A 230,686-nucleotide genomic window follows, 5' to 3' on the forward strand; every position below is an offset into this window, starting at 1 on the left:
CGGACCGGCTGAATGATAGCTACAACAACATTAAGGAAGCCCTGGAGGAAAAAGGAAAGGGTGACCGCCTGAAAGTAAAGGACGAGAATAAATTCACCGGTTTTGACGCCTACAAAAAAGCCATTCCACTGGCAGATGTAGTGATACTGGCTACACCGCCGGGTTTCCGGCCTATCCATTTTGAAGAAGCCGTAAAACTGGGCAAACATATCTTCATGGAAAAACCGGTAGCCACAGATCCCGCGGGTATTAAACGCGTGCTGGAAGCGGCGGAGATAGCCAAATCAAAAAAACTGAACGTAGTGGTAGGCCTGCAACGCCGTTACCAGAACTCTTACCGGGAGCTGTACAAACGCACACAGGATGGCATGATAGGCGATATCCTCTCCATGCAGGTATGGTGGAACCAGGGCGCACTGTGGATAAGGCCCCGCAAGCCGGAATATACAGAGATGGAATACCAGATGCGTAACTGGTACTACTTTAACTGGCTTTGCGGCGATCATATCGTAGAACAGCATATCCATAATATAGACGTGGGCAACTGGTTCAAAGGCGCTACCCCCGCCAGCTCAGTAGGGATGGGCGGCCGGGCCATCCGCACCGGTAAGGATACGGGCGAGATCTTTGACCACCATTATGTAGAATACCGCTATGCAGATGGCGTGGTGATGAACAGCCAGTGTCGTCACTGGAAAGACAGCGCCAGCCGGGTAGATGAAGAGATAGTAGGCACCAAGGGCCGTATTATCTGTGATAAAGGATTGATACAGGACCATAAAGGAAAAGTGCTATACCAGTTTGATAAGAAACAGGAAAACAATCCCTACCAAACGGAGCATGATGAATTGTTTGCCGCCGTGGCCAAGGGAGAGTATAAATTCTGGGATGCGGAGCGCGGGGCGCAAACGACGCTTTCTGCTATTATAGGCCGTATGGCTACTTATTCCGGACAGATCATCCCCTGGGATAAGGCGCTGAACTCCGGTATTAACCTGCAGCCGCAAACCTATGCGTTTGATGCGCAGCCGCCGGTAATGCCCGGGGCAGATGGTTTTTACGCGTATGCGAAACCGGGGATCACAAAGTATTTTACCTGAGATGATCAGGAGCGGATGCCTTCCGGTAGGAAATACAGCTATGTTTCCCGCAGGATCAGCAAGCCGGTGTGCACATGATATTATAACGACGGGCTTCTTCCGGGCGGCGCCTGGAAGAAGCCCGTCGTTTAATTGGTGGTTTGTGGATCGTGGGGCCCGCTCAACAACCTTATTTACATTTTTGATCCTGCTATTCTACATTTGTTGCCAACCATCTCTTACTCAATGAATAATTGCTTAAAACGGACCGCGCTGGTATGCCTTACCCTGTTTTGCATGCAGCCGCTATGGGCGCAAAAGACAACCAGCCCAAAAACTAATATCCGCAAATGGGCCAGTGAGTTACTAAACGGAGCTGCGCTGGAACATGCACATGTAGGTATCTGTATCTATGACCCCGGCAAACAGGAGTACTGGTATCAATACCAGGACGATAAATATTTTACGCCGGCATCCAATACCAAGATCTTTACTTTATTCAGCGGCTTTCAGCTGCTGGGCGATAGCCTGCCAGCCTTAAAATACCTGGAAACAGACAGTGTGCTGTATGTAAAGGGCATGGGCGATCCTTCTTTCCTGCACCCGGAATATACTTCTCAGCCGGCGATGGATATGCTTAGCCGCACGGATAAACGGATTGTGCTGGTACCCGCCGTGGTTACCAACAAACGTTTTGGGCCGGGCTGGGGCTGGAGCGATTACGCGGATTATTATCAGCCGGAGCTGAACGAGTGGCCGGTATATGGCAATGTAGCCCGCATCCGGCGTCACCGCGATACTATCAGCATAACGCCCCCGGTATTTGCAGACACTGCACATTTTACGGTACAGGAGATAGACACGCTCAAAGAAGCGGTTACCGACCGGGATGAACGCAGCAATCATTTTTCCCTGCAATATGCCCGGCGTGATAACGAACTGCTGGAGGCGGAAGTGCCGTTCATTACCGGCAATATACAGGACCTGGCCCAGCGCCTGCAGGATACCCTGCATAAACCGGTAACGGTGGCCAGCCCCACGACTGTATTGAGCCCGGCGGCATTTAAAGTATTGTACAGCCGTCCGGTGGATTCTCTTTATACGCCCATGATGCACCGCAGCGATAATTTCTATGCGGAGCAGACCCTTATGATGTGCGGCGCCCGGTTATGGGACAGCATCAGCACCAGCAGCACCATCCGCTATATGCAGGAGCATTATCTTTCGTTTTTGCCGCATCCGCCGCAATGGGTGGATGGTTCCGGCCTCTCACGGTATGATCTGTTTACGCCCCGTGATTTTGTAAGCGTGCTTACTGCCATGCGGCAGCAGATCCCGCAGGAAAGGTTATGGGAGATATTCCCCACGGGTGGCAAAGGCACACTGCGTAATTATTATCAGCAGCAGTTTGTACACGCCAAAACAGGTACGCTGAATGGTTGCGTAGCCCTGAGCGGGTATTTGGTGACTAAGAAAGGGAAGACACTGGTGTTCAGCGTATTGGTGAATAACCATAACACTACCAGTACGAATGTAAGAAGGGCGGTAGAACGGTTCCTGACGGAGATCTGGGACAAGAATTAGGGGAGGATACAGGCGCTGCGGCCTGGATGTTTATGAGGGCGCGCCGTAAAATAATTAAACCGGCAAAGTCATAAGGGTTATGTACCCAATGGCCTTGCCGGTTTTATCGTTTATAAGTTTATTTTATGGCTCGATGTTATAATCGCGCAGGCGGGTGGTATCTGTAGGCTGATCTATCTGAATAAGGCCCACGCCTTTTGCATAATAGTTGGTAGCCAGGGTACCTAAAGAAACGGGAATGCCCAGCACTTTTACGGTGGCGCTTAAACGTACGCCTATCACATCCGTATAATCCAGGTCATAGACCTTTTTAACAACGCCTTTTTGTGTGATGGTATAGGTGAGGTATACGGTCTGCTGATCAGCGCCGTTTTTAACGGTAACGGTATCTGACCAGGTGGCGCCGGCGGGTACGTTATCCTTGAGGTAAATGGACATTACGCTGTCTGCCGTATAGCCTTCATAAGAAATGCCTCTTACCATCTGGTGGTAGCTGCCATTGTCGCAATGGTCGTAAGTGGTGGCAGTATCGGAAGCTAACTTTTTATATACCAGTCCATTAATGATCGTATCGCCTGTGATGTTTACGGAAAAGCGGGTAGTATCCTTGGTGCTATTGTTAACATTCTCAAAATTATACGCAGAGCCGGTGGTATAGGGGGCGTAACTGCAGGTGGTAGCAGGGGCGGTGGGTGGTTCTCCTTCCCGGCTTACTTCCTTTTTACAGGCGGCCCATAATATTAAGCCGCTTATCATTGCAAGCGGCCAGAAGTATTTTTGCGGCATATATGGTCGGACATGGTTTTTTAACTGTGTAAAAATAGGATACGTACTGTACTTAACGAAAACAATCACACTATTATTATGGGTATGGGAATGCCCTTAAAAACTAATGTGCTGATAATGAGCGCAATATTGCTCATTCATCAGCACATTTAGCATATAAATATTCTAGTATATCAACTATACGCCCAGGCTCCAGCCGTCGCTGTAGGTACGTTTTACGAACTGATTGGCCTCGTCGAAGTTGGTGATCTTCATGTTATTACCATCCCACAGCAGCTTAATATAGCGGCCGGGGTAAGTGGTTTTTCCTTCCACTTCCTTCTTAATATCGAAGCTACGGATAGCCAGGTTGCTCATCAATATGGTCTCTGTTAAAGGACCGGCGATAGAGAACGGAGAGCTCAGCATTTTTGCCTTATCGCTCTTAGGACCGGCAATGGCAGCATTTACCCATTGTTGATAGTGACCTTCCGGTACACGGGCAATGGTTTGCGGCACATTTGCCGTTTGTGTGCGGGCAGTAGGCAGCAGGGTAGGGAACATACCGTAAGTGCCGCACATCATTTTGCCTTTGGAGCCAATGAAGAGGGCGCCGTTGCCGCCGTCACCCATTCTTTCGTTGGGGCCCAGCTCTTCCGGACGCTCAGGCTGTATACCACCATCCATCCAGTGCAAGGTAACCACTTTACCGCCTTTGCCTTTGAACCGCAGGATCACGTGAGAGGAGGGAGGGCAGCTTTCCGGGAAATATCCGCGTTTGAACTCATCCACATACACGCTACCTACGCTGCACTCTACTTCGTAGGGGTAGCCCAGGCCCAGTACACGGAAAGGAGGTTCAATGATATGACAACCCATATCGCCGATAGCGCCGGTACCATAATCCCACCAGCCGCGCCAGTTAAAGGGCACCAGTTTATCTACATAATCTTTATGGGGAGCAGTACCTAACCACAGGTTCCAGTCCAGTTCCTTGGGCACTTCTGCCTTTTGGGTAGGCCAGGGAATACCCTGGGGCCATACGGGACGGTCTGTCCAGCAGTAAACGGTATGCACATCACCTACCAGGCCGGCGTTATGCCACTCCATCAGCTGACGAACGCCATCGCCGGAGGAACCCTGGTTACCCATCTGTGTTACTACGTTATAACGTTTAGCCGCCTGCGTAAGCATACGGGCTTCATAAATATCGTGGGTGAGCGGTTTTTGCACATATACGTGCTTGCCCAGCTGCATGGCGGCCATAGCGGCTACGGCATGCGTGTGATCCGGGGTGGATACGGATACGGCGTCAAAGTTCTTATGCTCTTTTTCCAGCATTTCCCGGAAGTCTTTGTAGAACTTAGCCTTGGGGAAATTCTTAACGGAAGTGGCTGCACGGCGCTCATCCACATCACAAAGGAACGCGATGTCTGCGGGTCCTTTGGCAAATTCTGCGATATCGCCCTGGCCTTTACCGCCCACGCCAATACCGGCTATACGAAGACGGTCGCTGGGCGCAATAAAGCCTTTACCACCCAGAACGTGACGTGGAACGATCATAAAGGCGGCTGCGCTCAATGCGCCGTTCTTTAGGAATGATCTACGGGAAACATTGTCTCCCTGGTTATTTTTTTCCTGAACCATGAGTAGAAAAAGTTTTAATCAAGATAATAGAATATCGTCAAAAGTGAAAGGGTCTGTCATAAGGGTGAAAAGTGAAAGTATGCTTTCACTTTTCACACAATGATATAAGCAACGCTGTTAATCGTCCCAGGTCATCAGCTTGGCCCGGTCTTCGATCTTCAGGTACTGCGGTAACAGCTTTTCATCGTAGGCCAGGTTGTACTGTTTAAGCACATCTGCGGGCACGCCATCCCATTCGTTGGGGCGGTTGCCTACATAACCCAGGTCTTTGATGCCTATCTCGCTGGTATAGAAGCCAGTAGCGGTAAGGTTGCGCATAAGGGTAAAGAAGTTCACCCCCTGGCTGGTTTCCGGCGTAGCTTTTTCCGGATAGGCGATCTTATCCACCATTTCCAGTTGCTGTTGCTGGCTGCAGTCTGTGAAGGCCTTATCATAGTGTTTGAGGCACTGTACATCCAGCCAGCGCAGACCGCCACGGAGGGGCAGCTGGTATCTGGGCTGATCTTTTACAGTGAATTCTATGAAGGCAGGTACGCCGGCGTCTACTGCGCTGCCGGACTTGTCATCCTTAGGGATGATGATAGCGGCGAGCACCGTGATGGTTTTCATCTCCGCATCGGTAAAGTATTTATCTGCTTTTAGTTTGGCATCCCTTTCTTTTTCTTCGGGGGTGCGGCCGTAGACTTCTTCTTTATCGCCACCGGGTTTTTTGGTATCCTCAGTGGTCTTTTTATCGTCGCAGCCGGTAAGGATGGCCCCTACAGAAACGGAGCCAATGGCTAATGCTTTCAGGGACTCTCTTCTATCCATACGTTTAATGTTAAAAGGTCAATACTTAGATTGATGTGCCTTAGAGATTCTGTTTCTTCAGTTCACCTACAATGTACTCAGATGCGCGCATAGACAGGGCCAGGATGGTCCAGGTAGGATTCTTATCCGCCTGGGACACAAAGGGTCCGCCATCTACCACAAACAGGTTCTTTACTTCGTGCGCCTGGTTGTACTTGTTGACCACAGAGCGTTTAGGATCATCGCCCATACGGGTGGTGCCTACTTCGTGGATGATACGGCCCGGTGTTTCCAGCCCATAGAGGCTATCCGCGCCCGGTTTAGTACCCATGGCCACGCCGCCCATTTCATGGATCAGCTGCTCGAAGGTATCCTGCATGTGTTTAGCCTGTTTGATCTCATGCTCGCTCCAGGTATAATTGAAGCGCAGTACGGGAATACCAAACTTGTCCACCACGTTCGGGTCTATTTCGCAATAGTTGTCTTCGCGTGCAATACATTCACCACGGCCGGCAAAACCGATGGTAGCGCCAAAGAAACGGCGATAGTCATTCTTAAGGCCTGCGCCGTAACCGCCTGCTTCTTTTGTTTTTCCATCAGGGCCGGGGTATTTGCCGTTGAGGCGTTCCATACCAAAGCCATAACCAAAGGAAGGCATGTGCATACCGCCGCCTAATTCCACGTGATAACCGCGGGCAAAGTCGAGCTTTTTATTATCGCCCCACCAGGGAATGTATACGTGCATACCGCCTACGCCGTCTTCGTTATAACGTTTACGGTCCATGAGTGCGGGTATAAAGCCGCCGCGGGATGAGCCGGTAGAGTCATGCAGGTATTTACCTACCACACCGCTGCCATTGGCCAGGCCATTAGGGAAGCGGCTGGATTTGGAATTGAGCAGTAAACGCGCGGATTCGCAGGCGCTGGCCGCCAGTACCACTACTTTAGCCTTGATCTCGTACTCCTGCATATCTGCCTTATCCACATAGGAGATACCGGTAGCTTTGCCGGTATTATCGGTCAACACTTCGCGGGCCATAGCGCCGGTGTAGAGGTCTACCTGGCCGGTCTTCATAGCTGGTTTTACCAGTACGGAAGAGGAGGAGAAATCGCCGTACACGGTACAGCCGCGGTTACACTGGCTACAGAAGAAACATGGGGCGCGGTCCTTGTTAACGGAGCGCGTCATGATGGACAGGCGGGAGGGGATCACGGGGATACCCAGTTTATCGCCGGCCTGTTTGATCATCAGCTCGTGCAAACGTGGTTTGGGAGGAGGCAGAAAATAGCCATCCGGCTCATTCAATATGCCTTCTTTGGTGCCGAAAACGCCAATGAGTTTATCCACCCTATCATAATAAGGCTTCACATCATCATAGGAGATTGGCCAGTCATCGCCATGGCCATCGTAGCTTTTGTGTTTAAAATCGCGTGGGCCAAAACGTAGTGAGATACGGCCCCAGTGGTTGGTACGTCCGCCCAGCATGCGGGAACGGAACCAGTCGAATTGCGTGCCTTCTTTAGTAGTATAAGGCTCGCCATCAATTTCCCATCCGCCATAAGCTGCGTCAAAATCGCCGAAGGGGCGGGTAGTAGAGGCGCCGCGACGAGGCGACTGCCAGGGCCATTTTAACTGAGTGGCCTGCTCCGGGTCTGCGGGATCGTATTTAGGTCCGGCCTCCAGCAGGGCTACTTTCATGCCTGCTTCGGACAATATCTTGGCGGCCATACCGCCACCTGCTCCGGAACCTACGATACAGATATCATAGACCTTTCCTTTTTGCTTGATCTCCAATGCCATATACGTGGGATGGTTTAGACTTTTTAAAGGCTTTAAATCTATAAATTAAAGCTGGAAACTGAAAGGTGTTTTTTATTTTGAGAACCTTTTACAGTATGAGCACTCCATTCAACTACATGACCGGTGTTGACATAGGCACCGGTAGTACCAAAGTTATAGCATTGTTGCCGGATGGCAACGTTAAAGCTGTGTACCAGCAAGGGTATGCCACGCATCAGCCGCAACCCGGACATAGTGAACAGGACCCGGAGGATATTTTACAAGCGGTAAGGCAGGGGATCCGCCAGGTGGTGCAGGAAATGGGGCATCCGCCGGCGGGCATCTGCTTCAGCAGCGCAATGCATAGCATAATGGCCCTGGATGCGGCTGACAAGCCCCTTACGCCGCTGATCATCTGGGCCGATAACCGCAGTCAGGGTATTGCAGATGCGCTGCAGCCCACGGAGGAAGGGCGGGCGCTGTACCACCAGACCGGGGTACCCATACATCCTATGACGCCCCTTTGTAAAATAAGCTGGCTGCGGGAGCAGCGGCCGGACCTGTTTAAACAGGCCGCCAAATTTGTGGGTATTAAGGAATATATACTGCACCGGCTTTTTGGACGCTATGTCATAGATCATTCGATTGCATGCGCCACCGGGCTGTTTGATATACATACCCGCCAATGGAGCGCCCCGGCGCTGGCTTTTGCCGGTATTACGGCGGCACAATTGCCGGAGCCGGCGCCTACCCATTATATATTACCCGACTTATCTGCCGCGGCAGCCGCGGATCTGGGCATACCGGCCGGCACGCCTTTTATCATTGGCGCCAGTGATGGCTGCCTGGCCCAGTTGGGCAGCGGCGCCCTGGACCAGGGGCATGCCACCCTTACCATTGCCACCAGCGGCGCGCTGCGGATGACGGCCCGCGCGCCGGTAACAGATCATCAACAACGCTTATTTAATTATATACTGGATACGGAACATTTTGTGACCGGCGGGCCGGTGAACAACGGCGGGGTGGTGCTGCAATGGTTTGTGCGTGATTTTATGGCAAATCATCAGCCGGCGGATCTTGACATAGCCATTCAACAGGCGCTGGAAGTACGCCCGGGCGCAGAAGGGGTGATATGCCTGCCCTATCTGCTGGGCGAGCGCGCGCCCGTTTGGGACGCCCATGCCCGCGGCGCTTTTATAGGGATACAGCCGCAGCATACCAGCCGGCATTTTATGCGCGCCATTATGGAGGGGATCGGGTTTGGGTTGTTGAGCATTGCCGGGGCGTTGCAGGAGACGGCCGGGCCTATACATAAGATCTCTGTAAGCGGCGGGTTTACCGCCTCGCGGGGGTGGATCCAGCTGATGGCGGATATTTTTGAGAAACCTATGCATTTGGGACAGCATAATGACGCTTCTGCACTTGGGGCGGCCATGATGGGATTTGCTGCGCTGGGTGTGCCTTTTACGGCGCAAGCGGCTGCGGAAGAGGTTTTTACGCCATCGACAGCCGGGAGGGCTATATACCGCAAGCATTTTAAAATGTACGGGGAGCTATATGAGCGCCTGAGGGACTTTTACAGAGGTTAGGGGGCCTGAAATGCCCGGTTTATGGGGAAATATATGGGTTGCATATGGGTGTCATATGGGTTGCATGTGAATGGCATATGGGAAAAGGGGTGGTGCGGGGGTTATTTAAGGCCTAAATTATGATGTCTTTCTCCCAGGATTGTTGATGCTTATCCGGTTAACCAGATGTTGTACAATACCCGGACTAATCATACATCATCCAGTTTAGCAGGATCCTTTAATGTTAATTCCAACTGAAGGCCCAATGAATCCATTAGGTTAAGCAATGTTTCCAATGAAGGATTGCCCTTTCCCTGCTCCACCAGCTGAATAGTACGGGTGCTGACACCTGTGAGGTCCGCCAGGGAGGATTGCCGCAGGCCAAGTACGTTTCGCCGTTGGCGAATAGTGGATCCCAATTTAATCATCCTAGTGTGCATTATACTTCGCTTTTACTCTAAAATAGGGCTATTAATGAATTTTGGCAAGTAAAAGCGAAGTTTACTTTGCTTTTGCATGTTTGTCGTGGAGGATTTTAGCTAGAGGCTCAAGTTTTTTAGAGATCATGAGCATGTGTTTTTGTCGCGTTTTTGATGTATTTTTGTTTCAAATTTGTCGCGTTTCCAGCACGTTTTTGTTTCATTTCTTCCACCCTAAAAGGCAGAAAGACGGGGCTGGGTGCATAAATGGTCATGCATAAAAGCATTCATAATGAAATTGTTAACCGGATTAAAAAATTCCGGAAGGGAACTATTATATTTCCCAGTACTTTTTATGGCATGGCCAACACTGCTACAATCCGAACGTCTTTATACAGATTAGCAAAAGACAAACTAATAGTTCGCCTGGGTCAGGGAATATTTCTATATCCGAAAACAGATCCGGAGCTTGGTACATTGTATCCTTCCCTGGAAGAGATAGCTAATGCAATAGCCGATAGAGATCAAATAGTAATTAAACCTACGGGAGCGGCAGCCATGCAAAGTCTAGGGCTTTCCACACAGGTGCCGATGAATATCGTTTTTTTAACAGACGGCCCGTCCAGGAAGATAAAAGTTCTCAACCATACCATCACATTTAAAAAGATGTCTCCAAAGAAACTGGCAGCCACAGGGGAGATAAGCGCAAGAATTTTTCTGGCGTTACATGAAATGGCAAGAAACGGTCAGCTTGTTGTTACTGATGATGTAATGAACAATCTCCGGGAATTAGTACTTAAAGAGGATTCTGCTGTACTGCAAAAGGATCTGAAAAGAGCTCCTGCATGGATAGCAGACCTCATCTTGAAGATTTTATTACACCAAAACAGTACTGAAGATGACCGAATGGCTACAACAAACAGACGAAAGACGGATTGAAATTATTAACCAGGTCAACATTAAAACCGGCATTTCTGTAAAAGCGATTGAAAAAGACTGGTGGGTCACACTGGCGATAAAAGCAATATTTTCTTTCTCATGGGCCGAAAATCTTGTATTCAAGGGAGGAACATCACTAAGCAAAGCATGGGGATTAACAGAGCGATTCTCTGAGGACATTGACCTTGTAATGGACCGTGGCCTGTTAGGAATGCCAGGCGAGATCCGGACCAGAAGCCAGGTGCAGAAGTTGCGTTTAAGATCGGCCGAATTTGCAGTCGAAGTATTCGCTCCAACATTGAAGGAAGAATTGGTCAATATGGGAGTAGACCCGGCACTATTTGAAATTATAATTGAGCCAACCGCCCAGCCGGATATTGATCCACAGAAAATACAATTGACATATAAACCCCTATTTGCCAGCAACAAATACTTGCCAGATGTAGTAACTATAGAACCTGGCGCCCGCTCTCTGCGGGAGCCATGCAGTCCCAGGCAAATAACCTCGATCATCGGTCAGACTTATCCTGGGGCCAGTTTTTCCGGAGCGCCATTTACTGTTGAAACTGTTGAACCGAAACGAACCTTACTGGAAAAAATCTTTCTTTTACATGAGAACTTTCAGAAACCACGTGAAAAATGGAAACATGAAAGGTTATCCCGCCACCACTATGATCTGCACCGGTTAATGAATACTGAACATGCAAAAGCGGCGCTAGCCGACGAAGCGTTGTACAGGCATATTGTTGCGCACAGGGACTTGTTCAATCATGAAGCAGGGGTAGACTACAAACGGCACGCACCTGCAACAATCAGATTTATTCCTCCTGATGAAGTATTCAGTCTTTGGACCGGAGATTTTAGAATAATGAGGGAAAATATGATCTACGGCCAAACAACTGACTTCAAACAAATGGCAGATGAGCTTGGGACTTTACAGAATGAGATAAATGCTATTGTCCATACTGTTCTCCCTGAAGCTGAAGGAGCCGCCAAGGAACAAACATCTGAGCAAGCAGCTCCGGCTGCTGATGTTGTGCCAACTGGAGAAAAGGCATTAAACAGCAGGTAGGATCTTTTAGTACAGGCAGCTAAACAGGGTAGCTTGTGCTAAAAGATCTTACGATCTTGATTGTGAGGTACTTCTGGTAGACTATAGTAGCCCAGGCTCCCCTTGTAATTGCGTGTTGGTTAATTCCCCCTATCAAACATCTTAGCCAGATCTGCCAATTTAAAAGAAACATAGGTGAACTTACCGCCTGGCGATACATTGGGCATACTGCAAGCAAACAGCTCATCGATAATATTCTGCATTTCCCTGGGGGCCAGCACTTTACCGGCGGGTATGGCATTGTTGCGGGCCATGGAGCGTACCAGCTGCTCGCGTTTGTTGATCTTGAGCTCTGCGCTGAAGTGTTTGAACTGCTCTAACAGGCCTTCTATACTGGCCTGTTCGTTACCGCTCTGGATATCTGCGGGGGTGCCGCGCACCACAAAGGTGTGGTTACCAAAGGGTTCCATATCGTAGCCCAGGGTTTGAAGGTCTGGCAGCATTTCCGCTATCAGCGCCGCATCCTGCGGCAGCAGCTGGAGGGTTTGCGGGAAGAGGCTTTGCTGGGTGGGCATGGGTTTATCCTGCAGGGCGCGAAGGTACCTCTCGTAAAGGATCCGTTCGTGGGCGGCCTGCTGGTCTATTAGGATGAAGCCTGATTTTATCTGGGAAAGGATGTATTGCTGGTGTACCTGTACCGGCACTTTCTGATCGGTGGCGGTGGTATCCTGCCAGCTGTCATCTATTACGGAGGCGGTGGAAGGGCGGTTTACAAAGGCCGGCGTTTCCGGCATGGCGGGCATATCGCTGCCCCTGCTGCCGGTACCCAGGTCTGTTTTGCCTATCTCGTACAGGTCTTTCCAGTGTTTAAGATTACTGGTATTGTTGCTTTTATCTATAATATGGGCCTGGTTGGCCTGTGTAAAGGTCTTGTACAGGGAGCTGTTGGCAGAGCGTTGCTGCTGCTGTTCCGTAAAGGGTTTGCTAACCGCGTCCAGCTGCTGGATGCCCGGATCGAGGTTAAAGTCCAGCGCGGGCGTTACATTAAACTGGGCCAGCGCATGTTTTACGGCTGATTGTACAAAGGCGTACAGGATCTTATCGTCCTCGAACTTTATTTCCTGCTTGGTGGGGTGTACGTTGATATCCACATGGGCAGGGTCCAGATCGATGAACAGGGAGTAATGCGGGAAACTGTCTGCCGGTATCAATTCTGCAAATGCGCTCATGATGGCATGGTGCAGATAGGGACTTTTGATAAAGCGGTTGTTCACAAAAAAGAACTGATCGCCCCTGGTTTTTTTGGCGGTTTCCGGTTTGCCTACAAAACCATGTACGTTCAGGTAGTCTGTACTTTCTTTTACGGTTACCAGCCTGGAATTATAGTGCTGCCCCAGGATGGCGATGATCCGTTGTTTGAGGGAGCCTTTCTCCAGGTAAAACACCTGCTGGTTATTGCTGGTAAAGGTGAATTGCAGCTGGGGGAAGGCCATGGCCACGCGGATGAACTCATCCACAATATGGCGCAGCTCTGCCGCATTGCTTTTGAGGAAGTTACGGCGGGCAGGCACGTTAAAGAACAGGTTCTTCATGGCAATGCTGGTGCCTTCTGCGGTTTGACAGGGCTCCTGTTTGCGCACCACGCTGTTATCTATTTCTATATAAGTGCCTACGGGGGAACCTGTTTTGCGGGTCTTGAGCTCTACCTGGGCTACGGCCGCGATGGAGGCCAGGGCCTCGCCACGGAAGCCCATGGTACGGATCTCAAAGAGGTCGTTGATGGTCTTTATTTTGGAGGTGGCATGGCGTTCAAAGCACATACGCGCATCTGTTTCGCTCATGCCGCCGCCGTTGTCTATTACCTGCACCAGCTCTTTGCCCGCATCGCGGATAATGAGCTGTATTTCTGTTGCGCCCGCATCTACTGCATTCTCCAGCAGCTCCTTTACGGCAGAAGCGGGGCGTTGGATCACCTCGCCGGCAGCAATCTGGTTGGCTATATTGTCTGGAAGTAAATTTATGATATCCGCCACGCTGAAAAGCCTTTTGCTGTAAAGTTAGGAATTATAAAAGTAAGAGGGGAGCAATGGGGGGATTGGAGGCCTTTGTTTTTATAACAGATTTATAACATAAATGTGTGTAAATTGAATATGAAATGGCGCATCTTTTTTTAGACGCCGTATAATATAAGTGAACAATCTGTTGTTAAAATTAGAAAGATATGTGCGCGAGAAGTTTGCTCGTCTGCGGGCTCGTTTTTTTATTAAGTAATTGTTCTTACTCACAGACTATGGAACCAGCAAAAAAGAATGAGGTATACTCCCGTACCGATTCTTCCAAAGTAACCATTAGCAATGAAGAATGGAAGAAGATGCTGCCGGCAGACGTATATAATATTGCCCGGGAAAAGGGAACTGAATGGGCGTTTACAGGCAAATACTGGAACAGCAAGGAAAAAGGCACGTACTATTGCGCGGCCTGTGGTAACCCGCTGTTTGTATCTGACGCCAAGTTTGAAAGCAGCTGTGGCTGGCCCAGTTTTTTTGAACCGCTTACCAAGACCAGCGTGATCTATGCCCCGGATAATACGCATGGCATGCAGCGAACGGAAGTGATGTGCGGCCGTTGTAAGGCGCACCTGGGCCATGTGTTTGACGATGGTCCCCCGCCTACGGGCCTCCGTTACTGTATTAATTCTGTGATCCTGGACTTTGATAAGGCGCAGGTGGCGGAAAAGCATTTTAAAGGAAAGAAAGAATAGCTTTTTACAATACTGATATGCTAATTTGCTGATGGAAAGGAGCGGTAGCCTTACCGGTTCCGGACCTGATGCAGGTTAGCATATTTATGTATGATCACTGAGTTTTTACAACGCCCGTACCCGCTTATATCTCCCCGCAGCAGATTACTGACGCCGCTGGCCTTTGCGGTGTTTATCAGTTTGTTCCTATTTGTGTTTCAACCATTTGGATTATCCAGGCTGGATAACAGGCCCATGGTATGGATAGCGGCTGGTTTTGGCGTGGTGACATTCCTGGTGGTATTTATGGAGATGTGGGCGCTGCCCCTGCTTTTTCCAGCGTATTTTAAAGAAAGCAACTGGACGGTGGGCCGGGAGATAGCTATGGTAGTGCTGGATGTATTCCTGATAGGTTTATGTAACCAGTTGTATGCTGTCTGGGCACTGGGCTCGTCATTGTCGTTGGGGACGGCCATGTGGTTCCAGGCGGTTACGGTGGTGATAGCGGTATTGCCCGTGACGATCTGGATATTGTACAAACAGCTGCGGTTGCAGAAACGGTATATGGCGGAAGCGAAAGCGATGGATGCACATGTGCGGGAGCGGACAGCAGTAGCGGATAGGTCAGCGCCGGATGAGACAATACAGGATAGCCCACTACCAATGGTAACCATTCCGGCAGAACAGGCTGGCGAGCCATTGCAGTTAATACCACAACAGTTATTATATATAGCGGCGGCAGATAATTATATAAAAGTGTATCATCTGGAGGAGGGGCAGGTGCGGCAGACGCTGTTGCGCAGTTCCCTGAAAAAAGCGGCGGCGGGGCTGGCGGATCATCCCCGGTTTTTCCGGTGCCACCGGACCTTTTTGGTGAACCTGGATCATGTAACGGAGGTAAGCGGTAATGCCCAGGGGTATAAACTACAGTTGGCCTATACGGGTGATTGGGTACCAGTATCGCGTAGTTTGCATGATGAGATCCGGCAAAAGCTATGAAACGCTTCCCATCTGCCCCAATCACTTTCCCATCTACCCCTTGCATTTTTTAGCCGGCGGGCCTTGTTCCAATTTTGCAGAAAACGATCTGCTATGGAAAAGTTACTGACTATTACGCTTGTCTTACATATTGCCGGCGGCACGCTATCCCTGCTGGCCGGGTTGGTATCCCTTATCACGTCAAAGGGGCGGCGGGCACACCGGGTAAGCGGCAACCTGTTTACCGCCGGCATGACCCTGGTGTTTATCACCGCGCTGGTGCTGGCCGTTGCCAAAGGCCTTACCTTTCTACTGATGGTGGCATTCTTTAGTTATCATATGGTATTGCGCGGGTACCGGGCACTGTATCTTAAAAAACAGCATTTGGGCATGCGCATGGCGCTGGCGGATATCCTGCTTAACGGGATTGGCGGTCTTTTTAACACCGGCCTGCTTATCTGGGGCGTCAGCAGGCTACTGACCGGCTATCATTACATCCCCATTGTGGCCATTGTGTTTGGGCTGCTGGGCATCTGGATGGTGGGAATGGATGTGCGGCATTTCCTGGTACCGCCCAAGGATAAGAAGCAGTGGTTGTATACTCATATCGGCAGCATGGTAGGCGCATATACTGCCGCGGTAACCGCTTTTGGGGTGGTGAACATCCATTTTTTGCCAGGCCTGATCGTGTGGACGGTCCCCGGGGTTAGCGGTTTGCTGATCACGGGCATCATCATCAGGAGGTATAAACAGCGGAGCAGTCCGCCGCCAGCGAGCGGGAAAAAGGCGTATATTACGGGTATACCAAACCCCACCGGTTATGAAAATACTTAGAGCCCTGTTGTGGATCATTGGAATATTGATCGTGGTAGCCGTGATACTGCTGTTTGCCGCCCCTACAAAAATGCATATCGAAAGGTCCGTGGAGATCAATGCCCCTGCCCCTACCGTATGGGAACATATTGTTAAGTTTGAGCAGTTTAACAAATGGAATACCTGGAATAAGGTAGACCCCGGCGCGCAATACAGTATTAACGGGCAGGATGGCACGGTGGGTGCTTCCAGCAACTGGAAAGGGGAAAAGATAGGGGAAGGTAAGCTGGAGCATATTGCCCTGGAGCCTTATAAGACCATCAAACAGAAGCTTTCCTTTATAAAACCCTGGGAGTCCAGCGCGGATGTGTTTTTTAACCTGGGTGGCAGTGATGGCAAAACAACGGTTACCTGGGGATTTGACAGTGAGTTTCCGCGGCCTATGAATGTAATGGGCCTGTTTATGGAAGGGTCTCTTAAAAAAGATTATGATGATGGCCTGCGGGAACTGAAGCGGCAGGCGGAAGCGGATACGGTGCATTATGAGAGCTCACTGTGAGGGCGGCTTTAGGGATAAACAGATCCGCCGGCTGGCGTACGTTGTAGCGGACACTGACCGGCGGATACTGATCGTAATACAAAGTCATCAATTGAGATGATCATTTTATCATTTACTGCAACTCGTGCGCATACCATTTTAACTTCAACTCCGCTGCTTTGGCGGAAAAGCTCACATTCACCAGCAGAAAACCTGCATTCTCAAAACTTTCCTGTGCATTCTTTACTTCTACAATTGTAGCCTGCTTTAGTTCAAAACGTTGTAACACCAGGGCCAGCAGCCTGCCGGACAAATCATAGTTGGACTTGGCGGTTTCCAGCTGCTGCAGGTTATTGTTATAGGCCTGCCAGTTCTTGATGGCGTTGGACATATAGTTAAGCGACAGGGTATCTTTCTGCAGCTGCGCGTTTTTGATATTAATCCCCGCTACTTCCTGCTGCCGTTTATAGACGGTACCGTTAAAGATGGGAATACTGATGCCTACTCCTGCATAAGGACCGTAACTCTGGTTAAGCAGGGAGAAACCTGCGGCGTTTTTGGTATGGCTGAAGTTATAACCAGCATTGGCGCTAAGGGAGGGATAACGCTGTGCGGCGGTTTCCCTTTCCAGGTGCTCGTTGATGGCTATCTGTTCATTGGCCACCATGATATCCGGGTTATCGTTCAGCGCGTTTACGATGGGCTCCAGTTGCAGGGCTTTATCTACCAGGATGGTATCGCGAATGGTGACCGCGGAATCCGGCTTCAGGGTGAGCAGGGTAAGCAGGTCTGTTTTGGCCTGGTCAATTACCAGCTGCTGCGCCTGCAGGTTCTGGATCTGGGTGTTCAGGTCTACCTGCGCCTGGAACAGGTCCGCATTATTGGCTACACCGGCGCTTTGCTGGGCCTTTACGATATCCAGCTTCTGGCGGGATACCGTGATGGAGGTCTCCAGAGTGCCTGCATAACTCTGCTGGCGGATGATATCGAAATAGCGCAGCGCCACATTGTAGATCAGCGTTTGTGCGCGGGAGGTAAGCACCTGTTTGTTCTGATCCTCTACAAGGCCCAGCCGTTGTTTGGCGTTCTGTACCCGGCCGCCGTTGTAGAGCAGCATAGAGGCATTAAGGCCGGCAGATAGGTTATTGGATGTGTTGCCGCTGGTGCTTTTGTTGTTATTGGGATCAGAATACTCCTGTTTAATGTTGGTAGACTGTTCTTGGTCTGACGCGTTGGCGCTTACCTGCGGCAGGCCGCCGGCATAGCCGAAATTATTAAAGATGCCTGCGGCGGAAACATTATTCCGGGCGATCTGGATACCCAGGTTATTCCTGAGCGCTATATCTACCGCATCGCGGAGGTTGAGGCTTTGCGCCTTCAGTAAAAAAGGACAGCACATCATCCATCCGTATAAAAAAAGTCGTTTCATTCTTCAATCATTGCTTTTAAAGAGGGGCTGGCTACATGGTGGCCGGCCCTTTGTTATTTGTGTGCCTGCAGGAGCTGTTTTAGTGTACAGCCGGTTCGTGCTCCACTGGCGCGGGCGCAGCAGCGTGCACCTTGTGCTTGCTGGATACAAAGGTGTATACCGCCGGGATCACGAACAGCGTTAACACCAGCGAGAACATGATACCACCCACTACCACGATCCCCAGCGGGATACGGCTGGTAGAGGCGGCGCCCAGGCTTAGCGCGATGGGCAGCGCGCCCAGGGAGGTGGCGAGGCTGGTCATAAGGATGGGCCGCAAACGCTGGGAAGCGGCTTCCACCACGGCATCCCGTTTATTCATGCCCTGCTCCCGTTTCTGGTTGGTGAATTCCACGATCAGGATCCCGTTTTTGGTTACGAGGCCTATGAGCATGATCATACCTATCTCAGAGAAGATATTTAGGGTTTGATTAAACAGCCACAGGCTTAATAGAGCACCTGCCAGCGCCAGGGGTACGGTGAGCATGATGGTCAGCGGATCTATAAAACTCTCGAACTGGGCGGCCAGTACCAGGTAAATAAGCACTAGCGCCAGTCCAAAGGCAAATAAGATATTAGAGGAGCTTTCCGCATAGTCACGGGAGGAGCCGGCCAGGGCGGTATGGAAACTGGGATCCAGCAGCTTGTTGGCAATGCCTTCCATCACCTTGATACCATCGCCAATAGTGCGGCCGGGGGCCAGTGAGGCGGAGATGGTTGCATCCTTATAGCGGTTAAAGTGGAACAGTGTAGAGGGGCTGGTATTGGGTACAATATGTACCACAGACTCCAGCGGGATATTATCACCGTACTTATTACGTACGTAGATGTTGCTGATATCTTCCGGCGTGTTACGCTCGCCTCTTTCCAACTGGGCGATCACGTAATACTGGTAACCGTTCATGATGAAATATGCCAGACGGCCACCGCTGAAGGCAGACTGGAGAGCCGTTACCACATCGTTGGTGGAGAGGCCCAGGTCCTTGATCTTCATCCTGTCAAAGCTGATGTCTATGCCTGGTTTGTTGAATTTAAGATCCACATCTACGTTGGCAAAGGTTTTATCCTTGCGGGCCTCTTCCAGGAATTCCGGGATGATCTTTTTCAGCTTGTTGAGGTCCTGGTTCTGCAGCACAAACTGGATGGGCAGGCTGGTTTTGGAACCGGTACCCACGGCGATGGTCTGTTCCTGGATGGCGAAAATGCGCGCATCATTAAAGCGGCGCAGCTTCTGCTGCAGGTCCTGGGTGATCTCGTTCTGACTCCTTTTACGTTCACCCGGGTCTACCAGGCCAATACGGGGCTGCGAGTTGTTCATTACAGTGCCATTACCGCCCGGCGTTCTGGCAAATACAAATTGCCGTTCCGGTACGGAGTCCAGCAGGTAGTTGGATATCTGGTCTGTAATGTTGGAGGTATAGTTGTAACTGGAGCCTTCCGGCAGGGTAACGTTTAAACGTACGCTGCTGCGGTCTTCCAGGGGCGCTATCTCACTTTGTATGCTACGCATGATGAGCCAGATGATGCCGCCACAGACAACAATGATCAGCCAGGCTATCCAGCGCAGTCTCATAAACCCTTCCAATAACCGTTTGTAGCCGCTTTCCATACCGGTGAAGAATGGTTCTGTTTTGTCATACAGCCATCCATGGCCAGATTTTTTGCTAGTCAGGTATACGTTCAGTACCGGGGTAATGGTGAGTGATACAAAGGCGGAGATCAATACCGCTGCGGCCAGCACTACGCCAAACTCGCGGAACAGGCGGCCTACGAAGCCCTGCAGGAATAATACCGGCATAAATACCACCGCCAGTGTAATGGAAGTGGAGATCACGGCAAAAAAGATCTCCTTACTGCCTTCCAGCGCTGCCTGGCGGATGTTCATGCCCTCTTCCAGTTTACGGAAGATGTTTTCCGTGACCACGATCCCGTCATCCACCACCAGGCCCGTAGCCAACACGATGCCCAGCAGGGTGAGGATATTAATGGTAAAACCGGCCACGTACACCACAAAAAAGGTAGCAATGAGGGAAATGGGAATATCTATGAGCGGCCGCAAGGCTATCAACCAATTGCGGAAGAAGAAAAAGATCACCAGCACCACCAGCGCAAAGGCGATGATGAGGGTTTCCTTTACTTCTGACAGGGACTGGCGGATGATACGGGTATTATCTACGAGTACGTTAAACTCAATATCTGCCTTATTGGCTTTTTTAATGTCTTCCAGGCGTTTGTTGAATTCATCTGCAATAGCGATGTTATTAGCGCCGGGTTGCGGGATGATGGCCAGGCCTATGGCGTTTACGCCATTGTATTTCCAGCTTTGCTCTTCGACCTGCGGGCCCAGTTCTACCTTGGCCACATCGCTAAGGCGTACAATGCCGCTGCTGTCTTCTCTAAGGATGAGGTCCCGGAAATCTTTCTCCGTGGTGAGGCGGCCCAGGGTATTGATGGTGAGCTCTGTATTATTACCGTATACCTTACCGGCGGGCAGCTGTACGTTCTCTGTATTGAGGGCGGCGCTGATATCGTTAAAGGCGATGCTGTAGGCATTCATCCGGTCACGATCCAGCCAGATACGCATGGAGTAGCTTTTGGAACCAAATACGTTCACCGCGCTTACCTGGTCAATGGTTTGCAGCTGTTGCTGCAGCACATTCTCCGTATAATCGCTTAGCTCCATCAGGTTCTTGGTACGGCTTTGCACGGCCAGGATCAGGATGGGGTCACTATTGGCGTCTGCCTTGGTTACCACGGGGGGCGCATCAATATCCAGGGGCAGGCTGCGGGTGGCCTGGCTCACTTTATCCCGCACATCGCTGGCAGCAGCTTCCAGGTCCACTCCCAGGTTAAACTCCACCGTAATGGAGCTGGAGCCCAGGGAGCTGTTAGAGGTAATAGTGCGTATACCGGGGATACCGTTGATCTGTTTTTCCAGCGGTTCGGAGATCTGGCTTTCGATCACATCCGGGTTAGCGCCTGTGTAAGCGGTAGTTACCGTTATCACCGGCGGATCTATGGCCGGGTAATCCCGCACCGCGAGGAAGCTGTACCCAATCACTCCAAACAGAATGAGTAATACGTTCATCACTGTTGCCAGCACGGGCCGCTTGAGTGATAGTTCAGAAATATTCATGCTTATACTGTTAGCTTTTAGCCGTTGGCTATTAGCTGTTAGCTTTAGACGGTATGTTAAAAGTTAACTGCCGATAGCGGGTAGCTATTGTTATGTTTCCGTTTTGGTTCCCAGCTATTAATTAAAAGCTGGTAGCTGCTTGTTGTGCTGCCGTTAGTTGTTGGGCTTTTAACTTTAAGCCACACGCTAAAAGCTAATACCTAACAGCTAACCGCTAGTTCTGGGCTGCCAGTTGCTCCAGCGTTTTTACGCCGCGTATTTTCAGGGGAGCGTCCGGGCGGGCAAAGAGCACGCCGGTCACCACCACGGTATCGCCGGGGTTGAGGCCTTTGCTGATCTCTACGTTATTGGATTCCCGTACGCCGGTCTGCACGTCTACAAAGGATGCTTTCCCATCTTTTACCAGGATGACCTGGTTGTTCTTGTCATTAGGAATAATGGCATTGGTGGGCACCAGGATGGCCTGTTTATCTGTAGCAGTATTGAGATACACTTTTGCGAAAGCGCCGGGATGGCCTTTGCCTTCTTCCAGTACAGCACGTACGCGCAGGTTACGGCTGGTGGGCGTGATCTGCGGCTCGTAGGCAACGATCACGGCTTTACGGTGGGTATTGGCGGAGGCATCGATCTGCACATCCACTACGCCGCCTTTTTTAATGGCCGCGCCGTATTGTTCCGGAATGGTGAAGTCTACCTTTATTTTATCCAGCTGCTGGATGGTAGCGATCACGTTGGCGGAGGTGACATACGCGCCGATACTTACCTGGCGAAGGCCTATGATGCCGGTGAAGGGCGCGCGGATCACCGTTTTATCAATCTGTGCCTGGGTGAAGGCCATATCCGCTTTGGTGCTGTTCACATTGTTCAGGGCCAGGTCATAATCTGCCTGGTTAATGCCGTTAATATCCAGCAGTTTGTGGTCCCTTTCTTCTGTTTTCTGGTACAGGTCCAGCACCACTTTTGATTTCTGTAATTGTGCCTGGAGGTCTGCGTCATTAATACGGGCAATCACGGTGCCTTGCTGTATAAGCGTGCCCTCCGGCACGTTCAGGTAGGTAATGCGCCCGCTGATCTCGGGATGCAGTTCTGCATACTCATTGGCCACTATGCTGCCATTTGCTTCAATTGTACTGCTGATGGCGCCTGAATTGGCTACCACCACATCTACAACTACGGGTTGATTGGACTGGAACCGGGATGTATTGTGCATTTCTGCTTTTCCTTTACAGCCGGCGATTAGTACGAACGTACCCAGTATTCCGGTAATAAACTTTGCCATTCAACAAAACTAGATATATAAGATGGGCGGGTAGGGGGGTGTCGGCCAATGGGCATTTCCTATCGTCTATTGCGGGAATTATGGGGTTGAACGGGGTTAACACTAATTAACAGAGGTATGTGATAAGTGGTTAATAATTAGTGCCGGAAACAGGTATTTTACCCATTTCCGGCACTGGTATATTTTCAGGGTTTAATATCCCTGGTTTTGTGTTAAAGTAGGTTGCCCATTCTTAGCGCTATTTACGATCTCCTGCAGCGGTATGGGATAGTAAATATTTTCCGGTTTAAACACGGCTACGCTTTTGTAGGTACGTTTCAGTTTTTCCTTATCTACATAGGTGTTCAGCACCTGCTGCGCAATGCCCCAGCGTACCAGGTCAAAGAAGCGGTGCCCTTCCATGCCGAACTCCAGGCGTTCTTCGAAACGCACGGCTTTGCGGGCGAGGGCTTTATCTGCCCAGGGAGTGGTATACAGGCCAATGACGTAGTTGGCGGCGTTGGTACCATCCGGCATCTTTACAAAACCGGCGGGGTTGGAAGCCCGTTGGCGGATCATGTTCACCAGTTCGCGCGCCCTTTCGAGGGAGCCTACCTCAATTTCGCATTCTGCCAGCCACAGTAATACATGGGAGTAGCGGATCATGCGGTAGTTGTTGGCGTTCTGGCGGGCATTATTCGTAAAGGTGGCGCTGCCGATATCTGCCTTATAGAACATATGTTTTTTGGGAGAGTAAGGACCGGCATAGGGTTGGTCGCGGATCCAGGCTTTGCCGGGGTGCAGGCCATGATCCAGGTAGGGAATGCCGCGGCGGCCTACGGTCCAGTCCAGCCGGGGATCCAACTGGCCGGCGTAGGGGGTGAACGGGTCTTTAGACTCAATGCCCTGGTCGTTGGTCACGTCTGCATCGTTAAAGGTATCCAGCATGGGCAGGCCGTTCAGATCTGTTTTAAAGGCATTTACCAGGTTCTGGGAGGGCTGGAAAAAGCCGCAACAGGTGGTAGGGCCGCCATAAGGGTAGTTGAGGGTAGCGCCGTTATTACCGTTTTCGCCGTTAGGGGCGCCATCGTTTACGGAGTGCTCCACTTCCAGGATAGATTCTATGTTGTTGTTGGTAGCGGCCCGGAAATTATCCGCATAACGTTCTACCAGGCTATAACCGCCCTGGGTCACGATCTGGTCCAGCAGGGCCTTTGCCTCCGTATATTTTTGCTGGAACAGGTAGGCTTTGGCCAGCAGGGCTGCGGCTGCCCATTTGGTGGCGCGGCCCGGTTGCAGCTGACGGGGAGGCAGGTTGTCGAAAGCAAACTTGAGGTCCTCCTGGATCTTGGGCCATATATCTTCTGTATTGGGCACTTTGGTGCTTTCCGGGTCTTCCGGGTTATAGGTCTTATCGTCAATATAGGGCACATGGTTCCACATCTTTTTGGCCTCAAAATGATAGTGGCCGCGGAGGAAACGGGCTTCCGCGGTAATGCGGGTACGCTCTGCGTCCGCCACCTCGTCTGCCGGGGTTTTTTCCAGCACATGGATCACATCATTACAACGGGCAACGCCATCGTATACGGCGCGCCATTTGCCCCGGAAATAGTCGTTGTCTGAGAGGATCTGGTAGGTTTCAATCAGGCTGATGGCTGGCTGGTCGCCCGAGGTGGTGCCTTTATAGGCATCGTCTGCGGCCACGCTGCCATACACCCAATTATCTGCGGAGCTGTGGTAGGAGGTGTTGCCGGCGCCCTGACCGTCCATGAGCGAGTACGCGCTGATGAGCAGGGAATTGACCCCGCTGTTGGTGTATAACTGTTCTTCCAGTAACACGCCTTTGGGCTTAAGGTCCAGGAAGCTATTGCTGCAGGCGGTAAAGAACAGCAGCAGGATAGCGGAATATATTGGTTTACGGATCTGCATAAAGATGGTTTTTTAGGTTAGAAACTCACATTAGCGCCTATGAGATACACTTTTGCCATAGGATATGCGCCTTCGTCCACGCCCATGTGGCGGTCGTTATTAGGATCGTAATTGCGCAGGTTGATCTCCGGATCCAGCCCGGTGTAGCCGGAAAAAGTGAACAGGTTCTGGCCCTGCACATACACCCGTACGGTACCGATGCCAAAGCGTTTTAACAGGCTTTCCGGCAGGTTGTAAGAGAGCTGTATGTTCTTAATGCGCATGTAGGAGCCATTCTCCAGGTAGTACGTGGAGGGGCTGCTGCTGATCACATCATTAGAGCGGGGCTGGGGCAGTTTGGCGTCTGTTTTACCCGGGCGCCAGGAGTCCTCCAGCATACGGCGGCTGCGGTTGCCGGCAAATGTGGGGAAGTCTGTCCAGTAGCGTACATAGTTAAAGATCTGGTTACCCTGTACGCCTTGCGCAAACACGGTAAGGCCAAACTGTTTGTAGTTTACCTGGGCATTGAAACCGTAGGTAAAGTCCGGGTGCGGGCTGCCGATGATAGTACGGTCGTTGGCGTCTATCTTCTTATCACCGTTCACATCGCGGAAATGGAACTGTCCGGCTTTATTGTTAGCGCCGCCGCCAAACTGGGGGGCTGCTTTGGAGGCTTCGTCATCTGTCTGGAAGATGCCATCGATCACATATCCAAAGAAGGAGGAGATGGGATAGCCGGCCTGTGTAACCGTCATTGGCGGCAGGCGGGTGCTGAAACCAAAGTAGCGGGTGTTGGCATTACCATCTGTTTTTATAACCTCGTTCTTATAGGTGCTGAAGTTTACGCCAAAATCGTAGCTAAGATCGCCTTTCATGGCATTGTTGCCATAGTTAAGGCCCAACTCAATACCGCGGTTGCGCATAGAGGCAATATTGCGGAAAGGATTGGTGGCTACGCCCTGGGTGAACTGTATTTCCACGGGGAACAGCATGTCGCTGGTGGTACGCTGGTACACATCCACGGTAAAGCCCAGTTTGCCTTTTAGCATGGTAGCATCCAAGCCTATATTGGTACTGGTGGTGGTTTCCCATTTAGCTTTAGGGTTACCGAACTGGTTGAGCTCATAGCCTTGCAGCGCGGAGCTGCGGGCGCCGTTCAGATCGTAGAAGGAGGTGGCGGGGTTGGTACCGTAGGTGGTATAGGGGGTGTAGTTCCCTATTTCCTGGTTACCGGTCTTACCCCAGCCGGCGCGCAGCTTCAGATCATCGAACAGGTTTGTGGATTTCATGAAGGGCTCCTCTGAGATACGCCAGCCGGCGCTTACTGCCGGGAAGAGGGCCACGTTATTTTGTTTGGAGAAGCGGGAAGAGCGGTCGCGGCGCAGGGTAAAGTCTGCCAGGTATTTTTCGCCCAGGCTGTAATTGAGTTTACCGAACTCGGAGGCCAGCCGCCAGTCGCCATATACGCCGCTGTTAGTGGCGGTGCTGCCGTTACCGGCATCGAGGAAGCGGTTATCCAGATCGTCCAGGAAAAAGCGGGAGCGGCCGGTGGTGAGCGGGTCGTTCATGCTGCCGATGGCCTCTGTACCCGCCAGGATGTTGAAGTGGTGCAGCCCGTTGCCCAGGTCAAAGCGATAGGTGAGCGTGTTGTACCAGGTCCAGGTATTACTGTAGGCTGTGGAGATGGACAGGCTGTTTACGCTGGCAGACTCGCTGGATTCTATATCGCGGATCACATAGTTCTTGTAGTTATTCCAGTTAAAGTCAACGCCGATGCTGGTGCGGGCGGTGAGATTCTTAAGCACATCCACCTCTGCCCAGGCATTACCAAACAGGCGCAACTCTTTGGTAATGTTGTCCTTGTTACGATAGAGCGCCGCTACGGGGTTTTTGGCGTTATCCAGATCGCCGCCTTTGGTGCCCGCAAAATTGCCCATGATATCATACACGGGGATGATGGGCTGCATGCGGTAGGCAAAGGAAACAGGGTTGCCCTCGTTCTGGTTACCGGCCGGCTGACCGATACGCTCGCCATAGGCCACCTGGTAGTTCTCGCCCACGCGGATGGCCTTGCTCACATTGAACTCAGTGTTGGCGCGCACAGAATAGCGTTTGTAGCCGGTATAGATCATGATACCCTGCTGGTTAAAGTAGTTCATGGACATGGCATACCGCCCGGCATCCCCACCGCCGGAGATCTTTAGCTGATGGTTCTGTATGGGAGCGGGATCAAAGATCTCATCCATCCAGTTGGTGCCGGCTTTATTGGCTTTGGTGATCAGCCATTTGGTTTTCCGGAAGTCAGGGCTTTCTATGTTTTTAGTGTAATTGGCCGGATCTACCCTGGGATCGCCTTCCATGGCGCCCTCCGGGAAAATGTAGTCCGGTATTACCGGAGTAGCGCCGTTGCCAAACTGGGCATGGGTAGGGTTGCCATTAGCGCCTACGTTACCCGCGTTGATGCGGGATTCCCACAGCAGGCTGGCATATTCCTCCGTATTCAGCAGGTCAAGGAATTTACCCGGGCGCTGGGTGCCATAGTAGAAATCATAGCTTAGTTTGGGCTTGCCGGCCTTGCCTTTTACGGTAGTGATGATCACCACGCCGTTGCCCGCGCGGGAACCGTAGATGGAGGAGGCGGAAGCGTCTTTAAGCACCTGGGTGGATTCTATATCGCCCAGGTTCAGCGTGTTAAGATTGCCTTTGGTAGGCACACCATCAATCACGTACAGCGGGGAGTTGTCGTTGATGGTACCAAAACCGCGGATCCTCACGCTCACATTACCGCCGGGGCTATTATCCGTACCTACGGTAACGCCGGCCACGCGGCCCTGGAGGGCCTGGCCTACGTTAGCCGCCGGGGTGGAGAGGAGTTTTTTCACATCCACGGTGGCTACTGCCCCGGTGATGTCTTTTTTGGATTGGCTGCCATAACCGGTCACTACCACCTCATTGAGGTTGCCGATATTCTCCGCCAGCGTAACGGAGAGCTGTGCGCTGTTGCCCACCGGTACCTCCTTAGATGAGTAGCCCACAAAAGAGAAGATGAGGGCGTCTCCGGCGGCCGCGTCTATGCTGAATGCGCCGGCAGGGCTGGTGGCAGTACCCCGGTTGCTGCCTTTTACCACCACGGTAACACCGGGCAGCGGGGTTTTAGTTTTTTCGTCCGTAACAGTACCCGTAATCTTTTTCTGCTGGGCCATAGCAGGGGTGGCGCCCAGCAACAGGAACAGCCATAGCAGGGCCGCGTGTTGCACAAGTCGTGGTTTGACATGAACATTCATAAAGTGCTGGTTTTAAAGGGTGGAAAGGATGTTCGCATATATATATTGGGGCCTCCGCGTACAGGCATACGCATGGATTATGGTGCCGGGCAGGCATACCTTCTCCAGCCTTACGCAACGTGGAAGCGCAGCAATATTTTCTGGTTTTGATTACAGCTACAGTTTACTGACGGAGTTACCGGTACAACTATCTACATTGCCACTGTCAGGAAACGGAACTTACTTGTTTTAATAACGTGAATCGCTTGTTTAAATAACGTGAATCTGAAACCGGGTTTTCCGGATTTGGAGTTAAGATACAAACTTTTACAAACGATTGCAAGTAGCAAAAAAAAAGAAATAGCAATGCCTGTTCCTGGTAAAGGGAAAATAGTTGGGATTAAAATGGTATCAGGAAAATAGTGAATTGGTAAAGATTACAATATGCTCATGCGTTGCGCTATCAGGAAAGGTAGGTCTGCAGCTCTTCTACATAGGACATAGGCTCAAATTCGATGATCTCGTACAGTGCTAACTGATATTTATCAAAGGGATCTTCCATGATGATCTGCTCTACTTCCTTACGGCTGGAGGCTTTACACAGGATCAGACCGCCGGAACGTGGCTTTCGGCGGCCGGAAAGTATAAACTGTCCGCTTTGGTAGTATTTTTCCAGGAATGCCTTATGGGCATCCAGGTAGTGCTCTATCGCCGTTAGCGGGCGTATGTATTGTAGTAGGATTAGGAACATGTTGGCCTGTTCAAGTTAATAGGAATAGTGTGAAAACTGTTCTGCAAAGGTATAAAACAAATACAGGATTTGCTTTATTGTACAAGGTAGGAGGAAATTTGCGTAATTTCACCGACATTATTGTTTTTTTAAATCTTTGAATCCCTTCTTATGCATTCTAAACGAAGCAACATTAGCCGGGTTTTCTCCATCGCTGTAGTAGCAGCGATTTTGTTAACCGCCTGCGCCAAAACACCTGAAGAAAGCAAACATATCCCCAAAAATGCGGGTGTTGTCATTGGTATTAATAGCAAACAGATCGTACAGAAGCTGGTAACCAATGGGATCACCATGGACAAATTCTTCTCTTCCCTGCAGGAGCAGGATACATCCAGCGAGGCTGCCAAGGCCATGAAGGATATAGAGAACTCCGGGGTGGACATTAACAGTAATTTCTTTGCCTCTGTGGTATTTGGTGAAAACGGGGCTGCTTCTTATGTATCCCTGACCGGCAGCCTGAAGGACGCCGGCAAGTTTGAGAATTTCCTGAAGCAGAAAGTGCAGGGCGTTACGCCTACGGCCAAGGGAGATTTTACCTATGCCTGGCTGCCTGCAGATGAAGCGCTGGTAGGCTGGAACAAACAAACGGTGATCTACCTGCGGGCTTTTGATATGGACGAGCTGAAGCACAGAGGACAACGGAAGATGATGGGCATTCCTGACGGTGATGACCAGGATAGCTCTGAAGACGCCGCTATCGTTGATTCTGCCGCCGCTATTCCCACGGTACTGACCGTAGCCGAAGATGGCCCTACTACCTGGGTGCCGGTAATGGACCACCTGTTTCACCTGAAGGATAATGAAACCGCCGGTTCTATTGAGGCGTTCAAATCCCTGTTAAAGGAGAATGCAGACGCCACTTTCTTTGTGAACCCGCAAGTGATCGTTAACGGCCAGCAGCTGACCATGATGCCCGCCAATTTCAAGGAACTGCTAGATGGCAGCTTCTACACTGCAGCCGTGAATTTTGAAGAAGGTAAAGTAGTGATGAATGGCCGCTCTTACGCTGGTAAAAAGATGGCGGAGATCTATAAAAAATACGGCAACATTACCCTGGACATGGATATGCTGGAAAAATATCCTTCCGATAATATAGACGCATTTGTAGCCTATGGTTATGACATGCGTATGCTGGGCGATATTATCAAAACCACCGGTATGGATGGTATTGTAAATATGGGGCTGGGCCAGGCGCAGCTGACCATGGACGATATACTGAATGCCTTCAAAGGCCAGATGGTATTTGTATCTTCTGATTTTTCCATGGGGAAAAAGCCCAATCCTTATTTTCCGCAGGATAGCATAGAGAAAGCGGACAGCAAATGGGTATTTGCCATGAAAGTGGGCGACAAGGCCGCATTTGAGAAGGTAATGAACTCTCCCATGGTTAAACAATGGCTGCATAAAGAAGGCGACCAGTATGTAATGGAGCAGGCGATGCCGGGTATGCCGGCCCTGTCTATCAACGACAAACTGGTAGTAGCCGCTTCTGACAGCGCATTGCTGCAAAGTTATCTTTCCGGAAAGGGTAAAGCCACACTGGATAATGAGATAGCCGGTAAAATAAAAGGCAACCCGCTGGGCGCTTATGTAAACTTTGAGAAGTTTGCAGCAGGCATGCCCGCAGACCAGCTGCAAGGCCCTGACAGCTCGCTGAAGCTGCAGGCCAAGAACCTGCTGAAAGACCTGCGTGCAGTGAGCCAGCCGTTTAACGGTTCCACACAGGAATCACAGGTGGTGCTGAACTTTAAGAACAGCAGCGAGAACAGCCTGGCACAGCTGGTGAACCTGGGTATGGCCTTTGCGAAATATCATAAGGAGCATAAGGATGATGATAATACGGCTGCGGGTGATAGCATGATGGTACCGCAGGGCCTGGATAGCGCAGCAGTAGCGCCATAAAGGCCTGGCCAAAAAGCTTATTATAAGGGGCTGACCAACGACGGTCGGCCCTTTTTCTTTTGCAAACAACCGCAGCTGCCGCCGATCAACATAAATAAGGCAGTTGTGGGGGTTACAGCCTGTACGAATACAAGTATTAAACTAATGATCTATATTAGTAGCATGCAGATCCAATTGAGCCACCTGGTACCATTGCCCCTGCGGGATAAGCTGCTGCAGCGGGACTCTGATATCTGGAATAAGGAAGTGAGCTTTACGCCCGGCAGTTTAGTGAAGATAAAAGCGCCGTCTGGCACGGGTAAAACTACGCTGATACATTACCTGTACCATATCCGGTATGACTATTCCGGCAAGGTGCTGGTGAACGGGCAGCCCTGGCAGGCTTATGATAAAGAAACGCTGGCCGGCATGCGGCAGCAGCAGTTCAGCATCATATTCCAGGACCTGCGCTTGTTTGATCAGCTGACTGCCCTGGAGAATATAGAACTGAAACGTACCATGACGCCCAAGCCCTATTGCACAAAGGAGAAAGTGCAGGAAATGGCGGCCCGTTTGCAGGTAAGCCATGTGTTGCCACAAAGCGCACGCACGTTGTCTTATGGGGAGCGGCAGCGTATTGCTATTATCCGGGCGCTGGTGCAACCTTTTACCTGGTTGTTGATGGATGAGCCTTTCAGTCATCTGGATGAAGATAACACCCAGCGGGCCGCTGGTCTGATAGCGGAGGAGTGCCGGGCACGCCAGGCCGGGTTTATCTTAACAGACCTGGATAACGATCAGCATTTTGATTATACGGTATATCACCGGTTATAACAGCTAAAAGCTATTTTTTTCATGCTTCCATTCTTTCAGCTACTAAAGAAGATCATACAAACCGGTATTGGCAAGGGCCGCCTGGCAATGGCTACGGTGGGCTTAGGCATTGCTATGGTACTGCTGCTGATAGCTTTTCAGGCACATACTAATTTTAACCAGCTGTTGCACGGGCAGCAGAATCAGAATGAAAGCGCGGATTTCCTGGTGGTGAATAAAAAGATCACCAATGACATGATGGGACAGTCTGCCAGGAGTATGTTCACCCCGGAGGAGCTGGCGCAGATAAAACAGCAATCTTTTGTGGAAGCCGCGGGTTATATTACTTCCAGCCAGTTTAAGGTAACGGCTGCCGCCCCGGGCGATCTGCAGTTTTATACGGATATGTTCTTTGAGTCTGTACCGGATTCGTTTATAGATGTGCGTAATGAAGCGTGGCAATGGCAGGAGGGGTCTACCACCATCCCGATCATACTACCCAATGATTTCCTGAACCTGTATAATTTTGGTTTTGCGCTTAGCCAGAGCCTGCCGCAGATATCCCAGGAAACGGTAAAGAACCTGCCGGTGAAGATCACCATTTCCAAAGGGCTGTTGTCGGCCCAGTTCACGGGGCGTATAGTAGGCTTCTCTGACCGCATCTCTTCTTTCCTGGTGCCGGCATCCTTTATGAGCTGGGCCAATAATCTGTATGGGAATGGAACGGCTACTGCGCCCTCGAGGGTGGTGATCAAGACCAGCGATCCCGCTAACCCGGCCTTGGTGCAATTCCTCGATGACCATGGTTATACTACCAACCAGGATAAAATTAAATACAGCAAAACAAAGCTGATCGTGCAGACCATTGTTTCCGTGATAGGTTTTTTTGGCGTAGTGCTGTTGCTATTTGCATTGCTGGTATTCAGCATGTTCATACAACTGGTGATAGCCTCCTGTAAAAAGGAGATACAGCTGCTGGTAATGCTGGGGGCCGCGCCCCGGCAATTGCGGCGTCATTTGATGCGGCAGCTGGCGCCCCTGTACCTGGTAACCGGTTTGCTGGCGCTGGTGCTGGTAACTGCCTTGCAATGGTGGGCCGCCCGCACGCTGGCCGCCCATGAGATGTTTGTGAGCCCCTGGCCCGGCGCGGGTACCCTGATAGCTGCCGCGGTGGTGTTATTGCTGGTATATTGGGTAAACAGCAGCAGCATCCGGAAATATATTGCGCAAAATAGCTAAGCAGGATTTGAGGTTTACGATTTTAGGCGTTAGATTTATAGGAGGCGCATAAGCGCCTGTAAGGCCCCTGTCAACATTATTTACAACCAAATCTAAAATCGTAACACTGTAGTATGAAGACCAATGTACTCACAGCCCTGCTGGCGTTCTGTATAAGCGGCGCCTATGCCCAATCCACCATTCTGCATTGCGGCTCCCTGATAGATGGTATTGGCAACATTCCACGTAAAAACGTATCCGTTATTATTACCGGTAACCAGATCAGCGATGTAAAGGACGGATTTGTGACCGGCAGCGCGCAGGATAAGATCATAGACCTTAGTAAACAAACCGTTACCCCCGGCTGGATGGATATGCATGTGCATATGGAGAGCGAAACGAACAAAAACGCGTATTCAGAGAAGTTTACTTTGAACCCCGCGGATTATGCTTTCCAGAGCGTGGTATTTGCGGAGCGCACCCTGATGGCCGGTTTTACCACGGTGCGGGACCTTGGCGGCAGCGGCGTGAACATATCCCTGCGTAATGCCATCAACAAAGGCCTTATAAAAGGCCCGCGGGTATTTACCGCAGGTAAGGCCATTGCCACTACCGGCGGCCATGCAGACCCTACCAACGGCTATCGCCGGGACCTGATGGGAGACCCTGGTCCGGATGAGGGGGTGGTGAATGGCCCGGACGATTGCCGTAAAGCGGTGCGCCAGGCCTATAAAAACGGGTCTGACCTGATAAAGATCACGGCCACCGGCGGGGTGCTGAGTGTAGCCAAAGATGGCAGCGGCCCCCAGTTTACGGAAGAGGAGCTAAAAGCCATTGTGGAAACAGCTAAAGATTATGGGTTCCGGGTAGCGGCCCATGCCCATGGCGCAGAAGGTATTAAACGCGCCATCAGGGCCGGCGTTAGCTCCATAGAGCACGGCACCTTAATGGATGATGAGTGTATGGCCCTGGCCAAACAATACGGCACCTGGTATGTGCCTACTATTATCGCTGGCCGTTCCACCGCGGACTCCGCCAAAATACCGGGATATTACCCGGCCCTGGTACAGCCTAAAGCCCTGACCATTGGGCCTAAACTGCAGGCTACTTTTGCCAAGGCTTACAAAGCCGGCGTGAAAATAGCTTTTGGCACAGACGCCGGCGTATATATGCATGGCAAGAACTGGCTGGAGTTCACCTATATGGTAGAAGGCGGTATGCCCCCCATGGAGGCCATTAAGGCCGCCACCATACAGGCGGCAGACCTGCTGGGTATGAAAGATAAGCTGGGCAGCATTACCCCCGGCAAGCTGGCAGACATTGTAGCGGTGGATGGCGACCCCCTGCAGGATATACAAACTATGAGCAAAGTGAGCTTTGTTATGAAAGATGGGTTGATTTTTAAGCATACAACGGCTAACTTGCCTTCCGTTAAAAACGAATAATATGCTTAAACCAACAGATAAGAAGTTTGTACACGTAGTGAACTTTTACCTGAAACCAGGCCTTTCCGCAGCGGACATTAAAAAGTTTGAGGATGGGGTTAGCTCACTGGGACAGATCGAAGCCATCCAGGTATTTAACCTGGGCAAACCTGCGGATACAGACCGTCCGGTGATAGACAAGAGTTACAGCTATTGCGAGCTGACAGTATTTGCGAGCAAAGCTGATCATGATATTTACCAGGAGCATCCTATTCACCTCGCGTTTGTAGAGAACTGCAAGCACCTGTGGGATAAGGTGGTGGTCTTTGATTCTGAGACGATAGCGTATTAAAAGTTTAAAGCAGGCGCTCATGCCGGCAGGTTCAAAAAGGGCTGCGCCTGGCTGTTTGTAAGTCTATGGGCGTTTGGGGGCGTAGCAGCGTCAGGTTCCTGATGGAGCTTCAACAAGCGAATCACGCCAGCCAAACGCCCTTTTGGAATCCTGCACGGCAATGAAGTATGTCGAAGAGGGCTGACCATCATTGGTCAGCCCTCTCTTCGTTTCCGGTAATCCGGGTTATCTTAAGCGCCAGGGATCCTCCTCTGCGGAAGAATGTGGCACTACAAAGGTCTTTCTTACCCGTTCTGATCTAAGCAGGTAGGGGGTCCAGATGGCGGAAGCTACCAGGGAGCGTACAACATTTGCCTGCTCGTCCGGTGACCAGGCGTAGGATGCATTCAAGGCGCCTACGGCCACATGGGCGAGCACCTGTAAACTCAGGGAGGCCACCAGGTATACGATACAGGCAGCGGGGAAAGTATCCCGCCGTTTAAAGAACAGTAACACCAGTAATCCGGAGTATACCAGCAGGAAAGTATAGGCCGCCAGATCCCCAATAAATACCAGCATCCTGGCCTGCCCATCCTGTGATTGTGTGATGGTGAGCCAGCTTTTGTTGCTGAAGAACTCACTGTTCAACAGTGTTATCATGTTGATGAAAGGCGAGAGCATAACACTAATACCCAACAGTACCAGCCAGCTGCCTATGGGCCAATATTCCGGATCGCGCTGCACGGGTAATACTGATTTCTTATAGAAGTTCATGGCGATGTAGGCAAAGATGCCCGCAAACAGCAAACATAACACCACCATTACCCAGCTGATGCCATTAGTGGGTTTTATGGCAGTGCTGGTAGTAGCGGTGGCCGGGTTCCAGTAGAGATAAAAGCCGGCTATCTCAGACAACCGCTGACGGTCTGCCTTATAGGCCGCCATGGCCTCTACCGGTACATGATCCTGGTAGGTCTCATATTCATAATGCAGCTTAACGGTCCTGCCAAATACGCTGGGCGTAAAATCAATACGGTAGTATTTGTTCCGGATATGCAGGCTGGGATCATCCAGCGACCACTCTGCCGGCATCTGCAACAGCAGGGTATAATCCAGCTTATAAGGAAATTTAAGGGACATGGGCTGTTTAACGCTGTCGCTTTCTATACGGGGCAGCTGCTCTGTGAGCAGGCGGGCCTGCACGTAAAATTGCTGCCGGCCAGGCATGGTGGTATCCGGTTTCCAGGCGTTGCGCAGGGTATATTTTTCTGCTACTTCAAACTGGTTTGCGTCTTCCAGGTCTGTGATCTGCAGGCTGGTATCCGCGGTTACTTCGCCATAGATGTTCTTATAATATTCCAGGTAGGAGCGGTCCTGGTCTTTCATGCTGGTTTCTGCAAACTGGCTCCGCTGCTCGTCTGCAAACTGGCGGCTGTAGTCTGAGATCACCCGCAGCGTGGCCGGCTTTTTATTATTCTCCGGCAGCTGAAAGGTTTCTGTGATCGTTACCCGGCCGTTGCCGTTGTTGCCGATATCTGTTAATACGCCGTTGCCATTTTTGATGACCAGGCCTTTCTGGTAGTCCGGCACGGTAATGGAGCTGAGGCTGCCCCGCTGGTAGTTGATGGTGGGGTCTATCCAGTAAGGTTTGCCATCCAGCACGGCAAATACGATGGCGTGGTTAAAAAGTACGGGAGAGGGCAGCCATTCCGCCACTTTAGCCTTGGCAAAAGTATTTACCAGGGTCAGGTTGGCTTCTATACCATTGGCCTGCAGCAGGGCGCATAAGAGCAGCGATTTATCCTTACAATCGCCAAAGCGCTGGGTAAGCACTTTTTCCGGCTGACTGGGGCGATGGGAGTATTCGCCCATTTCTATGCCCATATAGCGGATATCGTCCTGTACAAAGCGGATGGCCTTTTGCATGTACAATTCCTTGTTGGTACCGGCCTCTTTTTGCAGGGCGGTGATCTTTTGCCGCAGCGCCGGCGTAATAGCATCTACACGGGTAATGGGCAGGGCCCAGTTGACCACCTGCTGCCATTCCGTATACTCACTGGCCTGCACATAGGCGTAGGTGGTATACCAGGAGGGCGTGCTATAGTCATCATTGCCGCCATCGTCATCATCCGGCACATCTGTCATTTCCGGGTTCCATTCATACAGATCAAGGCCCTGCCAGGACTTTTTCTGCGGCATGGGCGCCTCATTGTATGCCCTGAACTGTATGTTGCGCTGCGGGGCCGCAATAAGGCATTTATAATAGTTCATTACCGGCTCGTAGGCAACGAAATAGAAGTTGCGGAAAAGCTTATCCTCAAAGATAGGATTGCGGCCTACAAGGGTATAGGCATATTCTATCTGATCGCCTTTGCGTACATCGTCCAGGATATAGTAGGCGGTATACATGCCGCTATAGATAAAGCGGGACAGCTCTTTTTCCTGTTGCAGGATCTTAAACCTGCCGGCGCTGAGCTTATTAATCACCGCGCCGTTGCGGCGGATGGTAAGCTGGTGGAATTGGAGCTGTTCATAGGCCGGGTCATAATCTACGGAGATCTCCGCGCCGTTCTGTACGCCGGCTTCCGATACGATCTTGCGGATAATGTGGCGGTAGGTGCTTTTGAGCTCTGCGTGATATTGCTCTTCATAAACCTGCAGGTAATAGCCGCTGCTTATATCGCGGAGGTCCGGCGTTTTGTGCAGATCCGGCTTAAAGGGCGCCAGCCATCCGGGGGCCGGCGCAAGCCTGCAGTTATTGCCCTGAGCGGCCAGCAGCAGTGGTAAGCATACCAGCATAACCAGCCAGGCTAGTGCATAACGATGATAGGGACGGTACATGGTGTTTCTGGTATATAGGACAAAAAAGCTCAGCGGTTGTTATGCTCTATCGTTAAGGTATAAACGGCGAAGGAGCCCAGCCAGTGCTCACCTGCATAGTCGCCGGTGGCCACGTGCGGCAGGGCCGCCTCCAGGTGTTGTTGCGCCAGCGCCTGGATAGCTGCCTGGTTTTGGCCCGCATGGCGGGCAATGCCATACAGGCACCAGGCGCGGCTCAGGTTCAGGCCATCCAGGTGTACCAATTTACCATCTGTACGGTCCTTTACCTGTGCGGTAGCCAGGATAGTGATAGGAGAGGAGAAGAGGTCCGGCAGGAATTCCTTTACCCAGGTCTTGTACTGATCTGCCGGCATAACGCGCCACATGAGGTCTGCCTCTTCCAGGCAGGGCGACAGGAAATCGTAGCCACCCGGTTCCCAGGTAATGGGGCATCCCTTATCCTTTTCATAAAAGCGCAGGGCCGCCTGGCGGATGGACGTCTGTAAGGCGGTATCCTTTGCGGTAAGCGCATAATCCCAGGCCAGGCTGAGGCCAAAGGCCAGGTTGGTATGCTCGCCTACCCGTATGGGATATACGAGCTTATCCAGGAAAGCGATGTAGGCCCTGGAGAATTGCCGGGCCAGCGGTTGTACGTTATGGCTAAGGGCAGTACCCAGCGGATCCTGCCAGGTGAGCAGCTCGCGTTGCAGCTGCAGCAGCCAGCTCCAGCCATAAATGCGCTCAAAGCCTTTATTCTCCTTATCGTTATAGATGCGTTGTTCTATTTTGATGTTATCTGCCGTGAGGTTCTGCGCCAGTTTGGTGCGGATAAGGGCTGCCTCCGGCAGGTCCGGGAATGATTTAAGCAGGCGTACCAGCATCCAATGCCCGTGCACGCTGCTATGCCAATCGTAGCAGCCGTAAAAAGCCGGGTGGTAATCCTTTGGATGGGTAACCAGCGAAGCGTCTGAAAACGCGATACCGGTCTTGTAGGGAAATTCCTTTTGCATGCAGCGGAGCGGGAGCCCGGCCAGGTGGGAAGCGCCGGCAGTGGTAAGCTGCAGCTGGCCTGCTTCATCATGGGTATACAAAGCCTGTTGCGCGTAGCTGTTTGTAATGGCCAGCAGGGAAAGATTGGCCAGCAACAGGGGAATGATCTTTTTCATCCGTTTCACAGGTAAGCTATTTGTTTAGTAACAGTCTGATATAAAAAGAGGGGCGGGCCAGCTTTTTGCGCAGGTCTACCTCATAGAACATACAGGAGATCAGTTCCTTCAACTGTTTATTGCGGGTGCCTATCTTCATAAGGAAGTTAAACAGCCGCGGGTATTTTACCAGTTTTTGCAGGCGGTGGCTCAGCTGCAGTTCCGGCCCCAGTACACGGTACACCCCTTCATCATAAGCCGCCAGTTTTGCCGCAGAAAAATCATTGGCCGCCAGCGCCGCAGCCGCTTGTTGTGCTGCTATGCGGCCTGCATACAGGGCGTTGCCAATGCCTTCGCCGGTAAAGGGATCTACGAGGTAGGCCGCATCGCCCACCAGCATATAGCGGTTGCCGGAGAGGGTTCTTTTCTTGCTGCCCAGGGGCAGGCCGTAGCCTTCTATATTGCTTACGATCTCCGCATTGCTGAAACGCTCTTTAAATACCGGATCATTTTCCAGGGTATCCGTGAGCAGTTTTTTCAGGTTCACCTTGCGGCTGCGCACCGCCTCGCTGATCATATCCATACCTACATTGGCCTCGCCATTGGGAAGGGGGAAGATCCACAGGTAACCGGGCAGCAAAGGTTTGAGGAAATGCAGCTCAATAAAACTATCTGCATGGGTGCCTTTTACGTTCTTGTAATACGCCCGTACGCCGGCGGCGTAATATGCGGGCTCCATGCGGATATTGGCCACGTCTTTGGTAAAGGAGGAATGAGCCCCATTGGCCACTATCAGCAGGAGCGCTTTTACCTGGAAAGAGCCATCTGCACTGCTGACGAGATAACCGTCTTCCTGCAGCTCATATTTATCGATGGCGGTACCTTCGAACAGGCGGATTTCCGGACGGCGTTTGAGCTCGTCTACCAGAAAGTTATCGAAGTGGATGCGTTTGCATACAAAACCAGCCGGTTCATCTGTTTGCCGGTTATAGTTGGGTTTGTAGGCAACCTCCATATTGACGCGGCCGGGAGAAACGAAAGTCACCCCCCAGCTATCCTGTTTAGGGGCATAGTTGCGCAGGCGCTGGGCCATTTCCTTATCGATAGCTTCCAGGGCGGTCATTACCTTGCCGCTAAGGCCATCGCCGCACACTTTATCGCGGGGGAAAACAGCCTTATCCACTACTACGCTTTCAATGCCCAATTGCGCCAGTTGCAGCGCGGCGGTAGCACCGCCGGGGCCGGCCCCAATTATACAAACCTTGGTCTCGATCATTTTCCGGAAGCTAATTAGGCTGGAAAGATAAGGAATTGAGGCAATAACCTTATAAGGGGCTAAGCCCTATCTTTGTGCCATAAATAACCGCAATATGTTTGGAGACATCTTTGGTAAGCTGCAGGAAGCGCAGCAGAAAATGCAGGAAGGCAAGGAAAGGCTGAGCCATATTACTGTAGACGGCGAGGCCGGCGACGGCGCTGTAAAGGTGGTGGTAAGCGGGAACCGCGAGGTACAGCAGATCTCTGTAGCAGATCGTTTATTAAGCCCTGAAAATAAAGAAGAACTGGAGGATCTGCTGATCACTGCCCTGAACCGGGCACTGAAAAATGCGGAGAATGCCTGGGAGGCGGAAATGAAGGGCGTAGCCGGCGGCATGCTGGGTGGTTTGGGGATGTAACAGGTAATCCGGGATATTATCAGTAACCCGCTTCCGTGATCATTGTTTTGAGTTTACGGGAATCTTCCAGCGCATGGCCAGCTACATCGTTGTTAAAGAAGATCCAGAGTTTATGCTTTTCCTTTAACCACTGCGCGCATTTACGGGCATAGGCCCGGAGCGAAACCGTGGCATACCCGGAGGCGTAGAGCTCCCGCGGGCCGTGGAAACGCAGGTAGACATGGTTGGCCGTTACTGCCTCTTTATAGGGGAAACGCTTGCCGGAGTGGGCAATCACGAGGCCGATGCCGTATTTTTCCATCAGGGCAAGGCTCTCCTTGCTGTACCAGCTTTTATCCCGTACTTCCATAGAGAAATCATACTGTTTATAGGTAGTTGCCAACAGGCGGTAGAACTCCGCTGTAACGGAGGGGTTAAAGGTTGCATTGGCGGGCAACTGTACCAGTATAGGGCCTAAGCTTTCCTCTATCGTATCAAAAACGCCGAAGAACCGCTGCATACTTTCCGCCGGATCATGCAGTTTTTTAAAATGGGTGATGTAGCGGTTGAGCTTGGGGCAGAAAAGAAAGGAACGGGGCACCTGTTCTACCCAATGCTGCACGGTTTCTACCTTGGGTAAGTGGTAGAAGCTGGTATTGATCTCCGCACAGTCATATTCCTGGCTGTAGAAAGCCAGATAATCCACCGGTTTCATCTTTTCCGGATAATACAAACCTTTCCAATGTTTATAACTCCAGCCGGACGTACCTATATGCCAGGCTGTATTCGCTTTTTTCATAGCAGCTTTTCCTTATTGCTTACAAGATTGATACCTGAGTTTTCCAAAACGGAAGGGCTCCCTGCAGGAATTGAAGGGTAAAGCAGGCCGGTGGGATAACCGGTTTTGGAGGCTTTTGCCCGGAATGGCCTATGATACTGGATCTAGGCAAAAACCGGCGGTTGGGCTTACCAGCTGGAACAGGTTTTGGCATATACCCGTAAACCGATATGTTATGAAACCGGTCAACAAAAAACCAGATCCCAACTTAAACAGAAAAACCATGTATTACATACTGGCGGCTACAGTAGCCGTCAGTTTACTGGCCCAGTGCCTGGTAAAGTTCCTTGAACATTAAAAGCGGATGTTTTATGATCAATCAATATGAAGTACCTGCATTAATAGAAGACGCCGTACCGGCGTTGCGGAAACCGTTGCACCAGTTCCCGGCTGTCTTTCACATATACGAAACCGTTGCCTGTCTTAGTCATTATACCTGCCAGCAGTTGCAGGAGCATCATTACAGCATGGCCGCCCCCTGTTTACGGGTGGCAGGCCGGCTGTATGAGCGTGGCAACCAGATCGTTAAGAATGCGATCGCCAATCATTTTTTACCCGCATTATGCCATATACCGGTCAATGATGCGATCACCCGTATAAAAATATATTCCCTGATACCCTCCTCCCTGTATGGCTTATTTATACAGCAGCAGTTAGGAGATCATCCTTACCCTTTTAACGAACAATAGCATAACATGGAAAGCTCAGATATCGTGGTCCGGTTGGCCCATGCGGCAGATACGGATTTTGCGCTGCCTATAGCAGCAGAAATGGAAGCCAGCGCCAGGGCCCGTGGTACGGGTATTGCAAAGCGCAGTCCTGAAATGATCAAAGAAAAGATACTGCAGGGCAAGGCCATCATCGCCTTTACCAAAGACGGGGTTTGGGCCGGCTTTTCCTACCTGCAAACTTGGGAACAGGAAAAATTTGTATCCAACAGCGGCCTTATTGTGGCCCCGGCTTTCCGTGGACTGGGCGTAGCGGCGGTCATTAAACAACGGCTGTTTGAGCTGTGCCGTATGCGCTACCCGGAGGCACGGATCTTTGGCATTACCACCGGTGGCGCCGTGATGAAGATAAATGCCCGCCTGGGCTTTGTACCGGTCACTTATGCAGATATTACGCAGGACCCTGCGTTTTGGGAAGGTTGTAAAAGCTGTGTAAACTATCCTATTCTTTCGGCCAAAGGGCTGAAACACTGTTTGTGCACAGCCATGCTTTTTGAGCCCAGCGCCCAGTAACATATTTTTTACGACTGCTGCGTTTAATAACGTGGGTATTATTACATTTGTACCAGCCAGGCCAACCTAGCTCAGCTGGTAGAGCAACAGTTTCGTAAATTGTAGGTCGTGGGTTCGAATCCCATGGTTGGCTCTAAATAAAAAAAGCACTTATAACGCGTATGCGGATAAGTGCTTTTTTTATTTAAGGCTATGGGCCTATTGCTGTGCCAGATGCATGAAACGTTTTACCAGCAAGAGTGAATCGCTGCTCAGGGTATCGTTCTGTGGTTTGGAGAAGCCAATGAGATGGTAGCTATCGCTTTGCTCTACGGTAGTATCGTTCTCGTTGTCTACGCTGTTATCATGGCTGAAGTGGATGCGTTGAAAGGTTTGCAGCTGCAGCTGCCGGTTGCGGAAAAGCCAGGCGGTCTTTGTCATAGCGTCTCCGGCATCGCCAAAATCCTCTGCCAGCTCCACATGGTCCGTGATCTTTTGCTGGCGTGGATCCAGTATAAACAGCTGGATAGAGGAGGAGAGGTATTCTGAAGGCACGCGGGTAATGAGGCCTATTCGCCCGCTATCCATGCTGAACTTATAACAGGCAAAAAAGCCATCGTGCCGGGTGTGGGTTTCCCCGCCCACATCTTTCACCAGTAATTGTACGGCAGTACTATCCAGCAGGTGGCCATGGAACTGATAGGTAGTATCATCCGGCGTATCTGCCGGAAATACCGGGAGGGTGTCGAAGGAAACATCCCTGTACCGGGATAATAAGGGCTGGTAGGCATCTGTTACTGCCGCGCTATCGGCGGCGGCTATGTTACCGGTGTTGGCGGCATCCCCTGTTGGATGGCAGCTGAAGCCTAACAGGATGGCAGGGATAAGGAGGCAGGTGATTTTTCGCATAAGGTATGGATATCATTTTAGCGTCGCAAAATACGGATATCGTTGTGTTTTTCATTGCCCTGTTGTTTGGCCCGTGGCGCAGGGTACATATTATCAATTTTGTCTCTATCTTTAAGCATAAATCAGCATTCGTTTATGCGTTACCTATCCCTATTGTTGATAACCGCCGGGTTATCCGCATGTTATACCACGGCTGTTAAAAAGAGAACCAAGGAAGATATACAACTGCAGGCCGGTTTTATGTATGACCGTGATTCTGTGCTGTTGGTTGTAAAAGAAGGTCCAGGAAAGGAGGAGGAAGCGGATAGACTTTTCCTGCAGGCGATTGACGCTTACCGTAATAAGAAAAAGGCAGGCAGCAGTATTGGCCTGTTCCGGCAATCCATTCTGCTGCAGCCGCAGGCAAAAGCCTATTACGAAATGGGGAATGCCCTGATGGATGAGGGTAATGTAGCGGAAGCCGTTAAGGCCTACGCTATAGCAGAGACACTGGGTTATAGCCCTTTGTATAAGGTGTTGTACAACCAGGCATGTGCGTGGTCCCGTTTGAAAAACCGGGAGAAAGCCGGTTATTATTTGGTGTCTGCTATTGAATTCGGCTATAGTAACCTGAAGAATATTCAAAATGACCCGGACCTGCAATACCTGAGAGCAGAAACGGATGCATTTGGCAAGATCGTTAGCAATGCGTTCAGCGGCGCCACGGATCCGGAGAAGCTGGAGTGGAACCTGTTCACGCATGAATTTGCGTTGCTGGATCTGCCGGTAACGCTGGATGCCAACTATGGGAAAAAGCTAAAGGGTCAGTTTATTTCCTATGATTATGAGCGGTATGTGCCTGAAATGCGGGATGGGAAATTTTCCCGGGACGTAGGCAGCGATTTTTATTATGTAGGGCTGGTGAAAGGCACGGATAGCATTAAAACACTGGTATATGCGGTGAGGGATTTGTCGCTGGATGAGGAAGCATGCCCCGCTTATTATATAGCCAGCTTTAACGCCTATGGTAAACTGATAGACAAACTTTTGATAGGCGGCCATCTGACACTGGAAGACCCTTTGAAGGTGGCTACTATTCAAGAAAATGGCGTTATCGAGGTAAGCGAGTTTGTGCAACGGTATGAGAAAGATCCGAAAGAGGAAGGCTATAGAGATAACAAGATCATTGAAAATAAAGCGCTTGATCAGCTGCATTACGGTATTGCAGACGATGGACGTTTTATAAAGCTGCCGGAGTTATTGGGTATGAGATAAGGCATTTTTGCGCCGGGCGCTGATCCACCATTCCATGATCAGCAGGTTCAGTGTCCAGCTAAGCCAGGCAATGGTAATATAACTTGTTACCGGGCGTATGGGAATGTTGAAAACATCTATCAGGTAAGCATAAAAACGCAGCGTAAGCGCAGATAGGGTGAGGGCATAACTGCGTAACATCATGTTACCATGCTGTTGCCAGCGCCGTTGCAGGGCGTACCGCCATCCCATACCGGTGCTGCCTATCCAGAGCAGGGATAATAGCACAAAACTGATGCGGGCCGGCCAGCCGCCATTTGCGTAAAAAGACATGATCAATCCACTGGGGCCGCTAAAGAAGAGCACAATGACCGCGTAAGTTTTCCCGGAACTACGGTGCAGGCGCGGGTATTTTTGCAACAGGTAGCGGCTGCATTGCAGCAGCCCGGTAATCAATACGGTGATGCTGATAAATACGTGCACATAAAAGCTTACCCGCCAGTAACGGATGTGATAGACCAGCTGTTTGGTCATGAGGAAATCCGTATACCGGTTAAAGGCGGTATAAGGCAGGGTAAGGCGCAGCATCAGCCAGGCGCCGTATAGGATCAGCACGGTGATGAGAAAAAATAACAAGCGTTTTATGCTTCGTTGTATCATAAAACGGCGGAAAAATCAAATCCTTCCCCAACAATTCCGGTACAAAAGCCCTTGTCATCTGCATCAAAAGTAGCGTCAAAGGTGCTGTTACGTTTGCCAAACCGTTCATTTGGCTGCCAGTCTACCGTAATCTTATTATTGCCGTTATTTTTCCAGGAGCCCCGCAAAGTATTTAGCTGTGGGGCGAAAGTGGAATCGTTTATTCTTTCGTAGTAGTTGAGGGTACAGTTACCATCGGTCTCAAAGAAAATATCGCAGTGATCGCCTGAGAAGATGTTTCCGGCAACAGGATCGCTGTCCGTATCAGGTTTGTGGAGCGTAAAGGTTTTTTCCTGCAGGGTTCCACGGGTTTGCGGCGCCCATTTTCCAGTGGCGTGGTGGAAACCGGTATCAAAAGCCAGCTGGAAACGCCCATCAAAAGGATGATCGCCGGGTTCGCTGAGAGCCATGGTCCAGCCATTGGCAGTTTGTTGGAGCGTGCCATGGAGGTTACGGCGCAACCCTTTATGTATATCATAACCGGCCACATGCTGGCCATTGGCATAGTTGATGGTGATATAGATGGGAGCGCCCGCGAAATCGCCGGTATAGGTGCCTTTAGCCTGTTCCTCCACAGGAACGGGGGTTACAATTGTACTGTCTGCCGCCACATTTGGCTTAGCTGCCGGAAGAAAACAACCCGCGCCTATGAGGGCGGACAGGAGAACCAGGATAGCGTATTTCACAGGTAATATTTATTTAATGTAAAATAAGCTATTCTATAGTAAATATTTATGAGCTATAGACAGATTAATTCTCCGTTTTCTCTCGCAGATGTACTAATTTCGATTTTCATCTTGTCCATTTGGATCCGGCGTCTTATGATCTAAGTCATTGGATACAATTAACTATCAATCTATTTTTGGATAATGAACACAGCAAAACAACATCGGGAGCGGCCCAAGTGGCTGCATGAGATGGACTTCATGGGAATGCACCTGATACCTTTCCTGGCATTTTTTACCCATGTACGTGCATTTGACTGGATCGTGTGTGCTGCATTGTATGTAGCGCGTATGTTCTTTGTGACTGGCGGTTATCACCGGTATTTTTCACATCGCTCATATAAAACATCCAGGTTCTTTCAATTTTTACTGGCATTTGGCGCGCAAAGCAGCTTTCAGAAGGGAGCGCTCTGGTGGGCGGCCAATCACCGTATTCACCACAAACACAGTGATACGCCGGAAGATCCGCACTCTGCCAATATTTATGGTTTCTGGTATGCCCATATCGGCTGGATCATGGGGCCAGAATATAAACCTACCCGTTTTGAGCTGATCAAGGATAAAGACCTGAACCGCCCGGAACTTTTCTGGCTGAACAAATACCATTTTGTACCGCCGGTAATAGTGGCGATAGCTGTATACTTTATTGGTAATGCGGTGAACGGCACCGGTTTCTTTGACTGGGGCGCGGGTGTATCCACCCTGCTGATAGGCTTTTTCCTGAGCACCATCCTGCTGTTCCATGGTACCTTCACCATCAACTCCCTGATGCACAAGATAGGCAAGCAGCGCTACCGTACGGGCGATCATTCCCGTAACAGCCTGGTACTGGCCCTTGTGACCCTGGGCGAAGGCTGGCATAATAACCACCACTACTATATGAGCGCTGCGCGGCAGGGCTTTTACTGGTGGGAGATCGATATCACCTACTATATCATCCGCCTGTTGGGCGTGTTTGGCCTGGTGTGGGATATACGTGGTGTGCCGGAGAAGGTAAAGGAAAGCAATAAGCTGAACCAGCCTGCAAAAGCAGCCACGCCGGTAGAGGTGCCGGAAGAGCTCCACTAAACATAATTACCTGGGAAAGTATCCACTATAAGTACAATTAATACCGGGATTTCGTACATACAGGACGTTTGCATGCTGTGTACCTTTGTGTACGAACAATGATCCTGGTATTATGACAAAAAGCAGATACTTTCTTCTCATCATCATATTAGGCGCCCTTACAGCATTGGCGCCTTTTTCTATTGATATGTACCTGCCGGGTTTCCCGGCCATTGCAAAAGACCTGCGCTCTAATATAGCGGAGGTATCCCTTTCATTATCCAGCTTCTTTATTGGCGTTTCTGCCGGACAGCTGCTGTATGGGCCATTGCTGGACCGGTTTGGCCGCAAGCGCCCGCTGCATATAGGTTTAGTGGTATACCTGCTGGCCTCCCTGGGCTGTGTATTTGCGACTACGGTAGAGGCATTGATATTGCTGCGTTTTTTACAGGCCCTGGGCTGTTGCGCCTGTACGGTAGCCGCTACCGCTATGGTGCGCGACCTGTTTCCCATTGAGGACAACGCAAAAGTATTCTCCGCGCTGCTGCTGGTAGTGGGCGCATCTCCCATGCTGGCGCCGGCTATTGGCGGCTATGTGAGCGAGTTCCTGGGCTGGCATTACATCTTTATCATATTAACGGTACTGGCAGCAGCCATACTGGCCGCCTCCTACTGGGCATTGCCGGAAAGCAGCGAGCCGGACCCGCATTATTCCCTGATGCCGGCCCCCATTATCCGGGGATTTCTAGCGGTGGTAAAAGAAGCACGGTTCACTACGTATGCGGTGGCCGGCGCTATTGTGTTTGGCGGATTGCTGTCTTATGTGTCGGGCTCGCCTTTTGTGTTCCTGGAGATCTTTAAAGTGTCCGGCACGCAGTACAGTTTGATATTTGCTTTACTGGCAGCGGGTTTGATTGGCGCGGGGCAGGTGAACAGCCAGTTACTGAAGAAGTATAAAAGCGAGCAGCTGATCGTAGTGGCGCTGATCGTACAGGCGATAGCCGGCGGGATATTGGTAGCCGGCACTACGAAAGGCTGGATAGGGTTTAGTGGTACGCTGGCGTTGATATTTGTTTTCCTGTCCTGTGCAGGGTTTATATTCCCGAATGCTTCCGCGCTTTCTATGGCGCCATTCTCCAAAAATGCGGGCAGCGCCTCTGCGCTGATGGGAGCATTACAGATGGGGATAGGCGCGCTGGCCTCTGTGGCGGTAAGTATGCTGAGTAAGGTTTATTCCAATACGTTCCCCATGACAGGCGTAATGGCCGCCTGTTCTGTGCTGGCGCTGCTGGTATTGCTGACAGGTTCCCGGGTGATCCGCGCTAAAGCAGCCCGGGATGAATCGCCGGAGGCGCTGGCAACGGAAATGCGGGCTTAGTTCAGCGTAGCGGGATCGTCTTTCAGACGGTCTTTGCTGAAGGTGATAGCAGTTTTACCGTGCGGCGCGGGTTTGCCATCTTCATCCACATTCACAAATACCATTTTCTCGATAGCCAGTACCGGCTCATGGGTTATTTTGTTCCTTACTTCACATTTAAGGGTGATGGAGGTGCGGCCGAACTCAGTGGCCACGATGCCCAGCTCTATGATATCGCCCAGGCGGGGCGCGCTGATAAAGTTGATCTCTGAAATGAATTTGGTCACTACTTTAGGATTGTTCAATTGCAGGATGGCATAGATCACTGCTTCTTCATCGATCCATTTTAAAAGACTACCGCCAAATAAGGTATGGTTGGGATTCAGGTCTTCGGGCTTCACCCATCTGCGGGTGCGGAACTTTAACTCCGGCTCTTGTGCTTGCATATATTTTCCTTTTGAAAGTTATCGGATGGGGGCGGGGTTAGTTTGCGTTGAATGACAACGCAAAGGTCCGAAAGAAAGGAAAAAGCCCCAAATGATATTATTTATGCCGGTATAAAGGATGCCTATGGTTGCTTATTGCCGGCGTATTAACGCAGTAATAGCCATTACTCCGGAAAAGGATAGCTACGCAGCTTCCCGAAACTGGCAGCAGCATTTAATGGCGCCACGGGGCTCCTGAGCTTAATTATTCAGCGCACGCCAGAGCATATCCTTCAACTCATTAAGCCCCTGCTGGGTAACGGAGGAGATGAAGACATGCGGTATATCTGCCGGCAGCTCTGCCGCAATGGCGCTTTTGAGCTCATCATCCAGCATATCGCTTTTACTGATAGCTATCAGGAACTGTTTATCCAGCAATTCAGGGTTGTATTGCTGTAGTTCGTTGAGCAGGATATCGAATTCCTGGCGGTGATCTTTACTGTCTGCCGGGATGAGGAACAGCAGCACGGCATTACGCTCGATATGGCGCAGGAACCGGTGGCCCAGGCCACGGCCTTCGTGGGCGCCCTCTATAATTCCGGGGAGATCTGCGATGCAGAAGGATTGATTATCACGGTAGGATACCATACCCAGGTTAGGCGTGAGGGTGGTAAAGGCATAATCCGCGATCTTGGGTTTGGCGGCGGTGACAGTAGACAGCAGGGTGGATTTGCCGGCATTGGGAAAACCTACCAGCCCCACATCTGCCAATACTTTCAGTTCCAGTACTTTCCAGCCTTCGAGGGCCGGGCCGCCGGGTTGGGAATGTTCCGGTACCTGGTTGGTAGGGCTTTTAAAGAAGGCATTGCCCCGGCCGCCTTGTCCGCCGGGCATGAGGATCACTTCCTGACCGTCGTGCAGTATTTCCGCTTCCAGCTCGCCGGTTTCTTCATCGCGCACCTGCGTGCCGGGCGGTACTTCTATGATAATATCCTTACCATCGGCCCCGGTGCAGTTATTCCGGCTGCCGTTGCTGCCATCTTCCGCCACCACGTTCTTATACCAACGCAGGTGCAGCAAGGTCCATAATTGGGTATTGCCCCGGAGGATGATGTGGCCGCCACGTCCGCCGTCGCCCCCGTCAGGCCCGGCCTCAGGGTTGTATTTGGTACGCATGAAGTGGGTGCTTCCTGCGCCGCCTTTGCCGGACTTCAGGAATACACGGATATAATCTACAAAGTTGCCTCTTTCCAAAATTTACTGCTTTAATAGGGCCCTTCCCGGTTGGGGGAAGGGCAAAAGAAAAACGCAAAGATCGTGAAGTTTACGTGAATTGTAATAAGTCACGTTACTTTCGGTCTTTGCGTTCAATAATATGTGGTACGCGCCCGTGTTTGTTACTTATATTTTGCCGTTACGGTTGTTACGGCTTATACTTTCTCTGCCTTCTCTGCCACCAGTTTGTCGATCTCTTTGCCTAAGAGGCCAAAGATCTCATCAACGGTACCGCTGCCTTTGATCTTTTTAAACTTGCCGTATTTGGCGTAGTGATCGGCTACGGGAGCGGTTTTATTGTGATATTCCACAATGCGGGCTTTCACGATATCTTCGTTGGCATCGTCTGTGCGGCCGGAGGTAAGACCCCGGTTCAGCAGGCGTTTGATGAGCTCATCTTCGGGTACTTCCAGCGCCAATACTGCGGCAATGGAGGTTTTCTTGAGGGTGAGCAGTTTGTCCAGCGCTTCTGCCTGGGCGGTGGTACGGGGGAACCCGTCGAATATAAAGCCCCGGGCTTCCGGGTTGGCTTCTAGCTTGGAGCTGATCATTCCAATCACCACTTCGTCCGGCACCAGTTGGCCCTGGTCCATAAACTTCTTTGCTTCCAGGCCCAGCGGGGTCTGGTCACCAATCTCACTCCGCAGCAGATCGCCGGTGCTCAGATGCATGAGTCCGTACTTATTGATCAGGTTAGCACTTTGTGTGCCCTTGCCGCTGCCGGGAGGGCCAAATAGAATAATATTGACCATGTTGTTCTAAAAATACTTTATTAGCAAGATTGCAAATATAACAAACTATTGAATGAAGAGGAAACAAAATTACAGTTGCTTAAATAATATAAAATATTTCTCCTTAATAGTAAACGTCCTTCAAAATTTTGCCAAAAAGGATAAATATTATTGAAATGTGATTGGCGCGCAAAGCGTTTATTTATAGGCGGGTTATATAGCAATATAAATAATATTAACGTATTGTGACATAGACAATTAGTTGACTATTAGTGTGGATTGTGTTGATGGAAAATGCGGTGTGGTAAAAGGGCGGATCCAGGGAAGGGGATGTTTGCGCGTTATTAGTGAAAACCGGTTGTTTTTGCCGTAAATGGCGATGAAACTATGGTGGATGCTGTGTTTAGCTGATTGAAATTACAGCTACAAGCTTTGTAACGTTAACGGAGATAGGAGATAAAATAACAGATGCTAAAGACCTTTTCGTGAAACCCGCCCCAGCATTAAGGATACGTGTTGCCGTAAATAACGGCGGCCTATAAACGGAAATACGATCAAGATACTATCCTGCTCTTGCACCTTTGCTAAATATTTGTATGTTTATGAAATGATGAGGTATTTCATGGTACTGGGGCTAACGGGTATCTTCCTGACAGGACATGCAGTGCAGCAGATCGAGCCCGGACAACCGAAAAGGACAGTAATTCCACCAGCCGCAGCAGCCACCTACACTGTTGCATCACAGGACACGACCGCTCCCGCGGGAGATATAGCCGCTCAATGGGCGGACAGCGTTTTTAACGCTCTAACGCCTGATGAGCGTATAGCGCAGCTTATAATGATACGCGCGCACTCTAATCTTGGACAAGACCATATAAATAAGGTAGTAGCAGATATCCGCGACAATAAAGTGGGTGGGGTGATCTTTTTCCAGGGCGGGCCTGTGCGGCAGGCGCAGCTAACGAATTATTACCAGTCCATCTCCAAGGTGCCGCTGATGGTGGGTATTGATGGAGAGTGGGGCCTGGGTATGCGGCTGGACAGTGTGATCAGTTTGCCGCGTAACCTGATGATAGGGGCAATCCGGGACAGCTCACTGGCTTATGACGCCGGCCGCCTGATAGGCAACCAGTGCCGCCGCCTGGGGATCCATATCGATTTTGCCCCTGATATGGATGTAAACAATAATCCCAACAACCCGGTGATCAACGACCGCTCCTTTGGAGAGAATAAATACCAGGTAGCCCGTATGGGCGTGGCCCTTATAAAAGGTATGCAGGAAACGGGTGTGATGGCTTGCGCCAAACATTTTCCCGGTCATGGGGATACGGATGTAGACTCCCATCTGGACCTGCCTGTAATTGGCAAAAGCCGTCAGCAGCTGGACTCCCTGGAGCTGTACCCCTTTCGAGAGGCCATTGCCGCGGGCGTGGGCTCCATTATGGTGGCCCATCTGTATGTACCCGCCATTGATAAACGGCCTAATACACCTACCTCTATCTCCTATAATGCGACCACCAAGCTGTTGAAGAATGAGCTGGGCTTTCAAGGGCTGGTAGTAACAGACGCGCTGGAGATGAAGGGCATTGCGAAGTTCTACAAGAACGGAGAAGAGGCCTTACAATCCTTATTAGCCGGTAATGACCTGCTGGTGCTGCCATCCACCGCAGAGGGCAGCGTGAATGCCATTAAACGCGCTATTAAAAGAGGACAGATCAGCTGGGGTGAGGTGAATGGCCGCGTGAAGAAAGTACTGATCGCCAAATACAACCTGGGCCTTAGCAAGCCGCAGGTAATAGACACCGCGCATATAACAGACGATCTTAATGCACAGACAGACACATTGCGCCGCCGTATAGCCGAGCAGGCCATTACGCTGGTAAAGAATGATAACCGGCTGGTGCCTTTCCAGATCTTTCCGCCGCGCAAGCAAAAGCTGGCGGTAGTGGCTGTAGGGGCAGACGCCAGCAATACATTCCTGGAAACGATCAAGAGCTACCGTACAGATGTGGATACTTATGTATTCACCAGCCGTCAGAGCCTGGCGGAGGTAGCGCCGTTGATGAACCGTTTGCAGCGGGACTATAAAGCGGTGATCATCAGCCTGCATAATTATAATCGCCGTCCGGCCAACAGTTTTGGTATTACGGTAGCTGAAAAAGTGCTGATCCGTCAGCTGCAACAGGAATTACCTTCTGTGATCGTAGCCTTTGGTAACCCGTATGCTATACAATATTTCTGTGAAGCGCCTACCATTGTAGCCGCTTATGAAGATGATGATATTACCCAGAAGGCAGCTGCGAATGTGCTGTTTGGTAAGCTGGCGCCTAAAGGCACTTTACCGGTAAGCGTGTGCAGTTACGCATCCGGTACGGGTATTACCTATGAGCTGCCTAAGTTTACCAGCCTGCCCAAAGCCATACCGGAAGAGGTAGGTATGCGCAGCGCTGTACTAGCGCAGATAGACGGTATTGCCAAAGACATGATGGATAAGGGCGCAGCGCCTGGTTGCGAAATACTGGCCATGAAAGACGGGCGGGTTGTTTACAACAAATGCTTTGGGTACTATGAATATAACCGCTGGCAGGAAGTTACACCGGAAACCATTTATGATCTGGCATCTGTAACCAAGATATGCGCCACCACTATTTCCGTGATGCGCCTGTATGATGAGGGCAAGATAAAGCTGGATGCTACGCTGGGCGATTACCTGCCTTTTGTAAGAGGCACTGATAAGGCAAAGCTGCATATACGCGATGTGCTGCTGCACCAGGCGGGCCTAAAAGCATATATTCCTTTTTATAAAGAAACATTGTATCACAACGGTGTTCCTGATTCTGTGATCTACCATCCCGATGCTGACTCCGTGCATACTGTGCGCGTGGCGGACAAAATGTACATGGATAGCAACTATATAAACACCATGTACCAGCGCATGCTTGACAGCGATCTTAATCCGCGCCAGGGCTATGTATACAGTGATATGGATTTCATTTTCCTGGGAAAGATCGTAGAAGCGCTTACTGGTAAAAAGCTGAACCAGTATGTACAGGAAACATTTTACGATCCATTAGGGCTGGCCACTACCGGCTTCCGTCCGCGGGAACGTTTTGGCCTGCAGCGGATAGCGCCTACCGAGAATGAGCGTATTTTCCGTATGCAGTTAATCAGAGGGGATGTACATGATCCGGGAGCAGCGATGTTTGGTGGGGTAGCAGGTCATGCGGGATTGTTTTCCAATGCACAAGACCTCGCGGTGATCCTGCAGATGTTGCTTAATGGAGGAAAGTATAACGATATACAGTTTATAAAACCGGAAACCATCAATCTGTTCACTGCCTATGGCACTATGCACAGCCGCCGGGGATTAGGATTTGATAAACCGGAGCGGGATAATAAGAAGCGTAAGGATCCTTATCCTGCTGCCAGTGCTTCTCCCCTGACTTTCGGGCATACCGGGTTTACTGGTACCTGCATATGGGTGGACCCGCAGGCTAAACTGGTGTTTATTTTTCTCAGCAACCGGGTATGCCCTGATGGCGGCGCAAATCTCAAACTAAGCACATTGCATGTTCGAGAGAATGTAATGGAGACCTTGTACAGGTCCATGATGAAATAGTTAGTCGTTGAAAGGAGGGGTAATAACCTGCCCCTTCATTGTTCACTGTTTCATTGTTCACTAAAATACTACTACTCAACAGATACGCTGCGGTTTACAGAAAGCTCAGTTTTGATCTCTACTGTTTTCTGCACGATCTTGTTCCTACCGTTCCTTACTTCAAAGGTATAATCACCATCTTCTAAGCCCTGCAGGTTGTAACGGCCTGTGAATAAAGGGGTAGCGGGGATCACTTCACGGTGCAGGATGTTGCTGTTACGATCTTTGATCAGCAGTAACACTTTGTCTGCGGAGGGATTCTCAACGCTAAGACGGAAAACCAGAGAATCTTTCTGAGGCTGGCTAAGCTTTACACGGAAAGAAGCAGGTGCATCTGCATTTTCAAAAGAAGCAGCAGAATGGCCACTGAAGGCTAAAGCGTTGTTGTCTTGAGCAGCGGCAGCAGAAGCTGTGAATAAAACGGTGGCTAAAGCCAAACCAAGGGTTTTGGACATGTTTTGCATGACATTAAGGGTTTAAAATGTTTAATTTTTTGGGCGGGTATTAGCTAATACTTAATGCCTGTTCGTTTCGTCGCCGCAAAGTTCAGACAAAAAAGTTAACGGAGTATTACGCGCTTGTTAAAAATTTGTTAAAGCCTCGTTAAAAAAACGCGTTTTTCAATCAAAAATATTGTGCATCAATGGGTTGTGGCTGCTTAAACGTTTTACCTATTTTCAAGGGTCATTTTAGCTGCTTTTATAACCCTTTTCCGAGCTCAGAAACTTCGCCTGCGGGCAGGTTAAAATTGTTCCTCACCCAATGGATCAGTGAGTCCAGTCTTGGATAATGATAGAGGCGCGTATCCATCTTATGCAGTGTGCGCGCGGATATAGCCCAGTTCATAGCATAGGTGTTAGTATCCAGTTTTTCGTATAGGGATATAGGAAAGTAGGTGGTATCCTTATTCAGCTCGCCCAGGTAACGTATAAGGCGCAGGTTGTTCACCACGGTTTGCGTGCCGTAGGAGCCAATGAGCGTTTGTATGGGCGCCAGCAGATCATTTACCACCGGGTGCACTTTAGCTACCGCTGCTGCTTCCGGGCTGGAGTTGGTGATATGTATCACATACCATTTCAATTTTTTAGCGAGCTGCAAATGTTGCAGGCGTGGATAACGGCTGTACCAGCTGCTATCCTGCGCCCAGCGGTTTAGTTGCAGGATCATTTCCTGTACGGCGCCTGCGCCGGAGTTATCGAAATAACCGCCATCTACAAAGTAACTGTTGTGGATACGCCCGGCAGGGCTTACATATGGAAAACGCGCACCCAGTATCACGGCGGTACTTAAGCGCATATCATCGCCCTGGCGCAGCATGTTCAGCACATCTATACGTTTGCCAAAGATGGCGGAGTCAATAGCAATATTGCTTACCAGGCCGGGCGTGCCGTCCTGCATGCGGGTGGTGTTTATGCAGAGGATGGGCAGCTGATAGGCGCTATCACTTTTGCGGGCAATGATAGCGGATACATTTTGGCGAAAGGCGCTATGCAGTATTACAGAATCCGGCGCCGCATGTTCCATCGCATATTCCAGGGCTGCGGCACGGTCATCGATAAACGGAAATGGAAAGATGGGCCGGAACAGGTCTGGGCCCATCATGCGGGCAAGCGTATACGTGAGGAAGTCTGATTTAAGGTAGTTCTGCGCTTCCTTTAGCAGCGTATGGCGCGCACGGTAGATACTATCCCGTTGTTGTAAAAGGCAGAAGAAAGCGGCGTTGCCTACGCTTCCGCCGGAGGCGCCTGAAAGGCAAAGCAGGTGGCTGGAGAACATGCGGTTGGACTCTTCTTCCAGCCGGCTTAATACGGCTGCTGTCCAGTAACCTGAACGGGAAGCGCCACCATCTGCCAGCACAAAGAACACTGGATAGATGCTATCCCGCCGGATAACGGCCTGTCGTTGCTGCAGCCAGTTGACAAAGAATTCTTCGAGGTGCTGGCGTTCATCAAATACTTTGGCAGTGCTTTTACGATCGTGGAAGATCCGTACGTTGTGCGGCTCAAACAGGTAACCTACTATCACTACCAACAGGAGATATACCATTGCCAGGTTAATACGGGTGATGATGGAGATAAGCGTGGAGATATTGGCAAATCCCAGTAAAATGCCCATGGCCAGCAATGCAAAAGGAAAGCTGCCTATCCTGTTGGCAAACGGAAGCCAAAAGATGGCGGAGATGTAACAGATAAAAGCTATGAGACTAATGCCGTTAAAGAGGAGGAACAGCACAGCCTCTTCGCCCATGGGGGGGCGGGCGCCTTTGCGCTTATCATTCCACACCTGCCGCAGGACCCGGGCAAATACAGGGCTTTTTATCCAGCGGTTGGTATGCAGGTTTAGCTTAAGCCGGTTGCAGGCCAGGAACAGCGCGGCATACTGCATCCACAGGATGCCTGTCACCAGCGAGGCCGCGGTATTGATCCAGCCGGCAAAGACAACTGCGGCAAACAGGGAGGCCAGCAGCCAGATACAGGCAGCCATTAATTGCCGCCGTTTTAACAGCCAGATACCCCAGCGCTTCAGCAGGCGGCTGGCCAGGAAATAGAGCGGAATATGCCCCGCCAATAGTAGCAGCAGCCATCCCTTAGGAATGGCGCCCAGACCGGCCGGGCATAACAGGATAGCCAATGCTGTAATGGCAAAACTCATATAGGCCAGGAGCCGTGGCAGGTGGGTGACGAGGGTAGGGGACAGCTCCCGGGGAAAATTAGCGCGCTGCTGGTCTTTGCGGTAGGCCAGGATACGGCCGGAGTACCAGTTCACATAAGCCCAGAAAAACAGCATCATCAGCAGCACAATACCACTCCAGCGGGTTTCTGTAGCTTTTACAATACTGTCTACCCCCTGCGGCAGCCAGAGGAAACACCAGCCGGCCAGGAACAACAATACGATGGCGGCGGTAAATACATACAACACCCGCAGGTAAGCGGAGATATGGCGTAGTAAACGTATAACTGATTGGTAACGCGTTGGCAGCATACACGGTGTCCGTTATAGTCAGGCATTCAAGGATTACTGCCTGAAATTAATCAACAATTTTTGAAATAGAGATATGCATCAGGAAATCAGGTAAGGCAAATGTTCGCTACTTTTGCAGCGTTTATGGAAAAAAACGCACTGCAACAGCACCGACCTGTAGCCATTTGGTTGTTTACAGGCGTGGGTATGATCGTCATACAGGTATTATTGGGAGGCATTACCCGGCTTACCGGATCCGGTCTTTCTATTACAGAGTGGAAGCCTATCCTGGGGGCTTTGCCGCCAATGAATGAGCAGGCCTGGCAGGCCGCTTTTGACCACTACAAGGAAATTGCGCAATTCAAGTACATTAACAGCCATTTTTCCCTGTCTGATTTTAAGGCAATTTACTTCTGGGAATGGCTGCACCGCGACTGGGCCCGTTTGATGGGCGTGGTGTTTGCATTGCCGTTCATTTACTTCCTGGCCACCAAAAAGATAGACCGCAGCATGGTAAAACCCATGGTGATCCTGTTTGTGCTGGGCGCATTGCAGGGCGCTATTGGATGGATCATGGTACAGAGCGGGTTAAATGAAGAGAACCTGTATGTAAGCCATATTCGCCTGGCGGTGCATTTTATAGCGGCTTTGTTATTGTTGTGTTATGTGTTGTGGTTTGCGCTGCGTATCAGCATTCCCTCTTCCGGTATTGTACATGCGCCCTCCCTGCGCAGGCTGAATATCTGGTTGCTGGTATTGCTGACCCTGCAGCTGATATACGGCGCATTTATGGCCGGGCTGCATGCGGCGCTGGCTGCCAGCACCTGGCCGGATATTAACGGTATGTGGTGGCCTGTAAACATGTTTACCCAGGGTGGTTTCCTGACGGATATTACGCACAACCCGATCACCATACAATTCATTCACCGCGGCCTGGCCTACCTTATTACCATCCTGGTAGCGGTATGGTGGTGGAAAGCGGCGCAAACGCCTGTTTACAGCCGCCTGCACCGCATGCGTTACCTGCCTTCGCTGCTGGTGCTGACACAGGTATTACTGGGCGTGCTAACGGTGATGCTTAGCCAGGTAAGGATACCGTTGCTGCTGGCTATTTTGCATCAGTTTACCGGTATGCTGCTGTTGCTGGCGCTGGTTTGGGCATTGTTCCTGAGCAATGCACAGGCGCCGGTTACCACAAAGACAGTGAACTGATGACGTAACGACTATTTTTCGTAAGTTTATCAGCAAGCGAATCAAATTACCTTCAAGTGAAATTGAAATTACTGCTGGTTAAAACTTACTATTCCTTCCCTATACAGCTACTGCTGTTACATTTTCGTAAGTACCAGGTATTGCTCATCTTCTGGGCCATCCTTTTCAGCACCATAAACGGGGGCTTTGCAAAGGTATTTGGCGGGGATGCCTTGTTCCTGGCTCCGGAGTACCTGGGGAATGTAAGCTTTTACAGCACTACGATCCTGGGCCTCGCGACCGGGTTCTTTACCATGAGCTGGAACATTACCACGTTTATACTGCATACCGGCCGGTTTAAATTCCTGGCCACCACTTCCCAGCCGTTTTTTAAGTATTGCCTGAACAACTCACTGATACCGCTCACGTTTCTGTTGTGCCTGCTGATACGTGGCTGGGAGTACCAACGTTATGAACAACTGAGCACTGTACCGGAGATCTTACTGCTGGCGGAAGGGTTTATCTGCGGTTTCCTGTTTGTGATCTTCTTTTCGTTCTTCTACTTCTTTAATGCGGATAAAAACATTAGCCGGCGGCTGGAAAGGCGCTTTGGCAATCCGCGTAATTTCCTGCGTACGATCATGAAACCGGGCCAGGAACATGATGAGAATGCGCTGCCGGTGCACAACTATTTTTCCAGTCCATTCAGGGTACGCCGAGCCCGGAATGTGGATCACTATAACAAACATTACCTGGATAATATCCTTAAACAGCACCATTTTGCCGCTATGATCACCGTAGGGCTGGCCCTGGTGTTCCTGGTGATATTGTCTTTCCTGATCGATTATGATGTTTGCCGTATACCGGCTGGCGCCAGCGTAATGGTGTTCTTTGCTTTCCTGATAGGAGTGGCGGGCGCTTATGCGTACCTGTTACAGACCTGGGCCATTCCCTGCCTGCTGGTGATGCTATTCCTGCTGAACTGGATGACGGTGAACGACTGGATCGATAACCGGAACAAGGCTTATGGACTGGAGTACCGGGAGAAGAAGCAACGACCTGACTATAATGTAGCCAACCTGCAAAAGTTCTTTTCCGCAGAGCGGGTAGCACAGGATAAAGCACAAACGCTGAAGATACTGGAACAGTGGAAAGCTAAATTCCCGGCGGGACAAAAGCCCAAGCTGGTGGTGATGAACTTTAGCGGCGGCGGCAGCCGGGCCGCCACCTGGTCTATGAATGTGCTGCAACGCCTGGATACCCTTACACATGGCGCGGTAATGCGGCATACTATGTTAATGACCGGCGCCTCCGGGGGCATGTTGGGCGCCTCCTATTACCGGGAACTGTGTTACCGGAAATTGCAGGGCATGCCTGTCAATATCCAGGACAGCGTTTATACGGACAGGGTGGCCCGCGATCTGCTGAATTCTGTATTCACTGCCCTGGCCGTAAATGATTTTATTACGCCTTTCCGCTCTTTCCAGATAGGTAATAACCACTATGCGAAGGATAGGGGATATGCTTTTGAAAGACAGCTGAACCTGAATACAGATCATGTGCTGGAGAAAACACTGAAAGACTACCAGTTGCCGGAGCAGCAGGCCCGGATACCTATGCTGGTATGGAATGCCACCATCAATGCCGATGGCCGCCGGCTGATCATTTCGCCGCAGCCGGTAAGTTACCTGTGCAGCCCGCAATATCAGTATCCTACGCGGAGCCTGCCGGATGTGGATGGGGTGGATTTTGGGCAGTATTTTTCCGCACAGCGTGCCATGGACCTGCGTATTACCAGCGCTATCCGTATGTGCGCCACTTTCCCTTATGTATTACCGAATGTATTTCTGCCAAGCGATCCTATTGTGGATGTGATGGACGCCGGGATCCGTGATAATTTTGGCCAGGAGACGACGCTGCGTTTCCTGCACAATTTCCGGGACTGGATCAATGAGAATACCAGCGGTGTGGTTTACATACAGGTACGCGATACCCGTAAGAATGATATAAAACCCATTGCGAAGAACAAAGACCTGAGCGATCTGATATTTGAGCCGTTATTCACCATGCAGCAGCATTGGAGCGCTATGCAGGATTTTGAGCAGGATAACCAGGTGAATTATATGGAAGGTTATTTTCCCCATAAATTCCATCGCATTATTTTCCAGTATGTACCGCTGAAAGAAGATAAGGCAGCCGCTCTTAGCTGGCATCTTACCTCCAGGGAGAAGATAGATATTGCCGGCGCGCTGGATAATACTGCCAACCAGGCTTCATTTGAGTATTTGTTGAAGCTGATGCAGTGACGCATTGCGCGGTTGCCTTCGTTCAGCCTATTACTACCCGCTGAGCTTTCCAACAAAACAACTTGAGCTTTTTAGCAAAACAGCAAGGAGGCCCTGTGACCGTACTTTGTATGAAAAACAAACATCATGGCAAAAGTTTGGTTTATCACAGGCAGCTCCCGTGGATTGGGACGCAGCCTTACCGCAGTAGTACTGGCCAACGGTAACCTGGTGGCCGCTACGGCCAGGAATCTACAGCAATTAGCTGATCTGGCGGCAAAGTATCCTGACCAGGTTTACCCGATATATACCGTAACGAAATGGGGAACAGGCAGTATTACATCAGAAGGCCCGGAGTGGCTGGTTAAAAGAGCAGCCCTCTCCCGGTATTATTTACAGTAAATTTGATAGTGATGTCAGCGCAACATGTAAACGGGCAGATCCCGCATATACTATATTCCTGCTACTCAAGGAAGAGCAGCGAGGGTGAGCAATTTATATCCGAACATATTTTTGGGTATACTATTTCCGGCAGTTCAGAAACTTATCTGGGCAATAAGGCCTATACTTTTAATGAAGGGGATTTCCGGTTTATCCGCAAGAACCAGCTTACCCGGTATACTAAATTCCCGCCTCCCGGCGGCGAATACCGCGCGATCTCGATCAAGATGGACCAGGATACATTGCGCAGCCTGAGCGAGGAATTCAATCTGCATATGGATGGGCCATTCCAGGGGGAAAACGCGCTGCATCTGGCCCCGCATAAGCTGCTCCGGCATTATATTGATTCCCTTACGCCTTACCTGAACACCACGGGTGAGCTGAGCATAGCGCTCACGAACCAGAAGGTCCGGGAGGCGGTGATGCTGCTGCTGGAGACCAATCCCTCCCTAAAGAATGTGCTATTTGATTTTAGCGAGCCGGGAAAGATTGACCTGGAGGCGTATATGAATGAGCATTATAAGTTTAATGTGCACCTGGACCGGTTTGCATACCTGACGGGCCGCAGTCTGGCTACTTTTAAACGGGATTTTGAGAAGATCTTCCATACTACCCCCAGCCGTTGGCTGCAGCAGCGCCGGTTAAAGGAGGCCTATTATTTGCTGAAGGAAAAGGGGAGAAGGACCTCCGATGTGTACCTGGAAGTAGGGTTTGAGGACCTTTCGCACTTCTCTTATGCTTTTAAGAAGACTTTTGGGGTAACGCCGTCTGCGGTGTCTGCTATAGGGTAGGGGACAAGGTCATTCCGGCAGCGTATTCTGCCGTAATTCAGATAGGAAAACGGATGAATCCGGCGCCAGGGCTATATTCGTACCGCGCTGATAAACAATCGGTTAGCTTCCGCAGATTTTGATCACATTTATTTAAACTCAATTCCTTCGGTTTTCCCCATTATTTCGTACCTTTGCGCCTTCTTTTGTGCGGTTGGCTAAGTGCTGACAGCTAAAAAGCGCACACAGAATCTGATTTATGAATATCCGTAACATAGCTATTATTGCGCACGTAGACCACGGCAAAACTACCCTGGTTGATAAGATATTGCACCAGACCAATGTTTTCCGTTCTAACCAGGAAACCGGCGATCTGATCATGGACAGCAACGACCTGGAAAGGGAGCGTGGTATCACCATTTTCAGTAAGAACGCATCTGTTGAGTACAAAGGCGTAAAGATCAACGTGATCGATACTCCGGGCCACGCCGACTTTGGCGGTGAGGTAGAGCGCGTACTGAAGATGGCGGACGGTGTGATCCTGCTGGTGGACGCCTTTGAAGGCCCTATGCCGCAGACCCGTTTCGTGCTGCAGAAAGCACTGCAACTGAACCTCAAACCAATTGTAGTAATCAATAAGGTAGATAAGCCTAACTGCCGTCCTGACGAAGTGCATGACTCCGTATTTGAGCTTTTCTTTAACCTGGATGCTACCGAAGAGCAGCTGAACTTCCCCACCTTCTACGGTTCCGGTAAGAATGGCTGGTTCAACGAATCCCTGACACAATGTGAAGATATCACTCCCCTGCTGGATGGTATCCTGAAATATGTACCGGAGCCTAAGATTTCTGAAGGTACTTTGCAACTGCAGATCACTTCTCTGGACTACTCTTCCTTCCTGGGCCGTATAGCAGTAGGTAAGGTAACACGTGGTTCCATTAAGGAGAACCAACCCATCTCCCTGGTACAGGCAGACGGCGTTAAGAAAACCCGCGTTCGCGAACTGTACATCTTTGAAGCCCTGGGCAAGAAGCGTGTAACAGAAGTAGTGGCAGGCGATATTTGTGCTGTAGTAGGTATAGAAGATTTCAACATTGGCGATACCATTGCTGATTTTGAAAATCCGGAAGCATTACCGGTGATAAGCGTGGATGAGCCTACGATGAACATGCAGTTTGGTATCAACAACTCACCCTTCTTTGGTAAAGACGGTAAGTTTGTGACCAGCCGCCACCTGCGTGACCGCTTAATGAAAGAAACTGAAAAGAACCTGGCCCTGCGCGTGCAGGATACAGATAGCGCTGATAGCTTTATGGTGTATGGCCGTGGTATCCTTCACCTGGGCGTACTGATAGAGACCATGCGCCGCGAAGGTTATGAGCTGACCGTTGGTCAACCTAAGGTGATCGTAAAAACCATTGATGGCAAAAAGAACGAGCCGTACGAAACCCTGGTGGTGGATGTACCGCAGGAATTTGCCAGCAAGGTGATTGACCTGGTAACCCGCCGTAAAGGAGAGATGCTGATCATGGAGACGAAAGGCGAAATGCAGCACCTGGAATTTGAAATACCTTCCCGTGGTTTGATAGGCCTGCGTACACAGATGCTGACGGCTACCGCCGGCGAAGCTGTAATGGCGCACCGCTTTAATGATTACAAACCCTGGAAAGGCCCCATCCCCGGCCGTAACAATGGTGTGCTGATCGCTAAGGAAGCTGGTACCACTACTGGCTACTCCCTGGATAAATTGCAGGACCGTGGCTTCTTCTTCGTAGATCCGGGAGAGGAAGTATATAAGGGTATGATCATTGGTGAGAACAACAAACCGGGCGACCTGGTGGTGAACCCCAATGAAGGTAAAAAACTGACGAACATGCGCGCCAGCGGTACCGATGGCGCTACCAATATCGCTCCCAAGACGCTGATGACACTGGAAGAGTGTATGGAGTACATTCAGCATGATGAATGTATAGAAGTAACGCCCAACCACATCCGTATGCGTAAGACCATACTGGACGAAGAAGAGCGTAAGCGCTTCCAGAAGACAATGAAGACCGAGGAAGTAGGCGGTTAATAAAATATTTTTGGTTTGACAGGGTCCATGGTTTGCTGCTTGACCGCAGCAGATCATGGACCCTGGCGTTTTTAGTACTTTTGTTATATGAGCCAGCAGCTATCCGTATTTTCCGGCGATGCTTCCCGTCATGAGGTGATCCTGCAGGATGGCGCGCTGGCATATTATCCGCAGTTTTTCACAGGCGCTGTAGCAGACGGGTATTTCCGGGATTTGCAGGCAAACATTCCCTGGAAGCAAGAATCCATGAACATGTATGGGAAGGAGGTATTGTTTCCGCGGCTGATGGCCTGGCATGGAGACGCCGGCAGCGCCTATGCATTTTCCGGCAAAACCTATGTACCTAACCCCTGGACGGCGGCATTGCTGGCGATCAAACAACAGATTGAACCTGTTGCCGGCGCAGCGTTTAACAGTGTGTTGCTGAACCTGTACCGTAATGGCCGGGATGCGATGGGCTGGCATGCCGATGACGAGCCTGAGCTGGGCCGCAACCCGGTGATTGCCTCTGTGAACTTTGGGGCCAGCCGGCGTTTTATGCTGCGGTACAAGCAAAACCATCAGCTTAAATATGAACTGGAGCTGGCCCATGGCTCCCTGCTTATTATGAAGGGCACGCTGCAGCATTACTGGCAGCACCAGGTGCCCAGGACGGCAAAACCCCTGGCCTCGAGAATTAATCTTACCTTTCGGATGATAAAACATTGAACGCAAATACCCTGCACATGACCGCAGTAATTTCAGGTTAGAAAAACCTTTTTCCTATGCAACACCCCGTATTACTGGTTGGTAATGATATCAACAATATTTCCAGGGGTCAGAGCTGGAAAGACCTGCTGCAGGATATTCTGACCTATTGTGGTACAGACTGCGTGCAGCTGGATGATAAAAAGCCCTTTCCCCTGTTGTATGAGGAGATCTTCCTTACCGCCATCCGGCAGTCACATATCAGGGAGCGCGACCTGAAGACCTTCATTGCCCAAAAGATAGGCGATATTATGCCGAATGAAGTGCATGCCCGGATCCGGGAGCTGCAGCCGGCCCATATCTTAACCACCAATTATGAGTACACGCTGGAGGGCGTTACCCCGGAGCAATCATCCAGCCTGATCAAAGAGCGCACATTCAGCATTTTCCGTAAGTACACGCTTAACGGCACAGAATTCTGGCATATACATGGGGATTGTTTAAACCCTATGAGCATTAACCTGGGCTTTGAGCATTATGGCGGGCAGCTGCAGCAGATGCGTAATTATGTAGTATCTGGTACCACCTATTCCAGTCCGCAGGCGCCTAAGCTGCCCCTGTTGCGTCGGATTAAATATGGCCCGCTGAAAGAGTACTCCTGGCTGGACCTGTTCTTTACACAGGATATCCATATCCTGGCGCTTTCCCTGGATTTTGTGGAGACAGACCTTTGGTGGCTGCTTACGTACCGCGCCCGGCAAAAGTTTCAGCGTAACACGGTGCCGGTGCACAATACGCTCTATTACTATATCCCGGAGGAGTTTCTAAAAGCCTCGGCCTTTAAGCTGGATATGCTGCGGGCTAATGATGTGCAGATAGTGGCTATTAGTGCGCCCAGTAAAACGGCTTATTACCTGGAGGTGCTGAAACGGATAGCGGAGGTATAAGCGGCTTGACAGCTTTATGGACAAACGGCGGGCGCTGGCCGCCTGGACCAATTTTTGTAACTTACCGGTACAGTATCCATAAAACCTGCCTATATGTTCACAAAACTGATCATTACTGCCACTGTAGTTTTGCTGGCCAATACCTGTAACCGGCCGGCCACCACCACAGAAAATGAGAAAACGGAGGCCACCGCCGCCGCCCCGCAAACGCCGGCACAGGATAAGCCGGATCCCTGGGCATTCATCAGCAAAAAAAGATGGAACCTTATACAGCTGAATGGCGCAACGCTTACTGACGCCAACATCTGGCTGGAATTTGATACGGCGCAGCATCGTTTTGCGGGTAACGGCGGCTGTAACCGTTTGGGAGGTAATTATGTGGCGGATAGCGCCCAGATAGAGTTTCAACAGGTGATCAGCACCCGGATGGCCTGTATAGACCAGGCCGCCAATGAGCGGGAGAGCGCTTTTCTGCGATTGCTGGACAGTCATACTTATACTTTTGACATTGCAGATCAGACCCTGAACCTTTATGACAGCGGTAAGGTGGTGCTGATGTTTGGCATGCAGGACAGGCCGGCTGCGACAAAGTGAAGGGGTAAACCACTGGCCTGACATAACGGACACAATCATTAACAATATGCTGAAACAACAGGCGGAACAATATAAACAGCTGCTGGAAAAAGGCGAGACCATCGCGGTGATAGAGCAGTTCTATGATGATAACATCCATCAGCTGGAGAATGATGAAAAGGCCATCAATGGAAAACAGCGGCTGCTGGAGCTCGAGCGGCAAAGCCTGCAGCAGATAACGGACCTTATTTTCCGCATACCGGTAATGGTGGTGGATGAGGAGCAGCAGATCGTGATGGGCGAGATGATGGTCACTTTTAATCATAAAACAGAGGGGCTCCGTTATCTGAAAGAAGCTTTCCTGCAACAATGGGAGAACGGAAAGATCATCCGGCAGCAGTTCTATTACAGGGGGATCCGCGGGGCTACGGGCCCGGGTGGAAAACCATCATGATAAAGAAAAAAGGGGCTGACCATCCACTGGTCAGCCCACTGTGCTTTTTACAATCCCACACGCTGGCTCAGGGGCGTAAAGCCTCTGCCAGGGCGCCAACAACAGCATATTCCAGGTATGCTACATTGGAGGTCTGTTCTTTAACTTTTACGGTTACCGGAACCTTACCCTGCAGGAAGCCGGGTATTTTTACGATAAGCCGGTGGGGGGTGGCGCTAACGATAGCGGCATCCTTATCGCCAACAATCACGGTGTTCTCGCCGGCTTTGCGGCTGAAACCTTTACCACTGATGGCTAAGAAAGTGTTAGTTGTCCCGTGGGGGATAACAGTTACGGATACGCCCTGTTCAGGCTTTACAGCGGGATTTACATGACAACCGCACAACCAACACACAATAGCGGCCATATAGGCCATCAACACTACTTTACCTTTCATGACACATATTTTTTTGGGGGTGTACTAAAACGGATGTAAAACTATAACAACCAACGTTATGGAAGATGAGTAAAAGTACTGAAGTTTGAAAATTACGTACTAGTACTTACATGCAAAAGCCCCTCTCCGAAGGCCAGGAGAGGGGCTTTTGTGTATAAAAACAGCTATTTATTTCATGAGCTTCAACTCACTGATGATATTGGTGGCGCCGCCCAGTTTATCGAGGCACCAGAGCACATAACGTATATCCACACAGATGGTACGGTTATATACCTGGTCAAACTGGATCTTATGGCTCAGGGCTTCATAGTTGCCGTCAAAGGCAAGGCCTATCAACTCTCCGGTGCCGTTTAGCACGGGGGAGCCGGAGTTGCCGCCGGTAATGTCATTGGTGGTGATGAAACATACCACCATATCATTACGTTTCAGGTCTTTGTATTGGCCAAAATCCTTTTTCTTGTAGAGGTCCATATACTTTTCCGGCAGGTCAAACTCATAGTCGCCGGGTTTGTATTTTTCCATTACGCCTTTCATGGTACACACATAGTCGTAGCTGATAGCATCCCGCGGGCTATAGGATTTTACCTGGCCATAGGTGAGGCGCATAGAGAAGTTAGCGTCCGGGTACCATTTTTTAGCAGGTTCCTTTTCCATTACGCCTTTGAGGTAGGTACGGCCCAGGTCATTATTCTTTAGCATGAACTGGTTATACAGCGGCAGGTATTTGCCGGCATAGTTCTTAATGAAAGCGCTGGCGTAGGCAAAGGCCGGATCTGTTTGCAGGGTAACCGCATCCGGATGGGCTATGAAGTCTTTCCATTTGCTATCATTGAGGATGATGGTACCGTTCATGATGGCGGTAGACCAGAGACGGTAGGTATTATCATCGTCCAGGCTACCGAATTTGGCTTTTACGCCATCGTAGAAACCAATAGGATGCTGGGCCTGGGGAATATCCGTATAGAATTTATGGCAGGTAGCGGCCATGATCAGCTGGTCGCTGCGTTTATCCTCTTCCTGTAAGAAAGCGCTGCGGGCCTTATCAGCGGCCTGGAGGCTTTTCTGGATCACATCTGCCGGCGTGCCAGGCTGTGTGAGGGCCTTTTCAAGCGCCTGCAGGCTGGCCGCAAAGGCGGTTAGCGGAGAGCCCAGGATACCCTCATTAATGTATATACGGTGTTTGGTATAGGGGCTCCAGTCCTTATAGGCCTGTGCGTAGTCTTTGAATATGTTCTGGTATTCCGCTTTGCCCTGTGCCCATTTTTCAAAGTCTGCTTCCTGCTGCTGTTTATCTTCCAGCACGTGGTATTTGAGCAGCTGTTTGGTTTCGCCATCGAAGAATTTCCAATAGTTGGCGATGCCGGCGTAGGAAGAGGCGAGTTTTAACTTGGTGGCGGGGTCTTTTTTCATCTGTTCGAACATCAGCTTCAGCCTTACATCACGCAGGCCTACGATAGCCGGGTTCTCCACATCTGTTTTAAGCTTTACGCCATAGGAGCTCTCGTAGCGGTTGGTGCCGCCGGGATAGCCAAAGATCATGGCATAGTCGTTTTCCTTTACGCCTTTGATGGAAACGGGCAGGAAGTATTTAGGTTTCAGGGGCACATTATCTGCCGCATATTCTGCCGGTTTGTTATCCTTATCCGCATATACCCGGAAAACGGAGAAGTCGCCGGTATGGCGGGGCCATTCCCAGTTATCGGTATCGCCGCCAAATTTACCCACGCTTTCCGGTGGCGCCGCCACCAGGCGGATGTCTTTATAGCGCTCATAGATGAAAAGCAGGTACTGGTTGCCGCGGAACATGGGCAGTATGCGGCCTTCGTAGTTGGTGCCTGCAACGGCCTGGCTTACAATGTTATTGAATACGGCCTGTTGTTGTGACAGCCGCTCCTGTCCGTTGAGGTCCTTCAGGGTATCTGTGACCTGTTTGGTCACATCCTCTACCCTGACCAGGAATTGTACGGACAATTTGCCGGCGGAGATCTCTTCCTGTTTGCTGCGGGCATAGAACCCGTCTTTGAGGTAGTTATTCGCTACGGAGCTGGCGCTGGCGATGGCATCGTATCCGCAGTGATGGTTGGTGAATATTAATCCCTGGCTACTTACGATCTCCCCGGTGCAGCCGCCGCCAAAGATGATGATCGCGTCCTTGAGGGAAGCCTTGTTAATACTGTACAACTGTTCTTTGGTAAGCTTGAGGCCTTTCTTAACCATATCATTGTATACCTGCTGTCCCAGTAGATAAGGCAGCCACATTCCTTCATCTGCTTTGGCCAATTGTACGCAAAGCAGGAGGGAAAAGATCAATAAAGCTTTCTTCATATAAGCGTTTGGATTTTGTAAACAGGCTCCAAACCTAACTTTTTTTTTGATAAAACAAATGCCCGCGGGGCGCTGTTATATAGTTATTTTATCCATATGAATGTTGGACGGTGCAGGAGGGGAAATAAAAAATGGAACGCCTTTTGATAGGGTGGCATTTGTCCCAAGGGGAAAAACCGTTAGTGTATGAACAAGTTATTGGTAGCATTAGTGGCAGTGGCCTTACTGGCCTGCAGGGAAAATACGACCCAGCAGGAGAAGAAAGAGGAGATAAAATCTGACATGGAAAAGATCCGGCAGGATGTGAAGGAGAGCGCCCATGCGGCAGCGGACTATCTGGCGGAGCAGAAGAAAAAAGTGGAGGAGGACCTGGAGGAACGCAGAAAAGAGATCGATCAGAAGATCGAGACGCTGAAAACGGACAGCACCGGCAGGGGCGTACAGGCGCGTAAAAAACTGACCGGTTTGCGGAATGATATCAACAGGAAGCTACAAGAGATGAAAGGCGCCAGCGCTGCCACCTGGGATAGTACGCAACTGAAAATTGATACTTTACTGAAAAAGTCGGATAAAGAGTGGACGGAGTTTAAGCAGGACTTTAAAGAGCTGTTCCAGTAAAATTACCCGCGTCATAAAATTGTTTTATAACTTTACCGGGATCAATCTTTTTGGGGCTTGCTACTATGTAACCATCAACATATACAGCCGGAAGCCGGCTGTGATGAAGCAGGACGCGGATGCCTGGCCGGGGCGGTGTTTGCCGCGGCGGTGATCCTGCCACTTGGATTCCGGCACCCGTTGCTGAACGATTCCAAGCAGTTAAAACCGGCAGAAAGGGATACGTTGCGGGTGGTGATAGAAAAAGAGGCGGCTTTTTATGCGGTGGCGAGCGTAGACAACTTAGAAATAGACAGGATCAATATATTGCAGGCCTCTTTCCGGGCTATGCACCTGGCGCTGGAGCAGTTAAGACAGCAGCCGGGTTTTATACTGGTAGATGGTAACCGCTTTGTACCCTATGGAACTATACCGCATGCCTGTATTATCCAGGGCGATGGAATTTATGCTTCCATTGCGGCGGCTTCCATACTGGCCAAAACGTACCGGGATGAGTATATGCAGCAATTGCATAGCAAGTTCCCACATTTTGGCTGGAATGACAACAAAGGATATCCAACCGTGCAACACCGTAACGCCATCAGGGAGCATGGCGAAACCCCCTACCACCGTAAGTCGTTCCGGCTATTGCCGGATGAGCTGGAGATGGATGTGGACCTGTGAGGGACTGGGAAAATTTTACCGCCTGTTTCCTGTATTAGGCAATTGTTAAAAAAGCAGCTTAGGCGCTTAGTGGCATAACTTATATCGTATTGTTATTACTATTTTTGCCCTGTATTGGGAAGCGTAGATTATGTTAAAGCAGACACAACAGCAAAAGCTATTACAAAAATTATCACCGCAGCAGATTCAGCTCATGAAATTGCTGCAGGTGCCTACTGCTAACCTGGACGAGCGGATCAAGGAAGAGCTGGAAGAAAATCCTGCCCTGGAATACGGTGAGGAGGAAACCCATGAGGACGATCCTGCCAAGGAAATCCAGGATGAAGTGGTGCCTGCTACCACCGAAGAGGGTGGGGAAGAGGAAGATTTTGATCCGGACGGCAGCGAAAATGAATACGATAATATCGACATATCTGAATATGTGAACGAAGGGGACGATGATATTGCGGACTACCGTCTCCGTGATGATAACTACCCTGATCCTGACGAGAACAAGACGATCCCGGTACGGGTAGAAACCTCTTTTCACGAACATCTACTGAGCCAGCTGGGTATGCTGGAGCTGGACGAGCACCAGCACCGGATAGCGGAGCAGATCATTGGCAGCATTGACGATGATGGTTACCTGCGCCGGGAAGTGAGCGCCATTGTAGACGACCTTTCCTTTTCACAGAATATTGCCACGGACGAGGAGGAGATCAAACTGCTGATCAAAAAGATACAGGAATTTGATCCCCCGGGCGTGTGCTGCGCCGATCTGAAGGAGTGCCTGCTGCTGCAGCTGAGGCGCAAGCCACAGGACGATCCGGGCGTGCAGACGGCCTACCAGATACTGGACAGTTATTTTGACGAGTTTACCAAGAAACACTACGAAAAGATACAGAAGGGCCTGAACCTGAGTGATGAGGGCCTGAAGGAAGCGATCAACCAGATCATCCGGCTTACGCCCAAACCCGGCGGCAATTATGCCACCCTTAATAAGGCAGAAAGCTATGTGGTGCCGGATTTCTTCATCTTTAACAATAACGGCAAGCTGGAGCTGACGCTGAACTCCAAGAATGCGCCGGACCTGCGTATTTCAGAAGGTTACCGCGAGATGCTGAAGGAATACGACCGGGGCGATAAAAAGGACCGCCGGCAGAAGGAAGCGGTGCTGTTCATCAAGCAGAAGATCGACGCGGCCAAATGGTTTATAGATGCTATTAAGCAGCGGCAGCATACGTTGTTATCCACCATGGAGTCTATCATGGACTATCAGCGGGAGTTTTTCCTTACCGGGGATGAAACTACGATGAAGCCGATGATCCTCAAGGATATTGCAGATATCACCCAGCTGGATATATCTACCGTGAGCCGTGTGGCCAACAGTAAGTATGTGCAGACGGAGTTTGGCACTTTTAAGCTGAAGTTCTTCTTCAGCGAGTCTTTATCAACCGATAGCGGGGAGGAAGTATCTACCCGCGAGGTGAAGAAGATACTGTCTGACCTTATTGAGGGGGAAAACAAACGCAAGCCGCTGAGTGATGAAAACCTCACCAAGATGCTACAGGATAAGGGGTATAATATTGCCCGCCGTACCGTGGCCAAATACCGCGAACAACTGAATATCCCGGTAGCCCGGTTACGTAAAGAGCTTTAAAGCGTGAAAAGCACCTGAAAGGCTTTTCCGCGATATATAAAAAACTAAATGGAAAGAGAAACAGCATTGCATGTGAGTGACACCAAACCGGAATGGCCAGTATTTCCCACCGCATTACGCGGGGTGGCGCAGGTGGTTTCCTATCTCATGCATCCTTTATTTATCCCTACGATCGTTACCTTCCTTATCGTACAGGCATTACCGGAATACTTTGTGACCTTTAAGCAGTACAGCATGCGGTTTCCGTATGACAGGCTGTATTTCCGGGTTATCAGTATCAGTTTGTTCTTTCCTTTGCTGACAGTGCTGCTTTCCCGTGCGCTGAATTTTGTGGACTCTTTTTACCTGCGCACCCAGCGCGACCGTATCATACCATATATAGCCACCATCATTTACTACTTCTGGGCGTTCTACACATTTATACGGGAAGGGGTGGCGCCGCCGTTCTTTAATGCCTTTTTCCTGGGCATTTTTATAGCCGTTATTGCTTCTTTTATCTGCAACATCTTTGTGAAGATAAGCATGCATACGATGGGCTGGGGCGGTGTGATAGGTTTACTGCTGGCCCTGATGTGGGGTATGCATATGAATGTGACCATTCCCCTGGTGATCACGCTTTTTATAGCCGGCCTGGTGGGCACTGCCCGTATGGTGCTGGCAGCGCACAGCCCGGCGGAGATCTATGCCGGTTTTATTGTGGGCATTCTATCACAGCTGGCGGCGTATGCCTTTGTAGGGTAAGCTTTTCCAAAAAATTTTCTGATCTGTTTGTTGCTGCGCATATTCAATGCGTAAAGGCATGCCATCTTTGTGATGTAATAGCGAATAAGCGACGACGACAAGCGGATGAGGTTGAAGGGATTGTTTGCTACTGTATTTAGTATTTTAATTGAAATGCTAAATTTTTTGGGATAAATGAAAATTAGATCATAACTTAGCACACCATTAAATTTGTAAAAAAACAACTTACTAATATGTCTACAGCCAATACAGAAAAACTGAAGGCGCTCCGCCTTACCATGGACAAAATCGAGAAAGATTTTGGTAAAGGATCAGTAATGATGATGGGTGAGAAAGGTTCTGACCCCATGGAGGTTATCTCTACAGGTTCCCTGGGCCTGGACATTGCGCTGGGTATAGGGGGCTTTCCTAAAGGAAGGATCATAGAGATATACGGTCCTGAGTCTTCCGGTAAGACCACCGTTGCTATTCATACAATTGCAGAGGCCCAGAAAAAGGGTGGTATCTGCGCCATTATAGATGCGGAACACGCATTTGACAGTTCTTATGCCCAGCGGTTGGGCGTTGATGTGGATTCCCTGCTGATATCACAGCCGGACCATGGTGAGCAGGCGCTGGAAATAGCAGACCGCCTGATCTTATCCGGCGCGGTAGATGTGGTGGTGATCGACTCCGTAGCGGCCCTGGTGCCCAAAGGGGAGCTGGAAGGTGAAATGGGAGACAGCAAGATGGGCTTACAGGCACGTTTGATGTCACAGGCGCTGCGTAAGCTGACGGCTACCATTTCCAAGACCAACTGTTGCTGCATCTTCATTAACCAGCTGCGTGAAAAGATCGGGGTAATGTTTGGTAACCCGGAAACCACTACCGGTGGTAACGCCCTGAAATTCTATGCGTCTATCCGTCTGGATATCCGCCGTATGACACAGATCAAGGACGGGGATACTGCAGTAGGTAACCGCGTAAAGGTTAAGGTGGTGAAGAATAAAGTAGCGCCGCCGTTCCGCCAGGCAGAGTTTGATATCGTGTTTGGTGAGGGTATCTCCAAAATGGGTGAGATCATCGACATGGGTGTTGAATATGGCGTGGTGCAGAAGAGCGGTAGCTGGTTCAGCTATGAGACCAATAAGCTGGGTCAGGGCCGTGATGCGGTGAAGCAGTTGCTGGCGGATAATCCGGAATTAGCGAATGAAATAGAGGTGAAGATCAAGGCTAAGATTGCGGAGGCGCAGGCATAATAAGAGGTGAATGGATAGTGAGGGTTTGAGGGTTAGGTGATAACTTATCTGGCCGGAATGGGCTGTTGAACGGGCCTCCCTGTTCACGGTTCGTACAAAAAAGTATAAGACTTATTCAAGCATATTTGACCTTGTTTTAGTTTTAGTTATAAGCATTGGGTTAGTTAGTAATTAACAATCCCTGCCCACTTCTGGGCGGGGACTTTTTTTTATGGGAAGTCTGAAGGAATAGCAATTGGTTGAGAACAAAGGTGATTGGAGGATGGGTGGTTACAGGAGGAGGGCGGTAATTTAGAGGAAGGAGAGGTAATATTGCAAATAGGAGGTTTGGGGACCATTCTGGTGTTCCTGGTTTGTCAATGCGGTATAATTACCGGTTATAGTTTTGCCTGGCTTTCTGCTTCACTGCGATGGTATTGCAATGGGGTAAATATTTTAAAAACTGGTCTTAAATACTACCCCACCCCACTAGAAATTATGGGTTTAATTTTTTATATTAGAAATAGTGTATTACCCTGTTAGCCGATGAACTTTTGCTTCTGGAACCTCAATAACCAGGATCTTACAGATTTGTTATATGATCTGATAGATGAACAAAAAATTGATCTCCTGTTTCTGGCGGAATGCCATTTGAAGCCGGCGGATGTGCTAAGGAAGTTGAACAAGACCACCAATGCCTTCTACTTTTGTGCGGGTATTAACTGCGATAAGATACAGATATATACAAAGTTTAAAGATTCATTATTGGGGTTGCTGTCTGAGACCAGGCGGATGACTGCCAGATATTTATATTCTCCGGTTCTGAGCAATGGCATAACTTTGTTGTGTTTACATCTGCCAAGTAAAGTGAACTGGACAGGGGACGACCAGGCAGCCTACATGATGGGTGTAAAATCGTTTATTGATAGTGTAGAAAGTTTGGTTGGACATAAACGCACGATCGTGTTTGGCGATTTTAATATGCACCCCTTTGAGCATGGGTTAGTGCAGAGCACGGGTTTTCATACCACTATGGACAGAGCTATTGCCAGGCGGTTAGTACGAAAAGTGGATGGAATCGATTATGATTTCTTTTATAACCCGATGTGGAGCTTTTTGGGGGATCTCGGAAAAGGTAAGGTTTCGGGAACGCATTACTATAGTCCGGCAAAACCCATCAGCTATCATTGGCATTTATTTGACCAGGTGATCATGCGGCCTGAGCTGATCGATTATTTTGACGATGACTACCTGGACATTATTACCGACATAAAGGGAACCCATCTTTTAACAAAGGCGGGTTTAATTGATTCGAGGCATTATTCGGATCATTTGCCGATCAAATTCTCTTATAACTTGTAAATATTTTAAAACTATGAGTGAAGCTCCCAATCTATGGCCGGAGGACATTTTAGAGAAGAAAATCACATTGCCTAAAACCATTTTACTGGATCAGGCAAATTACCTGTCTAAAATGAGCAATAACATCCTGACAGTAGAGATCAAAACCGCGCCGGCCCTGATAAGCAACGAACATAAGGACATGCTTACTGCAAATGGATTGAGGCACGAGTTCATTATCAAAGTTCCCGCCCTGGGTAATTACCAGTTCCCTTTATTATGGATCACACACGGCAGTATACAGGTATACCCGTTCCAGCTCTATTCTATACTGGAGGAAAGCTTTTACGAGATTGCCGATGAAGACAATTTTAAGGGTGTGTTGGCGAAGATCTTTTCTTTTGAGAAAACCCGCAATGCGATCAGTTATATCATGTCGCAGGTGTAATGCGAATCATTTGGCGGTGTCGCCGGCTACGGGTTTAGTATCTTTCCAGGCCCACAGGTACCTGCAGGCATAGGTACGGTAGGGCGACCATTTAGCGGATATTTCCATGAGCCGCTGCCGCAACGCTTTCTTATCAGTAGCATCCAAACGGTATAATTTTATCATGGTTTGCTGCAAGCCCAGGTCATCCAGGGCAAATACATCTTCCCTTCCCAGATAGAACATCAGCAGCATCTCCACTGTCCACCGGCCCACGCCTTTTATTTGCGTAAGATAGGCCAGTATTTCATCGTTATTCATCTTTTGCAGCTTCTTATCCGTCAGCTTTTCTTCTACCGTAAAACGGGCTACGTTGTGCACATAACTTACTTTGGCATTGCTAAGGCCAATGGCGCGCAGGGTTGGGGCCGGGGTATCCAGTACCTGTTGCGGCGTGGGCTCTTTACCGCCGTAGATGGCCAGGAAACGCGCATAGATCACATCCGCTACTTTTACGGAGAGCTGCTGGCTCATGATGGAGGCAATGAGGCGCAACGTGATGTTCTTGCTGACGGGCATTGCACCCAGGGGAGCGGTGATGATCGCTGACAGTTTTTTATCCTTAATGAGGTGCTGATGGTGCAAAGCTATTCCATCCTGCGAAGCAGCAGGAGCGCTTAGTTTTTTGGCGGAAGTTTTGGCCATGGCGACAAAATTTTGAGGTAATATAACTGATGCTATAAAAGGCAATAAGGGTCGGGTGTAACGCCGGCCCTTATTGCATATGCTATGGTTGCTGTTTTAGAACGGCTGCGCGTAGATCACCTGCATCAGCGTTTGGCCTACGGCCTGGAGCGTGCGGCGGTCTATTACGCTCATATTATCGTTCTGGGTATGCCAGTGCGGCGCAAAATTACCGTTGGGCTGCAGCGCGATAATATCAAAGGTAGGTATATTGGCGATAGTGTTTACATACACATGATCGTCTGTAATGGCGGCGCCATTGTTCTCGTAGCGGAAGAAATCAGAGTAGCCGATCTTATTGGCCACATCCCAGAAAGCTTTCATGGGGCCCAGGGCATATTGCTGGGAAGCGGCTTCCATAAAGAACTGTGTACCGCGGCCGCCTACCATATCCAGGAGGATGCCGTAGTTAGCCTTGTAACCGGGTACGTGCGGATGGTGCGCCCAATATTGGGTACCCAGGCAGTAGCTGTTCTCTTCTTCGCTTACGCCATAGTCTTCCACATCTGTTAACAGCAGGTCTACGCCGATGGCGGGCTTTTGCTGGTGGAACTGGCGGGCCAGCTCTATCAGTACGCCTACGCCGCTGGCGCCATCATCCGCGCCATCCAGCTTCTTTGTTTTATCAAACGCGTCCTGGTCTGCCTGGGGACGGGTATCCCAGTGGGCCAGCACGAGTATGCGCTGGGTAGCCGCCGGATTAAAGGTGGCTACAATATTGATGCAGGGCAGGGTGACATGTTTAGGGCCTGTTACGGTGGTACGCTGTACGTACACTGTATCTGAAAGCGGCTTGAGTGTCTGGATCAGGTAGTCCGCACATTTTTCCTGTGCGGGCGTGTTAGGAATACGTGGTCCAAAGGCCACCTGTTTTTCTGTATAGGCATAGGCGCTATCCGCACTAAAAACAGGCACCTTTACGGTGGTGGTCACAACATTGTCCGCATTGCTGTTATCCTCGTTCTGCTTTGTTGATGGCTGGCAGGCGCAGATGAATAAAGCCATGCCGGCAATGATCGTCCAGAGTTTGTACATAAAATTACCTACTGTGTATTCCGTATCTTATATAATGCTATAGCTTACGCTACCGTCTTTCTCATCTTTTAGCTGGATACCTATTTCCAGCAGCTGGGTCCTGATCTTGTCAGACGCAGCGTAGTCCTTACGGAGTTTGGCCTCTTTGCGCATTTCGATGAGGAGCTGCAGGGCGCCATCCAGTTTACTGTTATCAGTTACCTGGTTTTCCGGCTGGAGGGCCAGGATCTCAATGAGATAGGTTTGCCAGGTCTTTTGCAGCAGCTGGAAGGTAGCTTCGCTGAGCTCGTGCATTTTTACCTGGCCGCCTTTCAGGGAGTTGATCACCGGCACCAGTTCAAACAGGTTGGCGAGCACTTTAGCGGTGTTGAGGTCATCGTTCATAAACTCTGCACACTCCGCGCACCATTGCTGCACCTGTTTATCCAGCTCTTCGTTTATGGGGCTGCCATTGGATTCGTAGCTCAGCTTCTGCAGCAGGTCATAGGCTGCCCACAAGCGTTGCAGGCCTTTTTCTGCCGCCTGCAGGGCTTCGTTGGAGAAGTCCAGGGTGCTGCGGTAGTGGGTCTGCAATACGAAGAAGCGGATGGTCATGGGGCTGTAGCCTCTTTCCAGCAAGGGATGGGTACCTGCAAAGATCTCCGTAAGCTTGATGGTATTGTTGTAGGCCTTACCCATTTTACGGCCGTTAATGGTGATCATGTTATTGTGCACCCAGTAACGCGCCATCATTTCGCCATTGGCTATTTCACTCTGGGCTATTTCGCACTCATGGTGGGGGAACTGGAGGTCCATACCGCCGCCATGGATATCGAACTGTTGGCCCAGGTATTTGCAGCTCATCGCGGAGCATTCAATATGCCAGCCGGGAAAGCCTTCGCCCCAGGGGCTGTTCCAACGCATGAGATGCTCCGGCGGGGCTTTTTTCCAGAGGGCAAAATCTACTTTGTTGCGCTTCTCATCCTGCGATTCCAGCTCGCGGGTGGTTTCCAGCATATCTTCCAGGATACGGCCGCTGAGGATACCGTAGTGATGCCCTTCTGCATATTTCTTTACATCGAAATACACGGAGCCATTCACTTCGTAGGCGAAACCTTTATCGATGATCTTCTGGATCATCTCTATCTGTTCTATGATATGGCCGGTGGCGGTGGGCTCTATGCTGGGCTGCAGGGTGTTGAACTGCAGCATGGCCCAATGAAAGCGGTTGGTATATTTCTGTACCAGCTCCATTGGCTCCAGCTTTTCAAGGGAGGCGCCTTTGGCGATCTTATCTTCCGCGGCGCGGCCTTCTTCTTCGAAGTGGCCGGCGTCTGTGATGTTACGTACATAACGCACTTTGTAGCCCAGGTGCATGAGGTAGCGATATACCACATCAAAAGTGATATAAGGCCGTGCGTGGCCCAGGTGCGACTCTCCGGATACGGTGGGCCCGCATACATACATGCCCACATGCCCGGGATATAAAGGGGTGAATACTTCCTTTTCGCGCTTTAATGAGTTATAAAATTTCAGGTCTGACATATTCCATTATTTCCGGGATTGCAAAGATAATAATTAACCGGTAGCGGATAGTTGTTAGTTGACGGGCGCCAGAGATAGCTATTTGAGACTAATGTTGGCGATGACCGGGTAGTGGTCGCTGAGATCTGAGTTGATCTTGCGGAAGCTATTGACGGTAAATGTATTATCCGGCAGGATGTAGTCGATGCGCAGGGTGGGGGCCAGGCCTGTGAAGGTGCGGCCAATGCCGGTGCCCTTTTTCAGGAAGGCATCCTGCAGGTTGCCCTTAATGGTGAAATAGGTGTAGGAGGCCGGCGTATCGTTAAAATCGCCGCATACCACTACCGGGTAGGGGCTCTGACGGATAAAACCCGCCACTATATCCGCCTGGCGCCCGCGGCGCTGGAAGGCTTCCCGCATCTTTTGCATGATGCCTTTGGTGGCTATGAGCCCGGTATCTTCCTGCTTTTTTATCTTTTCGATGGAGCGGTAGTCTTTTTCATTAAAGCGGTACGACTCCAGGTGCATGTTTATGATACGGATGGTATCCTCTTCCCGGACGATATCCGCATAGATGAGGCTTTCGCTCTGGGGGCCATCTGACAGCTTTACTTTCTCTGAGCGGATGATGGGATAGCGGGAGAAGATGATGGAGCCCCAGTGCTGCATACCATCGCGGTTAAAGTCGCTGGAAAAGTAGCGGTAGGGCAGGCGCATTTCTGTGGAGATATCCTCCCGGTTATTAAAATCGTGTTGTTTTTCCGAGGTGTAGAAGTCCTGGAAACAGGCAATATCCGGCGCTTGTTTCTTGATAAGCGCAAACATGGCCTGGCGGTTGTATTTACTGTCCTTTTCCCGGTACAGGCCAAACAGGCTTACGTTATAGCTCATAACGGTGATGCTGCCCTGTGGGGCGGTGAACTGGTTCTCCGCGCCGGGCCAGTGGAAGCCGATGTAGGCGCTGATGGATTTCCAGCCAAGACTCAGGGCCAGGAGGCATAGCAGGCAATATTTAATATTAAACAGCAGCCAGCAGCAAAAGCAGAGAATGAGCAATAACAGCAGGTAAGGAAAGGCCAGGGTCAGGAAACTAAGCGGCCAGCAGCTGGCCGGGGACACCCAGGGCGCTAAACAGGCCAGCAGGAATAGGAGGACAACGCCTATAGTAATGATCAGCAAAAAGCCTTTTGTGAATAATCTGATGAATCTCACCTTGGAACCCGACTCTTTTTTGCTAAAGATAGGGATAATCACCCGTTACCTTTCACTAATCAGGTTTTTTCAATGAGAAGCTTGCCATGACGGGGAAATGCTCAAACATCGCATTCTCGAAAGTGCGGTAGCCATGGATATTGAAGTTGCTATGCGCCAGGAAATAATCGATACGCAGGGTGGGCGACAGGAAAGAAAGGGTACGGCCTATACCGCTGCCTTTTTCCAGGAACGCATCCCGCAGGTGCTGGCTCAAGGTGTAATAGGTGTAGGAGACCGGGGTATCATTCAGATCACCGCAAACGATCACCGGGTAGGGGCTTTGATCTGCGAGGTCATGGAGTTGTTCTGTTTGTGCCGCGCGGGCGGTAAAGGTATGGCGCATCTTATCTACCAGGGAGCCGGTGGCTGAGAGCCCGGCCTGGCCGCCATTCATGGTCTTGATAGCATTGAGCTGCGACAGCTCCGCACCATTGAACATGTAGGAGCGCAGCTGGGCGGTGTAGACCCGCACGGTATCGCCATAGATGACCATATCCGCTTCCAGTATGCTGCTACCGCTGCCGGCAATACTATAACCGCAGGGGATCTTACGCGTATGGATGACCGGGTAGCGGGAGAAGAGCACGATACCGTAATGCCAGGTATTCCACTGGGTCTTATCTGAGGTAAAGAAATAGTAAGGGTAGCCCAGCCGATCCTGTATAGCGGCAATGTTATCCGTGAGCTTAGGATCATCGTTAGTATAGAACTCCTGCATGCAAAGGACATCCGGACTGGCTTCGCGCAAGGTATGGAGAATGGAGGCATGCAGCTCCTTATCCAGCTGGTAACCTTTAACGCCCATGCTGCTGGTGTTGAAGGTCATGATGGTAAAACGGGGCGCCTCCGGGCGGCCAACGGCCAGCTGTTGGGGCCAGCGTATGGAAAAGCTAACGAGGATGGCTTTCCAGCAGAGGATGATGGCGGCAACGGAGATCCAGTAATACCATTTGCGGTATACCGCCCATATGGGAATGAATAATACGGTTAAAGCCAGTAATATAGGGAATAACAATCCCGCAAAACCGCTGGGCCACCATTGGTGTGGGCTCATGAAAGGGAGCCAGGCTGACAATAACAAAGCGGTTATCAGCAGGCCATTGCAAAGGAGCAATATGCGGGGCAGAACGACTTGCAATAGTTTCACAGTAAACGGGGGTTTATGGTATTTTTTTGGGATTAGTGGCGTGAAAGTAAGCATTGGAATTTCAATTACCAAACGGGATCCGCTTTGTAAATCAATCGATAAGGAGGATAATTTTAATGTGTACGGGATGCTAATATGTAAATGTATGAATACATTATTTCTTGTATACAGGAGGAGTGGAGGGGTATGGATGAATAAAGTTATTTATAATATGAGATGGAGACGCGGATACGGTGTCCGGCGTAATAATGATATGTTATGCGGAAATGATGGATATGTGGGACGATCTCCTTCAGGAAATATCCTGCTTACTGGCCCTGAGGAGTGTTTCCTGCTCTTCCGGGGTGAGGGCGTCCATGCCTTGTTCGTTGATCTTATCGAGGATCTCGTTGAGGCGCTGTTCCGGTACGCTGCCTACGCGGCGGAAGGCGCTGTTGCCGGAAGAGGGAAGGTTGAGCCTTTTTTTAATGAGCGCCACTTCCGGATGGTCCTGTGGGGCGGGATGGAAGAGGTGAGTGGCTTTGTATGCCACCCGGTTGAGGCCTGCGCCCCAGTCCTTTCCTTTTTTCCACTGCGTCATATACAGGAGGCCTGTAAGCCCGCCGCCTACGAGGGCAGGGATGTAGGTCTGCGTTTCATCTGCAGGCGTTAAGATATGTGAGGCAATGTGTAGTGCAACAAATATGAGGGTGATCACCCATAAGGGGATGCCTTTGCCGAGCAAGGGGAAAATGCGGTAATTGGGGGCAACGGCGGTAACGCCTATAGCCAGGGCCATTACGCTGGCGGAGGCGCCCATCATGGCGGCTGTTGGCAGCATCGATTCAAAAGCGGGGATGGCGTGCATGCCCATTACATAGAAGATGGCGCCGCAGAAGCCTCCGTAGAGGTACAGTGGTAAGATACGCTGGTGACCGGCCAGGTTTTGCAGCAGGGTGCCAAAGGCCCAGAGCCAGACCATATTACTGAACACCTGCCATACGCTGACGTGTGAGAACATGGCGGTGATGAGCGTCCAGGGGCGGGTAAGCAGGCGCGCGGGATTAGCGGGCAAAGCGGTCCATGCCAGCACGTCCGACTCAAACTGCGCCGTACTGTATCCTTCCATATTATAAATCACCCTGGTAAACAGGAGCAGGATGAATATGGTGAGGTTCACCACCAGGATCTGCGTAACGATGTTCCTTTCTTCGCCTAAGGTGAGGCTGGGAATCCGTTCTTTTTCCACTGTTCTCATGCTACGATCGCTTTAATACAAATTTAAGAAATTAGTAAAAGGTGAAGCGTGAAACATTCCTTTCAGCGCTAATAAAAATGCCGCCTGTTGTTCTTGTTCCAGAACTTGAGCAGGATGAAGCTAAACAGCACCCCGCCCAGGTGGGCATAGTGGGCAACGTTATCGCCGGCGGAGTTCCGTATGCCGGCAAACAGCTCTAATGCAATCCATATGCCAACCACATATTTGGCTTTTATGGGAAAAAGGAAATATAGGTAAATAAGACTATTCGGGAACAGGTATCCGAAGGCGAACAATATACCAAAAACCGCACCAGAGGCGCCCAGGGTGGCGGTGTTACGGAAAACGGCGGCAAACTGCTGTACAAACACCCGGGCATCCTGTATTACGCCAGGATCGTTGGGCGCCTGCGCCAGCGCGTATTTAAGGCTTTCCGGGTTAAAGGGCCCGGAATTCAGATCATATTTGTGATCCAGCATCACGAAGTTGGAGTAAGACGGATCATTGAGGAAAGTCTGCACGTCCTGTGTGAGGTGCACATTATCCCAGGTGAGCACTCCCATATGGCACATGGCTGCGCCAACGCCGCAGACCATATAAAATATAAGGAACCGTTTGGGGCCCCATACGTTTTCGAGGGTAGCGCCAAACATCCAGAGGGAGAACATGTTGGAAAACAGGTGCCCCGGCGAACCATGCATAAACAGGTGGGTGATGATCTGGTGGGGACGGAAGAGGTCTGAGCCCCAATAGTGCAGGGCAAAGAGGTTGTCTATTGTATCATCTCCAGTCATGGACTTGAAAGTGATCTGTGCCAGGTATACCAACCCATTAATGATCAGGAGGTTTTTGATCACCATGGGGAGAATTTCAAATCTGCCGGGCCTGAATTCGTTCATAGTTATCTTGATCTTTATTTTTCGCTTGCTAATAGCTTCTTTTCTAACAGTACAACGTTTTCGATATGGTGGGTATGTGGGAACATATCTACGGGCTGTACCTTTTTCACCGTATACATTTTGCTGAGGAGGGCCAGGTCCCTGGCCTGCGTAGCAGGGTTACAGCTTACATATACTATTTTAGGCGCTGCGATCTGCAGCAACTTTTCCACTAATTTTTCGTGCATACCGGCCCGTGGCGGATCAGTGATCACCACACCGGGTTGGCCATGTTGTGCAAAGAAAGCATCGTCACAGATATCCACCACATCACCGGCGAAGAATTCCGCATTCTGTACCTGGTTGGCGGTGGCGTTTTCTCGGGCATCATCGATGGCTTCTTTAATAAGCTCGATGCCTATCACTTTAGCCGCCTTACGGGATACAAAAATACCGATGCTGCCGGTGCCGCAGTACAGGTCATACACAATTTCCGTTCCTGTTAAGCCGGCAAAATCCCGGGTTACCTGGTATAGGGTAACGCCCTGGTAGGTATTGGTCTGGAAGAATGACTTAGGGCCTATTTTGAACACAAAGTCTTCCAGTTTCTCCTCTACATAACCTTTTCCGAAGTAGATCCGGGGCTCCAGGTCAAAGATACTATCATTCTTTTTAGGATTGATGGTATAAACGATGGTGGTAATGCCCGGTACGGTGGCCAGGAGGTGGTCGAGCAGGGCTTTACGGGCCGGTTCGTCCTCATAATGGATAACCAGGTTCACCATTACCTCGCCGGTGGTGCAGATGCGGACCACCAGGTTGCGGAGCCAGCCTTGCTGGGCCCGGATATCATAAAAGGGAAGATCGTGCTCAAGGGCGTAGGCCTTTACCGTATTCCGGATCTGGTTTACGGGTTCCTGCTGGAGGTGGCAGGTATGGATATCCAGCACCTTATCAAACAGTTTGGGCACATGGAAGCCGAGGGCATTCCGCTGGGGGATGACGCCGTCTTCCGCTATTTCCGCATCTGTAAGATAGGCACGGTTGCTGAAGGTGAACTCCAGCTTATTACGGTATTGTGTGCTGTATTTGGAGCCCAGGATGGGGCTCATGGCGGGCAGCTCCAGGTGGCCAATGCGCTGCAGGTTGTCTACCACCTGCTGCTGTTTATACTCCAGCTGCAGGGAATAGGGCAGCATTTGCCATTTACAGCCGCCGCAAACGCCAAAATGCTCACAAAAAGGAGTGACCCGCTGGGGGGAATAGGTATGGATATGGGTGGCTTTTCCTTCTGCCCAGTCCTTTTTATTCTTACTGAGCCGGATATCCACTACATCGCCGGGCACCACGCCACCTTCGATGAATATAACTTTACCATCCTGACGGGCCAGGGCTTTGCCTTCAGCAGCATAAGCGGTTACCGGCACTTTTTCCAGTACAACGTTTTTTTTCCTCACGGTTGCAAAGGTAGGTTTTTCTGGTCATGGCCCACAGTCTGCGGAGGGTGGACTTTTATATATTTTGGCTTACATTTACACGATCCTAATCCTATGCGTAAACTTTTATTAATCATTGCCGTTTTGTTTTGCTGCCAGCTACAATTGCAGGCGCAGGGCTACCAGTTGACCGTTAAGTTCAAGCAAATAACCGGTGGCCAGATGTTCCTGGCGCACTATATGGGTAAAAAGACCTACCTGGCCGATTCTGCTATTGTTGACGCCACCGGCACCGCTGTGCTGAAAAATAAGGAGGCATTGCCCGGGGGCATTTACCTGATCGTTTTCCCTGATAAGCAACGTTATTTTGAGATGCTGCTGGATAAAAACCAGGTTTTTACCATTAGTGTAGATACGAGTGACCTGATTGGCAAGACCGTATATAAAACATCGCCGGAGAATGACCTGTTCCTGGGGTATAACCGCTTTCTCTCGTCCCTGGCGCCTAAAACGGCCCGTATACAGCAGGAGCTGGCGGCGGCTCATACCGCGGCGGATACCGCCAAAGTACGGCCTTTGCAGACTGAGCTGAACAAAGAGATCCAGGATTACCGGGCGGATTTTGTGAGCAAACACCCGGAATCTTTGCTGACGAGCATATTCAGGGCCATGAAAGAGCCTGAAGTACCTGCGAAGCCGGCCAATGAAGACTCCACCTTTGCTTACCGCTATTTCCGGAGTCATTACTGGGATGATGTGAACCTGAATGATGGGCGGCTGGTACGCACCCCGATACTGGAAGGCAAGCTGCAGAAATATTTTACCCAGCTGGTACCGATGGAGCCGGACTCCATTATTGCAGAATGCGATAACCTGATAGCTAAGACGCGGAAAGATAAAGAGATGTTCAAGTTTGTGCTGTGGTGGCTGACCGCGAACTTTGAAGCATCGCCCTACATGGGTATGGACGCGGTGTTTGTGCACCTGGTAGAGAAATATTATGTGCCCGGAGACGCCTATTGGGTGAGCGGCGAGCAGTTGAACAAGATCATCTCAAGGGCATACTCCATTGCGCCTAACCTGATAGGACAGCCGGCGCCCCCGCTGGATATGCAGGATTCTACGGCCAAGCCGTTATCCTTATATGCCACCAAGGCAAAGTACACGGTACTGGTGTTCTGGGACCCCACCTGCGGGCATTGTAAAACGGAGATACCCCGGCTGGACTCTGCCTACAAGGCAAGCTGGCGAAAAAAAGGCGTAGTGATGGTAGGCGTTAAGACGGATGGCACACGCGAGGAATGGCTGCAGTTTATTAAAGCGCATGATCTGAAGGGTTGGGTACATGCGTGGGATCCACAGGCGCAAAGTAATTACCGCCGCCTGTACGATGTATATGCGACACCGGTAGTATACCTGCTGGATGAGAAGAAGAAGATACTGGCCAAACGTTTAGGCGTGGAGCAGCTGGACGGTTTCCTGGAGCGATTGGAGCAGGGAACGGCTGCGAACAAGTGATAATAAAGATACTGATCAATATACAGCCACACTGGAATGAGCCAGTGTGGCTGTTTTATTTATGGGGTGCTTTGTAACGGTATGAATATAAGGAGATTAAGTAGGTGAGGGTGGCTGAAAGCCGCTGTTTCCGGGGATTTATATGGGTTGCATATGAGTGGGATATGGGTGTAATATGGGAAACATATAGGGGAACGGTAAAAGCGGACAGCCTATGAGACCAGTTGTTTGTGAGCAAGGATGGCGGCTATTTTGGGCGATCCGGCCCGGTATGAACTGAGGATAAAAAGCCGCGTAAAGGCCTTACAGTGAGGGTATAGAAATGGCTGTGATTGCTGTGGAAAATGTGTTGCAACTAATTTAAAATCAATCCAATAGATCATGTGGAATTGTGGTTGGCATAGTCTTTGGAAAAACGCTTTTGTAACTAAAAGCGTAGATTATGGCAAAGAAGTTAATCCTCTCCATTGCAGCACTGGCCCTATCAATGGCGGCCATGTCACAGGTTCGTGTAGGTATTAAGGGTGGCCTGAACCTGTCTAACATTTCAGTAAGTAATGATGGTTCTGTGGATAACAACAGAACATTAACCGGGTATCATATCGGGGTAATTACTGACCTTCCGTTGATCAAGAATATCCTTTCTTTTCAGCCCGGTGTATTCTATACTACTAAAGGCTCCAAACTGGAATCCGGTAGTAAGAGCAATCCATCGTTAACGGACCCTTATTCCAGGTTTAGCACCCGTCCGTCGTACATCGAAGTACCGTTGAATTTTGTTGGTAAAATCCCCCTGGGCACGGATGCGCGGCTTTTTGCGGGAATTGGCCCGTATTTTGCCTTTGGTGTGGCCGGTAAGAACAAATACGAGTTTGACAACGGCACCCTGAATAATTCAGGTAGTTCCAAAATTGAGTGGGATGATGATACGCCGTTCAATAATGATGATCCTAACCAGGGCTGGAACAAGTACAAACGTTTTGACTGGGGTGGTAATCTGATGGTAGGCGCAGAAGTTTCACATTTCCTGATCGCTGCACAGTATGGTCTTGGGTTTAACAAGATAAATTCCGGCGCGGAAGACAGCAGTGATAACAAGAGTAAGAACCGGGTGTTCAGCGTATCAGTGGGTTTCTTGTTTTAAACAATTATTCATCCACTATTGTATATAAGTATTAGTTTTTTGATCACCTGGTGCGTACAGGCCGTACCATCCTTAACCGAAATACACAAGGTATAGGCCCTGCCTGTAGGGGTTTGTGCCGGCAAAAAACGCGCAAATGAAAAAAGTACTATTATCTGTCGCTGCCATGCTGATTGCAGGACTATCCTTTGGACAGGTAAAATGGGGTGTAGTAGCAGGCCCTAATTTTTCCAGCTATACACAAAAATCCGCGGGTGATAAAGAAACCAGCAGCATTCTTACGCATGTGCGTGCAGGTGTTACAGCAGATCTTCCGCTGGCTGACGAATTCTTTATCGGTACCGGGTTACTGTTTGCAGGAAAGGGCGGAAAGGCGAAGGACATTGATCTGAAGACCACCTTATCCTATCTGCAGCTACCCATCCTTTTCACTTACAAACCGCAGGTAGGTACCGGTAACCTGGTACTGGGAGTAGGCCCCTATGTGGCTTATGGCCTGGGTGGTAAGCACAAGGGAACCATCGCCAATGTAAGCTCTGAAGTAAAGGCTTTTGATGACGAAGCAGGTAATGCTAAGTTGAGCCGTTTTGATGCAGGTGGTGGCATACAGGTAGGTTATGAAATGCCGCAGGGCCTTTATTTTGGTTTAAATGCGGACTTAGGACTGGTGAATGTTGCCAGCGAAAAGACCATTGCCGGGCAGGATTATTCCTGGAGGAACACTTCTTTTGGTGTATCCGTTGGATATAAATTTGGCGGCAAATAAGATCTATGTTTTTAAGGAGCAGAGGCTCCCGATCAGATAGTTGGACGGCCTGGGGCCCGGGTTACCGGGGCTCAGGCCGTTTAGTCTTTTACGGAGTTTTATTGGGCTGGGTTTGGGATGCGAGGGCATTTATTACTAAGCCTGGCTATCCGCTGTTATCATTTCAGGTATTACCGGTAAGACAATTATATGATCCTCAGGCCTAAGGGATCATCCTTGCTATCATCCCCGGCAATTTTTCTTTTGTTAACCTACAATATATATCATAATTCGTACTTTAGCCCCCCAAGAGTATGTGATGTTTGTAATTCCCTAATTAGTTTTCACAGGTTTTTTCATATTAAACAGGACAGATGGATGAAAAATTTTACTTGCCTATTATTATTGGCCGTAGTGGCCAGTTTACCCCTGCGTGCGCAGATCAGCGTTGGCTTTCGCGGCGGGTATAGTTTTGCCACTATGCGCTATGACGACCCTACCATTGGTTATAAGAATAACGGGATAGGTTCCCCCAGCGCGATCAGCAGCTGGCATGCGGACTTTATACTGGACATGCCGGTTGGCCATCAAGGCTTTTACCTGCAGCCTGTTTTCCGTTATATAACCAAAGGCGCAAATTTTGAGCAGCCGTCGACCCGGCCTACGGGGGTATACCTGCCTTCTGCCAATAAAATCACCCTTCATTACCTGGAGCTCCCGGTAAACCTGCTGTACAAGCTGCCGGTATCTTTTGGCAAGATCACTGCCGGCGCCGGGCCATATATAGGCTACGGGCTTAGCGGGAAGTATAATGTAGCGATCAGCTATGATGATGGGAAGGTGCTGCAGAATAATGAGCAGAGCATTGATTTTCAAAAGGGCTCAGGGATCCTTTCTACCAATACCCAGTTAAGACGTTGGGACGCCGGGGCCAATTTTATGGTAGGCGTGGAGTTTAACAGCCTTATCGTCATTGGGGCTAATTATAGCCTGGGTTTGACAGATCTGGACAAATCGTCCGTTACTTCACTGAAGAACAGTTACCTGGGTGTGAGCCTGGGCGTGATCCTGAACCGGGAAGATTACTAGGGGCGAAGGGCCATCCGGTTAATGGTGGTTCCTGCAGCTATTTAAAGCGGGTATATCAGACGCTGATATGCCCGCTTTTTATTTTGTAATGGCCGCCGGAAGATGACCAGGGACTATTTTTTGCCTTGAACTGTGATCATTATATCAACAAGATCAGTATACGGAGCTTACTGTAACCCGCTTAGACCCATTGAATTAGTAGAATTCTACATAACATCGCCTATCTGATGAGGATATGATTTAATAAGAAATCGAATATTTATTTTGATTAAATTATATTATTTAAAAATATGTTGCTTATCTTTGCACCGCAAATTTTTAACCAAACAAGTTTTCACAATGAAAAAGTATGCATTATTAGTACTGTTGGCCCTTGGAACCCTATCAACCTATGCCCAAGTTTCTTTTGGTCTTAAAGCAGGTTACAGCAACAGCAACATCAAATTTGAAGACAATGAAGGTATCTCCAGGCTGTCTGCATGGCACGCTGGCGTTATCGCTGATCTGTCCCTGTCAGAAGACTTCTCTTTACAGCCCCAGCTGTTAGTAAGCGCTAAAGGCGCCCAACAAGGCGGCGTTTCTGTAGGCGGCCTGAATGTAGGCGGTACCAAAATGAGCCTGACTTACCTGGAACTGCCTGTTAACTTCATGTACAAAATCAAAGCTGGTTCCGGCAAATTCTTCATCGGTGTTGGTCCTTACATCGCTTATGGTATCGGTGGTAAAATCGGTGACCAGAAGATCAAGTTTGACGGTAAAAGCTTCGAAGAAGTTGGTGAAGGCGACGAAAACGCTCACCTGAAAGCACTGGATTTTGGTGGTAACATCCTGGCTGGTTATGAGCTGAAGAACGGTCTGCTGTTCAGCATCAACTACAGCATGGGTCTGACTGATATCAGCGCTGACGACGAAAAATCAAAGAATAACTACTTTGGTGTTAGCGTTGGTTACCTGTTACATACAAAGAAGAAATAACCATAATAGGAATATAGTACACTTGTACCGTCCCGCCACAGCGGGACGGTTTTTTTTTGTGCCTGCTAGGGGGAGAAGGGGGCTATGCCGTCTTTATAGCGTATCGACATAGACAAAAAACAAAAAGTGTGACAGTTATTCGTATATGCCAGTGCGTTTCCACGTAATGGCATTTTTTATGGGCAAAAAGAAAGCTGCTCCGGGAAGGGAGCAGCTGTAATGAGATGGAGGGAGGCGGTCCCTTATATTATAGCTTCTACTACTGTCTTTATCACATTGGGTTTACCCAGGGTATAATAGTGCAGCACGGGTACGCCAAATTGTTTGAGCTCCCTGGACTGCTGTATTAACCAGCGGGTGCCTACTTCTTCCACTTCCTTGTCTGTTTTGCACTTCATTACTTCAGAGGCCAGCTCATCCGGGATGTCAACGAAGAAGGTGCGGGGCAGTACGGTCAGCTGTTTCTTGGAGGTAAGCGGTTTGAGGCCTGGTATGATAGGCACGGTGATGCCCATCTCGCGGCATTTTGCCACAAAATCGAAGAATTTCTGGTTATTGAAGAACATCTGGGTAACGATATAGTCAGCGCCCTGCTCCACCTTTCTTTTGAGGTGGGAGATGTCTGTCTGCATATTGGGCGACTCGAAGTGTTTTTCCGGGTAGCCGGCCACGCCGATGCAGAATTTTGTTTTGAGGCCGCCCTGGAGGTCTTCTTCCTGGTAGATACCGTTGTTCATGTTCACTACCTGCTGGAGCAGCTCAATGGCGTAGCGGTGGCCGTGCGGGTCTGGCTCAAAGAAGGTCTCGTTCTTAGGCGCATCCCCGCGGAGGACCAGTACGTTATCCACGCCCAGGAAGTTAAGGTCTATGAGGGCGTTCTCTGTTTCCTCCCGGCTAAAACCGCCGCAGATAAGGTGGGGTACAGCATCCACATTATAATGGTTCATAATGGCAGCACAAATGCCTACGGTACCGGGGCGCTTACGGATCTCCACCTTTTCGAAGGAGCCATCCGCGCGCTTCTTGAACATATGCTCGCTACGGTGATAGGTAACATTAATGAAGGCGGGCTTAAATTCCATTAATGGGTCCAGGTGGTCATAAATAGACTCTATGCTCTTACCTTTCAGGGGGGGCAAGATCTCGAAGGAGATGAGGGTGTCTTTAGCCTGGGCAATATGTTCCGTGACTTTCATCCTTAATATTTTGTAGTTTGCTTGTTATAAGCCCTTCCGGCAAAACGGCTGTGCGGCTGAATTTGCAGTAGTGCTAAAGCAATGGCTGCAGTTATTTCGCATTCCCGGGATCATGGGTGTATCCCTTGCCGGTGGCAGGCTTTATTTTTATGACGCGCAAAAATAATATAATCTTGGTTAAATGGTTATTTTTGCTAAGTTTGAACATATGGTATTAAAAATACATACGGATCAGTTAGTTAAGCGGTACCGCAACAGGACCGTGGTGAACCATGTGTCCGTAGAGGTGACACAGGGTGAGATAGTGGGGCTTCTGGGCCCCAATGGCGCGGGTAAGACGACCACTTTTTACATGGTGGTGGGCTTAATTAAACCGGACGAGGGAGAGGTATTCCTCAATGATCTTAATATCACCAAGCTTCCCATGTATAAAAGGGCGCAGATGGGTATAGGCTATCTGCCGCAGGAGGCTTCTGTATTCCGTAAGCTGAGCGTGGAGGATAATATAGCGGCGGTACTGGAGATGACGACCCTGAAAAAGGCGGAGCAGAAGGAAAAGCTGGAAAGCCTGCTGGGCGAGTTCCGGCTGACACATGTGCGTAAGAGCCCGGGGGATGTGCTGAGCGGCGGCGAGCGCCGGCGTACGGAAATAGCCAGGGCCCTGGCGGTGGACCCCAAATTCATTTTGCTGGATGAGCCTTTTGCAGGTATTGACCCCATTGCGGTGGAGGACATCCAGTCTATTGTAGCGCGGTTGAAGTATAAGAACATTGGTATCCTTATTACGGACCATAACGTACAGGAAACACTGTCTATCACGGACAGGGCTTATTTATTGTTTGAGGGGAAGATACTGAAGGCGGGAAGCGCGGAAGAACTGGCAGCGGACGAACAGGTGAGAAAAGTGTATCTTGGGCAAAATTTCATTCTACGCCGCAAGAACTACCTGGACGAAGCTGCAAAACAACAATAAATTAACTGTATTATCCTATTATGAGAATTTTAAGTCCTGCAATATCTCAATTAGCGCGTTTGCGTATGGGCCGCATAGAGTACTTTATGCAATACCCGTTACAGGTGCAGCAGCAGGTATTCCAAAGTTTGATCAGCGCCGCGCAGTATACGGAGTTTGGCAAACAGTACGGATTTTCCAGCATTTACAAGATAGACGAATTTAAGCAACGGGTACCGGTGCACAACTATGATTCCATTAAGCCGTATATACAGCGCGTAATGGAAGGGCAGCAGAATGTACTGTGGAATACGCCTATTAAATGGTTTGCAAAATCTAGCGGTACTACGGCGGATAAGAGCAAGTTCATACCGGTATCTGTAGAGAGCCTGGATGAATGCCATTACCGCTCCGGCCGCGATGTACTGTCTTTGTTCTATAATAATTTCCCGGACTCTGACCTGCTTACCGGCAAATCACTGGTGATAGGCGGCAGCCACCAGGTGAACAAACTATCACCGGACAGCGATTCCTATTACGGGGACCTGAGCGCTGTGATGCTGCAGAACATGCCTTTTTACGGCAACATGATCCGTACGCCTGAACTTTCCATAGCCCTGATGGACGAATGGGAAGAGAAGATAGAGCGTATGGCCAACGCCGTTATACATGAGAATGTAACTTCCATTGCCGGCGTACCTACCTGGACGCTGGTATTAATAAAACGCATCTTTGAGCTGACGGGCACTGATAACCTGGCGGATGTATGGCCCAACCTGGAGCTGTATATGCATGGCGGCGTAAGCTTTATGCCTTACCGCGAGCAGTTCAGAAAACTGATCCGCAAGCCGGATATGTATTACCAGGAAACCTACAATGCATCTGAGGGCTTTTTTGCGGCACAGGATATCATTGGCCAGGAAGGCCTGCTGCTGTTCCTGAACCATGGCATCTTCTATGAGTTTATGCCCATGGAGGAATATGGCAAGGAGAACCCCCGCACGCTGCAGCTGCAGGATGTGGAAATGGGCAAGAACTATGCGCTTATCATCAGCACCAATGGGGGCCTGTGGCGTTACCTGGTAGGGGATACCATCCAGTTTGTATCACTGGCGCCTTACCGCATAAAAGTAAGCGGCCGTACCAAGTCTTTCATTAATGCCTTTGGTGAGGAGCTGATAGTAGAAAATTCTGATAAGGCCATTGCGCATGCCTGCGAGGTGACCGGCGCTATTGTGAATGATTATACCGCAGCGCCTATTTATTTTAGCGATCAAGGCAACGGCGGACATGAATGGCTCGTAGAATTTGACGTGATGCCAAATGATATGACCCGGTTTACCACCGTGCTGGATGATACGTTAAAGTCCATTAACTCTGATTACGAGGCCAAACGCCATAAAGATATAGCCCTGCATATGCCGGTGGTGCATGTGATGCCTACCGGAACCTTTTGCGAGTGGTTAAAAAGCAAAGGTAAGCTGGGCGGGCAACACAAGGTACCGCGCCTGAATAACGAAAGGCATTACATAGAGGAGATACTGCAGTTCTCCAGGACCATGTAAGTGGCGACAACTGATATAAAGTACTGAGCCAGGCACTGCGTATTGTAGCAGCAGCAGGCCTGATCAACGGGATAATTCATTCTTAATTATTAATTGACAGACAGACAACATGAAATTACTGGAGAACAAAGTTGCTATTGTAACAGGCGCCAGCCGGGGAATTGGAGAAGCGATCGCAGAGAAATTTGCTGAGCAGGGCGCCCATGTAGCCTTTACATATGTAAGCTCCGATGAGAAGGCGAAAGCGCTGGAAGAAAAATTACAGGCTAAGGGTGTAAAAGCAAAGGCCTATAAATCCAACGCGGGTTCCTATAAAGATTGTGAAACACTGGTGAATGAGGTCTTGAAGGATTTTGGCGCGGTGGATATCTGCGTGAACAATGCAGGTATTTCAAAAGACAACCTGCTGCTGCGTATGAGCGAAGAGCAGTGGGATGATGTGATGGACATTAACCTGAAGAGCGTGTACAACATGACCAAACATGTAATACGCCCTATGATGAAGGCCAAGAACGGGGCTATCATCAACATGAGCTCCATCATTGGTATTAAAGGCAATGCGGGCCAGAGCAGCTATGCAGCTTCCAAGGCGGGTATCATTGGCTTTACCAAATCCATAGCGCAGGAGCTGGGCAGCCGCAATATCCGTTGCAATGCGGTAGCGCCAGGTTTTGTGGAAACAGATATGACGCATTACCTGAAAGATGGGGAAGGCGCCAAGAATTATATTGAACAGATACCGCTGGGCCGTTTTGGCACCCCGGAAGATATTGCCAATGTGTGCCTGTTCCTGGCATCTGATATGGGCAATTATCTGACCGGCCAGGTGATCAGCGCCTGCGGCGGATTGAATATATAAGTGTAGGCTGTTAGCTGGCGGTGCGGGGAGCCATCCACAGACCGCCAGCTACAGCTGACTAACTATACTACAGCAGGGGAGGCGGATAGCCCCGTACTTACCAGGAAGATTCCACGACAGGCAGCAGACGAAAACTGTACTTAACAGAAAGTTAATAGACCGGCAGGGGACAAAGCAAGGATCAGATAATAATTTTGCCCTCACTACTACGTGTGATAATGGCAGGTAACATCCCTATAGACGAGGTTTTTTTCACGGAGCTATTCCGGCAGTATGCTGCCCGGATATTCCATTACTTTAAGAAGTACGTGAAGCAGGACCATATAGCGGAAGATCTTATGCAGGAACTTTTCGCCAATATGTGGGCCAGGCGGGCCTTTATAAAAGAAGATAAGAACCCGGAAGCCTATCTGTTTGTAAGCGCCCGTAACCATTTATACAACCATCTGCAAAAGACCCTGAAAACCGGGCGGGTGATCACCCTGCAGGAAGTTAACCCGGAAACAACCTATAGCCAGGCCGAAGAGCCTATCTACTACAACGCCGCCTACCAGGAATACCGTACCGTACTGAATTTTATGAGCCCCCAGCGTAAAAAGGCCTTTGAGCTGAGCCGGGAATATGGCCTTTCTTACCGGGAGATAGCGGATACCATGGGAATTTCCATTAAAACGGTAGAGTCGCATATTGCCGCTGTGCTGCAGGTGCTGCGGCGGAAAATAGGGCATTTGCTGTTGCTGGCTTTTCTGTTGCTGATCCGATAGCCGGGTACTACGGTTAGCCCACAAGATAACTCCCCTTGTTGTTCATAATTCCTTAACATATAGGTATTCAGGGTAAAATGTCCGGGCTTTGTACTTGTTAGTATAAAGTTATCATTGTGGATATCCAATACTACCAGCACATTGCCCGTAAGGTACTTGACGGTACCGCCAGCCAGGAGGAAAAGGCGGAACTGGAGGCCTTTATAGCTGCGCACCCTCATGATCCCGCCCTTATACAGGCGCTTTTTCCGGTACAGGAACTGGAGCAGACGCCCGCACAGGCCTTACCGGAAGGTATGGAGGAGCGGGTATTATCCCAGATCCTGCGCCCGCGGCAACGGAGCGGCAGACTGCGTTTTATTACCCGGGCAGCCAGTGTGGCCGCTGCCGCCCTGGTATTGATCGTGGCGGGGTATTTACTGTTGCAGCGCCCGGGGCCTGTTATGAAGCCGGTCACGCCGGCCCCCACAGAATATGTAACGGTGACCACCCATGCGGGTGAACATAAACGGATCTTCCTGCCGGATAGTTCTGAAATTACCCTGAATGGCAATACGCGCCTGCGTTTTGCCCAGAATTTTGAGCCTGGTTCCAGGAACGTGTACCTGGAGGGCGAAGCTTTTTTTGATGTGGCCCCCGATAAACGCCCCTTTGTAGTACATGCCGCCGCTATTTCCACGACGGTGCTGGGCACCTCTTTTAACGTGCGGAGTTTTAAAGGCGAATCATTCTCGCAGGTAGCTGTAGCTACCGGTAAAGTAAAAGTGGCCGTTACGAATGCCACCGCACCGGCGATGGAGCTAACGCCGGGTGAGCTGGTCACTTACCGCCAGCAGGATAAAGGCTTGCGGAAAGCGCCGCTGGATATTGCCGCCATTGGCGGCTGGAAAGAGCACACCTTCTATTATGAGCAGACCCCATTACGGCAGATACTGGCCGACCTCGAGAGCGCATATGGACTGCAGTTTAACGTACAGGACACCAGCCTGCTGCATTGTACCTATACGGCCCGGTTCCAGCAACTGCCGGTCAATACTATCCTGCAAACACTTGGTAAGCTGGGGCAGGTACGCTTTACCGGCGAAACCCTTATTACCGTATCCGGAAAACCCTGTCAATAAAAAAAAAGATCGCCCTGTGACAGCAGAGCGATCCGTTCAAAAAAAACTCAATTCTTCTGAACAATTAAACCATTTTCAAAAGTATGCTTTTTGACAGAAAAGTATTCACGGACAGGCATAAACGAACCAGGCGCAGCCTGTTCCTATGCGCCCTGTTTTTCCTGGCGTGTTTACATACCTATGGCCAAAGCGCGAGTACCATCAAAGTATCCGTTAATGCCAGCAATGCGCCTTTAAAAGAGGTGCTTAAAAAACTGGAACAGCAAAGCGGGCTTACCATCAATTACCAGGATAATGTTGTAGATGCCGCCAAACCGGTAAGTATTGCGGTTAAAAACCAGCCACTGACAGCGGTGCTGAGCCAGTTACTGGACCCGCTGGGTATTACCTATAGCCAGCAGGGTAAGATGATACTGGTGGTGAAGCGGCAGGCGCCGCCCAAACCAGCCGTGGTGCTGACCATTAACGGGCAGGTAACGGACGCGGTATCCGGAGAGCCATTGATAGGCGTAGCCGTACGTGTAAAGGGCATGGACATTGGGGTTAATACCGATGAGAATGGCCAGTTCACTATTAAGCTGCCCCAGATGCCGGGCGCGCTGTTACAGTTCAGCTATATTGGTTATAAGCGGCAGGAGCTGCGGTTGAACAACCGCACGGGCCTGCAGATAAAGCTGGAGAAAGACACCAAGGGCCTGGATGAGGTAGTGGTGATAGGTTACGGTACCGTGAAGAAAAAAGACCTGACCGGCGCCGTAGGCTCTGTAAGTATGGAAAGCATGAACAAAGCGCCGGTAGCCTCTTTTGACCAGGCGCTGGCCGGCCGTGTAGCGGGCGTGATGGTATCTTCCCAGGAAGGGCAACCAGGATCGCCTATCAATATCATTATACGCGGTAACAACTCTATTACACAGGATAACTCGCCTTTGTATGTGATAGACGGTTTTCCGATAGAAGGGCCGGATAATAATATCCTGAACCCGGATGATATTGAGTCCATAGACATATTAAAAGACGCCTCTGCCTCTGCCATCTATGGCGCCCGGGGCGCCAACGGCGTGATCATCATCACCACCAAACGCGGTAAAGCAGGACAGCAGCCCCTGATCCGCTACACCGGCTCTTATGGCCTGCAACAAAACCTGAAGCAGATACCGGTACTGAGCCCTTATGATTTTGTAAAACTGGAGCAGGAGATAAAGGTGAGCGATCTGGATCAGACCTACCTGGCCAACGGCACTACACCCGAGGATTATAAGAACGCCGCCGCTTTTAACTGGCAGGATAAACTGTTTCATACCGCGCCCATGCAAAGCCATTCCCTTTCTATGAACGGGGGCAACGGCCAAACGCGTTATGCGGTTTCCGGACAGATCTTTGACCAGCAGGGCGTGATAATTAACTCCGGCTTTAAACGTTACCAGGGCAAAGCCAGCCTGGACCAGAAAGTAAATGACAAACTGAATGTGGGTATTAATGTGCTGTATACCAATACGCAAACGTATGGCACGCAACCTTCTGACCTGTCGCAATCCTCTATGAACAACCTGCTGTACAGCGCCTGGGGCTACCGGCCGGTAAGCCCGCTGAACCCCACGAAAGAAGTGGGCGGCGATTTTGAAGACGATCTGTATGACGATATGGTAAGCACCGGCACTGATTACCGGTTAAACCCCATATTACTGGCAGAGAATGAGTACCGCAAACGCACCAAGAATAACCTGATTGCCAACGGGTATGCAGAATACGCCATTCTAAAAGACCTGAAACTGCGCGTAAGCGGCGGTTTGAATAAAACCGTGCAGCGTAATGACGCGTTTAATAATTCCAAGACCCGCTCCGGTAACCCTAATACGGTGAATAAGGTGAATGGGTCCATTATCTATTACGAGACCAATAACTGGCTGAACGAAAATACCCTGACTTATGACAAGCAGCTCAGCAAGCAACACCACCTGACGGTGGTGGCAGGTATGACCTTGCAGGGGAATAAGTACAGCAACTATGGGATGTCTGCCAACCAGCTGCCCAATGAATCACTGGGATTAAATGGCCTGAGCCAGGGCGTAGCACAGCCGGTGATCTCTACCAACACGGAATGGTCTATGGCCTCTTTCCTGGGCCGCGCCAATTACAGCTTTAAGGACCGCTACCTGTTTACGGTATCTTACCGTGCAGATGGCTCTTCCAAATTCCGCTCCAGCAACCAGTGGAGCTATTTCCCCTCTGGCGCTATAGCCTGGCGCATTAGCAATGAGGCGTTCATGAAACGTTACTCCTTTATTTCTGATGCCAAAGCAAGGGTAAGTTGGGGTATTACCGGTAATAACCGTGTAAGCGAGTATGCCACTTTTGCGGCGCTGAGCTTCCCGGTTAGCGGTTATTACTCTTTTGGCAATACCCTGCAGCAAAGCGCTGTGCTGAGCACCCTGGCCAGCGAGGACCTGAAATGGGAAAATACCGCACAAACGGATGTAGGCCTGGACCTGGGCTTTTTTAAACAGCGGCTCACGTTTACCATGGACTATTATAAGAAGGTAACCTCTAACCTGCTGCTCTCTGCAGACCTGCCGCCTTCTACCGGTTATGGCAAGGCATTCAAGAATGTGGGTAAGACCAGCAATGAAGGCTTTGAGTTCTCTATGAGCGCCACGCCGGTAAGCACCAAGGTATTTAGCTGGACCAGCAGCTTTAACATCTCGTTTAACCGGAGCAAGGTGCTGGCGCTGACGCAGAACCAGGAGACCTTACTTTCTGTGTTTAACTGGGACTCTTTCTACAAAGACCCGCTATACATGGCTAAGATCGGGCAGCCCCTGGGGCAGTTTTATGGCTATATAGCAGATGGGGTTTACCAGTACAATGATTTTGTAAAACAGGGGAATGGAACCTGGCTGCTGAAAGACAATGTGCCCGCCAACGGCACTGCCCGTAACACCATACAACCCGGCGATATCAAATACCGCGACCTGAACGGAGATGGGGATGTAAATGCGGATGACCGCACGGTGATTGGTCATGGCCTGCCCAAACATATAGGCGGTTTTAACAACAATATCAGCTACCGCAATTTTGACCTGAATATCTTTTTCCAATGGTCTTATGGTAATGACATCTTTAACGCCAACCGGCTGAATTTTGAAAGCGGCAACAAAGTATACCTGAACCAGTATGCCAGTTTTGCCAACCGCTGGACGCCTGATCATACCAATACGGATATACCCCGTGCCGGCGGCCAGCAGGGCTACCGTTACTCTACCAGGGTATTGGAAGACGGCTCTTACCTGCGTTTGAAAACGGTGCAGCTGGGTTATAACCTGCCATCTGAGCTGTTAAGAAGGGTAAAGATCAAGAGCTGCCGTTTTTATATTTCCGCACAGAACCTGATCACCTGGACAAAATATACCGGCGCTGATCCGGAGGTAGCTATTGGCTACTCCGCCTTAACGCCCGGATTTGACTATTCCGCTTACCCGCGCGCCAGGACTACCACCCTGGGTGTAAACCTGGCTTTCTAAATGTTTAAAACTATCAGACGGATGAAAAAGATCATTCTTATCAGTTGTATGACGGGTGTGCTGGCAATGGCCGGTTGCAAAAAGTTCCTGGAGAAGGAGCCGCTTAGCACCCTGTCGCCGGTGAATTATTACAATAACGAATCTGAAGTGAACGCCGCTTTATCCGGCGTATATAATATACTGGCGCTGGAAACCATGTGGGGCGGCCAGCTACCCATACGCCACAATGCGACCACAGATGAATCGTGGTTTTCCTATACCAGTTTTCCTACCGGGCCTTTCTGGTATAACTACGACCCCTCTGACCCGTATGTGACCAACCTGTGGACGAACCTGTATGTTGGTATTGAAAGAGCCAATACTTTACTGGCCAACCTGGACGGCGTAGATATGGATGCCGCCAAAAAGGCCAGCGTAAGGGGTGAAACGCTTTTCCTGCGTGCTTTCTATTATTTTACCCTGGTGCAATACTATGGAGATGTACCGTTGAAGCTGACGCCATCTACCTCTGTAAACAAGGTGGATATTCCCCGTACCGCCTCCAAGGATATATATGCGCAGATACTGCAAGATATGACAGCGGCTGAGGGCCTGGTGCAAAAGCCGCAGGACATAGGTTATTCTGAACGGATCTCTACCGCTACCGTACAGGGTATACTGGCCAGGGTATGCCTGACCATGGCCGGCGAGCCGCTGCGCGACGTATCCAAATACCAGGATGCGCGCAACTGGGCCATGAAGCTATACCAATCCGGCTTTAATGAATTGAACAAGGATTATGCGCAGGTATTCATTAATGAATGCCAGAACTTGTATGATCTGAAGGAATGTATCTGGGAAACCGGTAACTGGGGCAATAACAATGATGCCAACCGTATTGGCAGCCGTTTAGGAAATGAGAACGGCGTAAAATGTACGCCGGCCGTTGCGGACCAGGGTACTATCGGTTATGCCTATGGTTTTATCAGCGCCACGTATAAACTGTTCAAATTATACGAGCATGCAGATGCGGACAGCAGTCATATAGACCGGCGGCGGGATTGGGCGGTGAGCCCTTATACGCTGAGCGCCAAAGGGGTGAAAACGGCCATTAAACCCACTACCTACTATATCCGTAATTGCGCCAAGTGGCGGCGGGAGTATGAGCTGGACCGGCCTATGAATAAAAACTATACGCCTATACGTTTTCCGATGCTGCGTTATGCAGATGTGCTGCTGATGCTGGCAGAGGCGGATAATGAAGTAAATAACGGCCCCACTGCGGTTGCCTATGACGCCATTAACCAGGTGCGCAGAAGGGGATATGGCACAGACCCGCATAGCGCCAACCCGGTCGCTGATCTGACAGGGCTGAGCAAAGCCAGCTTTCTGCAGGCCATACAGGATGAGCGGGCACGTGAGCTGTGTTTTGAGGGGCTGCGCAAGCCGGACCTGATACGCTGGGGTATTTTCCTGACCACCATGCAGGACGCCGCCGCTGAGATAAGGACCCAGGCCACGGCCACTTACCAGTATGCCGCAGATGCTGCCAGCCGGGTAAGTGCGCGCCACCTGCTGTATCCCATACCCACGGGAGAAATGTCGCTGAATAAGGCCATCACCCAAAACAACCCGGGATGGTAAGCATTCATTTTAAACAAGCAATTCTTATGCAAAGGATATCAGTTTTTAGCTTTCTGCTTATGCTGCTGGCGGCTTGTACCCGTACATCCGTTACGCCGCCGGATTTTACCGTTACGTTACAGCATACCAGCCTACGGGCTGGGGATACCGCGGTATTTGTGTTAAACGGCAACCCGGATATCATTAGTTTTTATGCCGGCGATAGCACGCATGAATATCAGTACCGCAACCGGTTTACGGCAGACGGCACGCCGCAGCTGCAGTTTACCAGCACTATGCAAACCGGATCGCAGGACAGTACGCTGCACGTGCTGATCTCTACAGATTTTGCCGCGCAGTATGACTCCGCAGGGATCTACCAGGCGCACTGGACGGATATTACCGGTCAGACCATCCTATCCGCCGGCGGCAGTAAAACACCTTCCGGTATTATCAACCTGGGTGATTTTGTGAATGGCGGGGAGCCGGTGTACCTGGCCTTTAAGTATGAAGGTTTCCAGGATGCTTCCGCACAGCGTACGTGGACCATCCCCACCCTTGGCATCATTAACCAGCTGAAGGAAGGCACGCAGATGCCGGTAGCCGCTACCCTGGCAGACGCCGGATTTACCGCCGTGGATATGAAAGGCACGGGCGTTAAATGGAGCATTAGCAGCACGCAGCTGCAGATAAAAGGGGGCGCGGCTAACAGTGACGCTACGGAGAACTGGGTAGTATCCAAGCCATTAACGCTGAACAGGGCGGTGCCGGATAAGGGATTGCCGGTGAAGAATATATCCGCCAACAGGGTGCGCACTTATTCCTATATCTATAAAACAGCGGGCACATTCACCGCTACATTTGACGTATCGAACACCACTGTGTATGACAGCAAGGGCGGTACTAAAGAAGTGAAGGTTACTGTGAATCCGTGATGCAAAAAAAGCCGGCAGCTGATGATGGCTGCCGGCTTTAATTATTTTATCGGCTATTTATTTTCCTGCTACCGGCACCCGGAACATTTCTACACATTTCCTATCCTGCAGGGTTACGTATACTGTTTTCTTGTCCTTACCGCCAAATACCAGGTTACTGCATTGTTTGCCTTTTAAAGGCACCTCGCGCTGCAGCTTACCATCCGGAGAAAGGATAGCGATAACGCCTTTACCCCAGCGGGCTGCATAGAGGTTACCGGCTTTATCGCATTTCATGCCATCAAAACCAAAATCCGGGAACTGGGCAAACAGCCGTTTGTTGTGCACATTACCGGCATCGTCCACATCGTATTTCCAGATCTTGCGCTGTACGCTTTCGTTTATATAGAGGGTTTTTTCATCCGGGCTAAGCGCGATACCGTTGATGGTGCCCATATCCTTTTCCAGCAATACGGGTTTGCCGCCTTTATCAATACGCCAGAGCTGGCCGGTTTGCGCTTTCCAGTTGGGGTCTGATGCAAACAGCTGGTCTTTGCGGTTAATGCAAAGATCATTGGGTTGACTGAACTGTGCGGAGTGCATGTATACGCTTACTTTTTTAGTGCGCATATTTACTTCCAGCACATTATGGCCTATGAAATCCGGCAGGTACATATTGCCCTGGCTGTTAAACACTACGCTGTTGGCTACGCTGCTATCCGGCAGGGTAATGAATACCTGGCCGCTGCCATCTTTGGTATTGATCTTACCAATGGTGCCATCTTTCTGAAAGTTGACCACATACAGGTTACCCTCCTTATCAAAATTGGGCCCTTCGATGTTCTGGGAGAACATGTTCTCTGCTGTAAGGTCCTGCGCCTGGTATAATGCCGCTTCTTTTTGCTGCGCGCTAACTGTGCCGCCCAGGAGGACAGCCGCCATCAAGCCTGTGAGTTTCTGCATATCTGTATTGGATTATGGCGAATCTATAGCATTTTAGCTGCGGATACAATAATATTTATACGGGTGGCTTTTTTACTATTTTCGCATCTATGATCCATGTTTCAGCATTCCAGGATTTAACGCACCTGGCTATCCATAAAGTAGGCAATTCTTCGCAGGATGAACCGTTGATCCTTTCGCAGGCGCCCCTGCCCCTGGAGGATGAGACCATTGGCCAATTATTGCTGAATTATTTTATACAGCCGTTCACCAACAGCGCGGAGTATTTCCGGTTTTTCCACGAAGCGGACCTGCAGCTGAATGAGATATTCCAGTACTGCAAACGGATATTTGCGGACCAGGACAGTTTTTATGAGCAAACCGTGAACATTGCCAAACACTTATATAAACATTCCACCCACCCCAAGATAAAGGGCGGGGAGCTATATATCACCTATTTTGCCAAGTGTTTAACGGATGGGGAAGAAGCGCCGGCTATTGGCATCTTCAAATCTGAGAACCGGGATACTTATCTGAAGGTATTCCTATCCAACGATAACTACCAGCTGAACTACGAAGATGGTATCAACATAAACAAACTGGATAAAGGCTGCCTGATATTTAATATTGAAGAAGGAGAGGGGTATAAGGTAAGCGTGGTGGACAGCATCAGCAAACAGAATGAGGCGGTGTACTGGAAAGACGCTTTCCTGCAGGTGCAGCGCCGGGAAGACAGCTATCACCAGACGGAGACGGTGGTGAATATGTGCAAACTGTTCATACAGGAAAAGCTGCCTTCTGAATATGAAATGACCCGGGTAGACCAGGTGGATCTGCTGAATAAATCTGCTGCTTATTTTAAGGAGAAGGAGCAGTTCCAGGTAGAGGAGTTTGCCAATGAGGTGCTGGGGCATCCGGATGCTATAGAATCCTTTAAGGAGTACAAGCAACATTTTGAACAGGAATACCGGCAGCAGGTACCGGATGAATTTGATATCTCTGCGCCGGCATTTAAGAAACAGCAGAAAGTATTTAAGAGCGTGCTAAAGCTGGACCGGAACTTCCATGTATATATACATGGCGATCGCGAGATGATAGAGCGGGGGTATGATGAGGCTACGAATATGCATTATTATAAGCTGCTGTTTGAGAATGAGAGTTAGGAGCGTTCTGATATGCCGCGAAAAGAAAAGGGCTGACCAAAATATGATGGTCAGCCCTTTTTATGTGAATAGTATTATTTCTTTGTTTTATGCCTGGGCGGGCGGGGTTTCTGATCTCCCCTTGGTTCGCGTGGTTCCCTGGGCTCTCTTGGTTCCCGGTTGCCTTCTTTTGGTTCGCGGGGCGGTCTTTGCTCCTGGCGATCTGGGCGCGGGCCTTGTTTTTGTTCCGGCCGGTTGTGTTGTTGCTTTGGCTGCTGCTCCCGTTGCTGTTTCTGCTCCGGTTTCTGGTGCTGCTTCTGCTGTTCCTGCCGGTCGCCGCCGCCTTTTTTAGCCTGCTGCTGTTGTTGCTGTTGCTGCGGCTGTTTCTGGCCTTGTGCCTGCTGGCCCTGTTGGCCTTGCTGGCCTTGTTTCTGGTGGTGCTGCTGTTTCTGTTTTTCCTTATCCTTTTGCTTACGCTTATGGGAGGTTTTTTCCAGGGAGCGCAGGCTGATCTGGCCTACCACATCTGCAAAGCCAAGGTCTGTTTCTTTGGGTTTGGCCACCACTACTTCCACTGCCTTCAGCTCTTCCGGTTTAATACCCTGCTTGTTAAGCTGGCGTATTTCCTTTACACGGCTGATGGTGAGCGGATATTGTTTGTTACTGGTATCGTAACTATACCACATGAGGTTTTTGAAGATATCCCTTTTCTGAAGGGAAGCAACGCCTCCGGCGGTTTCAATAATATCTGCGTCTTCGGGGAAATCCTTGAGCGCATCCAGGTAAGTATCCAGCTCGTAGTTGAGGCAGCATTTGAGGCGGCCGCATTGTCCGGATAATTTTGCCTGGTTGATAGAGAGGTTCTGATAACGGGCAGCAGTGGTATTTACGCTTTTGAAGTCAGACAGCCAGGTAGAGCAGCAGAGCTCACGGCCGCAGCTGCCAATACCGCCTACTTTGCCGGCTTCCTGGCGGGCGCCTATCTGGCGCATTTCCACCTTTACACGGAATTCCGACGCATAGATCTTGATGAGCTCCCGGAAATCGACCCGGTCATCTGCAGTATAGAAGAAGGTAGCTTTACGGCCATCGGCCTGTATCTCTACTTCGGTCAGCTTCATTTCGAGCCCTATGTTACGGGCGAGGGCCCGGGCTTTTATGAGTGCTTCCTTTTCGCGGGCTTTGTTATCGTTCATCCGGTTCAGATCGTCGGCCGTGGGGCGGCGCAAAACTTTCTTTACTTCGGGGGTATCTTCTGCCCGTCTTTTCTTCATTTGCAGCTTTACTAACTCTCCGGTGAGGCTTACGGTGCCTATATCAAAACCGCTGATGCCTTCCACGGTTACCATTTCGCCTTTTTCAAAGAGCTGTTTGGTAACATTCCGGAAAAAATCTTTACGACTACCGTTATTAAAGCTAACTTCTATAATATCAAATGGTGCTAAGCTGTCACCCAAGGGAATATTGGCCAGCCAATCAAATACATTAAGCCTGTTACATCCTCCGCTACTGCATCCTCCGTTGCTTTTGCATCCTGCTGGCTTCCCATCTGCACCCGTACCACATCCGGCACAAGCCATATTGTTCAGTTTAAGTTTAGTTTTAGTATAAATATCCAGTCCAGTCTTTCTGACCCTGTCCCATCAAATTACATATAATTTTTGATAGTATACAAATGACAGAAGTGACAAAGGTAACCAATTTATACTACCGGCAGCGGCTTATTGCGGAAAATGTACTGCATACGGATAGAGAGGGCGTGAAAGAGGAGTTTGGCGTTGGCGTTGCGCTCTATATAATAACAGGCGTTATCGAGCAGCTCCATGATCTGTTCCATTTGCCGGAGGTTGATGAGTTTATTAAGTTTGGCGGCAAAGTCCATTTCCTCTTCGGAAAAGGCGAGTAACTGCTTATCTATGAACTGCATACGGAGGCTATGCTCCAGCAGGTTAATGAAATAGCGGAGGAACTGTTTCTGGTTTTCTCGCCCCATTTTGGTGCTGGCTATCTGCTCTATCCATTCCTGGAGGGCGGCGCGGTTGCCGGTAAAGATGCCATTGAGCCAGTTACGGAGCAGCTCATGATAGTCTGCCTCCGCATTCTGGAGCAGGTACATGGCCTCCCGGTAGTTGCCCATGGCAATGGTGGCTACCTGCCGGGCTTTGGCTGGTTCTGCCTTAGCCCGTTCTACGAGGGCGTTTACCAGCACATCTTTAGGTAAGGGGTTTATTTTTACCAGGTGGGTGCGGGAGAGGATGGTGGCCAGGATCTGCTCCTGGTTCTCTGCCACGAGGATAAAGAGGGTATTATCCGGCGGCTCCTCGATGAGCTTAAGCAGGCGGTTACCTTCGTTGCCCAGGTATTCCGGCATCCACATAAGCAGGATCTTATACTGGCTTTCAAAGCTTTTGAGGCTTAGTTTGCGGATAATATCATGACATTCGTTAGCGGTGATATTACCCTGTTTATTTTCTGCCCCAATGAACTGCAGCCAGTCGTACGCATTGCCATAGGGATGCGTGCCGATGAACTCCCGCCACTCTGCCGCATAATCTGTGCTGATAGGTTTATCTCCCGGCTTGCGGGGAATAACGGGGTAAGAAAAATGTATATCCGGGTGGATATACTGTTTTGCTTTTATACAGGAGGGGCATTTGCCGCAGGCGTCCTTTTCCTGTTTATCCTCGCATACCAGGTATTGGGCAAAAGCGAGGCCCAGGGGCAGGCCACCCGCGCCTTCCGGCGCCAGCAGGATCATAGCATGGCTAAGCCGGTTTTGCTGAACGGCCTGCACCAGTTGCTCCTGGATATACTCCTGCCCTATGACATTTGAGAAAAACATGATCGATATGCGGAGTGCAAATATCTGAATTATTTCAGGGAAACAAAGCAAACACCGGTAAAACTACCTTCGCCCACGAGTGTATGGCCATTGCTTTCGAAATAATAGCGGCCGCTCATGGTTTGGTTACGGATGTTCCATTCAGTGATGGTGATGCTGGAACTGTCCGTATCTGCAAACTGGAAATTGTCGCCTGCTTTTATGCCGGCTACTACCAGGCCGCTGGTGATACCGGTAGCCTGTTTGGAATAGGTGTATGTTCTTACAGGCATGGAATCATCCCAAAGGGTATTATCAGGATAAAGCCCGGTTTTAAGGTTGAAGATGATCTTTACGGAATCTGCGGCGGTTTCCAGGGTAATGTATTTAATACCCCCGGTATCAGAAGGTGTACGGAAGAACGTATTGTTGCTCACCTGCAGGGAATGATGGGTACTATCCTGGAGAGAGAGCTGCATGGTATAACCATTACAGCTAAAAGACGGGGTATTGTAGTCGCTTTTACATGCGCAAAAAACTCCCCAAATCAATGCTACTTTTACAAAAGGCAGCAGGTTATTGAACATATATATACAGGTTGAAAATGTAAAACAGCGGGTTACTACACACCTGTCCTGATCATTTAAGACAAGTGTGTAGTAAAGTTACTGTTACTATAAGCTGGCAATAGTTATGAGAGGGAGAGCGGGTGTTCACATCAGTTATAATGCTTCTCGATAGCGGCGATCACTTCGTCAGAAAACGGCTGTGTTTTAGGAGCAAATACAGCAACGAGGTTACCTTTTTCATCTACCAGGTATTTCTGGAAGTTCCAGGTAACTTCTTCCGGCTGGAAGTTTTTGGCTTTGCTTTCTGCCAGCAGCCATTTGTATAACGGATGGATATCGTCTCCTTTCACAGAGATCTTGGCAGCCATAGGGAAGGTAACTGCATATTTTTTTGTGCAGAATTCCTGGATCTCTTTATTGGTGCCTGGTTCCTGTGCATGGAAATTATTGGCGGGGAAGCCAATGATCACCAGTTTACCCTTGTATTTCTCATATAGTTTTTCGAGGTCGGCATACTGGGGGGTATTACCACATTGGGATGCGGTGTTTACGATCAGTATTTTCTTACCCTTATAGTCGGCAAGATTGATCTTTCCGCCGTCAATGGCATCTACCTTAAAATTGTACACCGAACCGGGGGCTGTTGTCATGAACAGTAACATAGAAATGAGCAGTGTCTTGAACATAACTGAGTGTTTTTTAGTGCAAAGTAATCAGCTTTTTAGCTGTGGTGTAAAGTTAGCTATCCTCTAATAAAATAAGCAATTAATTATGCCGGCGGCAGGCGGGCTCAATCAGAGGTAAAGGCCAGGGAACATATGCTTACGGAGGCGCCGGCAGCTAACAGGGCGTGGCTGCAGGCCTCTGTAGTAGCGCCGGTGGTGATCACGTCATCAACCAACAGCAGATGGCGGTTGTACAGGGTGGCGGCATCTTTTACCGTAAATGCGTCTGACACGTTCTCCCAGCGGGAGCTGCGGCCGCGGCGGGTCTGGGAGCCCGCGCGATGTTCCCTGTGCAGCACCTGGTCAAACACCGGCTTTTGCACAACGGCGGCAATGCCTGCAGCCAGCAGGGCCGCCTGGTTATAACCGCGGTGCTGTTCTTTAACTGTATTAAGCGGTACCGGTACGATACCTTCTATTTCGTGTAGCCATCCGCTTTCCAGCAGCATATGGCCCAGCCGGCGGCCCAGGTACAGGGCAATATCTTTACGGCGGCGGTATTTGAACCGGTGTATAAGTTGCTGGAGCATAGAGGTCTGTGTATAGTAATAACCGGCCATAGCATTACGTATGCCCACCCGGCCGGAGAACGCCCGCTCCACTGGATTATTGACATACCGCTGGAACCCGGTAACGGGCAGCCGGCGTACACAGCGCATACAGAGAATGTTTTCCCTGCGGGCAAGGTCCCGTTGGCAACCTTCGCAGAGATGCGGAAAAAAGAGCTGGACCAGGGATGTAAATAACATGGACAAAGGTTGGTTGAGCGCGAAAGTATGGGAATAGCTATCATTCCCGCGTTAATCACTTGTAACTAACCTTTGGTGAGCAGCTAATTTTTAAAATAGTTGCCGGTATACTTCGTCCACCCGGCCTACGGGCACTACTTCGATATTGAATTTTGTGGTTTGTCCGCCTTTGTTGTAACGGGAGATGAAGATCTTATCAAAGCCCAGTTTTTCCGCTTCCGCAATACGCTGTTCGATACGGTTTACCGCGCGGATCTCTCCGCTAAGCCCTACTTCGCCGGCAAAGCAGATCTTGCCGGTGATGGCTATATCTTCATAAGAAGAAAGCAGGGCGCATAACACGGCCAGGTCAATAGACGGATCTTCTACGCGTATGCCGCCGGCGAGGTTAAGGAATACATCCTTTACGCCAAAATGAAAGCCGCCGCGTTTTTCCAGTACGGCCAGCAGCAGCTGCAGCCTGCGCAGATCAAAACCGGTGGCGGTACGTTGCGGCGTGCCGTATACGGATTGGGTAACAAGCGCCTGCACTTCTACCAGCATGGGGCGCATGCCTTCCATAGTAGAGGCAATGGCCACGCCGCTTAACTCATCTTCGCGCTGCGAGATAAGGATCTCTGAGGGATTGGTTACCTGGCGCAGGCCCTGGCCTGTCATTTCGTAAATGCCAAGTTCTGCGGTTGAGCCGAACCTGTTCTTTATAGTACGGAGGATGCGGTAGGAGTAGTGTTGGTCCCCTTCGAACTGCAGCACGGTATCCACCATATGTTCCAGGATCTTTGGGCCGGCAATGGCGCCATCTTTTGTGATGTGGCCAATGAGGAACACCGGGGTATGGGTTTCTTTAGCAAAGCGCTGCATTTCTGCAGCTGTTTCCCGGATCTGCGATACGCTGCCGGGGGCTGCTTCTATGAAGGGGGATTGCAGTGTTTGAATAGAGTCTATGACCACCAGCTGCGGCCTTAGTTTTTTTATCTCCTGGAAGATGGTTTGGGTAGATGTTTCTGTGAGCAGGAAGAACTGATCGTTTTTGATCTTTAACCTGTCTGCCCGCATTTTGATCTGTTGCGCGCTTTCTTCGCCGCTGATATACAGCGTGGTGATATGCGGCAGTTGTAAAGCGTTCTGGAGGAAGAGGGTAGACTTACCTATGCCTGGCTCACCGCCTACGAGCACGAGGGAACCGGCTACGATACCACCGCCCAGTACGCGGTTAAGCTCCCCATCTGCGGTGACCAGGCGTTCTTCTTCCGCGCCGCTTACTTCTGCCAGGTTAATGATGTTATCTGAAGGGCCAAGCTCCTGTTGTTTCCAGTTATTGTTACGTAAGGGAATATCTTTCTGGATCTTTTCTTCTACAAAGGTGTTCCATTGTCCGCAACTTGGACATCTGCCGTTCCATTTAGCAGATTCATATCCGCATTGTTGACAAAAGAAGGCGGTTTTAATCTTACTCATTGTCCAAAAGTATGAAATAGGAAGTTAGATAAGGCAGTTGAAAGGGGTGTTATAAAACCGGGTTAAAAGAGGTCTAAAAGAAAAAGAGCCAACAGAAGATTCCGTTGACTCTTTCTACTTACTAACCCATTAAATTCAGGTCTAAATTACTAAATGGGTTCAGAATAAAAAAGTTTATTTGATTGATGTGAATAACTTTTGACAAGTTTTCATAATGTGACAGATCGGCTCCCATCGCTCGTTTCAGGGCATTTTGAATTTAATATTACTTGCATTACCCGGTCGTAAAATATTGATAAATAGGAGTGATGCCTAAGTATTTCACATATAAGAAAAACTTAATAATAAACTTTTTCTTTACTGACAAATCGGCAAGTATAAAAAGGCGTTTTTCTATGACAATGCCATAATGACGGTATAAATTTCAGGACTGACAGGAAGGAGGAGGGGTTACGGCTGGGTTTTCTTAAGGAAATCTTAAATCGGGCTTAAGCGTAATTGCTGGACAAAGATTTGATGTAGGACTGTAGTAATTTTGTAGCATAAACTAATCTTAAAAATCATGACACCAGATATAATGTTGTTTGTAATGCCGGGATCTCCCGGGATCATGTTAACGTCCTTTATATTTATTGGGATCAGTCTGCTGGTGAGCTGGCGGCTGAAAAGCAAATTTAAGGAGTACAGCCAGGTTCCTACCTCTTCCGGCATGACCGGCAAGCAGATAGCTGAAAAGATGCTGCGGGACAATGGTATTTATGATGTACAGGTGATCTCTGTAGACGGGTTCCTGTCTGACCACTATGACCCCACCAATAAGACCGTAAACCTGAGCCCTGATGTTTACAGCAGCGCCAGCGTGGCTGCGGCAGCCGTAGCCGCCCATGAGTGCGGGCACGCTGTGCAGCATGCCACCGCCTACCAGTGGCTGACCCTGCGCTCCAAGCTGGTGCCGGCCGTGCAGATCAGCTCTAACCTGGTACAATGGGTATTGCTGGGCGGTATATTACTGATCAATGTATTCCCGGCCTTATTGCTGGGCGGCATTATCCTGTTTGGGGTGACCACCCTTTTTGCCGTGATCACCTTACCGGTGGAGTTTGACGCCTCCCGCAGGGGCCTGGCCTGGTTAAATAGCACTACCCTGATGCGCCCTGAGGAGTTCAGTAAGGCCAAAGACGCGCTGTGGTGGGCGGCTATGACCTATGTAGTGGCCGCAATAGCATCGTTGGTGACCCTGGTGCAATACCTGATGATCTACCTGGGCGCAAGGAACAGGAATTAACTTATCGAGATTGCTCTTTTTCATAATAATGGCTCCGTTTGCCGGCCGGCAGACGGGGCTTTTTTTTGTGTAACGATACCGGGTATCCGTAAAGTTATGCCGGATATGATATTATATTACCCAAATTGAGCGGGGCGTTGATCAGGCTATATGAAAATGGCGCTTATATGGATTTGCCTATCGCATGGGGCGGCGCCCGGATGATAAAATAATATCAGATCTGATCCTCCATGCCGCTTTTTGATCCTGCCGGAAGATATTTTATCTAAAATGCCTATATTCGCAATCTTTTGGGTTTCAAATTTTTTTAATTAGAGATTCTTTTGACTCTGTAGGGACATATCGCGATGAATTGCCGTCTTAATTAATTAAATTAACCTGGCTGGTTCGCCCTAGCCTTTACCCCGTAACCTTTTTGAACCAAAATATAGCTTATGCGAAGACTCTACTCCCTCCTCATGGGCAGCATGCTAATGCTCATGTTCCAGTTTGCCTATGCGCAGCAAAAAACTATTACCGGTACTGTAACAGACGCTAAGGATGGCAGCCTATTGCCCGGCGTAACTGTGAAGGCTAAAGGAACTGCCGTTGGCACCGTAACAGGCGCGAATGGCTCGTACACCATAAATGTACCCGGCAACACCAATACCCTGGTATTCACCTTTGTAGGTTATGGCGACCAGGAAGTTGCCATTGCCGGGCAAAGCACCATTAATGCATCTCTGAGCACAGGTAATAAGGAACTTTCGGAAGTAGTGGTAGTGGGTTATGGTACCCAGTCAAAACGCGAACTGACCGGTTCTGTAGCCAAAGTGAACGCCAAGGAGATAGAGAACTTTCCGGCGCCCAGCTTTGAATCTGCTATACAGGGTAAAGCGGCCGGCGTGGTGATCGAGTCTGGTAGCGGTAAGGTTGGTCAGGGTATGAAGATCAGGATCCGTGGTACATCTTCCATTTCCGCCAGCAGCCAGCCGTTGTATGTAATAGATGGTTTGCCTATGCAAACCCAAAGCCAGTCTGACGGGAATAATGAGATCACCAACCCGGTAGCGGACCTGAACCCGAATGATATTGAATCCATAGAAGTATTAAAGGATGCAGCGGCTACCGCCATTTACGGCGCCCGTGCAGCCAATGGCGTAGTGCTGGTGACCACCAAGAAAGGGAAGGCCGGCCAGAAGACGGTAGTGAGCCTGGATATGAACACCAGCTGGGGCAAGCCTACCAAGAAGCGCCATTTCCTTGACGCTAAACAATATGTGGATCTGATAGAAGAAGCAGCGACAAACGATGGTAAGATCGATTTCAAGAATGGCGATACCGGTTACGATACGGAAGAAGACGCCATTGCGGACTATAAATCTTTTTATGAAGGTTACCTGGACCAGTTTGCCCTTGGCACTGACTGGCGTAACCAGGCTGTGAACACCAACTGGGAAAACCTGCTTTACCGTCCGGTGGCGCATGGCAACTCCGTAAACCTGTCTGCCAGCGGCGGTAATGAAAAGACCCGGTTCTATGCCTCCGGTTACTATAATGACCAGGATGCTATTGTGATCGTAAACAGGTTTAAACGTTATGGCGGCCGGTTAAACCTGGAGCATTCCGCTACTGACCGTTTATCGCTGGGGCTGAACCTGAGCGTTAGCCGTTCTGAACTGATCCGCGTATCTGATGATAACTCCTTCTCTACGCCAGGCCAGCTGGTAGCGCAGGTGCCTATTTCCCCCACCATTGATCCGGAAACAGGCAAGCTTAACAAGCGTACCCTGTATGATAACGGCCTGGTGGACGCCGCGCTTAACAGCGATAAACAAAGCACTTTCCGCAGCATTGGCAATGCGTACGCCAACTATACGTTCCTGCCCTGGTTAGCTTTCCGCTCTGAGTTTGGCGCGGATGTGATGAGCTTTTACCAGGAATCCTTTATAGGTAAGGAAGCTACGGACGGCGGTGGTGTTGGTAAAGCATCCAACTTCTCCACGCAAGCGGTTAGCTACAATACCAACAACTACTTCACCATCACGCCTTCCATAGGCGAGCATCATAAGCTCTCTGCTGTAGTAGGTATGAGCTACCTGCAGAACGATAACAGGAGCAACGCTTTACAGGGCGAACAGTATCCTACTGATGCGATCAAGAACCTGACCGGCGCTACGCTGATCACATTTGGCGGTTCTACCAATGACCGTTACAATTTCCTCTCTTATTTTGGCCGTGCTAACTACGCCTATAAGGATAAATACCTGGTAAGCGCCAGCGTAAGAACGGACGGTTCTTCCAGGTTTAGCGCCAATCACCGTTATGGTACCTTCCCTGCCGCATCCGTTGGCTGGGTGGCCTCTCAGGAAGATTTCCTGAAGCACTCCAAAGTGCTGAGCTACCTGAAAATAAGGGCCAGCTATGGTTTAACCGGTAATGCTGAAATAGGCGAGTATAAATACCAGAGCCTGTACAATGTAACCAACTATCCTGATCTGCCGGGCTTTGTTCCTGTGCAGCTGGCCAACCCTGATCTGCAATGGGAAAAAACTTCACAGGCAGACGCCGGCGTTGAGTTTGGTTTCTTTGGCGGCCGCCTTTCCGGTGAAGTGGATGTTTACAGCAAAAAGACCACTGATCTGTTGCTGAATGTGAACGTACCTTCTGCCACCGGTTACAGCTTTATAACCCGCAACCTGGGTAAGATGACCAACAAGGGCGTTGAGCTTTCCCTGAACTCAGTTAATATAGACGGGGCTGTAAGATGGACCACTTCCTTTAACATTGCCTACAACAAGAACAAGATAACCGACCTGGATGGCCAGATCATAGAAAGTGGCGAGCAGCGTGCGGTAGAAGGAGAAGCCATTGGCTCTTTCTTCCTGCAGAAATACCTGGGCGTAGATCCTGAGACCGGCGATGCGTTATATGAAGATAAAGATGGTAAACAAACCACTGATTATAGCCAGGCGGCAAGGAAAGTAGTGGGTAACTCTAACCCTAACTTTACCGGAGGTCTTAATAACACAGTTACCTATAAAGGGTTTGACCTGGGCGCCTTCTTTACATTTGTGCAAGGTAATGAGATCTTTAACCGGGCCGGCGTTTACCAATCCAACAGCTTTGGCGGCGCATTTGATAACCAGACCACAGAGATCCTGCGCAGGTGGCAGAAACCGGGCGATCACACAGATATACCCCGCGTAAGCCTGAGCTATCCTACCGGTGAGAATGTTTCTTCCCGCTGGATCTATAATGGTTCCTATATCCGTTTAAAGACCCTGACACTGGGTTATACGCTGCCTAAGGTGGTAACATCAACTTTAAAGATCAGCAGCGCCCGTTTGTATGTATCTGCCTACAACCTGTGGACAAAGACAGATTACATCAGCGATCCGGAAGTGAATACGGCGCCTTTGGGTGTAGATTCCCAAACTTCCCAGAACATATCCGGAGGTATAGATTTTTACACTATTCCACAGGCAAGGCAATTCCTGGTGGGCGTAAATGTTAAATTCTAAAAAAGGGAACCTGGATTAATTACTCAAAACTATTCGACATGAAATTAACTCGATATATATCATTAGGATTACTGACCGGTGCGATACTGTTTGCGGGCTGTAATAAAAAGCTGGATGTTACACCCGGTCAGAGCATTACCCCTGACCAGATAAAGACTGCGGATGATGTAAAGGCCATTCTATTTGGCACCTACAATTCCATGCAGCATTATAATGCTTTTGGAGAGCGTTATATGATGATGGCTGATCTTTTAGCTGCTCCCGGGCAGGTAGCTTTTGTAGGCACCTTTATTGACTACAGGCAGGTGTACACTAAATCGCAGCTGGCTACGGGCACGATCATGTCCGGTATCTGGGGACGGTCTTATATTATCATTAACGGCGCCAATAACGTACTGGAGCGCCTGGACCTGATAGCGGAGGACGAGCGTGAGAGCATTGAGGGAGAAGCCAAGTTTGCCAGAGGCATTGCTTATTATGAGCTGGTGAACTATTTCGGAGCGCCTTATTCTGCCCCCACTGGTCCCAATGCAGATGCAGTGCCGATCCGTTTAAAGCCGGTGGCCAATGATACTTATCACGATGACCAGGATAAGCAGCCAAGGAACTCTGTTACTGAAGTATATGACCAGGTGATCAAAGACCTTACCGATGCAGTGGCCAAGCTGCCGGAAGAGAATGAGAATTTCCGCGCTACCAAATATGCCGCAGAGGCTTTCCTTTCCAGGGTATACCTGGCGCAAGGCAAGTATGTACAGGCTGCTACTGCTGCCAATGATGTGATAGAGAACAGCGGGCTGGCCCTGACGCCTACTTTTGATAAGGCGTTTAACAATGTGGGTAATTCCACAGAAGACATTTTTGCGATCCAGCAAACGAGCCAGAGTAATGCCGGCACTTCCAATAATGGCCTGAGCACTTTTTATTCCGCCAATGACCAGAAACCTGGCGGCCGCGGTGATGCAAGAGTGGATACAGCAGGTTATAATGCTCTTTTTGACGGGGCAGATGACCGGAAGGATTTTGTGTATGCCGGCAGCAGCATAGGTGGCGTTGATGGCATCTATCCCGGTAAATGGAAGAATTTTTACCGGGCCATTCCTGTGGTGCGCCTGGCAGAGATGTACCTGACCCGTGCGGAAGCTAACCTGCGTAGCGGCGCTGCCCAGGTAGGAACTGCTACCCCGCTGGAGGATGTGAATACGATCCGCGAGCGTGCAAATGCGGCGCCCTGGACGTCTGTAACCGCAGACCAGGCGGTGCAGGAGCGTTTCCGTGAGCTGGCTTTTGAAGGAGACTGGCTGTGGACTAAGAAAAGGCTGAAGATGAATGTAGGCTCCCGTGCATATGACGATCCGAAACTGGTTTTCCCGGTTCCGCAGCGTGAAAGGGATATTGATGAGAATATAACCCAGAACCCGGGGTATTAATACATTACTTATTACAACCATGTAATGCTAAGGGCTTGCAAATCAATGCAAGCCCTTAGTGTTTGTATAAAAAGCCGTATAAACCGGGAATCTGGCGTGTGTTGAAAACTTTTAACCAAAATATTTATTGAAAATCAATTGATTGCAAGGGGTGGTACTAAAAAACTGTGTTGAATCCATGGTAATTCCGCGGCAAGTACTTAGTTTTGCACTCCCGATTTTATTGGGACAAACTATTTAGTACGTAAATTTTATTGTATAAAATGAACACCTTAAGTTTTAAGACTAAATCGGCCAACGAAGCTACTGTAAAGCGCGACTGGTACATAGTAGATGCTACCAACCTTACGCTTGGACGTATGAGCGCGAAAATAGCGGCCATTCTGAGAGGTAAGAATAAGCCTTATTATACGCCTCATACCGACTGCGGTGATTACGTGATCGTGATCAACGTAGAGAAAGTGATCCTGACCGGTAACAAGATGAACGAAAAGGAATACCAGACTTACTCCGGTTATCCTGGCGGTCAGAAGATAGAGCTGGCGAAAGACCTGATCCGCCGCCGTCCGGAAGTAGTGATAGAAAGGGCTGTGAAGGGCATGCTGCCTAAGAACCGTCTGGGCCGTAAGATGTACAAGAAATTATTCGCTTACGCTGGTGCTGAGCATCCTCATGCAGCACAGAAACCGCAAACTTTAACTTTCTAATTCTCCTCTGATACATGGAAAAGCAAAAAAATACCATTGGTCGTCGTAAGGAAGCAGTTGCCCGCGTTTATCTGAGCAAGGGTACCGGCGCCATTACAATCAACGACAAGGATTATAAAACATACTTTGCGCTGGTCTACCTGCAGAACCAGGTGGAAGCGCCGTTAAAGACCATTGACGCGCTGGATAAATTTGACGTGAAGGTGAATGCCGCTGGTGGTGGTATCAAAGGTCAGGCTGAGGCAGTGAAGCTGGGTATTGCCCGTGCGCTGTGCGAGGTGAATGCAGAGTTCCGTCCTGCGCTGAAAGCAGCCGGCATGCTGACCCGCGACCCGAGGTCTGTAGAGCGTAAGAAACCTGGTAAACGTAAAGCTAGAAGAAGCTTCCAGTTCTCTAAACGCTAGTATCTGGCAGCAGTTAGCCGTTGGCTTTTAGCATTTGGCTAGGAGCTGGGCGCTAAAAGCTGATCGCTAATTATTCATTGATCCTTTTTAACAGAGTATAATAACATGGAAAATAATACCTCATTACAGCAGCAGTTACTGGAGGCAGGTGTTCACTTTGGCCACCTGAAGAAAAAATGGAACCCGAAGATGCTGCCATATATCTTCGCCGAAAAGAAAGGTATTCACATCATTGATCTGAACAAGACCGTAGAAGGTTTACAGGATGCAGCAGCAGCCCTGAAATCCATCGCCAAGAGCGGTAAGAAGATCATGTTCGTGGCTACCAAGAAGCAGGCAAAGGAAATAGTAGCAGAAGCTGCAAAGCGCGTAAACATGCCTTATGTTACTGAAAGGTGGCTGGGTGGTATGTTAACCAACTTTGCTACTATCCGTAAGAGCGTGAAGAAAATGCAGAGCATTGAGAAGATGCTGACAGACGGTACTTTCGATAACATCACCAAGAAAGAGCGTTTGACCTTAAGCCGCGATAAAGAGAAAATGGAGAAGGTACTGGGTGGTATTGCCCAGCTGGCCCGTGTTCCGGCTGCATTGTTCATCATCGACATCAGCCATGAGCATATTGCGCTGGCAGAAGCCCGTCGTTTAGGTATCTCTACTTTTGGTATGGTGGATACCAACTCTGATCCTACCAAGGTAGACTTTGCGATCCCTGCGAATGATGACGCTACCAAATCTATTGCGATCATTACCAACTATATTGCAGCAGCCATTGCAGAAGGTCTTTCTGAAAGGGCTATTGAGAAAACCGACGATGTAGCTGAGGAAGAAGAAGCCGACAACAAAGCATTGCGCTTTGAGCTGGAAGGCGGTGAAGGCGACCGTGAAAGGAACCGCAGAGGCGGTCCTGGTGGCGGCGGTAGTGGCAGAGGCCCCGGCGGCGGTGGCGGCAGAGGTCCTGGTGGCGGCGGTGGTAACCGTCCTGGTGGCGGTGGCCCGAACAGAGGCGGTGGTAACCGTCCTGGCGGCAACAGGCCTGGTGGCGGTGGCGGCGGTCAGCGTCGTCCGTCTGGCGCTGGTGGCGGTAACCGTCCTGGTGGCGGCAGATAATTGCCTGCAACAGCCCACAATATTTTAGACAGTATTAATTACGAATTAACAATTACGGATTACGGATGGCGATCAAAGCGATTTGCTACTTTCGTAATTGTTAATTCGTAGTTGTATAATATACCTTCGTAAACTTTTAAACTATTTATAGTCATGGCAGAAATAACAGCGGCTGATGTAAACAAACTGCGCCAGCAAACAGGCGCCGGTATGATGGATTGCAGAAAGGCACTGGTAGAGAGTGAGGGAGATTTTGAAAAGGCAGTAGATTACCTGCGTAAAAAAGGACAGAAAGTAGCAGCATTGCGTTCTGACCGCGAAACCAAAGAAGGTGTAATCATCGCTAAGACCACTGCAGACAACAAGTCTGGCGTGATCGTAGCACTGGGTTGCGAAACTGACTTTGTTGCCAAGAACGAAGATTTCGTAAAATTCGCACAGTCTATCGTAGACCTGGCTTTAAGCACCGGCGCTAAAACGATAGAAGAACTGGGCGCAGCTTCCCTGGATGGCGCTACTGTAGCAGATAAAGTGAATGACCAGGTAGCTAAGATCGGCGAAAAGATCACCCTGAGCAAATTTGAAAGGATCGACGCTGCTTCTGTAACCGCGTATATCCACGGTAACTACCGTATGGGCGTACTGGTTGGTTTCTCTAAGGAAGCCAGCGCAGAAACAGGTAAGGACGTAGCTATGCAGATCGCCGCTATGAACCCGATCGCAGTTGACGCTGACAGCGTACCTGCAGACGTGATCGCCCGCGAGAAAGAGATCGCTGTTGAGCAAGTGAAAGCTGAAGGCAAAGCGCCTGAAATGGCTGAGAAGATCGCGATGGGTAAAGTGAATAAATTCTTTAAAGAGAGCACCCTGTTAGCGCAGGCTTTCGTAAAAGATAATAATAAGTCTGTAGGCGATTACCTGAAATCAGTATCTGCTGATCTGACTGTAACCGCTTTCAAACGCATTGCATTAGGCTAATCAGCTTATTTATGAAAAAGGAGGGAACAAAATTCTCTCCTTTTTTTTGTGCATATACCTGTATATTTATCTTATTAACTAACCACCTTCTACATTATATAGTGTCATGTTGCCAAAGTATAAGCGTATTTTGCTCAAACTGAGCGGTGAGTCCCTGATGGGCGATGGTAATTATGGTATAGATCCCAAAGTAATAACACATTATGCGTATGATATTAAGTCCGTCACAGACCTGGGCGTTCAGGTGGCTATTGTGATAGGCGGCGGCAATATCTACCGTGGGATGAATGAAGCAGAGACCGGTATTGAACGGGCACAGGGCGACTATATGGGTATGCTGGCAACCGTGATCAATGGTATGGCCATGCAGAGCGGCCTGGAGAAAGTAGGGTTGTATACCCGCTTACAGTCTGCCATTAAGATGGAGCAGATAGCAGAGCCTTACATACGCCGGCGGGCCATACGGCACCTGGAAAAGGGCCGCGTGGTGATCTTTGGCGCAGGTACGGGCAATCCTTATTTTACGACAGATACGGCCGCATCCCTGCGCGCCATAGAGATACAGGCAGATGTGATCCTGAAAGGCACCCGGGTAGATGGGATCTACACGGCAGATCCTGAGAAGGACAGCACGGCCACCCGCTTTGAGTCTATCACTTTTGCGGAGGTATACCAGAAATCATTGAATGTAATGGATATGACGGCATTTACCCTTTGCCAGGAAAATAAGTTACCTATTATTGTATTTGACATGAATAAGCCGGGCAATTTGCTGCAGGTGATCATGGGGAAGAAAGTGGGTACGCTGGTGATGGGATAGTTAATGTGCTGATGTGCCAATGTGCTGATATGCTGATGAAAATGTGACGGCTTTGTTGCATGATGATCAGGATGTCAGCACATTTTCTTTATGAACATATTGGTTCGGTTGGTCCATTAGCACATCAGCACATTGGCATATCAGCACATTATTTATCGTAGTTCTCCTTCAAGACCTCTTTTATCTGTTCATAGGGAATGAACAGGTTTACCTGCCCCAAAGCATACGGCCCGATCTCATAGGGCGTATAACTGAACACCACCCCTTTATTAGTTAGTATAAAGTTGTTGTTAGGCAGGATCTCATCCACCAGCAGCATATCCTTTACGGATTCGCCATTCTGCACCTTGTATGTTTTACGGAAGGATTGCTCCAGCTGGCGGGAGAGGACGGTTTTATAGTCGCCTTTAAACACATCGTCTACTGTCAGCACTTTCTGTTTTTCAAGGTCCAGTACCTGGTAAGTGGAGCCGCCATTGCCATGCGCGCCGCCGGTGAAATCGTAGCTGAAATACTCCAGTACCAGCAGGGGGTAGTGGTTCCATACGATCTTCATATCGCCTTCAGCGCTCCAGCTCCAGGTGGGGGCGGTTGTGTCGCCGGTTATTTCCGCGGTATCCGTGCCAACGGTGCTGGCCCTGTAGGACATAAAAAAGGAGTCGATATCCCGTTTTATCAGTGCCTGCGGGTCCTGGGGGCCGGGATTATTATGGGTAATGGCCTTTTTGATGAAATCTGCCGTGCTGGTGTTGGCGGCAGCTACCGGCCATACCATGCTGTAAGCGGCTTCTCCCACGGGCGATCCTTTGGTGTTTGGGAGCAGGGGGGTAGAATCCTTGGCAAAGTATACATTAAAGCGGATAGCGCCTGTAAAATCCGGTTTAAGGTCAAAGTGGTAAGAGGTGCCTTCGCCCCGCCAGGTGCCGCTGAAATTGCCGGCATCGTCGAGCTTGCCGCGGAAGGTGATATCTTCCCCGCCATGGGTGTTCTCATAGAGCGTGAGCTGCTGGCTGCTGGAATCCGGGCTGCCCCAGAGCGTTATGGGCTCGCCTATCTTATCATAACAATAGTAGCCGCGGTAGATGTTGGGCCCTGTTTTTAACAGTTGCATGGTAACCGGTTGGTCTGCCACGGTACCCTTGAGCTGTATATAAAAATAGGAGGAAGCAGCAGGCGCTGTTTGGCTGCTGTCTGTTGTGGCGCCGGCCTGCTGGCTTTGTTTACCGGGCTGCTGACAGGCGGTAAACCCTATCAGTGCGGCAGCAAATAGTAGGTATTTGTTCATGGGTTGATACTGTTGAACGGATGCAATTTTACAAATAATTATTTTGATGGTTCATTAATACCTTTGTAAACAACTAAATATGGGCCTATGTTGAATAAACAAGTAGCAGCACTGCGGAAGGACTATCGCCTGGCCTCATTGGACGAAAGCGAGGTAGACAAACACCCGGTAAAACAATTTGAGAAATGGTGGGCAGACGCCACCAATAGCGAGCTGGTAGAGCCCAATGCGATGACGCTGGCGACCAGTACGCCGGATGGGCATCCATCCGCCAGGATCGTATTATTAAAGAGCTTTGATGTGGATGGTTTTATCTTCTTCACCAACTACGAAAGCCGTAAAGGGCAGGAGATGGAGACCAACCCGCATGTGAGCCTGCTGTTCTTCTGGCAGGAGCTGGAGCGGCAAGTACGTATAGAGGGGGTAGTTAGTAAGGCGCCTGCTGCGATTAGTGATGAATATTATCATTCCCGCCCGGCAGGCAGCCGTATTGCGGCTATTGCATCACCGCAAAGCAGGGTGATCCCGCATAGGAGTTTTTTGGAGGAACAGGTGAATATAGTGGCGGCTAAGTATGTGCTGGAGCATCCTGAGCGGCCGGATTACTGGGGCGGGTATATTGTGCGGCCGGTGTTGATGGAATTTTGGCAGGGGCGGAGTAACAGGCTGCATGATAGGGTGCAGTATAGGTTAGATGCGGATGGCGATTGGAAGATAGAGCGGTTGGCGCCGTGAGGGGATAAAACGAAAAAAGAAAAAAGAGAAAAACAAATAGACGGTGTGTCATCGCGCCTCTTAATTTTTTCTTTTTTCTTTTTTGCTTTTAGCCTGTGATTAGGCTTTCTTTTCTGCTTTAGCAGCAGTTTTCCTTGTTTTGGCAGGTCTTGCTTTGCCGAAGGATTTGTTAGAGATCTTGCCTCTTTTGGTTTTGATATCTCCTCTACCCATAGTGATAAGAATTTAGCGTTAAAAAATCTGCAGCTTGTGGCTGCTTATCCGGGCGCAAATTACGCAATTCAGCGAACTCCTGCTAACCTGGGCCGGGCAAAAAAAAAGCAAGAAACATAATTGTTCCTTGCTTGAATAAGGTGTGCTAACTGATTAGAGCTTGTCAGACAGTGCTTTACCAGCTTTGAACTTAGCAACTTTTTTAGCTTTGATCTTGATGATCTGGCCAGTCTGGGGGTTTCTACCGTTACGAGCAGCACGCTTAGAAACGGAGAAAGTACCGAAACCAACCAGGGTTACTTTACCACCTTTTTTCAGTGTATCAGCAACAGCTTTGGTAAAAGAGTCCAGAGCTTCGTTAGCTTGGGTCTTAGTGATGGCGGCATCTTTCGCCAGCTTGTCGATTAATTCGGCTTTGTTCATAGTTAGTAAGATTTAACTAGTGAAATAAATGTTTGATGTGAGCAAATATAGCGCGTTTTATCAGATTACCAAATTTTTTACCGCCTTTATAGCCAAATTTTTATCGGCTGTAAGGGGCTACTGGTAACGGTTACAGCTGATTGGGCTCTTCACCGGAAGGGGCAGCTTTGGCCCCTGCCTTTATCTAAATCAGCCACCACAGGGCATTTGGTAATGTTCATCTAATAAACGTAGGATTCCCGTTGGTATTGTATAAGGGGGCTAATCCCTTGAAAACAGTGGATTTCATGTGGATAAATTGGACGGCTTATACCACCTGCATAACGGTCCGGAAGGCCACAAACTGGTTCCCAAAGCGCTCATAGGCCTTTTGCCGGAGCTGCGGAGCATGCTCCTGCAGGTAGGTATGATAGTTTTCGAGGGTGTCTGTAGCGTATTGTATGGTATAGGTAGGGCCTTCCTGGTCGTCTTGTTCCAGCAGGCGGCAGATGCGGTAATCGTGGAACAGGCCGGTGCGCATGACCTCCGGGATATGCTCCTCCTTGGTCCACTGCAGCCAGCGTTCATGGATGTTGTTGGTGATCTTGGTGGTTACGTTATAGACGATCATACCAGCGCAGGGGTTAGTTCCAGGAATACCGGACAATGATCGGAGTGCTTCACATCCGGCCATATAGCGGCCTGTTTTAGGCGGTTTTTGAGCGGGTCGCTTACATTTATATAATCGATACGCCAGCCTTTATTATTGGCCCTAACGGTAGGGAACCGGGCGCTCCACCAGCTGTAATGATGCGGATCCGGGTTAAAATGCCGGAAAGTATCCGTAAAACCGCCTTCGAAGAGCTTATCCATCCAGGCGCGTTCTTCCGGTAGGAAGCCGGAATTCTTCTTATTGCCTACGGGATCATGTATGTCAATGGGTTTATGACAGATGTTATAATCGCCGCAAACGATGATATTAGGGCGGGTTTGCCGCAGTTGGTCAAGATAGCCTAAGAATTCTTCCAGCCACTGGTATTTATAGGTCTGGCGCTCATCGCCGCTGGTACCGGAGGGGAAGTAGGCATTGATAAGGGTGGTATCCCCAAAATCGAGGCGTATAACACGGCCTTCCGCATCGCTTTGCATGAAGCCATTGCCATATTGCACAAAGTCCGGCTTTATCTTGGTAAGTACGGCTACGCCGCTATAACCTTTCTTCTGGGCGGAGTACCAGTAGTGATCATAACCCAGCTGTTCAAACTGGCGGTAATCCACATTATCTTTTACGGCTTTGGTTTCCTGCAGGCAGATGATATCTGCGGGGTTTGTCTGGAGCCAATCTATAAAACCTTTGCTGATGGCGGAACGTATGCCATTTACGTTATAGGTGACGATTCGCATTTTTAAGCTTTTAGCCTTTAGCACTTAGCTGTTATTTACATATCATATTCCAGGTTGGGCCGCAGCCACTTTTCAGCCTCTTCTATGGTCCAGCCTTTGCGGCTGGCGTAATCGGCTACCTGGTCTTTTTCTATTTTACCGAGGCCAAAGTACTTGCTGTCCGGGTGGGCAAAATACCAGCCACTAACGCTGGCGGCGGGGTACATGGCAAGGGATTCTGTAAGGGTGATGCCGGTATGTTTGGTAGCATCCAGCAGGTCGAACAGTTTATATTTCTCCGTGTGCTCCGGACAGGCAGGATAACCTGGCGCGGGGCGTATACCGGAGTAAGCTTCTTTTATCAGCTCGTCATTGCTGAGGTGCTCTTCACTGGCGTAACCCCACCATTCTTTACGCACGCGCTCGTGCATAACCTCTGCAAAGGCTTCCACCATACGGTCTGCCAGTGCTTTTAGCATAATGCTGCTATAGTCGTCATGGTCTGCCTTGAACTTCTCCAGCCAGGCTTCGATGCCGCCACCAGTGGTTACGGCAAAGGCGCCCATATAGTCCTGTAAACCGGTTTCTGCGGGGGCTATAAAATCCGCCAGCGAAAGGTTGGGCTGGCCGGGGGCCTTTTTAATTTGCTGACGCAGGAACTCCAGCTGTACGGGCGCGCTGCCATCCGCAGGGGTGATCTGCAGACTGTCTGGCCCTACACGGTTAGCCTTAAACAGGCCTACGGCAGCTTTTGCATGCAGCCATTTTTCTTTAACAATGCGCTGCAGCATGGCCTGGGCATCGTTATAGAGGCGGGTGGCTTCCTGGCCTACTACCTCATCCTTCAGGATCTGGGGAAATTTGCCATGCAGTTCCCATGCGATAAAGAAGGGTTGCCAGTCGATATAACGGGCAATCTCGCCCAGATCATAGTCTTCAAATACCTGTACGCCCAGTTTGCGGGGCGTTACCGGGGTAAAGCTTTTCCAGTCGATAGGCGTTTTATTGGCCTGGGCTTCTGCAATGGGCAGGTATTGTTTTACCGGCCGTTTGTTGCGGAAGCCTTCATTGAGTTTGTGATATTCCTGTTGTACATCTACCAGGAAGTTCTTTTTAAGGGCTTTGTTCAGGAGGCTGCCGGTAACGGTTACGCTACGGGAAGCATCCAGTACGTGCACCACGCCGTGCTCATATTCCGGCGCGATCTTTACCGCCGTATGGGTACGGGAAGTGGTAGCGCCGCCTATCAGCAGCGGGATATCGAACTGCTGGCGTTTGAGCTCGCGGGCTACGTGCACCATTTCGTCCAGGCTGGGGGTGATAAGGCCACTGAGGCCGATGATATCTACCTGTTCTTCGCGGGCGGTTTGCAGGATCTTATCTGCCGGCACCATTACGCCCATGTCTATTACATCATAGCCGTTACAGCCTAATACTACGCCTACGATGTTCTTGCCTATATCGTGCACATCGCCTTTTACGGTAGCCAGGAGGATCTTACCGGCAGATTTTATTTGTCCGCCGTTCTGTGCTACCAGCAGTTTTTTCTCTTCTTCTATAAAAGGAGTGAGCACGGCCACGGACTTTTTCATTACACGGGCGCTTTTTACTACCTGGGGCAGGAACATTTTGCCGCTGCCAAACAGGTCGCCTACGATGTTCATACCGTCCATCAAGGGGCCTTCTATCACTTCCAGGGGGCGTGCGTAGAGCTGCCGGGCCTCTTCTGTGTCTGCTTCGATATAGTCTGTAATACCGTTTACCAGGGCATGGCTCAGGCGCTCCTGTACGGTGCCGTTACGCCAGCTCTCATCTTTTTCGATGACCTTGCCTTTGGCCTTGACGGTCTCGGCAAACTGGATGAGCCTTTCTGTGGCATCGTCCCGGCGGTTGAGGACTGCGTCTTCGCAAAGCTCGCGCAGCTGAGGCTCTATCTCGTCATAGATCTGGATCATGCCCGCGTTTACGATGCCCATGTCCATGCCGGCTTTGATGGCATAGAGCAGGAATACGGAGTGCATAGCCTCACGCACCACATCGTTACCGCGGAAAGAGAAGGAGATGTTACTAACGCCGCCGCTTACGCGGGTCAGCGGCATCAGCTGTTTTATCTGACGGGTAGCTTCTATGAAGTCTACCGCATAGTTATTATGTTCTTCTATGCCGGTGGCAATAGCAAAGATGTTAGGGTCGAAGATGATGTCCTGCGGGTCGAAGCCTACCTGCTCTGTGAGGATCTTATAGGCGCGGTGGCTGAAGGATACCTTCTTTTCCAATGTATCTGCCTGTCCGTGCTCATCGAAAGCCATTACTACCACAGCGGCGCCAAAGCTTTTGCAGATGAAGGCCTGCTCTATGAACTTTTCTTCGCCTTCCTTTAAGCTGATAGAGTTAACGATACATTTGCCCTGTATACATTTAAGACCGGCTTCAATAATGCTGAACTTACTGGAGTCTATCATGATAGGGATCTTGGAGATATCCGGTTCTGCGGCCAGCAGGTTCAGGAAGGTGGTCATGGCTTTTTCGCCATCCAGCAGGGCATCATCCATGTTCACGTCCAGTACCTGGGCGCCGCTTTCCACCTGTTGGCGGGCTACGGACAGGGCTTCCTCGTACAGGCCTTCCCGTATAAGGCGGGCGAATTTCTTGGAGCCGGTTACGTTGGTACGTTCCCCAATATTAATGAAATTGGTCTCTGGCCTTACTACCAAGGGCTCCAGGCCGCTGAGGCGCAGATAAGGTTTGATGACCAGGGTACCGTTCAAAGTATCGTTGTTCGTAATAGTTGCACTCATTGTCGTTACTTATGTTTATGCCAGGGTAGGCTCTACCTTGGGCAGGGGGCGGGGCTTCAGCGTTTTCACATGCTCCGCTATATGCTGTATATGATCCGGCGTGGTGCCGCAGCAGCCGCCTACGATGTTTACAAAACCTTCTTTGGCAAAGTCTTCGATGATGTGGGCAGTATCTTCCGGTTGCTCATCATACTCGCCAAAAGCGTTTGGCAGGCCGGCATTGGGATAGCAGCTCACAAAACAGGAGGCTATCTGTGACAGCTCTTCTATATGCGGGCGCATTTGCTGGCCGCCCAGCGCGCAGTTCAACCCTATAGAGAAGGGGTTGGCATGCATAACGGAGATATAGAAGGCTTCCAGGGTTTGTCCGCTGAGGGTTCTGCCGGAAGCGTCCGTGATAGTACCGGAGATCATGATGGGCAGCTCTGGCTGGCCAATGGACCGGAAATACTGCTTAATAGCGTAGATCGCGGCCTTGGAGTTGAGCGTATCAAAGATGGTCTCTATCAGTAATATGTCTACCCCGCCATCTACCAGGCCTTTTATCTGTTCCGTATAAGCAGCGGCTACTTCGTCAAAGCTAACGGAGCGGAAGCCCGGGTTATTCACATCCGGCGACAAGGACAGCGTTTTATTGAGCGGGCCAATAGCACCGGCTACGAACCTGGGTTTATCCGGGTTTTGTGCGGTGTATTCAGCGGCAGCTTTTTTAGCGATGGAGGCGGCAGCAACGTTGAGCTCATAGGCGAGGTGTTGCATGTCGTAATCTGCCATGGCAATGGAGGTGCTGCTAAAGGTATTGGTCTCAATGATATCCGCGCCGGCATCCAGGTAGGATTTGTGGATGGCTTCTATAATTTGTGGCTGGGTAAGGTTGAGGAGGTCGTTATTGCCTTTTACATCGCTGTGATGGTCTTTAAAGCGTTCTCCCCGGTAGTCTGCTTCCTGGAGATTATAACGTTGGATCATGGTGCCCATTGCACCATCGATGATCAGGATGCGCTCTGCGGCGCATTGTTGCAAAGATTTCATTGGCTTGAATGTTTATTAGTTACGGTTTAACTTAGGTTAGTTGCGGGAGGGTCGAACAATAAACAAATCCACCCAACTGCATTTGGCAAAGATAGTAAAGTCTGGAGAGAAAAGTGAGATTTGGGTTTGGCGGGGGGTATTTGGGATTCTCCTGGGGTGAAGGGCTTTTGAGAATGCTATGCCGGCAGTGTTCCTCTGTGGGGCTGCGCCTGCCGCTGGTTGTTCGTTTTGGAGGTAGGCTGTAGGAGCCGCGCCAGCCAAGGCCCCGCCCCGGAAGCTGCTGGCAATGCGGTATGCAGGTTCTGCCAGAGAGAGGGGGAATATGCTATGCCGGCAGTGTTCCTCTGTGGGGCTGCGCCTGCCGCTGGTTGTTCGTTTTGGAAGTAGGCCGTTGGAACCCGCGCCAGCCAAGGCCCCACCCCGGAACCTGCCGGCAATGCGATATGCACGTCAGGCTGGAGTGGGAGGCTGGAGAGGAGAGACGTAAATACAATGTAGATTAGGCAGTGCAGGTCTGGGGAGCCATGCGGAACTGAAGCGGTGTGGGTAATGGTCTGCGATGGTCTGCGATGGTTTGCGATGATCTTAGATGATCTGAGATGGTTTACGATCGTTTGTGGTTGTTCGTGGCGATCCATTGTGGGCTGCGGCGGCGGGTGGTTTCTAGAAAAAAGTGTAAAAATTTTGTTTAGTCTTAATAGTCTACTATATTTGTAGGGTAATAGGCGGCAAGGCTGCGTTATAGGTAAATCATGAAAATCGAATACAGTAAATATCTGCAAAATTGTGAGGTAGCCACCAATACCCATTGCTCTGCAGGCCACGTACTTTCCTGTTGTATGTGCTGCCGTTAGGAGTAAAATACCACCATTTAGCTTTTTCTATTGTACTTAAAATCCAGCCATGAGCATCGCAAAGCATATCCATAGCTTACAGCAGCACCTGGCGAGGCTGGGGCTGCAACCAATACCGTTTGAGGATAATCAACAGCCGGAGGTATTTAAAGTGTGTTTCCTGAATAAGTATGAAATGGCGCAGTGGCGTAAACTACAGGAAATGGCTGCCAATGATGGGAGTGAACCAACCGATAACGAATTACCCAGCGAATTGTCTAGCGAATTACCCAGCGAATTATCAGCGGAGGCTGGGAAGCCCCGCTGAGTGCCTTTTTCATAACGTGGAATTACAGGTTAAACACAAACGGGTGCTATTAAGCACCTGTATTTTTTTATGCATCGTTCCTTAGGGGAGGGATGCAGTTTTTATATTATTGCAGGCAGTTTCCTAATGGAAAATAGTTGGTATTGTATTGTATTGTATTGTACTGCATTGGCTTCTGTGCGTTATAGTTTGCCGATGTGTGTAATGCTGCCACTACGGGTGATAATGAGCCTTGTTATAGCTACTTGGTTATATCTACTTCTGCATGTAATTTTCCAATGGCAGGCGGTTGGTGATAGACCTGGCGAGGGTCATTTCATCTGCGTATTCCAGTTCGCCGCCAAAGGCGATGCCGCGTGCAATGGTGGTAACTTTTACCGGGTAATCCTTTAGCTTTTTGGAGAGGTAGTAGATGGTGGTATCCCCTTCGATGGTGGGGCTAAGGGCCATGATCACTTCGGCAGTGCCTTGCTGCTGTACACGCTCTACGAGGGAGTGGATGTTCAGCTGGTCCGGGCCTATACCGTCAATAGGGGAGATGATACCACCCAGCACATGATATAATCCATTGTACTGCTGGGTATTTTCGATGGCCATTACGTCACGGATGTTCTCTACCACGCATACTATGTCCTTATTACGGGTGTGGCTGGCGCAGATACTGCATATATCTTCATCAGATACGTTGTGGCATTGTTTGCAGAACTTGATCTGCTGGCGCATACGGGCAATGGCATCACTGAATTGCTGCACCTGGGCAGGTTCCTGTTTGAGCAGGTGTAATACCAGCCGTAAGGCTGTTTTTTTGCCTATACCCGGCATCCTGGCAAATTCATTTACCGCAGTTTCAATCAGGGCGGAGGAAAAGATCATGATACAAAGATAGCGGTTAGCGGTTAGCTTTTGGCAGTTGGCTGCAGGCATTAGCCGGGTATGCAGCGCTGCTGATATTGGCCAAAAGCTGTTCGTGTTTGGGTTGCTGCCGGCGTTCTGGCGAGGGCTTAGCAATTGGACTATAGCTAAAAGCTAATGGCCAATTGCTAACGGTTATAGCTAAAAGCTAGTGGCTAAATGCCAATAGCTACAGCGTCAGATCCTCCTTAACGCCCCAGTTGGCCTTGATGTTCTTTTTATCCGGGAAGCTTACGACCCTTTCCGGTTGTTTTTTGGGCTTGCCGTAGTAGACGCCGCGGTCCCATTTGCCGTTGTTGTTCTGATCAAGCAGGATACGGATCTCGTATTCTCCGGGGATGATGAGCTCTTTGGTCCAGGCGCCATTTACGACCGTGCCCCAATATTTTACGTCCTTTTCCTTTACCAGCTGTACTACAAAGTGCGTACTGCTATCGATCTTCAGGGCGGTACGGGAGCTATCGCTCACGCTTAGCTTAAAGAAGATCTTTCCATAGTCTGAGCGCTTTTTAACGGTAAAACCAATGGTATCCGGCTTGGTTAGCTGATGGTTGAGCGTATCTGTGGCAGCTGTTTTATCAAAGATCAGGCGGTAGGGCGTACCTTCTTTCCATTTATAGGTGAGTAATAAGCGGGTACGGGTAGAGTCAAAAGCGGAGGTAAAGTTTACCGGCGTAAGGATGGTATCCTCTGCCAGGTGGATCTGGGTACTGTCAAGGGTCCTGATTGGTACGTTGAAAGTGAGCACCAGCGGCGTATCCAGGTCCTGCTCGTTTTGGTCGAGCGTGGGATTTACCTGCAGGCGGGTCTTTTTCTTCTTTTCTTCTTCCTTATCCTTGTCTTCCTGGGAAGGCTCTTCCGGGGGCAGGGCCTGATCGTCAGGAGGAGCTTTCATGGTGCTATCCTTTTCTATAAAGAGCAGCATGGTGAGGTCCTTTATGTTGTCTTCCCGGAGGTGGATGAGGCTATCTTCGAAGGCGATGAGCTCCGCAGTGGGCTGGGTATATTGCAGGTCGCGGTCTTCTTCTTTGATGGCGAAGAGCTTATAATCGCCCGGGGCCAGGTTCTTGAACCAGAAGTTACCATTGCCTTTGGAGCGCGCGTAGTACACGGGTTTTTCCTTAGATACCACGGAGTCGAAGGTATTGCGGTACAGCAGTACGGATACGCTACTATCTATCTTACCCGTTTCCGCATCGATGGTGCGGCCTTTTACCTGCAGGGAATCCAGGTAGCTGCCGGTGGATACCACGTAGGCGAAGTCCTCGATGGGGTTACGCTCGTTCACATCCTTGATGGCGTCTCCAAAATTGAAGGTGTAAGTGGTATTGGGGGCCAGCGTATCCTTTACCTCCATGGTAACGGTACGCAGCTTGGATGTAACGGTAGGTACACGTTTGAGGGTTGGGGATACGATCATCTTATCGAATATATTATCCAGCTCCACATATTCGCTGAAAGTGAACCGCACCCGGTGGGCCTTAAAATGCAGGGTAGAATCCGGCGGGTCTACCGTTACCAGCACAGGCGGCACGGTATCCCTGGGACCGCCACCCGGAGGCACTATATTAGCGCAGCGCGAAAGAAAGACGGAAGTGAATACGAATACGATCAGTAAGCATGCCCAGCTCCGGAAACGTTGAGTCATTGTATCTTAGTTAATGCTGTTCTTAGTCCTTATGATATCTGATAAATTTTACAAACTTAGTGCTTTCGGGCCTTACTTTTCCTATTCTCCCGTTACCTCTTCCTCTTCCAGGTCGTGGAGAGCCACGTGCAGTTTATTGTCCTTTACAAAATTGCACCAGGGGCAATCCGGTTTACCGCAGCCGATGTAAAATTCCTTGTTCTGTATTTTGGCCCAGGTGGTCACAATCTGCTGAGTAACAGTGGTTACATCTTCCGGGGTGATGGTAACTTTCTGTTTATGATACTGTTTTTGTTTGTTGGGCTCTATAAAATCGAATTCTGTGCTGACCACTTTCCAGTTCTTTTGCCGGTAGTTATCCAGCAGGATCTTGTAGAAAACGGCCTGCCGCCAGTAGTCGCCGCCATCTGGGTTGCGCTCATTGGGGCGGTCGAATTTGTGGTAGACGCCGATCGTTTTTTCGTAGTCGCCAGTCTTGTAGTCCACCACATTTACCTCGCTGCCGTCAAATTCCAGCTTGTCCACTTTGCCTTTTATGGGCACGCCGCTTACCACTACGTTGCGGATGTTACGCTCTACGCTTACGATACGGGGCCAGGTATTGATATACGTATCGTAGTACTGGGCCAGGATGTCGCGGCCGTATTCCATACGACGGTCAAAAGCCTCTTTGGCAAAGGATTCCCGGTTACGGCGCATGCTCCAGGAAAAATCGCGGATAAACTCTTCCCGGGAGGGGAAAGTGTTCTGGCCGTTCTCCTGCATTTTCACAAACAGCTTTTCCAGCGCATAGTGTACGGCGGAGCCAAATTCCGTATTCTCTGAGCGGCCGGTGGGCACGCGTACCAGGTTTTTATAAAAGAAACCCAGGGGGCAGTCCAGGTAATTGTTCAGCGCTGTTACGTTCATCACAAAACCGGCGAGCATATTATCGATGAACTGCTGGTCTACCCGGGCTATTTCCGGAGCCTGGCCTTTGGTAAAGTTCAGGAGCTCGAATTCGAAAAGCGCATCCTCCGGCATTTCGATTTTGGCTTCCGGTAATATATGATGTTCCAGGATCTCTGTAATGAACAGGCTGGGTTCCAGTGGTTTACCATCGTGTTTGAACTCCGGGTAGCTGATATGCAGGTGTTTCTCTGCCCGGGTAATGGCTACGTAGAACAGGCGCCGCAGCTCCTGCTCGTCTGTAGAGGTACTTTGGGTAACGAACACCGTATCCGGGAAGGAGAAGCCGCTGCTGTTCTTCCGTTTTTTCTCCCAGAGATGGGAGTTGGTGCTGGCTACGAACACATGTTCAAACTCAAGGCCTTTGGAGCCATGGGCGGTGATCAGGTTAATGCCTTTATCATTGCCGGCCACCTGTACCAGGGGCAGGGGGATGCCGTTGCTTTCCATGAGGGCGATCATATCCATGAGGGCGGTCACGTCCAGGTCTGGATTGCGGTGCGTTTCTTCTTTGATGAAATCAAACAGCGCCTGTAATACCTTCATGAGCCAGATCTTTTCCGGCGATTGCATGATATGGGACAGTACGCCGCCTTCGTTGATGATATTGGCAAACAGGTTTTGCAGCGTTACGTTCTGCGCATCGCTGATCCATTTTTCCACCATGCGGCCTACGTTCATCATGGCTACATCCGGGGCCTCTGTAAACAGGGTGAGGTTGCGGGTCTTTTGCCAGTCCTGCAGGTATTGGCGCAGGGAGGTCTTTTCTTCGTAGCCTTTTTCGGATACACGTATGCTCACCTTGGCCACTTCTATGGGCGGGATATTATAAAAATCGTAATGGAGGATGGAGAAGAGCAGGTCATCGCCGCTATAGGGCGTATCCAGTTCCCGTGCCACGTAACGCAGCAGGGTCAATACTTTGCGGGCAAAAGGCACCTCAAACAGGTTGATGTTCCGTTTGGAATAAACGGGCAGGCCTTTGAGGCGGAAGTACTGCGCCAGCTCTTCGCCATATTTATTTTCCCGGTAGATGACAGCGATCTTACCGGGCATCACTCCTTCCTCCAGCAGGCGGGTAACGGCCAGGGTAATACCGGCCATTTCTTCGCGGGGGGTGTTGTAGCGGGATATTACCGGCGGAATATCCAGCGGAATAAGCTTGCTGTTGCTGGCGGTGAGATCTTTGCTAAGTCCAGGCAGCTGGTTTACCAGGCGGGAGGCCCCATTGTTGTCTATGAGGGTCATGGCCACATTGAGGATGTTCTGCACGGAGCGGTAGTTCTGCGTGAGGACTACTGTCAGCAGTGTTTCTGCAAAGCTGCCGGCGTACTGCTCCATGTTCTCGATGTTGGCGCCCTGGAAACGGTAGATACTCTGGTCATCATCGCCTACTACGAAGATGTTGGGCAGTTCTTCGCCCTGGATGAGCAGTTGTATCAGTTTGTTCTGGGTACCGCTGGTATCCTGGTACTCATCCACCAATATATACTGATAACGTTCTTTATAGTCTGCCAGCAGGTTAGGGTGCTGCTCAAAGGCACGGATCACCCAGTTGATCATATCATCAAAATCGTAGCGGTTGGCGGCCTGCATCATGGCCTGGAATACATCAAACTGTTCTACAGCGGCCTGCAGGCGGTCCATTTTTTCTGCTTCTACGGCTATCTTATCGGTACGGATATCACCTTTCTTAAAGTTTTTGGTAGCGCGTTTGCAGATGTATTCGTCCCGTTCCGGGAGGCTATCCATATAGGCTTTGATACGGTCCCGGATGTATGCTACTGTCCACCCTTCCCGTTTCATGGTGGAGAACAGGGAGGCCAGGTTCTTCATGTCAAAATACACATCCCCGCGGTAGCGTTTCAGCGGATTGTCTTTGCTAAAACCGTCTATCAGCTTTTTGAGCAGCTGGATCTTTTCCAGTTCGGAAATGGCATCCAGCGTGTTCTTTTCAAAGAGGGCCAGGTTGTCCTGAATGACCTCATTACAGAAGGAGTGGAAGGTATGTATGTTTACCCGGTAAGCATCCGGGCCAATGAAGTCTGTTAAACGTTTACGCATAGCTACGGTGCCTGCATCCGTATAGGTGAGGCACAGTATGTTCTGCGGCAGGAAATCGGTATCCCGTAAGATCTTGCCAATACGGGAAGCCAGGATCTGGGTCTTACCTGTACCCGGACCGGCTATTACCATTACGGGGCCTTCCGTGTTATCGACAGCCAGGCGCTGGCGTTCGTTCAGGCCGTGGTATACATCCTGGAAACGTTGCTGGTATTGTTGTGATTCGCGGGATAAGCTCATAATTTGGAACAAAAGGTAAAGTTAAGCTAATCACGGGAATGAGGGAGCGTGGAGGCGGCGCGGGGAAGAGTGGGCCCTGGCGGCAGATCTTCTTTGGTTGCGGCGGATGCAGATGCTTTATATGCTAGTGACGTATTCCCGCTCACAGCAGGAGGTAGAGCGAAATATTACCTACTTCGTGCTGACGTGTACCCTTGAGGGAGGCGCTTTGGGTTTTTTGTGAGCAGGCGATCATAAAGCGGCGGAAGGCCAGGGTAACGCCGTAATCTATACGGGTATTCCAGGGAATGAGGGTGGCTTTGTTAAAGGATTTCCGTACTTCGAAACCGCTATCGTTCCAGCTGAAAAGGCCGCCTTCCAGCAGGGCGTTGTACCAGGTATACTCTACGGTAGGGCGCATAAAAAAATAAGCCTGGAACTTCTTTTCCCGTTGGGCGCTGCCGCGTTTTATACCAAAATAAGGATTCATATGCCCAATGCGCAGGGTGGTATGTATAGCGCCACCATCCAGCATGGTACCGGCATAGCCGCTGGCGCCCGCTATGAGCTCCATGGCATTGCCCGGTTGCCAGACCATCCGCTCATAAGTGAAGTTATAATTAAGCAGGGGAGCGTTGGGCAGCTGGTTATCCCAGCCCATGGGCTGCTGGAAACCGGCTATGCTGTGAATCCAGGTTTGGGCCTCCCTGGCCAGGGACCAGGGCCCCATTACGCCCATCACCAGTTCTGACTGCAGGCTGAATTTCCTGACGGGGTCATAAGAATCGAGGCCATGGCTCAGGTACAGTGCGCCGGAGTACGAATAATCATCCGGGATGTATTTGGCCTCCCCGATATCTTTTGGGGTGATCATTACCTGCATGAGGCTCCAGTGATAAGTATTGATGGCGTTGATACCGGTACGCGGCAACAGCCATTTATCCAGAAAGCGGGAAGGGCGTTTCTTCTGGTAGAAATAATCTGCCCGGGTGCCATTTGTGTAGGACTCATCCGTGCCCTTGCCACGAATGTTCATAAAGTCATTGTCTTCGTATATGCGCAGCACGCGGCGTATACTATCTGCCGTAGTAATAACCTGGCTGCTGGCTCTAATAGTTGTTATCAACAACAGCAATCCTGTCAATAGTGCTCTCATAACCCATCGGTTTTACAGGTTTGTTCACTGGTTACAGTTAAAGCAGTTGCAGATAGGTAAGATAACGGCAGCTGAGTGATCAACGCAGCAGCGTGTATCCGTAATAACAGTGGTGAAAAGGAACAGTTGTTCAGCAGGTAATTGGAAGGAAACAATAACGACGCCCGTACCGGGGACCACGAACATCGTTAATGATAACATAAAGCTACCGTTTTGATGCCGATGCCGTGTGTTAAATATTGCATCGAGGTATAAATTTTTTCTATCGGGGGAATAGATGCCGGTATCCGGTAAACAAATAATGTATTTTTGTTATCCAATAGAAACGGTTACAGCCTTTATCACGTATATTACATAGGGATTGATGTGAATGGCGGCTGCAAATAGCTTCATTTTTTGGCCGTATATATACGCATTAAATTGACACTCAAGACATATATAGACAGTGGGGCAATTGAATGTTGCCTGTTGGGATTGGCTACCGCTGAAGAGCAGGCTATGCTGGAGCAGATGCGGTATGACTACCCGGAGCTGGAGTCTGAGATATCTGTAGTGGCCTACCGGCTGGAGCAGGCCGCGCTGGATGGGGCGGTACCGCCACCAGCGGAGGTATGGAACCAGCTGAGCCGGCGGGTGCATTGGGAAGTGATGGAAGAGCAGCAGCGCGGGCGCCGTAACCGCCACCAGGCTAATTATACGGTCATAAACCTGCAGGAGCCGCCTCAGCACCGGTATATACAGGTAAGCATCTGGTGGCGTTGTATTGTGATAGCCATGTGTGTGGTGATGATGGCCCTGCTGGCCAGTAATATCTATTTTTACCGGAAATACCATGAAATGGAGGAAAGGCTGCTCCGTGCTTATCCAGCCAGCCAGTTGGCTCCCTCAACAAAATGACCCGCAGGGATGTTTAATTGGTATATTTCTTGCTTTTTTGCTCATCTACAGACACGCATTTAAATTAAATCATAACAGATGAAGATGAAAAATCTTGCCCTTGCAACATTGTGCCTTATAGCCGCATCATTGTTTGCCGTATCCTGCGCCAGCTCTTCCGGCGCCGCCACACAAAGTATTTCAAAAGGCAGCGTACAGGGTAACTGGATCGTAACGGATATCCAGTTTGAAGGGATACCTGCTAACAGCAAGGTAACCGTATTTGACGAGGCCTCTTATAACTGCTTTAAAGGCAGCAGCTGGTCCCTGCCATCCAACGGTAAGGGATCGTATACTTTGTCTTCCACATCTGATGGTTGTACTACTGTTTCCCAGCCTATTATGTGGTCATTGTACAAACAGGCCGGTTCCAGCATGTTCCAGTTCAAGAAGCTGGCAGAAGGGGTAAAGGCTAAGGATGTAACGGATGGTTACCGTGTAGAGCTGAGCTCTGCGGATGGTAATAATATGGTTTGGAGAGCGCCGGTAACTTTTGAAGGGAACAGCGCATTTATCGTATATACGTTACAACGCAGCAGATAATTTTTGCCGATAAGAGATAAGAGGAGGCAGCATCATGAAAATGGTGCTGCCTCCTTTTTTATGTGGGTAGCTGGTTTATTATCGATAGCTGATCTATATGTATGGTTATCGGGGCGGGCATGGTAGGGGCAGGGCCTATTTTTCCGCCGCCTTTTCTCCTTTGATCTCCTTGCCGGCAAAACGCATGAACAACTGGGACAGCTTATCCTGCTGGCCCTGCAGGTGAATGAACTGGAACTGCCGCACCAGTTTGAAGTCTTTTACGGGTAAGATCTTGAACTCCCCGGCCTCCAGCTCCCGCTGTACGGCCTGCAGTGACAGGAAGGCCGCTACCGGCGCGTGGTGCAGGTAAGATTTCATACTTTCTGTGCTGCTCATGTACATGGCAATACTCAGGTCCGTTAATTTGAGGTGTAAGCGGGAAAGCTCTTCTATGATCACTTCCAGGGTGCCGGAGCCATGCTCGCGTACCAGTAAGGGAATGGCCGCCAGTTCCGCCGCGGTAAGGATATCGCCTGCGCCATATGGGTATTGTACATTGCCGATGAGCGCTATCTCATCCTTTGCAAACTCCACATACTTTAATTGCGGGTTACGGGAGCTGCCCTCAATAATGCCCAGCTGTATATTCTTTTCCAGGATGGCCTGCTCTATCTGTTCTGTATTGCCGCTGACGAGGGAGGTCCTGACCTCCGGGTAGCGCTGGTTAAAGCGGGCCAGCAGCGGAGGAATGAAGTATTGCGCGATGGTGGTGCTGGCGCCTATCTGCAGGCGGCCGCCCCGTTCATGTTTCAGTTGGTTGATGTCGTACTCCAGGTTGCGGTAGCTGGTAAAGATCTCATCCGCATAGTGCATAACGATATTACCGGCGGGCGTAATGGTGATCTTATTACCAATACGCTCAAACAGGGCCATACCCAGTTGCTGCTCCAGTTCATGGATATGTTTGGTAACGGCCGGTTGTGAAATAAACAGCTCTTCTGCCGCCTTGGTAAAGCTTAAACGTTTTGCCACGGTATAGAAGACCTTTAGTCTGAAGTCAAGCATGAAATGAAATTACAAAAAAAAGGGGCCTCCGAAGAAACCCCTTTATGATAACAGTTTTAAACCAATAATACGCTTAGCTTTTCTTTTTGCCGGCATCCTTGTTGGCTTTGTAGCGCATATCGAGGGTGCCGTCTTTCTTTTTAGGACCTTCTGTAGCGGATGTTTTGTTGGCTTTGAACCGCTTGTCGGGCGAGCCGTCTTTCTTCAGAGGTCCGGTGCTGGTGGCTGTTTTCTCCGTTTTTGTTTTCGGTTTACTGGCTGCCGGCGCTTGTGCCATGGTGATGGAGGCGCCTAAAAGCATGATCAATATTCCGGTAAGGAACCGTTTCATATGAAATGCGTTTAGGGGAGTAAAATACACAATAAAAAGTATTTTCCGTTAAAAAACGCGTAGAAATACGCTTGTCAGGCAGGGTATTGTAAATGTACCTTTGTATTGTCCAATAAATGATGCCGTTAACCCCTGATTTCACCACACTATTGATGCAATGTGTTGAAAATTTTTCTGAACATCCTGTTAACCTCAAAAAATAGCTATAGCAGAATTGCCCGCCAGACCCCAGGCGGGCATTTTCTTTTTGGGGAAGTAGGGCTTAGGCGACTGGTGGAATGAGACGGGGTGGCCGTTGTGGTGCTACCGGCGTTGCCGGCTCCTTATAGGTTAAGAAGTTGTTACCTACCGTTTTCCTAACTTGCCTGGCTCTAATTATGAAGGAAGACTTTCCGGCGCGCTGGGTGTCAGTACTGCCTTGATCTTGTATAAGGAACAAGGTCAAAACCAGCAAGCTAAAGCAAGCCTAGTGAAGGTCCCTTTGCCGGAATTTTTGATGGATAATGTAATTGGCGCCCCGACTATGTGACATCAAGCCAGGAGCCCCGCCGGGCATGGCCATCTTACACCGCTGCGGCAGCGTTAGCGTCTTCCAGCTTATGCTCTACCCACATGCCACTTTCCTTGATCAGGTTAATGAGCTCTGTAACGGCTACTTCGCTGTTGAGGGCGCGTTTCACTACTTCCTTGCCCTTGTACAGGGTGATCTTACCTACACCGCTGCCTACGTAGCCAAAGTCTGCATCGGCCATTTCGCCGGGGCCGTTTACGATGCAACCCATTATGGCTATTTTAACCCCCTTGAGGTGGTTGGTTACCGCGCGGATCTTAGCGGTGGTTTCCTGGAGGTCAAATAAAGTACGGCCGCAGGAGGGGCAGGAGATATATTCAGTTTTGGAGATACGGGTACGGGTGGCCTGGAGGATACCAAAGGCTACCGGGTTTATGCGGGCCAGGTCTGCGGTAGTGCGCTGGTTGCTGTAGTTGATGCCCAGGCCTATACCATCGCCAAAACCATCCAGCAGCAAGGCGCCGGTTTCAATGGCGTATTGCAGCAGGCGGTCGTCCGGGTTGGTATGGGCGCTGCTGCTGAGCAGGATGACCGGGTTGGCTACCTGTTGCTCCATTAAGGTCATGAGCATGCGCCGTACTTCCGGCATGGCGTGGGTATTGTTGGTGGCGCAGATGCAGAGTACTGCGGTAGGATCGGCCTTTACTTTTTGCAGGAAGGTTGCCGGCAGGGGCTGGCTGCTGTCAACATCCACTACATTCAGCACGGGGGATCTTTCTCCTTCCTGCAGGTACTGGTCCATTGTGAGGTAGGGGAAATATTTGTCCTTGTCTGTTGCCTGCCGCCAGGTATCGTACCAGGTAAGCACTTTGAGGGTGCCTGGCAGGGCAAAGGACAGCAGCTCTTCTGAGAAGATGTAGTCTGCAGCCTGGTCGGCAATATTCCACTTGTCTGTTTGCTCATCATATTGGTAACCAATGGCTTGCAGGTCTGCGGGTTGTATGCCGCTGATCTTGCCAAAGTCTGCTACCACTACGGGTACCTGTTTGCCGCCGATGTTGTCTACGGCAATGGTTTCCCGGCGTTTGTATTCGAAAGGGGAGTAAGGCAGCTTGTCCACGGGAGGGATGGGCTGGTGGCCTTCGCGGTTGGTATAACGTTTCACCAGGTCGCGGCATACGGGCAGCTCAAATTCCGGGTCTTCTGTGAGGGATACGCGGATGGTATCGCCTACGCCGTCTTCCAGGAGGGTACCTATGCCGATGGCGGATTTAATACGGCCGTCTTCACCATCGCCGGCTTCTGTTACCCCCAGGTGCAGGGGATAGCTGTGGCCCAGCTCCTGTTGCATGGTTTGCACCAGCAGGCGGTAGGCTTGTACCATTACCTGCGGGTTGCTGGACTTCATACTCAGCACAATGTTTTGATAATTAAGGCTTTCTGCTATACGGAGGAACTCCATGGCGCTTTCTACCATGCCCATGGGGGTATCGCCGTAGCGGCTCATGATACGGTCGCTGAGGGAGCCGTGGTTAGTGCCTATACGCATGGCGGTACCGTATTCCTTGCAGATATTCACCAGGGGGGTGAAACGCTGGCGGATACGCTCTATTTCTTCCTGGTACTCCGCATCGGTGTAGACCAGGGTTTCGAATTTCTTTTTATCTACATAGTTGCCCGGGTTCACCCGTACTTTCTCTACAATACGGGCGGCAATTTCTGCTGCATTGGGCGTAAAATGTATATCGGCTACAAGGGGGGTATGATAGCCCCTTTTACGCAGTTCGTTCTTAATGGGGAGCAGGTTTTCTGCCTCGCTTTTGCTGGGGGCGGTGATACGCACCAGCTCAGCGCCGGCTTCTATACAGCGGATGGCCTGGGCCACGGTACCGGCGGTATCCATGGTGTCCGTGGTGGTCATGGTTTGAATACGGATAGGGTGGTTGTTGCCGATCAGGAGGTCGCCAACTTTTACCTCGAGGGTAGGTAACCGTTTGTATGCTGTGAGAGATGGGCTATATAGTTGCATAGTGACACAAAGGTAAAGGATAATGTGCTGATGTGGTAATGTGGGGATGCAGCGGATGGGGATATACCGGCAGTGTTCCTCTGGGCTAATGTGGATGGGGATAGGCTATGCCGCAGTGTTCCTCTGTGGGGCTGCGCCTGCCGCTGGTTGGCCGTTTGGCAGGCAGGCTGTAGGAACCGCGCCAGCCAATGCCCCACTGAGGAATCTGGCGGCAATGCGGTATGCACTTACGGCTGGAGGGGGAGGCTGTAGGGAGATGAGCCGGGCGCTTATTTGGGGGGAGATAGGCTATGCCGCAGTGTTCCTCTGTGGGGCTGCGCCTGCCGCTGGTTGGCCGTTTGGCAGGCAGGCTGTAGGAAACCGCGCCAGCCAAGGCCCCACTGAGGAACCTGGCGGCAACGCGGTATGCACGTAAGGCGAGAGGGGGAGGCTGTAGGGAGATAATGCCGGGGCGCGTGAAGGAGGGGATGTGCCAGGGGAAATGTGCCAGGAGGCATTTGGTGGTAGGGTGTAACGTTTACATGCAGTTGCAGTAACGTTGCTAAGCAGTTGCAGTGCAAGTGAGGTAACCTGGTGGCTGGGTGATGGGGAAGTGTTAACGACTGTTATATTGTATGAGCGGCAACCCAAGCGCCCCTGATTGCCGTACATTTGGAGGATATGCTACGCAGAGATATTGACATACCTTATCAGCATTTACCTTTTACCGGGCAGTTCAATATTTTCCCGCTGGGCAGCTTTAACAGTGAGCTGGCCCGGCTACCACACCGCCATGACCATTACCAGCTTATCTGGTTTACCAAAGCCAGTGGCCAGCATATAGTGGATTTTGTATCCTATGAGCTGGAAGACAATATGCTGTTCCTGCTGGAGCCCGGGCAGGTGCATCAGTTGCTGGATTGCCGTAAGGAGGGCCATGCCATCACTTTTACGGAGCAGTTCTACTTCAGCAACCAGCAGGAACGGGAAACCCTGTACGATTTTACCCATCTTTTTGATACGGCATCCGGCTACGGGCCTATCTATATCAGCGACCGGGCGGCGCCGGCCCTGCAATTGCTTACGGAGCTCATGTACCGTGAGAAGAATGGCACCGGCAGCAACCGGAGCATCATCAAACATTATCTCAACGCTTTCCTGCTGCATGCGGAAAGGGAGAAGAAGCGCAATGCCGCCAAGGCGATAGCACCCCTACGGGGTGATGAACGGGTAGTGCACCTGCGGCAGCTGCTGGAGAAAAATTTCCGTGTACAGCACCAGGTTACTTTTTATGCCACTGCTTTTGCGCTTACGCCTAAACGGCTGAATGAGATCACCCGGGAAAAAACGGGCAAGACCGTTACGGAGCTGCTGCATGACCGGCTGGTGCTGGAGGCCAAACGCAAATTATCCTTTAGTCATAAAAGTGTGAAGGAGATCAGCTATGAGCTAGGCTTTGAAGACCCTGCCTACTTTAGCCGCTTCTTTAAAAACCATGCCGGGATTGCTCCGCAGGACTTCCGGGATGTGATGTTCAAATAATCCATGGTTATGGTTATTTTGTCCAAACAAGAACCCGGTACGCCAGTTATTTTTGCGATGGTTTTAACGCACTGTCCTTATTAGCTGGCAGTCGTTGGCAGCTATCAGTCGGCAAACAATAAGTCTGTAGTCAATGGCATACCTAACCGGAACAATGAGTTTAATGTCAGTGCACCCGTCTTTCTTATACCTGCTTGTTACTGCCGTTTGATCAACTTTGGTTACGCTCGTAAAATTTATGAACATCCGCAAAAAGGTTTATTTATACTGTGTGGCAGCCGTCGGTCTGGGTACGCCGGCCTGGGCGCAATCGCATGTGCTTACTTTGGCAGAGGCCCTGCAGATGGGGCTGAACAACTATCAGTCCATCAAAGCCAGGGAAAACTACGCCAAGGCAGCGGAAGCTAATATCAGCGTTACCAAAAAAGAGTACCTGCCCAATCTGAACCTGGATGCGCAGAACACTTACGGCACTATTAACGGGCAGAACGGCCCGCTGTGGGGGATCAACGGTCTGACCACCAGCGCCTCCGGCCCGCCCCTGCCTTCGCAGAACTGGAACGCCGCTTTTGGCAGCGTGTACCTGGCTAATATTTCCTGGGACCTGGTGACCTTTGGCCGCAAACAGGCAAAAGTAGACCTGGCCAAACAACAATATGCCACTAATACGGCGGACCTGGAGCAGGAGAAATTCGAGCACCAGACCCGCATAGCCGGCGCCTATCTGAACCTGCTGGCCGCCCAGCGGCTGAGCCACTCCATGCAGTCGAACCTGGAGCGGGCAGAAGACCTGCAACGCCTGATCGTAAGCCGGGCGCTGAATGGCCTTAATGCCGGGGTAGACAGCAGCATTGCCAATGCGGAGGTATCCAAGGCGCGGCTGTCCCTGATAGATGCAGAGAACTATGAAGCCGCCCAGCATAACAAACTGGCAGAAGTACTGGATGTACCGCCCCAGCAATTTACCCTGGACACCTTTTTTGTAACACGGATACCGCCGGAGCTGATGCAACCCTCCCCTGCAACCGACTCCGTTCTAAAACAGCAACCTTTACTGCAATTCTATAACAGCCGCATATTACTGAGTGAAAGCAACCGCCGTTTCATCAGCCGTAATGTGATGCCCCGCCTGAGCGTGATGGGCGTATTGCAGACCCGTGGCTCCGGTTTTAACCCGGACTATGGTCTTAATACGGCAGATAAGGCACATTTTAACGGCGGCTGGTGGGATGGCGCAAAACCTACCCGTACCAATTACCTGTTTGGCCTTAATCTTACCTGGACGGTGACGGACCTGGTACGCACCCGTGCCCAGGTAGCCCGCGAGGATTATAATACCGCCGGTTTAAAGAATGAGTATAACCTGGTGCATAGCCGGCTCACGCATCAGCTGCAGCTGGCCCAGGTACAGCTCACGAATGCCATGCGTAAATACAATGAGGCGCCCCTGGGCGTAAAAGCCGCCAGCGACGCTTTCCTTCAAAAGAGCACCCTGTACGAGAACGGCTTGTCTAACATTGCCGATCTGGCCCAGGCCTTATACAATATTAACCGGGCGGAAACAGACCGGGACCTGGCCTACAATGGCGTATGGCAGGCCCTGTTACTGAAAGCTGCTGTTGCGGGTGATCTGAATATATTTTTAAACCAATTGTGACCATTATACAAGCGCACTATACATGAACCTGATCAAAGCCGCCTTACAGAAACCGATAGCCATCATTGTAATTGTGATAGGTCTGCTTTTTTTCGGCATCTCCTCTATGCGCGATATCAAGATCGATATCTTCCCTGATCTGAACCTGCCGGCTATTTATGTATCTCAGCCTTTTGGCGGTATGTCGCCGCAGCAGATGGAAGGGTTTATTTCTACCAACTACCAGAACCTGTTCTTATATGTAACCGGTATTAAAGCCATTGAGACCAAAAATATTCAGGGATTAACCATGCTTAAGTTGACCTTCTACGAAGGTACCAACATGGCCCAGGCAGCGTCGGAGGTAACGGCGATGGCTAACAGGGCGTTTGCGTCTATGCCACCCGGCACGCAACCACCGTTTGTTATCCGCTTTGACGCCTCTACGCTGCCTATTGGCCAGTTGGCATTAAGCAGCGCCACCCGTAGTAACAATGAATTACAGGATCTGGCCATGACGGTGATCCGTCCATCCTTTTCCCGGGTGGCGGGCCTTACCTCGCCGGCCGCCTTTGGCGGTAATAACCGTACGGTGGTGATACATGTGGACCCTGCGCTGATGCGGAGCCATCATCTTACCCCGGATCAGATCGTAGCCGCCGTAAAAGACAATAACCAGATATCACCCGCCGGTAATGTGCGTATAGGCGATGTGAACTATCTAACACCCAGTAATACCGTTGTACGCCAGATAAAAGAATTTGAGAACATACCCCTGGTGATGGGCAGCGGCCCCTCTGTATACCTGCGCGATGTAGCCAAGGTAGAGGATGCGGCGGACCTTACCACCAGCTATGCCATCATCAACGGCAAACGCTCTGTGTACATGCCGGTGATCAAAACAGCGGATGCTTCTACCTGGTCTGTAGTGAAAGGCCTAAAGGCCGCCCTGCCGGAGATCCAGAAGCTATTACCAGAAGATGTAAAAGTGATCTTTGAATTTGACCAGAGCGTGTACGTAGTAAATGCCGTGCGCAGCCTGGTGAGCGAGGGGGTGATAGGCGCCGTGCTTACAGGCCTGATGGTACTGCTGTTCCTGGGTGACCGGCGCAGCGCATTGATCGTGATCGTGACCATACCAGTATCTATCATCATTGGGGTGATGGGCCTGCGCCTGGCAGGGCAGACCATCAACATCATGACGCTGAGCGGACTGGCGCTGGCCATTGGGATCCTGGTGGATGAGTCTACGGTGACCATAGAGAACATACATCAGCACCTGGAAATGGGTAAACCCAAGGCCAAAGCCATCTGGGACGCCTGTGCTGAAATAGCGTTTCCCAAGTTGCTGATCCTGTTTTGTATACTGGCGGTGTTTGCGCCTTCCTTTACCATGAAGGGCGTGCCCCGCGCTATGTTCCTGCCGCTGTCACTGGCTATCGGCTTTTCCATGATCGCTTCTTACCTGCTGTCGCAAACGCTGGTGCCGGTACTATCCAACTGGATACTGAAGCCGGAAAAGTTTAGCCATCACCACGTAAAAGCCGGCAAAACCACCAGCAGCAAAACGGATAAATATATAGCAGAGGAACTGCATTATGAAGAGGATCACCGTAAGGAGATCTCCCGGTTTGAGCGGTTTAAGCTGCGGTTTATGCGCTGGCTGGAGGCATTGATGCAGCGGCGCAGAGGGGTGACCATCGCTTACCTGGTGGGGATACTGGCGGTGGTAGCATTGTGTTTTAGTTTTATTGGGCGCGATATATTGCCCAAACTTAATAACGGCCAGTTCCAGCTGCGGCTGAAAGCGCCGGAGGGCACCCGCCTGGAGCGCACAGAGGCCATGCTGCTGCAGGCAGTGGATATCCTGAAGAAAACAGTAGGAGAGAAAAATATAGAGATCACGTCTTCCTTTATAGGCACGCACCCATCTTCTTACTCCACCAGCCCTATCTACCTGTTTATGGCCGGGCCTAATGAGGCAGTACTGCAGGTGAACATGAAAGAGGATTATAAGGTGAATATGGACGATTTTAAGGAACGTCTCCGCAAGCGCATCCATCAACAGCTGCCGGATGTGAAGATGTCCTTTGAGCCGATAGACCTTACTGATAAAGTGATGAGCCAGGGCGCGGCTACGCCTATAGAGGTGGCAGTGCTGGGCAAAAACCAGGAACTGAGCAAACCATACGCTATGAAGATCATGGCGGAGATCAAGAAGATACCGTATCTGCGGGATATACAGATCGTGCAGCCGCTTAATTACCCGGCCATCCGTATCAATATAGACCGGGAAAGGGCCGGACAGCTGGGCGTAAGTATTACGGATATATCCAAATCACTGACGGCGGCTACCTCATCCAGCCGCTTTACGGAGAAGAATATATGGCTGGATGAAAAGAATGCCACTTCGTACTTTGTGCAGGTGAGCATACCGGAGAATGAAATGAGCAGCATGGCTGAAATGGCGGCTATTCCTATCTCCAAGGATAAGACCCGTCCCCTGTTGGGCGATGTGGCCACCCTGCAGCCGGATACTGTGGCCGGTGAATATGACCGTGTAGGCGCGGTACGTATCATTTCCATAGGCGCCAGTGTACATAAAGTGGATCTGGGCCGGGCCAGTGAAGATGTGGAAGCCGCTATTAAACGCGCCGGGCAGCCGCCACGGGGTATTACAGTAGAGAAAAGAGGTCTTACAGAATTGCTGGATGAAACGCTGGACAGTCTGCAAACCGGTTTGGCGGTAGCGGCGGTGGTAATACTGCTGCTGCTTACGGCCAATTTCCAGTCGTTCAGGGCGGCGTTGGTGGTGGTAAGCGCCATACCGGCGGTGCTGGCAGGTTCGCTGATCATGTTGCTGCTTACCGGCTCTACGCTTAACCTGCAATCGTATATGGGCATGATCATGTCTGTAGGCGTATCTGTGGCCAATGCGGTACTGCTGGTAACCAATGCGGAGAAGCTTCGGCTGGAAACGGGGGATGCCCGTAAAGCTGCTATGGATAGCGTATCTATCCGTTTACGGCCTATCCTGATGACCAGTATAGCCATGGTGGTGGGTATGATACCCATGGCCAGCGGTTTGGGCGAAGCAGGCGATCAGACGGCGCCGCTGGGCCGTGCGGTGATAGGCGGGCTGCTAGCATCTACAGTAGCATCGCTGCTGATATTGCCGCTTATTTTCTCCTGGCTGCAGCAGAAAGCCGGTACCAAGTCCGTATCCCTGGATCCGGATGATGTACACAGCGAACATTATTATGTGGGTTAAACAAAGTGATAATACAAGTAAGATGAACATACAACAATATAGCCGCAAACGCCTGTGGTGGTTAAGTATGCCGCTAATGGCGCTGCTGGCGACAGCCTGTAATGGTACGCATGCAGAAGAGGAGGGAAGCAGCAGCGATGCCGCCGTGCAGGTAAAGACCCTTATACTACAGAAAGGCCAGCTGGATAATGTATTACGGCTGCCAGGCGAGATAAAACCCTTTCAGTTTGCGGATCTGTATGCCAAATTAAACAGCTACGTAAAGCAGGTGAATGTGGACCTGGGCAGCCAGGTATCCACCGGGCAGGTGCTGGCCACCCTGGAAGCGCCAGAGATGAACAGCCAGCTGCTCACGGCCCAATCAAGACTGCATACCCGCGAAGCTATTTACCAGGCCAGCAAGGCAACTTATAACAGGATGCTGAAGACCAGTAAGGTACCGGGCACGATATCGCCCAACGACCTGGAGATGGCCCAGGCGAAAATGAGCGCGGACAGCGCTGAATGGCTGGCCGCCAAATCTGCCTGGCAGGAAGTGCAGCAAATGATCAATTACCTGGTGATACGCGCGCCTTTTAGTGGCGTGATCAGCCAGCGTAACGTTCACCCCGGCGCTTATGTAGGCCCTGGCGGTAAGGGCGGCGACCTGCCTATGTTCCGGCTGGAGGAGCAGGCCAAACTGCGTTTGTCTGTAGCCGTACCGGAGTCTTATACGGATGATCTGCAAGCGGCGGGCGATGTGCGTTTTACCGTAAAATCCTTACCGGGCGATACTTTCACTGCCCATGTAGCCCGTGTGGCCGGTAGCCTGGATACGCGTCTGCGTACGGAAACGCTGGAAATGGACATCAACAATAAGGATAAAAAACTGCTGCCCGGTATGTATGCAGAGGCTCAGCTGCCGCTGCCCGGTCAGAAAGATGTATATGTAGTGCCCAAGAGTGCACTGGTAAGCAATTCAGAACAAGTATTCGTAATAAAGATCGATAGCAACAAAGCAAAATGGGTACCCGTAAAGCGTGGTAATGAATACAACGGCATGGTAGAAGTGTTTGGCAGCCTGGCAGATAACGATGTGCTGGTAAAAAATGCCAGCGATGAGATCAGGGAGGGCGCCGCTTTGCAGGCAGTAAAAGAAAAGGAATAATTTTTAGCACCTATAGAATGGCATAATGATCGAAAGGGCCCCGTCTTCTGGCGGGGCCCGTTTTTTTGAGGGGCAATGATCGGGGCAATGCCTGAGCGACCAATGAATGAGGGATCAACGCCTGTGAGGCCAATGCTCTTGTAGCGGGACCAATATTTTTGCTGCGGGCCTTCTACATTTATGAAAACCGCATAGGGTAGGCGCTACTGGCCCGGCCTTTTATAATATGCTGTAGTTTGCTTTGTAATAATCTCCGGCGTAAGGAGGACAGATGATCCAGGTAAAGTTTTCCCCGGGTATGATCATATTCATGTTGGATCATGCGGGCCGTAGGGCCGGTGAAGCGGCGGGTATGCTGCGTAAAATGCTCATCTGTATAGGTAATGGTAATACTTTCCGCGCGGGGTACCTCTTCCCAAATGCCGGGGATACTCAGGCAGCCTTCTGTATCTGTACTGGTCTGGGCGCTATACTCCAGGATCCGCGCATTCAGGAATACCTGACGGATGCCGCCTGTTTCTACAGTGTTGGTACTATCCACTATAAACAGCTGTAAAGCCTTATTTACCTGTTGTGCTGCCAGGCCCACACCGCCGGCGTTATCAAGGGTGCGCCACATGGCGGCTATCAGTTGTTGCAGGCCAGGCTCTTCCGGTGTTACGGGTTGGCCGGCGGTGCGCAGGATGGCTGCGCCATAGGCTACAATTGGTAATATCATACTGCAAAGCAAGCGCAAACGGCCCCGCCGTAATAGTAGATTTTAGACATAAATTTGTAACATGCCAGTAGACCTGTTAGCACATATATTCCGGGAGAAGGTCAGCGTTGTAGCGCCTGCGGCGGCACTAAGGGAGATTGTGTGCGGCTATTACTGGTATACCTGCAGTGAGGGGAACACGCCGCTCTGGGCTACGCTGGACGGAGAGCCGGCGTTGTTATTCCTGCTGGATGCACCGTATACGATCAGCTTCACAGGCGGTAATGCCATTACGTTGGAACAGGCTTTTTTCTGTTGTTATGGTTTGCAGAATACCTATATATCCGCGTGGCCACAGGGAATGCGGTTGCTGGTGGTTAAGTTTAGCTGTAATGGTTTATACCAGTTGCTACAGCAGCCATTGTTGTCCATAACCAGGTCGCCGTTGGTTGCGATGGCAGATGTATGGGGGGCTGACGGTCTGGCGCTGGCAGCTGCTATACGCAATACCGGCAATCCGCGCGGGCAGGCAGCCGTGCTGGATACTTTTCTCCGGAGGCAGTTACCAATACAGCCGCAGGCAGCGTATCTGGTACGGGCTGCTGCGGTTCAGATACGTCAAAGCAAGGGACAGCTGAGTGTACAAACATTGTGTAGAGAATTTGGGGTGAATTATAAGTGGCTGGAACGAAATTTTAAAAACCAGCTGGGCATTACACCTAAGGTTTATATTAATACGATCCGTTTCCTGCATGCATATTTTAGCATGGAAGATTACCCGGGGAATCTTACCTGTCTTGCACTGGAGCATGGATATTATGATCAGCCGCATTTTATAAAGGAGTTCAAGAGGCATACAGGAGGGGTTCCATCAGGAAGGTGAGGTCCTGTATGATATGTGCGCTATGCCGGCTTTTGCAATGCTGTAGCAATATCTGGTGGCTCTATCGCCAGAGTTAGATGCGGCCGGGCGGTGGCTGTTCCGCAGTAAGGGGCCGGGCAGAAGGTTGTTGGAGGCGAGAGGCGCTCAGTGGCCTATTTGGCAGAAAGCCTGGACTTTGGTGAGTAGGTTCGTATTATTTATAAACTGCTAAAGTTCACTTCCTTCACCCCATCCAGCTGGCGTAAATCATCCATTACCTTAATAATATCCCGCTGGTTGGCTGTTTTATTCAGCACGATCTCCATTTCGTGGGCGTGTCCTTTTTCCGGTTGTTCCAGGTTTATTTCGTCATAGTTGAGGTGATGCTGCTCCAGCAGGTCTGCAATGGAGGCGATAGTGAGCTGGGTATTAATGAAGCCAATGCGGATGCTGCGGTCTTTATTGCTGCTGAAGAACCGGCGCTCTACCTGTTTGATGACGATGAGTATGAGCAGGGTAATAACAGTAGCCGTAATGGCGGCTATATACATGCCCCCACCTACAGCCAGGCCAATGGCGGCTACTGTCCAGAGGCCGGCGGCGGTTGTAAGGCCATAAATTACTTTGCGTTTCAGGAAAAGGATAGTGCCGGCGCCTATAAAACCTATGCCGCTGATCACCAGGGAGGCAACACGGGACGGGTCCAATATCACGTGTGGTAAGTTCAGGCCCAGGATATCGCCAAAGCCAAAGGCGGAAACGATCATGGTGAGGGTGGCGCCCAGGCATACCAGCATATGGGTACGGAGGCCTGCCGCCCACTCCAGCCGCTCCCTGTCCAGCCCTACCAGGCCGCCCAGGACGGCGGACACCACTAAACGGAGGATTATTTCATGGGTATCCAACATGGTATATGCTTTCCATATACCACATCAAATTAATTACCAATCTTTTTCAACGGGCACTACCTGGCCTTTTATTTTCTTCATTTTGTCCTGCAGCTTCTTCTCGGACTGTTGAGCGGCCTGTAACAACTGTTCTGCCTCCTGCTTATCCAGTTTGCTGGGTTGCGGCTGGGGTTTCTCATCCTGCTGCTCTTTCTCCTTGTCCTGTTGCTGCTGGTCTTTGTTCTGCTGTTTATTCTGTTGGTCGTTCTTATTCTGCTCCTGCTGTTTCTGCTTATCCTTTTCTTTGTTCTCCTGTTTGTCTTTATTGTCTCCGCCGCCGCCCTGCTGTTGCTTTTTCAGCATAGCCTGGGCATAGGCCAGGTTATAGCGGGCCTGTTCATCTGCGGGGTTCAGTTTAAGGGCCTGTTTATACGACTTAATACTTTCGTCCCATTTCTTGCCCTCCATATAGGTATTGCCAATGTTGTAATTGGCGTCTCCCTTTACGGTTTTGTCCTTAGCCAGTTTTGCGCTGTTGGCGTACTGGGAGCGGGCATCGTCAAAACGTTTTTGCTCATACAGGGAGTTGCCCAGGTTATAGCGGCCAATATCTGACTGCTGGTTCTGTTCCAGCGCCTTTTTGTAATTAGCTTCCGCATCCGTAAACTGCTGTTTTTTATACAGCTCATTACCCTTGCGGATGTATTTGTTGCCGCTTTGCGCCCATACGCCTGTACACAGGCATAACAGGCCGGCGGTAGTAAGCATACGGTATGTTATCTCAGGTATGTGCATGATCATTCTTTGATAAGGGTTACCACTTCTTCTTTCCTGCGCTTTACTTCCGGAATAAAGAATTCCGCCACCAGCAGGAGCAGGCAGATAGCGATAAAGTAATGGAAAAAGCTGTTATAGTCTGTAAAAATGTTCTCCCCAAATTCTTTCTGCTCCATGCTATCGATCTTATTTACCAGGGAGTTCACTACTTCTTCGGTATTATTATCCAGGTGCTCATAAATGCCTTTGCCGGCGGCGGCTACAGATTTGAGCTCGGTTTCGTTCAGTTTAGAGATGATGATATTGCCGTCTTTGTCCTTTTTGTTAGCGCCGGTTTCCGGATCGGGGAGGGGGGCGCCGGTGGGGGAGCCAATACCGATGGTATTGATCACCACGCCGTCTTCGAATGCCGCACGGGCTTTGGCCAGGGAGCCTTCGTCATGATCTTCGCCATCGGAGATGAGGATCAGCGACTTATGTTTACGTTCTTTTTTGTTGAAGGCATCGTTGCTGACCTGGATGGCCTGGGAGATGGCGGTGCCCTGTGTAGGGATCATGTCCGGGTTAACGGTGCCCAGGTACATTTTGGCGGCGGAGTAGTCGATAGTGAGGGGCATTTGCAGGTATGCGTTGCCTGCAAACACCACCAGGCCAATGCGATCGTTATCCAGCTTGTCCATCAGTTTGCTGATGAGCTGTTTAGCGCGGGTAAGACGGTCTGGTTTTATGTCAGAGGCGAGCATACTCTTGCTCACATCCAGGGCTATCACCACATCTACACCCTTGCGGGTGATCTTTTCCATACGGCTGCCTTTCTGCAGGTTGGCCAGGGCTATCACCCCAAAGAAAAAGGCCAGGAACAGCAGCAGGAACTTCAGTACGAATAAACGACGGCTATACCCCTGGAACAGCTGTTCTACCAGGGCAGGGTCGCCCAATCTGCGGATGGAGCGGCGTTTCCACCAGGATACGCTGATAAAAGCCAGCTGGAGTACGAGCAGCAGGGCCAGGGCCCATAAATATTCACTATGCTGAAAACGTAACATATGGCTCAAATATAATTTTTTTGCCACGTTTTACAGAGGGGATTTACCGGGATTTATGAGTTTTTTAACGGTATTGGGCGAAAAAATGTGCGGATGTGCAGATTTGCAGATGTGCAAATGGCTTGGGAGTGGACAGGATGGGAGGATATGCGAAGGCCGTATGTTGGTAATGCCAGTAAAAGGCAGGTGGATATGTTATAGGGGGATGGAATGGATGCTATGGTGGTAGTATATTACCCACGGAGCAAATAGGGAGCAACATGCAGACACACAGGGGATGGACGTGGAGAAAAGGTGGACTTAAGGTGGACTTTATATGGAGTTGATGTGGGGTAAAATAGCATTAGAGGCGTATTTGAAATAGAGCGGTTGTCCTGAAAAGGTAAACGAAAAACCGCTGTTTAGTGGGTTTATGTGCTGCCGGCGCTTTGGGCGCTAAAGCCATCAGCGGTAAGCGCCGGTTAAAGCAGGAGGCTCAGTTGGCAGTGGCCATGTGCTCTATTGGCCTGCGGCCGACTGAGCCCCCTTATATTGCTTCTTAAATATTACTCTTTTTGCTTTACGCCTCCTGGATCACTTACTTATAGTTAAATACTATCCTTTTGTTTTACGCCTTTTGGATTACGTGCTTAAATTTAAATATTATCCTTTTGCTTTACGCCTCCTGGGCTACTAACTTAAATTTAACTATTATCCCGTTATTTCATGCCTTTAAAATACCCTTCCTCGCTTAAAATGCCTTTCAGGATATTCATCCGGATGTTCCGCATATCGATCTGGTGGTTTTCGGATTCGATATTCAGTACAAAGAAGGTGGGGTGGCCGTTTTCTTCTACCCAGCCTACGATCCAGCCTATTTCTTTAGGCCCGCTGCGGCCCCAGCCGGTTTTATAACGGAGCTCGTACTTGCCTGTTTTTTCCATGAGCATTACCTCACGAACGGCCTGCATAGATGTTTTATTAAACGGCAGCCCATCGAAGTACAGTTTCTTTACGAAGCCCAGTTCCTCATCCGGGGAGATCTGGAGGGAATTATCGAGCCAGAAGGTGTCTACGCGGCTGATCTTCATATTGCCGTATTTAACGGTATCCAGCCATTTCTGCATAGTGTCTTTACCGATGCGGCGGGCTATTTCCTGGAAATAGGGCACAGCGGATGCCTTAAAGGCCTGTTGCATACTCAGGTCCTGGTTCCACTCCGGTACGCTGCGGGTAACGCCATCCCAGGGAATTACCATGGCTGTATCCTTGATCACACCGGTTTCGAGGCCTACCAGGGCATTGAAGATCTTGAAGGTGGAAGCCGGCAGGAAACGTTCCTTGGCCCGGTCCAGGTTGTAGACCTTAAACGTGCCTTTACTGTTATCAAACAGCATAAAGCAGCCTTCTACCTTGTTCTGTGTAAAGTACTTTTCCCAGTCCTTTTCTTCCGTAACGTTGTTGGGAGCGCAGGCATTCAGTAAAACGAGCGCCATCAGCCAGATCCAGCCGGAGTATTTCATCTGCAGTTTAAAATTGATTGGTGCAAAAGTATAGATATTGTGGTGAAAACCGGGTGAAACCGCTATGAAACCGTAGTATTTTTCAGGCAGGAAGAGGGGAGAGAGGGGATTTGTCTGCTGCTCAAGATGGCTGAATGGGCTCTGGTTAAAAGAAATATGCCGCACCATAACGGATGCGGCATATCATAAATTATCCTATTTATCAGCAAATCAACTAATCAGGCTACTTGTTCTTTGATCACGCCTAGCTCTTTACCTATTTTGGTAAATGCGGCAATGGCTTTATCCAGGTGGGCCTGCTCATGGGCGGCGCTTAGCTGTACGCGGATGCGGGCCTGGCCTTTGGGCACTACCGGGAAGAAGAAGCCGATCACGTAAACGCCTTCCTGCAGCAGTTTGTCTGCAAACTGCTGGCTTAACACCGCATCATAGAGCATTACGGGTACGATGGGATGGTCGCCGGGTTTTATGTCAAAGCCGGCGGCGGTCATTTTGCTACGGAAGTATTGGGTATTGTATTCCAGTTTATCGCGGAGGGTGGTGGTCTCACTCAGCATATCCAGCACGGCAATGGAGGCGCCTACTATGCTGGGAGCCACAGAGTTAGAGAACAGGTACGGGCGGCTGCGCTGACGCAGCATATCTATTACCTCTTTACGGCCGCTGGTAAAACCGCCGGATGCGCCGCCGAGGGCTTTGCCCAGGGTACCGGTGATAATATCTATACGGCCCATTACCCCGCGGTATTCGTGGGTGCCGCGACCGGTTTTGCCCAGGAAGCCGGAGGAATGGCTTTCATCGCTCATTACGATGGCGTTGTATTTATCGGCCAGGTCACAGATCTTGTCCAGCTGGGCGATGGTACCGTCCATGCTGAAGGAGCCATCTGTAACGATGATGCGGCTGCGGGCGCCGGCTGCTTCCTGGAGTTTGGCTTCCAGGTCGGCCATATTATTATGCTCATAGCGAAGGCGTTGGGCCTTGCAGAGGCGTACGCCGTCAATAATGGAAGCATGGTTGAGGGCATCGGAAATGATGGCGTCCTGTTCATTGAACAGGGGCTCAAAGACCCCGCCGTTGGCGTCAAAAGCGGCCGCGTAGAGGATGGTATCCTCTGTGCCCAGGAATTTGGCGATCTTTTGCTCCAGTTCCCGGTGGATATCCTGGGTACCGCAGATGAAGCGCACGCTGCTCATCCCGTAGCCATGGGTATCGATGGCGGCCTTTGCGGCGGCGATCACAGCCGGATGTGAGCTGAGGCCCAGGTAGTTATTGGCGCAGAAGTTGAGAACGGTCTTACCCCCTACCTGTATTTCAGCTCCCTGGTCGGAAGTGATGATCCTTTCGTTTTTATACAGGCCGGCGGACCGGATATCTTCCAGTTCCTGTTGTAAGCGGGCGGTGAATTGCTGGTTCATACACTTTTGCGTTAAAATGTGACAATGTTAGGACAATAAATGTAGCATCATTTGGGCATTCCACCCGCCGTTTGCCAGTTTTCCCCAAAAACTTTGACCGGGTTGTAACATTTCCGGACCGCTCTCCGTCATAATACTATCATTTACGCGATAAATTGAATGAAAGCATTCCGGCACGCTATGTAGAAACTGGGATTTTTTAGGCTAGTTCATAGTTTGCACGTTATACAGTGAGCAGTTAGTTGAGCGATCTTTAGCGGGTCTATGGGCTGCATGCTGCTAACTGCAAACCACCAACTGGTTGTTTTCAGGTATTTGTCGGAACTTAGCACTAAAATCCCCGCAACACCGGATGACGGAAAAGGAGTACAATAAATGCGTGGATCTGTATGCGGACAATCTCTTCCGGTTCATAGTAAAGAACCTTGAGCACACGGAAGATGCGAGAGACGTGGTACAGAACGCATTTGAAATATTATGGAAGCACTGTAATGACGTTCCTTTTGAGAAGGCGAAGTCATACCTTTTTACAGTGGCCTACCATAATATGATCGACCATGTACGTAAGGTAAAGCGTATTACGCTGGTGGATCAGTTCAAGGAGGAGACGAAGGTGTCTGAGCAGCGGGTACATAATGCGAAGAATGTGCTGGAAAAAGCCCTGAACCGGCTTACGGAAGTACAGCGCTCCCTGATACTGCTGAAGGATTATGAGGGTTACAGTTATGAAGAGATCAGCAGCATTATGAATTTGAATGCTTCGCAGGTGAAGGTGTACCTGCACCGGGCACGGATACATCTTAAGAATTATCTGATCAAAATGGAAAACGTTATATAATTGTCTGTAGACATCAACATATCGAATTACGAGGAGTACCTGCTCTCTTATATTGATGGTGAGCTGAGCCCTGAGGAATGCACCGCGCTGGAGGCATTCCTGCAGCAGCACCCGCAACAGGCCAGGGAGCTGGAGGTATATAAGGCTGCCATCCTGCAGCCTGACCGTAACGAGGTGTTTGACCGTAAAGACACCCTGTATCACAGCGCTACCATTACGCTGGAGAATTACGAAACTTTTTTGCTGAGTTATATTGATGGCGAGCTGAATGAAACGGAACGCACGGCCCTGGAGGCATTCCTGAAGAAACATCCTCATGTGGAGCAGGAACTGGAGATATGGCAATCTACGCGCCTCCAGGCCGGCGATACCCCGGTGTTTGAGCAGAAAGAGATGCTGTACCGCCATACGGACAGTATTACCCCCGAAAATTATGAGACTTACCTGCTTAGCTATATTGACGGGGAGTTAAGCCCGGCAGAGGAAACCGCTGTACAGGCCTTCCTGGGTCAGCATCCGGAGTTAAAAGGCGCGCTGGAGCTGCTGGAACGTACGCGGTTAACGCCGGACCCGGCCCTGCGGATGCCTGGCAAGTCACAACTGTACTGGCATAGCCGTACAACTATCCGCCCTGTATGGTGGTGGGGAGCCGCCGCCGCGGTACTGGCAGGATGCCTTTTCTGGCTACTGCCCCTGCAGCAGCATGGTCCCGGCAGCCAGCCAACGGCTGTAGCGCCTGCGCCTATGGCCGCCAATAATGCGCCGGTACCGGCGACACAGCCCCCGGCTACAGCACCTGATGCGAAGGAAGACCCGATAAAGGCGCCTCAGCAGGTTGAACAGCCTTTACCGCAGGAAAAGCAAGGTCCTTTGTTAGCCGCTAACAGCCCAGCCGCCCGTCCGCAGGCGGAAAGCAAGGATGTGGCATCCCGGGCCAGTAAGGTTCCTGACCAGGTTGCCGCTAATCGTCCGGCTACCGTTAATCGTGCGGTGGTTGCTGCCAACAATCCTGTAGCTAATAATACTGTTAATAATAATAACAATAATACGCCTCCATTAACGCAGCTGCCGCAGCCAAGGGCTACCTCTGCGGATGTGGTGCAGCAGCACCTGGAAAAGAAGGTGCAACCCGAAGTGATGCCCGTACAGGAGACAGTCAACGCAGGTAATGACCAGGTATTGGCCAGCACCGCGAGCCTGCCCCGTACGCCGGAGCCAGAGAAGATCATTGCTACGCCCGCACCGGCTGTACAGGGAGAGCTGATCATGTCTGTTTCCAGCAGCAGCGAAAGCAAGTTGCTGAACGGGGTTACTAATGTGGCGAAATTCTTTTCCCGTAAAAAGCATCAGAAATAAACCAGGAAACCGTCAGATGGGATATTTACTAAATGGTATGGCGGGAGGCAAACTTTGAAACTTATGAAGCATATAATTCTACTCTGGATCATAATGATAATGACATGGCAGGCGCAGGGTCAGACAACTGCTCCTGCTGCTACTGCAGATACCATCCAGATAAAAGGGCTGATCATCATAAAAGGCAAGGATGCGAAGGGGAAGAACTCCTATAAATTCTATAATGATACGGCCTATGCCCGTAATAAACTCAAAAAGAACCTGCATACCCGCTGGTTTGTGCTAGACCTTGGCTTTAATAACTATATGGACCGCAGTGCTTATGCCGGCGCCGGTTCTGCCGCCTTATTTGCTTCTGCTGCCCCTTCCTATGCCATGCTGCTTAATAAGTCCTATGATTATACGGCTTATGGCTTGAACACGTTTGCCCCCCGTGCCGCCAGCGCGCCCCTTACGCCTGATGAGTTTAAGCTGATCCCCGGTAAATCCATCAATGTAAATATCTGGATACTGATGCAGCGCCTGAATATCTATAAGCATAAATTGAACTTGATATATGCTTTGGGCGTGGAGATGAACAACTACCGGTATGTGCGCAATATTACCTATGTGCCTGGTTACCCCACCCAGATCATCCGGGATACGGTGAGCTTTTCAAAGAATAAATTGTTTGCTGAATACCTGAGCGTACCGTTGATGTTAAACTATACTTCCAACCCGGCAAGGCCCGGACGTTCTGTTGATGTGAGCCTGGGCGTAATGGGAGGTTACCTGGTGAAATCCCGTACTAAGCAGATCAGTGAGGAACGTGGCAAGATCAAGCGTACTGATGATTTTAACCTGAACAAATGGCGTTTTGGAATAACGAGCGAACTGGGCTACGGGCCTGTTAAATTATATGGTAACTTTGCCTTCACCCCATTGCACGACTATGGGTTGGAACAGTATCCTTTTTCCGTTGGGATACGCTTTAACGGCTTTTGAGTTTTAATCACCAGATCTAATTTGCATATGCGTACTTTGATGACCTTTCTGGCATTTTCAGGGTTTATTGTGTGGGCACATTCCTGCGATAAGCGGATATTAGGCGTACAAACGAAACCGGTCATACAGGAACCGCTGGCGACTGAGCGGCCCTCTGCGGGATCTTACAGCTCACGTCAATATTATATCAAAGAGTTGTTTTCGGCCGCTGCTTTTACGATGGTGGGCAGTAATCCCCGCCTGTATATGGCCAGTTTCCGGTACCTCCGTCAACATAATTATTTCTCTGCCAGGCGGGATTCCGCGTTAATACGGTTAAATCCCCGGATTGCCGCGCACTAGGGCGTTTGCGGTGATATATAGTTATTAAGAGATCCCATGCACTACCAGGTAAGGAGCCCTGGATAGGTTTGGTGAAGATCAGCAGCAGGTAGCCTTCTTCATCCCGATCTACCAATATTCCCAGTTTGTTTCAGCAAGCCCCGGACGAAGGGGGCTGCGTGCCATGCCGGCCCGGTAAGGGGTTCCATACCCATCTACACATCCAAATAAATTGTGCCTCCGCACATTAAATCCGCCTTTCCCACTTTTCCTGTAGCGGTGGCTGTTCCCTTTTCTCTATATTTGGATGCAATAATCAAAAATTTCAAAAACCACCTTATGACAATGCTAAAGAGAGCCATCTTCCTGCTATTGTTATCCTGTACCCTGCACGCTGCGCACGCACAGGATAAATATGAATGGAAAGAAGGGAGTTCCGGGGGATATACCTACCGTTATGTAACGGACGACCCCATGCAGGCCCGGTTCTATACCTTAAAGAACGGCCTTACTGTAATACTGAGCGTCAACAAAAAAGAGCCCCGTATTCAAACCCTTATCGGCGTTCGCGCCGGCAGCGATAATGATCCTGCGGACCACACCGGCCTTGCCCACTACCTGGAGCACCTGTTGTTTAAGGGTACGGACAAATTCGGCTCGCTGGAGTGGGCCAAGGAAAAGCCCTACCTGGACGAGATAGAAGGCCTGTATGACAAGTATAACCATACTTCCGGCGCTCCTGCCCGCAAAGCGGTCTATCACCAGATAGACAGCGTTTCAGGCCTGGCTGCGAAGTACGCCATCGCCAATGAGTATGATAAGATGATGAGCGGTATGGGCGCGCAAGGCACCAATGCCCACACCTGGGTAGAGGAAACCATTTACGAAGAAGACATCCCATCCAACGCCATTGATAAATACCTGGCCGTACAGGGAGAGCGTTTCCGGGAGCCGGTGTTCCGGCTTTTCCATACGGAGCTGGAAGCAGTATATGAAGAGAAAAACCGCGGCCTGGATAACGACGGCCGTAAGATGTACGAGAAGATGCTGGCTACGCTGTTCCCTACGCATAACTACGGGCAGCAATCCACCATTGGTACGGTGGAGCATCTGAAGAACCCGAACCTGAAAGCCATCCGCGATTTCTATAACGCCTACTATGTGCCTAATAATATGGCCATTGTAATGGCCGGTGATTTTGATCCGGACTATGTGGTTAAAAGGATAGACGAAGGGTTTGCCTATATGCAGCAAAAGCCGATACATGAATATAAGGCGCCCATTGAAGCGCCTATTGCCGCCCCTATTGAAAAAGAGGTATTTGGCCCGGACGCTGAGAGCGTAAACATTGCCTTCCGTATGCCCGGCGCGCTGGATGTACACTCCACTGTATTATTGAACGTAATGGCCCAGATCCTCAATAACGGCAAGGCCGGTTTGCTGGACCTGAACATCAATAAACAACAGAAAGTGCTGAACGCAGGCGTAGATCAGCTGCAATGGAAGGATTACACGGTGCTTGTAATGTCTGGTAAGGCCAAACAAGGCCAGACGCTGGAAGAAGTAAAGGACCTTTTACTGGGCCAGCTGGACATTCTGCGTAAAGGCGAGTTTGACGAATCGCTGGTAAAAGCCATCGTGAATAACGCCAAGCTCTCTGAATTACAGGGTCTGGAAAGCAATAATAACCGTGCTACCGCTATGATGGACGGCTTTATCAAACACCGCGGCCAGAACTGGATCAGCGATGTAGAGATGGTAGACGCCATGAGCAAGGTAACCAAACAACAGATCGTAGACTACGCCAACCAATACCTGAAGAATAACTACGTGCTTCTGTACAAACGTAAAGGAGAAGACAAAAACATTGAGAAGGTAGAGAAACCCTCCATTACCCCGGTAGAGGTGAACCGCGAGGCACAATCACCCTTCCTGCAACAGGTAGCCGCTATCCCCGCCACCCCGGTACAACCGCAATGGCTGGACTATGATAAGGATATCCAGAAGAGCAAGGTAGGTCCGGCAGAGATGCTATATGTGCAGAACAAGAACAACTCGCTCTTCCGCCTGTACTACCGGTTTGATATGGGCAGCTGGAACAATAAAAAACTGCCCCTGGCCGCTCAGTACCTGCAGTACCTGGGTACAGACAAATACACCACAGAACAGATCAGTAAGGAGTTTTATAATATTGCCTGTAACTTTAACGTTGCTTCCACTACAGATGTAACGACCATCACCATCTCCGGTTTGCAGGAGAATTTTGATAAAGCAGTAACGTTATTCGAGCACCTGCTTACTCATTGTGAGCCTAATGAAGAGGCGCTGGCCGCTTTAAAAGGCCGTTTGCAGAAAGCCCGTGCAGATAATAAACTGAACAAGGTGGCCATTATGCGCGGCCTGGTACAATATGGTATATACGGTCCGCATAACCCGTACAACAACCAGTTAAGCCAGACAGAGGTAACCGCCATTACATCAAAAGAACTGGTGGATATGCTGCATGCGTTGCCTACCTATCAACATACCGTTATCTATTACGGTCCGCAACAGCTGACAGCGGCCGCCGCATCTGTAAAAAAGCTGCACACCATACCTGCTGCATTTGCGGCTACGCCGGCGCCGGTGAAGTTTGAGAAGAGCAGCCAGGCTAATAACCAGGTGCTGTTTGCAGACTATGACATGGTTCAGGCAGAGGTGAACTGGGTAAGGAACACTACGCCTTACAGCGTAGACAATACCGCCCTGGTTACCTTATTCAACAGTTATTTTGGCGGCGGCATGGGCTCTATTGTATTCCAGACCATCCGTGAATCCAAAGCATTGGCTTACTCTACCTACGCGTTCTATGCATCCCCTGAAAAGAAGGATGACCGCTATTCCGTAGTGGCTTATGTAGGTAGCCAGGCCGATAAGATGAATGAGGCCATTACCGGTATGAATGAACTGCTGAATGATATCCCCCGTTCTGACAAACTGCTGGAAACTGCCCGCCAGAGCGTGAAGCAGGATCTGCAAACAGAGCGTATCACCCAGGATGGCATTATCTTCAGCTACCTGGCTGCGCAGAAACTGGGATTACATACAGACTATCGTAAAGAGGTATATAACTCCCTTGACAAACTTACTTTTGATAATGTGAAGCAGTTCCATGATCAGAACCTGGCCGGCAAGCCTTACACCTATTGTGTGCTGGGCTCAGAGAAGAAGATCAGTGAGGATGACCTGAAGAAATATGGTGAGGTGAAGAAGGTATCGCTGGATGAGCTGTTCGGATACTAAAAGAAGTAGAAAATAAAAAATTAAAATAAAAGAGGATGCGTTCAGCGTTGAATGCAGCCTCTTTTTTATTTTTGCGTTTTCGTTTTTATTATCCTAAGCAATAAACGGATAACGTCTTCGTTATCATTATACTAAAACCCTTGTGAGATGCCGCGCTATAGTTGGTGTATATTGTTATTAGTGCTGATACCCTTAGCCGGGTTTAATAATGAAAGTGGGTTATATACGGTGAAGTTGCGCCCTACTGACATTGATGCCGACAAAGTTTTTCTGCTGGTAGATAAGAGTGATTACCGGCTATACCTTTATGAAGATGTAACGCTCCGTAAGATCTATAAAGTAGTATTTGGCAGCCGTGATCTGCAAGATAAGCTGATCCAGGGCGACCGCCAGACGCCGGAAGGCACTTTTCATATTCAAAGCAAACGGTATGACGGCCGCTGGAGCCGGTTTATGCTGCTTGATTATCCCAATGAACGTTCCTGGGCAAGATTCCATCAACTACAGCAACAGGGCCGGTTAGCGGCCAATGCAGATATTGGCGGGGGGATTGGCATTCACGGTGTGGAATATGCTTCTGGTATACGGGACGCTTATGTGGACAGCCGTATTAACTGGACGCTGGGATGTGTAAGTATGAAGAATGCGGATGTGAATGAGCTGTATGATATTATTAAGGTAGGCACGCCGGTGGTGATACGGCGCTGATGTTTGTTGATCAGGTACTGGTAGTTGTATTGCCTGTTGAGGCTTACTACCGGCTATTGTTCCTGGCTAATAGTGGTTCTTGCAGCTTGCTGCTGCAGAAAGTTGTTTATTGCAGCCGCCCATTTATCATGTTCGTTCCGGCAAAAGGATTGATGCCCGGATGCTTCAAAGATCACCAGCTGCTTTTGCGTACTTCCCAGGTTAGTATAGATATCGCGGGTCTCGTGTTCCATCACCCTTATATCTGTTTTACCCCAGCATAACAATACAGGTAAATGGATCTCTTTCGCATATAACGACGGCTTAAAACCTGCCGCCCAAAAGCCCTGTTCTACGCCGCCCCAGAAGGTAACCATTTGTGCAAAGGGAGTACCCGGCAAATGCACTGCCCACATACGGCTTTTTACCGCGTCTGTTAAGGTAGCAAAAGGGCTTTCGAGGATCAATCTTTCCGGCTGCAGCTTGTATTCCGGCACCGCCTTTAGTACGGCGGCGGCGCCCATACTCATGCCCCATAAGGTGATGTTGCGGTAGCCGCAGCTTTTTACGTAGTCGTAAGCCAGCTTTACTTCTTCCGCTTCTTTGTAGCCTACGCTGCAGGTATACCCATCGCTGTTGCCATGCGCCCGGAAATCGACCAGGAAAGTATTGTATCCCAGGCCGCGGAAGTACATGGCTTCCGGTAGTTTTGCGCCTTTATTGCTGCCATAGCCGTGGAACAGGATCACGGTACCTTTGGCCGGTTGTTGCGCGGCTATCCACCAGCCTTCTATCCGCAGGCCATCATGGGTGTGGAGGGCAATGGTCTTATAGGGCGCCTCCGGCCAGTTGCGGATGGAGGATTTTGAGAGGTTTACGCCAAATAAGATCAGGCCTGTTTTTTCCCAGGCGCTCATTTGCTCCGGCCGCCTGTTTACATGGCCGGTATCGTCATAGAAGTGGGTGAACTTCCAGGCGTGAAAAGCGAGGATGATGTTGAAAATGAGGAACAGCACCAGGCAAACCCGCAGCGAGCGTTTGAGGAATTTCATAGTACAAATGTAAGTAGTGTGGCGGGTTTACGGATGGGGCGCGCATGAAAAAAGGGCAACGAACGGCGGCTTTTGGCCAAGGTTCTGTTGCCCTTTTCCCGATAGTATTCTTTATCAGAGTTTTCCCTGCTTAATTTCTTCTACCACGGCCGGATCCAGCAGGGTAGAAGTATCGCCCAGGCTATCCAGTTCGCCTTCTGCTATCTTGCGCAGGATGCGGCGCATGATCTTGCCGGAACGCGTTTTTGGGAGGCCGGATACAAACTGGATCTTATCCGGTTTAGCGATGGGCCCAATAATACGGGATACGGTCTGTATAATGTCTTTTTTGGTAAGCTCAGCGTCCTTGCTATTAGTAGGCTTATCGCAGATCACGTAGGCGTAGATGCCCTGCCCTTTAATCTCGTGCGGATAACCTACTACTGCGCTCTCTACTACGCCGGCGTGCATATTAATAGCGTTCTCCACTTCCGCGGTGCCTATACGGTGGCCGCTTACATTCAGCACGTCATCTACGCGGCCGGTAATACGGTAGTAGCCGTCTTCATCGCGCATACAGCCATCGCCTGTAAAGTACAGGTTCTCGTAGGTGGCAAAATAGGTTTTGCGGCAACGCTCATGATCGCCGTAAGTAGTGCGTAACATGCCCGGCCAGGGGAACTTGATACACAGGTTACCGTTTACGCCGTTACCGGTGATCTCTTCGCCTTTTTCATCCACCAGTATGGGTTGCACACCCGGCAGGGGCAGGGTGGCGAATCCTGGTTTTTCTTTGGTGATGCCGGCAATAGGCGTGATCATATGGCCACCGGTCTCTGTTTGCCACCAGGTATCCGCAATGGGGCATTTGCCTTTGCCGATCTGGTCTTTGAACCAGTGCCAGGCCTCTTCATTAATAGGCTCGCCCACGCTGCCCAGTCTTTTCAGGGAGCTAAGGTCTTTATGATTTACCGGACCCAGGCCAAAGCCCATAAGGCTGCGTATGGCAGTGGGGGCCGTATATAATATGTTTACGCGGTATTTATCCGTGATATCCCATAACCTGCCAGCATCCGGCCAGGTAGGCACGCCCTCGAACATAAGGGTGGTGGCGCCGGCGCTGAGGGGGCCGTAGAGGATGTAGCTATGCCCGGTGATCCAGCCGATATCTGCCGTACAGAAGTATACTTCTCCGGGTTGATACTGGAAGGTATTTACAAAGGTGTAATTGGCATATACCATATAGCCGGCGCAGGTGTGCACCACGCCTTTGGGTTTGCCGGTGCTGCCGGATGTGTAAAGGATGAACAGCATATCTTCTGCATCCATTTCCTCTGCTGTGCAGGGCGGATTGCCCATGGTCTCTACCTGCTTTATTTCATCTTCCCACCATACATCGCGGCCTTTAAGCATGCTTACCGGGGTGCGGGTACGGGTACATACGATCACTTTCTTTACGCTGGGGCAGGCCATCAGCGCATCGTCTATCACGGCTTTGAGGGGAATGTCCTTGTTACCACGGAAGGCGCCGTCGCAGGTGATGACCAGGTTACACTCGGCATCCTGTATACGATCTGCAATAGATTGCGCGCTAAAACCGCCAAATACCACGGAGTGGATAGCGCCTACGCGGGCGCAGGCCAGTACGGCAATGGCCAGTTCCGGTATCATGCCCATGTAAATACAGATACGGTCGCCTTTTTTTACGCCATTATTCTTGAGCACATTAGCAAACTGGCATACCTTATTGTAAAGCTCACGGTAAGTGAGAATGCGGTGACGCTCATCCGGATCATTGGGTTCCCATATAATAGCGGGCGTATTGCCCAGGGTGCCCAGGTGGCGGTCCAGGCAGTTTTCTGTAATATTCAGCTTGCCTCCCATGAACCATTTAATGTCTGGTTCCTTGAAATTCCAATCCAGGACCTTATCCCATTTACGGCGCCAGTAGAAATGATCGGCCACATTGGCCCAAAATCCTTCCGGGTCCACCACGCTTTGGTGGTAGGCTTGCTGGTATTCCTCAAAATTGCTGATCTGATACGGGTAGGCCATAGCTACTTATATTTTTGTATTTACGCTGTTCATAAATGGAGAGTAAATTTAATAAAGATAGTTGATAGTAGTTAGTGGCGGGGGAGTAACCACTAGTGGGGAGCGGGCAGGGTAAAGGGCCTGTTGCCGGGCCAGCGGTTTAATTCCGTGATTCATGCAATGGCGGGCTACGCTAATCCCTTACTTCAATCTTTCCTGTACATAGCGGTAAATCACCAGCTCATGTTGTTCTTTGGGTTTGGCCAGCTGCAGGTAACGCCGGTAAAGCATAACTAAATCTTTCAGTAAACGAAAGATTTAGTTATGCGGATTAATGGGCTTAGGAACGCGGCTTTTTGCGATAGACATCACAATAGGTCCAAAGCTCCTGGAATACTTCGTCCAGTACAGCCATGATCTTTTCTCTTTCTGCATTACTCAAAGCGGGTATTATCTTTTTGTCATCGGCGGCGGGTTTGTCTAAACCGCGCATTTTACGATAAAAGGTTGGAATGCTCCAGGAGCATTCTTCGCATACTTTCTCCCGGAAACGGAGCGGAAAGTTGATAAGGTTTGCATGGATATCCTGCAGCATGTTAACGGGTACCGGTGTGTGAGGCACTAACTTCTTCATGGTCATGAAAGTTTTAAGGTTGCTGTCAAAAAAAGTGTTTGATGTTAGCCTTGATAATGGCTACCGATAAATAATAACTGCCTGCTTTCATATCAGCAAATATATTGATAATGCGGCAGGTGTGCTATTTTTTTATAATGATTTTTTCCCCGTTAAATCCAATATCACAGCGGCTTTACAGCCAAAATCACATCGTTACTACGGGTATATTTTTAGTACAGGCACACATGCTTCCGTTTAAAAATTTATTGTTTTAGTATCATTCTTTGCAATCTGATATGTCCGCTTTCCCGTAATTATATCATTAACTGAATTGATCACTATTAAATCTTTATGAAATTTTAATTCACCTAATGAAATAGAAATGATTATATTGTAATAATGATATCATATGAAAAACTGATACGGGTAAAACTGAAAAACTTTATTATACGATGCAGCTAGGGTTAATCCACATGGGCCAGCGCTTAAAGCAGATACTGAAGCAGAGGAAAATAAAGATCGTTGACTTCGCCCGCATGGCCGGCTTTACAAACCAGATAGCACACTACCACTTGCGCAAAAGCGATATGAAGAGATCTACGCTGGAGCGCTTTTGCACTTTAATAGGCATTACGCCGGATGAATTCTATAATTGGAACAGCAAGGTTGTTTCAAAAAACGGCAAGGGCCAGGTAACTACGGTTGCCCACCATGGACAGCGGTTTACGGAGCTGATCGAAGAGAAGGGCCTTAACAAAAGCAAACTGGCCAGGCGTTTAGATATGAGCAGGAGAACCATGTACAACCTGTTTGAGAAACCGGTATTTGATGCTGCGGAACTGGAAACCGTTACCAAGGCGCTGGAGATGACAGAGGCTGCCTTCCTGCATCCCAACACGGCGGAGGAGACGCGCAGCGCCGAGTCTGACGAAATGCTGGCCCTGCGTGAGAAGTATTATAAGCTCCTGGAGGATTATAACCAGCTGCTCCGGCAACACAATGCATTAAAGGAAACTATGGACACCTTTAAGAAGGATATTGTGCAACTACGCAAACAGGCCAGGTCTAAAAAGGTTTGAACAACCAGATCCTCACAATTGATTTCCGGTAATGAACTTGCATTTACAATATTGTAAATGTGGGGTTTGTTATGTAATAATTTGAATCATAATGATATTGCAGAAATAATAGTTATCCGGCGGCGTCTTTTCAGGAAACAATAAGTATTATTTTTATGCAAACCTGATTTTTGAAATAGCCATCCGCATGGTAAGGCTGCAATTGAAATTATTATATGGAAACTAATCCGTTATTCCCCGAGGTATGGCATGTTAGCATGTCTGTAAACAGTGGCGTTAGCCTGTTAACCCGTCCCCGTTATGCACAGATCATTGCCCGGCATTTGAATAAAGGGCATAGGGACGAGATGATCATCACCCGTAGTCATATGCTGTTACCAGATGAGCTGCTACTGCTTGTAGAGCCCAATAGATCCCCGTTGAATGAATGGTTACAGGCTTTTTTATCCGGCAGCGCCGCTGACTTGTGCGAGACCTTGCAAAAGGACACCGATGAACAGCGTAAGGAATGGTTCACCACCTTCCTGAACAAGGATGATAATGCCCCGGCGTTGTTCTGGAAAAATGTACAACAACAACGGGTATCCAGTCTGAAGGAGTATGATGACCTGGAGGCCCGGATGTTATCTGCCCCGGTAAGGGCCGGTTATGTGAATGACCCGGAATTTTATACCTATACCTGGTTTAATAACAGGTCTGGCATACAGTATACCCAACTGGAGGGGTAGCGCTGTTGTTTCAGGACATTGCGCCTGCTACGGAACGCCGGCGCCGGCCACTCCTAATTACCTGCTAACAGCAATGCCCCCACTTCTTCCCAGGTGTTTACGCGTTTATATTCCTGCACGTTCATATTGTGCGGGGCTGTAAACAATAACGGCTCTCCTTTAAAGGTACTCAGGTTCTTTACATGGTCATCGATCATGTAATCCGCGTCTACAATGCGTTTATGGCCACAAAAAACGATCTGCTGCCAGCCAATGAAGGGGAAGTGGTCCTGTAACCAGGCCAGTTTTTCTGAAAGGGACTGCGGGAACTCCATGGCTGCGGATACGATGTATACTTCATGTTGCTCATTCAGTGCTTTGATCACTTCCTGACTGCCGGGTATAACCGGTTTTGTCCGGAAGAAGCCTGGCGTATAAAGGAATTGCCTTACCACGCCATCTAAAGGGAAACCGGTTGTTTCCGGCTTGCCGTTTAAGCTGGTTTTATCCACCTGTACACCATAACGCGCTGCATACCAGTCAATATACTGCTGGGTAGTATCTGCCATAACGCCGTCCATGTCTATTGCAATTCTTGCCATATTCTGCTGTTTTCTGCAAAATTATGCATTTGACACCAACTCTTCTATTAAATTATTGCAAATAATTACATAATATTGCAGAAAATGGCAAGGATATGTTGAAAGAAGAACGCCTGGATTATATTCTGAAGAAGTTAAAGACGGATCAGAAGGTGCTGCAGGCAGAGTTGAGCAATGACCTGCACGTATCAGAAGACACTGTGCGCCGCGACCTGGAGGTACTGGCGCAGAACGGGCTTTTGATAAAGGTGAGGGGAGGCGCTATTCCCCATTCACCGCATCCGTATTCCTTTAAAGAGCGTATTGGCATCCATGAGGATGATAAGCGAACCATTGCAGGCAAGGCGTTGTCTTTTCTGCATGACGGCCAAACGATCATTATGGATGGCGGCACCTCTACCTACATGCTGGTAAAGATGTTCCCCGCCCAGCTGCGGCTAACGGTGATCACCAACAGTGTGCCTATAGCCATGCAGCTGATGGAGCATCCTACTATAGAGGTGATCCTTACCGGCGGGCAGGTATTTAAGAACTCGCAGGTAACCTCTGGTATGGATACCATCCGTATGCTGGAGAAGGTGCGGGCGGATATCTGTTTCCTGGGGGTATGCAGCCTGCACCCAACGGCGGGCATTACCGGTATAGACCTGGGCGAAGCAGAGGTGAAGAGTTGCATGATACAGGCCGGTAACCGGGTGATGGCGCTGGCCACCATTGATAAGATGGGCACCGCAGAGCCGTTTAAAGTATGCGAAATTACAGCGCTGGATACAATTATTACAGACAGGGTAGAGCAGGAGCGTATACAACCGTACCTGGACCTGGGTATAAAAGTGATCTAAGCAAGTGTTATTAATAATTGACTGATGTTGCAGACGTTATCTATCGAGGGCATGGCGCAGAAAAGAGCCGCACGTATAGCCGTAAGTTCCCTGTTCTTTCTAACAGGATTATGCTTTGCCAGCTGGGCTTCCCGGATCCCGGCCATTCAGCAGGCGTTGCACCTTAGCGAGGGGGGCCTTGGCGGCGTATTGCTGGCATTGCCTATTGGATCGGTCATATCTATGCCGGTAGCCGGCTGGCTGGTGGCCCGTTTGGGTAGCCGGCAGGTGGTATTGGTAGCCGGATTCTGCTATGCCCTGGCATTGCCTTTATTGGGGTTGGTGCAGGCGCCCTGGCAGTTGTTTGCCTGTTTGATGTTGTTTGGCTTTATGGGCAATATTGCCAATATTGCTGTAAACACGCAGGCGGTAGCGGTGGAGGCGATGTATGGCCGCGCCATTATGGCCTCTTTTCATGGATTGTGGAGCCTGGCGGGGTTTACCGGCGCCGCTATTGGTGCATTAATGGCTGGCCAGGGAGTGTTGCCCTACCAGCATTTCTTTGTTATTACGGTCATGGCGGCTATTATCATTGCGGTGAGCGCTAAACATATTGTGCAGCACCAGGGTACGAAACCGGCGCCCAAAAAGAAAGCAGAGAATGTGGTAAAAGTGCCGCGGGTACGCATTTATCGCACATGGATAAGGCTCCGGAGCAGATGGTTCTTGTTTATGTCGTTGATAACGCTGGGTATTATTGCTTTCTGCTCAATGATATGCGAGGGAACGATGTTTGACTGGAGCGGGGTATATTTTAAGAAGGTACTGCATGCGCCGGATGGGCGGGCCGGTATTGGTTATGCTGCGTTTATGAGCACCATGGCCTCTTTCCGCTTTGTAGCCGATTGGCTGACCACCCGCCTGGGCGCACGAAAGGTATTGCAGTTAAGCGGTTTGCTTACCGCTACCGGCTTATTGATCGCCGTGCTACTGCCTTATTTTGGTACCGCAATATTTGGCTTCCTGCTGGTAGGCGCTGGCGTATCGTCCGTAGTGCCGCTGGTATACAGCGCGGCAGGGAGGTCAAAGAACCTGTCGCCGGGCGTGGCTCTTGCCGCAGTATCCACCATTGGCTATATGGGCTTTTTATCTGGTCCGCCGCTGATAGGGTTTGTGGCAGAAGCATTTAGCCTGCGTATATCTTTCTCTATTATTGCCCTTATGGGCGCGTGTATTGCCGCTATGGGCAGCAGGTTAAAACAAGAGCAATAGCTGATAGGAATAAATTTAGGTTTAAATAGGGAAGTCCTGACGACGCGAGCCGGGACTTTTTGTTGGCAGATGATTGTGCTATTTGGCTGGGTGGGGCTGCTCCCTTGTTATCATGGCAAAATAAAACCCTGTCAAAAGATAATAGCTACTTATGAATAGGCAATTTATTTCATACAAGAATAACGGACGCCATTGCACTTATACGGCTTTTCATTAATGTCTGTGCCTGTGAGCATTTTTCTACCGGTTGCCGGCATGGGGCAGTCATATGCTAAAAGCGCCGTCATACTGGTTTTGAGGTAGGGTGACCACATGAGCGTCAAAAATTATTACCAACAAATTCTTTGAAACCCTTAATTTTGCACGATTTTTTTTGTCCATCACTGGCATGAAAATCAGCAGGGTTTTTCATTTACAATAGAAATACACAATGCCAAAAGACTCGTCTATCAAATCTGTTCTCATTATCGGTTCTGGTCCTATTATCATTGGTCAGGCGTGCGAATTTGACTATTCCGGTTCCCAGGCTGCCCGTTCATTACGGGAGGAAGGGATCAAGGTGATACTGATCAACTCTAATCCGGCCACTATCATGACGGATCCCATGATGGCAGACAGGGTATACCTGTTGCCGCTGACCGTAGAAAGTATTGAGCAGATACTGGAAGAAAACCAGATAGATGCCGTGCTGCCTACCATGGGTGGACAAACTGCGCTGAACCTCTGTAAAGAGGCGGATGAATTGGGCGTATGGGAAAAATACAATGTGCGCCTGATAGGGGTGGACATTAAAGCCATTAATAAAGCCGAAGACCGGGAGCTGTTCCGCCAGTTCATGATCGAGCTGAACATACCGGTAGCGCCCGCCAGAACGGCCAACTCCTACCTGGAAGGGAAAGAGTTTGCACAGGAGATAGGTTTTCCCCTGGTGATACGCCCCTCCTTTACCCTGGGTGGTACAGGCGGCGGTTTTGTACACGGAAAGGAAGACCTGGACGAAGCGCTGAACCGCGGCTTGCAGGCATCCCCCATCCATGAGGTACTGGTAGAGAAAGCCGTGTTGGGCTGGAAAGAGTTTGAGCTGGAGCTGCTGCGCGATATGAATGATAACGTGGTGATCATCTGTACGGTAGAGAACCTGGATCCCATGGGCGTACATACCGGTGATTCTATTACCGTAGCGCCGGCCATGACGCTGAGCGATACCGCTTTCCAGGACATGCGTAACAAAGCGATGATGATGATGCGCAGCCTGGGTAATTTCTCCGGCGGCTGTAACGTACAGTTTGCGCTGAACCCTGAAAACGAAGAACTGATCGCGATAGAGATCAACCCGCGTGTAAGCCGCTCCTCGGCGCTGGCTTCCAAAGCCACGGGGTATCCCATCGCCAAAATAGCCGCTAAGCTGGCCATTGGTTATACGCTGGATGAGCTGAATAACCAGATCACCGGTAATACCTCTGCCTGCTTTGAGCCGGCACTGGACTATGTGATCGTGAAAGTGCCGCGCTGGAACTTTGACAAATTCAAAGGCGCTGATGAGACCCTGGGCCTGCAGATGAAATCCGTAGGCGAGGTGATGTCCATAGGCCGCACCTTCCCGGAAGCCATCCAGAAAGCCTGTCAGAGCCTGGAGAACGACGCCATTGGCCTGGGTTACTACGGTAAATCCCTGATGAAGAGCGAGCAACTGCTGGAAAGGCTGAAAACGCCTACCTGGGATCGCATCTTCCGTATCAAGGACGCCCTGATGGAAGGGGTATCCGTTAAAACGATCCAACAGCTTACCTTGATAGACCGCTGGTTCCTGTACCAGATCAATGATATTGTGAACCTGGAGAAGCAATTACTGGAGCATGATCTGGAAACCGTAACGCCTGAGCTGCTGCGCGAGGCCAAACAAATGGGCTTCTCTGATAAACAGCTGGCTCACCTGTTTGGTAACTGCGAAGAGGAAGAAGTATATGAAAAGCGGAAGATGCTGGACATCCGCCGTACCTATAAAATGGTGGATACCTGCGCTGCTGAGTTTGAAGCAAAAACGCCTTATTTCTACTCCACTTTTGATACACAGAACGAAAGCATACCCTCTGACAAGAAAAAAGTGATCGTGCTGGGCTCAGGACCTAACCGTATTGGTCAGGGTATTGAGTTTGACTACTGCTGTACACACGGTCTGCAGGCGATACAGGAGTGCGGATACGACGCCATCATGGTCAACTGTAACCCGGAGACCGTATCCACGGATTTTGACATGGCCAACAAGCTGTACTTTGAGCCGGTATTCTGGGAGCACCTGTGGGAGATCATCGAACTGGAGCAACCGGAAGGCGTAATTGTACAGCTGGGCGGACAAACAGCCCTGAAGCTGGCCAAACGCCTGGAAGAAAAAGGGATCCGTATCATAGGCACCTCTTTCGATAATATGGATATTGCCGAAGACCGCGGCCGTTTCTCCGATCTGCTGAAAGAACTGAATATCCCGTATCCTAACTACGGTACCGCCTACGATACAGACGAAGCCATTGAGGTGGCCAAAGAAGTAGGTTACCCGGTACTGGTACGCCCCAGCTATGTACTGGGCGGCCAGCGGATGCGGATCGTGATCAATGAGGAAGAGCTGGAGAAAGCGGTGATCAGCCTGCTGAAACACCTGCCCGGCAATAAGATATTGATCGATCACTTCCTGGATCGTTGCCAGGAGGCGGAGATAGATGGCATCTTTGACGGGGAAGATTTTCACGTAATGGGTGTAATGGAGCATATAGAACCGGCAGGCATCCACAGTGGCGACAGTAACGCCGTGTTACCAGCTTTTAACCTTTCTCCGCTGGAAGTAACCACTATGGAATACATTGCGGAGAAGATAGCCCGTGCGCTGGATATCCGGGGCCTGATCAACATACAGTTTGCCATTAAAGGCGGCAAAGTATATGTGATAGAGGCTAACCCCCGCGCATCCCGCACCACACCGTTCATTGCCAAGGCTTACCAGGTGCCTTACCTGAATATTGCCACCAGGATCATGTTGGGCGCTAACAAGCTGAAGGACTTCAAAATAGAGAAGAAGCTGAGCGGTTTTGCCATCAAGGAACCGGTGTTCTCCTTTAATAAGTTCCCGGGTGTGAACAAGGAGCTGGGCCCTGAAATGAAATCTACCGGAGAGGCGATCCGCTTTATCAAAGACCTGCGGGATCCTTACTTCCGCCAGTTGTATAAAGAGAAGAGCATGTACCTGAGTAAGTAAAAAGTAACAAAGTAGATAAAGAAGGGGATGTATCCAGACGGATGCATCCCCTTTCTGTTATGGTAGGTTCTTTTATTTAGCTCTTACCGGGTCTTTAGGCCGCTGTACCGGTGCGGCGGGTTTTAATTCCTTCATCACCAGTTCCACGGCTTTTTCAAGTTGGGGGTCCTTGCCTGCGATCACGTCTGCCGGCGTCATTTCTACTTCCGCATCCGGCGATACGCCTTCGTTCTCAATGATCCATTTACCATCCTTGCTAAAGATGCCCAGGCGGGGAGCGGTGGTATAACCGCCATCCATGAGCACGGGATAGTTATAGATGCCCACCAGTATACCCATGGTGGTGGTGCCAACCAGGGGACCCAGTTTCTTTTCCCGGAACATAAAAGGCATCAGATCGCCGCCGGAGCCGGCATACCCATTGGTGATCATGGCTTTGGGGCCAAAGATGGCATTGCCCGGGGTGGTTTGGGGTTTGCCATCGCGGGTGGCCCAGTAGTTCAACAGATCGCGGTTGAGCAGGTCTATTACATAGTCTGCCGCGGATCCGCCGCCATTAAAGCGCTCATCCAGGATCACGCCTTTTTTATCCAGCTGGGAAAAATAGTAACGGTTAAAGAAAGTGTAACCATCGCCGCCGGTGTTGGGCATGTATACATAGGCCAGCTGTCCGTTACTCAGGCGGTCTACCTTTTGGCGGTTATCTTCTATCCAGGCCATATTACGCAGGTTGCCTTCACTGCTTACGGGAATTACCGTGTATTCCTTTGCTCCGGCAGTGGTGGGCTGGCTATTGACCAGTATACGTACCTGCCGGCCGGCGGTGTTCTGGAACAGGCTGTATACATTATCTTTTGCATCCAGCACCTGGCCATCTACCGCCAGTAAATAATCACCTTCCTTTACCTGTATACCGGGCTGGGTGAGCGGGGCCTGGAACTGCGGGTTCCAGTTAAGGCCGGAGTATATTTTATGGAAGCGGTAATGGCCGTTTTCAATGCTGTAGTCAGCGCCCAGTAAGCCTACATTTACTGATACGGGGGTGGGGGCGTCGCCCAGGCCTACATAGTTGTGGCCTATAACCAGCTCGCTCATCATTTCATTAAAAAGGTAGTTCAGGTCTTCGCGATGGCTTACATAGGGCAGGAATTTTTCGTACCTGGCTTTCACCGCTTTCCAGTCCGCGCCATGCATATTGGATACGTAAAAGAAATCGCGTTCTATGCGCCATAACTCGTTAAACATCTGTTTCCATTCCACAACGGGGTCTGTCCATACGCGGATGCCGCTGGTGTTCAGCTTTCCTTCCCCTATCGTGGATTTACCGTTTACGCCAACTATGCCCAGTGTGCTGCCGCTGGCGTACAGCAGCTTTTTGCCGTCGCTGCTGATGGCATAGTTGTTTACGGTGTTCATGACCACATCGGTCTTATGTTTGGTTATATCGTAACTGTGCAGGTTGCCGCCTTCCAGGAAAAAAAGTTTGTTATCTACGCCGGCATTGAGGCGGCTATAGCCTTTACCGGGCAATGCCAGGGCAACAATGCGTTGCTCAATACCGGGCAGGTCAATGCGGATCTGCTTGTCTTTGTCTTTATCCTTGTCCTTGCCGGCTTTTGCGCTGTCTGCGGATGGTTTAGGAGGGGAGGGCGTTTCTCCTTTTACCGTTTCCTCATCACTTTCCGGCGCCAGCAGGGAGGGGGCGTCATTGGCCAATACTACCGCATAGATATTACGTACCGTGTTGCGCTCATAATTGCTCATATCCAGCCAGCCCGTATTTAACGCGTAGTTGGTACTGGCCGTAAAGAAGAGGTATTTGCCATCGCGGCTAAAGGCAGGCTCAGTTGCCTCGCTGCGGCCGTCTGTTACCTGGTGGGTCTTACCGGCTGTTACATCATACAGGAAAATAGCGCGCAGCGCATTGTCCAATCGTTTGTGATAAGTAACCCAGCGGGAGTCGCGGCTCCAGCTGGCGGCAAATGATTGATCCGGCCGGTCGTAGGTATCTTCATCTATCTGGGTGGATCTTTTGCTGTCAATATCTATGTAGAAGAGGCGCAGGTGTTTATCGTAGTACAGGATCTTCTTACTGTCTGGCGACCATACGGGCTCGTAGTAGAAGTCCGGCGCCCCCAAGGAGATAGTAACGGGCGGCAGCGTGGCTTTCTGGTCGCGGAGTTGTAAGGCGTATTCCCCGTTTGCATCAGAGAAATAGGCTACCCATTTGCCATCCGGCGACCAGGCGGGATCTCTTTCATTTGCGCCGGTGGTATTGGTGAGGTTACGGATATCGCCTTTTTCAGCGGGCAGGGTCAGGATCTCGCCACGGTATTCCACTACGGCGCGTGCGCCGGTGGGGGAGATGGCCAGGTGGCGGAAGCCTGCGTTATCGGTGGCCCAATGTGGCCTTTTATAGGGCAGGTCTGCCTCCAGGGTTATCTGGAGATCTTTTGCCTGGCGACTATTGTTGTCCCATATATGCAGGCGGCCGGCCTGTTCGTATACCAGGCTGCTACCGTCTGAGAACAGGTTTTTTACATCGTAATCCTTGTGGGAGGTGATCTGGATAACCTGTTTATCTGCCGGTTGGTACCGGAATACATTCATCGTACCGTTACGGTCGCTCAGGAAGTACACATCATTGCCCAGCCATACCGGCCGGGTATTGTTAGATGCAGCTGCCGGGATCTCTGTAATGGCAAAGGTTTGATTATTGAAGATCCAGATCCTGGGCATATTGCCGCCACGGTAATGTTTAAAGGGGCGGTATACGCCGGCCCGTTCGGTAGGGTCCGGGCTTTTGATATAAGCGGTGTACTTACCATCCGGCGAGATGTTACCCTGGTGGGCTTCCGGCATTTGCAGGGCCTGCGGCAGGCCGCCATCTACCGGTACTTCGAACAGCTTCTGAAAACGTGTGGTGTAAGACTCACGGGTAGAGGCAAACAGGATCCTGTCATTACCATGCCAGCCCCGTACAATGTCTGCAGAGGGATGGAAGGTGATACGGCGCGGCATGCCGCCGGTCACCGCTACTACATACACATCCGTGTTGCCATCATAATTACCGCTAAAGGCAATCCATTTACCATCCGGGGAAAGCATGGGATCTGCCTCTACATCAGGATTTACGGTAATACGCTGGGGGTGCGCGCCATCCTTGTCTGCCAGCCAAATATCGCCTGCGTAGGCAAAAGCGATCTTATCGTGACTGATGGAAGGGGATCTTAGTAAAAGGGTTTGCTGTTGTTGTGCCGTGGAATTGCCGGCAAGCGCAAAACCTGCCAGTAAAAGTGCAAGGGATCTACAGAGCATAGAGAAAAATTGAGGTTACGTAATATAGGCATTAAGCGCTATAAAAAAATCAGAGCCTGATAAAGATCAGGCTCTTTCTTTTCCCTCAAAATAACCATTAAAGACACGACTATTTACAAATAAAATAGCGTGACCGGTAATGCATTTTACTATAAATATTATAATTTAAAAAGATGTTAACTAATCAATAACAGAATAAAAAATAAATAATTCTTAATTTATTAATTATCACCATAGATAATATTATTATTTACTTCATATGTTAACGCATTTTTGGCTCGTTAACTCATTTTTCATCTTTTTGCAGCGATTGCGGTTGACATTTTTTAGCAGTGATGTTAACGTTTGATAAACCATTTTTATCATGTGAGCCGGTTAAATTTGCCCTCTTTAAAAATGTCTAAAAACCAGTTTTGTAACCCGTTGAAAGCAACACCTTTTCTTCGCTTAGTTATTCCGTTAGCCGCTGGTATCTGTTTACAGATCCATTGCGCCGTTTCCTGGCCCTATTGGGTTGGGGTAGCCTTATTATTATTGGCAGGCTTGTATGCCTGGCGCTTGCTGCCGCCAGCGCGGCAATATGTGTTAAATGGCTGGCGGGGCATGTTATTATACTTATTGTTGTTTTGCGCTGGCGGGCTGTTAGTGCCGCTGAAGGATATCCGGCGGCAACCTGGCTACTTTGGCAACCGGTTGCAAAGTGCGGATACATTGCTGGTGACGCTGCAGGAGCCGCTACAGGAAAGAGCCCGTAGCGATAAGACGGTAGCGGCGGTGGAAGCTGTGCTGCTTAATGACCGTTTGATAGCGGTACAGGGGAATTTGTTATTGTACCTGCAGCGGGATACGACTAACCGGGTGTTACAATGCGGAGATAGGGTATGGATCTGCGGAACGCGGCAGCCTGTTAGCAATAGCGGTAACCCCGGCGCTTTCGACTACCGCCGGTACTGTGCCAACCGGCAGGTTTTTCACCAGGCATATATAAGGGCCGGTCACTGGAAAAAGGCATCCCGGCAGCATGGGCATTTCATAGCTAAATGGTTGTTACAGGCCCGGGCCTGGTGTTTACATACCCTGCAGCGGTACATGGGCGAGGGACCGGAGAGCGCGCTGGCAGCTGCGCTGTTGATAGGCTACCGCTATGATCTGGACCGGGACATGGTGCAGGCCTATACCAATGCGGGAGTGGTACATATTATTGCTATTTCCGGCATGCATCTGGCGCTAATCTATGGCTCTTTAATATGGCTGCTGCAATGGTTGCCTCCGCGCCGTTTGGCCAATCTGTTAAAGGCCGCTATTATCATCAGCATCTTATGGGGCTTTGCATTGGTCACCGGGGCTGCCGCTTCTATATTGCGGGCAGCAGTTATGTTCAGCGTACTGGCTATAGGGCAGTTTGTGCTGGACCGTTATACCAATATGTATAATAGCCTGGCCGCATCTGCTTTCCTATTGTTGTGCTATGATCCATGGTTATTGCTGGACGCCGGTTTTCAGCTTTCTTACCTGGCGGTGCTAAGCTTATTGCTTTGTTACCGGCCATTGTATGATCTTTGGCATATTCCCAACAAATGGCTGAATAAACTATGGGCGGCGGTGGCTTTGACGCTGGCTGCGCAGCTGTTTACCCTGCCGGTTTGCCTGTATTATTTTCACCAGTTCCCCAACCTGTTCCTGCCTGCCAACCTGCTGATAGTGGCGTTATCCACCATCATACTCTATGGGCTTATCCTGCTATTGCTGTTGGCGCCCATACCGGTGGCGGCCCATTATACCGGTATAGCTGCCAGGGGAATGATCACCGCTATGAATCGTATGGTATCATTTATTGAGGGTTTACCTTATGCGGTAACGGATAATATTTATTTGCCGTTATATGGCGCCATTTGCGCTTATGTGATGATGGGGGCGCTGGCGGCAGCCTGGCTGGCTAAATGGAAAGGCGGGTGCTGGTTAGCCCTCTGTGCCGCACTATGCTGGGCTGTTATGGATGTTGGCGCCCGGCTACAAATACAGCAGCGGCGGCAGGTTATTATTTATAACGTACCTGGTTATACGGCTATTGATATACTAAAGGGGCATGCGGTGCAGTTTGCGGGAGATACCGCGGTACCGCGTACGCCAGCCCTGCGGCAAAGGTACCTGCAACCCGCCCGTTTGATAAACCGCAGCAGGGAGCATGATATTGAATGTTTTACAAAAAAGGGCGCTTTTATTAGCCTGGGCAGCAAAAGGCTGGTGGTGGTAGACAGCAGCTGGCATGCCTGCAGGCCGGTAAAAAAAATCCAGGTGGACTATATATTATTGTCTCACCGTCCTAAGCTGGCTATCAGTCAATTAAAAGATATGTTTACCTGTAAGATGATCATTTTTGACGCTTCCAATCCATTCTGGCAGATACAACGGTGGAAAAATGACTGCAGCGCCCTAACTTTGCGCTGCTTTTCGGTCCCTGACCAGGGAGCCTATCTTATTAATTTCTAATGTTTTCCATTCATGCAAAAGCAAATTAAATCAGCACTGATCTCCGTTTTCTATAAAGATAACCTGGAGAACATCGTGAAACAATTGGGTGAACAGGGAGTAACGATCTACTCCACCGGCGGTACGCAAAAGTTTATAGAAGAGCAGGGCGTGAAATGTGTAGCCGTAGAAGACCTGACTGCTTACCCCTCTATACTGGGCGGCCGGGTAAAGACACTGCACCCAAAGGTATTTGGCGGCATACTGGCCCGTCGTGGTAACAACCAGGACCTGGAGCAGCTGCAGGAATACGGTATTCCGGAAATAGACCTGGTGATAGTGGACCTGTATCCTTTTGAGGAAACTGTGAAAAGCACTACCGATGAGCAAACCATCATCGAGAAGATAGATATTGGCGGCGTATCCCTGATACGTGCTGCCGGCAAGAACTACAAAGATGTAGTGATCGTAGCGTCCAAAGATCAGTATGCAGACCTGGAAAAGGTACTGGTAGAAAATAAAGGCGCCACCGCTATAGAAGACCGCCGCCGTTTTGCTGCCAAAGCATTTGAGGTATGCGCGCACTATGATGTAGCCATTGCACAATATTTCCTGAATAATGAGCCGCAGCAATACTTCCAGGTATCATCGCCCCAGGGCCAGGTAATGCGTTACGGAGAAAACCCGCATCAGCGCGGCGTATTCTATGGCAACCTGGATGAGCTGTTCAATAAGCTGCATGGTAAGGAGCTTTCTTACAATAACCTGGTGGATGTTGATGCTGCCTGCCAGCTGGTACAGGAGTTTAAGGAAACCACTTTTGCGGTGATCAAACATACCAATGTATGCGGTATTGCCAGCAGGCCTACTTTAAAAGCTGCCTGGGAAGCTGCCCTGGCGGGTGACAAGGAAAGCGCTTTTGGCGGCGTACTGGCCTGCAATGCGGTGATAGACAAAGCCACCGCGGAATCTATCAGCGAGATCTTTTTTGAGATATTGATCGCCCCCGGTTTTGACGCAGACGCGCTGGAAGTGCTGATGGCCAAAAAGAACCGGATCCTGCTGCAGCAGAAACAACCGGTGCAGCAACCTTATGTATATAAGAACGTACTGAACGGGGTGCTGATGCAGGACAGCGACAGCGTGAACTATAAGGACTGGAACGATGTAGGCGCCAGACCCGCTACCGCAACAGAAAAGGCCGACCTGGAGTTTGCCAACCTGGTATGTAAGCACCTGAAATCAAACGCCATTGCACTGGTAAAGGATAAACAGCTGATAGGCAAAGGTTGCGGCCAGACTTCCCGTATAGACGCCCTGCGTCATGCCATTGAAAAGGCCGGCCAGTTTAATTTTGATCTAAAGGGCGCCGCTATGGCATCCGATGCTTTCTTCCCCTTTAATGACTGTGTAAGCATTGCCCACGAAGCAGGTATTACCACAGTAATACAGCCTGGTGGCTCCGTACGGGATAATGACTCCGTTGAGTTCTGCAAACAGCATGATATGGTGATGGTGATGACGGGGATCCGCCATTTCAAGCACTGATCAACATACATTCTTCCATAAAACAGACGCCCTATCCGTATATACGCGGATAGGGCATTTTATTTTAAAGAAATTTTTATACTATTGCCACAGCAACATATGGCATTTTTACATCACAATACAATGCAGGATCTCACAGATGCAGACCTGATCCGGGAGTATAAATCTTCTGGCGGGATGGATCATCTGGCGGCCCTGTACCAGCGTTATATGAACCTGGTGTATGGTGTATGTTTGCGGTATTTTGATGAGGCAGCCAGCAAAGACGCGGTTATGCAGATCTTTGAAGAGCTCATCGTTAAGTTGCAACAGCATGAGGTACAGAATTTTAAGAGCTGGCTGCATGTGCTGGCCCGTAATCATTGCCTGATGAAGCTACGGTCCATGAAGATGAAGGAAGGGCGGCAGGTATCCCTGGAGGACCGGCCGCTTATGGAAAATGAGGAAATTGCACATCATGAGAACGGATTTAGCCTGGAGGACAACCTGCAGGCCATGGAAAAGTGTATGGAACGGTTACCGGAAGAGCAGCAAAAAAGCGTACAACTATTTTATATACAGGAAAAAAGTTATCGTGAGGTGGCCGTCCTTACGGGTTACGAAATGAAGAAGGTGAAAAGTTATATACAGAATGGCAAGCGTAACCTGAAAATATGTATGGAGCAACATGCCTAATAAGCATTCACATATAGACCCGGAGCTCATCCGTAAATACCTGGCCGGCGAGCTGGATGATAAAGCCATGCACGCCCTGGAACGGCAGGCGCTGGATGACCCTTTCCTGGCGGAAGCGCTGGAGGGTTATGCCGCGTTTGACCCGGACCAATCCGCGCACCTGGCGGATCTGCAGGGCCGGCTGGCAGAACGGGCAAATGTGCCTGCGCCGAAGCAGGGCGAGTCTTCACCTAAGCCGAGCGAGCCTGCTCCCAAGGCGAAGGTGAAACTGATGCGCCCGTATTACCAATGGGCAGCCGCAGCAGCTATTATAGTGGTGATGGGTGTGACCTTTTTCTGGATGGACCGCCAGCGGGCGCCGGCTCATGAAGACATTGCCAAAGCAACGCCTGTAACGCCGCCAGCCAGTTTGCGGGTGGATAGTACAACGCAGGCGCCGGCGGCCACTGCGCCTGCAAAAGCAGATGAACTAAAGAAAACGCAGCCTGAACAGGCGCCACCAGCAGCTCCCTTACACGAATTGGCCAAAGCACGCGCACCAAAGCAGGAGGCAGATACCACAAAAGGCGCCTCCCAGTGGGCGGGATATGTTGCTGCCGTTCCCTCTGCCGCGGCTGCAAATGAGGCGGCTGATTCCGTGAGCCCGCCATATGCGGCTAACGCAGATAAGTTTACAGCGGATAAAAATGCCTACAGCGATACGGTAGCTAACGCGCTGGCAGGACGAGTGGCCGGGCTTGACACAAGGAGCAGAGCAGCCCGTCCTAATTATGTAACAGCGCCTAACCCCGCAGAAGATCAGTTAAATGACGTAGTAGTAATAGGGTATGGCACCAGGAAAAAAGGGAGGGGATACCGCCCGCCGCGGGTAAAGAGCAGCCACCGCATTGTGGTGTTAGGTTCCTCCACGGCTGAAGGAGTGGGGCCTAAATCGCCGGACAGCACCTGGGTAAACCTGTTCCGCAAATACGTACAATCGACAGACCCGCGGGCAGAAGTGATTAACCTGGCGGTAGGCGGGTATAATACCTATAAGATATTGCCGGATAACGCGGACGCTCCGTTTAACCGGCCTGTTCCTGATACCGGGCATAACCTGAGCAAAGCCTTGTCGCTGGAGCCGGATATTATCATCATCAACATGCCATCCAATGATATTGTTGCCGGTTACTCCACCCGGGAATTCCTGGAGAACCTGGAATACCTGGTGGACCGCATCCATGAAAAACATATTGTCTGCTATATCACCACTACACAGCCCCGCAATACAGACGAAGGCAAACGCAAAAAGCTGCAGCATTTGCGCACGGTTATTGAACGCCAGTACCGCGCCCGGTCCATTGATTGCTGGGAAGGGCTTAGCGCGCCGGACGGGTCTATCCTGCCTAAGTATAACAGCGGGGATGGTATTCACCTGAACGGCCTGGGGCACCGCCTGATGTTTGAAAGGGTAAAGGAGCGGGTTAAGCTGTAGGGGAAGCTTTGTATAGCAAGGCTGCTATCTGATATGTTTACTTACTTCGCTTTTATCGCTTTTATCAGCTGCCGGTTCCTTCTTTCTGCACGGCCATTATTAAGCGATGTTACGGCCCATATAGCGGCGGGCAGCCAGCCAATGATGGTGATCTGGAGTATCAGGCAGAGGATGCCGGATAAAATCTTACCCCTCAGTAAAAATGAGAGCCAGGGCAACAATACGGCAATAAGGGTCATAAAAAAAGTATTAACGGTTTATTTTCTGTCTTTCCACATTTGGTTGAATGATTTGGGCGCGAACACGGGCAGCTCACGGTCTTTTCCCCAGGCTTTGGCAAAAAAGCGTTTCATAAAGAAGTTCTTGGTCTTGCCATTCGTCATATTCATCATTTTCCGGCTCAGGCTTGCCTGTTTCCAGCCAAACCAGGCCATCTTTTCCGCGCCGGAGGTATAGTTCTCTTCTACCGCTTTATGCCGGTTATGCAGTAACAGCTCGTGCAGGTTAATACGTACGGGGCATACTTCCGTACAATTGCCGCATAGCGAAGAGGCATAACTTAAATGCCCATACGCCGGCATGCCCTGCAGGTGAGGCGTTATCACCGCGCCTATGGGGCCGCTGTAGGTAGTGCCATAGGTATGGCCGCCAATATTCTTATACACGGGACAGGCATTCAGGCAGGAGCCGCAGCGTATACAGTACAGGCTTTCGCGCGCTTCTGTATCCTGCAGGATGTTGGTGCGGCCGTTATCCATCAGGATCACGTACATCTCTTCCGGCCCGTCTATCTCGCCTTCCTGCCGGGGACCGCTGAAGACAGAGTTATATACCGTTACCTGCTGGCCGGTACCATAAGTGGCCAGCAGCGGCCAAAACAACGCCAGGTCATTGATAGATGGCAGCACCTTTTCAATGCCTACCAGTACGATATGTGTTTTGGGAAAAGCGGTACTAAGACGGGCATTGCCCTCGTTTTCGCTAACGGCTATGGAGCCGGTATCTGCTATGATGAAGTTGGCACCGGTGATGCCTATTTCTGCCTGCAGGTATTTCTGCCGCAGGTTATCGCGGGCGATCAGGGTCAGTTGTTCAGGCGTAAGACCAGGCGCGGCGCCCAGTTTTTCAGTAAACAGCTGCGCTACGTCTTCCTTGCTTTTATGCATGGCCGGGGTTACAATGTGGTAGGGCGGCTCGCCATCCAGCTGTTGTATATATTCTCCCAGGTCTGTTTCTACGCATTCAATGCCTTCTTGTGCCAGAAAGCTGTTGAGGTGCACCTCTTCCGTGGCCATGGACTTACTTTTTACAATGCTTTTGCATTGTTTGGCCTTGCAGATGGCCAGGATCTCTTCCTGCACTTGTTGGGCTGTTTCTGCCCAGATCACTTTTCCGCCCCTTTGGGTGAAATGCATCTCAAACTCTTCCAGGTATTTATCCAGGTGCTCCAGCGCCCGCCATTTCACATTCTTGGCCCGCTCCCGCGCTGTATGCAGATCTGTGAACTGCTGTTTGCCCGCTTTTACGGCAGTATTGTATTTACCAATATTGTAATTGATAGTGCGGCGGTGGCCCAGATCAGCAGCTTTCTGTTCGCTCTTCTCCAGGAAGGTGGATATTGTTTGTTGCATAAGCGGATTAAAAATTCCAAGATCCAAAATAAAGATAGGAACTTTCAAGGATAGGTTAGGCCTGCATGGCATGTTATGCCTGAGGGCAAAACGACTGGCTCAAACTTTTCAAAAACCTGGCCAGGTTTTATGGTAACATCTTCTTCGCAATCTTATCCAACACGGTATAAAATTCCTCTCCGTATTTGCGTATCAGCGCATCTTTTAAGAACCGGTATACAGGCACTTGCAGCTTTTTACCATTCTTGCAGGCTGGCGCGCATACGTCCCACCGGTCATAATTCAGCGCCTCGTAGCTGTCATACTTTTTAATACGGATGGGGTAGAGGTGGCAGGAAATGGGCTTTTTGAAATCCACTACGCCATCGTTATAAGCTTTTTCGATGCCGCAGCCTACTATGCCGCGTTCATCTATCGCCGCATAGGCGCAAATACCTTTGTTAACGATGGGGGTTACGTAGCCGTATTCATCATCAATGGTATTGGTGCCGGTTTTGGCTATTTCCGCCAGGCCTTCTTCGCGGAGGTAGGATTTTATTTTTGGGAAGATCTTCTTCAGGATCTTTACTTCCTGTTTTTCCAGCGGCGCACCACAGTCCCCTGCCACACAACAGGCGCCCTTGCAGGCGCTCAGGTTGCAAACGAACTGCTCCTCAATTACTTCGTCGCTGATGTATTTGTCGTCAATTACGATCATTTGCTATGCACGGTCCGCCTCTTTACGAAAACAGGACTTTTTTATGCGTGCAAAGTTATAGCAAAATGACGGGTTATGTATCTATGGTTTTTTACTCCCCGCTTTGCCGCCATTTAAGCGTTTCTACCAGGTGCCACATATCTTCCTGGAGAAAGCGGTGCACGGGCGCCAGGGAGTCCGCATTAGGGGCAGCATCAAAGTACAGGGCGCCACGGAGGAAGTGGCGGCTGCTGTCTGTGGCAAAGAATTGTTTGGCGCTGGCGGCATTGCCGCCAATATCGTAAAACAGGCCGCTAACGCCATTAGGGGTGTGGATATCCTTTTCGTCAATAAAATCGGCCTTAACGGTGTGTTTAAGGGTCATTTTATAGGCATCGTTCACCAGGTTCACCAGCGTGTTGTTCTTAAAGCCTATCTCTTTGTAGCTCATATAGATCTTGCCATTGAGGGTAGGGAACTCTACGTTGATCCAGTAGGGGTTCTCCGGCTTTTCGCCAAAAAAGGTGGTATCCTTGGTGATCTTAGCATATACCGGGTACTCGAAGGTATAAGGGTAGCCGGGCATATCAAAAACCTGGTATTTCCTTTCCGGGAAGGGGATGTTAAAATATCCTCTTGGCTTAGGCGTAAAAGTTTGTTCGCAGGCAGTGAAGAATAATATACTAAGAATAAGCAGGTATCGCATGTTACGGCTTTTGAATAAAAAACGGGGGATCTTAGCTGGCGGCGATCCCTTCGTCCTGGCGGATGATGACCTGTACCTTCTGGATGCGCATCTTGCTCACTTCCAGTACGGTAAAGTCAAAGTTGCCGTAGTTAATAACGCTGTTCTCTTCCGGAAATTTCCCGGCGAGCTCCAGGATCAATCCGCCAATGGAATCACTTTCGCCTTTTACGTGCTCAAAAGTGTCCGGCGGTACGTTCATAATGCGGCAAACATCATTAAGCATGGTTTTACCTTCAAAAACGTAGGTATAGTTATCTACTTTGCTGTAGTTGAACTCTTCTTCGTCAAACTCGTCCTTGATATCGCCTATCACTTCTTCCATAATGTCTTCCAGGGTCACGATGCCGCTGGTGCCGCCAAATTCGTCCACTACCACGGCAAAATGCATGCGCCGGGTCTGGAACTCGGTGAGCAGGTCTTCTATCAGCTTATGGCCGTGTACAAAAAAGGGCTGGCGCATTACCTCGTGCCAGTCAAAGGCGTTGGCTTTGCCTAAATGGGGCAGCAGGTCCTTGGTGTGGATCACGCCTACGATATTATCCAGGTTGCCCTTGTATACGGGCAGGCGGGAGTAATGGAGGTCTGCCACTTGTTTGGCCACCTGGTCAAAAGGGCTGTCATATTCAATACCGGAAACATCCAGGCGGGTGCGCATGATCTGTTTTACGGTGATGTTGCCAAATTTGAGGATGCCTTTAAGGATGTTCTTTTCTTCCTGGGAGGCGGTAGGGTCTACGCTCAGCTCAATGGCTTCGTCTATTTCCTGGTAATTGACCGCGCCACCGCTCAGGCGGTGGAAAAAGCGGCCTTCTATGCTGCTGCTCAGGTCTACGAAGAAATCGCTTACTGGTTCCAGGGTAGCATGGATAATGCTTACAAACCAGGCAAAATAGGTAGCAAAGCGGATATTGTTCTGGGCGGCCCATACGCGGGGCAGTACCTGGCCAAAGAAGAGGAGGATGAAGGAGATCACCGCTATGCGCACCACCAGGGATACGACCGGCAGGGTTTGCAGGTCCTCCATCTGGGTGATGAGGTAATTGGTGACCATTATAAACGCAATAGCCAGCAAAATACCGGCTATCTGCAAAGATGCTAATAATGACTTGGGCTTTTCCAGCAGTTTGGTAATGAGTTTACCGCTGGTGTTCTGCCGGGTCTTTAATACGTTCAGGTCCTTATAGTTAAGGGTAAAAAAGGCCACTTCTGCGCCGGAAACGATAAATGCCAGCAGTAATAGTATAAATATTACCAGCAGGTAAATTACCACATTAGGCGTGGCAATAGGCGCAGGGGCGGCCTGTAGCAGATATGGCGTACCGGATAGCGTGCTTGCCGAAAGGAGCTCCAAATTGTTCAACTTTAGGTCAAAAATAAGGGGAAAGTTAATCCGGCATAGACGTCGAATCGCTTTCCCTTATGCAAATATAAGGTAATGTCCCATATTGGGACAGCCAATAAATATACTTAATATTTTTCATGGGATAATGGATAATGAAGCCGCGGCCCTCACCAGGTTTAAAAGGGCAAGTCATCTGCCGGCTCGCTCATGGAAGGAGGTATTTCCATGTTGGGGAAATTTTCGCCTGTAGAACTGCCTGTATTGCTATGATGGATAGCGTGTTCTGCATTGTTCAGGTCCATGCGTTTGTCTAGCATTACCAGGTTATCTCCCACTACTTCCGTAGCGAATTTCTTGTTGCCTTCCTTGTCTTCCCAGCTGCGGGTACGGAGGCGTCCCTCAATGTATACCAGACTGCCTTTGTGCAGGTATTTTTGTGCGAGTTCAGCCAGACCCCGCCATAAAACCACGGTATGCCATTCTGTTTGTGAAATGAGCTTACCGGCCCTGTCCTTAAACGTTTCTGTTGTAGCGAGAGAAAATTTAGCTACTGCAATATTGCCTTCCAAAAATTGTACATCCGGATCCCTTCCTAAGTTGCCAATCAGGATTACTTTATTAACACCTCTCATAGTTGTAGGATTTAATCTATTGATGAAATGTTCTTCTTATAAACAACCTCTTTAAAGTTAATATTTTTTTCCAATCGACGCAGAAATTTTTATAGGCGCTAAAACAACCCCAATGACCTGTTTTGGAGGAAATCAGTGATGGTTTTTGGGAACGCATATTGTTCTAACCGGGCGCGTGGCACTGCCATGTAATCTGTTATAGCAGGCTGTTTGACGGCTGTAAGCAGTATGAACTGGCTATAGATGGTCTGATGGGTAAGCTGCTGCTTAAACGCAGCAGATATGCCATCCAGGGTATAAGGCGTTTGTTGCAGCAAGCTAGTAAAAGCAGGCTCGCTTTCCAGTTTACCCGCGTCCAGCGGGGCTGGTGTTTCCATCAATATAAATTCGTGGAGGTTTTGCCATATATCGTTGCCGGTACGTTTACGGATAAATACCTGGCCTTTGTATTCCAGTACTATATAATAGAAGTAACGTTTTTTGATGACCAGCTTTTTGGATTTAACGGGCAGCTGCGCAACAGTTTGCTGCTGCAGGGCCACACATTTGGCCGCCAGCGGGCATTGCGGGCAGGCCGGCTGCTGGGGTCTGCACATTACCGCGCCAAAATCCATGATAGCCTGGTTATAGATGGCGGACTGGCCTGGCGCTAAAAGCTCCTGGGCCAGGGCGGCAAACTGCTTTTTGCCGGCAGTGCTGTCCGTGGGGGTGGTTATACCAAAGTAACGGGCCAGTATACGGAAAACGTTGCCATCCAGCACGGCATGGGGAAGATTGAACGCAAAGGAGGCGATGGCTGCCGCGGTATAAGGGCCAATGCCTTTGAGGGACTGGATCTGCTCAAAGGTATCCGGAAAGCGGCCGTTGAATTCGCTTACGATCTGGCGGGCGGCCGCCAGCATGTTCTTACAGCGGGCATAATATCCCAGGCCTTGCCAGTGACGGAAGACCTCTTCGTCCGGAGCGGCGGCCAGGTCTTTTACGGTAGGGTAGGCGGTAATGAACCGTTCATAATAAGGCAGGCCCTGTTCTACCCGGGTCTGCTGGAGGATTATTTCCGAGAGCCAGATACGGTACGGGTCCCTGATGCCTTTCCAGGGCATGGTACGGGTATTGTGTAATTGATTCCAGGACAGGAGTTTATCAGTGAAAAAAGCCTTCATGCGCTGCAAAGATAATGTGTGGCGGTACAAATAAGCCGGGTGAACGGGGTGGGGGGATAATAATATATACCGGGCATGCCGGCGGATAATGTGTAAGAATGGACAAAAAAAATAATCCAATATGAATATTATTTTTTGTATATTCGTTACTCAATGGTTTTGTGAAATTTTTCCAACCATTGGAAAGGTATTGCAAATAGGCATGTAAACCCTTCCTGGCCGATCCTTTTGCATGATATTTGAGCAGGACAAAACTTATTCAATATAAACAGGTTATAAGTATGAATGAGGGTGGTATAAGGAAAAAAGATAAAATTTATCTTGTTTAAACTCAGTAATTATAATTTTTTTAAATATTTTTGAGACAATAAGTAATCCTCCGCTTCAATTATGAGAAAAGCTGACTTGATAAACAACATTGCTGAAAAAACCGGCATCCCCAAAGTAGATGTGTTAGTAACACTCGAGGCCATGTTTAAGGAGGTCAAAGAAGCGCTGGCAAATGGCGAGCACATTTATATCAGGGGGTTTGGTAGTTTCATCACTAAGAAAAGAGCCGCCAAGATTGGCCGTAACATTAAGAAGAATGTAGCCGTGGAGATCCCGGAGCACTACATTCCGGCATTTAAGCCTTCTAAAGAATTTGTTGCTGAAGTAAAGAAGCTTAAAAGTTCTTAAGTTTGCAGCCTAATAATTTTAGGCATGCGAAAATCACAAGTTCTCCTGGTAGGTACCGCTGTAGCATTACTCGTTGTATTGCTTGCTTTTGGCCGTACAATACCCCGGCCTGATAAAAATGCTATGCCAACTGCCGCAGCGCCCATGATGGGCGGCGGTCAGGACGTAAAATCCATCTCATTCAGTGATCTGCTGGCGTCTGCCAAAGCAAAAGTCCCTGCTGAAAAGCTACTGCTGATTAATTCGTTGGAGAATAAAGTGGTAAGAGGAGATGTGAAGCATCAGCAAATAGCTGCTTTCAAGGCATTGTATAGTGCCTGGGATAGTCTCAACCAAATGCCTGTGGCCGCCCATTATCTGGGGGAAGCCGCTAAGTTGGAAAATTCCGAAAAAAGCCTCACCTTTGCAGCCAATTTATTTTTGGAGCACCTGCAGCACGCGCAAGAGTCCGGTGTTATGAAATGGGAGGCCAATGAGGCCATTCAACTGTTGGACCAGGCTATTACACTCAGCCCTGACAATGACTCCCTGAAGATACAACAGGCCCTGGTATATATGAACACCGGGGAACCGATGGTGGGCGTGCAGAAACTGCGGGCAATCGTGGCAGAACATCCGGATAATATTGAGGCACAGCTAACCTTAGGTAACCTGGCTATACAATCCGGTCAGTATGATAAAGCCATTGAGCGTATGGAAACATTGCTCCAGAAGCACCCGGAAGAAGCGAAGGTTTATTTTGTGCTAGCAGAAGCTTACAGGAGCAAAGGGGATGTGAAGAAGGCAGTGGCATTGTTTCAGCAATGCAAGTCATTATTAAAAGACCCGGAACTCAAGGCAGAAATAGACGGTTACATTAAAAGCATTCAATAATATTTTATTTTTTCAAACATTTAAAAACTTATTAAAGTATGCCTTGCGGTAAGAAAAGAAAAAGACATAAAATAGCCACCCACAAACGTAAGAAAAGGTTAAGAAAGAACCGGCATAAGAAAAATAAGAAATAAGTATTTCTCCTGTTTCCCGCCATTTATACTTAAACAGGTATATTGCGAAGCGAGATCAGAAAGTTTTTTCATATAGCCTGCATGATTTTTGGCGATGATTATTTAATTGTGAATTGCTCTCAATTTATTAAATTGCCAATGTCATGCAGGTAATTTCCATAAAGATCCCGCAACAGCATTCCCGGAATATCACCTGCAGATCACTAAACCCTTAAGCAATCCATCATCACGTACGTGACGAATATGCTGATTGTGTTATACAGTTGGCGATTTTTTGGTGTGCGGTTAGTTGTAAAGTACAACTGATGGCATAGCCATATAGGTGAAGTTATAATGGTAAAAAATTTGGACGCTTGAATAAGGAACTTATTATAAATGCGGCACCCACCGGTGTGGAGATAGCGTTGCTCGAGGATAAGAAGTTAGTGGAACTGCATCATGAAAGCGGCAATCCTAATTTTGCAGTTGGGGACCTGTACCTGGGAAAAGTAAAAAAACTCATCCCGGGCCTTAATGCGGCTTTCGTAGATGTAGGCTTTGAAAAGGATGCGTTTCTGCATTATACTGATCTTAGCCCTTATATACGCTCTATCCTCAAATTCACTCAGCAGGCCATTTCAGATAAATCCCCGGAAGGATTTGATTTTACAAAGTTCAAGAATGAACCGGAAATTGTAAAGACCGGTAAGATCACTGACGTGCTTGGCGGTAAGCCAAACATACTCGTACAGATACTAAAAGAGCCCATCTCTTCTAAAGGCCCCCGCCTGAGCTGTGAAATATCCCTTCCCGGAAGATTCATCGTGTTAACACCCTTTAACGATATTGTTGCGGTATCTAAAAAGATACACTCTTCCGAAGAAAGGAAACGCCTGCAAAAGATAGTAGAGGCTATAAAAACGCCCAATTTTGGCGTTATTGTACGTACAGCAGCAGAAGGTAAGAAAACAGCGGAACTGCACGAGGATCTGACCACCCTGGTAGAGACCTGGAAGAATATACAGGCTAACCTGCGCAGCGCACAGCCGCCGCAGAAGATACTGAGCGAACAGGCAAAGACCACCAGCATACTGCGTGATCTGCTGAATGAGAGCTTTAACCGCATCGTTATCAACGATAAGAACATCTACTCTGATACCCGTGCCTATATTCAGAAGATAGCCCCGGAAAAACAGGATATTGTTACCTATTACCATAACGGCGCCCCCATCTTTGATCACTATGGTATTACCCGCCAGGTAAAAGCCTCGTTTGGTAAAACGGTGAACCTGGATAGCGGCGTGTACCTTATTATTGAGGCCACGGAAGCGCTGCATGTAATAGATGTGAACAGCGGTTACAAAAGCTCCAGCAATAACCAGGAGCAGAATGCCCTGGCCAGCAACCTGGAAGCGGCGGCGGAAATTGCCCGGCAGCTACGGCTGCGCGACCTGGGCGGCATCATTATCATTGACTTCATTGATATGAAGCTGCCGGAGAACAAAAAGGTGGTGTACGAAGCCATGGAAAAATTCATGGCGCAGGATAGGGCTAAACATACCATCCTCCCCATCTCCAAGTTCGGGCTGATGCAGATCACCCGCCAGCGCGTAAAACCGGAAGTGACCATTTCTGTAGCAGAAGATTGTCCGGCCTGCAAAGGTACCGGCAAAATAGGCGCCTCTGTACTGATCATCGACGATATAGAAAAGAACCTGCACTACCTGATCAATCATCAGCATAAAGGATTGACCATCCGGGTGCATCCCATCTTATACGCTTTCCTCACCAAAGGCTTCCTGACCAGCCGCCAATGGAAATGGTATTTCCAGTTCAAGAAATGGATACGGGTGAAAGCGGATACTAACTACCACCTGACAGAATACCGCTTTTTCGACGCCAGCGACGAAGAAATCAAGTTATAATATGCAAATATGCAAATGTGCAGATGAATGAATGCGAAGACCGCGTTTATTCATCTGCACAAATTTTTTGCAATCATCCGCACTTATCTATAGTCTTCCCGCACCGGGCAGAACGTATCAATGATCTTACAGTCTGTAATTGCTTTTCCGCCGTGTACAGTGTTGGAGGGGATCAGCAGGGTATCATGTTGGTGCAGGGTATACACCTCTTCCCCTAACTGCATTTCAAAAATGCCTTCAGCAATATAGGTGATCTGTTCATGCATGTGCTGATGCAGGGGCGATACAGATCCTTCCGTAATTTCCCAGAAGGCCAATGTGCTTTTTTCTCCGTGGATAAACCGTCCGGTATGGCCTGGTACAGTCAGGCGGCCGGGAATGTCTTTTAATGCTTTGGGAGGCATGGGCAAACTTATTTAGGTGAAATTTGTTTAAAAATAGCAGGATGGGGACAAATTACCAAAATGAAGTATAAAATCACTTGTTCGTTTATGCAGCTACGAAGACCGTATTTTTTCATTGTTTTGTTACTGGCACTTGCCGCGGCCTGCCGCCAATCGCAGCCGGCCCACACGCCACTGGCACGTGATTCCAGCCATTACACCAAACAGGCATATATTGACCGGGTGCTGGATAGCAATGCCCTGCACCGTTTCCTGGAAGCCGATACCGGCTACCGCGCCTACAGTGATCTGATCCGGAATTTTTACCAGCAGCGGAACTATCATTATGCCTGGATCTCCAACGAAGGGCGGCTAACGGAGCAGGCGGGCAATTTCCTGAACATGGTGCGCAATGATGCCCCGCCGGGTATGCCGGATACCGCGGTGGTAACGCCCATACTGCAGCAATTATATGAGAAGGTGATCCAGGACAGCAGCGGTAGTAGTGCCGCAGACCTTACCCAGCTGGAATTGCAGCTTACCAGCCAGTTCTTTGTTTATGGTAACAAGGAATGGGGCGGTATGACATCAGATACGGCCAAGGACCTGGAATGGTTCATTCCCCGTAAGAAACTGGATATGGAGAGCCTGCTGGACTCCCTGGTACAGCGGCCCAGTAATGCCTTTGAAGAACCGGTGAACCGTTATTATATCACCTTACGGGCGGCGCTTAAAAAGCTGGTGGATATGGACGCGCATGAACACTGGGATTCTATTCCGGCGGATAAAAAAACCTATAAGAAAGGAGATTCCGCGGCGGTGATAGCGGTTGTTAAGCAACGGTTACATGCCTGGGGCGACCTGCCCACAGCGGATGCCAGCGCTTTGTTTACGCCGGCACTGGATACGGCTATACGCAGTTTCCAGGATCGTATGGGCCTTACCGTGAATGGCACCCTTCAGCAGCCGGTATTGAATGCGCTGAATGTGCCTTTGCAGCAACGCATCCGGAAGGTGCTGGTAAATATGGAACGTATGCGCTGGATACCGGTAGATCCCGGTCCGGAGTTCCTGCTGGTGAATATACCGGAGTTTAAGCTGCATGTATATGATAAAGGGCAGCTGGCCTGGAGCTGTAATGTAGTGGTAGGCAAACCTGGCGCCAGTACGGTGATCTTTACCCGGCCTATGCGGTATATTGTATTTAGCCCCTACTGGAATGTGCCCCCGGGTATATTGGGCAATGAAATATTACCAGCCGTAAAACGCAATCCTAGTTACCTGGCCCGGCAGAATATGGAAGTAGTAGGCGCCAGCGGTAAAGTGATACCGGTGGGAAGCATTAGCTGGAGCAAATATGGCGGCGGCAATTTCCCGTATATCATCCGGCAAAAACCAGGTAAATCCAATGCGCTGGGAAAAGTGAAGTTCCTTTTTCCGAATGAGTATAATATCTATTTACATGATACGCCTTCCCGTCACCTGTTTGGAGAAACCAAACGTTCCTTTAGCCATGGCTGTATACGGGTAGCAGAGCCCAAACTGCTGGCGGAATGGTTGTTACGGGACGATGCGGCCTGGACGCCGGAGAAGATCGATAAGGCGATGAATGGCAGCAAAGAGCAGTATGTGACCATAAAACGACAACTGCCGGTATTTATAGGGTATTTTACGGCTTTCGTGAATAGTAAGGGGCAGTTGAATTTCCGGGATGATGTGTATGGGCATGACGCCCGGCTGGCGGCGCAGTTGTTCTGATATGCGAAGATGCATAGATGCGGATGTGCGGATAAAATATGGCCAGCTGTATCAGATGGAAGTACCTTATCCGCACGTTCTCATATCAACATTTTGACTATTCATCAATGATCAACATCAACATCTTTCATCTGCGTGTTTGCCTTGCTGCAAACCCGCATGATGAATAATCAAACTGTGGGAATAATTGTAACTACTTTCCCGCAATCACAGAGATCTCCACATTTACCCCTTTAGGCAGCGCTGATACCTGCACCGTCTCCCTGGCAGGAAAATCGCCGCTGAAATATTTACCATACACTTCATTGATCTGAGAAAAATTGTTCATATCTGTAATGAAGATGGTGGCCTTTACCACATGGCTAAAGTCCATCTGCGCGGCGCTTAATATATGTTTTAGGTTTTGCATCACCTGGTGGGTCTCTGCATTGATATCCTGCATCACCAGCTGGTTGGTTTCGGGATGCAGGGCAATCTGTCCGGATACAAACAGGAAATTACCTGCTTTAACGGCCTGGTTATAGGGGCCTATAGGCGCGGGGGCCTCCTGGGTGTTGATGATCTGTTTTTCCATAGGTTGTAAAAATAGGTAAGAATGAGGAAGAATATTCCTCCTTAATTATTAAGTAAAATGGGATAGGTTTGCAAAAACTTTTTAACCATGAACATCCTGGTAATAGGGGATGAGGTCCGTTATAAAGAATTACAGCAAAAAGGACTTGGGGAGCATAAGCTGCGCCGGGTGCATGATCTGGAGCTGGTCACCTTGTCTGATTTTGACCTGGTGATAGACCTGGAGCTGGATGATGCGCTGCAGCATGCCGTTGTGTACGCCAAAACACCGGGCGTACCTGTGTTGGCCGGTTTGGCTAAAACATCGCTGGCGGGCCTCATGCATCAATATGCCTTTAGTCATGGCTTTAATGTGATTGCCTGCAACTGGCTGCCGGGTTTTATTAACCGGCCGCTGGTAGAAGTAGCGGTAATGGACGAAGGGCAAAAAACCGTACTGGATAACATTATGCAGCAGCTGGGCTGGCAATATACCCTGGTGCAGGACGCGGTAGGTATGGTAACGCCGCGTGTGGTGTGTATGATCATTAACGAAGCGTATTATACCGCGGAGGCGGGCACTGCCACCCGGGAAGATATTGATACCGCTATGCGGTTAGGTACCAATTATCCTTATGGCCCTTTTGAATGGGCATCCCGTATAGGCATTAAACATGTATATGATATATTAACGGCCGTATACGAAATAACAGGAGATGAGCGGTATCGTGTATGTGAGTTGTTAAAGGAAGAAGCACATAAACAGTAAACAGTTGGCAATAATATTAAATATAGATACGGCTACGGCTATAGGGTCCGTGACACTGGCAAAGGACGGCGTAGTATTACAAACGCTGAAGAATGAGCAGGAGCGTGATCATGCGGCTGTTTTAACGCTGTTCATACAGGAGATATTAAAAACGCAGCAAATATTACCCGAGCAGCTGGATGCGATTGCAGTAAGCGCCGGGCCGGGCTCTTATACCGGATTACGTGTAGGGGTTGCTACGGCCAAAGGTTTATGTTATACCTGGAATAAGCCACTGGTGGGCATTTCCACGCTGCACATGATGGCGCAGGGTTTACTGGCACAACAGCAGGATACGGATGCAATGTATTGCCCGATGCTGGATGCGCGCCGGCAGGAAGTATACACCGCCGTATATGACGCTGCGTTAGGCACGCTGATGGCGCCACAGGCTTTGATCTTAACGCCGGATGCTTTTACAGAGTGGCTGGATCGTGGCAAAATATATTTCTTTGGCGATGGAAGTATGAAATGGGAACAATTAATGATACAAAATACACATGCATCTTTTGTGCCCTATCATATCAGTGCAGAACACATGATACCCTTATCTGAAGCGGCTTTCCGCCAACAGCGGTTTGAGGATGTAGCTTATTTCAGTCCCTATTATCTGAAGCCTTTTTACACGCCCGGTGCAAAGGCATGATGATAAATGCTACATTATAAACGTGCAATTGAATGGCATGAAAAATCCTTTTTTCACTATTCAGAACCGACTTTTTACATTACCATTCTCTTAATTTTTGCGTTTTTAGCCCTTCCTTATACACATTTGGCTCCCACATTGGTGGTAGATTGTCATCGAATTGTCAAATTGTCTCATTTTGGCACCTAACGCCGGTTATATATGAAAAAATAAGGTATAGAAGTTTTTTTTATTGTGACAAATATTATAATTTTGTATAAATCGACACCCAGTACTGTTTTCTAACAGGTGAGGGTTAAAAACTGTCCGTTGATCCCTTTCATTTCATCATTTTTAAAAAACTATTATGCGATGGAAAAAACATTATTAACGACCTCTTCTAATACTCTTATTATTTCGAGAGGTAACAATGAAAAAGACCAAATCAAATTGGATTACATTGCCGTTAAAAAGGCGGCTATGGTATTGCGCGCAATTAACCATAAGCTGCGCCAGCAAATGATAAAGCTGCTGGAAGATCATAAAAAAATGACTGTAACTGAGATCTACGTCAAGCTTCGTCTGGAGCAGTCCGTAGCGTCTCAGCACCTGGCGATACTCCGCCGGGCGGGCATTGTAATTACCGAGAGAGATGGTAAATTTATCCACTATACTATCAACAAGCAGCGCATAGCTGAAGTGGCAAAGTTTGTGGAAGAACTGGTTGGCTAATTTTTTAAGTTATCCCCACCAGTAATTAAATAATATTTAAAAGTATCCCGGACGCATACCGGGATACTTTTTTTGGCGCTATATTATTCCAACTAATCAATTCTGTTTATTGGATGATAAATAAACTAATGCCCTCTGCTGCGTAGTAAACCCTCAAACCTTCGTAGATTTGCAGCAAATCAAAAACCATGTTCATTAAGCAGTTATACACTAATTGTCTTTCTGAAGCGGCGTATTTCATTGCCTCCGGAGGAGAAGCCGCTGTGATAGACCCGGTACGCGATATTGATGCGTACCTGGACCTTGCCAAAGAGCATAACGTTTCCATTAAATATATTTTTGAGACCCATTTTCACGCAGACTTTGTTTCCGGCCATCTGGATCTGGCAGCTGCTACCAAAGCGCCTATTGTATACGGGCCCAATGCAGAAACAGAGTTCCCCGTATACCTTGCCAAAGATGGCGAGGAGTTTAAGATAGGCGAGGTTACGCTGAAGGTGTTACATACGCCTGGTCATACGCTGGAATCATCCTGCTACCTGTTATCAGATGAGCAAGGCGCGCCGCATGCCGTATTCACCGGCGACACGCTTTTTGTAGGCGATGTAGGCCGTCCGGACCTGTTTAGCGGTAACCTCACCAAAGAAGAACTGGCGGGTTTATTATTTGACTCGTTGAATAATAAGATAAAGACCCTGCCGGACAGCGTAACTGTATATCCTGCGCACGGGCCTGGCTCTGCCTGTGGTAAAAACCTGGGGCCGGATACTTACAGCACTATCGGTGATGAGAAACGCAGCAATTATGCATTGCTGGCAGCAGATAAAGATGAATTTATACAAGCAGTGACCACAGACCTGGCAGCACCCCCCTCTTATTTCCCGGTAAATGCCAAGATCAATAAAGAAGGTTATGACGCGCTGCAGGCAGTGATGGAAAAAAGCCTGCGTCCCCTGTCCATATCAGCATTTAAAGAACGGATAGCCGCCGGCGCGCTTATTCTGGATACCCGTAACGCCAATGAGTTTGTAGACGGTTTTGTACCTGGTTCCATCAGTATTGGGCTGGAAGGCCGTTTTGCGGAATGGGCCGGCAGCCTGCTGCCTTTTGACGAAGAGATCATCCTGGTCACTGCGCCGGGTAAAGAAGAAGAGACCATTGTACGCATGGCGCGGGTAGGCTTTGACAATGTAACCGGCTACCTGGAGGGCGGCTATGAAACCTGGGTAAATGCCGGCGAAGACCGTGACCTGATCATTACCGTAGAGGCAGACGAACTGGCCATGGACCTGCCACATGATGAAAACCTGGTGGTAGTGGACGTACGTAAACCAGCGGAGTATGCGGATGGGCATGTAAAAGGCGCCCTGAACCTTACGCTGAGCGATATGGCGGATCCCGGCAACCTGGCGGACTTTGACGATCTGCATAACCTGTATGTGCATTGCCAGGGCGGCTACCGCAGCATTATTGCCTGCTCCATGCTCAAACGGGAAGGTATCCACAACCTGCGTAACGTAAACGGCGGCTTTGCCAAAATAAAAGAAGAAAAAGGCATAGAGATCGAGAAAGAGAAGAATGTGCTGAATTGATGTGCTGATGTGCTAATATGCTAATGTGCAAATGAAATGCAGCGATGCATTGTCATTTGCACATTTTTATTTTGTGGCATTCCTGGTACCGCACATTAGTTTAATAGCTCATATACCAGAATTAAGTTAAGCATTTTGTTGATTAACAGGTACTTAAATGGAAATTTAATTGCTGGTTCCCCCCTTATTCGTTAAATTCCTAGTAAAATCATTTAACCATGAAGTACAGATCTTTATTAATGGCCTGCCTGCTGGTTGCAGGCGTATGCCTGTTTGGCTGTAAACCCAATGACAGCAAGTTACAACAGGCCGTAAATGAAAAACTCACCGCCACCCCCGGTGTAACTGCTACTGTGCAGGATGGCGTAGTTACCCTGAATGGCGAGGCCGCAGATGAGGCCTCCAAACAAACCGCGGAAGATGCGGCCAAGAATGTAAAAGGCGTTAAGTCCGTTGTTAATAACATTAATGTTCAGGTAGCGGTACCTACGCCACCGCCCACCGTAAGCATTAACCCGGACGATGTATTAAAGAAAACGCTTGACTCTGCCTACAACGCCGCAGGCCTTTCCGGCGTAACCGTTTCCGTAATGGATGGAGAGGTAACACTGGAAGGTAAAGCTAAAAAGAGCGATCTGCGTAAGATCATGCAGGCTGCCCAGGAAGCAAAGCCCAAGAAAGTGCATAATAAACTCACATTACAATAACCCCTAAAAACGATTGTCATGAGCTTACAGGATAAATACAGATCACTCATTGACCAGGCCAACAGCGCCGGCATCAGCAACCTGCAGGTAACAGAACAGGATAATGTATTGTATATAAACGGCACGGCCCCCAGCGCTCAGGTAAAGGATCAGTTATGGGATACCTATGAGAAGCTGGACCCTGAAATGCGGTCTGCAGATCTTGTGATGAACATTAGTACAAGCGGTGGCGGCCAGGCAGAACAGGTCTACGAAGTGAAATCCGGCGATAGCCTTAGCAAGATCGCGAAGAACTACCCGGGCGTAAGCTGGAAAGATATTTTTGAGGCAAATAAGGACCAGATCAAAGATCCCAACCTGATACATCCGGGACAAAAGCTGAAGATCCCAGCCGGGTCATGATAAGGCGCTGCGTAAATGATCTTATTATAAGCAGGGGCTGACGCGTTTGTACTATCCGCAAAGGTGTTTTGCGGTATTCCAATGGCGGGTCAGCCCCTTGTTTTTAGTAGCGCTGTTGCTAAAAAAATGGGCCGGACGGCGCTTTTTTGTTGGAATTCTTTTATATTACCAACGTTCGTTATTTCGTCTCACCACAAAATTTATTGTTGAAGACTTGTCATTAATCAGTAACCATTTTACATGGTAGCTTTAGGAGATTTATTAGACGATGAGTTGGTATCGCTCATGCAGGGCGGCAATCAACAAGCCTTTGCCGAGATCTACAACCGTTATAAAGGCCAGCTGGTAGTACATGCCTATAAAAAGCTGGGTAATTTTGAAGACGCCAGGGATATAGTGCAGGAGGCATTTTCTGCTTTCTGGAACAAGCGGGGTGAGTTGAACATTTCGCTAAGCCTAGCCGGTTTCCTGTATACGATGGTAAGCAACCGGGTATTGAACTTTATCAAACACCAGCATGTTGTTTCCCGGTATGCCAGCTCTTTTCATCAAATGCTGCGGGAACACCCCAACCCGTCTGAGATCCGCCTCCGGGAAAAGGATATGGAAGCCCTGATCCAAAAGGAGATCGATAACCTGCCCCCCAAAATGCGGATCGTTTTCCTGTTGAGCCGTAAGGAGAACTTGTCCCATAAAGAGATCGCCGAAAGTCTCCATATTTCCGAAGCCACGGTAAAGAACCATATTAAGGCGGCGCTGAAAATACTCCGTATGCGCCTGGGGCTGGCAGTTTATTGCCTGATGTTACTCAAATTCTGAGTACCCCGTTTTCCACCACTAAAATATTTTTTAAACAGACTAGCCCCTGACAACTATGTTAGTTGTCATACTAATAAAACCAACCATCAATGACCATTCCTGAATTTGAAGATTTGCTGGACCGGTACCTAAAGGGGCAGTGTAGTGAAACTGAAGTAGCTATGCTGAGGTATTGGTACTACAATTATGAAATGCAGGATCTTCCGGAGTTAACGGAGGAGCAGATTAACCAGGTCATTGCCTTGCAACCGCCGGCTTTGCCGGCGGTCAAGGTTCGCCGTTTTCCACTTGCATGGCTGGCAGCCGCCAGCCTGCTGTTACTGATAGGAACAGCTGCTTTTTTCCTGTTATATCAACAAAAGCAGGCGCCGCCCGCGCAGGCGCTTTCCAAACCCATTGTTCCCGGTGGGAATAAAGCGGTGCTAACGCTCGCCAGCGGGGAAACCATTGTGCTGGACAGTGTGCAGAAAGGCGCCCTGGCCCGCCAGGGAAATGTACGTATTGTAAAAACGGCCAATGGATTGGTGCAATACCAGTTTGCCGCCAATGAAGCCACAGCGGGAGATCACGCTATTAACCGGATAGCCACCCCTGCGGGCGGCCAGTACCAATTGGTGTTGTCAGACGGTACCAGGGTATGGCTGAACGCCTCGTCCGCCATCCATTTTCCTGCCTCGTTCCAGGCGGGGATACGGGAAGTAGAGTTAACGGGAGAGGCCTATTTTGAGGTGGCGGCCAATGCTGCCAGCCCCTTTGTGGTAAATGCCGGCGGGCAGCGGACGGAAGTACTGGGCACACATTTTAACATTAATGACTATAAGGACAACGGGAATATTATCATCACCTTACTGGAGGGCAAGATCCGTGTTGGCAAAGATCAGCAGCAGGTAACACTGGCGCCGGGCCAGCAGGCCCTTGTACAGGACAACCATCCTATAACGGTGAATGAAAATGCCAATATAGAAATGGCGGTGGCATGGAAGAACGGCCTTTTTAAATTCAATGATACGCCGCTGGAGGATGTAATGCTGCAACTTAGCCGCTGGTATGATGTAGATGTAAGCTACGAGGGCCAGATGGCGGACCGGCGCTTCTCCGGCGAGATCACCCGCAATGCCGGCATTACAGAAGTGCTGGCGATGTTGCAACTATTGAAAGTAAAATTCACGATAAAAGATAACGGGGGACGAAAAACGATCATCGTAATGCCAGACTGATTAAGACCAATTTCTGAACGCGCAAAACAAGACCAACATGAAGTAAACTATCACCACGTACAACCAAAATCACAACTTCCGGGGATAGGTCCAAAAAAAAGCGCAGAAGTGGTTCCAGCACTTCTACGCCAGTTGTTTGGATCAAGCCTCCTTTTAGGGAGAAGGATCAGACTCGAATTCATAATCCATTAATCCAAACTGCTCAAAAGTAATGAATTTCCATTCTTTTACTACGGCTGTGCCCTGCGCACAGCTCTCAAAAAGAATTTTGATGATCTTCAAGATTACTGCCTTCCTGATGACGGTAGCACTTATGCAGGTAAGTGCCCACGGTTTCAGTCAGACCATTCATCTGAATGAGAAGGACGCACCTGTTGAGAAGGTGCTGGAACAGATCAGCCGGCAATCCGGTTTCCACTTTTTCTACGATGCAGCATCGCTGAACAATTATAAGGTAACAGTGAGCCTGCAGGAAGCCAGTATTGAAACGGTGCTGGACAGTTGTTTCCAGCACCTGCCGCTGACCTACAAGATCATGGGCCGGAACATTGTGCTTATGCCAAGGGAAAACATCCCCAATGCCGCCGCTCCTGTACAGCAGGCCCGCATGGTCAAGGGGACTGTTTTTGACGAGGACTTTAAAGGCCTTATAGGCGTAACGGTAAGGAACCGCGCTACCGGCAAGGGCGCCATCACCAACGACAAAGGCGCATATACTATTGCGGCCAATAGGGGGGATGTGCTGGTGATCAGTTTTGTAGGATATGTGACCCAGGAGGCCACCGTAGGCGATCAACCAGCCATCGATTTTCAGCTAAAAGCCACTAATGCAGCCTTGAACCAGGTGGTAGTAGTAGGCTATGGCAGCACTAAAAGGAAAGACCTCACCGGCTCCGTATCCACCATCAACGTAAAAGAGATCAGGGATGTGCCGTTTGCCACCTTTGATATTGCCCTGGCGGGTAAGGCCGCCGGCGTACAGGTAGTGCAGTCGGACGGTTCTCCAGGCGGGGTAGCCAATATCCGGGTACGGGGCGGCACTTCCATACTGGGGGGTAATGACCCGCTGTATATTGTCGACGGGGTACAGATCACGCCCACAGACCGTTATATCAAAACGCCCGGGGAAGTGGTAGACCCCATTGCCCGTTCCACCAACTTCAGCGACCCTGCCAGCTCCATTTCCGGCGCTTATGCAAGAGGCCTCAATAGCCTGGCCGGGTTAAACATCAGCGATATTGCCTCTATCGATATCCTGAAAGATGCTTCCGCCACCGCCATTTACGGTTCCAAAGCGGCCAACGGGGTGGTTATCATCACTACCAAACAAGGTACCCGCGATACCAAGCCCTATTTTGAGCTGAACAACTACACCGGTATTTCAAGGCCGGTAAGGGCAAAGGTGTTAAATGCAGACCAGTACCGGATGATCCTGAAAGAAGCCGCGACCAATTACAACCAGGAGCTAACGGCACAGGGTCAGCCTACGGATGCTACGGCGGATAAAATACTGAATGATCCCAGCTACCTGGGTACAGATAATACGGACTGGCTATCGCTGGTATTAAGGAACGGATTAACGCAGAACACGGATCTTTCCGTTCGTGGGGGTGGCAGGGGCAGCCGTTACTATGCCTCCCTTTCCTATTCAGACCAACAGGGCGTGGTAAAGGGTACGGATTTTAAACGTATTTCCGGCAAGGTGAACCTGGACAATGAGGTGAACAAACGGCTGAAATTCGTTACCAATATCAACTATGCATTTTCTACCAATAACATCACCAATGGCGCTTATGGCCAGGCTTTATTTGCGCCGCCCACCCGGGCGCCCTATAACCCGGATGGTACGCTGGCCAACCTGACCGGCAGCGCGCTGGGAGGGTATGATTTCAACGGTTTTCAGAATCCCCTTACGCTGCTGAACGGCATTAACCAGGGTAAGAACGGGTTGTTCCTGGGTTCCCTGGCCGTGGAATACAAAATACTGGATGGCCTTACCTTCCGCAGCCAGGCCTCCATTAACTATAATCAATACCACCAGCGTAACTATACACCATCATCAGCCTTAGTACAATCTGCCAGCGGCGCCTCCAGCTCCCTGGGCGGTATTGGCTCGCAGGGGCAAACGGAAAGCACCAGCTACCTGTATGAGAATACGCTGACTTACACCAAACAATTTGATGCCAATAACAGGCTGGATGTGGTGGCGGGTACCTCCTGGCAGGAGGATAAGCTCAACTCATTCCAGGCTTCCGGGCAAACCTACCCGGACGATTTTATCCTGAATAACCTGGGCTCTGCCGCCGTTACGCTGCCTAATCAATCTTCTTCCGCCCAAAGCTCGCTGTTGAGTTTTTATATCCGTGCTAACTACGCCTTTAAGGATAAATACCTGGTCACCTTTACCGGCCGTTCAGACGCTTCTTCCAAATTCTCCTCCGACAACCGGGTGGGATATTTCCCTTCTGGTGGCGTAGCCTGGCGTATTTCCCAGGAGCGGTTTATGAAAGGGCTTACCTGGATAGATGATATGAAACTGCGGGCCAGCATGGGATATACCGGTACGCAGAACATAGGCAATTACCTGTACCGTACTTTATACACCCCCGTATCCTACAATGGTACCAACGCCGTGATCCCTTCTCAACTGGGTAACAACCGGATCAAATGGGAACAGACGTTACAGAAGGATGCAGGTATCGACATATCCCTGTTCCGGTCTAAACTGGTAGTGAACGTGGGTGTGTATGAGAAGAAATCTACAGGCCTGTTGTTTAACCAGCCCTTGCCCTCCAGTTCTTCCTATTCTTCTATAATAGCTAATCTCGCAGATATCCGTAACCGTGGCCTGGAAATAGAGCTATCCGGCAACATCGTTTCCGGCAAACATTTTTCCTGGCGCAGTGACTTCAATATGTCATTTAACCGCAGTTTGGTCACCGGGCTGAATATGGACTATACAGATCCCAATCATGGCGGCGGGGTTACCAGCTCCAACGGGCAAAGCTATATTATGTCCAATACAGTGCTGAGAACCGGTTACCCCGTAGGGCAGTTTGTAGGCTCCCGGTTTGACGGGATCATTCAGAACACAAAACAGCTGGAAGATTATAGGGCGGCCTTCCCTTACTATGCATTCTTTAATCCCTATGTGAACATAGGCGATCCCATGTTTGTGATAAATAAGGAAGGCGCGTTGCAGGGGTTCCCGGATACCTATGCGCTGATTGGCAGTTCCGCGCCCAAATTCTATGGTGGCTGGACCAATACCTTCAATTTCCATGACTTTTCTTTGACCAGCCTGTTCACCTATTCAAATGGGGGGCATATCCTGTATGCAGCGGATATTGCCAACAAATCCGTGAGTGACCTCACCAACAAGGGAGTACGTATCCTGGACCGCTGGACGTCTGAACACACCAATACAGACCGGCCACGGCTCATCTATACGCAGAATGCAAACTATACGGCCAGCAATGATATTTACAGCTCATCCTATATAAAGCTCAAATCTGTTACACTCAGCTATCAGCTGCCGCAGGCGTTTATGCAGCGCATCAAATTACAGTCTGCATCCGTGTATGTATCTGCCACCAATCTGTTCACGATCACCAATTATCCCGGCCAGGACCCGGAGGTGAGCAACGATCCGTACAGCATTGTAGACGGGTATACAGATTCTAATAATTATCCCACCATCCGGCAGTATATCCTGGGTTTCAGGTTTGGATTCTAAAAGATTGCAACATGAAAAGAACACACATCATCATATTTGCATTATTGACCATCACGGCCCAGTACAGTTGTAAGAAGCAGCTGGATGCGCCGCCAAAAGACGCGCTGGTAGAGGGCAATACCATCATTAACCAGCAAACGGCCAATATAGCCCTTAACGGTGTTTATTTCCGGTTTGCCAATGCAGACCAGACAAAAACCGATTGGTCCACCAACCAGGTGAACCCGGGCATTCTTACCGGGGTATTGGACGATGGGCATAACAGCCTGAGCGAGGCCCGCAATGTACTGGGCAAAACCAATTTCAACAGCGACTGGGGAAGGTATTATACCCTGGTGAATGCGGCCAATGGCGTTATAGACCAGGTAACCATATTGCCGGATAACCTGTTCTCCAACGGCAGAAAAGAGCAAATACTGGCAGAGGCCCGGTGCCTGCGGGCATTTGGTACTTTTAAAGTGCTGCTTTTTATGGGACAGTGGTTTGATATTAACAGCGCTTATGGCGCGCTGCTGCAGAATAAATTCATTACTTCCACTACCTATGCCCGCGCAAGGTCCAGCGTAAAAGACAGCTACCAGTTTATACTGGAAGATCTGGATTATGCTATCGCCAACGCCGCTGCTACCGGCAGCAATGTATACATTACCCGCTGGGCTGCTATGGCCCTCAAAATGCGGGTTTTACTAAGCCGTGGGCAGCAGGCAGACTATACCGGCTGTGCCGCGCTGGGCGATAGCATCATCAATTCCGGAAATTACGTGCTGGAGCCCAATGCCCGGGATATCTTCTATGTAAAAGGGTTAACCAGTAAGGAAGTGATCCTGGGCGTAACGCCCCAGGCAGCCCAGGGTAATTATTATTACAACACCAGCGGCCTGTATGTACGCCGCAGCTCTTTTTATGTAGCCACCCGTGCCCTGGACAGTATATTACAGAACGATCCGCGGCGGTCATGGTACATAGGTCAGCCGAATGCTGATAAAGCCAATACCTTCTACTTTATCAAATACGTACAGCCAGGATTGGCTACCACACAGCTGTCAGAAGTGTCTTACGCCATACGGCTTGCAGAGGTATACCTGATGGCGGCAGAAGCTACCGTCCGCGCAGGCGGTAACCTGGCCTCCGCCCGTACGCTGATCCATGCGGTACAGGCGGGCGCTGGCATTACGGCTACGGACAACGGCACTAATTACCTGGCGGTAGAGCAGGCCCTTACAGCCGATGCGCTGCTGCGGGAAACCTATGTGGAATACATCCGGAGTTTTGCCGGGGAAGATGACCAGTACTATTTTGCATTGCTGCGTTTTCCGCTGGCTACCGTTACCAGCCTGCGGCCTACTATTACCACTAAAGAACAATATATCTATCCCATTCCGCATTCAGAGTTCACCAGTAACCCATTGATAGGTGCTCAGAACCCGGGATACACACAATAATCTAAAAATTATGAGAGCTACCAGCATTTTATTGGTAACGGTATTGTTTTGCCGTGCAGGTTGCCTGTTGGCGCAAACTGCCCCCAAACCTTTTGTAATAGAAGGCACATTAAACGGCGGAAACCCGGACAGCGTGCGGTTTAGTTATACCGGCGCCGGCGATCAGCGTATGGAAACCGCTGTGCCGGTCATCGGTCAACGGTTTACCATCAAAGGCGAAACGGATGGTCCGGGCACAGCCTCCCTTATGTTCGTTCACAAGGGGCAGCAAATGGCAAAAGACCATGTGCAGTCCGGGAAGGATTACAAATTCCTGTTCATTGAGCCCGGTACTATGCAGATCACCGGTACGCCAGCACAGCTGGAGGCGCTGAAGCTAACCGGCTCCAAAACCCAGGCAGAATTTGAGGCGCTGAACGGGATTGTGGACCCGATCATCGAAGAAGGCGCCACATTACGGGCTGCCTATAAAAAAGCCACGGACATTGAGGAGAAAAAAGCGCTGAACGAAAAAATGGGGACGCTGGAAGCGCAGCGTTATGGCAAAACCTATGACTTTATGCTGGCGCATCCCCAGTCCTACGTCACCGAATATTACCTGAACTTTTACATGCCGTTTTACAGTGTAGATTCCATCAAAAAGATCTACACGCAGTTTAGTCCCGCGCAGCGGCAAGACAGGTTGGGCAAATCGATCGGGAGCATATTAAGGGGGATGGAGGCCGGTTCTCCGGGTCAAATGGCCACTGATTTCAAGACCATGGACATCAATGGAAAATCAATATCACTGTCTGACTTTAAAGGCAAATACGTGATCCTTGATTTCTGGGCTTCCTGGTGTGTGCCTTGCCGGCACAGCCATCCGCACCTGATCCAATGGTATAACAAATACAAGGGCAAGGGCCTGGAGATCATCGGGATCGCCTCTGACGATGGCCGTGAGGCCGCCTGGAAAAAGGCCATTGAGCAGGATGGCATCGGCATCTGGCATCATGCACTTGCCGGCGTGGATCAGGAAAAGGCCATGAAGGGCCAGGAAAGCCCGAATGATATCACCGCCAAATACGGCGTTACGGCGCTGCCCACTAAATTGATCATAGACCCCAGCGGCAAAATAGTTGCGCGTGATGTGGGCGATGGTGAGCAGATAGGAAAAGAACTGGAGAAAATATTTGAGCACTAATAAAATCATCCGTATGAAAAGATTATTCATCAGCATCCTTGTTTGCGCCCCGGGCCTGTTAATGGCTCAAAAAGGGAGCTTTACGCTGAAAGGGAAAGTGGGCAAGCTGGATAAACCGGCTAAGGCTTATCTGCTCTACAGCTATAACAGTAAAACCATCCTGGACTCTGCAGACCTGAGCGGCGGTAATTTTGAACTGACCGGCAAACTGGACTACCCGGAAACCGCCACCCTGATCATCAGCCACGACGGCAGCAATATGCGGCAAATGAGAAAACAGGACCGGTTGTCGCTGTACCTGGAGCCCGGCCAAATGACGCTGGCGCCGGCAGATTCGATCTGCCAATCCGCCGTAAAGAATTCCGTAATTAATGACGAATACACGGCGCTGCGTACCTCGCTGGCACCCATGGATCTCCAGTATGCGGCTATGTACAACGAATATGTGGCGGCGGATAAAGCCACCCGTAACTCGGCAGATTTCCAGCAAAAGATGGAGGCAAAAGAGAAAGCCTATGAGCAGGAGAAAAAAGCCCTGGAGCTGGCCTTTATAAAAAGCCATCCCAATTCCCTGGTGAGCCTGAACACTGTTAAGGAATATGGCGGCGCTATTCCGGATGCGGACACGGTACAGGCGCTTTTTGGTATGCTGTCAGAAAAGGTGCGGCAATCCGCTCCAGGCCAGTTGTATAACAAATATCTCGTAAACATAGCCCGTACTGCCATAGGCAAGGTGGCGCCGGAGATCTCATTGCCGGATACGGCCGGGCAGGTAATAAAACTTTCTTCGCTTAAAGGAAAGTATGTGCTGATCGATTTCTGGGCTTCCTGGTGCGGTCCCTGCCGGGCAGAGAACCCGAATGTGGTAAAGGCCTACGAACATTACAAATCAAAAGGGTTTGAGATCCTGGGCGTTTCGCTGGATAATGAAAGCACTAAAAAGGCCTGGCTCAAGGCTATTAAGGATGACCAGCTCACCTGGCTGCAGGTATCTGACCTGAAATACTGGGATAGCGCCGTAGCTGCAGATTATGGGATAAGGGCCATTCCACAGAATTTCCTGCTGGATCCGGAAGGCAGGATCATCGCCAAAAACCTCCGCGGCGAAGAACTGGATAAAAAACTGGAGGAAACGTTGAATTAATGTGCTAATGTGCAAATATGCTAATGTGCTAATAGATGGGAGCGGATAGTAGTCGCCGCATTTTTCATTAGCACATTAGCATATTTGCACATTAGCACATTGACTATCCCTTCCATTCATGCTTCCACCGCCGGTGGCTCCATACCCATACTTCCGGCTGCTCCTGTATATTCTTTTCCAGGAATTGGGCAAATGCGCTGGTGATATGCCCTTCCGGCTCCTGCCGGGGATTTTCGAATTGAAGGGTAAGCTGCGCTTTATAATACCCTCTTTTTACTTTCCGTATATCCACAAACACCACCGGTATATTATTCCGGCGGGCAGTCATTTCAGGGCCTTTATAAAAAGCGGTCATTTTATTGAGAAAGGGGACCCAGTAGCAGCGGCGCGGGTCTGGCGGGTTCTGGTCTGCCACCAGGGCTATGAGGTACTGTTTGCTAAGCCAGGAGGCCATGCCGGTACGGATGTCGTTGGTGGCGATGAGGTGACTGCCGGAGCGCTCCCGGAAATGGCGGAACAGCCGGTCTACCACCTTGTTGGTAATGGGCATGTACACCACCAGGAAGGGGAACTGTACGCCCTGTATGCAGAAAAGGTTGGCCCATTCCCAGTTAAAATTATGTCCCAGGTGCAGCTGGCAGCTTTTGCCCTGTTCGTACAGGCGGTGTAATACGCCCAGGTCACAGATAAAACGGCGTTTTAGCTGCCGTTTGCTCATGGTGAGCAGTTTGATGGTCTCCACCATCATGTCCGTGAGGTTAAGGTAGTATTTGCGGGTAAGACGCTTGATCTCTGTGGGGCTTTTATCAGGAAAAGCCTGCATCAGGTTGGCTTTTACCACCTGTTTGCGGTAGCCGGCCACATGGTACACCAGCACGTACAATACATCGCTTATCCTGTACAGCACCCACAGGGGTAGCAGGGAAATGGCGTAAGCGAATATGAGCAGCAGGTAGTACATGTATTTGAATTGCACGGCGTTAAAGGGTGCAAAGTTAAGGTTACAGCACTATATTCTGCACCAGCTCACTCTTATAAGGATAATCTGTATTATAATGCAGGCCGCGGCTTTCTTTCCGGAAGGCGGCTGCTTTTACGATCAGGTAGCCTACGGTAATGAGGTTACGGAGCTCGCAAAGCTGGGGCGATACTTCTGTTTTCTGGTACAGGACCTCTGTTTCCTCATGCAGCATATCCAGCCGGCGTATGGCACGTTCCAAACGTTCATTGGTGCGCACAATGCCCACATAATCGCTCATGATCTGCTTTAGCTCTTTAAGGCTTTGGGTAATAAGGATCATTTCGCGGGGGGCGGTGGTACCGGCGGCGTCCCAGTCCGGTACATTATCCGGGGCTTTAATGGAGTTTATGCGCTGTACGGCATCCTGGTAGCAACGGTGGGCGAATACCATGGCCTCCAGCAGGGAGTTAGACGCCAGGCGGTTGGCCCCATGCAGGCCGGTGCTGGCGCATTCGCCACAGGCGTACAGGTTATTGATGGAGGTATGGCCCCATTCATCGGTCTTAATACCTCCGCAGCTGTAATGGGCAGAGGGCGCGATAGGGATCATATCCTTCCGGATATCGATGCCTATGCTCATACACTTCTCATAAATATTGGGAAAATGGTGAATGAACTTGTCCGGGTCCATATGGCGGCAGTCCAGGTACACATACTCTGTACCCGTTATCTTCATCTCGCTATCTATGGCGCGGGCCACAATATCGCGGGGGGCCAGGGACAGGCGGGCGTCATACTTATGCATGAATTCCTCCCCATGTATATTGCGCAGTATGCCGCCATCGCCGCGTACAGCTTCTGTGATCAGGAAAGAGTTGTTTACGCCAGCCTGGTACAGTGCGGTGGGGTGGAACTGGATAAACTCCATATTCTCTATCCGGCCTTTGGCGCGGTATACCATGGCCACCCCATCGCCGGTGGCAATGGATGGGTTGGTGGTGCTGCGGTATACCTGTCCGTTACCGCCGGTAGCCAGCAGGGTAACACTGCTTAGGATCTTTTCTATTTTTTTGTTCTGCAGGTTCAGCACATATACGCCGTAACACTCAATGTCCGGCGTACTTTTGGTTACCAGGTAGCCCAGGTGGTGCTGGGTGATGAGGTCTACCACAAAGCAGTGGGTAACCAGCTCTATATTGCTTTTTCTGTGGATGGCGGCCAGCAGGGCGCGCTCTATTTCCTTGCCGGTAACGTCTTTATGGTGTATTACCCGGAACTCAGAGTGCCCGCCTTCGCGGCCCAGTGAATATTCCCCGTCTGGGTTCTTATCAAAATTGGCCCCCCACTCAATGATCTCGTTCACCCGCTCCGGGCCTTCTTTTACCACTATCTCTACAACATGCTGGTTACAGAGGCCATCCCCGGCTATCAGCGTATCTTCTATATGTTTTTCAAAGCTGTCATTCTCCAGGTCATTCACTACGGCTACGCCGCCCTGTGCGTATTTGGTATTGGTTTCGTCTTCCCGTGTTTTGGTAATAATGGTGATCTTTTTATCCGGATAGTACTCAGCTACTTTTAAAGCATAGGTAAGTCCTGCAATGCCCGAGCCAATCACTAGAAAATCTGTTTGCATAGATGCGGTTTTAGATGCGCGATTAAAAAATCGCAAATCAAATTTACGCTTTAACACGTGAATTCAAATAGTTAAGGCTGCCTTCTATCAATGCCCATTGTGCCAGGCCATAGGTGAGCATTACAAAAATGCTGGCGCCGGGGAAGGAATGGTAGAAGCGCTGAGTGGCTATCATCGCGTCTGAGCAGATAAACAGTATGCTGCCCACTATGCAGTACCAGCCCATAGGCTGTTCCTTAAAACGGAAGGCATGCATTACGCATAACAGGGTAAAGGAAATGGTGATGGCGTAGATAATAACGGGTATGCTTAAACTGCCCAGGTAGGGGAACAGGAAAAAGATAAAAGCGATCACCACCGCTTCCGTAAGGAAAATAAGCGGATACTTGCAAAGAGGGAGTGGGTAATTGGTATACCGTACTTTCAGGAAAAAGCCAATATAGGCCAGGTGGGCCAGCAAAAAGCTACCCAGGCCGGGCAGGAAATACTTGTCCCATAACAGCAATATATCGCCCAGCCAGGAAAAGAACAGGGCGGCCAGCAGCAGGTTGCGAAAGATAGCGGGCCGCAGGTGATGAATGGCGGCCAGCAGGCTGGCGCCCAATAAAGGCATTAACAGGGGTTTGGTCACATACCGTAAGCAATCCGCGTTCAGGGCAATAGCCAACAGGTCTGCTATCAATACTATAAAGTAGAGTATAAACCAGGTAGGTTTTTTCATAGTAGGTTAAATATAACGAAACTATACCACTCCCAGCACCACGTAAAAGGTGGTACCCTCGCCATTGCCGCTGCTTACTTTCAGCTGTCCGCCGTGTGATTGTATGATCTGCTGGGAAAGGCTCAACCCAATGCCGCTGCCTTTTTTCTTGGTGGTAAAGAAGGGAATGAAGATCTTATTCAGGGCTTCCGCATCAATGCCGGGGCCATTATCCGTAATGGAAATGCATACCTGCTGCGGATTGCTCATGTAGGTCTTTAGCTGAATGTATGGCGTGTGGGTCTGCTCCAGCGCGTCCATGGCATTTTTGATAAGGTTGATGAGCACCATCTGCAGCTGGGCGGTATCCGCATGTATGTCTACATTATCCGCTTCCAGTTCAAATTGGAAATGGATACCGGCTTGTTTAAGGTCCGGCATCAGGAGGTTGCTCACGGAGGTAACCAGGGCCCTGAGGCTTACATCCATGAACTGCGGTTTGGGCAGGGTAGTGTAGTCGCGGTAGGCGTTCACAAAATTCATGATGCCTTTGCTGCGGTTCTCCACCGTTTGCAGGGCCTCCTGCAGATCGGCAATGGCCTCCGGCTGCTGCGTATAGGGGGCAATATCCTGCTCTACTATTTCCTGCATGGTGCTGATGAGGGATACAATGGGCGTAACGGAATTCATGATCTCATGCCGCAGGATCTTGGTCAGGTTTTGCCAGGCCTCCAGCTCTTTTTCCTGCAGTTCTGTATGGATGTTCTGCAGACTGATGAGTTTTACCAGCCGGCCCTGCAGGCGTATGGTAGCGGCGTGTATAGATAATTGTTGCTCCTGGCGGGTGCGGTACAGGATCTTGTTGCCGGAGCGCAGTTGTAATAACAGTTCCGGCAGGTCAGGATGGGTATTCTTCAGCTCCGCAATATTGCGCAGCCGGTAAATATTCAGCAGCCGGAAGGCGGAAGGGTTGATCAACTCAATCTTTCCTTCCGCATCAAAAGACAGCATGCCTATGCTGATATGCTGTACAATGGTATCAATGTATTTCAGGTTGGCTTCTTTCTCCGCCCGTGTTTGCCGGAAGGCCTCCAATACCTCGTTAAACTGCTGGTTCAGCTCCCGGAAGCTTTTGCCCAGTTTATTATCCGCATTAAAACGGATGGAGAAGTCCTCGTAGCGGATGGATTCCAGGAACAGGGTTAGCTTGCGGTTCACCCTGTTCAGGTAGTAATAGATGCCGTATACCTGTATTGCTGTAAGCACGGCCAGCGCCATACCGGGTATAATGCCTGCGGCCTGCCATAACCACACCCCCGCTATAATTGTAAGGGTGAGCAGCAATATGCGCAGAAGTATATTTATGCTAAAATGGGTCATTATAAATTGTACTTCTCCAGTCTTCTATACAGGGCGGCCCTGCTTAATCCCAGTTCCCTGGCAGCTTCTGTAATGTTGCCATTACATTTTTTCATGGCCTGGGTAATGATGTTGCGTTCCATTTCCTCCAGGTTATAACCGGTGTCCAGGTCCTGCTCGCGGGAGGGGCTTTTTACAAATACATCCTTAGGCATCAGCATTTTGCCCTGGGAAAGGATCACGGCCCTTTCAATGGCATGTTGCAGCTCGCGGATATTGCCCGGCCAGTCATACTGCTGCAACTGTTGCACCAGGGCCTCATGCAGGGCGGTTACAGGGCGTTTGTATTTATCCCGGTACAGCTGCAGGAAATGTTCTGCCAGCGGTATTATATCTTCTGTGCGTTCCCGCAGGGAAGGCAGCTGGATCTCTATGGTATTGATACGGTACAGTAAGTCCTGGCGGAACAGGTGCTGACCGGCCATTTGCTGAATGTTACGGTTAGTGGCGCAGATAAGCCGTACATCAATAGGGATGGTCTTATTGGAGCCTACCCGGGTGACAGAACGGTTCTGCAGTACGGTAAGCAGTTTAGCCTGGAAGGGGAGGGAGATATTACCTATCTCGTCCAGGAAAATGGTGCCGCCGTTTGCCTCTTCAAAGCGGCCCAGGCGGTCTTCGCGGGCGTCTGTAAAAGCGCCTTTCACATGGCCAAAGAGCTCACTTTCAAACAGCGTTTCGCTAATAGCGCCCAGGTCTACGCCTACCAGGGGTTGTTTTTCCCGCAGGGACAGGTGGTGGATGTGCCGGGCCAGCATATCCTTACCAGTACCGTTCTCGCCCAGTATCAGGATATTGGCGTCTGTAGCGGCCACTCTTTGTACCGTATCCATTACCTGCTGCATGGCGGCGCTGTTGCCGGTAATGAGCTGTCCGTCTGTATTGACAGGTTTCTCCTTTTGTGTGGCCACCCGGTGTTTATTGTAAGCGGCCTGCATGGTAGCCAGCAGCTTTTCATTTTCCCAGGGTTTCAGCACAAAATCGCAGGCGCCGGCTTTAATGGCCCGTACGGCCATTTCCACATCGCCATAGGCGGTGAACAGTACTACGGAGGCCTGGGGCTTAACGTCCAGGATACGGTCCAGCCATTCAAAACCCTCTTTACCGCTGCTCAGGTCGCGGGTAAAGTTCATATCCAGCAGGATCACGTCGTAATCAAAATTGGATACCAGGTAAGGGATCTTTTGCGGGTTACGCTCAAAATCCACATGTTCAAAATGGCGTTTCAGGAGCAGGCGGGCGGCACGCAGCACGTCCATATCATCATCTACGATCAGTATTTTTCCGGGTAGCATTGTAGTCATCATATTTTCAGTTCAGCAAACTATATTCCTGATATGTTTGATAGTAGCAAATTAGCGGGGAAGCCGCTACTGGGCAATATAAACAAAGATTTCGTCTTTTTAGGCGGGCAGCAGCGGGGTTTTGGAAGTGTCCGGAAATGGACAACACTTGTCCGGTACGGGACGTTTTTAAACCGGTATTTTTTCTCAAATGCTTACTGGTAAAGGTTTTATAGCTTTGGCATGTTGGTTGAACTTCCAGGGCAGCCAAATATTGGCATTCAGTTATGGATAGAAAAATCGAAAAGAAATTCTGGTCAAAGAAACGGATCTTAATGATAAGCGGCGGCGGTCTGGTGGCCCTGTTGCTCCTGTATAACCTCATATTTGCCGATCATCGCTCCCGGCTTAATGTAGAAAAGGATAAGATCACTGTAAGTACCGTTACCAAAGGTACTTTTGACCAATATATCGCGGTAACCGCTGTAGTGCAACCGTTAAAGACCATCCGCCTGGATGCGATAGAGGGCGGATATGTAAGCCGTAAGTACCTGGAAGGTGGTAGCATGGTAAAAGCAGGCGATTCCATTCTGCGCCTGGAGAACCAGCGTATGCAAATGGAGTTCATGAACCATGAAACAGAAATGTACCGCCTGATCAATGAGCTCCAGAATACCCGCCTGAGCCTGAAGCAGAACCGGTATACCCTGGAAAAAACGCTTTCTGACCTGGATTACAAGATAGCGCAGGCCAAAGATATATACGACCGTTACAAACAGCTGGTAGATGAGAAAATAGTAGCCCGGCAGGACTTTAACAAAAGCAAGATGGACTATGAAGGCCTGGTAAAACAGCGGGAGATCGAAATAGAAAGCCAGAAATACCAGGATGAGAATGCGAAGATCCAGATCGCTCAGCTGGAAGGCACCATTGCCCGCACCCAGCGCAACCTGCAGATGATGAAGGATAACCTCAATAACCTGATCGTACGGGCGCCAATTGCCGGCCAGCTATCTTCCGTAAATGTGGAAGTAGGCTCCAGCATCACTTCCGGCCAGAATATAGGTCAGATAGATGACCTGGACGGGTTTAAGATGCGGGCGGAGGTGGATGAGCACTATCTCTCCCGGGTATTTGCCGGCTTAAAGGCCTCCTTTGAGTTCAACGGTAAAAACTATGAGCTGACGATCACCAAGGCCTTCCCGGAGGTGACCAATGGCCGGTTTAATGTAGACATGAATTTTGTAAAAGGTACGCCGGAAGGCATACGCCGTGGACAATCCTCTCCTATCCGCCTGGAACTGGGTAAATCCTCAGAGGCCGTATTGCTGCCTGTAGGTGGTTTCTTCTCCGATACCGGCGGCAACTGGGTATATGTGCTGGATAAAGGCGGCAAACGCGCCGTAAAACGGAACATATCCCTGGGCCAAAAAAACCCCTTATTCTTTGAGGTGCTGGAAGGCCTGCAGCCTGGCGAGCAGGTGATCACCTCCTCCTACGAGAACTTTGGGGATAAGGAAGTGTTGGTATTCTAACACCTGCCGGCCTTTTGTTCATTGTATTGTTGCAACTAATTTATTTTAAAACCGATAACATGATAAAGACCGTTAATCTGCAAAAACTTTTCAGTACAGAAGAAGTAGAAACAACTGCCCTCAACGGTATCAATATGGAAATCCAGGACGGGGAGTTTGTAGCCATCATGGGCCCTTCCGGCTGTGGCAAATCCACCCTGCTGAATATCCTGGGCCTGTTGGATAACCCCAGCGCCGGTGAATATTATTTCTGGGATAAGGAAGTGGCCCGCATGAGTGAGCGCCAGCGCGCCCAGTTACGTAAAGGCTCTATCGGTTTTGTATTCCAGAGCTTTAACCTCATTGATGAGCTCACGGTCTTTGAAAACGTGGAGCTGCCCCTCCTGTACCTGAAAGTGCCCTCCCAGGAGCGGAAGCAGAAAGTAGAGCAGGTGCTGGAGCGTATGAATATCATGCACCGCCGCAACCACTTCCCGCAACAGCTGTCCGGTGGTCAGCAACAGAGGGTGGCCATTGCACGCGCGGTAGTAGCCAAGCCCAAGATGATACTGGCGGATGAGCCCACCGGTAACCTGGACAGTACCAACGGCGAAGAAGTGATGAAGCTGTTACAGGAGCTGAATGACGCCGGTACTACCATGGTAATGGTAACGCACAGCCCTTATGACGCCGGTTTTGCCCATCGCATTATTAACCTGTTTGATGGCAGGGTGGTAACAGAAAATATCAAAGAACAGTTCCATGTTTAAAAACTACCTGAAAATAGCCTGGCGCAACCTCTGGAAACAGAAGGTGTTCACCCTCATTAATGTGGGCGGCCTTACTATTGGCCTTACCGTAGGCCTCTTGCTCCTGTTATGGGTGAAGAATGAGCTGAGCTATGACAGGTATAATACCAAATGGGACCGCATATACCGGCTTACTACGGACATTCATGTAAATGGCAGCGATTTTATCTCCAGCCAGGTGCAGGATGTAATGGGGCCTACCCTGGTGCAGGATTATCCACAGGTGGAGAAGTTCGTGCGGCTGCAGCCCCAGCGGGATATCATGGTACAAAAGGGCCATGAGACCCTGCAGGAGAAAAAAGCCGCCTGGGCAGATTCTTCCATTTTTGAGGTATTCACCTTGCCGCTGTTGGCCGGCAATCCCAAAACAGCCCTTACAGCGCCTTTCTCCGTTGTGCTGTCAGAGACTGCGGCCCGCAAATACTTCCAGTCTACGGATATAGTGGGCAAAATGCTACATATCAACAATACGGCAGATTACCGGGTGACCGGGGTAATGAAGGATATGCCCGATGCCTCCCATTTCCATTTCGATTTCCTGCTAAGTATGTCCGAAAGGGCTAACAGCCGGAGCAACAATTGGGGAAATCACGACTACTATACTTATGTACTGGTACGCCCCGGCGTGGATAACGCATTTTTAAACGCCCGTCTGAAGGACATTACCTACAAGTATGTATCTCCTTTCTACCAGCAGATCCTGCATTTTAGCCTGGAAGAAATAGAAAAGCAGGGCAGCCATGTGCGGTATGCCGCCATGCCCCTTTCAGATATACATTTTTACGCCAATAGGGCGGATCAATCCTTTATTGAGCCCAGTGGAAATATTCAATACGTATACATTTTTTCCGCTGCCGGTATTTTCATTTTGCTGATTGCCTGTATAAATTTCATGAACCTTTCTACCGCCCGTTCTGCCAGCAGGGCCAGGGAGGTAGGCGTAAGGAAAACCCTGGGCTCCCAGCGCAAACAACTGATCCTGCAATTCCTTTCGGAATCCTGGCTTATATGCGCAATGGCGATGTTGTTGGCCTTAGTGGCTGCGGCTATTTTACTGCCTTTCTTTAGCGAAATGGCGGGCAAAAAAATGACCATTAACCTGCTGGATCAACCTCAGCTGATCGTATATTTTATTGGGTTGCTGCTGATCGTAGGCTTGCTGGCTGGCGCTTATCCGGCTTTCTTCCTCTCCGGGTTCAAGCCACTGCAGGTGCTAAAAGGCAAGCTGCTGTCCGGCAGTAATACCGGGGGGCTGCGTAGCGCCTTGGTGGTGGTGCAGTTTGTTATCTCCAGTGTGCTGATCATTGGCACGATCGTTATTTATAACCAGCTGCAGTATATACAGCACCGGCAAATAGGGTATGACCGGCGCCAGGTGCTTGTATTGCAGAATACCTACCCGCTTTACAAGCAGGTAAACGCTTTCCGGGAAGCCATTTTAAGGATCCCCGGGGTGGAAAACGGCACTATGACCGGTTTTTTGCCTACGGGCCAGTACCGGCAAAGCCCCAGTTTTTTCAAAGACCGTAATGCTGCTATAAAAGACGCCATTACTACAGAAGCCTGGCAGGTAGATCAGCATTATATCCCTACCCTGGGCATGAAGGTAGTAGCGGGCAGGAACTTTGACCCGCAGAATTTTGGCACAGACTCCTCCGCCATCATCATAAATGAAACAGCGGCCAAAATGCTGGGCTTTAAAGACCCCCTGGGTAAGGAGTTGTATGACCCCAAGACGGATGTGAGTGACCTCCGGGCCTCGCATATTATTGGCGTGATAAAAGACTTCAACTTTAATTCCCTGCACCATCCCGTTACGCCGCTGATACTGCGGCTGCAGGAAGAACGGGGCAGTATGGCCTTCCGTGTTAAAACGGATCATATACAGGACCTGGTAGAAAAGGTACGGCAGCAATGGGATGCCATGGTACCGGGGCAGCCGTTCCTGTACGCCTTTATGGATAATGAGTTCAATACCCTTTACCAGGCAGACCAGCGCACCGGCAACATCTTCATCTGGTTTGCGGTGCTGGCGATCATTGTGGCCTGTCTGGGTCTTGCCGGCCTGGCCATCTTTACCGCGGAACAGCGCACAAAAGAAATAGGCATCCGCAAGGTGCATGGCGCTTCCGTAACAGATATTGTGACCTTATTAAGCAAAGATTTTATAAAACTGGTGCTGATTGCCATTGTGATAGCTACCCCGCTGGCCTGGTATGTCATGAACGGCTGGCTGGACGATTTTGCTTACCGTACCACCATACATTGGTGGGTGTTTTTACTGGCAGGGTGTATTGCCATTGTCATTGCCCTGTTTACCGTGAGCTTTCAATCTATAAAAGCCGCGTTAACAAATCCTATTAAAAGTCTGAAAACAGAATAAACCAGTTAGCCATATGTTCCGCAGTTACCTGAAAATAGCGTTCCGGCATCTATTGCTGCATAAGACCATCACATTCATTAATGTGGCGGGGCTGGCAATAGGTATGGCCTGCTGCATCCTGATCATGATGCTGGTAAAGGACGAATTGAGCTTTGATCAGTTCCATGCCAACAAGGCTAATATCTACCGGGTTAATACCAGATTTACAGAAAACGGAAAGGTCAATTATGGCACCAGCAGCCAATTCCCTACAGGGCCTGCCATGAAAGCGGAACTAAGCGATGTAAAGGATGCCGTGCGCCTGTATGAACCGGGCAATACCCTGTTTACCCATGGCGATAAGAAATTCCTGGAGGAGCATGCCGCCTTTGCAGATGCAGGCTTCTTTAAAATGTTCAGCTTCCCCCTGCTGACTGGCGATGCCGCCACCGCATTAAAGGAGCCTAATAGCATTGTGATCACAGAAAGCGCGGCAAAAAAATACTTTGGCAACGAAGATCCTATTGGTAAAACGCTCCGGATGGCGAATGAAACAGATTGTAAGATAACCGCTGTAGCCAAGGATATGCCCCGGAATACAGATCTCCGCTATGACCTGCTGATCTCTTTCTCCACCTTTGAAACAGGCAACCGTTTATCCGGGCTCTGGATGTATTTTTCGCAGAACTTTACCTATGTAATGCTGCGTGATAAAGCCAGCCTGGCCAATATGAATAAAACGCTGGCCGGGTTCACAGACCTGCATGTGGGCAAGATCGCCAAACGTTTGGGCATGCAGTTCAGTTACCAGCTGCAACCACTGACCAACATGCACCTGCGTCCCGGTGGCGATGAAAATAAAGAAGACCGCTCCAAACTCATTTACATCTATATCGTTATTGCCGTTTTCCTGGTGCTGATCGCCTGCATTAACTTCATGAACCTGGTTACAGCCAGGGCAAGCGAGCGGGCGTTGGAAGTGGGATTACGGAAGGTGATGGGCGCTGCCCGCCGTACGCTGGTCATCCAGTTCCTGATGGAGGCGGTGCTGTTAAGCCTACTGGCTTTTGTAGCTGCCCTGGTGCTGGCGGCCATCTTGCTCCCGGCATTTAACAGCCTTACAGACAAATCCCTGCAGCTGTTTAGCTGGCAACAGCTGCCCTTACTGGGTACGCTGCTGGCACTGGCTGTTTTTACCGGGTTACTGGCCGGCAGCTATCCCGCATTATTTCTCTCTGGGTTTATGCCCATTGCCATACTAAAAGGCACTTTTCAAAGCCTGCGTAACAGGACCCTGCTACGTAAGGCGATGGTGGTATCGCAATTTGCGATTGCTATTGTATTGATCGTTTCTACCGTGGTGGTGTACTCGCAGCTGCGTTACTGGCGGGAGATGAACCTGGGCTTTGATAAAGAGCACCTGGTGAATATTTACCTGTCTTCTACGGAGGATGTGAGCCCCAAAAGGGAACTCCTTAAACAGGAGCTGCTACGTTTGCCGGCCGTTAAAAGCGCTACCTTGTCCAATATGGCCGTGGGCCGCTTTATAGGCAGCTATAACCCCGTTGCCAAAGAAGGGGATGGGGATGATAAAAGTATTACCCCGGGTATTATTACCGGTGATTTTGACCTGGTGAAGACACTAGGCCTGGAGATCATAAAAGGCCGGAATTTTGCTGCCGATATGGCCACAGACTCTACAGATGCATTTATAATCAACGAAACCGCCGCCAGGAAGCTGGGACTGCATAACCCCCTGGGTGCGCGTATCGAATGGCGGCCAGGCCCTACCCCCAGAAAGGGATCGGTAATAGGGGTGGTAAAAGACTTTAATTTCTCCACCCTGCAATTGCCGGTAGATGCGGTGGTGTACCTGGTAAACCCGCAGAACGCCAGTGTGCTCACGGTTCGCCTGCAGCCCGGTAATCTGCCCGCACAAATGGCGCAGATCAACAAGCTCTGGGCGCAGCTGATACCCAACTACCCCATCCAGTTCTCTTTCCCTGAAAATGATCTTTCCGAACAATACCAGACGGAGTACCGGTTGGGCAGCATATTTGGCGTATTTGCGGTGCTTTCCATCTTTATTGCCTGTATGGGCCTGTTTGGATTATCTATCCTCATCTCCAGGCAGCGTACCAAGGAGATTGGTATCCGTAAGGTGTTGGGCGCTTCCGTAGGCAATATCACCGCACTGCTGTCACGCGATTTCCTGAAGCTGGTCTTTGTGGCTATCATCATTGCCTCTCCCCTGGCCTGGTACCTGATGAACCAATGGTTGCAGGATTTTACCTACCATATAGACGTGCAGTGGTGGATGTTTGTGATAGCCGGGTTGGGCGCTGTAGTAATAGCCATGTGCACCATCAGCTTCCAGTCTGTAAGGGCAGCCTTAATGAACCCGGTTAAATCATTGAAAACAGAATAAACTAACAGGTTTTTTAGTACGATACATGTTTACGAGTAGAATAACAAGTCAAATGAAGGGGGATGTTTTTACATGCCCCACCTTTTTTATCATGTGTCCTTAAATTATTTACTATGTTCCGTAACTATATAAAAATAGCCTGGCGTAATCTCTGGCGGCGTAAGCTCTTCACCACGGTAAATATCCTGGGTATGGCCGTGGGCCTGATCTGTGTGGCCTTTCTGGCCTTGTGTGTGCAGCAGATGCTGGTCCGGGATAAGTTCCATAAGAATTTGGACCGCCTGTACCTGGTACAAACAGATAATGGCCAGCAGTCGGTATATCCGTTGCTAAAGGAAATGCTGGCTTCTTTTCCGCAGGTAGAGAACGGAACGCGCATACTACAGTGGGATGCACCCTGGTTTAGCTACCAGGATAAAGAGGTGAGCGAAGCGATCACCTATGCGGATGCCGGCTTTTTTAAGGTATTTACCTATCCATTAAAGTATGGCAATAAAGACAATGCGCTAAAGGATAAATTTTCCATTGTGTTGTCATCAGAAGTGGCCCACAAGCTCTTTGGCAGTGAAAACCCGGTAGGCAAAACGCTGGAGCTTTCTGATAAGCGCCGCCTCATCGTATCCGGCGTAATGGCCCCTATTCCGCCTAATGCATCGTTAAGGCCCGCCGTACTGGTATCTACAGAAAACCTGGATGCTAAGGCTGATTTTAAGGATATGGGCGATTGGTATAACTGTTTCACGGAGACCTTTGTATTATTGAAACCAGGCGCCAGCACCGCTACAGTGGAGAAGCAGCTAAAAGGCGTAGTGGCCACGCGTTTTGCAACGGGTGCAAAAGACCGCGTAATGTCCCTGATGGGATATGGTCAGTTTGCAAATAAGTACGGCGAGTTAAACATAGGTTTTTATGTATATGGCCTTTCCTGTATTGCCTTGTTTATCCTGATCATAGTGGCCATTAACCTGGTAAACCTTAATATGGCCGTATCCCTGACAAGGATCCAGGAAGTAGGCGTGCGTAAAGTGATGGGCGCCGGCCGCAAGGGCGTGTTACTACAGTTTTTTACAGAGGCAGGGTTAACCGTAGGCATTGGCTGCCTGCTGGCCTGGGGCCTGGCCTTTGTCCTGATGCCGGTACTGAATGAACGGCTAAGCGGTATACAACTCACTTCGTCTATGTTATACAGCCTGCCTTTTATTGGCGGCTGGCTGCTGGGGATAATGCTGCTTACCTTGATTGCAGGCGGTTATCCGGCGTTATACCTGAGCGCCGTAAAACTGGTTAATGCCATGAAAGGCAAGTTACAGAGCGCGCCACGGAAAGTGTTTTCCCAGCGTGCGCTTATTATTGCCCAGTTTGTGATAGCGGTGGTGTTTATTACCGGCAGCCTGGTTATGCGCCAGCAGTTACGATATATGGAAGAGGGGGACGTAAAGTTCAACAAGGCGCAGGTATTAACCCTCCGGCTGGACCTCGATTATAAAGACACCGCCCAGGCCCGTAGCAGCATAAACGCCCTGATGGACCGCTTAAGGCAATACCCCCAGGTGCAGGGGCTCTCCACTTCCCAAAGCGTACCGGGCAAGTACTATGAGAATTACAACACTTTTGTGCCTGGTAATGATCAGAATAAAGAACTGAGTATGCGCCAGGCGTACATTGATAATGGCTTCCTTACCGTTTTTGGCGTGCATTTCCTGGAGGGGAGGAACTTTTCCCCGGACCTGGTAACAGACGAAAAGGCCGTCGTTATCAATCAAACCGCAATGCGGCAACTGGGCTGGACCAGCATTGCCGGCAAAACGCTGCGGACTAAAGGAGGAAAAGAGGACTTCCCGGTAATTGGCCTTACGGAAGATTACCACTACCGCTCACTGGCAGGCTCCGTGCAGCCACTGATCCACTTTTACGGCGGGAAAACTGCTATGCATGACTGGTATAATTACCTCAATATCCACATCAACCCTAAAGACGCTGCGCCGGTGATAGCCATGCTCCGGAAGGGATTTGAGAATATCCCCTCTCACCGCGCTTTCAGTTATTCCTTTGCGGATGAGATCTTTAATGAGCAGTATAAACGGATCGAAAGCCTGATAGCGTTGATCAATTATTTCACCCTAATAAGCGTAGTGATTGCCTGTGCCGGCATCTTTGCCCTGGTATCACTGGCGGCCCAGCAGCGTACCCGGGAGATAGGCATCCGCAAGGTGCTGGGCGCCGGTATCGTAAGCATAGTGGCCCTGCTGTCAAAAGACTTTATTAAACTGGTAGGCATTGCTGTGCTGATAGCAGCGCCACTTGCCTGGTGGCTGATGAACCGCTGGTTACAGGATTTTGCCTACAGCATTAAAATATCCTGGTGGCTGCTGGCTGGGGCCGGACTGGTAACCGCGTTGATAGCGCTGTTCACGGTGGGTACCCAGTCATTAAAAGCAGCTTTAATGAACCCCGTAAAAGCAATAAAAACAGAATAACTTAAACAGAAGATATGTTCCGTAATTATATAAAAATAGCCTGGCGCAACCTGCGGAAATCGAAGCTGCTCACCGGGGTGAATGTGCTGGGGCTGGCCATTGCCTTTGCTGCCTGTATCCTGCTGGTGTTAACCGCCTGGCGCGAGCTGTCTTTTGACCAGTTCCATACTAATAAAGGCCGCCTGCAGGAGTTGTACATCACGGTACAGCGCCCGGAAGGGGAGGAAAGCCGGTCTAATTTTCCCATTCCGTTAACGCCGGCGTTGAAACAGGACTTTCCGGAAGTAAAGGCCGCCAGCCGTTTTATTGCTATTAGCGGCAGTATCCGCTATCATGATAAAACATTCCAGGCAGATGTAAAATCGGCAGATGCGGACCTCCTGAAGATGTTTTCTTTCCCGCTGATAAAAGGGGAAATGCACCAGCCACTGAACAGTCTTAGTAATGTGGTGATCACAGCCAACATGGCAAAGAAGATCTTTGGAGCAGAAGACGCCATTAACAAACCGGTAGAGATTTACCTGGAGGGGGAATGGAAAAGTTTTATTGTAAGCGCGGTTGCTAAAGACATCCCGGATAACTCCACTATCTCTTTTGATGTGGTATGCCGGTTTGAAAATACGCCGGGATATGTTTCGCAGAAAGATGATTGGGGCGCCAGCTCCAATGAGGTGTTTGTACAACTGGCAGACCATGCCACGGTAGCCGGTTTTGAGCGCCGTTCCGGGACATTTGTAAATAAGTATTTTACAGCAATACTCAGGGATCTGAAAAGAGATGGAGTGGCGCCTGGCAAAGACGGGCAATTAATGAGCCTGCACCTGATGCCCATCACAACCATACATTTTAACAGCATTAGCTCCAGCGGAGGGGCCATCAGTAAAACATACCCTTACCTGTTATTGCTTATAGGCGGTTTTATTCTCTTTATTGCCTGTGTTAATTTCATGAACCTTACCATAGCCGCAGCTTTTTCCCGGTCCAGGGAAATAGGCATGCGCAAAATACTGGGCGCTGTTAAAACACAGCTGGTTACGCAGTTATGGGGGGAGGCGGTATTGATTTGCCTGTTGGCGCTGGTAACAGGCTTAGTGATCGCTTACCTGCTGCTACCGGGTTATAACGCGCTGTTCAGCAATAAGCTAAGTTTAGCGCTGTTAAAAAGCCCCGGCTTACTGGCTGGGGTACTGTTGGGCTTTGTGCTGGTCACTTTGCTTTCCGGTGGTTATCCCGCCTGGGCTATTGCAAAGATAAACACGCTAAAGGTGTTGAAAGGTAGTTTACAGGCCGGTAAATCCAACGGGTTGCGTAATGTACTGATGGTTACCCAGTTTGTTATCTCCTCCCTGCTGATCTGCTGTACCCTTATTGCATGGCAACAGCTGGATTACCTGCGGAAAATGCCTTTGGGATATAACCGGGACCAGGTTATCAGTATTCCCTTGCCTTATGAGATGGATACGGAACAGGCCTTACAGCGCATGCGCAATAGCCTCTCCGGGCAAACGGGTATTGCGGCTATTTCCGGCGCGGCCATAAACATGGGCCGGGGCCGGGATGGCGCTTCACAGTCTTCCATTATTGCCATGGATTATAAAGGACATAGTGTCCGCTCCAATTGGCTGCGGGTGGATTATGACTATGTAAAGGCCCTGGGCCTGACACTACTGGCCGGCCGGGACTTTTCCCAGGCATACGGCACAGATTCCAGCGGATTAGTCATCAACGAAAAGATGGCCGCCCAGCTGGGTGGCGTACAGGCGGCACTGGGCGTTCAACTGCCCGTGCTGGATAGTGCTCATCCCTTAACCGTAATAGGCGTTGTAAAAGACTTTAACTTTAAACCCCTGAAAGAAGATATAGCGCCGCTTACCATGAATTTGGTGAAGTCATGGCCCGTACAATACATCTTTGTAAAAGTGGCCCCTGGTGATCTGCAGGGGTCTATGGCACTGGTAAAGAAACAATGGAAGCAGCTGTATCCCGGATCTGATATAGACCCCTCCTTCCTGGATGAGAATACGGACCGCCAGTACCGCAGGGAACAACGATATTCGGGTATCTTTATCAGCGCCGCCATATTGGCCATCATCATCTCCTGTATGGGGCTGTTTGCCATATCCGTACTGGTCATGACCCGCCGTACACGGGAGATTGGGGTGCGGAAGGTATTGGGCGCCAGTGTTATCGGT

General features: G+C 49.9%; 186 protein-coding genes and 1 tRNA gene (2 of these 187 running past the window's edge). 105 read left to right on the forward strand and 82 right to left on the reverse strand.

Annotation, left to right across the window (positions count from 1 at the left end):
- Both F0L74_RS03590 and F0L74_RS03595 read left to right on the forward strand, forming a co-directional pair.
- Positions 1-1,100 carry the 3' portion of a Gfo/Idh/MocA family protein gene (locus F0L74_RS03590; protein ID WP_149836452.1) on the forward strand. 244 nt of this gene lie to the left of the window's left edge, so 1,100 of the gene's 1,344 nt are visible here — the last part of the coding sequence; its start codon lies off the left edge, out of view; its stop codon occupies positions 1,098-1,100.
- A 276-nt stretch (positions 1,101-1,376) separates the two neighbouring features.
- Entirely contained in the window at positions 1,377-2,663 is a 1,287-nt protein-coding gene (locus tag F0L74_RS03595) for a D-alanyl-D-alanine carboxypeptidase/D-alanyl-D-alanine-endopeptidase (protein WP_188315845.1), read from the forward strand.
- Positions 2,664-2,786: 123 nt separating this feature from the next.
- Here F0L74_RS03595 and F0L74_RS03600 read toward each other — a convergent pair whose 3' ends face one another.
- The 4 genes from F0L74_RS03600 to F0L74_RS03615 form a co-directional block, all read right to left on the reverse strand.
- Positions 2,787-3,449 carry a hypothetical protein gene (locus F0L74_RS03600; protein WP_149836454.1) on the reverse strand — a complete coding sequence of 221 codons (663 nt, stop codon included), beginning with the start codon at positions 3,447-3,449 and terminating at the stop codon, positions 2,787-2,789.
- A 177-nt stretch (positions 3,450-3,626) separates the two neighbouring features.
- Positions 3,627-5,075: a Gfo/Idh/MocA family protein gene (locus tag F0L74_RS03605; RefSeq protein ID WP_149836455.1), complete on the reverse strand. Its 1,449-nt coding sequence runs from the start codon at positions 5,073-5,075 to the stop codon at positions 3,627-3,629.
- A 117-nt stretch (positions 5,076-5,192) separates the two neighbouring features.
- Positions 5,193-5,885, reverse strand: coding sequence for a gluconate 2-dehydrogenase subunit 3 family protein (locus F0L74_RS03610; protein ID WP_149836456.1), 693 nt, complete (start codon positions 5,883-5,885; stop codon positions 5,193-5,195).
- Positions 5,886-5,925: 40 nt separating this feature from the next.
- On the reverse strand, positions 5,926-7,665 hold the full coding sequence (locus F0L74_RS03615) for a GMC family oxidoreductase (RefSeq protein WP_149836457.1): 1,740 nt from the start codon (positions 7,663-7,665) through the stop codon (positions 5,926-5,928).
- A 95-nt stretch (positions 7,666-7,760) separates the two neighbouring features.
- Here F0L74_RS03615 and F0L74_RS03620 point away from each other — a divergent pair, with 95 nt between their 5' ends.
- On the forward strand, positions 7,761-9,233 hold the full coding sequence (locus F0L74_RS03620) for a gluconokinase (RefSeq protein ID WP_149836458.1): 1,473 nt from the start codon (positions 7,761-7,763) through the stop codon (positions 9,231-9,233).
- Between the two features lie 188 nt (positions 9,234-9,421).
- On the opposite strand, the gene F0L74_RS03625 is transcribed toward F0L74_RS03620, so the two are convergent.
- Entirely contained in the window at positions 9,422-9,652 is a 231-nt protein-coding gene (locus tag F0L74_RS03625; RefSeq protein WP_213086880.1) for a helix-turn-helix domain-containing protein, read from the reverse strand.
- A 252-nt stretch (positions 9,653-9,904) separates the two neighbouring features.
- On the opposite strand from F0L74_RS03625, the gene F0L74_RS03630 reads away from it, so the two are divergent.
- Both F0L74_RS03630 and F0L74_RS03635 read left to right on the forward strand, forming a co-directional pair.
- Positions 9,905-10,570 (forward strand): DUF6088 family protein, encoded by a 666-nt coding sequence (locus tag F0L74_RS03630; protein ID WP_149836460.1) that lies wholly within the window; start codon positions 9,905-9,907, stop codon positions 10,568-10,570.
- On the forward strand, positions 10,530-11,642 hold the full coding sequence (locus F0L74_RS03635; RefSeq protein WP_149836461.1) for a nucleotidyl transferase AbiEii/AbiGii toxin family protein: 1,113 nt from the start codon (positions 10,530-10,532) through the stop codon (positions 11,640-11,642). Before F0L74_RS03630 ends, F0L74_RS03635 begins: the two co-directional genes overlap by 41 nt.
- Positions 11,643-11,761: 119 nt before the next feature.
- Here the strand turns inward: F0L74_RS03635 and mutL are convergent, their stop codons facing one another.
- The gene (mutL, locus tag F0L74_RS03640; RefSeq protein ID WP_149836462.1) at positions 11,762-13,654 is read right to left on the reverse strand and encodes a DNA mismatch repair endonuclease MutL; all 1,893 of its coding nucleotides are present in this window, start codon (positions 13,652-13,654) and stop codon (positions 11,762-11,764) included.
- Between the two features lie 257 nt (positions 13,655-13,911).
- On the opposite strand from mutL, the gene msrB reads away from it, so the two are divergent.
- The 4 genes from msrB (at position 13,912) to F0L74_RS03660 (ending at position 16,711) form a co-directional block, all read left to right on the forward strand.
- Entirely contained in the window at positions 13,912-14,382 is a 471-nt protein-coding gene (gene msrB, locus F0L74_RS03645; RefSeq protein WP_149836463.1) for a peptide-methionine (R)-S-oxide reductase MsrB, read from the forward strand.
- 90 nt (positions 14,383-14,472) lie between these two features.
- Entirely contained in the window at positions 14,473-15,360 is an 888-nt protein-coding gene (locus F0L74_RS03650; protein ID WP_149836464.1) for a LytR/AlgR family response regulator transcription factor, read from the forward strand.
- A 93-nt stretch (positions 15,361-15,453) separates the two neighbouring features.
- On the forward strand, positions 15,454-16,173 hold the full coding sequence (locus F0L74_RS03655; protein ID WP_149836465.1) for a DUF2306 domain-containing protein: 720 nt from the start codon (positions 15,454-15,456) through the stop codon (positions 16,171-16,173).
- Entirely contained in the window at positions 16,160-16,711 is a 552-nt protein-coding gene (locus F0L74_RS03660; RefSeq protein ID WP_149836466.1) for an SRPBCC family protein, read from the forward strand. The genes F0L74_RS03655 and F0L74_RS03660 overlap by 14 nt, the downstream gene beginning before the upstream one ends.
- Before the next feature lie 112 nt (positions 16,712-16,823).
- Here the strand turns inward: F0L74_RS03660 and F0L74_RS03665 are convergent, their stop codons facing one another.
- The 6 genes from F0L74_RS03665 to F0L74_RS03690 all read right to left on the reverse strand — a co-directional run bounded on the left by F0L74_RS03665 (position 16,824) and on the right by F0L74_RS03690 (position 28,474).
- The gene (locus F0L74_RS03665) at positions 16,824-18,119 is read right to left on the reverse strand and encodes a TolC family protein (protein ID WP_149836467.1); all 1,296 of its coding nucleotides are present in this window, start codon (positions 18,117-18,119) and stop codon (positions 16,824-16,826) included.
- Between the two features lie 79 nt (positions 18,120-18,198).
- Positions 18,199-21,294, reverse strand: a complete 3,096-nt coding sequence (locus tag F0L74_RS03670; protein WP_149836468.1) for an efflux RND transporter permease subunit — start codon at positions 21,292-21,294, stop codon at positions 18,199-18,201.
- Positions 21,295-21,508: 214 nt separating this feature from the next.
- The gene (locus tag F0L74_RS03675; RefSeq protein ID WP_149837224.1) at positions 21,509-22,504 is read right to left on the reverse strand and encodes an efflux RND transporter periplasmic adaptor subunit; all 996 of its coding nucleotides are present in this window, start codon (positions 22,502-22,504) and stop codon (positions 21,509-21,511) included.
- Between the two features lie 261 nt (positions 22,505-22,765).
- Positions 22,766-24,481 (reverse strand): RagB/SusD family nutrient uptake outer membrane protein, encoded by a 1,716-nt coding sequence (locus F0L74_RS03680; RefSeq protein ID WP_149836469.1) that lies wholly within the window; start codon positions 24,479-24,481, stop codon positions 22,766-22,768.
- Between the two features lie 17 nt (positions 24,482-24,498).
- Positions 24,499-27,744 carry a SusC/RagA family TonB-linked outer membrane protein gene (locus F0L74_RS03685; RefSeq protein ID WP_149836470.1) on the reverse strand — a complete coding sequence of 1,082 codons (3,246 nt, stop codon included), beginning with the start codon at positions 27,742-27,744 and terminating at the stop codon, positions 24,499-24,501.
- A gap of 442 nt (positions 27,745-28,186) precedes the next feature.
- Positions 28,187-28,474 carry a YciI family protein gene (locus F0L74_RS03690; RefSeq protein WP_149836471.1) on the reverse strand — a complete coding sequence of 96 codons (288 nt, stop codon included), beginning with the start codon at positions 28,472-28,474 and terminating at the stop codon, positions 28,187-28,189.
- Between the two features lie 150 nt (positions 28,475-28,624).
- Here F0L74_RS03690 and F0L74_RS03695 point away from each other — a divergent pair, with 150 nt between their 5' ends.
- The 5 genes from F0L74_RS03695 to F0L74_RS03715 all read left to right on the forward strand — a co-directional run bounded on the left by F0L74_RS03695 (position 28,625) and on the right by F0L74_RS03715 (position 34,201).
- Positions 28,625-30,415 (forward strand): DUF4836 family protein, encoded by a 1,791-nt coding sequence (locus tag F0L74_RS03695; RefSeq protein ID WP_149836472.1) that lies wholly within the window; start codon positions 28,625-28,627, stop codon positions 30,413-30,415.
- A 162-nt stretch (positions 30,416-30,577) separates the two neighbouring features.
- Positions 30,578-31,228, forward strand: a complete 651-nt coding sequence (locus tag F0L74_RS03700; RefSeq protein ID WP_188315847.1) for an ATP-binding cassette domain-containing protein — start codon at positions 30,578-30,580, stop codon at positions 31,226-31,228.
- Between the two features lie 21 nt (positions 31,229-31,249).
- Positions 31,250-32,446 (forward strand): transporter, encoded by a 1,197-nt coding sequence (locus F0L74_RS03705; protein WP_149836474.1) that lies wholly within the window; start codon positions 31,250-31,252, stop codon positions 32,444-32,446.
- 113 nt (positions 32,447-32,559) lie between these two features.
- A complete protein-coding gene (locus F0L74_RS03710; protein ID WP_149836475.1) occupies positions 32,560-33,870 on the forward strand; it encodes a metal-dependent hydrolase family protein in 1,311 nt (436 codons plus the stop codon).
- Position 33,871: 1 nt separating this feature from the next.
- On the forward strand, positions 33,872-34,201 hold the full coding sequence (locus tag F0L74_RS03715) for a Dabb family protein (protein ID WP_149836476.1): 330 nt from the start codon (positions 33,872-33,874) through the stop codon (positions 34,199-34,201).
- 225 nt (positions 34,202-34,426) lie between these two features.
- On the opposite strand, the gene F0L74_RS03720 is transcribed toward F0L74_RS03715, so the two are convergent.
- The 3 genes from F0L74_RS03720 to F0L74_RS03730 are packed head-to-tail and all read right to left on the reverse strand — an operon-like array spanning position 34,427 to position 39,421.
- Entirely contained in the window at positions 34,427-37,021 is a 2,595-nt protein-coding gene (locus tag F0L74_RS03720) for a DUF3857 domain-containing protein (RefSeq protein ID WP_149836477.1), read from the reverse strand.
- Between the two features lie 29 nt (positions 37,022-37,050).
- Positions 37,051-38,166, reverse strand: a complete 1,116-nt coding sequence (locus F0L74_RS03725; protein ID WP_246197644.1) for a DUF2891 domain-containing protein — start codon at positions 38,164-38,166, stop codon at positions 37,051-37,053.
- A 16-nt stretch (positions 38,167-38,182) separates the two neighbouring features.
- Positions 38,183-39,421 (reverse strand): NAD(P)/FAD-dependent oxidoreductase, encoded by a 1,239-nt coding sequence (locus F0L74_RS03730; RefSeq protein ID WP_149836478.1) that lies wholly within the window; start codon positions 39,419-39,421, stop codon positions 38,183-38,185.
- 94 nt (positions 39,422-39,515) lie between these two features.
- Between F0L74_RS03730 and F0L74_RS03735 the strand changes: the two genes are divergently transcribed.
- Positions 39,516-39,821 (forward strand): YbaB/EbfC family nucleoid-associated protein, encoded by a 306-nt coding sequence (locus F0L74_RS03735; RefSeq protein WP_149836479.1) that lies wholly within the window; start codon positions 39,516-39,518, stop codon positions 39,819-39,821.
- Positions 39,822-39,840: 19 nt separating this feature from the next.
- Here the strand turns inward: F0L74_RS03735 and F0L74_RS03740 are convergent, their stop codons facing one another.
- Complete coding sequence (locus tag F0L74_RS03740; protein ID WP_149836480.1) at positions 39,841-40,599, reverse strand: DUF72 domain-containing protein; 759 nt, start codon at positions 40,597-40,599, stop codon at positions 39,841-39,843.
- A gap of 350 nt (positions 40,600-40,949) precedes the next feature.
- Between F0L74_RS03740 and F0L74_RS03745 the strand changes: the two genes are divergently transcribed.
- The 3 genes from F0L74_RS03745 to F0L74_RS03755 all read left to right on the forward strand — a co-directional run bounded on the left by F0L74_RS03745 (position 40,950) and on the right by F0L74_RS03755 (position 42,012).
- Positions 40,950-41,327 carry a DUF7674 family protein gene (locus tag F0L74_RS03745; RefSeq protein ID WP_149836481.1) on the forward strand — a complete coding sequence of 126 codons (378 nt, stop codon included), beginning with the start codon at positions 40,950-40,952 and terminating at the stop codon, positions 41,325-41,327.
- Positions 41,328-41,333: 6 nt separating this feature from the next.
- Positions 41,334-41,879: a GNAT family N-acetyltransferase gene (locus tag F0L74_RS03750; protein WP_149836482.1), complete on the forward strand. Its 546-nt coding sequence runs from the start codon at positions 41,334-41,336 to the stop codon at positions 41,877-41,879.
- A gap of 60 nt (positions 41,880-41,939) precedes the next feature.
- A tRNA-Thr gene (locus F0L74_RS03755) sits at positions 41,940-42,012 on the forward strand.
- Between the two features lie 65 nt (positions 42,013-42,077).
- Here the strand turns inward: F0L74_RS03755 and F0L74_RS03760 are convergent.
- A complete protein-coding gene (locus tag F0L74_RS03760) occupies positions 42,078-42,767 on the reverse strand; it encodes a hypothetical protein (protein WP_149836483.1) in 690 nt (229 codons plus the stop codon).
- A 135-nt stretch (positions 42,768-42,902) separates the two neighbouring features.
- Here F0L74_RS03760 and F0L74_RS03765 point away from each other — a divergent pair, with 135 nt between their 5' ends.
- The gene (locus F0L74_RS03765) at positions 42,903-44,021 is read left to right on the forward strand and encodes a TPR end-of-group domain-containing protein (RefSeq protein ID WP_149836484.1); all 1,119 of its coding nucleotides are present in this window, start codon (positions 42,903-42,905) and stop codon (positions 44,019-44,021) included.
- On the opposite strand, the gene F0L74_RS03770 is transcribed toward F0L74_RS03765, so the two are convergent.
- Positions 44,004-44,660, reverse strand: a complete 657-nt coding sequence (locus F0L74_RS03770; protein WP_149836485.1) for a DUF2306 domain-containing protein — start codon at positions 44,658-44,660, stop codon at positions 44,004-44,006. The two genes, F0L74_RS03765 and F0L74_RS03770, sit on opposite strands and share 18 nt — an antisense overlap.
- A complete protein-coding gene (locus tag F0L74_RS03775) occupies positions 44,657-45,385 on the reverse strand; it encodes a hypothetical protein (protein ID WP_149836486.1) in 729 nt (242 codons plus the stop codon). The genes F0L74_RS03770 and F0L74_RS03775 overlap by 4 nt, the downstream gene beginning before the upstream one ends.
- A 183-nt stretch (positions 45,386-45,568) precedes the next feature.
- Here F0L74_RS03775 and F0L74_RS03780 point away from each other — a divergent pair, with 183 nt between their 5' ends.
- Both F0L74_RS03780 and F0L74_RS03785 read left to right on the forward strand, forming a co-directional pair.
- On the forward strand, positions 45,569-46,492 hold the full coding sequence (locus F0L74_RS03780; protein ID WP_149836487.1) for an acyl-CoA desaturase: 924 nt from the start codon (positions 45,569-45,571) through the stop codon (positions 46,490-46,492).
- 112 nt (positions 46,493-46,604) lie between these two features.
- Positions 46,605-47,849: a multidrug effflux MFS transporter gene (locus tag F0L74_RS03785; RefSeq protein WP_149836488.1), complete on the forward strand. Its 1,245-nt coding sequence runs from the start codon at positions 46,605-46,607 to the stop codon at positions 47,847-47,849.
- On the opposite strand, the gene F0L74_RS03790 is transcribed toward F0L74_RS03785, so the two are convergent.
- The 3 genes from F0L74_RS03790 to F0L74_RS03800 all read right to left on the reverse strand — a co-directional run bounded on the left by F0L74_RS03790 (position 47,846) and on the right by F0L74_RS03800 (position 50,280).
- Positions 47,846-48,274, reverse strand: coding sequence for an acyl-CoA thioesterase (locus F0L74_RS03790; protein ID WP_149836489.1), 429 nt, complete (start codon positions 48,272-48,274; stop codon positions 47,846-47,848). The two genes, F0L74_RS03785 and F0L74_RS03790, sit on opposite strands and share 4 nt — an antisense overlap.
- Positions 48,275-48,514: 240 nt before the next feature.
- Positions 48,515-49,507 (reverse strand): GTPase ObgE, encoded by a 993-nt coding sequence (gene obgE, locus F0L74_RS03795; protein ID WP_149836490.1) that lies wholly within the window; start codon positions 49,505-49,507, stop codon positions 48,515-48,517.
- 176 nt (positions 49,508-49,683) lie between these two features.
- Positions 49,684-50,280 carry an adenylate kinase gene (locus tag F0L74_RS03800; RefSeq protein ID WP_149836491.1) on the reverse strand — a complete coding sequence of 199 codons (597 nt, stop codon included), beginning with the start codon at positions 50,278-50,280 and terminating at the stop codon, positions 49,684-49,686.
- A gap of 586 nt (positions 50,281-50,866) precedes the next feature.
- Between F0L74_RS03800 and F0L74_RS03805 the strand changes: the two genes are divergently transcribed.
- A complete protein-coding gene (locus F0L74_RS03805) occupies positions 50,867-53,878 on the forward strand; it encodes a serine hydrolase domain-containing protein (protein WP_149836492.1) in 3,012 nt (1,003 codons plus the stop codon).
- Positions 53,879-53,949: 71 nt separating this feature from the next.
- Here the strand turns inward: F0L74_RS03805 and F0L74_RS03810 are convergent, their stop codons facing one another.
- Both F0L74_RS03810 and F0L74_RS03815 read right to left on the reverse strand, forming a co-directional pair.
- On the reverse strand, positions 53,950-54,381 hold the full coding sequence (locus F0L74_RS03810) for a hypothetical protein (protein WP_149836493.1): 432 nt from the start codon (positions 54,379-54,381) through the stop codon (positions 53,950-53,952).
- A 235-nt stretch (positions 54,382-54,616) separates the two neighbouring features.
- On the reverse strand, positions 54,617-56,899 hold the full coding sequence (locus F0L74_RS03815) for a patatin-like phospholipase family protein (protein WP_149836494.1): 2,283 nt from the start codon (positions 56,897-56,899) through the stop codon (positions 54,617-54,619).
- Positions 56,900-57,022: 123 nt separating this feature from the next.
- Between F0L74_RS03815 and F0L74_RS03820 the strand changes: the two genes are divergently transcribed.
- From F0L74_RS03820 to F0L74_RS03860, 9 genes are all read left to right on the forward strand, one after another.
- Entirely contained in the window at positions 57,023-58,090 is a 1,068-nt protein-coding gene (locus F0L74_RS03820; RefSeq protein ID WP_149836495.1) for a COX15/CtaA family protein, read from the forward strand.
- A 56-nt stretch (positions 58,091-58,146) separates the two neighbouring features.
- Positions 58,147-60,375, forward strand: a complete 2,229-nt coding sequence (locus F0L74_RS03825) for a patatin-like phospholipase family protein (protein WP_149836496.1) — start codon at positions 58,147-58,149, stop codon at positions 60,373-60,375.
- 126 nt (positions 60,376-60,501) lie between these two features.
- Positions 60,502-60,756, forward strand: coding sequence for a hypothetical protein (locus F0L74_RS33610; protein WP_213086881.1), 255 nt, complete (start codon positions 60,502-60,504; stop codon positions 60,754-60,756).
- An 11-nt stretch (positions 60,757-60,767) separates the two neighbouring features.
- On the forward strand, positions 60,768-61,586 hold the full coding sequence (locus F0L74_RS03835; RefSeq protein WP_149836497.1) for a helix-turn-helix domain-containing protein: 819 nt from the start codon (positions 60,768-60,770) through the stop codon (positions 61,584-61,586).
- Positions 61,587-61,824: 238 nt separating this feature from the next.
- A complete protein-coding gene (typA, locus tag F0L74_RS03840; protein ID WP_149836498.1) occupies positions 61,825-63,639 on the forward strand; it encodes a translational GTPase TypA in 1,815 nt (604 codons plus the stop codon).
- 87 nt (positions 63,640-63,726) lie between these two features.
- A complete protein-coding gene (locus F0L74_RS03845; RefSeq protein WP_149836499.1) occupies positions 63,727-64,347 on the forward strand; it encodes an alpha-ketoglutarate-dependent dioxygenase AlkB family protein in 621 nt (206 codons plus the stop codon).
- Positions 64,348-64,403: 56 nt separating this feature from the next.
- Positions 64,404-65,273 (forward strand): SIR2 family protein, encoded by an 870-nt coding sequence (locus F0L74_RS03850; protein WP_149836500.1) that lies wholly within the window; start codon positions 64,404-64,406, stop codon positions 65,271-65,273.
- Positions 65,274-65,366: 93 nt separating this feature from the next.
- On the forward strand, positions 65,367-65,867 hold the full coding sequence (locus tag F0L74_RS03855; RefSeq protein WP_149836501.1) for an META domain-containing protein: 501 nt from the start codon (positions 65,367-65,369) through the stop codon (positions 65,865-65,867).
- 46 nt (positions 65,868-65,913) lie between these two features.
- Complete coding sequence (locus tag F0L74_RS03860) at positions 65,914-66,300, forward strand: nuclear transport factor 2-like protein (RefSeq protein WP_149836502.1); 387 nt, start codon at positions 65,914-65,916, stop codon at positions 66,298-66,300.
- Between the two features lie 67 nt (positions 66,301-66,367).
- Here F0L74_RS03860 and F0L74_RS03865 read toward each other — a convergent pair whose 3' ends face one another.
- Together F0L74_RS03865 and F0L74_RS03870 are read right to left on the reverse strand one after the other, a co-directional pair.
- On the reverse strand, positions 66,368-66,736 hold the full coding sequence (locus F0L74_RS03865) for an IPT/TIG domain-containing protein (RefSeq protein ID WP_149836503.1): 369 nt from the start codon (positions 66,734-66,736) through the stop codon (positions 66,368-66,370).
- 168 nt (positions 66,737-66,904) lie between these two features.
- Complete coding sequence (locus F0L74_RS03870) at positions 66,905-69,061, reverse strand: S46 family peptidase (RefSeq protein ID WP_149836504.1); 2,157 nt, start codon at positions 69,059-69,061, stop codon at positions 66,905-66,907.
- 186 nt (positions 69,062-69,247) lie between these two features.
- On the opposite strand from F0L74_RS03870, the gene F0L74_RS03875 reads away from it, so the two are divergent.
- The 7 genes from F0L74_RS03875 (at position 69,248) to F0L74_RS03905 (ending at position 75,728) form a co-directional block, all read left to right on the forward strand.
- The gene (locus F0L74_RS03875) at positions 69,248-69,679 is read left to right on the forward strand and encodes a hypothetical protein (protein WP_149836505.1); all 432 of its coding nucleotides are present in this window, start codon (positions 69,248-69,250) and stop codon (positions 69,677-69,679) included.
- 57 nt (positions 69,680-69,736) lie between these two features.
- Entirely contained in the window at positions 69,737-70,342 is a 606-nt protein-coding gene (rnhB, locus tag F0L74_RS03880; protein WP_149836506.1) for a ribonuclease HII, read from the forward strand.
- A gap of 130 nt (positions 70,343-70,472) precedes the next feature.
- Positions 70,473-71,981 carry an RNA polymerase factor sigma-54 gene (gene rpoN / locus F0L74_RS03885; protein ID WP_149836507.1) on the forward strand — a complete coding sequence of 503 codons (1,509 nt, stop codon included), beginning with the start codon at positions 70,473-70,475 and terminating at the stop codon, positions 71,979-71,981.
- Positions 71,982-72,029: 48 nt separating this feature from the next.
- The gene (locus F0L74_RS03890; RefSeq protein ID WP_149836508.1) at positions 72,030-72,722 is read left to right on the forward strand and encodes a phosphatase PAP2 family protein; all 693 of its coding nucleotides are present in this window, start codon (positions 72,030-72,032) and stop codon (positions 72,720-72,722) included.
- Between the two features lie 233 nt (positions 72,723-72,955).
- Positions 72,956-73,960 (forward strand): recombinase RecA, encoded by a 1,005-nt coding sequence (gene recA, locus F0L74_RS03895; RefSeq protein WP_149836509.1) that lies wholly within the window; start codon positions 72,956-72,958, stop codon positions 73,958-73,960.
- A 525-nt stretch (positions 73,961-74,485) separates the two neighbouring features.
- Positions 74,486-75,301: an endonuclease/exonuclease/phosphatase family protein gene (locus tag F0L74_RS03900; protein ID WP_149836510.1), complete on the forward strand. Its 816-nt coding sequence runs from the start codon at positions 74,486-74,488 to the stop codon at positions 75,299-75,301.
- A gap of 13 nt (positions 75,302-75,314) precedes the next feature.
- Positions 75,315-75,728: a hypothetical protein gene (locus F0L74_RS03905; RefSeq protein WP_149836511.1), complete on the forward strand. Its 414-nt coding sequence runs from the start codon at positions 75,315-75,317 to the stop codon at positions 75,726-75,728.
- A gap of 6 nt (positions 75,729-75,734) precedes the next feature.
- Here the strand turns inward: F0L74_RS03905 and F0L74_RS03910 are convergent, their stop codons facing one another.
- From F0L74_RS03910 to rlmD, 8 genes are all read right to left on the reverse strand, one after another.
- Entirely contained in the window at positions 75,735-76,412 is a 678-nt protein-coding gene (locus F0L74_RS03910; RefSeq protein WP_149836512.1) for a DNA-3-methyladenine glycosylase family protein, read from the reverse strand.
- 96 nt (positions 76,413-76,508) lie between these two features.
- Complete coding sequence (locus F0L74_RS03915; RefSeq protein WP_149836513.1) at positions 76,509-77,486, reverse strand: M28 family peptidase; 978 nt, start codon at positions 77,484-77,486, stop codon at positions 76,509-76,511.
- Between the two features lie 27 nt (positions 77,487-77,513).
- Positions 77,514-79,010, reverse strand: a complete 1,497-nt coding sequence (gene cysS, locus F0L74_RS03920; RefSeq protein WP_149836514.1) for a cysteine--tRNA ligase — start codon at positions 79,008-79,010, stop codon at positions 77,514-77,516.
- Positions 79,011-79,088: 78 nt separating this feature from the next.
- A complete protein-coding gene (locus tag F0L74_RS03925) occupies positions 79,089-80,201 on the reverse strand; it encodes an endonuclease/exonuclease/phosphatase family protein (RefSeq protein WP_149836515.1) in 1,113 nt (370 codons plus the stop codon).
- A gap of 55 nt (positions 80,202-80,256) precedes the next feature.
- Entirely contained in the window at positions 80,257-81,390 is a 1,134-nt protein-coding gene (locus F0L74_RS03930) for an endonuclease/exonuclease/phosphatase family protein (RefSeq protein ID WP_188315848.1), read from the reverse strand.
- Positions 81,391-81,682: 292 nt separating this feature from the next.
- A complete protein-coding gene (locus F0L74_RS03935; protein WP_149836517.1) occupies positions 81,683-82,627 on the reverse strand; it encodes a rhomboid family intramembrane serine protease in 945 nt (314 codons plus the stop codon).
- Positions 82,628-82,695: 68 nt separating this feature from the next.
- Complete coding sequence (locus tag F0L74_RS03940) at positions 82,696-83,526, reverse strand: rhomboid family intramembrane serine protease (RefSeq protein ID WP_149836518.1); 831 nt, start codon at positions 83,524-83,526, stop codon at positions 82,696-82,698.
- 14 nt (positions 83,527-83,540) lie between these two features.
- Positions 83,541-84,962, reverse strand: a complete 1,422-nt coding sequence (gene rlmD, locus F0L74_RS03945; protein WP_149836519.1) for a 23S rRNA (uracil(1939)-C(5))-methyltransferase RlmD — start codon at positions 84,960-84,962, stop codon at positions 83,541-83,543.
- 93 nt (positions 84,963-85,055) lie between these two features.
- Here rlmD and F0L74_RS03950 point away from each other — a divergent pair, with 93 nt between their 5' ends.
- From F0L74_RS03950 to F0L74_RS03970, 5 genes are all read left to right on the forward strand, one after another.
- Entirely contained in the window at positions 85,056-86,459 is a 1,404-nt protein-coding gene (locus F0L74_RS03950; RefSeq protein ID WP_149836520.1) for a redoxin domain-containing protein, read from the forward strand.
- A gap of 442 nt (positions 86,460-86,901) precedes the next feature.
- Complete coding sequence (locus F0L74_RS03955; protein WP_149836521.1) at positions 86,902-87,603, forward strand: porin family protein; 702 nt, start codon at positions 86,902-86,904, stop codon at positions 87,601-87,603.
- A 136-nt stretch (positions 87,604-87,739) separates the two neighbouring features.
- Positions 87,740-88,369 (forward strand): porin family protein, encoded by a 630-nt coding sequence (locus tag F0L74_RS03960; protein ID WP_149836522.1) that lies wholly within the window; start codon positions 87,740-87,742, stop codon positions 88,367-88,369.
- 357 nt (positions 88,370-88,726) lie between these two features.
- Positions 88,727-89,437, forward strand: a complete 711-nt coding sequence (locus tag F0L74_RS03965; RefSeq protein WP_188315849.1) for a porin family protein — start codon at positions 88,727-88,729, stop codon at positions 89,435-89,437.
- 339 nt (positions 89,438-89,776) lie between these two features.
- Positions 89,777-90,412 carry a porin family protein gene (locus F0L74_RS03970; protein ID WP_149836524.1) on the forward strand — a complete coding sequence of 212 codons (636 nt, stop codon included), beginning with the start codon at positions 89,777-89,779 and terminating at the stop codon, positions 90,410-90,412.
- A 242-nt stretch (positions 90,413-90,654) separates the two neighbouring features.
- Here F0L74_RS03970 and metF read toward each other — a convergent pair whose 3' ends face one another.
- Positions 90,655-91,608, reverse strand: coding sequence for a methylenetetrahydrofolate reductase [NAD(P)H] (gene metF / locus F0L74_RS03975; RefSeq protein WP_149836525.1), 954 nt, complete (start codon positions 91,606-91,608; stop codon positions 90,655-90,657).
- 208 nt (positions 91,609-91,816) lie between these two features.
- Between metF and lptB the strand changes: the two genes are divergently transcribed.
- From lptB to F0L74_RS04015, 8 genes are all read left to right on the forward strand, one after another.
- Entirely contained in the window at positions 91,817-92,581 is a 765-nt protein-coding gene (gene lptB / locus F0L74_RS03980) for an LPS export ABC transporter ATP-binding protein (RefSeq protein ID WP_149836526.1), read from the forward strand.
- A gap of 20 nt (positions 92,582-92,601) precedes the next feature.
- The gene (locus F0L74_RS03985) at positions 92,602-94,125 is read left to right on the forward strand and encodes a GH3 auxin-responsive promoter family protein (RefSeq protein ID WP_149836527.1); all 1,524 of its coding nucleotides are present in this window, start codon (positions 92,602-92,604) and stop codon (positions 94,123-94,125) included.
- Positions 94,126-94,234: 109 nt separating this feature from the next.
- Positions 94,235-94,984, forward strand: a complete 750-nt coding sequence (gene fabG / locus F0L74_RS03990) for a 3-oxoacyl-[acyl-carrier-protein] reductase (protein WP_149836528.1) — start codon at positions 94,235-94,237, stop codon at positions 94,982-94,984.
- A gap of 218 nt (positions 94,985-95,202) precedes the next feature.
- Complete coding sequence (locus tag F0L74_RS03995) at positions 95,203-95,748, forward strand: RNA polymerase sigma-70 factor (RefSeq protein WP_149836529.1); 546 nt, start codon at positions 95,203-95,205, stop codon at positions 95,746-95,748.
- A gap of 116 nt (positions 95,749-95,864) precedes the next feature.
- A complete protein-coding gene (locus tag F0L74_RS04000) occupies positions 95,865-96,869 on the forward strand; it encodes a FecR family protein (protein ID WP_149836530.1) in 1,005 nt (334 codons plus the stop codon).
- An 83-nt stretch (positions 96,870-96,952) separates the two neighbouring features.
- Positions 96,953-100,387 carry a TonB-dependent receptor gene (locus F0L74_RS04005; RefSeq protein WP_149836531.1) on the forward strand — a complete coding sequence of 1,145 codons (3,435 nt, stop codon included), beginning with the start codon at positions 96,953-96,955 and terminating at the stop codon, positions 100,385-100,387.
- Positions 100,388-100,408: 21 nt separating this feature from the next.
- Positions 100,409-102,010, forward strand: a complete 1,602-nt coding sequence (locus F0L74_RS04010; RefSeq protein WP_149836532.1) for a RagB/SusD family nutrient uptake outer membrane protein — start codon at positions 100,409-100,411, stop codon at positions 102,008-102,010.
- 26 nt (positions 102,011-102,036) lie between these two features.
- Positions 102,037-102,924, forward strand: a complete 888-nt coding sequence (locus F0L74_RS04015; RefSeq protein ID WP_188315850.1) for a DUF5017 domain-containing protein — start codon at positions 102,037-102,039, stop codon at positions 102,922-102,924.
- 57 nt (positions 102,925-102,981) lie between these two features.
- On the opposite strand, the gene F0L74_RS04020 is transcribed toward F0L74_RS04015, so the two are convergent.
- Complete coding sequence (locus F0L74_RS04020; protein ID WP_149836534.1) at positions 102,982-103,866, reverse strand: SMP-30/gluconolactonase/LRE family protein; 885 nt, start codon at positions 103,864-103,866, stop codon at positions 102,982-102,984.
- 89 nt (positions 103,867-103,955) lie between these two features.
- Here F0L74_RS04020 and F0L74_RS04025 point away from each other — a divergent pair, with 89 nt between their 5' ends.
- Complete coding sequence (locus F0L74_RS04025) at positions 103,956-105,008, forward strand: nucleoid-associated protein (protein ID WP_149836535.1); 1,053 nt, start codon at positions 103,956-103,958, stop codon at positions 105,006-105,008.
- A gap of 74 nt (positions 105,009-105,082) precedes the next feature.
- Here F0L74_RS04025 and F0L74_RS04030 read toward each other — a convergent pair whose 3' ends face one another.
- The 6 genes from F0L74_RS04030 to radA form a co-directional block, all read right to left on the reverse strand.
- Positions 105,083-106,444, reverse strand: coding sequence for a PSP1 domain-containing protein (locus F0L74_RS04030; protein WP_246197615.1), 1,362 nt, complete (start codon positions 106,442-106,444; stop codon positions 105,083-105,085).
- A gap of 245 nt (positions 106,445-106,689) precedes the next feature.
- A complete protein-coding gene (locus tag F0L74_RS04035; RefSeq protein WP_149836537.1) occupies positions 106,690-107,829 on the reverse strand; it encodes a DNA polymerase III subunit in 1,140 nt (379 codons plus the stop codon).
- Positions 107,830-107,858: 29 nt separating this feature from the next.
- On the reverse strand, positions 107,859-108,395 hold the full coding sequence (locus F0L74_RS04040) for a hypothetical protein (protein WP_149836538.1): 537 nt from the start codon (positions 108,393-108,395) through the stop codon (positions 107,859-107,861).
- A 131-nt stretch (positions 108,396-108,526) separates the two neighbouring features.
- On the reverse strand, positions 108,527-109,063 hold the full coding sequence (locus F0L74_RS04045; RefSeq protein ID WP_149836539.1) for a glutathione peroxidase: 537 nt from the start codon (positions 109,061-109,063) through the stop codon (positions 108,527-108,529).
- 104 nt (positions 109,064-109,167) lie between these two features.
- Entirely contained in the window at positions 109,168-109,851 is a 684-nt protein-coding gene (locus tag F0L74_RS04050; RefSeq protein WP_213086882.1) for a ComF family protein, read from the reverse strand.
- A 90-nt stretch (positions 109,852-109,941) separates the two neighbouring features.
- Positions 109,942-111,309 (reverse strand): DNA repair protein RadA, encoded by a 1,368-nt coding sequence (gene radA / locus F0L74_RS04055; protein WP_149836541.1) that lies wholly within the window; start codon positions 111,307-111,309, stop codon positions 109,942-109,944.
- A 562-nt stretch (positions 111,310-111,871) separates the two neighbouring features.
- On the opposite strand from radA, the gene F0L74_RS04060 reads away from it, so the two are divergent.
- The 8 genes from F0L74_RS04060 (at position 111,872) to pyrH (ending at position 121,546) form a co-directional block, all read left to right on the forward strand.
- Positions 111,872-112,594: a zinc metallopeptidase gene (locus F0L74_RS04060; protein WP_246197616.1), complete on the forward strand. Its 723-nt coding sequence runs from the start codon at positions 111,872-111,874 to the stop codon at positions 112,592-112,594.
- Between the two features lie 434 nt (positions 112,595-113,028).
- On the forward strand, positions 113,029-116,097 hold the full coding sequence (locus tag F0L74_RS04065) for a SusC/RagA family TonB-linked outer membrane protein (protein ID WP_149836542.1): 3,069 nt from the start codon (positions 113,029-113,031) through the stop codon (positions 116,095-116,097).
- Between the two features lie 38 nt (positions 116,098-116,135).
- On the forward strand, positions 116,136-117,527 hold the full coding sequence (locus F0L74_RS04070) for a RagB/SusD family nutrient uptake outer membrane protein (RefSeq protein WP_149836543.1): 1,392 nt from the start codon (positions 116,136-116,138) through the stop codon (positions 117,525-117,527).
- Positions 117,528-117,790: 263 nt separating this feature from the next.
- Positions 117,791-118,234 (forward strand): 50S ribosomal protein L13, encoded by a 444-nt coding sequence (gene rplM, locus F0L74_RS04075; protein ID WP_149836544.1) that lies wholly within the window; start codon positions 117,791-117,793, stop codon positions 118,232-118,234.
- 14 nt (positions 118,235-118,248) lie between these two features.
- The gene (gene rpsI, locus F0L74_RS04080) at positions 118,249-118,638 is read left to right on the forward strand and encodes a 30S ribosomal protein S9 (RefSeq protein ID WP_149836545.1); all 390 of its coding nucleotides are present in this window, start codon (positions 118,249-118,251) and stop codon (positions 118,636-118,638) included.
- A gap of 105 nt (positions 118,639-118,743) precedes the next feature.
- Positions 118,744-119,748, forward strand: coding sequence for a 30S ribosomal protein S2 (rpsB, locus tag F0L74_RS04085; RefSeq protein WP_149836546.1), 1,005 nt, complete (start codon positions 118,744-118,746; stop codon positions 119,746-119,748).
- A 153-nt stretch (positions 119,749-119,901) separates the two neighbouring features.
- On the forward strand, positions 119,902-120,726 hold the full coding sequence (gene tsf, locus F0L74_RS04090) for a translation elongation factor Ts (RefSeq protein WP_149836547.1): 825 nt from the start codon (positions 119,902-119,904) through the stop codon (positions 120,724-120,726).
- 106 nt (positions 120,727-120,832) lie between these two features.
- Complete coding sequence (pyrH, locus tag F0L74_RS04095; RefSeq protein ID WP_149836548.1) at positions 120,833-121,546, forward strand: UMP kinase; 714 nt, start codon at positions 120,833-120,835, stop codon at positions 121,544-121,546.
- A 148-nt stretch (positions 121,547-121,694) separates the two neighbouring features.
- Here pyrH and F0L74_RS04100 read toward each other — a convergent pair whose 3' ends face one another.
- Positions 121,695-122,831 carry a DUF3298 and DUF4163 domain-containing protein gene (locus tag F0L74_RS04100; RefSeq protein WP_149836549.1) on the reverse strand — a complete coding sequence of 379 codons (1,137 nt, stop codon included), beginning with the start codon at positions 122,829-122,831 and terminating at the stop codon, positions 121,695-121,697.
- Between the two features lie 87 nt (positions 122,832-122,918).
- Here F0L74_RS04100 and pdxH point away from each other — a divergent pair, with 87 nt between their 5' ends.
- Positions 122,919-123,566 carry a pyridoxamine 5'-phosphate oxidase gene (gene pdxH / locus F0L74_RS04105; protein ID WP_149836550.1) on the forward strand — a complete coding sequence of 216 codons (648 nt, stop codon included), beginning with the start codon at positions 122,919-122,921 and terminating at the stop codon, positions 123,564-123,566.
- Between the two features lie 99 nt (positions 123,567-123,665).
- Here pdxH and F0L74_RS04110 read toward each other — a convergent pair whose 3' ends face one another.
- The 6 genes from F0L74_RS04110 to F0L74_RS33615 form a co-directional block, all read right to left on the reverse strand.
- A complete protein-coding gene (locus tag F0L74_RS04110) occupies positions 123,666-123,779 on the reverse strand; it encodes a 30S ribosomal protein THX (RefSeq protein WP_089907205.1) in 114 nt (37 codons plus the stop codon).
- Between the two features lie 153 nt (positions 123,780-123,932).
- Positions 123,933-124,202 (reverse strand): HU family DNA-binding protein, encoded by a 270-nt coding sequence (locus F0L74_RS04115; RefSeq protein ID WP_029465307.1) that lies wholly within the window; start codon positions 124,200-124,202, stop codon positions 123,933-123,935.
- Between the two features lie 307 nt (positions 124,203-124,509).
- Positions 124,510-124,812, reverse strand: coding sequence for a DUF4286 family protein (locus F0L74_RS04120; RefSeq protein ID WP_149836551.1), 303 nt, complete (start codon positions 124,810-124,812; stop codon positions 124,510-124,512).
- On the reverse strand, positions 124,809-125,585 hold the full coding sequence (locus F0L74_RS04125) for an exodeoxyribonuclease III (RefSeq protein WP_149836552.1): 777 nt from the start codon (positions 125,583-125,585) through the stop codon (positions 124,809-124,811). The genes F0L74_RS04120 and F0L74_RS04125 overlap by 4 nt, the downstream gene beginning before the upstream one ends.
- 35 nt (positions 125,586-125,620) lie before the next feature.
- Positions 125,621-128,362 (reverse strand): methionine synthase, encoded by a 2,742-nt coding sequence (gene metH / locus F0L74_RS04130; RefSeq protein ID WP_213086883.1) that lies wholly within the window; start codon positions 128,360-128,362, stop codon positions 125,621-125,623.
- A 15-nt stretch (positions 128,363-128,377) separates the two neighbouring features.
- Positions 128,378-129,394 carry a homocysteine S-methyltransferase family protein gene (locus F0L74_RS33615; RefSeq protein ID WP_213086884.1) on the reverse strand — a complete coding sequence of 339 codons (1,017 nt, stop codon included), beginning with the start codon at positions 129,392-129,394 and terminating at the stop codon, positions 128,378-128,380.
- Positions 129,395-130,297: 903 nt separating this feature from the next.
- Here F0L74_RS33615 and F0L74_RS04135 point away from each other — a divergent pair.
- The gene (locus F0L74_RS04135; protein ID WP_149836553.1) at positions 130,298-130,555 is read left to right on the forward strand and encodes a hypothetical protein; all 258 of its coding nucleotides are present in this window, start codon (positions 130,298-130,300) and stop codon (positions 130,553-130,555) included.
- A gap of 255 nt (positions 130,556-130,810) precedes the next feature.
- Here F0L74_RS04135 and recR read toward each other — a convergent pair whose 3' ends face one another.
- From recR to F0L74_RS04155, 4 genes are all read right to left on the reverse strand, one after another.
- Positions 130,811-131,479, reverse strand: coding sequence for a recombination mediator RecR (gene recR / locus F0L74_RS04140; RefSeq protein WP_262714223.1), 669 nt, complete (start codon positions 131,477-131,479; stop codon positions 130,811-130,813).
- A gap of 157 nt (positions 131,480-131,636) precedes the next feature.
- On the reverse strand, positions 131,637-133,115 hold the full coding sequence (locus tag F0L74_RS04145; RefSeq protein WP_149836554.1) for an Ig-like domain-containing domain: 1,479 nt from the start codon (positions 133,113-133,115) through the stop codon (positions 131,637-131,639).
- Positions 133,116-133,196: 81 nt separating this feature from the next.
- Complete coding sequence (locus F0L74_RS04150; RefSeq protein WP_149836555.1) at positions 133,197-136,367, reverse strand: ATP-dependent helicase; 3,171 nt, start codon at positions 136,365-136,367, stop codon at positions 133,197-133,199.
- Positions 136,368-136,509: 142 nt separating this feature from the next.
- Positions 136,510-137,502, reverse strand: a complete 993-nt coding sequence (locus F0L74_RS04155; RefSeq protein ID WP_149836556.1) for a lipid A deacylase LpxR family protein — start codon at positions 137,500-137,502, stop codon at positions 136,510-136,512.
- A 420-nt stretch (positions 137,503-137,922) separates the two neighbouring features.
- On the opposite strand from F0L74_RS04155, the gene F0L74_RS04160 reads away from it, so the two are divergent.
- Positions 137,923-138,399: a hypothetical protein gene (locus tag F0L74_RS04160; RefSeq protein WP_149836557.1), complete on the forward strand. Its 477-nt coding sequence runs from the start codon at positions 137,923-137,925 to the stop codon at positions 138,397-138,399.
- Between the two features lie 78 nt (positions 138,400-138,477).
- Positions 138,478-138,981, forward strand: a complete 504-nt coding sequence (locus tag F0L74_RS04165) for a lipocalin family protein (protein ID WP_149836558.1) — start codon at positions 138,478-138,480, stop codon at positions 138,979-138,981.
- A 135-nt stretch (positions 138,982-139,116) separates the two neighbouring features.
- Here the strand turns inward: F0L74_RS04165 and F0L74_RS04170 are convergent, their stop codons facing one another.
- The 3 genes from F0L74_RS04170 to ispG form a co-directional block, all read right to left on the reverse strand.
- Positions 139,117-140,028, reverse strand: coding sequence for a LysR substrate-binding domain-containing protein (locus F0L74_RS04170; protein ID WP_149836559.1), 912 nt, complete (start codon positions 140,026-140,028; stop codon positions 139,117-139,119).
- 73 nt (positions 140,029-140,101) lie between these two features.
- Entirely contained in the window at positions 140,102-140,359 is a 258-nt protein-coding gene (locus tag F0L74_RS04175; protein ID WP_149836560.1) for a hypothetical protein, read from the reverse strand.
- Positions 140,360-140,922: 563 nt separating this feature from the next.
- On the reverse strand, positions 140,923-142,899 hold the full coding sequence (ispG, locus tag F0L74_RS04180) for a (E)-4-hydroxy-3-methylbut-2-enyl-diphosphate synthase (protein ID WP_149836561.1): 1,977 nt from the start codon (positions 142,897-142,899) through the stop codon (positions 140,923-140,925).
- Between the two features lie 660 nt (positions 142,900-143,559).
- Here ispG and F0L74_RS04185 point away from each other — a divergent pair.
- The 4 genes from F0L74_RS04185 to F0L74_RS04200 all read left to right on the forward strand — a co-directional run bounded on the left by F0L74_RS04185 (position 143,560) and on the right by F0L74_RS04200 (position 150,474).
- Positions 143,560-144,420: a helix-turn-helix domain-containing protein gene (locus F0L74_RS04185; protein WP_149836562.1), complete on the forward strand. Its 861-nt coding sequence runs from the start codon at positions 143,560-143,562 to the stop codon at positions 144,418-144,420.
- A gap of 271 nt (positions 144,421-144,691) precedes the next feature.
- The gene (locus F0L74_RS04190) at positions 144,692-146,077 is read left to right on the forward strand and encodes a TolC family protein (RefSeq protein WP_213086885.1); all 1,386 of its coding nucleotides are present in this window, start codon (positions 144,692-144,694) and stop codon (positions 146,075-146,077) included.
- A gap of 22 nt (positions 146,078-146,099) precedes the next feature.
- A complete protein-coding gene (locus F0L74_RS04195) occupies positions 146,100-149,327 on the forward strand; it encodes an efflux RND transporter permease subunit (protein ID WP_149836564.1) in 3,228 nt (1,075 codons plus the stop codon).
- Between the two features lie 22 nt (positions 149,328-149,349).
- Complete coding sequence (locus tag F0L74_RS04200) at positions 149,350-150,474, forward strand: efflux RND transporter periplasmic adaptor subunit (RefSeq protein ID WP_213086886.1); 1,125 nt, start codon at positions 149,350-149,352, stop codon at positions 150,472-150,474.
- Positions 150,475-150,652: 178 nt separating this feature from the next.
- Here the strand turns inward: F0L74_RS04200 and def are convergent, their stop codons facing one another.
- Positions 150,653-151,192, reverse strand: coding sequence for a peptide deformylase (gene def, locus F0L74_RS04205; protein WP_149836565.1), 540 nt, complete (start codon positions 151,190-151,192; stop codon positions 150,653-150,655).
- A 61-nt stretch (positions 151,193-151,253) separates the two neighbouring features.
- On the opposite strand from def, the gene F0L74_RS04210 reads away from it, so the two are divergent.
- Positions 151,254-152,054: a helix-turn-helix domain-containing protein gene (locus tag F0L74_RS04210; protein ID WP_149836566.1), complete on the forward strand. Its 801-nt coding sequence runs from the start codon at positions 151,254-151,256 to the stop codon at positions 152,052-152,054.
- 197 nt (positions 152,055-152,251) lie between these two features.
- Here the strand turns inward: F0L74_RS04210 and F0L74_RS04215 are convergent, their stop codons facing one another.
- The 5 genes from F0L74_RS04215 to kbl form a co-directional block, all read right to left on the reverse strand.
- Positions 152,252-152,941, reverse strand: a complete 690-nt coding sequence (locus F0L74_RS04215) for an MgtC/SapB family protein (protein WP_149836567.1) — start codon at positions 152,939-152,941, stop codon at positions 152,252-152,254.
- Between the two features lie 33 nt (positions 152,942-152,974).
- On the reverse strand, positions 152,975-153,721 hold the full coding sequence (locus F0L74_RS04220; protein WP_149836568.1) for a tetratricopeptide repeat protein: 747 nt from the start codon (positions 153,719-153,721) through the stop codon (positions 152,975-152,977).
- Complete coding sequence (locus tag F0L74_RS04225) at positions 153,718-154,743, reverse strand: VWA domain-containing protein (RefSeq protein WP_149836569.1); 1,026 nt, start codon at positions 154,741-154,743, stop codon at positions 153,718-153,720. Before F0L74_RS04225 ends, F0L74_RS04220 begins: the two co-directional genes overlap by 4 nt.
- 698 nt (positions 154,744-155,441) lie before the next feature.
- The gene (blaOXA, locus tag F0L74_RS04230) at positions 155,442-156,413 is read right to left on the reverse strand and encodes a class D beta-lactamase (RefSeq protein ID WP_246197617.1); all 972 of its coding nucleotides are present in this window, start codon (positions 156,411-156,413) and stop codon (positions 155,442-155,444) included.
- Positions 156,414-156,463: 50 nt separating this feature from the next.
- The gene (gene kbl / locus F0L74_RS04235) at positions 156,464-157,663 is read right to left on the reverse strand and encodes a glycine C-acetyltransferase (RefSeq protein WP_149836570.1); all 1,200 of its coding nucleotides are present in this window, start codon (positions 157,661-157,663) and stop codon (positions 156,464-156,466) included.
- A 352-nt stretch (positions 157,664-158,015) separates the two neighbouring features.
- On the opposite strand from kbl, the gene F0L74_RS04240 reads away from it, so the two are divergent.
- The 5 genes from F0L74_RS04240 (at position 158,016) to F0L74_RS04260 (ending at position 165,152) form a co-directional block, all read left to right on the forward strand.
- The gene (locus F0L74_RS04240; protein WP_149836571.1) at positions 158,016-158,501 is read left to right on the forward strand and encodes an RNA polymerase sigma factor; all 486 of its coding nucleotides are present in this window, start codon (positions 158,016-158,018) and stop codon (positions 158,499-158,501) included.
- Positions 158,502-159,857: a hypothetical protein gene (locus F0L74_RS04245; RefSeq protein ID WP_149836572.1), complete on the forward strand. Its 1,356-nt coding sequence runs from the start codon at positions 158,502-158,504 to the stop codon at positions 159,855-159,857.
- 63 nt (positions 159,858-159,920) lie between these two features.
- Positions 159,921-160,841, forward strand: a complete 921-nt coding sequence (locus tag F0L74_RS04250; RefSeq protein ID WP_149836573.1) for an outer membrane beta-barrel protein — start codon at positions 159,921-159,923, stop codon at positions 160,839-160,841.
- A gap of 666 nt (positions 160,842-161,507) precedes the next feature.
- Complete coding sequence (locus tag F0L74_RS04255) at positions 161,508-164,444, forward strand: M16 family metallopeptidase (protein WP_149836574.1); 2,937 nt, start codon at positions 161,508-161,510, stop codon at positions 164,442-164,444.
- 147 nt (positions 164,445-164,591) lie between these two features.
- Entirely contained in the window at positions 164,592-165,152 is a 561-nt protein-coding gene (locus F0L74_RS04260) for a L,D-transpeptidase family protein (protein ID WP_149836575.1), read from the forward strand.
- Between the two features lie 53 nt (positions 165,153-165,205).
- On the opposite strand, the gene F0L74_RS04265 is transcribed toward F0L74_RS04260, so the two are convergent.
- From F0L74_RS04265 to F0L74_RS04275, 3 genes are all read right to left on the reverse strand, one after another.
- Positions 165,206-166,183, reverse strand: a complete 978-nt coding sequence (locus F0L74_RS04265; protein WP_149836576.1) for an alpha/beta hydrolase — start codon at positions 166,181-166,183, stop codon at positions 165,206-165,208.
- Positions 166,184-166,297: 114 nt separating this feature from the next.
- The gene (gene acs / locus F0L74_RS04270; protein ID WP_149836577.1) at positions 166,298-168,217 is read right to left on the reverse strand and encodes an acetate--CoA ligase; all 1,920 of its coding nucleotides are present in this window, start codon (positions 168,215-168,217) and stop codon (positions 166,298-166,300) included.
- A gap of 319 nt (positions 168,218-168,536) precedes the next feature.
- Entirely contained in the window at positions 168,537-168,830 is a 294-nt protein-coding gene (locus F0L74_RS04275; RefSeq protein WP_149836578.1) for a hypothetical protein, read from the reverse strand.
- Positions 168,831-169,264: 434 nt separating this feature from the next.
- Between F0L74_RS04275 and F0L74_RS04280 the strand changes: the two genes are divergently transcribed.
- Complete coding sequence (locus F0L74_RS04280) at positions 169,265-169,891, forward strand: helix-turn-helix transcriptional regulator (protein ID WP_149836579.1); 627 nt, start codon at positions 169,265-169,267, stop codon at positions 169,889-169,891.
- Between the two features lie 215 nt (positions 169,892-170,106).
- The gene (locus F0L74_RS04285; protein WP_149836580.1) at positions 170,107-170,619 is read left to right on the forward strand and encodes a hypothetical protein; all 513 of its coding nucleotides are present in this window, start codon (positions 170,107-170,109) and stop codon (positions 170,617-170,619) included.
- Positions 170,620-170,672: 53 nt separating this feature from the next.
- Here the strand turns inward: F0L74_RS04285 and F0L74_RS04290 are convergent, their stop codons facing one another.
- On the reverse strand, positions 170,673-171,200 hold the full coding sequence (locus tag F0L74_RS04290) for a 5' nucleotidase, NT5C type (RefSeq protein WP_149836581.1): 528 nt from the start codon (positions 171,198-171,200) through the stop codon (positions 170,673-170,675).
- A 95-nt stretch (positions 171,201-171,295) separates the two neighbouring features.
- Here F0L74_RS04290 and F0L74_RS04295 point away from each other — a divergent pair, with 95 nt between their 5' ends.
- The 3 genes from F0L74_RS04295 to carB all read left to right on the forward strand — a co-directional run bounded on the left by F0L74_RS04295 (position 171,296) and on the right by carB (position 176,540).
- Positions 171,296-172,042: a DeoR/GlpR family DNA-binding transcription regulator gene (locus tag F0L74_RS04295; RefSeq protein ID WP_149836582.1), complete on the forward strand. Its 747-nt coding sequence runs from the start codon at positions 171,296-171,298 to the stop codon at positions 172,040-172,042.
- Positions 172,043-172,066: 24 nt separating this feature from the next.
- Positions 172,067-173,293: an MFS transporter gene (locus F0L74_RS04300; protein ID WP_149836583.1), complete on the forward strand. Its 1,227-nt coding sequence runs from the start codon at positions 172,067-172,069 to the stop codon at positions 173,291-173,293.
- 430 nt (positions 173,294-173,723) lie between these two features.
- On the forward strand, positions 173,724-176,540 hold the full coding sequence (gene carB / locus F0L74_RS04305) for a carbamoyl-phosphate synthase large subunit (protein WP_149836584.1): 2,817 nt from the start codon (positions 173,724-173,726) through the stop codon (positions 176,538-176,540).
- 72 nt (positions 176,541-176,612) lie between these two features.
- Here carB and F0L74_RS04310 read toward each other — a convergent pair whose 3' ends face one another.
- Positions 176,613-179,858 (reverse strand): S41 family peptidase, encoded by a 3,246-nt coding sequence (locus F0L74_RS04310; protein WP_149836585.1) that lies wholly within the window; start codon positions 179,856-179,858, stop codon positions 176,613-176,615.
- Positions 179,859-180,254: 396 nt separating this feature from the next.
- On the opposite strand from F0L74_RS04310, the gene F0L74_RS04315 reads away from it, so the two are divergent.
- The 4 genes from F0L74_RS04315 (at position 180,255) to F0L74_RS04330 (ending at position 186,024) form a co-directional block, all read left to right on the forward strand.
- Positions 180,255-182,348 (forward strand): ComEC/Rec2 family competence protein, encoded by a 2,094-nt coding sequence (locus F0L74_RS04315; RefSeq protein ID WP_149836586.1) that lies wholly within the window; start codon positions 180,255-180,257, stop codon positions 182,346-182,348.
- A gap of 12 nt (positions 182,349-182,360) precedes the next feature.
- Positions 182,361-183,875 (forward strand): bifunctional phosphoribosylaminoimidazolecarboxamide formyltransferase/IMP cyclohydrolase, encoded by a 1,515-nt coding sequence (gene purH / locus F0L74_RS04320; RefSeq protein WP_149836587.1) that lies wholly within the window; start codon positions 182,361-182,363, stop codon positions 183,873-183,875.
- A 123-nt stretch (positions 183,876-183,998) separates the two neighbouring features.
- Positions 183,999-184,550, forward strand: coding sequence for an RNA polymerase sigma factor (locus F0L74_RS04325; RefSeq protein ID WP_246197618.1), 552 nt, complete (start codon positions 183,999-184,001; stop codon positions 184,548-184,550).
- Positions 184,543-186,024, forward strand: a complete 1,482-nt coding sequence (locus F0L74_RS04330; RefSeq protein ID WP_149836589.1) for an SGNH/GDSL hydrolase family protein — start codon at positions 184,543-184,545, stop codon at positions 186,022-186,024. Before F0L74_RS04325 ends, F0L74_RS04330 begins: the two co-directional genes overlap by 8 nt.
- Positions 186,025-186,065: 41 nt before the next feature.
- Here F0L74_RS04330 and F0L74_RS04335 read toward each other — a convergent pair whose 3' ends face one another.
- From F0L74_RS04335 to mutY, 7 genes are all read right to left on the reverse strand, one after another.
- A complete protein-coding gene (locus F0L74_RS04335; RefSeq protein WP_149836590.1) occupies positions 186,066-186,263 on the reverse strand; it encodes a YqaE/Pmp3 family membrane protein in 198 nt (65 codons plus the stop codon).
- An 18-nt stretch (positions 186,264-186,281) separates the two neighbouring features.
- A complete protein-coding gene (locus F0L74_RS04340; RefSeq protein WP_149836591.1) occupies positions 186,282-187,655 on the reverse strand; it encodes a LutB/LldF family L-lactate oxidation iron-sulfur protein in 1,374 nt (457 codons plus the stop codon).
- A 127-nt stretch (positions 187,656-187,782) separates the two neighbouring features.
- Positions 187,783-188,352, reverse strand: a complete 570-nt coding sequence (locus tag F0L74_RS04345; protein WP_149836592.1) for a DUF3109 family protein — start codon at positions 188,350-188,352, stop codon at positions 187,783-187,785.
- Between the two features lie 91 nt (positions 188,353-188,443).
- Positions 188,444-189,037 (reverse strand): gliding motility lipoprotein GldD, encoded by a 594-nt coding sequence (gene gldD / locus F0L74_RS04350; protein ID WP_149836593.1) that lies wholly within the window; start codon positions 189,035-189,037, stop codon positions 188,444-188,446.
- Between the two features lie 31 nt (positions 189,038-189,068).
- Positions 189,069-190,430, reverse strand: coding sequence for a gliding motility-associated protein GldE (gldE, locus tag F0L74_RS04355; RefSeq protein ID WP_246197619.1), 1,362 nt, complete (start codon positions 190,428-190,430; stop codon positions 189,069-189,071).
- A gap of 167 nt (positions 190,431-190,597) precedes the next feature.
- A complete protein-coding gene (locus F0L74_RS04360; protein WP_089907311.1) occupies positions 190,598-191,053 on the reverse strand; it encodes a single-stranded DNA-binding protein in 456 nt (151 codons plus the stop codon).
- Between the two features lie 98 nt (positions 191,054-191,151).
- Entirely contained in the window at positions 191,152-192,216 is a 1,065-nt protein-coding gene (gene mutY / locus F0L74_RS04365) for an A/G-specific adenine glycosylase (RefSeq protein WP_149836595.1), read from the reverse strand.
- A 390-nt stretch (positions 192,217-192,606) separates the two neighbouring features.
- Here mutY and F0L74_RS04370 point away from each other — a divergent pair, with 390 nt between their 5' ends.
- The 3 genes from F0L74_RS04370 (at position 192,607) to F0L74_RS04380 (ending at position 195,805) form a co-directional block, all read left to right on the forward strand.
- Positions 192,607-192,894, forward strand: a complete 288-nt coding sequence (locus tag F0L74_RS04370) for an HU family DNA-binding protein (RefSeq protein ID WP_029464490.1) — start codon at positions 192,607-192,609, stop codon at positions 192,892-192,894.
- Between the two features lie 24 nt (positions 192,895-192,918).
- Positions 192,919-193,767: a tetratricopeptide repeat protein gene (locus F0L74_RS04375; RefSeq protein WP_149836596.1), complete on the forward strand. Its 849-nt coding sequence runs from the start codon at positions 192,919-192,921 to the stop codon at positions 193,765-193,767.
- A gap of 487 nt (positions 193,768-194,254) precedes the next feature.
- On the forward strand, positions 194,255-195,805 hold the full coding sequence (locus F0L74_RS04380; RefSeq protein WP_149836597.1) for an Rne/Rng family ribonuclease: 1,551 nt from the start codon (positions 194,255-194,257) through the stop codon (positions 195,803-195,805).
- Between the two features lie 83 nt (positions 195,806-195,888).
- Here F0L74_RS04380 and F0L74_RS04385 read toward each other — a convergent pair whose 3' ends face one another.
- Positions 195,889-196,209, reverse strand: a complete 321-nt coding sequence (locus F0L74_RS04385) for a cupin domain-containing protein (protein ID WP_149836598.1) — start codon at positions 196,207-196,209, stop codon at positions 195,889-195,891.
- Positions 196,210-196,296: 87 nt separating this feature from the next.
- Here F0L74_RS04385 and F0L74_RS04390 point away from each other — a divergent pair, with 87 nt between their 5' ends.
- Positions 196,297-197,946 (forward strand): L,D-transpeptidase family protein, encoded by a 1,650-nt coding sequence (locus tag F0L74_RS04390; protein WP_188315852.1) that lies wholly within the window; start codon positions 196,297-196,299, stop codon positions 197,944-197,946.
- 193 nt (positions 197,947-198,139) lie between these two features.
- Here F0L74_RS04390 and F0L74_RS04395 read toward each other — a convergent pair whose 3' ends face one another.
- Complete coding sequence (locus tag F0L74_RS04395) at positions 198,140-198,520, reverse strand: RidA family protein (protein ID WP_149836600.1); 381 nt, start codon at positions 198,518-198,520, stop codon at positions 198,140-198,142.
- 87 nt (positions 198,521-198,607) lie between these two features.
- On the opposite strand from F0L74_RS04395, the gene F0L74_RS04400 reads away from it, so the two are divergent.
- From F0L74_RS04400 to F0L74_RS04435, 8 genes are all read left to right on the forward strand, one after another.
- On the forward strand, positions 198,608-199,267 hold the full coding sequence (locus tag F0L74_RS04400; RefSeq protein WP_149836601.1) for a 3-hydroxyacyl-CoA dehydrogenase family protein: 660 nt from the start codon (positions 198,608-198,610) through the stop codon (positions 199,265-199,267).
- 4 nt (positions 199,268-199,271) lie between these two features.
- Complete coding sequence (gene tsaB / locus F0L74_RS04405; RefSeq protein ID WP_188315853.1) at positions 199,272-199,952, forward strand: tRNA (adenosine(37)-N6)-threonylcarbamoyltransferase complex dimerization subunit type 1 TsaB; 681 nt, start codon at positions 199,272-199,274, stop codon at positions 199,950-199,952.
- A 351-nt stretch (positions 199,953-200,303) separates the two neighbouring features.
- Positions 200,304-200,663: an ArsR/SmtB family transcription factor gene (locus F0L74_RS04410; RefSeq protein WP_073084462.1), complete on the forward strand. Its 360-nt coding sequence runs from the start codon at positions 200,304-200,306 to the stop codon at positions 200,661-200,663.
- Between the two features lie 188 nt (positions 200,664-200,851).
- The gene (locus tag F0L74_RS04415) at positions 200,852-202,255 is read left to right on the forward strand and encodes an MBL fold metallo-hydrolase (RefSeq protein WP_149836603.1); all 1,404 of its coding nucleotides are present in this window, start codon (positions 200,852-200,854) and stop codon (positions 202,253-202,255) included.
- A gap of 218 nt (positions 202,256-202,473) precedes the next feature.
- Complete coding sequence (locus F0L74_RS04420; RefSeq protein WP_149836604.1) at positions 202,474-202,962, forward strand: BON domain-containing protein; 489 nt, start codon at positions 202,474-202,476, stop codon at positions 202,960-202,962.
- Positions 202,963-202,980: 18 nt separating this feature from the next.
- Positions 202,981-203,364: a LysM peptidoglycan-binding domain-containing protein gene (locus F0L74_RS04425; protein ID WP_149836605.1), complete on the forward strand. Its 384-nt coding sequence runs from the start codon at positions 202,981-202,983 to the stop codon at positions 203,362-203,364.
- 240 nt (positions 203,365-203,604) lie between these two features.
- The gene (locus F0L74_RS04430) at positions 203,605-204,183 is read left to right on the forward strand and encodes an RNA polymerase sigma-70 factor (protein WP_149836606.1); all 579 of its coding nucleotides are present in this window, start codon (positions 203,605-203,607) and stop codon (positions 204,181-204,183) included.
- Between the two features lie 161 nt (positions 204,184-204,344).
- A complete protein-coding gene (locus tag F0L74_RS04435) occupies positions 204,345-205,400 on the forward strand; it encodes a FecR family protein (RefSeq protein ID WP_213086888.1) in 1,056 nt (351 codons plus the stop codon).
- A 153-nt stretch (positions 205,401-205,553) separates the two neighbouring features.
- Here F0L74_RS04435 and F0L74_RS34005 read toward each other — a convergent pair whose 3' ends face one another.
- Positions 205,554-205,682, reverse strand: coding sequence for a hypothetical protein (locus F0L74_RS34005; protein WP_262714224.1), 129 nt, complete (start codon positions 205,680-205,682; stop codon positions 205,554-205,556).
- Here F0L74_RS34005 and F0L74_RS04440 point away from each other — a divergent pair.
- The 4 genes from F0L74_RS04440 to F0L74_RS04455 are packed head-to-tail and all read left to right on the forward strand — an operon-like array spanning position 205,672 to position 212,905.
- Positions 205,672-209,136, forward strand: coding sequence for a SusC/RagA family TonB-linked outer membrane protein (locus F0L74_RS04440; RefSeq protein ID WP_149836608.1), 3,465 nt, complete (start codon positions 205,672-205,674; stop codon positions 209,134-209,136). The genes F0L74_RS34005 and F0L74_RS04440 overlap by 11 nt on opposite strands.
- Positions 209,137-209,147: 11 nt before the next feature.
- Entirely contained in the window at positions 209,148-210,578 is a 1,431-nt protein-coding gene (locus F0L74_RS04445; protein ID WP_149836609.1) for a RagB/SusD family nutrient uptake outer membrane protein, read from the forward strand.
- A 10-nt stretch (positions 210,579-210,588) separates the two neighbouring features.
- Positions 210,589-211,761, forward strand: coding sequence for a TlpA disulfide reductase family protein (locus F0L74_RS04450; RefSeq protein WP_149836610.1), 1,173 nt, complete (start codon positions 210,589-210,591; stop codon positions 211,759-211,761).
- 13 nt (positions 211,762-211,774) lie between these two features.
- Positions 211,775-212,905, forward strand: a complete 1,131-nt coding sequence (locus F0L74_RS04455; RefSeq protein WP_149836611.1) for a TlpA disulfide reductase family protein — start codon at positions 211,775-211,777, stop codon at positions 212,903-212,905.
- Positions 212,906-213,008: 103 nt separating this feature from the next.
- On the opposite strand, the gene F0L74_RS04460 is transcribed toward F0L74_RS04455, so the two are convergent.
- Genes F0L74_RS04460 through F0L74_RS04480 form a run of 5 tightly spaced genes read right to left on the reverse strand, consistent with a single transcriptional unit; the run spans position 213,009 to position 218,916 of the window.
- Positions 213,009-213,866 carry a lysophospholipid acyltransferase family protein gene (locus F0L74_RS04460; protein ID WP_149836612.1) on the reverse strand — a complete coding sequence of 286 codons (858 nt, stop codon included), beginning with the start codon at positions 213,864-213,866 and terminating at the stop codon, positions 213,009-213,011.
- A gap of 40 nt (positions 213,867-213,906) precedes the next feature.
- Complete coding sequence (nadB, locus tag F0L74_RS04465) at positions 213,907-215,502, reverse strand: L-aspartate oxidase (protein ID WP_149836613.1); 1,596 nt, start codon at positions 215,500-215,502, stop codon at positions 213,907-213,909.
- 43 nt (positions 215,503-215,545) lie between these two features.
- The gene (locus F0L74_RS04470) at positions 215,546-216,223 is read right to left on the reverse strand and encodes a lysoplasmalogenase (protein WP_149836614.1); all 678 of its coding nucleotides are present in this window, start codon (positions 216,221-216,223) and stop codon (positions 215,546-215,548) included.
- Positions 216,224-216,244: 21 nt separating this feature from the next.
- Entirely contained in the window at positions 216,245-217,582 is a 1,338-nt protein-coding gene (locus F0L74_RS04475) for a sensor histidine kinase (protein WP_149836615.1), read from the reverse strand.
- Entirely contained in the window at positions 217,582-218,916 is a 1,335-nt protein-coding gene (locus F0L74_RS04480) for a sigma-54-dependent transcriptional regulator (protein ID WP_188315854.1), read from the reverse strand. The genes F0L74_RS04475 and F0L74_RS04480 overlap by 1 nt, the downstream gene beginning before the upstream one ends.
- A 275-nt stretch (positions 218,917-219,191) precedes the next feature.
- Between F0L74_RS04480 and F0L74_RS04485 the strand changes: the two genes are divergently transcribed.
- The 6 genes from F0L74_RS04485 to F0L74_RS04510 all read left to right on the forward strand — a co-directional run.
- Entirely contained in the window at positions 219,192-220,439 is a 1,248-nt protein-coding gene (locus F0L74_RS04485; RefSeq protein ID WP_149836616.1) for an efflux RND transporter periplasmic adaptor subunit, read from the forward strand.
- 59 nt (positions 220,440-220,498) lie between these two features.
- The gene (locus tag F0L74_RS04490; protein ID WP_149836617.1) at positions 220,499-221,188 is read left to right on the forward strand and encodes an ABC transporter ATP-binding protein; all 690 of its coding nucleotides are present in this window, start codon (positions 220,499-220,501) and stop codon (positions 221,186-221,188) included.
- Positions 221,181-223,610: an ABC transporter permease gene (locus F0L74_RS04495; RefSeq protein ID WP_149836618.1), complete on the forward strand. Its 2,430-nt coding sequence runs from the start codon at positions 221,181-221,183 to the stop codon at positions 223,608-223,610. The genes F0L74_RS04490 and F0L74_RS04495 overlap by 8 nt, the downstream gene beginning before the upstream one ends.
- Before the next feature lie 13 nt (positions 223,611-223,623).
- On the forward strand, positions 223,624-226,017 hold the full coding sequence (locus F0L74_RS04500) for an ABC transporter permease (RefSeq protein WP_149836619.1): 2,394 nt from the start codon (positions 223,624-223,626) through the stop codon (positions 226,015-226,017).
- A 113-nt stretch (positions 226,018-226,130) separates the two neighbouring features.
- Positions 226,131-228,494, forward strand: a complete 2,364-nt coding sequence (locus F0L74_RS04505; protein ID WP_188315855.1) for an ABC transporter permease — start codon at positions 226,131-226,133, stop codon at positions 228,492-228,494.
- A 14-nt stretch (positions 228,495-228,508) separates the two neighbouring features.
- On the forward strand, positions 228,509-230,686 hold the 5' portion of the coding sequence (locus F0L74_RS04510) for an ABC transporter permease (protein WP_149836621.1). It continues 243 nt past the right edge of the window; 2,178 of the gene's 2,421 nt are visible here — the first part of the coding sequence; it begins with the start codon at positions 228,509-228,511; its stop codon lies off the right edge, out of view.

The organism is Chitinophaga agrisoli, from assembly GCF_008386695.1.
Classification (GTDB): domain Bacteria; phylum Bacteroidota; class Bacteroidia; order Chitinophagales; family Chitinophagaceae; genus Chitinophaga; species Chitinophaga agrisoli.

Excerpts from the sequence above, each read along its gene's own strand:
- F0L74_RS03595 (WP_188315845.1), top strand. The coding sequence starts at position 1,377 with ATGCAGCCGCTATGGGCGCAAAAGACAACCAGCCCAAAAACTAATATC.
- F0L74_RS03600 (WP_149836454.1), bottom strand. The coding sequence starts at position 3,449 with ATGCCGCAAAAATACTTCTGGCCGCTTGCAATGATAAGCGGCTTAATA.
- F0L74_RS03605 (WP_149836455.1), bottom strand. The coding sequence starts at position 5,075 with ATGGTTCAGGAAAAAAATAACCAGGGAGACAATGTTTCCCGTAGATCA.
- F0L74_RS03610 (WP_149836456.1), bottom strand. The coding sequence starts at position 5,885 with ATGGATAGAAGAGAGTCCCTGAAAGCATTAGCCATTGGCTCCGTTTCT.
- F0L74_RS03615 (WP_149836457.1), bottom strand. The coding sequence starts at position 7,665 with ATGGCATTGGAGATCAAGCAAAAAGGAAAGGTCTATGATATCTGTATC.
- F0L74_RS03620 (WP_149836458.1), top strand. The coding sequence starts at position 7,761 with ATGAGCACTCCATTCAACTACATGACCGGTGTTGACATAGGCACCGGT.
- F0L74_RS03625 (WP_213086880.1), bottom strand. The coding sequence starts at position 9,652 with ATGCACACTAGGATGATTAAATTGGGATCCACTATTCGCCAACGGCGA.
- F0L74_RS03630 (WP_149836460.1), top strand. The coding sequence starts at position 9,905 with ATGCATAAAAGCATTCATAATGAAATTGTTAACCGGATTAAAAAATTC.
- F0L74_RS03635 (WP_149836461.1), top strand. The coding sequence starts at position 10,530 with ATGACCGAATGGCTACAACAAACAGACGAAAGACGGATTGAAATTATT.
- msrB (WP_149836463.1), top strand. The coding sequence starts at position 13,912 with ATGGAACCAGCAAAAAAGAATGAGGTATACTCCCGTACCGATTCTTCC.
- F0L74_RS03650 (WP_149836464.1), top strand. The coding sequence starts at position 14,473 with ATGATCACTGAGTTTTTACAACGCCCGTACCCGCTTATATCTCCCCGC.
- F0L74_RS03655 (WP_149836465.1), top strand. The coding sequence starts at position 15,454 with ATGGAAAAGTTACTGACTATTACGCTTGTCTTACATATTGCCGGCGGC.
- F0L74_RS03660 (WP_149836466.1), top strand. The coding sequence starts at position 16,160 with ATGAAAATACTTAGAGCCCTGTTGTGGATCATTGGAATATTGATCGTG.
- F0L74_RS03665 (WP_149836467.1), bottom strand. The coding sequence starts at position 18,119 with ATGAAACGACTTTTTTTATACGGATGGATGATGTGCTGTCCTTTTTTA.
- F0L74_RS03670 (WP_149836468.1), bottom strand. The coding sequence starts at position 21,294 with ATGAATATTTCTGAACTATCACTCAAGCGGCCCGTGCTGGCAACAGTG.
- F0L74_RS03675 (WP_149837224.1), bottom strand. The coding sequence starts at position 22,504 with ATGCACAATACATCCCGGTTCCAGTCCAATCAACCCGTAGTTGTAGAT.
- F0L74_RS03680 (WP_149836469.1), bottom strand. The coding sequence starts at position 24,481 with ATGCAGATCCGTAAACCAATATATTCCGCTATCCTGCTGCTGTTCTTT.
- F0L74_RS03685 (WP_149836470.1), bottom strand. The coding sequence starts at position 27,744 with ATGAATGTTCATGTCAAACCACGACTTGTGCAACACGCGGCCCTGCTA.
- F0L74_RS03690 (WP_149836471.1), bottom strand. The coding sequence starts at position 28,474 with ATGTTCCTAATCCTACTACAATACATACGCCCGCTAACGGCGATAGAG.
- F0L74_RS03695 (WP_149836472.1), top strand. The coding sequence starts at position 28,625 with ATGCATTCTAAACGAAGCAACATTAGCCGGGTTTTCTCCATCGCTGTA.
- F0L74_RS03700 (WP_188315847.1), top strand. The coding sequence starts at position 30,578 with ATGCAGATCCAATTGAGCCACCTGGTACCATTGCCCCTGCGGGATAAG.
- F0L74_RS03705 (WP_149836474.1), top strand. The coding sequence starts at position 31,250 with ATGCTTCCATTCTTTCAGCTACTAAAGAAGATCATACAAACCGGTATT.
- F0L74_RS03710 (WP_149836475.1), top strand. The coding sequence starts at position 32,560 with ATGAAGACCAATGTACTCACAGCCCTGCTGGCGTTCTGTATAAGCGGC.
- F0L74_RS03715 (WP_149836476.1), top strand. The coding sequence starts at position 33,872 with ATGCTTAAACCAACAGATAAGAAGTTTGTACACGTAGTGAACTTTTAC.
- F0L74_RS03720 (WP_149836477.1), bottom strand. The coding sequence starts at position 37,021 with ATGTACCGTCCCTATCATCGTTATGCACTAGCCTGGCTGGTTATGCTG.
- F0L74_RS03725 (WP_246197644.1), bottom strand. The coding sequence starts at position 38,166 with ATGAAAAAGATCATTCCCCTGTTGCTGGCCAATCTTTCCCTGCTGGCC.
- F0L74_RS03730 (WP_149836478.1), bottom strand. The coding sequence starts at position 39,421 with ATGATCGAGACCAAGGTTTGTATAATTGGGGCCGGCCCCGGCGGTGCT.
- F0L74_RS03735 (WP_149836479.1), top strand. The coding sequence starts at position 39,516 with ATGTTTGGAGACATCTTTGGTAAGCTGCAGGAAGCGCAGCAGAAAATG.
- F0L74_RS03740 (WP_149836480.1), bottom strand. The coding sequence starts at position 40,599 with ATGAAAAAAGCGAATACAGCCTGGCATATAGGTACGTCCGGCTGGAGT.
- F0L74_RS03745 (WP_149836481.1), top strand. The coding sequence starts at position 40,950 with ATGATCAATCAATATGAAGTACCTGCATTAATAGAAGACGCCGTACCG.
- F0L74_RS03750 (WP_149836482.1), top strand. The coding sequence starts at position 41,334 with ATGGAAAGCTCAGATATCGTGGTCCGGTTGGCCCATGCGGCAGATACG.
- F0L74_RS03760 (WP_149836483.1), bottom strand. The coding sequence starts at position 42,767 with ATGCGAAAAATCACCTGCCTCCTTATCCCTGCCATCCTGTTAGGCTTC.
- F0L74_RS03765 (WP_149836484.1), top strand. The coding sequence starts at position 42,903 with ATGCGTTACCTATCCCTATTGTTGATAACCGCCGGGTTATCCGCATGT.
- F0L74_RS03770 (WP_149836485.1), bottom strand. The coding sequence starts at position 44,660 with ATGATACAACGAAGCATAAAACGCTTGTTATTTTTTCTCATCACCGTG.
- F0L74_RS03780 (WP_149836487.1), top strand. The coding sequence starts at position 45,569 with ATGAACACAGCAAAACAACATCGGGAGCGGCCCAAGTGGCTGCATGAG.
- F0L74_RS03785 (WP_149836488.1), top strand. The coding sequence starts at position 46,605 with ATGACAAAAAGCAGATACTTTCTTCTCATCATCATATTAGGCGCCCTT.
- F0L74_RS03790 (WP_149836489.1), bottom strand. The coding sequence starts at position 48,274 with ATGCAAGCACAAGAGCCGGAGTTAAAGTTCCGCACCCGCAGATGGGTG.
- F0L74_RS03800 (WP_149836491.1), bottom strand. The coding sequence starts at position 50,280 with ATGGTCAATATTATTCTATTTGGCCCTCCCGGCAGCGGCAAGGGCACA.
- F0L74_RS03805 (WP_149836492.1), top strand. The coding sequence starts at position 50,867 with ATGATGAGGTATTTCATGGTACTGGGGCTAACGGGTATCTTCCTGACA.
- F0L74_RS03810 (WP_149836493.1), bottom strand. The coding sequence starts at position 54,381 with ATGCAAAACATGTCCAAAACCCTTGGTTTGGCTTTAGCCACCGTTTTA.
- F0L74_RS03815 (WP_149836494.1), bottom strand. The coding sequence starts at position 56,899 with ATGCTGCCAACGCGTTACCAATCAGTTATACGTTTACTACGCCATATC.
- F0L74_RS03820 (WP_149836495.1), top strand. The coding sequence starts at position 57,023 with ATGGAAAAAAACGCACTGCAACAGCACCGACCTGTAGCCATTTGGTTG.
- F0L74_RS33610 (WP_213086881.1), top strand. The coding sequence starts at position 60,502 with ATGGCAAAAGTTTGGTTTATCACAGGCAGCTCCCGTGGATTGGGACGC.
- F0L74_RS03835 (WP_149836497.1), top strand. The coding sequence starts at position 60,768 with ATGTCAGCGCAACATGTAAACGGGCAGATCCCGCATATACTATATTCC.
- typA (WP_149836498.1), top strand. The coding sequence starts at position 61,825 with ATGAATATCCGTAACATAGCTATTATTGCGCACGTAGACCACGGCAAA.
- F0L74_RS03845 (WP_149836499.1), top strand. The coding sequence starts at position 63,727 with ATGAGCCAGCAGCTATCCGTATTTTCCGGCGATGCTTCCCGTCATGAG.
- F0L74_RS03850 (WP_149836500.1), top strand. The coding sequence starts at position 64,404 with ATGCAACACCCCGTATTACTGGTTGGTAATGATATCAACAATATTTCC.
- F0L74_RS03855 (WP_149836501.1), top strand. The coding sequence starts at position 65,367 with ATGTTCACAAAACTGATCATTACTGCCACTGTAGTTTTGCTGGCCAAT.
- F0L74_RS03860 (WP_149836502.1), top strand. The coding sequence starts at position 65,914 with ATGCTGAAACAACAGGCGGAACAATATAAACAGCTGCTGGAAAAAGGC.
- F0L74_RS03865 (WP_149836503.1), bottom strand. The coding sequence starts at position 66,736 with ATGAAAGGTAAAGTAGTGTTGATGGCCTATATGGCCGCTATTGTGTGT.
- F0L74_RS03870 (WP_149836504.1), bottom strand. The coding sequence starts at position 69,061 with ATGAAGAAAGCTTTATTGATCTTTTCCCTCCTGCTTTGCGTACAATTG.
- F0L74_RS03875 (WP_149836505.1), top strand. The coding sequence starts at position 69,248 with ATGAACAAGTTATTGGTAGCATTAGTGGCAGTGGCCTTACTGGCCTGC.
- rpoN (WP_149836507.1), top strand. The coding sequence starts at position 70,473 with ATGTTAAAGCAGACACAACAGCAAAAGCTATTACAAAAATTATCACCG.
- F0L74_RS03890 (WP_149836508.1), top strand. The coding sequence starts at position 72,030 with ATGGAAAGAGAAACAGCATTGCATGTGAGTGACACCAAACCGGAATGG.
- recA (WP_149836509.1), top strand. The coding sequence starts at position 72,956 with ATGTCTACAGCCAATACAGAAAAACTGAAGGCGCTCCGCCTTACCATG.
- F0L74_RS03900 (WP_149836510.1), top strand. The coding sequence starts at position 74,486 with ATGAACTTTTGCTTCTGGAACCTCAATAACCAGGATCTTACAGATTTG.
- F0L74_RS03905 (WP_149836511.1), top strand. The coding sequence starts at position 75,315 with ATGAGTGAAGCTCCCAATCTATGGCCGGAGGACATTTTAGAGAAGAAA.
- F0L74_RS03910 (WP_149836512.1), bottom strand. The coding sequence starts at position 76,412 with ATGGCCAAAACTTCCGCCAAAAAACTAAGCGCTCCTGCTGCTTCGCAG.
- F0L74_RS03915 (WP_149836513.1), bottom strand. The coding sequence starts at position 77,486 with ATGTACAAACTCTGGACGATCATTGCCGGCATGGCTTTATTCATCTGC.
- cysS (WP_149836514.1), bottom strand. The coding sequence starts at position 79,010 with ATGTCAGACCTGAAATTTTATAACTCATTAAAGCGCGAAAAGGAAGTA.
- F0L74_RS03935 (WP_149836517.1), bottom strand. The coding sequence starts at position 82,627 with ATGAGAACAGTGGAAAAAGAACGGATTCCCAGCCTCACCTTAGGCGAA.
- F0L74_RS03940 (WP_149836518.1), bottom strand. The coding sequence starts at position 83,526 with ATGAACGAATTCAGGCCCGGCAGATTTGAAATTCTCCCCATGGTGATC.
- F0L74_RS03950 (WP_149836520.1), top strand. The coding sequence starts at position 85,056 with ATGCGTAAACTTTTATTAATCATTGCCGTTTTGTTTTGCTGCCAGCTA.
- F0L74_RS03955 (WP_149836521.1), top strand. The coding sequence starts at position 86,902 with ATGGCAAAGAAGTTAATCCTCTCCATTGCAGCACTGGCCCTATCAATG.
- F0L74_RS03960 (WP_149836522.1), top strand. The coding sequence starts at position 87,740 with ATGAAAAAAGTACTATTATCTGTCGCTGCCATGCTGATTGCAGGACTA.
- F0L74_RS03965 (WP_188315849.1), top strand. The coding sequence starts at position 88,727 with ATGAAAAATTTTACTTGCCTATTATTATTGGCCGTAGTGGCCAGTTTA.
- F0L74_RS03970 (WP_149836524.1), top strand. The coding sequence starts at position 89,777 with ATGAAAAAGTATGCATTATTAGTACTGTTGGCCCTTGGAACCCTATCA.
- metF (WP_149836525.1), bottom strand. The coding sequence starts at position 91,608 with ATGAAAGTCACGGAACATATTGCCCAGGCTAAAGACACCCTCATCTCC.
- lptB (WP_149836526.1), top strand. The coding sequence starts at position 91,817 with ATGGTATTAAAAATACATACGGATCAGTTAGTTAAGCGGTACCGCAAC.
- F0L74_RS03985 (WP_149836527.1), top strand. The coding sequence starts at position 92,602 with ATGAGAATTTTAAGTCCTGCAATATCTCAATTAGCGCGTTTGCGTATG.
- fabG (WP_149836528.1), top strand. The coding sequence starts at position 94,235 with ATGAAATTACTGGAGAACAAAGTTGCTATTGTAACAGGCGCCAGCCGG.
- F0L74_RS03995 (WP_149836529.1), top strand. The coding sequence starts at position 95,203 with ATGGCAGGTAACATCCCTATAGACGAGGTTTTTTTCACGGAGCTATTC.
- F0L74_RS04005 (WP_149836531.1), top strand. The coding sequence starts at position 96,953 with ATGCTTTTTGACAGAAAAGTATTCACGGACAGGCATAAACGAACCAGG.
- F0L74_RS04010 (WP_149836532.1), top strand. The coding sequence starts at position 100,409 with ATGAAAAAGATCATTCTTATCAGTTGTATGACGGGTGTGCTGGCAATG.
- F0L74_RS04015 (WP_188315850.1), top strand. The coding sequence starts at position 102,037 with ATGCAAAGGATATCAGTTTTTAGCTTTCTGCTTATGCTGCTGGCGGCT.
- F0L74_RS04020 (WP_149836534.1), bottom strand. The coding sequence starts at position 103,866 with ATGCAGAAACTCACAGGCTTGATGGCGGCTGTCCTCCTGGGCGGCACA.
- F0L74_RS04025 (WP_149836535.1), top strand. The coding sequence starts at position 103,956 with ATGATCCATGTTTCAGCATTCCAGGATTTAACGCACCTGGCTATCCAT.
- F0L74_RS04035 (WP_149836537.1), bottom strand. The coding sequence starts at position 107,829 with ATGTTTTTCTCAAATGTCATAGGGCAGGAGTATATCCAGGAGCAACTG.
- F0L74_RS04040 (WP_149836538.1), bottom strand. The coding sequence starts at position 108,395 with ATGTTCAATAACCTGCTGCCTTTTGTAAAAGTAGCATTGATTTGGGGA.
- F0L74_RS04045 (WP_149836539.1), bottom strand. The coding sequence starts at position 109,063 with ATGTTCAAGACACTGCTCATTTCTATGTTACTGTTCATGACAACAGCC.
- F0L74_RS04050 (WP_213086882.1), bottom strand. The coding sequence starts at position 109,851 with ATGTTATTTACATCCCTGGTCCAGCTCTTTTTTCCGCATCTCTGCGAA.
- radA (WP_149836541.1), bottom strand. The coding sequence starts at position 111,309 with ATGAGTAAGATTAAAACCGCCTTCTTTTGTCAACAATGCGGATATGAA.
- F0L74_RS04060 (WP_246197616.1), top strand. The coding sequence starts at position 111,872 with ATGACACCAGATATAATGTTGTTTGTAATGCCGGGATCTCCCGGGATC.
- F0L74_RS04065 (WP_149836542.1), top strand. The coding sequence starts at position 113,029 with ATGCGAAGACTCTACTCCCTCCTCATGGGCAGCATGCTAATGCTCATG.
- F0L74_RS04070 (WP_149836543.1), top strand. The coding sequence starts at position 116,136 with ATGAAATTAACTCGATATATATCATTAGGATTACTGACCGGTGCGATA.
- rplM (WP_149836544.1), top strand. The coding sequence starts at position 117,791 with ATGAACACCTTAAGTTTTAAGACTAAATCGGCCAACGAAGCTACTGTA.
- rpsI (WP_149836545.1), top strand. The coding sequence starts at position 118,249 with ATGGAAAAGCAAAAAAATACCATTGGTCGTCGTAAGGAAGCAGTTGCC.
- rpsB (WP_149836546.1), top strand. The coding sequence starts at position 118,744 with ATGGAAAATAATACCTCATTACAGCAGCAGTTACTGGAGGCAGGTGTT.
- tsf (WP_149836547.1), top strand. The coding sequence starts at position 119,902 with ATGGCAGAAATAACAGCGGCTGATGTAAACAAACTGCGCCAGCAAACA.
- pyrH (WP_149836548.1), top strand. The coding sequence starts at position 120,833 with ATGTTGCCAAAGTATAAGCGTATTTTGCTCAAACTGAGCGGTGAGTCC.
- F0L74_RS04100 (WP_149836549.1), bottom strand. The coding sequence starts at position 122,831 with ATGAACAAATACCTACTATTTGCTGCCGCACTGATAGGGTTTACCGCC.
- pdxH (WP_149836550.1), top strand. The coding sequence starts at position 122,919 with ATGTTGAATAAACAAGTAGCAGCACTGCGGAAGGACTATCGCCTGGCC.
- F0L74_RS04110 (WP_089907205.1), bottom strand. The coding sequence starts at position 123,779 with ATGGGTAGAGGAGATATCAAAACCAAAAGAGGCAAGATCTCTAACAAA.
- F0L74_RS04115 (WP_029465307.1), bottom strand. The coding sequence starts at position 124,202 with ATGAACAAAGCCGAATTAATCGACAAGCTGGCGAAAGATGCCGCCATC.
- F0L74_RS04120 (WP_149836551.1), bottom strand. The coding sequence starts at position 124,812 with ATGATCGTCTATAACGTAACCACCAAGATCACCAACAACATCCATGAA.
- F0L74_RS04125 (WP_149836552.1), bottom strand. The coding sequence starts at position 125,585 with ATGCGAATCGTCACCTATAACGTAAATGGCATACGTTCCGCCATCAGC.
- metH (WP_213086883.1), bottom strand. The coding sequence starts at position 128,362 with ATGAGTGCAACTATTACGAACAACGATACTTTGAACGGTACCCTGGTC.
- F0L74_RS33615 (WP_213086884.1), bottom strand. The coding sequence starts at position 129,394 with ATGAAATCTTTGCAACAATGCGCCGCAGAGCGCATCCTGATCATCGAT.
- F0L74_RS04135 (WP_149836553.1), top strand. The coding sequence starts at position 130,298 with ATGAGCATCGCAAAGCATATCCATAGCTTACAGCAGCACCTGGCGAGG.
- recR (WP_262714223.1), bottom strand. The coding sequence starts at position 131,479 with ATGCCTGCAGCCAACTGCCAAAAGCTAACCGCTAACCGCTATCTTTGT.
- F0L74_RS04145 (WP_149836554.1), bottom strand. The coding sequence starts at position 133,115 with ATGACTCAACGTTTCCGGAGCTGGGCATGCTTACTGATCGTATTCGTA.
- F0L74_RS04150 (WP_149836555.1), bottom strand. The coding sequence starts at position 136,367 with ATGAGCTTATCCCGCGAATCACAACAATACCAGCAACGTTTCCAGGAT.
- F0L74_RS04155 (WP_149836556.1), bottom strand. The coding sequence starts at position 137,502 with ATGAGAGCACTATTGACAGGATTGCTGTTGTTGATAACAACTATTAGA.
- F0L74_RS04165 (WP_149836558.1), top strand. The coding sequence starts at position 138,478 with ATGAAGATGAAAAATCTTGCCCTTGCAACATTGTGCCTTATAGCCGCA.
- F0L74_RS04170 (WP_149836559.1), bottom strand. The coding sequence starts at position 140,028 with ATGCTTGACTTCAGACTAAAGGTCTTCTATACCGTGGCAAAACGTTTA.
- F0L74_RS04175 (WP_149836560.1), bottom strand. The coding sequence starts at position 140,359 with ATGAAACGGTTCCTTACCGGAATATTGATCATGCTTTTAGGCGCCTCC.
- ispG (WP_149836561.1), bottom strand. The coding sequence starts at position 142,899 with ATGCAACTATATAGCCCATCTCTCACAGCATACAAACGGTTACCTACC.
- F0L74_RS04185 (WP_149836562.1), top strand. The coding sequence starts at position 143,560 with ATGCTACGCAGAGATATTGACATACCTTATCAGCATTTACCTTTTACC.
- F0L74_RS04195 (WP_149836564.1), top strand. The coding sequence starts at position 146,100 with ATGAACCTGATCAAAGCCGCCTTACAGAAACCGATAGCCATCATTGTA.
- F0L74_RS04200 (WP_213086886.1), top strand. The coding sequence starts at position 149,350 with ATGAACATACAACAATATAGCCGCAAACGCCTGTGGTGGTTAAGTATG.
- def (WP_149836565.1), bottom strand. The coding sequence starts at position 151,192 with ATGATATTACCAATTGTAGCCTATGGCGCAGCCATCCTGCGCACCGCC.
- F0L74_RS04210 (WP_149836566.1), top strand. The coding sequence starts at position 151,254 with ATGCCAGTAGACCTGTTAGCACATATATTCCGGGAGAAGGTCAGCGTT.
- F0L74_RS04215 (WP_149836567.1), bottom strand. The coding sequence starts at position 152,941 with ATGTTGGATACCCATGAAATAATCCTCCGTTTAGTGGTGTCCGCCGTC.
- F0L74_RS04220 (WP_149836568.1), bottom strand. The coding sequence starts at position 153,721 with ATGATCATGCACATACCTGAGATAACATACCGTATGCTTACTACCGCC.
- F0L74_RS04225 (WP_149836569.1), bottom strand. The coding sequence starts at position 154,743 with ATGTTACGTTTTCAGCATAGTGAATATTTATGGGCCCTGGCCCTGCTG.
- blaOXA (WP_246197617.1), bottom strand. The coding sequence starts at position 156,413 with ATGGTGCGGCATATTTCTTTTAACCAGAGCCCATTCAGCCATCTTGAG.
- kbl (WP_149836570.1), bottom strand. The coding sequence starts at position 157,663 with ATGAACCAGCAATTCACCGCCCGCTTACAACAGGAACTGGAAGATATC.
- F0L74_RS04240 (WP_149836571.1), top strand. The coding sequence starts at position 158,016 with ATGACGGAAAAGGAGTACAATAAATGCGTGGATCTGTATGCGGACAAT.
- F0L74_RS04250 (WP_149836573.1), top strand. The coding sequence starts at position 159,921 with ATGAAGCATATAATTCTACTCTGGATCATAATGATAATGACATGGCAG.
- F0L74_RS04255 (WP_149836574.1), top strand. The coding sequence starts at position 161,508 with ATGCTAAAGAGAGCCATCTTCCTGCTATTGTTATCCTGTACCCTGCAC.
- F0L74_RS04260 (WP_149836575.1), top strand. The coding sequence starts at position 164,592 with ATGCCGCGCTATAGTTGGTGTATATTGTTATTAGTGCTGATACCCTTA.
- F0L74_RS04265 (WP_149836576.1), bottom strand. The coding sequence starts at position 166,183 with ATGAAATTCCTCAAACGCTCGCTGCGGGTTTGCCTGGTGCTGTTCCTC.
- acs (WP_149836577.1), bottom strand. The coding sequence starts at position 168,217 with ATGGCCTACCCGTATCAGATCAGCAATTTTGAGGAATACCAGCAAGCC.
- F0L74_RS04275 (WP_149836578.1), bottom strand. The coding sequence starts at position 168,830 with ATGAAGAAGTTAGTGCCTCACACACCGGTACCCGTTAACATGCTGCAG.
- F0L74_RS04280 (WP_149836579.1), top strand. The coding sequence starts at position 169,265 with ATGCAGCTAGGGTTAATCCACATGGGCCAGCGCTTAAAGCAGATACTG.
- F0L74_RS04285 (WP_149836580.1), top strand. The coding sequence starts at position 170,107 with ATGGAAACTAATCCGTTATTCCCCGAGGTATGGCATGTTAGCATGTCT.
- F0L74_RS04290 (WP_149836581.1), bottom strand. The coding sequence starts at position 171,200 with ATGGCAAGAATTGCAATAGACATGGACGGCGTTATGGCAGATACTACC.
- F0L74_RS04295 (WP_149836582.1), top strand. The coding sequence starts at position 171,296 with ATGTTGAAAGAAGAACGCCTGGATTATATTCTGAAGAAGTTAAAGACG.
- F0L74_RS04300 (WP_149836583.1), top strand. The coding sequence starts at position 172,067 with ATGTTGCAGACGTTATCTATCGAGGGCATGGCGCAGAAAAGAGCCGCA.
- carB (WP_149836584.1), top strand. The coding sequence starts at position 173,724 with ATGCCAAAAGACTCGTCTATCAAATCTGTTCTCATTATCGGTTCTGGT.
- F0L74_RS04310 (WP_149836585.1), bottom strand. The coding sequence starts at position 179,858 with ATGCTCTGTAGATCCCTTGCACTTTTACTGGCAGGTTTTGCGCTTGCC.
- F0L74_RS04315 (WP_149836586.1), top strand. The coding sequence starts at position 180,255 with ATGTCTAAAAACCAGTTTTGTAACCCGTTGAAAGCAACACCTTTTCTT.
- purH (WP_149836587.1), top strand. The coding sequence starts at position 182,361 with ATGCAAAAGCAAATTAAATCAGCACTGATCTCCGTTTTCTATAAAGAT.
- F0L74_RS04325 (WP_246197618.1), top strand. The coding sequence starts at position 183,999 with ATGCAGGATCTCACAGATGCAGACCTGATCCGGGAGTATAAATCTTCT.
- F0L74_RS04330 (WP_149836589.1), top strand. The coding sequence starts at position 184,543 with ATGCCTAATAAGCATTCACATATAGACCCGGAGCTCATCCGTAAATAC.
- F0L74_RS04335 (WP_149836590.1), bottom strand. The coding sequence starts at position 186,263 with ATGACCCTTATTGCCGTATTGTTGCCCTGGCTCTCATTTTTACTGAGG.
- F0L74_RS04340 (WP_149836591.1), bottom strand. The coding sequence starts at position 187,655 with ATGCAACAAACAATATCCACCTTCCTGGAGAAGAGCGAACAGAAAGCT.
- F0L74_RS04345 (WP_149836592.1), bottom strand. The coding sequence starts at position 188,352 with ATGATCGTAATTGACGACAAATACATCAGCGACGAAGTAATTGAGGAG.
- gldD (WP_149836593.1), bottom strand. The coding sequence starts at position 189,037 with ATGCGATACCTGCTTATTCTTAGTATATTATTCTTCACTGCCTGCGAA.
- F0L74_RS04360 (WP_089907311.1), bottom strand. The coding sequence starts at position 191,053 with ATGAGAGGTGTTAATAAAGTAATCCTGATTGGCAACTTAGGAAGGGAT.
- mutY (WP_149836595.1), bottom strand. The coding sequence starts at position 192,216 with ATGAAGGCTTTTTTCACTGATAAACTCCTGTCCTGGAATCAATTACAC.
- F0L74_RS04370 (WP_029464490.1), top strand. The coding sequence starts at position 192,607 with ATGAGAAAAGCTGACTTGATAAACAACATTGCTGAAAAAACCGGCATC.
- F0L74_RS04375 (WP_149836596.1), top strand. The coding sequence starts at position 192,919 with ATGCGAAAATCACAAGTTCTCCTGGTAGGTACCGCTGTAGCATTACTC.
- F0L74_RS04385 (WP_149836598.1), bottom strand. The coding sequence starts at position 196,209 with ATGCCTCCCAAAGCATTAAAAGACATTCCCGGCCGCCTGACTGTACCA.
- F0L74_RS04390 (WP_188315852.1), top strand. The coding sequence starts at position 196,297 with ATGCAGCTACGAAGACCGTATTTTTTCATTGTTTTGTTACTGGCACTT.
- F0L74_RS04395 (WP_149836600.1), bottom strand. The coding sequence starts at position 198,520 with ATGGAAAAACAGATCATCAACACCCAGGAGGCCCCCGCGCCTATAGGC.
- F0L74_RS04400 (WP_149836601.1), top strand. The coding sequence starts at position 198,608 with ATGAACATCCTGGTAATAGGGGATGAGGTCCGTTATAAAGAATTACAG.
- F0L74_RS04410 (WP_073084462.1), top strand. The coding sequence starts at position 200,304 with ATGGAAAAAACATTATTAACGACCTCTTCTAATACTCTTATTATTTCG.
- F0L74_RS04415 (WP_149836603.1), top strand. The coding sequence starts at position 200,852 with ATGTTCATTAAGCAGTTATACACTAATTGTCTTTCTGAAGCGGCGTAT.
- F0L74_RS04420 (WP_149836604.1), top strand. The coding sequence starts at position 202,474 with ATGAAGTACAGATCTTTATTAATGGCCTGCCTGCTGGTTGCAGGCGTA.
- F0L74_RS04425 (WP_149836605.1), top strand. The coding sequence starts at position 202,981 with ATGAGCTTACAGGATAAATACAGATCACTCATTGACCAGGCCAACAGC.
- F0L74_RS04430 (WP_149836606.1), top strand. The coding sequence starts at position 203,605 with ATGGTAGCTTTAGGAGATTTATTAGACGATGAGTTGGTATCGCTCATG.
- F0L74_RS04435 (WP_213086888.1), top strand. The coding sequence starts at position 204,345 with ATGCTGAGGTATTGGTACTACAATTATGAAATGCAGGATCTTCCGGAG.
- F0L74_RS04440 (WP_149836608.1), top strand. The coding sequence starts at position 205,672 with ATGATCTTCAAGATTACTGCCTTCCTGATGACGGTAGCACTTATGCAG.
- F0L74_RS04445 (WP_149836609.1), top strand. The coding sequence starts at position 209,148 with ATGAAAAGAACACACATCATCATATTTGCATTATTGACCATCACGGCC.
- F0L74_RS04450 (WP_149836610.1), top strand. The coding sequence starts at position 210,589 with ATGAGAGCTACCAGCATTTTATTGGTAACGGTATTGTTTTGCCGTGCA.
- F0L74_RS04455 (WP_149836611.1), top strand. The coding sequence starts at position 211,775 with ATGAAAAGATTATTCATCAGCATCCTTGTTTGCGCCCCGGGCCTGTTA.
- F0L74_RS04460 (WP_149836612.1), bottom strand. The coding sequence starts at position 213,866 with ATGTACTACCTGCTGCTCATATTCGCTTACGCCATTTCCCTGCTACCC.
- nadB (WP_149836613.1), bottom strand. The coding sequence starts at position 215,502 with ATGCAAACAGATTTTCTAGTGATTGGCTCGGGCATTGCAGGACTTACC.
- F0L74_RS04470 (WP_149836614.1), bottom strand. The coding sequence starts at position 216,223 with ATGAAAAAACCTACCTGGTTTATACTCTACTTTATAGTATTGATAGCA.
- F0L74_RS04475 (WP_149836615.1), bottom strand. The coding sequence starts at position 217,582 with ATGACCCATTTTAGCATAAATATACTTCTGCGCATATTGCTGCTCACC.
- F0L74_RS04480 (WP_188315854.1), bottom strand. The coding sequence starts at position 218,916 with ATGCTACCCGGAAAAATACTGATCGTAGATGATGATATGGACGTGCTG.
- F0L74_RS04485 (WP_149836616.1), top strand. The coding sequence starts at position 219,192 with ATGGATAGAAAAATCGAAAAGAAATTCTGGTCAAAGAAACGGATCTTA.
- F0L74_RS04490 (WP_149836617.1), top strand. The coding sequence starts at position 220,499 with ATGATAAAGACCGTTAATCTGCAAAAACTTTTCAGTACAGAAGAAGTA.
- F0L74_RS04495 (WP_149836618.1), top strand. The coding sequence starts at position 221,181 with ATGTTTAAAAACTACCTGAAAATAGCCTGGCGCAACCTCTGGAAACAG.
- F0L74_RS04500 (WP_149836619.1), top strand. The coding sequence starts at position 223,624 with ATGTTCCGCAGTTACCTGAAAATAGCGTTCCGGCATCTATTGCTGCAT.
- F0L74_RS04505 (WP_188315855.1), top strand. The coding sequence starts at position 226,131 with ATGTTCCGTAACTATATAAAAATAGCCTGGCGTAATCTCTGGCGGCGT.